This is a genomic window from Candidatus Accumulibacter similis, from assembly GCA_013347225.1.
Lineage (GTDB): Bacteria > Pseudomonadota > Gammaproteobacteria > Burkholderiales > Rhodocyclaceae > Accumulibacter > Accumulibacter similis.
This window is the reverse complement of record CP054595.1, coordinates 4,654,981-4,885,666: the sequence shown is the minus strand read 5'-3', so window position 1 is coordinate 4,885,666 and position 230,686 is coordinate 4,654,981. Positions and strand designations below refer to the sequence as shown.

Genomic DNA, 230,686 nt, shown 5'->3' with positions numbered 1-230,686 from the left:
CGGTTTCAAGCGTGACACGGGTGCGTTGATGACGCTTGGCGTCCATTACATGCTGGCGATGCTGCTGCTCTTCCTGCTCGTCTTCCTCTTCCTGGGCGGCGGCATCGCCGGCGGCCTGGCGCTGGCGAACCCGCTTGGCGTCGGCATCGCCCTCGGCGGCATTGCCCTCGGCGGCCTCCTCTGGCTGCTGCTGTCGCTGCTGATCGTCATGGCCGTCTGGTTCGCGCCGGCGCTGGTCGTGTTCAACCACATGCCGCCGACAGCGGCACTCAAGGCCAGCTTTCACGCCTGCATGAAGAACCTTCTCAGCTTTCTGGTCTATGGGCTGCTGACCATGGTCCTGTGTTTCTTTGCCGCACTGCCGCTTGGCCTCGGATTCCTGGTCCTCGGACCGGTCCTGGCTGGCTCCGTGTATGCTTCGTATCGCGACACCTTCATCACCGCCTGACTGGCCTGACAACATGCAAGCACTGACTCTTCCCGCGGCGCAAGGATGGCGCTGGCTCACCGACGGCTTTCGCATCTTTCGCAAGGGACATGTGATGCTGACGTTCCTGGTCGTCAGCTACTGGCTGTTGATGGCGATGGTCAACATGTTGCCGGTGATCGGGACGGTGGTCACGACGCTGTGCATCCCGGCATTCTCGGTCAGCCTGATGAATGTCTGCCGCAACATCGAGCGCTCGCTGCCGGTGACGCCGCAACTGCTGTTCTCGGGTTTTCGCAGCAACCTGCGGTCGCTGCTGGTTCTCGGCGCCGTGTACCTGGCGGCGACGGTCGGCATCCTGGCGATCTCGGCGGTTGCCGATGGCGGCGCGCTGATGGCGATGATGCTGCTCGGCGCGAAGCCGGCGGACGACATACTGGCGAGCGGTGACATCCTCTTCGCGGCACAGATCGCCTTGCTGTTGCTCTGCCCGCTGGTCATGGCCTACTGGTATGCGCCGGTTCTCGCCGGCTGGCATTCGCTGCCACCGGCAAAGGCGCTGTTCTTCAGCTTCGTCGCCTGTGCCCGCAACTGGCGGGCCTTCCTCGTCTACTCGCTGGCGCTGCTCCTCGTCGCGCTCGTGCTGCCGGCGCTGCTGCTGGGCGTCGCCGGGACGCTGCTGCAACTGGGTGCCTCGCTGGTGGCGACGGGAATGACCGTGCTGGTCCTTCTCGTCGTCGCACCGACGGTCTTTGCCAGCTTCTACGTCAGTTATCGTGACGTCTTCGTCAGCATCGGCGAAAGCGATGCCTGAGGGTGCCGGCGACGGGCCGCTGGGGATCTTCGGCGGCACCTTCGATCCGGTTCACTACGGCCACCTGCGCCTCGCCGAGGAGGCTGGCAGCGCGCTCGCGCTGACGGCGGTGCGCTGGATTCCGGCGGGTCAGCCGGCGCTGCGTGACGCCCCGCGGGTGACCGCCGGGCAGCGGCTGGCGATGGTCCGCCTGGCGACTGCCGACAACCCGCTGTTCGAGGTCGATGCTAGCGAGGTGACGGCGGCACGGCCGAGCTACACCGTGCCGACCCTGGAACGACTGCGCTTGCCCGACCAGTGCGGCGGCCGCCGGCCGCTCGTCCTGCTGCTCGGTGCCGACGCCTTTGCCGGTCTGCCGGGCTGGCATCGCTGGCAGTCGCTGTTCGCGCTGGCGCACCTGGCCGTTGCCCATCGCCCGGGCTTTCCGCTCGAGCGGGCGCAACTGCCGCCGGAACTGGCCGAACACTGCCGCGATCGTTTCTGCAGCAACCCGGCCGAACTCGCCTCGTCGCCGGCGGGGCGGGTCGTCACCTTTGCGATGACGCAACTGGCGATCTCGGCGACGCGTGTTCGCCGGTTGCTGGCCAGCGGCGAAAGCGTCCGCTATTTGCTGCCCGATCGCGTTATCGCTTATATTCGGCGCCATCGCCTTTATCCACAACCCTGAGCTGCCAATGAAACTTGCCGATCTCGAAAAGCTGGTCGTCACTGCACTCGAAGACATCAAGGCCCGCGATATCGAGGTCATCGATACCAGCCGCCTGACGGCGCTCTTCGATCGCATGGTCATCGCCTGTGGCGATTCGAACCGTCAGGTCCGGTCGCTGGCACGCAACGTGCAGGAGAAGGTCTCCGAGGCTGGCGGTAGCGTCCTCTCCTGCGAGGGCGAGGAGGCGGGCGAGTGGATCCTGGTCGATCTCGGGGACATCATCGTCCACGTCATGCAACCGGCGGTTCGCAGTTACTACAATCTCGAGGAGCTGTGGGGTGGCAAGGGTCCGCTGCGTGTCCGCCAGGCTGTCCGTCAGGTCACGGAGGCCAGCGTCGGCGAGGAATGAGGCTGGCCATCCTGGCCGTCGGGCACAGGCCGCCCGCCTGGGTGCTTGCCGGCTGCGCCGAGTATCTCAAGCGCATGCCGCGCGAGCTGCCGCTGTCGGTGATCGAGGTCAAGGCCGAGGTGCGCGGCACGAAGAGCCGCGAACAGCTCCTCGCCGCCGAGAGGACACGCCTGCTGGCAGCGCTGCAGGGCTTTCGCCGGCTGGTTGTGCTCGACGAGCGCGGTGCCGACCTGAGTACGCTGCAGCTGGCGCAGCGTCTTGCCGGCTGGATGCAGATTGGTGGCGACACCGCCTTCGTCATCGGCAGTGCCGACGGGGTCGACGCGGCTTTGAAGCAGCAGGCCGACGAGGTCATTCGCCTCTCGCGCCTGACCCTGCCGCACGCGTTGGCGCGCCTGCTGCTCTGCGAACAGCTCTACCGCGCCTGCAGCGTGGTCCGTAACCACCCCTACCATCGCGAGGACTGAGTGCCTGCCGGCCTCCTGCAGCAACGCGTCCATCTCGCCTCGCGCAGCCCGCGCCGGCGCGAGCTGCTGGCGCAGATCGGCGTTGCCTTCGACACCATCAGCTTCCGCAGTTCGCCGCGCGAAGATGCGGCGGTGGACGAGACGCCGCTGCCCGGTGAGGATCCGCGGCACTACGTCGAACGTCTGGCGCGCAGCAAGGCGGCGCACGGCTGCGAGCTGGTCCGTCGGCGACGCCTGTTGCCACAACCGGTCCTCGCTGCCGACACGACTCTGGAACTGGCCGGCGAGCTGATCGGCAAGCCGGCCGATGCCGACGACGCCTGCCGCATCCTGCAGCGTCTTTCGGGGCGCAGTCATCGCGTGCTGACCGCCGTCGCGGTCGCCTGGGAAGGCCGCATCGAGCTTGCCGTGTCCGACAGTGAAGTGCGTTTCCGTCTCCTCGACGACGGCGAGATCCGCCGCTACGTTGCCAGCGGCGAGCCACTGGACAAGGCCGGTGCCTACGGCATCCAGGGTCGTGCGGGAATGTTCGTCGAATACCTCGCCGGCAGCTACTCCGGAGTCATGGGGCTGCCGCTGTGCGAGACGGCGCAGTTGCTCAAGCGCTGTGGCTGTCTGCCCTAGGCCGCAGGGCAGGGGAACCGGGGTGGTGGCAACGGGCCGATCGGGCGGACTCCAGGCGTCGGTCCGTCGCCGATTCCGATCGTCGCCCTGACGGCCAATGCCTTTGAAGGTGCCAGCGAGCGGTCGGCGGTCCGTCGTCGCGCGCCGGCTGTGCCTGTGGCCACCGCCGGACCCTCCTCGTCGGCTGCGTGCGCGGCGGTCGCTCCGTTTAAGAGCTTGTTAAGGAAGCGCCGTCAAGCTGCGCGCACTTGCTCAGAGGATTCCTGCCATGCAGCCAGCACGCCGCGATGTTTTCGACAGCCACTGCGACTCGGTCACCGTGAACCACGCCGATCTCGCGTCGCCTCGCCGTGCGCAGGCCGAGTCGTTCATTCGCCAGGTTTTCGCCCGCCACCATGCCGCCGACGTCACGTCTTTCGCTCCCAACCTGATGCTCTTCGAGCGCCAGGAGCGGATCGTCGCCGCCTGCGGCTGGCGGCCGGCAGCCAGTGAGAAGCTGTTTCTCGAATGCTATCTCGAGCAGCCCATCGAGCAGGTGATGGCCGGCCTGGCGAAACAACCGGTTCGCCGCGACGAGATCGTCGAGGTCGGCAACCTGGCGGCGGAGAAGCCCGGTGGAACGATACAGGTCGTGCTGGCGCTGACCGCTCACCTCGATCGGCTGGGCTACAAATGGCTCGCCTTCACCGCCACGCGCGAATTGATCGGCATCCTGAACCGGCTGGGGCTGCCGGCACTGGCATTGGCGCCGGCTGATCCGGCACGGCTTGGCGAGGCCGCCGGAAGCTGGGGCAGCTACTACAGCCAGCAGCCGATCGTCGTTGCCGGACGCATCCGCACGGCGCTGGCACGCGTCGGCCGGCGCGCATGAGCAGCATCAGCCAGACACCGCAGGGGCTGGCCGCGCGCCTGTTCGACGCGCTGTCTGCACGTCGGCCCGACGCCGTCGTCCTGCGCGGCGACAGCCAGACCTGGCGCGCCGCAGAGCTGCCGTCGGCCGTCGACTCGCTGGCCTGTGGCCTCACGGGTACGCGCGTGCTCGCGGTGCTGGCCGACAACGGCCCGGCATGGGTGATCGCCGATCTCGCGGCCTTGCGTGCCGGCATCGTCCATCTGCCGCTGCCGGGCTTCTTCAGCCAGTCGCAACTGGCGCACGCGTTGACGCAGACCGGAGCCGACACGGTGCTCACCGACCAGCCGGCGAGGATCACCGGGCTGGGCCTCGGCTTCGCCGTCGTCGGCAAGGCGAACGGGCTGCTCCGCATGCAGCGGACGACGCCGGAGGCAGCGTTGCCGCCGGCAACCGCCAAGATCTCGTTCACTTCCGGCAGTACGGGCGCCCCCCGCGGTGTCTGCCTGAGCGCTGCCGGCCTGCTCGACACCGCCGTCGCCGTTGCCGGCTGCTTCGCCGATCTGGCGATCGAACGCCACCTGGCCGTCCTGCCATTGTCGCTGCTGCTCGAGAACAGCGCCGGCGTGCATGCGCCGCTGCTGCTCGGCGCCGAGATCTGCGTCGCCGGACTGCAGACGCTTGGCTGGCGCGGCATGGCGGGTTTCGATCCGGAGGCGCTGCAGCAGGCTGTTGCCGCCAGCGGTGCCAACAGCCTGATCGTGGTTCCCGAACTGCTCAAGATGTGGAGCACGCACCTGGCGGCTGGCGGGCAGGTGGCGGCTGGCGCCCTGCGTCATGTTGCCGTCGGCGGCGCGCGTGTCGCTCCGGCGCTGCTCGCCCGCGCACGTGCCGTCGGCCTGCCGGCCTACCAGGGCTACGGCCTGACCGAGTGCGGTTCGGTCCTCAGTCTCAACCGTCCCGGCGACGACGGCGAAGGTGTCGGGCGCCCGCTGCCGCACGTGCGCGTGCGGATCGCCGACGGTGAAGTGCTGGTGGGCACGCGTGCCTTTCTTGGCTATGTCGGCGACGAGCTGCCGCCACCGACCACGGTGCCGCCGCTGTCGGAGTTCGCCACTGGCGACCTCGGCCGGCTGGATGGCAATGGCCACCTCCACCTCGAGGGGCGCCGCAAGAATCTGCTGATCACGTCATTCGGCCGCAACGTGGCGCCGGAGTGGCCCGAGTCGCTGTTGCTCGCCGAGCCGGCCATTGCCCAGGCGGTGGTCTTCGGCGACGGCATGCCCTGGCTGTCTGCCCTGCTGGTCGCCGCGCCGGGTGCTGATGACGGCGCGCTGGCGGCGGCGGTGGCGCGGGTCAACGCCCGCCTGCCGGACTACGCGCGCATCGTCGGCTGGCTGCCGGCGGCGCCGTTCAGCAGCGACAACGGGCTGGCGACCGGCAACGGACGGCCGCGCCGCAGCGCCATCCTTCACCATCACGCCGCCGATCTGGCGGCCATCCATCAAGCAAGGGAAGCAAGCGATGTCCTTTCATGAACAACTGATCGCCGCTACCGTCACCGAGCGCGCACGCCTGCTGGCCGTGCCGGTGATCGCCGACTGTCTGCAGGGACGGGTCAGCCTGGGCACCTATCTCGCCTTTCTTGGGCAGGCCTACCATCACGTGCGGCAGACCACCCCCCTGCTGATGACACTCGGCGGTCGTCTGCCGGAGCGGCTGTCGTGGCTGCGCCGGCCGGTCGCCGAGTACATCGACGAGGAGATCGGTCACGAGGAGTGGATTCTCAACGACATCACTGCGGCCGGTGGCGATGCGGACGCGGTGCGTGCCAGTCAGCCGGATCTGCCGGCCGAGCTGATGGTCGCCTATGCCTACGATCTGCTGCATCGCGGCAACCCGGCGGCCTTCTTCGGCATGGTATTCGTCCTCGAGGGCACCAGCGTCGCGCTCGCCCTGCAGGCCGCCGACCGCATCCAGCAGACGCTCGGTCTGCCGAATGCCGCTTTCTCCTACCTGCGCTCGCACGGGACGCTCGACCAGCAACACACGATGCATCTTGCGCGCCTGCTCGAACGGATGACGCCGGCCGACCAGGCCGATGTCGTGCACAGCGCGCGTGTCTTCTACAAGCTCTACGGCGATGTCTTCCGCGCCCTGCCGTCCGTCGAGGAAGCGTCATGCAGCTGAACCATGCCCGTATCCTCCTCACCGGCGCCAGCGGCGGTCTCGGCCAGGAACTTGCCCGCCAACTGGCCGCTGCCGGTGCCGTGTTGCTGCTCGCCGGGCGCGACGATGGCCGCCTGCGGTCGCTGAGCGCATCGCTCGGCAACGGCTCCACCCCTGTCTGTGGCGACCTCGGCCGGCCCGCCGGCGTGGCGGCGCTGGCGGCGGCAGCCCGCCACTTCGAGGTCAATGTCCTGATCAACAATGCCGGTGTCGGTGCCTTCGGCCTGCTCGAAACGCAGGAGTGGAGCACCATCGAGGAGGTGCTGGCGACCAACCTCGAAGGCCCGATCCACCTCACGCATGCCTTGCTGCCCTGGCTCAAGGCACAGCCGCAGGCGGCGATCGTGAACATTGGCTCGACCTTCGGCAGCCTGCCCTTTCCCGGTTTTGCCGCCTACTCGGCGGCCAAGGCGGGTCTGCGCGGTTTCTCGCAGGCGCTCCGCCGCGAGCTGGCGGATTCGCTCGTTGCCGTCATCCATGTCGCGCCGCGGGCGATCGATACGCCACTCAACAGCGCGGCGGTGAACGCGCTGAATCGGGCGCTGAGGAACCACAGCGACGCGCCCGCCGACGTGGCGCGACAGATCGTCGCGGCGCTCCGCCGTGGCGACGGCGAACACCATTTCGGCTTTCCGGAACGGCTGTTCGCCTGGCTCAACGGCGTCGCCCCATCCCTGATCGACCGTGGCCTGGCGGGCAAGCTGCCGATCGTCAAGCAGCACAGTCCATCATCCTGAACCGCATTGAAAGGAACATTCCCATGAAGATTGTGCTTGCCGCCGGCAGGTTCGTCACCCTGCTCGCCCTCCTCGCCGGCAGTTCGCTGGCCGTCGCCAGTACCGCCGAGGATCTCATCCGGCCGATCCAGGAGCAGTGGGCCGAGATCAAGTATCGTCAGCCGGAGAAACAGCAGGCCGAGGGCTATCGGGTACTGGCCGAACAGGCGCGCAGGATCGTCGACGCGAATCCGAAGATGCCCGAGGCACTGATCTGGGAGGGCATCGTCCTGTCCAGTGAAGCGGGTGCCAAGGGTGGCCTCGGGGCGCTGTCGCTGGCCAAGGAAGCCCGGCAGCGACTCGACGAGGCGCTCAAGCTCAACGACAGGGCGCTGAACGGATCGGCCTACACCAGCCTGGCGACCCTCTATGCCAAGGTGCCGGGCTGGCCGGTCGGCTTTGGCGACAAGGAACGGGCCGAGGAGTATTTTCGCAAGGCGCTGGCGATCAACCCGGACGGCATTGACCCGAACTTCTTTTACGGCGAGTATCTGGCCGATCGTGGCCGGTCGGCCGAGGCAGTGCCGTACCTCGAAAGAGCCTTGAAGGCGCCGCCCCGCCCCGGGCGCGAACTGGCCGACAGCGGTCGCCGCCAGGAGATTCAGGCGTTGCTGGCAAAACTCAGGAAGGAAAACAGGTAAGTGCGCGTTCTGCTCGTCGAAGATGATGTCCTGCTTGGCGACGGCGTCCGCGCCGGCCTGAAACTCGACGGTTACACGGTCGACTGGGTGCGCGATGGCGAGGCCGCGCGCCTGGCGCTGCTTGACCACGCCTACCTGGCCTGTGTGCTCGATCTCGGGCTGCCGAAACGGGGTGGCCTGTCCGTGTTGCAGGATTTGCGCGAGCGCGGGAATCAGTTGCCCGTGTTGATCCTGACGGCGCGCGACAGCAGCGCTGACAAGATCGCCGGGCTCGATGCCGGTGCCGACGACTACCTCACGAAACCCTTCGACCTGCCGGAACTGCAGGCGCGCCTGCGGGCGCTGCTGCGCCGCGCCGGCGGCAAGGCGACGCCGACGCTCGAGCACGCGGGTGTGGTGCTCGACCCCGCGAGCAAGAGGGTTACCCGGGATGGCGAGCCGGTCAGTCTGTCGGCGCGCGAGTACACGCTGCTGCTCGATCTGCTCCGTCACAGGAACCATATCCGCACCCGCGGTCAGCTCGAGGAAAGCCTGTACTCATGGGGTGAGGAAACCGGCAGCAATACCGTCGAGGTCTATATCCATCACTTGCGCAAGAAGCTGGGTGCGGACTTCATCCGCACCGTGCGCGGCCTCGGTTACCAGCTCTGCGATCCGACCTGATGCGCCACTCGCTGCAGAGTGTCCGCCTGCAGTCGCTGCGCTGGCGCCTGCTGCGCACGGTGTGCGTGGCGTCGCTTTGCGGCCTCGCGCTGACCGCCACAATGAGCTACTGGCAGGCGCAGCATGAGGCAGAGGAACTGATGGATGGGCACCTGGCGCAATCAGCCCGGCTCCTGCTGGCGCTGGTGCGCGACAACGAGGAGCACCTCGGCGACCTGGCAACGCGACTGGCGACGGTGCGCAGCAGCGAGGAGAACCTCTACGAGCCGCAGCTCGAGTTCCAGATCGGCGGTGTCGACGGGGCTTTGCTGTTGCGTTCCGAACACGCGCCGCCGGTCGATCTGTCCGCTCCTCCCGGCTACACGGTCATCGAACACGACGGTCAGCCCTGGCGGATCCTCAACCTCGTCGCGAATTCGGGCGATTACCGCGTCCAGGTTGGTCAGTCGATCGTGCTGCGCGACCGGGCGGCGCTGGAGGTGGCGGTGCAGTCGGTCCTGCCGATCGTGCTGATGTCGCCGCTGTTGCTGCTCCTGCTCTACTACTCGGTGCGGCGTGGGCTGAAGCCGCTCGACGACCTGACGGCCGATGTCGCGGCGCGTTCTCCGGACAACCTCATGCCGCTGGCCGGGCGCCACGTGCCCACCGAAGCTCAGCCGCTGGTGGTGGCGCTCAACCGCCTGTTGTTCAGGCTGCGGGCCACCCTCGACAACGAACGCCGGTTCACCGCCGATGCCGCGCACGAGCTGCGAACGCCTCTGGCGGTGGTCCGCATCCAGGCACAGGTCGCACAGCGCACGGCCGACAGCGCCGACCGGCAGCACGCGCTCGACCAGATCGTCGCCGGCACCGACCGTGCGACCCGCATGGTCGACCAGTTGCTGCGCCTGGCGCGCCTCGATCCGCTGGCGCAATTGCCGACATCCAGCGAGATCGACCTGGCTGAACTCGCGCGGCGGGTGCTCGCTGAAACGCCGGTGCCGGAAAACCGGCATGGCCTGCGGTTGCAGGCGCGCGGCAAGCCGCTGTCGGTCAGCGGTGACGGCGAACTGCTCGAGATCGTCTTGCGCAACCTGCTCGACAACGCTCTGCGCTATACCCCGGCGGCAGCCCGGATCACCGTTTTCGTCCGCCGTGAGAATGAGGAGCTCTCTCTCGGCGTGGCGGACGATGGTCCGGGGGTCGCAGCGGACGAACTGCCGCGGCTTGCCGAACGCTTCTATCGTGGCAGCGATGCCGGCAGCGAGGGCAGCGGCCTCGGGCTCGCCATCGCGCAGAGGATCGCCGAGCTGCACGGCGCCCGTTTCGAGGCCGAGAACCTCGCCGCCGGCGGCTTCGAGGCGCGCCTGCGCTGGCCGCGACCGGTGGCCACGCAGCGACTGGGTGCCTGAGCCGGCGTTCCGTCGCCAGTGCTTGCCGGCGCCGTGCCGCCATGGCGCACTGCGGTCGTGAGCGCGGGGGCCTGCGCCGACGCCAGCCGGCTCCGGCGTCGCTCGTCGTCGTTGGGCGCGTGTTAGAATCGCGCCCCGATCCAGCCGACCCTGCCGCAATGTCCGTTCTCAACCCGCAGCAGCGGGAAGCGATTCGCTACCTCGATGGCCCGTTGCTGGTCCTGGCCGGCGCCGGCTCGGGCAAGACGCGGGTGATCACCGAAAAGATCGTCTACCTGATCGAGTCCTGTGGTCTGCAGCCGCGGAACATTGCGGCGATCACCTTCACCAACAAGGCAGCGCGCGAGATGCAGCAACGCGTCGGCAAGCTGCTTGCCGGGCGCTCTGCTGGTGGCGGTCTGGTCATCTCCACCTTCCACGCTCTGGGCGTGCGCATGCTGCGCGAGGAAGCTGCGGCAATCGGTTACAAGCCGGCTTTCTCGATCCTTGATTCGGCTGACTGTCTCGCCATCCTGGCCGAGCTTGCGGGCAGCGTCGACAAGGCGGTGGCTCGCCGTCTGCAGTGGCAGATTTCGAGCTGGAAGAGCGCGCTGGTTCTGCCCGGCGAGGCAGCCCGGATTGCCGGCGACGACAGCGAGGCGCGGGCTGCCAGGGCGTATGCGAGTTACGCGGAGACGTTGCGCGCCTATCAGGCGGTCGACTTCGACGACCTGATCGCGTTGCCCGTGCGCCTGCTGGAGACGCAGCCAGCGCTGTGCGAAAAGTGGCAGAACCGCCTGCGCTACCTGCTGATCGACGAGTACCAGGATACCAACGCCGGCCAGTACGCCCTGCTGCGGCTGCTGGCCGGGCAGCGCGCCGCCTTCACTGCCGTCGGCGACGACGATCAGTCGATCTACGGCTGGCGCGGTGCCGACCTGGCCAACCTGCGCGGCCTGCCACGCGACTACCCGAACCTCAAGCTGATCAAGCTGGAGCAGAACTACCGGTCGACGGCGCGCATCCTCAAGGCGGCGAACGCACTGATCGCGAACAACGAGAAGCTCTTCGAAAAGAGCCTCTGGTCGGAGCTTGGCCCCGGCGACCCGATCACCGTCAGCGCCTGTCCCGATCAGGATCGCGAGGCCGAGTCGGTCGTCATGAAGCTGCAGGCGCACCGCTTCGAACATCGGGGCCGATACAGCGACTACGCGATCCTCTACCGCGGCAACTTCCAGGCGCGCGCCGTCGAAGAGTTCCTGCGCAACCAGCGCGTTCCCTACCGGCTTTCCGGCGGCCAGTCGTTCTTCGACAAGGCCGAGATTCGCGACATTGCCGCCTACCTGCGGTTGCTGGCCAATACCGACGACGATCCGGCGTTCATTCGGGCGGTCAGCGCGCCACGGCGTGGTGTCGGCAGCAGCACGCTGCAGGTCCTTGGCGAGTATGCGGGCGAACGCCACCTGCCGCTGTTCACCGCTGCCTTCGAGGAGGGGTTTGCGCAACGGGTGCAGGCCCGCCAGCTCTCGCCGCTGGTCGAGTTCGGTGGCTTCATCCGGCGCCTGCAGCAGCGCGCCGGGCGTGAACCGGCGGCGTCGGTGCTCGACGAACTGCTGACCGGGATCGCCTACGAGGACTGGCTGCGGGCGCAGGAGGAAGCGCGGACGGCGCGGACGAGGTGGGAGAACGTGCGCGAGCTGTGCGACTGGCTGGGCAGGAAGGCAGAGGAGGAGGGGAAGACGCTGCTCGAAGCGGCGCAGGGAATTGCCCTGATCAGCATGATCGAGAAGGACGAGGTCGACGCCGACGCGGTCCAGCTGTCGACGCTGCATGCCGCCAAGGGTCTCGAGTTCAAGCATGTCTTCCTGATCGGTGTCGAGGAAGGTGTGCTGCCGCATCGGGAAGCGCAGGCCGAGAACCGTCTGGAGGAAGAGCGCCGTCTGATGTACGTCGGGATCACCCGTGCGCAGCGATCGCTGCATCTCAGCTACGCCGAAAAGCGCCAGCAGGGCCGGCAACTGATGCCCAGCGAGGCGTCACGATTCATCGGCGAGATGGGCCGCGACGAGCTGCGTTTTGTCGGGCGTGCGAGCGACGGCGTGCCCGACAGGGCGGGTGGCGCGCAGCGTCTGGCGGCGATCCGGGCGATGCTCGGCCGCGCCGGCTGAGTGGGCTGCGGCGGCGGGGCAAAGGGCGTTACAGCGCGTTACGCAACTGCTGACATCGAATGCGTGAGCCACCGCGTTGATCGGTGCAAGGCCGCAGGATCAAACGACAGTTCCCTGGCTCGGCCGAGCAAACCCCAATCAACTCAAGGAGATCATCATGCTGAAGAACATCATCGCCCTCGCCGTCGCCGCTGCTTTCGGTACCGCCGCCCTTGCCCAGGGCACCGCCACCAGCCCGGCGAAACCGGTCGAGGTCGCCAAGCCGGCGGCGCAGGTCGCAGCCGCGCCAGCTCCTGCCGCCGCCACCCCGGCTGCGGCTGCCGGCAGCGCGACGACCGCGACGCCGGCGAAGACCGAAGCCGTCGCGGTAGACAAGACGACGCAGGCGAAACCGAAGGCGAAGAAGGCCGAGGCTGCTCCCGCCGCGACGACGCCCACTCCCGCCGCCACCACCGGTGCCGCTCCGGCAGCAGGCAAGTAAGGACATCGGTGCCGCAAGCGCCGTTGCACGGCAGCGGCGCCGACTGGGAGCACGAGGAAAAAGGAGGCCGCCGGCCTCCTTTTTCCTGCTGCCCCGGCCGAGGTTACTTGGCGAGTCCGACGAGGTGTTCCACTGCTGCCTTGATCTCGCCGTCGGTGAGATCGGCGCCACCTCCCTTCGGCGGCATGGCGCCCTTGCCGTTGGTGACGCTGTTGATCAGCGCGGCCGTCCCCGTCGCGATGCGCGGTGCCCAGGCAGCCTTGTCGCCGGCCTTTGGCGCACCGGCCGCGCCGCTGGCGTGACAGGCCATGCATACCGACTGGTAGACGGTCGCCCCGTCGCGTGGCTTGCCATCGGACTTGGCGGCCGCCGGCTTCGCCAGCTCCACCTTCGCCACCGGCTGGATGCGCCCGTCGGCGTCATCCGCAGAGCGGGGCATGACTTGACCCTTGCCGATCAGGGACAGCGGCCAGATGACGACGATCAGGACGATCGCGACGACGATGGTGACCACGAGAATCAAACGCGAGGAGGATTGCTGCTGAGCCATGCCAAGTCCTTGGTGGTGTGCTGGTCAAAGCCCGTATTCTACCGCCGTTTGGCGCCGTCCAGAAGTGGTCGCGGGCTGGACTAGCCGGGACAAACCGGTTAAGCTTCCTGCCCTGCACGCGCCCGTAGCTCAGTTGGATAGAGTACTGCCCTCCGAAGGCAGGGGTCGGACGTTCGAATCGTCTCGGGCGTGCCACGAATTCGATCGCTCAGGTGGTCATGGCAGGGTTTGCCGGAGCCTGTACGGAATCCGGACGCAATGCCGCCCGGCAGGGCGGCCACCAATCCCTTCCCGAGAACCGCGGCAGCAGCCGTGATCCGCCTCGCGGCCGGGTTGCCTGGCCGGCAGCAAGCGGCAGGCGAACGCACCGCACCCGCTCGGCGATGGCCCGCGGGCAGTCGTTGCAGCGGCGTCGCGCCGGCGTGTCGGCGGCGGCACGCCGCTCAATGGCCGAGTGAGCTGACGACCTGCGAGAAGGTCTGCGCGATCTCTTCGGTTGAGGATGTGAGACCGAGCTGCCGATCGATCTGGGACAACGAGAAGACTCCGCAGAGCACGTGGTGGTCTTCCTCGTCGTGGTCCACCACCAGGCAGAATGGCGAGCCCAGCTCGCGCAGGGCGGCGAGGACGTTGCCCACCCGGGCCGCGCTGACATCGCGCAGGTGCATCACCTCGGCGTCGTCATGCTTGCTGATCATCACGTCACCAACCACCAATTCGGCTGGTTTGACGCCCAGTCGGTGCGCCGCGGCCAGCGGCCGGTGGCCCCTCGTTCCGGCTTCGGTGACGATGCCCAGGAGATGCCTCTGCTCGTCGGCCACCAGCAGGTAGTGCCCGTGGCTGGCCGCCATGAGCCTGTTGGCGTCCTCCAGCGAGGTGTCACTGCTCACCGTCATCGGCGGCTGGCGTTGAAAATCGGTCATCACCGCCAGTGCCGGCGAATGGATATCGACCGACGGGCGGGCTGCGGCTTTCGGCAGGTAACAGGGAACGCCTCTCTGGAGTCGGGTCCACGGCAGGGGTTTGAAACGCGTATCGGGCATGTTCGGGTTCCTCCGGCGACGGTGATTGCAGGAGCATTAAAGCACCGATGTTTGTCAAGTGGCAAGCGTGCCGCGCGCTGCCGTGCCAGCTCGCCGGTGGTTGTTGCCGGAGGCACGGCAGCGGGCTGCAGGCCGCTGCCGCTGGCAGGCGGAAGCGCGGCGCCGCGCCGCCAGAATTGCGTCGGGCGAGTGTTGAAGGTAGTATCCATGCCGCGCGCCGCATGATGGCCTGGATGCAGTCATCGTGCCGCTCAGGTGGTCCAGTGCGAACGGCACTCCCGCTTCACAGCGCGGAGGCGAGCCGGCCCCTGGCTCGGGTCCGCCCTTCAACTGCAACCTCCTCTACCGTTCCCAGAATGATTTCCGGCCTACTCAAGAAGATTTTCGGCAGCCGCAATGACCGGCTGATCAAGCAGTACATGCAGGTCGTGCGCAAGATCAACTCGCTCGAGGCGGGGATCGCTGCGCTGTCCGACGATGCGCTGCGTGGCAAGACGGCACATTTCAAGGAGCGGGTGGCGAATGGCGAGACGCTTGACGCGTTGCTGCCGGAGGCGTTCGCCGTCGTCCGCGAGGCGGGCAAGCGAGCCCTCGGCATGCGCCACTTCGATGTGCAGCTGATTGGCGGCATGGTTCTGCACGATGGCAAGATCGCGGAGATGCGTACCGGCGAGGGCAAGACGCTGGTCGCGACGCTGGCTTCCTATCTCAACGCGCTGTCCGGCGAAGGCGTGCACATCGTCACGGTCAACGACTACCTGGCCAATCGGGACGCCGAGTGGATGGGGCGCCTGCACCGCTTCCTCGGCCTCACGGTCGGCGTGAACCTGTCGCAGATGCCGCACGAGCAGAAGCAGGCGGCGTACGCCGCCGACATCACCTACGGCACCAACAACGAGTTCGGCTTCGACTATCTGCGCGACAACATGGTCTATTCGGCCGGCGAGCGGGTGCAGCGAAAACTGGCTTTCGCCATCGTCGATGAAGTGGACTCGATCCTCATCGACGAGGCGCGGACGCCGTTGATCATTTCCGGACAGGCCGAGGACCATACCGACCTCTACGTCCGGATGAACAAGGTGGCGCCGCTGCTCAAGCGCTGCGCCGAAGAGAATGGCCCCGGCGACTACTGGGTGGACGAGAAAGGGCATCAGATCCTGATGACCGAGGAAGGGCACGAGCATGCGGAGGAACTGCTCGCCAGTGCCGGGCTGCTGCCCGATGGCGGCAGTCTCTATGACGCCTCCAACATCCTGATGATCCATCACCTGTATGCCGCACTGCGGGCGCACAACCTCTTCCTGCGCGACCAGCAGTACGTGGTGCAGAACGGCGAGGTGATCATCGTCGACGAGTTCACCGGTCGCCTGATGTCCGGCCGTCGCTGGTCCGACGGGCTGCACCAGGCAGTCGAGGCCAAGGAAGGGGTGCGCATCCAGAACGAGAACCAGACGCTGGCCTCGATCACCTTCCAGAACTACTTCCGCATGTACGGCAAGCTGTCCGGGATGACCGGTACGGCCGACACCGAAGCCTACGAATTCCAGCAGATCTATGGCCTGGAGACGGTCGTCATCCCGACCAACCAGCCGATGCGGCGCACGGACAACAACGACCAGGTGTTCCGCACCGCCAAGGAGAAGCACAGCGCGATCGTTGCCGACATTCGCGGCTGCCGCGAACGCGGCCAGCCGGTGCTGGTCGGGACGACGTCGATCGAGAACTCGGAACTGCTGTCGGCGTTGCTCGACCACGAAAAGCTGCCGCACCAGGTACTCAACGCCAAGCAGCATGCGCGCGAAGCCGAGATCGTCCGTGAGGCCGGGCGGCCGGGGATGATCACCATTGCCACCAACATGGCCGGCCGCGGCACCGACATCGTCCTTGGCGGCAGCATCGAGAAGCAGGTGTCGCTGGTGCGTGACGACGAGGCTCTCGGCGAGGCCGAGCGCGCGGCGCAGATTGCCACGATCCGGGCGCAGTGGCAGGTGCTGCACGACCAGGTGGTGGCGGCTGGCGGCCTGCACATCATCGGCTCCGAACGTCACGAATCAAGGCGCATCGACAACCAGTTGCGTGGCCGTTCCGGCCGCCAGGGTGACCCCGGCTCGTCGCGCTTCTACCTCGCTCTCGATGATTCGCTGCTGCGCATCTTCGCCGGTGAACGCCTGAAGGCGATCATGGAGCGCCTGAAGATGCCGGAAGGCGAGCCGATCGAGCATCCGCTCGTCTCGCGTTCGCTCGAATCGGCACAGCGCAAGGTCGAGGCCCGCAACTTCGACATCCGCAAGCAGTTGCTCGAGTACGACGACGTCGCCAACGACCAGCGCAAGGTGATCTACTCGCAGCGCAACGAGCTCCTGGAGACCGAGGACATCTCGGAAACCATCACCGCCATGCGCGAAGGCGTGCTGCATGAGTGCTTCCGCCTCCACGTGCCGGCTGAAACGGTCGAGGAACAGTGGGATCTGCCCGGACTCGAGAGGGCACTGGCTGCCGATCTGCAGATCGTCCTGCCGGTGAGCGAGTGGGCGCGGAATGAACCGAATCTGCGTGACGAGGACATCCTGCGGCGGATCATCGATGCGGCGGCGGCCGCCTACGCTCACAAGATCGAGCTGGTCGGGGCGGAGATGTTCCACCAGTTCGAGCGCAATGTCATGCTGCAGAGCCTCGACACGCACTGGCGCGAGCACCTGGCGGCGCTCGACCATCTGCGACAGGGGATTCATCTGCGCGGCTATGCGCAGAAGAATCCGAAGCAGGAGTACAAGCGCGAAGCCTTCGAGCTCTTCCAGCGCATGCTCGACAGCGTTCGCGCCGACGTCACGCGCCTGCTGGTGACGGTGCAGGTGCGGGCGCAGGACGTCGAGGAAACCGCGCCGCATGTCGACGTGCAGAATGTCCGCTACCATCATGCGGATTATGATGAGGCGCTCGGCTCGGCGGCCGCCGCCGCTGGTGAGACGGCAGCCGCCAGGCCGGCGCCGGCGGCACACAAGGTCGGGCGCAACGAGCCGTGCCCCTGCGGCTCGGGCAAGAAGTACAAGTACTGCCATGGCAAGCTGTCGTAGTTCCTGCCACGGCTGATCCGCAGGGTCGGCACAGCGGCGCCGGCCGATCGCGGTCAGCGGCGCCCGGCCCTGTGCCTGCCGCACTTGCGCCTTCGCCAGCGAGGTTTTCATGCCCGTCAATTACCGTACTCCAGCCGCCTCGGAACTGTTGCCGGTGGCGGGCGTCCGCCTCGGTGTCGCCGAGGCGGGGATTCGCAAGCCCGATCGTCGTGATCTGGCGGTTCTGGCTTTCGACAGCGGCACCCGGGTGGCCGGCGTGTTCACCGCCAACCGCTTCTGCGCGGCGCCGGTGCAGGTGTGCCGCCGGCATCTCGAACTCGGCAGCGACATCCGTGCGCTGCTGATCAATACCGGCGTCGCCAATGCCGGCACCGGTGAAGCAGGCTGGCGGGCGGCGACGGCAACCTGCGCCGCCCTCGGCAGCCTGCTGGCGATCGCCGACCGGCAGGTGCTGCCCTTTTCGACCGGCGTGATTCTCGAACCGCTGCCGGTCGATCGGCTGCTGGCCGGGCTGCCGGCGTGCATCGCGGACTTGCGTCCGGACAACTGGCATGCGGCGGCGCACGCCATCATGACCACCGATACGGTGGCCAAGGCGGCATCGCGACGCATCAGCGTCGATGGCAGGGTGGTGACCGTCACCGGCATCAGCAAGGGTGCCGGAATGATCCGGCCGAACATGGCGACGATGCTGGCCTTCGTTGCCACCGATGCCGGCGTTGCCACCATCCTGCTGCAGGATCTGCTGCGCGAAGCCGCCGACGAGTCGTTCAACGGCATCACGGTCGATGGCGATACCTCGACCAACGATTCGTTCATCCTGGTCGCCACCGGCCAGGCCGGCGTCGATTTCAGCGCCCCGACGGACCCGGGCTACCAGGCGCTGCGACAGGCCGTGATTGCCGTCGCCTGCGAGCTGGCACAAGCGATCGTCCGTGACGGCGAGGGTGCGAGCAAGTTCATCCGCATCGTCGTCGAAGGTGGCCGCGACCGCAGCGAATGCCGAACCGTCGGCTACGCCATCGGCCACTCGCCGCTGGTGAAGACGGCGTTCTTTGCCGCCGATCCCAACCTCGGCCGAATCCTGGCAGCCATCGGCTACGCCGAGCTCGACGAACTCGACGTCGACCGCGTGCGTGTCTGGCTGGGCAGCGCCGAACGGGAGATCCTGGTGGCCGAGAACGGCGGGCGGGCGGATTCGTATCGCGAGGAGGACGGCGCGGCGATCATGCAGGAGGCCGAAATCACCGTTCGCGTGGCGCTCGGCCGCGGCGACGCCAGTGCCACGGTATACTCCTGCGACCTCTCCTACGACTACGTCCGGATCAACGCCGACTACCGCAGCTAGATGCGTTGCAGGCGGATGAGCCTGAACCAGCCGCCGGCGAGCGCCGGTTGGTCGCTTTGCAGGATCAGTGCAGGACGTGCGGCACTGCAAGGGTGAAGGCAGGGATTTCCGCCTCGAACTGTTGCCCATCGACGGCGGTGAACTGGTAGCTGCCGCGCATCGTACCTACCGGGGTATCGAGCTGGCAGCCGCTGGTGTAGGCGAACTTCTCGCCCGGCTGCAGGAGCGGCTGCCGGCCAACCACTCCGAGCCCGCGCACCTCCTGCACCTCGCCGGTGGCATCGGTGATCACCCAGTGCCGTGAAATCAGCTGCGCGGGTACCGTGCCGACATTCTCGATGCTGATCGTGTAGGCGAACACGTAGTGGTCGCGCGCGGGGTCCGACTGGTCGGCAATGTATTGCGGAAGAGCGCTGACGGCGATCTCGTACTTCTTGCTGGCGGCCATTTCTGCCCTGTGTCGGAACGATCGGAACCGGCATTGCACACTAAACTCGGGACGCTGACAAGCTCTGCCGGACAGCCTCTCACCGACCGAGTGCTCGCTCCAAAGCGGACAGGCTTTTCGCGCTAGAATCAGGCTCCATCTCGTCGAGGTTCCCGTCATGCACGTCATCGCTCCCAGCATCCTCTCAGCCAGCTTTGCGCGGCTCGGCGAAGAGGTGGTCAACGTCATTGCCGCCGGTGCAGACTGGATTCACTTTGACGTGATGGACAACCATTATGTTCCCAACCTGACCATCGGTCCGCTCGTCTGTGAGGCGATCCGACCGTTGACGCAGGCGCCGATCGACGTCCACCTGATGGTCAGGCCCGTCGATCGCATCGTTCCCGATTTTGCCCGTGCTGGCGCCAACATCATCAGCTTCCATCCCGAAGCCTCCGAACACGTCGACCGGACGCTGGCGCTGATCCGCGAGAACGGCTGCCAGGCCGGACTGGTGCTCAATCCCGCGACACCGCTCGCCCATCTCGATCACGTCATGGATCGACTGGACCTCATCCTGCTGATGAGCGTCAACCCGGGTTTCGGCGGGCAGACCTTCATACCGTCGACGCTGCCCAAGATCGCCGCCGTGCGTGCCCGCATCGATGCCTACGAGCGAGAGCGGGGCCGGCGCATCCGGCTCGAGGTGGACGGCGGCGTCAAGGTCGACAACATCGGCGAAATTGCTCGCGCCGGCGCCGACACCTTCGTCGCCGGCTCGGCAGTCTACGGCGCTGGCCGGGATGGCGATCCCAATCGCTACGACAGCGTCCTCGCCGCCCTGCGCGCGCAACTGGAGAATCCATGATGCCGCCCCCGCTTGCCGTCCGTGCCGTGCTCATCGATCTCGACGGCACCCTGCTCGATACCGTGCTCGATCTGCATGCCGCTGCCAACGCCATGCTGCATGACCTGGACCGCCCCGGGATCGCCGTCGAATCGATCCGCAGCTATGTCGGCCGCGGCATCCCCAATCTGGTCAAGCGCGTTCTCGCCGGGTCGATGGCGGCGGCAGACGATGCCACGCCACCGCCTGCCGATGCGCTGGCCAGCTTCAAGCGGCACTACACTGTCGAGAACGGCCGCCATGCGGCGCTCTTTCCCGGCGTCGGCGAGGGTCTCGATGCGCTCAAGGCCCTCGGTTTGCCGCTTGGCGTGATCACCAACAAGGCCGAGGCCTTCACCCTGCCCCTGCTGCAGCGCACCGGCCTCTATCCCTACTTCGACGTCATCGTCAGCGGCGACGTCCTGCCGCGGCCGAAGCCCGACCCGATGCCATTGCTCTGGGCCAGTGGTCGTCTCGCCGTGTCGCCGGTCGACGTGCTGATGATCGGCGATTCGGTGCACGATTTCCACGCCGGCAGGGCGGCCGGCTGCCATGTCTTTCTCGTTCCCTACGGCTACAACGAAGGGCGCGACGTTCGCGAACTGGCTTGTGATGGTATAGTCTCGACCCTCGCCGAGGCGGCGAAGCGTCTGGTTCACGCCTGAACATTCTGCCGCTACGGTCGCTGGCCCCGGTCCGCCGCGACGGGCAGCGACAGCGGCGTGCGGCGGCCCGGATCGCGGTGGCACCAGAGCGCAGGGCGGCAGGCGAACACCGGCAGGAAGCCCGTCCGTTGCCGGCGTGTTTCCTTGTGGAGTTCCGATGACCGAAGCCTATTTCAATCGCCTGGCTGCCGAAGGCTACAACCGCATCCCGGTCACGCTCGAGACCTTTGCCGATCTCGACACGCCGCTGTCGATCTACCTCAAGCTGGGCAATACCCCCTACAGCTATCTGCTCGAATCGGTACAGGGCGGCGAGCGCTTTGGTCGTTACTCGATCATCGGCCTGGCCAGCCCGACACGAATCGTCGTCAACGCGCATCAGGTGCTGGTACTCAACGGCAACCGCATCGCCGAACGCGAAGACGACACCAACCCGCTCGAGTTCATCGGCAAGTACATGAAGCGCTTTCGCGCCGCGCCGACCACCGGCCTGCCGCGTTTCTGCGGCGGTCTGGTAGGCTGTTTCGGCTACGACACCGTGCGCTACATCGAAACCCGACTGACGCGATCGCAGAAGGCGGATGAGCTGGGAATTCCCGACATTCTCCTCCTGCTGTCCGAAGAGATTGCGGTGGTCGACAATCTGTCGGGCAAACTGACGCTGGTGGTGTATGCCGAGCCCGGCGTGCCGGCGGCTTACCAGAAGGCTCAGTCCCGCCTGCGCGAACTGCTGCTCCGGCTGCGCGAACCGGTTGCCATTCCTCCCGAAACGCCGCAGTCCTCGCCCCCCGCGGCATCACTATTCGGCGAGGCGCAGTTCCGACGGGCGGTGGTCAAGGCCAAGAGCTACATCACCGAGGGCGACATCATGCAGGTCGTCCTCTCGCAGCGCATGAGCAAGCCCTTTGCCGCCAGTCCGATGGCGCTCTACCGCTCGCTGCGCTCGCTCAATCCGTCGCCCTACATGTTCTACTTCGACTTCGAGGATTTCCATGTCGTCGGCGCGTCGCCGGAGATCCTCGTGCGCCTCGAGGGTGAAACGGTCACCGTGCGGCCGATCGCCGGAACGCGCCGGCGCGGCGTCTCCTTCGAGGAGGACCAGGCCCTGGCCGCCGAGCTGCTGGCCGACGAGAAGGAGCGTGCCGAGCATGTGCAGCTCCTCGACCTCGGTCGCAACGACGCTGGCCGTGTCGCGCGCGTCGGAACCATCCGGCTCACCGAGAACATGATCGTCGAACGCTACTCGCACGTGATGCACATCGTCTCCAACGTCGAGGCCCGTCTGCAGCCGGGACTGGACGCCCTCGACGTGCTGCGCGCGACCTTCCCCGCCGGCACCGTTTCCGGCGCGCCGAAGGTCCGTGCCATGGAGATCATCGACGAACTCGAGCCGGTCAAGCGCGGCATCTACGCCGGTGCCGTCGGTTACCTCGGGTTCAACGGCGACATGGACCTGGCGATTGCCATCCGCACCGCCATCGTCAAGGATGGCCAACTGCATGTGCAGGCCGGAGCGGGAATCGTTGCCGATTCCGATCCGGCTGCCGAATGGCAGGAAACGCAGAACAAGGCGCGCGCCGTCCTGCGTGCCGCCGAGCTGGCGGAGCACGGTCTCGACACGCGCTTCTGAGCGCCACCGAGGTCGACGCGGTCGCAGCCCGGCGGGCGTTCAACGTGACCAATGCACGTGCAGGCGGAGTTCCTGCGGGTTGTAGTGGAACTCGAGGGTGCCCTGGTAGGCGTGATGCACCGCTTCCCCTATGGCGCGCGCGAGGTGGATGTCGGTGGTACTGAGCTTCAACTCTGCCTCGCTGTCCTCGAAAGCCATCACGCGTTTCAGGGGGTGCTCGGCGCGTTGCCTTTCCGCTTCGTTGCGCACCAGGTGCACGATGTCGTCGTGGTGCGCCTGCAGGAAGTCGCCGTCGAGGACGACGTAGCCCGCCGGGCAACGGTCGTGGACCCGGTGGCATGCCGGGCAGCGGACCCGGTGCGCGTCGGCTGGCGCGGCAATGCCCCACTGCCAGCGTCCATGGCTGAATACGGCATGGCACTCCGGGCAGACGGTCGGCTCGGCGAGCTTGCCCTTGCTGTGGTAGGTGTCGTGGGCTTCTTCCTGCAGCAGGCGGTCACGGCGCACCTGCTGAAAGCCGGCGGGAATGGACTTGCTGCTCATGATGGACCTCCTTGTCGATGGGCACGCCCCGGCACTCAGCCGGAGGCACGGTGTCGTTGCGCCGGGCAGGCTTCATCCTGCGGCAGCAGGTTCGCGCTGCCCTCTTCCTTCCTTAAGGATAGATCGTGCAACGGCGTTTGCCAGTGCAAATGGCTGTTGCTGACATGGAAAAGTGGAGCCTGGCAGACTACACTGAAAACCGTTCTTCCATGGCCCACTGCAGGAGATGCGCATGTCGCAGGCTGCCACAGCGAGCGGGACGCTGTTCCTGAGCTCGACCGCTTTCGCCCACCAGGGCATGATCCCGGCCCGCCACACCTGCGACGGGCGCAACGTCTCGCCGCCACTGTCGTGGGGGGAGCCGCCACCGGCAACCAGGAGCCTGGTGCTCATCGTCGATGACCCGGATGCGCCAGATCCGGCTGCGCCGCGGATGACCTGGGTTCATTGGCTGTTGTACAACATTCCGCCGCATGCCCGGCAGTTGCCCGAGGGTGTCGGCGATCGCGAGCTGCCGCCGCCGACGCTGCACGGATTGAACGACTGGCAGCGTAGCGGCTACGGCGGCCCTTGCCCGCCGATCGGCACGCATCGCTATTTTCACAAGCTGTATGCCCTCGACACCGTCCTGCCGGACCTGCAGCAACCGCCCAAGGCGAGGCTCGAGGAGGCCATGCAGGGGCACGTCCTGGCTGCCTGTGAGTTGATCGGGCTGTATCGGCGGCAGCGTTAGCCGGCGTCGCCGCCGGTGACGGCGACAGGCGCCCATTCGACACTGGCGGCTGCATCGCCGCCGCGCACAACCGGCTAGTCGATGCGGACGTTGCTGAACTGCCAGGGATCCGACTGGTCGAGCTCTTCCGGGAACAGGCGGCCGCGCCCGTGCAGCGGCGTCCAGCCGGTGTAGGCACCGATCACCCTGCCGAGGTAGGGCATGCAGATCTGCAGCACGCGCTCGAAGTCGATCTCGTCGGGTTCGACGACGCCGCGAGCGGGATTCTCGATCGCCCAGATCATCGCGGCGAGTGCCGCCGCACAGACCTGCAGGGTGGTGGCGCTGTTGTGCGGCGCCAGACGCCGTGCCTCGTCGATGCCGAGTTGCGAGCCGAACCAGTAGGCGTTGCGCGCGTGTCCGGCGAGCAGCACACCCAGTTCGTCGATGCCGCCGGGTGCGATGTCGTCGAGCAGGATGCGCTTGCGTTCCTGCCGCAGGTAGTTGCGCGCCGAGAACTCATGCAGCGACAGCAGCGCGTCATCGCATGGCTGGTAGGCGTAGTGCACGGTCGGCCGGTAGCTCGGCGCCTTGCCGCGGCCGACGGTCAGGTAGTCGGCGATCGAGATCGATTCGCCGTGTGTGATGGCGAAGCCGTGGAACGGACCGCCGCCAGGCGTCCAGCTGCGCACGCGCGTGGCACATCCCGCCCGCTGCAGATAGATGGCTGCCTGCGAGCCGCTGCGATGGCGGCGGCCATCCTTCGGCAGCCGGCGTTCGTGCGAACCCCAGCCGAGTTCGCACGGCTGCTGTGCCTCGCTGATGAAGCCATCGACCGACCAGGTGTTGACAAACTCGCCCGTCTGCCGGCGGAACTCCGAGACCTGCGTGTCGCGCTCGGCGATGTGGATCGTCCGCACGCCGAGGCTGCGCGCAAGCTCTGCCCATTCTTCACGCCGCTGCGGGGTGGACACCGTCAGGCCGGTTTCGGCGGCGAGGTCGAGCAGCGCCCGCTTGACGAAATGCGAGACCAGCCCCGGGTTGGCGCCGTGTGTCAGCACCGCCGTCGGCTGTCCTGGCGAAGCCGTGCGCAGCGCCAGGGCCTGCTCGCGCAGCGCGTAGTTGGTGCGTGCGGCCGGCGTCAGCGTCGGGTCGTCGTAGCCCCCGGGCCATGGTTCGATCGACGTGTCGAGGTAGAGCGCACCCCGGTTCCGGGCGTAGTCGATCAGCGCCAGCGACGAGACATCGACGGCGACGTTGATGAGGAAATCGCCATGGCCAACCAGTGGATCGAGGATCTGGCAATAGTTTGCCGGGCGCAGGACGTGCGTCAGAAGACGGACCCCGGCCTGCTCGGCGACGCCACGACCCGCGGCGTCGGCGGCGACGACGGTGATCATCGCCGGGCTGACGTCGATGTGGCGCAGGATCAGCGGCAGCAGACCCTGGCCGATGCAGCCGAAACCGACGAGGACCAGACGGCCCGGGAAACCGACGCAGAGTCTGGGCTCGGTCATGCCGCATCTCCAGCAGGATCAGGAGCGCCGATCATCATCGAGGATGTGCGCCGGGTCAAGCCTGGCGGCGATCAACTCGCGGCTGCGGGCCGCGGTGTCTCAGTCGCCTGGCCAGTAGAAATACAGGTCGCGGAGGCTGTTCTCGCTGACGCTGGTTGTCCGGCTGACGGCCCTGCCGTTGAATTCGGCTTCGACGCGATACTTGCCGCCTGGCAGTCGGACGAAGAAGAATGGACCCTGGGCGACGGCCGTCAGCACTTCCTGTCCGCCGGGCCCAAAGATGCGCACCCGCACATCGGCCAGGTAGGCGCCGCTGCCCTGCTCGGCAAAGACCAGTTGCAGGTTGTGCGTCCGGCGCAAGGCCTCGATTTCCAGTGGATCGTCGTCGCCGATCCGCGCGCTGGCATGCGCCACATCGCCGGCGGCGGTGGCGGCCGCCGGGTATCCGGCGCCGAGCAGCAGGCCTGCCGCCAGCAGGCAATACAGGCAACCGCGCAACCCGCTCATTCCGGTTCTCCCTCCGTTGCCGCTGCTCGCTGCCGGCGCAGGGCGTTCGCCAGGGCGTCGTCCACGTTGTCGAGAAAGACGAACTCCAGCTTCTCCCTCGCCTCGGCGGGGACCTCGTCGAGATCGCGGCGGTTTCTCGCCGGCAGCAGGACGCGCGTGATTCCGGCGCGCATCGCCGCCAGCACCTTGTCCTTGATGCCGCCGACCGGCAGCACGAGTCCGCGCAGGCTGATCTCGCCAGTCATCGCGGTATCGTTGCGAACCGGTTGATCGACGAACAGCGATGCGAGCGCAACGAAGATCGCCACGCCGGCGCTCGGGCCGTCCTTGGGGATCGCTCCGGCGGGCACGTGCACATGGACATTGCTCTTCTCGAAGCTGCCGACCTCGATGCCGAGGCTTGCGGCGTGCGTCTTCACCAGCGTCAGCGCCGCCTGCGCCGACTCCTTCATCACCTCGCCGAGTTGCCCGGTAAGGATCAGCTTGCCGTCGCCGATGGTCCGGCTGGCCTCAACGAACAGGATGTCACCACCGACCGGCGTCCATGCCAGTCCGGTGGCGACACCCGCCAGCCCGGTGCGCAGGGCCACCTCGTTGTCGTACCTGCCGGCACCGAGGATGCCGGCGAGATCGGCTTCGCCGACCTGCATCCCCTCGCGCTTGCCCTCGGCGATCTCGACCGCGACGCGGCGGCAGACGGCACCGATCTCGCGTTCGAGTGAGCGCACGCCCGCTTCGCGCGTGTAGTCGCGGATGATCGCCTGCAGCGCTGCCGGCGCGAACTCGATCTGCCCTTCGTGCAGCCCGTTCTGCACCATCTGCCTGCCGACCAGGTAGCGGCGGGCGATCTCCAGCTTCTCTTCCTGCGTGTAGCCAGGCAGCTGGATGATCTCCATGCGGTCGCGCAGCGGTCCCGGGATGTTGTCGAGGACGTTGGCCGTGGTGATGAAGAGCATTCGCGACAGGTCGAAAGGCAGCGCCAGGTAGTTGTCGCGGAAGCTGTCGTTCTGCTCCGGGTCGAGCACTTCCAGCAGCGCCGCCGACGGGTCGCCCTGAAAGCTGGCGCCGAGCTTGTCGATCTCGTCGAGCATCATCACGCAACCGCGCGAGCCGGCCTTGCGGATCGCCTGGATGATGTTGCCGGGCAGGGCGCCAATGTAGGTCCGTCGGTGTCCCCGTATCTCGGCCTCGTCGTGGCAGCCGCCGAGCGAGGCGCGGACGAACTTGCGTCCGAGTGCGCGGGCGATCGACTGCCCGAGCGAGGTCTTGCCGACGCCCGGTGGTCCGACGAAGCACAGTATCGGCCCATGTCCACCCGGGTTGAGCTTGCGCACGGCGAGGAACTCGACGATCCGCTTCTTCACCTGGGTGAGGCCGAAGTGGTCGGCGTCGAGGATCCGCCGCGCCTCGGCGATCTCGATGCTGTCCGGCGCCGGCTCTCGCCAGGGAAGTTCGATCAACCAGTCGAGGTAGGCGCGGACCATCGAGTATTCGGCCGAGGCGTCGGTCATCCGTTCCAGGCGCCGCAGTTCCTTGTTGGCCTGCGCCGCCACTTCCTCCGGCATCGCGGCCTCGGCGACCGCCTTGCGCAGGGCCTCGATCTCGACGCTGTTGCTGCCGTCGCCCTCGCCGAGTTCTTTCTGGATCGATTTCATCTGTTCGCGCAGCAGGTACTCGCGCTGGCGTTGATCGATGCTGGCTTTCGTCCGCTCGTCCACTTCGCGCGACAGCCGCAGCACTTCCAGCCGGCTGAGCAGGCAGGCGAGCACGACATCGAGGCGCTGCGTCAGGTCGACGGTTTCGAGAACGAGCTGGCGGTCGGGCAGTTTGAGTTCGCTGACGCCGGCTACCAGGTCAGCGAGTGCGCCGGGCTGGGTGATGCTCTTCACCGCACCGACCAGCTCCTGCGAAGCCTGCGGCAGGTACTGCAGGACCTCGAGCGCACGTTCGCGGACGCGGATCATTCTCGCCTCGATCTGGCTGTCCGTCGTCTCGGGCTCGTCGATGCGCTCGGGGTGCGTCACCGGGAATGGGTAACCCGGCAGAAAGCCGCTGACGCGAAAACGCTGCAGCCCCTGGCAGACGATGACGTGGGTGTTGTCGGGGAGGGTGACGTAGCGCAGGATGTTGGCCACCGTGCCGACCCGGTACAGATCCTGGGGCCGTGGCTGTTCGACTTCGGCGTCCCGCTGCAGCAGGATTCCCACCGGCCGATCGGTCTTGACCGCCTGTTGCGCAGCAAGGATCGAGGGCTCGCGACCGATCGTCAGCGGCAGGATCATGCCGGGAAAGAGGACGGTATTGCGGATCGGCACGATGATCAGCGCATTCTCCGGCACCACCAGCAGGCTGCCGCCGCGCTGCTCGTTCCTGTCGTCGCCCCGCTCGCTGCGCATCGCCTCGTCGCCTCTCAGAACTGGTGCAGGACGAGCATCAGGCAGCCGTCCTCGATGAAACGCTGATGCAGGCGGTAGCGTCCCGCCGGCAGGGGGATGCGGCGTTCGAAGCGGCCGTAGGGAATCTCCAGGCGGTGGATCGCCGCCCGGCTGACCAGCGAAGGCATCGGCCTTTCGCCACGTACGAGCAGGCCATCGTCTTCAAGTGCCACTTCGACCTGCCGGGGACTGACCCCGGGCAGCGCCACCAGAAGCCGCAACTCGTCGCCGTTCTGGTAGACATCGACAGCCGGTTCCCAGCACGGTACCGGCTGTGGTGCGTCGAGTGTGAAGAAACGGCGCTGCAACTGCTCCCCTCCCTGCAGCAGCTCCAGCGTTTCCGCCCACATCCAGAAGTTTCGCTCGCGAGATCTCATGCGCCTCGTTCCCCGGTCCGGAGGCGGCCCGCTTGGCCGCTTCCACCTGCAGTATAGCGCCCCGCGGCGGCCGTGAGCCCGCAAGCGGCCGCGCTTGCCCGCGGTCGGCGAACGCGTGAGGGATGGTTGGCTGTTGTCGGCAACAGGACGCGGCGAGCGAGCACGGGCAATCGCGAGCGAAGGCAGGCATTCATTCGTCCATCGGGGTTTCATCGCACTGCGTAATGGGGGAAAATGGTGGCTCTTGAATTCGCACGTTCTCGGCGCACGGGCAGCACGGCAGGTCGGGCATGCTTCTCGGGGCAAGAGAAGCAGAACCCGGCAAAGCGTCGTAGAAAAAACAACAGGATAGACGCGGCATGCTGCTGATGATCGACAATTACGACTCCTTCACCTACAACCTCGTGCAGTACTTCGGCGAGCTTGGGCAGGAGGTGCGGGTCTTCCGCAACGATGCGATCAGCATTGCCGACATTGCCCGCCTGGCGCCGGCGCTGCTGGTCATTTCGCCGGGGCCCTGCGCACCGGCGCAGGCCGGCATTTCGTTGACGGCGATCCGCGAGTTTGCCGGTCGAATTCCGCTGCTCGGCGTCTGCCTCGGACATCAGGCGATCGGCGAGGCCTTTGGTGGCCGCGTCGTGCACGCGCAGAAGTTGATGCACGGCAAGGTGTCGCCGGTGCATCACAACGGCCAGGGAGTCTTTCGCGGGCTGCCCAGTCCGCTCATCTGCACGCGCTACCATTCGCTGGCCGTCGAGCGCAGGTCGCTGCCGGCCTGCCTCGAGGTCACCGCGTGGACCGACGACGGCGAGATCATGGGGCTGCGGCACAGGACGCTGGCGGTGGAAGGGGTGCAGTTCCACCCGGAGTCGATTCTCACCGAGCACGGCCACGAGCTGTTGCAGAACTTTGTCGAGGAGCATGGCCAATGAAACCGCAGGACGCGCTGGCGCGGGTCATCGAACACCGCGAGATCTTCCACGACGAAATGGTCGCGCTGATGCGCCAGATCATGGGCGGCGAAGTGACACCGGTGATGATCGCCGCCATCATCACCGGGCTGCGGGTGAAGAAGGAGACCATCGGCGAAATCTCGGCGGCGGCGCAGGTCATGCGCGAGCTGTCAACCAAGGTGCAGGTGAGCGAGCGCGCGCATCTTGTGGACACTTGCGGCACCGGTGGTGACGGGGCGCAGACCTTCAACATCTCGACCGCGGCGATGTTCGTCGCCGCCGCTGCCGGCGCCCGTGTCGCCAAGCACGGTGGCCGTTCGGTCTCGTCGCAGTCGGGCAGCGCCGACGTTCTCGAGGCGCTCGGCGCCAACATCAGCCTGACGCCGGAGCAGGTCGGGCGCTGCGTCGACGAGATCGGTCTCGGTTTCATGTTCGCACCGAGTCATCACAGCGCGATGAAGCACGCCGCGCCGGTACGTCGCGAACTCGGCGTGCGCACCCTGTTCAACATCCTCGGGCCGCTGACCAATCCGGCGAATGCGCCGAATCAGGTTCTCGGTGTCTTCCATCCCGACCTCGTCGGCATCCAGGTGCGGGTCCTGCAGCGGCTTGGCAGCGCGCATGCGCTGTCGGTATTCGGTCGTGAGGGACTCGACGAGATCTCGATCTCCGGCGAAACCCTGGTCGGCGAGCTGAAGAACGGTCGCGTCGAGGAGTACAGCGTCCATCCCGAGCAGTTCAACCTGCCGGTGCACGACCCGCGCGTGCTGCGCGTGGCCAACGTCGAGGAGTCGAAGGCGATGCTGCTGGCGTCGCTCGAAGGCCGCGCCGGCGCCGCGCGCGACATCGTGGCGCTGAATGCCGGTGCCAGCATCTATGTCAGCGGGCGCGCCGCCAGTCTCGGCGATGGCGTCGACCAGGCCTTCGAAGCCATTGCTTCGGGTGCGGCGCGGGCCCGGGTCGACGAGTTCGTCGCTTTCACCCACCGCGTTGCCACCTGATCGACCGGCCCTCCGCGAGCGCCTGCGATGAGTGACATTCTCGAACGGATTCTCGCCGTCAAGCGTGCGGAAGTCGCTGCCGCGCAGTCGCGCGTGCCATTGAGCGAACTGCGCGCCACCGCCGAAGCGGCGCCGCCAGCGCGCGCTTTCGTCGACGGCATGCGCCGGCGGATCGCGGCCGGCGAAGCGGCGGTGATCGCCGAGATCAAGAAGGCGAGTCCGTCGCGTGGTGTCCTGCGTGCCGATTTTCGTCCGGCCGAGATCGCCGCCAGTTATCAGCGGCACGGCGCTGCATGTCTGTCGGTACTCACCGATCGGCAGTTCTTCCAGGGGACGCCCGGCTTTCTTCAGGAAGCGCGTGCCGCCTGCGACCTGCCGGTCCTGCGCAAGGACTTCGTGGTCGATCCCTATCAGCTTTACGAAGCGCGGGCGATGGGCGCCGATGCCGTCCTGTTGATCGTCGCCGCGCTCGACCTGCCGGCGATGCGCGACTTCGAGGCCATCGCCGGCAGCCTCGGAATGGCGGTGCTGGTCGAAGTGCATGACCGCAGCGAACTCGATCTCGCGCTGCAGCTGGCGACGCCGCTGCTCGGCATCAACAACCGCAACCTGCGCAGCTTCGCCGTCAGCCTGCGGACGACGCTGGAACTGTTGCCCGACATTCCTGCCGAGCGCCTCGTGGTCACCGAGAGCGGCATCCTCGCGCGGCCGGACGTGCGGCTGATGCGTGACCACGGCGTGCACGCCTTCCTCGTCGGCGAGGCCTTCATGCGTGCCGAAGAACCGGGTGAGGCGCTCGCCGGGTTGTTCCACTGACCTGGACCACAGGTCCGGCTGCCGGGGTTGCTGACGGTGCGTGGTGCCTTGGCAGGCATATTGCGAAGCGGGCCGTTGCCAGGGCCAGTGCCGTTGCCGCGGACGGCGTGCCGCGGACATGGCTGCCGCACGCTGGCTGTGCCTGCTGCCGACACACACTGGCCGGTTGCGCGACACGCCAGGCGCTCATTCGCGTTCGGCGCTGCGCGCCACTTGCAGTGGCACAGGCGATCTGCGCTCATTCACACGCTGGTGTGATCCGCTGCAGGCGAGGGAAGTAGCCTCGGTAGCGCGTCGCGTCGCGCGTCAGCAAAGGCATGCCCGAGGTCATGGCATGTGCTCCGATGTGCAAGAACTGTACTTCATCTCCCCCTTTCGCTGGCAAGGCGGGCTGCCCGACCATGGCCGAGCACAGCGGGCGGGTGCTGCTGCAGGCCAGCGCAACGGCGCGTCGAGCCACTTCTGGTGAAAATTCCCCAGCCTGTTGCGAAAAACCAACAAACACCCGTTGCCCGTCGATGAAAGCGTACACGGAGCTTGCCGCGGCAATTTCGCTTTGCCAGAATCGCCCCAACTTCTCGTTTCTTTTTCGAGAGGTCAAGTTTGGTGAGGCTGCGGGCTGCCTCATCGATCTCAAACCTAGAGGAGATTCACCATGCAAAAGAAACTCATCGCACTGGCAGTTGCCAGCGTAGCTTCGGGCGCCGCTTTTGCCCAGACCAACGTCACCATGTACGGTATCGTCGACGCCGGCTATGTCTATAGCCAAGGTGACGACCTTAGCGTGAGTAGGGGCGGGATCGGCGGCACCAACAAATTTAGCGGTATCCAGTCAGGTCTGTTGAGCGGTTCGCGCCTCGGCTTCCATGGCGAAGAAGCACTCGGCAATGGCCTGAAGGCCGTGTTTACCCTTGAGTATGCGCTGAACATCGACAACAACTCCGGCGTCGGCAGCACCGGCAGCCTGAATGCCCGCCAGCAGTTCGTCGGACTTGCCGGCGGTTTTGGTCAGATCGCTCTCGGTCGCCAGTATGCGCCGGGCTACCAAGCGACCGTCAACAATGACCCGCTTGGCGGCGCACCCTTTGAGTCGCACTCGTTCCTGACTAAGGACGCCGAGAACACCATCACCCCGAACAGTGCGGCTCGCTGGGACAACGCCCTGACCTACACGAGCCCCAATTGGGGTGGTTTCACTGGTAAAGCGATCTATTCCTTTGGTGAGACGAAAGACTCATTCGGCACCTACAACGACCGGCTCGTTTCGACGAGCGACAACGGTCGCTGGGGCCTCGGGGCCAACTTCGCCACTGGAGGCTTGAACATTGATGCCGTTTATCAGGTTCGCCAAAAGGTGGACGGGTTCAAGGACATAAGCGAGTGGTACATTGGCGGCAACTATGACTTCAAGTTCGTCAAGGTCATGGCAAGCTACCAACAGCAGAACGACAAGAACGTCACTGACTGGGACAACAGCACGTGGCAGATCGGCGCGGTTGTTCCGTTCGGCAACAGCGCCGTCCATTTCGGTTACGCGCAGCTGGATATGGACGCGGGTCCGGGTTGGAACGGGAATAGCGACTCTTGGACGCTCGCCCTCACGCATAGCATGTCGAAGCGGACCACCCTGTATGCCGGCTATGTCTGGGTCAAGAACGACTACTCAAGCATCGACGCGGCTCCAGTTGCTGGCGTTGGTGCCTACGGAGAAAGCAACAACACGTTCCTGGCAGGTGTGCGTCACTCGTTCTGATTCGGCGACGATCCTTCGTTGCTGCGAACGGGCGCTTCGGCGCCCGTTTTTTTTCCTGGTGCGTGGGGCCGGTCGATCTCTTGGCGCCGGCGCAGGCGCCTCGAGCTGACTCGCCCAGCCGGTCGCCCGTCCTCGTCCAGACGGCACGAACCCCCCGTACCGATGGCGCTCCGGCATGACTGTGACGAAAGCGCAACACTCTTCGTCGGAGAGCCAGAAAGCGGCGCGCACTGCTTGTCGATCCCTCGCCCCGCTGGCAGAATTGCGGCATGCAATCCGAAAGAAGCGGCTGCCCAGAATCGAGGCGTCCGCACTGGTGAGAGAAATCAGTCCGGCTTTTCCTTATTGACCCATTGGAGTGGATATCATGAACAAGAAGATCATCGCCTTGGCCGTTGCCAGCCTTGCTTCCGGTGTTGCCGTTGCGCAGACCAACGTCACCATGTACGGCGTGGTCGACAACATGTACGTGTATAGTCAGGGCAAGGCAGGGGCCGGCGGCGGCACCAACAAGTTCAGCGGCCTCAACGGTCGCGGCGGAACGGCGGGAAACCGCCTTGGCTTCAAGGGTGAAGAGGCCCTGGGCAACGGCCTGAAGGCGGTGTTCACGCTCGAGTACGGCTTGGACCTGGACGGCAACAACGGCATCGGCACCAGCGGCTTGAACGCGCGCCAGCAGTTCGTCGGCCTTTCGAGCAACTGGGGCACGGTCGCTCTGGGTCGGCAGTATGCACCCGGCTTCAACGCCACCGCCAACAACGACGCACTCGAAGCGACCGACCTGAGCATTCAGTCGAGCCTCAGCGTCTATGCCGGCAACTCGATCACGCCGAATAGCACGGCGCGCTACAACAACGCCATCACCTACACCAGCAATAGCATGTCCGGTTTCACCGCCAGTGCCATCTATGGTTTCGGCGAGACGAAGGACGGCGCTGGCACATACAATGACCAATTCGTTTCCACCAGCGACAACGGCCGCTGGGGTCTCGGGCTCAACTACGCCAATGGTCCGATCAATCTTGATGCCGTCTATCAGAGCCGCCAGAATGTCATGACCGCTGCGGCGGCGGTGGGCCAGGGTGAGGACATCAACGAGTGGTATGTCGGCGGTAGCTGGGATTTCAAGGTCGTCAAGGCCTACGCCAGTTACCAGGCATTGGATAACAACAACCAAGGCATCGTTGGCGGGCTATACCCCCAAACCACCATCGCCGCCAAGAATGACATCTGGACCGTCGGCCTGAGTGCACCTCTGGGCAATGGTGTCGTCGGTATCAGCTACGGCAAGCTTTCGGTCGACAACCGCAACGCGCCCGACGGCGACAGCTGGGGTTGGGGCGCGATGTATCAGTACAACCTGTCGAAGCGCACGGCTCTCTACGCGGCTTATAGCTACTTCGACAACGACCGCTACTCGGTTCCGGTGCAGACGCAGGTCGCTGGTGGTGGTGAAGGAATCGGCGCCCGCGGCGAGAGCAACTACACGCTTGGTGCCGGCATTCGCCACAGCTTCTGATCATCGGCACACCTCGCGTGTGGTCAAGACGGGCGCTTCGGCGCCCGTTTTCGTTGTGCGACCGCATCAGGAACGGTGGCGGCCACAGCCCGGCAGGGCGCCCCTCGCCATGGCGGGGCGGAAGGCTGTTTGCCGGCTGGGAAGTGGCGTAGAATCGCGCGCTCCCGCACCTTCCATTGCGCTCTCGAACCGCGGCCAGCCGATGCTCTTTCCCGACCGTTTTGATGTCATCGTCGTTGGTGGCGGCCATGCCGGCACCGAGGCGGCGCTGGCCGCCGCGCGCATGGGCGTGCAGACCCTGCTGCTGACGCACAATCTCGAGACGCTCGGAGCGATGAGCTGCAACCCGTCGATCGGCGGCATCGGCAAGGGGCATCTGGTGAAGGAGGTCGATGCCCTCGGCGGGGCGATGGCGTCGGCCACCGACGAGGCGGGGATCCAGTTCCGCATCCTCAATGCCAGCAAGGGGCCGGCCGTGCGCGCGACGCGCGCGCAGGCCGACCGCGTGCTCTATCGGCAGGCGATTCGCCACCGCCTCGAGGAGCAGCGCAATCTGACGATCTTCGCCCAGGCCTGCGACGATCTGCTGCTCGAGAACGGGCGCGTGGCGGGCGTCGTGACCCAGTTGGGCATCCGTTTCCCGGCGCGCGCGGTGGTCCTGACGACCGGCACCTTTCTCAACGGGCTGATCCATGTCGGCCTGGCGAACCTGATCGGTGGCCGCATGGGCGACCCGCCGTCGGTCTCACTGGCGGCCCGGCTGCGCGAGCTGCAGTTGCCGGTGGGCCGCCTGAAGACCGGCACGCCGCCGCGCCTCGATGGCCGGACGATCGACTTTTCAGCGATGGCCGAGCAGCATTCGGACGAGCCGCTGCCGGTCTTCTCCTTTATCGGCGAGGCGAGCCAGCATCCGCGTCAGCTGCCGTGCTGGATCACCAGCACCAACCGGCAGACGCACGACATCATCCGCGCCAACCTCGATCGCTCGCCGATGTATACGGGGATCATCGAGGGGGTCGGGCCGCGTTACTGCCCGTCGATCGAGGACAAGATCCATCGTTTCGCGAGCAAGGACAGCCACAACGTCTTTCTCGAGCCGGAGGGGTTGCAGACGAACGAGATCTATCCGAACGGGATCTCGACCAGCCTGCCGTTTGACGTGCAGCTGGCGATGGTACGCTCGATCCGTGGCCTCGAGCGCTGCCACATCCTGCGCCCGGGCTACGCGATCGAATACGACTACTTCGACCCGCGGCGCCTGCGAGCGTCGCTCGAGACCAGTGCCATCGGCGGCCTGTTCTTCGCCGGCCAGATCAACGGTACCACCGGCTACGAGGAGGCTGCCGCGCAGGGCCTGCTGGCTGGCGCCAACGCCGCGCTGCAGGTGCAGGAGAAGGAGGCGTGGACGCCACGCCGCGACGAGGCCTACCTCGGGGTGCTGGCGGACGACCTGATCACGCGTGGCGTTTCCGAGCCGTATCGCATGTTCACCAGCCGCGCCGAGTATCGCCTGTCCCTTCGGGAGGACAACGCCGATCTGCGGCTGACCGAGATCGGTCGCCGGCTGGGGCTGGTCGACGATCGGCGCTGGGCGGCCTTCGACGCCAAGCGGGAGGCTGTCGCCCGCGAACAGGAACGTCTGCGGTCCACCTGGGTCCATCCCACCAGGCTTGCCGACGCGGACGCGCTGCGCGTCTTCGGCAAGCCGCTCGAGCGCGAATACACGCTGCACGAACTGCTGCGCCGGCCGGACGTCAGCTACCCGGCGTTGATGACGTTGCGTGTGGACGGCGTTGCGGTCGACGCCGGCCTGGACGATCCGCAAGTCGTCGAACAGGTCGAGACTCAGGCCCGCTACCAGGGCTACATCGAACGCCAGCAGGATGAGGTGGCGAGGAATCTGGCGAGCGAGGAACTGCGTTTCCCCGACGATTTCGATTTTGCCGAGGTCGGCGGGCTATCCCGCGAGGTGCGCGACAAGCTGCAGCAGCAGCGGCCGCAGACCCTCGGTCAGGCGTCACGCATTCAGGGCGTGACGCCGGCGGCGGTCTCGATCCTGCTCGTCTGGCTGAGACGCGCGCAGCCGCCGCATGCCGGCGGCCAGCGACGCCCCGGCTCGGTCCGATGAGCCCGGCGGAGCAGCTGGCAGAGGGCGCCGCCTGCCTCGGCATTGAGCTGGCGCCGCCGGCACGGCAGAAGATGCTGGACTACCTGAAGCTGCTCGAGAAGTGGAACAGGGTCTATCGTCTGACCGCCATCGCCGACCCGTCGCAAGCAGTCAGCCATCATCTGCTCGATTCGCTGGCGGTACTGCCCTTCGTCGACGGGACGTCGCTGCTCGACGTCGGCAGCGGCGGCGGCATGCCGGGAATCCCGCTGGCGATCGCCCGCCCGGAGCTGCAGGTCGTCCTCCTCGACAGCAATTCGAAAAAGGCCGCCTTTCTGCAGCAGGCGCTGATTGAGCTGGCACTGCGCAATATTGCCGTACACTGTGGGCGCGTGGAGGCCTGCCAGCCGACTGTACGTTTCGCCATGATCACGGCGCGTGCCTTCGCCGACCTCGGCACGCTCGTTGCGTCCTCACGCCATCTGCTGCGTACGGGCGGGCGCTGGCTGGCGATGAAGGGGCTGCGTCCCGACGACGAGATCGCGCGCCTGCCGGCCGGCGTCAGCGTCGCCGGCGTGCATCGCCTGCCGGTACCGGGAGTCGACGGCGAGCGACATCTGGTGGTGATCGAGAGTGACGCAGCAGCATGCAGGGGAGGGTGAAGTTGGCAACAGTGCTCGCAGTGACCAATCAGAAGGGCGGTGTCGGCAAGACGACTACCGCCGTCAACCTCGCCGCCTGCCTGGCCGAACTCGCGCAGCGGGTGTTGCTGATCGACCTTGATCCACAGGGCAACGCGACCACCGGTTGCGGCATCGTCAAGCGTGAAGCGATGCCGACCGTCTACCAGGTGCTGATCGGACGCGCGATGTTGTCGGACACCTGCCTGCGAACCGATTTCGCCTTCGACCTGCTGCCGGCGAATCGCGAACTCGCCGGCGCCGAAGTCGACCTCATCGATCTCGTTCGGCGCGAGTATCGCCTGCGCGAGGCACTGGCGGCGGTCCGCGGCAGCTACGACTTCATCCTCCTTGATTGCCCGCCGGCGCTCAATATGCTGACGGTGAATGGTCTGGTGGCCGCCGATCGGGTGATGATCCCGATGCAGTGCGAGTACTACGCCCTCGAGGGCCTGACCGACCTCGTCGCGACGTTGAAGAAGGTGCGCGCGCATCTCAACCCGGTGCTCGAGATCGAGGGCCTGCTGCGGACGATGTTCGACCCGCGCTCGACGCTGACGCAGCAGGTGTCACGAGAACTCGATAACCATTTTGGTAGAAAGGTCTTTCGCACGATTATCCCGCGCAACGTCAGGCTGGCCGAAGCGCCGTCCCACGGCAAGCCGGTGATTGCGTTCGATCGCGCTTCGAAGGGAGCGCAGGCCTATCTCGCACTGGCTCATGAAACGCTGACGCGGCATCGTGACCAGGTGGCCACAGCGACCGCTGGGCCCGCCGCTGCCGGAGCACGGCCATGAAACTGAAGGGACTCGGGCGGGGACTCGATGCGCTGCTGGCCGGCGACGAGGCGCAGAACCGCGAGCAGCAGCGGACCCTGCCGGTCGGTTGCATCCAGCCGGGCAGGTATCAGCCGCGGACACGGATGGATGCCACCTCGCTCGAGGAACTGGCGGCCTCGATCAGGGCCCAGGGGCTGATGCAGCCGATTCTCGTCCGCCCGATCGCCGACGAGCGCTACGAGATCATAGCCGGCGAGCGGCGCTGGCGAGCGGCACAAATGGCTGGCCTGAACGAGGTGTCGACCCTGATCCGGGAAATCCCGGACGAGGCGGCGCTGGCGATGGCGCTGATCGAGAACATCCAGCGTGAGAACCTCAATCCGCTCGAGGAGGCGCTCGGCCTGCAGCGGCTGATCGACGAGTTCTCGATGACCCACCAGCAGGCCGCCGACGCCGTCGGCCGGTCGCGGCCAGCCGCATCGAACCTGCTGCGGCTGCTGCAACTCGCGCCACCGGTGCAGGAACTGCTGCTGCAGGGCGAGATCGACATGGGCCATGCGCGCGCCCTGTTGCCGCTCGAGGGGGCCCTGCAGGTGCGACTGGCGCAGCGGGTGGTTCACAAGGGCTTGTCGGTGCGCGAGACGGAGCGCCTCGTGCAGCACGCGCTGCAGCCGCCGAAGGCAGTGACTCCGGTGCGCCCTGACCGAGACCTGCTGCGGCTGCAGGAGGATCTGGCCGATCTGCTCGGCGCCCAGGTCGCCATCCGCGCCAACCGACGGGGAGCCGGCAAGATACTGATCGACTTCGGGGATCTCGATCAGCTCGAGGGGATCCTGCAACGCCTGCGTCATTGATGCGGTGCACCATGCGGGCCGCCGCAGAAGCCCTCGAACAGGGCTGCAAGCCAGCAGCCATCAAGGAATCGAAACTTTTTTGCATGTGCGGTTTGATTCCTCTTTACGAGTCTGGTATCCTGCGAACGTTTTGGAGGGGCTAGCTGTGCATCCTCAGGTCCGCTGGATCCTTCGCTGCCAGTTTCTGGTTACTCTGGCGGCGGCTGCCACGGGTGGACTTGTCGCAGGTCTTGATGCGGCCGTTTCTGCAATGCTCGGTGGTGGCATCGCCATGGCAAGCGCTTTCGCCTATGCCTGGCGGGCCTTGTGGCCATCGGGGAACACTGCGGCGGACGCACGCGCGGCCTTCAATGCGCAGGTGGCTGGCGAGGCTTACAAGTTCGCTGTGAGCCTTCTGCTGTTTGCACTGGTCTTCAAGGTGTATGTGCAGCTCGCCGCCTTGCCGCTCTTCCTGGCCTATGCGGCAACGATTGTCGTTTACTGGATGGCGCTGCTGCGGCAGCAATAGTCGAACAGGGGGAATTCATGGCTTCGGGCGAACCGCTCACATCGAGTGCTTACATCGTTCACCACCTGACCAACCTGACCGTTGGTCAGGGATTCTGGGCCCTGCACCTCGATTCCCTGATCGTCTCGGGACTGCTCGGCCTGGTCGCATTCGTCGGCATGGCCAGACTGGCGCGCCGTGCGACGCCGGGAGTTCCGGGCAAGATGCAGGCCTTCGTCGAGATGCTGGTCTCGTTCATCGACCAGCAGGTGAAGGATACCTACCACGGCAAGAGCCCGCTGGTGACGCCGATGGCGATCACGATCTTCGTCTGGGTGCTGCTGATGAACGCGATGGACCTGATCCCGGTCGATTTCGTGCCGATGCTGCTCGGGCAGGCGGGGGTGCACTACTTCAAGGTCGTCCCGACCACCGATCCGAACCTGACCTTCGGCATGTCGCTGAGTGTCTTCGTCGTCATGATCGTCATGGGCTTCAAGGTGAAAGGCTTTGGCGGATTCATGCACGAGGTGTTCACCGTGCCATTCGGCGCCAAGATGGCGCCCGTGAACCTGCTCTTCCGCCTGATCGAGGACATCGCCAAGCCGATCTCGCTCTCGCTGCGTCTGTTTGGCAACATGTATGCCGGCGAGATGGTGTTCATCCTCATCGCGCTGCTGGGTCTCTGGCAGCTGCCACTCGCCCTGCCGTGGGCGCTGTTCCACATCCTGATCATCACGCTGCAGGCCTTCGTCTTCATGATGCTGACCATTGTGTACCTGTCGATGGCCAGCGAGTCGCACGGCTAGCGCCCCGTTTGCACTGCCCCAATCGCCCGTTTGATTCACGTTGTCCCTGTTTAACCCATTTAGCATGTCTTATTAGGAGAGACTAATGGAAGCTGCTCTGTCAATGTTGCTTGGTAACACCGCCATCGCCGTCGCCATCCTGATCGGTGCGGGTGCTCTTGGTACCGCCATCGGTTTTGGTCTGCTCGGTGGCCGCTTCCTCGAAGGTGCTGCCCGGCAGCCGGAAATGATCCCCACTCTCCAGGTCAAGATGTTCATCGTTGCCGGTCTGCTTGACGCGGTCACCATGATCGGCGTCGGTATCGCTCTCTTCATGCTCTTTGCCAACCCCTTCATCGCCGTCGTCAAGGGCTGATCGCTACTCCTTGCGGACTAACTTTTGACAGGAGGTTAGCGTGAACATCAACGCAACGCTGATTGGCGAGGCGATCTGGTTCGCCGTCTTCATCTGGATCACGATGAAGTACGTCTGGCCACCGCTGGCGAAGGCCATGTCTGATCGCCAAAAACTGATTGCTGACGGACTTGCTGCCGGTGAGCGCGGCAAGCACGAGCTCGAGCTGGCCGGCAAGCGTTCCGCCGATGCCCTGCGCGACGCCAAGGCGAAAGCCGCGGAGATCATCGCCGCAGCCGAAAAGCGCGGCGTACAGATGGTCGAGGAAGCGAAGCTGGCGGCCAAGGTCGAGGCCGACAAGGTCGTTGCCGCGGCCAAGGCGGAGATTGCGCAACAGGTCGAACAGGCCCGGGCAGACTTGCGCAGCCGGGTCGCCGACCTGGCGGTGGCGGGCGCCGAGCAAATCCTGAAGCGCGAGGTGGATGCCAAGACCCACGCCGAGATGCTGACCGCACTCAAGCAGGAACTTTGAGATCATGGCCGAACTCGTTACCATCGCGCGCCCCTACGCCGAGGCGGTCTTCCGCATAGCGCTGGAAAACAAGGCGCTGGCAGCCTGGTCCGAGCGGCTGTCGCTGCTTTCCGCAATCGCCTCGGATGAACGGATGCGTGTCTGCATCGGCAATCCCGAGCTGTCGGCCGGGCAGAAGAGTGCGCTCTTCAAGTCGCTGGCCGGCAAGGCGCTGGAAGGTGGCGAGGCCAACCTGATCGACGTCCTCGCCAGCAACGAGCGGCTTGCTGCCCTGCCGGAAATCGCCGGTCTCTTCGAAGGGCTCAGGGCGGCGCAGGAAGGCGTCAGGGAAGCCACGATCTACAGCGCTTTCCCGCTTGACGAGCAGCAGCGCAAGGCTCTGGTCAGCGACCTGGAAGCACGCTTCAAGACCCGGCTGACTGCCGAAGTGGTCGTCGATCAATCGCTGATCGGCGGCGTCAAGATTGTGGTTGGCGACCAGGTGCTCGATACATCCGTGCTCGGAAAGATCGAGAGCCTGCGGTTGGCGCTCAAGAACTAGGAGAATTTCCATGCAGTTGAATCCTTCCGAAATCAGCGAACTGATCAAGAGCAAGATCGAGAATCTTGCGATCAGCGCCGATCTGCGCACCCAGGGCACCGTCGTTTCGGTGACCGATGGCATCTGCCGTGTCTACGGCCTGACCGACGTCATGCAGGGAGAGATGCTCGAGTTCCCGGGCAACACCTTCGGCATGGCGCTGAACCTCGACCGGGATTCGGTCGGTGCGGTGGTGCTGGGCGAATACGATCAGATCAGTGAAGGCGACACCGTCAAGACGACGGGCCGCATCCTCGAGGTGCCCGTCGGACCGGAACTCCTCGGCCGCGTCGTCAACTCGCTCGGGCAACCGATCGACGGCAAGGGTCCGATCAACAGCAAGCTGACGGACAAGATCGAAAAGGTCGCGCCCGGCGTCATCTGGCGCAAGTCCGTCTCGCAGCCGGTGCAGACCGGTCTCAAGTCGATCGACGCGATGGTGCCGATCGGCCGTGGGCAGCGCGAATTGATCATCGGCGACCGGCAGACCGGCAAGACCGCGGTTGCCGTCGATACGATCATCAACCAGAAGGGGCAGGATCTGATCTGCATCTACGTTGCGGTCGGTCAGAAAGCCTCGACTGTTGCCAACGTCGTTCGCAAGCTCGAAGAGAACGGCGCCATGGAGTACACCATCATCGTCGCCGCGACCGCCTCCGAGTCGGCGGCGCTGCAGTACATCGCACCCTACTCCGGCTGCACGATGGGCGAGTACTTCCGTGATCGCGGTCAGGATGCGCTGATCATCTACGACGATCTGACCAAGCAGGCGTGGGCATACCGGCAGGTTTCGCTGCTGCTGCGCCGTCCACCGGGACGCGAGGCCTATCCGGGTGACGTCTTTTACCTGCACTCGCGCCTGCTCGAGCGTGCGGCGCGCGTTTCCGAAGAATGGGTCGAGAAGTTCACCAACGGCGAGGTCAAGGGCAAGACCGGTTCGCTGACCGCCCTGCCGGTCATCGAAACACAGGCTGGCGACGTTTCCGCCTTCGTGCCGACGAACGTGATCTCGATTACCGACGGCCAGATCTTCCTCGACACCGACCTTTTCAACTCCGGCATCCGGCCGGCCATCGACGCGGGCATCTCGGTGTCACGGGTGGGCGGTGCGGCGCAGACCAAGGTGATCAAGAAGCTGGGCGGCGGCGTGCGGCTGGCCCTGGCCCAGTATCGCGAACTCGCTGCCTTCGCCCAGTTCGCGTCCGATCTCGACGAGGCCACCCGCAAGCAGCTGGACCGTGGCCGACTGGTGACCGAACTGATGAAGCAGCCCCAATACTCACCGCTGACCATCTCCGAGATGGCGATTACCCTGCATGCGGTCAACAAGGGCTACTTCGATGATGTCGAGGTCAAGAAGGCGCTTGCCACCGAGAAACAGATGCATGGGTTCGTCAAGCAGAAGTATCCCGACCTGATCAAGAAGATCGAGACGACCAAGGATCTTGACGCCGATGCCGAGCAGAAGCTGAGCAAGGCGATTGAGGAATTCAAGGCCACCCTGGCCTGATCGAGCGAGGAGATCGCCATGCCTAGCGGCAAGGAAATCCGCACCAAGATCAAGAGCGTCGAGAGTACGCGCAAGATCACCAAGGCCATGGAGATGGTGGCCGCATCCAAGATGCGCAAGGCGCAGGACAGGATGCGGGCAGCGCGCCCCTATGGCGAAAAGATCCGGCTGGTTGCCGGCAACCTCTCGCACGCCCTCACCGACTATCGGCACCCCTTCCTGACCGTGCGTGAACAGGTGAAGTCGGTTGGCCTGATAGCCATCACTTCCGACAAGGGCCTCTGCGGCGGCCTCAACACCAACGTGCTGCGCCTCGCCCTGACCCGGATGAAGGAGTGGGACGCCGAAGGCAAGAAGTTGCGGGTGACGGCGATCGGCAACAAGGGATTGGGCTTCATGCAGCGCGCCGGAGCCAACATCGTGTCGCAGCTCACCGGCCTTGGCGACACGCCGCACTTGGAGCGACTCATCGGCCCGGTCAAGGTGCAGCTCGACGCCTACATGAAGGGCGAGATCGACGTTCTCTACATCGTCTTCACGCGCTTCATCAACACCATGAAGCAGGAGCCGACGCTCTACCAACTGCTGCCACTGGCGGGTGATCTGGTCGGTGGCCAGGCCAACCGCTGGGACTACCTCTACGAACCTGACGCCAAGACGGTGATCGACGATCTCCTGGTGCGCTACGTCGAGGCGATGATCTACCAGGCCGTTGCCGAGAACATGGCTTCCGAACAGAGTGCCCGCATGGTCGCGATGAAGTCGGCTTCGGACAACGCGAAGAACGTCATCAGCGAGTTGAAGCTCGTATACAACAAGGCTCGCCAGGCAGCGATTACCAAGGAGCTGTCGGAGATCGTCGGCGGCGCAGCGGCTGTCTGACCACGGATAATCAGTTTTTTGTATAGGGATACGACGATGAGTCAAGGAAACATTGTTCAGTGTATCGGCGCCGTGGTGGATATCCAGTTCCCGCGTGACGCCATGCCGAAGATCTACGACGCGCTCCAGCTCGACAAGGCGGAAGAGTCCGACATGTGCGAGACCGATCTCGTCTTCGAAGTGCAGCAACAGCTTGGTGACGGCATCGTTCGCACGATTGCCATGGGGTCGTCGGACGGACTGCGCCGCGGCATGAAGGTCAACAACAGCGGTACCGGCATTTCCGTGCCGGTCGGCAACGCGACCATCGGCCGCATCATGAACGTTCTCGGCCGGCCGATCGATGAGGCTGGCCCGATCGCCACCGATGAGCGGCGCGAGATCCACCAGTTGGCGCCGAAGTTCGACGAACTGTCGCCATCCGTCGATCTCCTGGAGACCGGCATCAAGGTCATCGACCTCGTCTGTCCCTTCGCCAAGGGCGGCAAGGTCGGTCTCTTCGGCGGCGCCGGCGTCGGCAAGACCGTCAACATGATGGAGCTGATCAACAACATCGCCAAGCAGCGGTCGGGTCTGTCGGTCTTTGCCGGCGTCGGCGAGCGGACGCGTGAAGGCAACGACTTCTATCACGAGATGAAGGAGTCGAACGTTCTCGACAAGGTGGCGATGGTTTTCGGCCAGATGAACGAGCCGCCGGGCAACCGCCTGCGCGTCGCGCTGACCGGTCTGACCATGGCCGAGCGTTTCCGCGATGACGGCCGCGACATCCTCTTCTTCGTCGACAACATCTACCGCTACACGCTGGCCGGTACCGAGGTCTCGGCGCTGCTCGGCCGGATGCCGTCAGCCGTGGGTTATCAGCCGACGCTGGCGGAAGAGATGGGTCGTCTGCAGGAGCGGATCACCTCGACCAAGGTCGGTTCGATCACCTCGATCCAGGCCGTCTATGTGCCAGCCGACGACCTCACCGACCCGTCGCCGGCGACCACCTTCCTGCACCTCGACTCGACCGTCGTGCTGTCGCGCGACATCGCCTCGCTCGGCATCTACCCGGCCGTCGATCCGCTCGACTCGACCTCGCGCCAGCTCGACCCGCAGGTCGTCGGCGAGGAGCACTACGCCGTCGCCCGTGCGGTGCAGATGACCCTGCAGAAGTACAAGGAGCTGCGCGACATCATTGCGATTCTCGGTATGGACGAGCTGTCCCCGGAGGACAAGCTGGCGGTCTATCGGGCACGCAAGATCCAGCGTTTCCTGTCGCAGCCATTCCACGTTGCCGAGGTCTTCACCGGTTCGCCGGGCAAGTTCGTCCCGCTCAAGGACACGATCAAGGGCTTCAAGATGATCGTCGACGGCGAGTGCGACAGCATTCCCGAGCAGGCCTTCTACATGGTGGGCGGGATCGAAGAGGTCTTCGAGAAGGCCAAGACCCTCTAAGGCGCCAAACGGGCAACATCGTGCAGCCGCTTCTTTCGGACCGGCTGCACGACCCAGCAAGGAAATACCATGGCAATCAGAGTACATGTGGACGTCGTCAGCGCCGAGGAACTGATCTTCTCGGGGCAGACCGATTTTGCGGTCTTTCCCGGCGAGGCCGGCGAGCTGGGCATCTACCCGAAGCACACGCCCCTGCTGACGCGCATCAAGCCCGGCACCGTTCGTCTGAAAGTGCCGGATCGCGATGAGTACGAACTGGTGTATGTTTCCGGCGGCATGCTGGAGGTACAGCCTGAACTGATCACCGTTCTTGCCGACACGGCAATCCGGGCGCATGACCTGGACGAAGCGAAGGCGGCCGAGGCCAAGCGTCGGGCGGAAGAGGCTCTACGCGACCGCACCTCGGACATCAACCTGGCGACGGCGGAAGCGGAACTGGCGCAGGCGGTCGCCCAGTTGCAGGCCATCAAGAAGCTCCGCAACCGCCACTAGCAGCGCAGTTGCTGTCGCCGACGACAGCAGGGTATCAGGGGCAGCCGTCACAGAGAGGCTGCCCTTTTTTCTTCAAGCCTTCGCGCGGCTCGCTTCCAGCCGTGCCAGCCGCTTCTCCAGGCGTGCGAGGTCGTCGCGGACTCCATCGACCTGATCGCAGAACCGCGCGACTTCGCGGCGACTGGCGATCTCGCCGACCTCTTCGGTCAGGTACTCGGTAACGGCGGACGCCAGCTTGTTCGCTCCCTGCCAGTGCCAGCGGGCGACTCGCCCGGCCAGTTGCAGGCCGCGGCGGGCGACGACGTCGCCGACGAGGTGTGACAGATCGTCTTCGACATCCCAGCGCAGGTTGCCAAACACCAAGCCGAGGGTCTGCGCGAGATCGGCCGAGCCGGCGATCGTTGCCGCCGAGAACAGCGCAGAGCGGTCGCCAAGCAGACGCGCCGGGGTGTCTGCGGGCAGCTCGATGCGCACCGTCGCACTGGCGGTAGACGCGTCCTGCTGCAGGAGCCCATCCTCGTCGATGGCAACCCGCAGCAACTCGCGCCCACCCAGTCGCAGACTTGCGCTCTTGCCCGCGAAGGGGGCGAGACGCGCACGTCCCCAATCGTCGGCTGCCAGCAGGTGGTTGGCGAACGGTACCACGGCCCGGGCGAACATCGCGCAGCCGCCGGCTTCAGAACTTGAAGCCGCGGTGCAACGCCACGACACCGAATGCCAGGTTGAAGTACTCGACCCTTTCCAGGCCGGCCTGTTCCATCAGCTCCTTGAGAGCCTGCTGGTCGGGGTGGACGCGAATCGATTCAGCGAGGTAGCGGTAACTGGCCTCGTCACCGGTGACCATCTGGCCGAGGCGCGGGATCAGCTTGAACGAGTAGAAATCGTAAGCCGGTGCCAGCGGCTTCCAGACCTGGGAAAACTCGAGTACGAGCAGGCGCCCACCGGGCCGCAGCACGCGCCGCATCTCCGCCAGCGCCCGATCCTTGTGCGTCATGTTGCGCAGACCGAAGGCGACCGTCACGCAATCGAAATGCTCATCCGGAAACGGCAGTTTCTCGGCATCGCACTGCGCCACGGGGACGATGAAGCCCTTGTCGCACAGGCGGTCGCGTCCCCGCGCCAGCATCGCGTGATTGATGTCGGTCAGCCAGATCTGCCCTTGGTCGCCCAGCTTCCTGGCGAATGCCAGTGCCAGGTCACCGGTGCCTCCGGCGACGTCGAGCACGCGCCATCCCGGCCGAACCCCGCTCTTGGCGATCGTGAACGCCTTCCAGAGGCGGTGCAGCCCTGCCGACATCAGATCGTTCATCAGATCGTAGCGTTCGGCGACGGAATCGAACACATCCGCGACGTGCCGTGCCTTCTGGTCTTCGGCGATCTGCTGATAGCCGAAGTGTGTCGTGCTCTTGTCGCTGCTCATCGTGCGCGTCCCGGAACGCTATCTTCGTCAGGATTTCCGGCAGCCGCCATGCGCCTTGACGGCTAGCGGTCCGGCCTGCGCCGGTGCATCGCGGGTCGCTCCGGCACGCTGCAGACGCTCCAGGTAGGCTTGCCAGAGCGCGTCATGATTCCGGCCGAGGTTGTAGAGCAGATCCCACGAATACAGCCCGCTGTCGTGGCCGTCGGAGAAGATCGGTCGGATGGCGTAGTTGCCGACCGACTCGACCCGCTCGATGTCCACGTGGCGCTTGCCGACCTGCAGCACCTCCTGCCCAGGGCCATGCCCCCGCGCTTCCGCCGACGGCGTGAACACCCGCAGGAACTCGTAGCTCAACTGGAAGCGCTCGCCGCCATCGAAGCTCACTTCCAGCAGGCGCGACTTCTGGTGCAGCTTGATCTCGGTCGGAATTCTGGTGCTAGCGTCCAGCCCAGCCATTGCTGTCTCGGTGAAGGTTGGCGAGGCGACATCATAACGCAAAAGTTGCCGCGCCGCCCGTCGCCGGCACGGCAGCGCCGCACGCACGGGTCATCGCCGGAGACCCGTGCGTACCGCCGTGCCGAAGCTAGAAGGTGACGAAGCTTACCCGCTCGAAATCGGGTCCATCGCCGGCCACGTGCTGCAGCCGCACGCGCGTCATGCCCTGGTCGTAGACCTCGAGCACGCGCTGCGGGCGATACCAGCCGCGGGGTATGATCAGCGTCGGTTCCGAACCCATCACCGGCAACGCTGGCAGCAGGAAGGCGCGGCTGAAGAGAGCGGATGAATCGGCATCGATGCCCAGCATGCGGGCGGCGACGGCTCGCGGCTTACCAGGCAGCGCAGCGACGCCGGCCGTCAGGTTGCCATCGCTCTCCTGCATCAGCCATGCGACCTGTGCCAACAGGTACGAGTGGCCGTCGTGCGGGCAGAGGGCAAGCAACTGACCCGTCTCGATCCTGCCTCCGGCAAGCGAACGCACGATGCGGAAGCCGTTGGCGCACTGATCGAGAACCCTCCAGGTCTCGAGGTGGAGCCCCAGCTGGGACTGGCGGATCTCGAGCATCTGGGTCGGGTCCAGCATGTGGCGAAAGGCGAAGAGGTTGTCGAAGTCCTGGCGTGTGTATGCCTGGCCGCATTCCGGTTGGCTGAACTCGCTGCCAGAGATGTGGAAGTGCATGCCGGCGAAACCCGTACACACGGTGGCGGTGCCGGCGGCATCATGGCGGCGGAACCGCCTTCCGGAGCGCATCAGGCACCATGGGCGGTACAGCCGGTTGAGCAGGCGCTGGCATTGCGCGCTGCTGCAGTCCTCGCCGAGGCCGAGCTGTGCCGGTGCGATCCGTTGTTGCAGCTGCGTCCTGGCGGCACTGATCTGCATTGCCAGGCGAGTGCTGTCGAGGCGGCGAAGGTGTTCGGTTCGCTGCCCTTCGGCCGAGCCGTGCAGGCCAGCGTCGTGCATCAGATCGACGACCAGAGCCGGGAGCGGTTCCCCATCGACCGGTGGCTGCATACTCACGAGTGGTGCCCAGTTGCTCGCCCAGCGGCGGACGAGGCCGAGATCGACGGTAGACAGGCTATAGGGGCCGGCGAGGTCGAGCAGCAGCAGGGCGACGGTGGCCGCCATGCAGTGCGTGCTGCGGCCATGACAGTCGAGTGAGTCGGCGACCGGCAGCGTTGCGATGCCCCATTCCTCGGCACTGGCGTAGTATCCCAGCAGGTTGAGCCACAGACCTGCGGGCAGCTGCTGGCGGGCACGGAAGTGCTCGGTGATCGCCATGCCCGTGTAGTAGATGCAGCGATGCAGGATCAACGCCAGGCGTTCGGCGTGCGCGGCGCTGTCGGCCGGGCCCTGCAGTTGTGCGCAGTGGGCGTAGGCGCGCGCCGCCTTGAGCCAAGTTCCGACCACTTGCCGGAAGGCCTCCTCCTCGTTGCGGCCGAGGGGCAGCGCCTTGTTGGTGTAGCGACGGGCGAGTTCTTCCTCGATGAAGCAGAGTGAGATCCGCGTCTGCTCTAGCAGCTGCAGGTACACGTCCGCGACCGGCGGGCTCTGCAACAGGCTGTCGAGGAAGTGGTTGATCTCGCCCTCGGCACGCTCGGAGTTGGCCAGGGGAAGGCGCGAAAGGAGCTCGAACCCGCTCTGCAGGTCGGCGATTCTCATCCCCGTCCGGATTTCCGCCAGGGCTGCATTCATGATGTGCTCTCCTTTTTCTGCCACGGTCTGAGGGCTAGCGAGTGCGTAGTGCGTTGATGATCTGATCCGCCAAGTGACGTCCGTCGACCGCGCGCCGGTGCTGTGCCTGCGGCCGCTGCGGCGCTGCCCAGACCGGATTCGGGAAGTGCCGGTCATCACGCCAGCGCGGAATCACGTGCCAATGCAGATGCGGGGTCATGTTGCCGAGGCTCGCGAGATTGATCTTGTCGGGCTGGTAGAGGGCGCGAATGGCTTTCTCGACGCCAAACAGGACGTGCATCAGGCGTATCCGCTCCTGCTCGCTCAGATCCGTCATTTCGCGCACGTGCCGGTTGAGGATCACGCGGCAGAAGCCGGGGTAGTCGGGATCGCCGACGGCCACGACGCGACACAGTTCGCTCTCCCAGATCACCTCTCCGCCCAGTGCCTGGCACAGCTCGCAATCCTCGACTCGGTGTTCAAGCACCTGCTGACTCCTCTTCGACCCAATGGCGCTACTGCGCCGGTTTGAGGCGAACGATACGCATCCAGGCCGCGCGGCGTTAGGAAATAGGTCACGGACGGGGAGCAGGCAGGCGCAGTCTTGCGGCAAATTTCACGAGTTGTTGGGCGTGATGGCTTGTGGCGGGTGCTGGCGCCCGCCCTTGGTTGCGCACGGTACCGCGGGGCAGGCTGCGACTGGCTCGCCGGCGCCGCGTTGGCCGTTCGCCGCCCGATGGGCGAGGAGAGAAGCGTGCGCGGTGGCAGACCCGGTTGCCACCTGTGCTAGAGGAGGACCCGCTCGATGCCGCCCGCGGTGGCGGCGCTGATGTAGCGTGCCATCCAGTCCTCGCCGAGTTGCCGGCGGGCGATCTCGACGACGATGTAGTCTGCCACCGTGTCGGCGTCGCCATTGTAGCGCGACAGGCCCTGCAGGCATGACGGGCAGGCCGTCAGGAGCCTGACCTCGCCGCTGAAACCGTCGCTGCGCAGCCTGGCGGCAGCCCTTTCGATCTCCTCCTGTTTGCGGAAGCGTACTTGCGTCGACACGTCGGGGCGTGTCACCGCCAGCGTACCGGACTCGCCGCAGCAGCGCTCGGAGAGCTCCACCGACTGCCCCATCAGCTGGTTGACCACCTTGATTCCCGGCATCGTGCGCATCGGCGCGTGACAAGGATCGTGGTACAGGTAGCGGCTGCCGGCGATGCCGTCGAGCCGCACACCCTTCTCGAGGAGGTACTCATGAATGTCGAGCAGGCGGCAGCCCGGGAAGATCTGCTCGAAGTGATACTTCTCGAGCTGGTCCATGCAGGTACCGCAGGAGACGATGATCGTTCTGATGTCGAGATAATTCAGTGTGTTGGCGACGCGGTGAAAGAGCACCCGGTTGTCGGTCGTGATCGCCCGGCCCTGGTCGGCTTCGCCGGCCGCAGTCTGCGGATAGCCGCAGCACAGGTAGCCCGGGGGCAGAACGGTCTGCGCACCGATCTCCCAGAGGATCGCCTGGGTCGCCAGCCCGACCTGCGAGAACAGGCGCTCCGAGCCGCAGCCCGGGAAGTAGAAGACCGCCTCGCCGTCGTAGTCGGCGGCAGCGAGCTTTTGCGGATCACGGATGATCGGCACGATGCGGTCGTCCTCGATGTCGAGGAGCGCCCGCGCCGTCCGCTTCGGCACACCGGACGGCATCGGCTTGTTGATGAAATGAATGATCTGCGACCGCAGCGATGGCGCGCCCAGCGTCGCTGGCGGCTGCCGGGTCTGGGTCCGCAGCAGCCCCAGCCAGACGGCGCCGTGATGTGCCAGCCGTTGCGCCCGGTAGCCCCAGTCGATCATCAGCTTGCGCACGAGCTTGATCGTCGCCGGATCCTTCATCGTCAGGAAGGCCATCGCTGCCGCCTTGGCGGGGACGAACTTCTTCCGTCCCTGTTCGCGCAGCAGGTTGCGCATGCTGATCGAGACGTTGCCGAAGTCGATGTCGACGGGGCACGGGTTGACACACTTGTGGCAGATGGTGCAGTGATCGGCGACGTCGCTGAATTCGTCGAAATGTCGCAGCGAGACCCCGCGTCGGGTCTGCTCCTCGTAGAGGAAGGCCTCGATCAGCAGCGACGTCGCCAGGATCTTGTTGCGCGGCGAGTAGAGCAGGTTGGCACGCGGCACGTGCGTCGAGCATACCGGTTTGCACTTGCCGCAACGCAGACAGTCCTTGACCATCGCTGCGATGTTGCCGATCTCGGACTGCTCCATGATCAGCGATTCGGTGCCCAGTAGCGAGAAGGAGGGTGTGTAGGCCCGGCTCAGGTCGCCGCCTGGCAGCAGCTTGCCCTTGTTGAAATGACCGGCGGGATCCACCCGTGACTTGTAATCACGAAACGGCTGCAGATCCGCGTCGCCGAGGAACTCCAGCTTGGTCATGCCGATCCCATGCTCGCCGGAGACGACGCCGTCGAGTTCGCGCGCCAGGCGCATGATGCGTTCGACGACCGCGTAGGCCGCCTGCAGCATCTCATAGTCATCCGAGTTGACCGGTATGTTCGTATGCACGTTGCCATCGCCCGCGTGCATGTGCAGGGCGACGAACAGGCGGCTGCGCAGGACGCGGCGATGGATCGCCGTGATCTCTTCGAGCACCGGGCGATAGACGACGCCCTCGAAGATTCCCGTGAGCTGCGGCCTGAGCTCGGTCTTCCACGAAGCGCGCAGCGAGTAGTCCTGCAGGCGATGGAAGAGTGTCACTGCCGGTGCCTGGTTGCGCAGCGGTCCGGCGCGAATGCTGAAGCGATGGAAGTGCGCTTCCGCTTCCGCCAGCGGCAGGTCGAGATGGTCGAGCAGCCATTGCCAGCGATGGCGTACGCTGTTCACGGCGTCCAGTGCGGCAACCCGCCGCTCGCCGACCAGCGCTTCCGCGTCGAGCGCGGCATCGCCCTGATGCAGCGGCAGGCTGCCGCGCAGGAAACGCTCCAGCGCATCGCACAGGGCCAGCTTGTTGCGCAGCGAAAGCTCGATGTTGATGCGCTCGATGCCGTCGCAGTACTCGCCCATGCGCGGCAGCGGAATCACCACATCCTCGTTCAGCTTGAAGGCGTTGGTATGGCGGGAGATGGCGGCGGTGCGCGCGCGGTCGAGCCAGAACTTGCGCCGCGTCTCGGCGTCGACGGCGATGAAGCCCTCGGCACTGCGCAGGTTGCACAGCCGTACGACCTCCGAGGCGGCGCGCATCACTGCCGCTTCATCGTCACCAACGATGTCGCCGAGCAGCACCATCTTCGGCCGCCCGGCCGTTTCCGCCCGGCGCTTGGCTTTGGTCGCGTAGCCAACGGCGCGCAGGTAGCGCTCGTCGAGGTGTTCGAGGCCGGCGAGCAGGACCCCGTTTTCCTTGCCGGCTCCGCCAGGCTTGAAGTGATCAGTGATCTCGACGATCGCCGGTACCGCTTCGCGCACCTGGCCGAAGAACTCGAGGCAGACGGTGCGCGTGTGCCGCGGCATCTGATGCAGGATCCAGCGGGCGGCAACGATCAGACCGTCGGTTCCCTCTTTCTGCACCCCGGGCAGACCGGCGAGGAACTTGTCGGTCACATCCTTGCCGAGACCGCTGCGGCGAAACTGCGTGCCGGGAATCGCAAGGATTTCGGCTTCGCCATGGGGTGTGCGTCCGTCGCCCCGCAGCCGCCGGATCTCGAAGCGCACGAGTTCCTGCTCGTGGATCTTGCCCAGGTTGTGATCGAGGCGCGTGATCTCCATCTCATGCCCGGTGGCATCGACCATCTTCCACCAGGCGAGGTTGTCGAGCGCGGTGCCCCAGAGCACGGCTTTCTTGCCGCCGGCGTTCATCGCGATGTTGCCGCCAATGCACGAGGCTTCGGCCGATGTCGGATCGACGGCAAAGACCCGGCCGGCAGCGGCCGCTGCTTCGGCGACGCGGGCCGTGACGACCCCGGCACCCGTGCGGATGGTGGCGCAGGGCCGGTCGCAGCCCGGCAGCGTCCGTTCGTCGACCGCGCCGATGTCGCTCAGCTTCTCGGTGTTGATGACCGCTGCGAGCGGCGTCAGCGGAATCGCACCGCCGGTGTAGCCGGTGCCGCCGCCGCGCGGGATGATGCTCAGGCCGAGCTCGATGCAGTCACGTACCAGCGGTGCGATCTCCGCCTCGCTGTCCGGATGGAGGACGACAAAGGGATACTCGACCCGCCAGTCGGTGGCGTCGGTCACGTGCGCCACGCGCGCCAGTCCGTCGAAGGCGATGTTGTCGCGGCGCGTGTGCCTGGCCAGTACGCGGGCTGCCCGGGAGCGCAGCCGGGCTATCTCGGCGAAGTGCCGTTCGAAGTCGTCCACTGCCTGTCGGGCAGCGACCAGCAGCTGCTGTACGCGGCTGTTGCCGTGCCGGCGTTTGTCGATCTCGCGCAGGCGATGCCGCAGCGCCTCGACCAGCGCTTCGCGGCGCGAGCCACTGGCGAGCAGATCGTCCTCGAGGTACGGGTTGCGCTGCACCACCCAGATGTCGCCGAGTACCTCGTAGAGCATCCGTGCCGATCGGCCAGTGACCCGCTCGGTACGCAACTCGTCGAGCAGTGCCCACATGTCTTCGCCGAGCAGGCGAATGACGATCTCGCGATCGGAAAACGATGTGTAGTTGTAGGGAATCTCGCGCAGGCGTGCGTTCATGCATGTTCCCGGATGTTCCCGGCGGCTGCCAAAGGACGCATTCTAACTTACCGCAATGCAGCATCGCAGCACTCCTGGGCTGCCGTCAATCACAAACCAGGGCGATCGCATGAATGCCATTGTCGTTACCCTTCGAAAATAGTCGTTTACGTTCAAGAAGTTACGAAGTGGCTGTTCACAGCTCATTGATTTGTGTAGTTTTCTGTCTTTTTGGAGTTTCCATGGAGACAGGAGGCGGGATTCGGTTGATGGATGTATGGGTGGGTGTGCGGGATCGCCGGCAGGCGAAGAAGGTCGAGCATGACCTCGTGGAGATGCTGGTGGTGGCGGTGTGCGCGGTGCTCTCGGGTGCGGATGGCTTCGTCGAAATCGAGGTCTGGGGGAAGGAGAAGCTCGACTGGCTGCGCCAGTATCTCAAACTGGAGCACGGCATTCCCTGCCATGACACGTTCGGGCGGGTGTTCGCGGCGATCGATCCCGAGGAGTTCGGTGCGGCTTTCCTGCGCTGGGTGGGCCAGGTCGTGCCGACGTTGCGCCGCGAGGAAGTCGTCGCGATCGATGGCAAGACGAGTCGTCGTTCGGGTCAAGCGGGTGCGACGCCGCTGCACTTGGTGAGCGCTGTCGCCGCCGAGGCCGGCGTGGTGCTTGGACAGCGTGCGACGGCTGCGAAGTCGAACGAGAAGACGGCCATTCCGGAACTGCTGACCACCCTGGCACTGGAGGGCTGCATCGTCACGATTGACGCGATGGGTACGCAGCCCAACATCGCGCAGACCATTCGCGATCGCGGAGCCGACTATGTGCTGGCGGTCAAGGACAATCAGCCCACCCTGGCCGAGTCCATCGAAGATTTCGTCAGCGCCTTTGACGCCGCGCCGGAGCGGACCCCGCACCGGTTTCACGAAGTCGTCGAGAAAGACCATGGACGTCTGGAGGTGCGGCGCTGCCACGTCTTCGACCAGCTCGACTGCCTGCATGCGCCGGAACGATGGCCAGACCGGAAGTCCTTCGCGATGATCACCAGCGAGCGGACGATCGCTGGCAAGACCTCCGTCGAACGTCGCTTTTATCTCAGCAGCCTCGCTCCGGACGCCGAACGAATGAACTACGCCGTTCGCCAGCATTGGCGTGTCGAGAACAGTCTGCACTGGTGCATCGATGTCGTCCTCCGAGATGACCAGGCGCGCACGCGTACCGATCATGCTGCCCACAACCTTGCCGTCCTGCGCCAGTTCGTCCTCGACCTCCTACGCACCGCCCCGGTCAAACGCAAGGGCGGCCTCAAGGTGCAGCGCCTCATCGCCGCAACTTCCGACAGCTTCCGGGCTCAACTCCTGGGTCTTGTACAAGATTCATGCGATCGCCCTGGGATGCGGGCCAGGCAGCGCCTGCGCGCTGCCTTCTGCTGCTAGAATCGGAACCTTTGCCGCCGACCCGGCCCTGTCTGCCGCCATGTCTACGGATTACCTCGAGAGAATTCTCAACGCCCGGGTCTATGACGTGGCGATCGAAACCCCGCTGGATGGGGCACCAGGCCTGTCGGCACGCATCGGCAATCGGGTGCTGCTCAAGCGCGAGGACCTGCAGCCCGTCTTCTCCTTCAAGCTGCGCGGCGCGTACAACAAGATCATTCATCTGTCGAAGGAGAAGCTCAAGCGCGGTGTGATCTGCGCTTCAGCGGGCAACCATGCCCAGGGCGTTGCCCTGGCTGCCGCCAAGATTGGCTGCCGGGCCGTGATCGTCATGCCGACGACGACGCCGCAGATCAAGATCCAGGCGGTACGGCAGCGCGGCGGCGAAGTGGTGCTCGCCGGCGAGTCCTACGATGACGCCTATGCGCACGCCCTGGAGATCGAGAAGAGCGAGCGGCTGGGCTTCGTGCATCCATTTGACGATCCGGACGTGATCGCCGGCCAGGGTACCATCGGCATGGAGATCCTGCGCCAGCATGCGCAGCCGATTGACGCCATCTTCTGCTGTGTCGGTGGCGGTGGCCTGATCTCGGGTATTGCCGCCTACGTCAAGCGCCTGCGACCGGCGACCAGGATCGTCGGCGTCGAAGCGGTCGACGCCGACGCGATGGCGCGTTCACTGCGTGCCGGCAAGCGTGTCCGGCTCGAACACGTCGGCCTGTTTGCCGACGGCGCCGCGGTCAAGTACGTCGGCGAGGAGACGTTCCGCCTCTGTCAGGCCTACGTCGACGAAATGGTGCTGGTCGACACCGACGCCATCTGCGCCGCCATCAAGGACGTCTTCGAGGACACGCGCGCCGTGCTCGAACCGGCGGGCGCGCTGGCGATTGCGGGCGTCAAGGAATACGCCGGGCGGCATCGGCTGCAGGGCAAGACGCTGATCGCCACCGCATCGGGCGCCAACATCAACTTCGACCGGCTGCGTTTCGTCGCCGAACGGGCGGAGATCGGCGAGCAGCGCGAGGCGGTCTTTGCCGTGACGCTGCCCGAGCGCCCGGGCGCCTACAAGCAGTTCGTAGCCCTGATCGGTGCTCGCAGCATCACCGAGTTCAACTACCGCTACAACGATCAGCGTGAGGCGCATGTCTTCGTCGGCATCCAGGTTGCTTCGCGTGCCGAGTCGGTACGCCTGTTGCAGCATCTGCGCAAGCACGGCTACCCGACTCTCGACCTGACCGATGACGAAATGGCAAAGGGCCACATCCGCCATCTGGTGGGCGGGCACTCGCCAACGATCAGCAACGAGATCGTTTACCGTTTCGAGTTCCCCGAGCGACCGGGAGCGCTGATGAACTTCCTCAACCGGATGAGTGCCGGCTGGAACATCAGCCTTTTCCACTATCGCAACCACGGTGCGGACTACGGTCGCGTGCTGGTCGGCATGCAGGTGCCGCCCGACGAGATGGGCGACTTCCGGCAATTCCTGCGCACGCTCGGTTACGCGCACTGGGACGAGACCGGCAACCAGGCTTACCGGCTCTTCCTCGCCTAGCTGCGCGCCGGCAGCCGGGACGGCCGCCGTCACCTCGCCGGTCAGGGTCGCCCAGATAGTGGCGGACGGCGCCGGCGCCAACCGTCGGGGCTGTGGCCGCGCTGCGCCGGGTTGCGGCAGGTCCATTCGCTTGCGGTCAACCGGCTTTCCCGCATAGACTGCGGCGAGAGCCTGCGACCGTCGCCGGTCCTGCCGATCCCACCATCGCAGCCCGGGCCGGTCGATCGTCGATCACTTCCGAGGAGCAAGCCAACATGCCCATGAACATCGCCGGAAACGTCACCGAACTGGTCGGCAACACGCCGCTGGTCAGGCTCAACCGCCTGACTGAAGGGATTGACGGCAGCATCTGCGTCAAGCTCGAGTTCTACAATCCCGCTCACAGTGTCAAGGACCGGATCGCGGTCGCCATGATCGACGCGGCGCAGGCGAGCGGTCGCATTGGTCCGGAGACGGTGGTGCTCGAGCCCACTTCCGGCAACACCGGCATCGGACTGGCGATGGTCTGCGCCGCGCGCGGCATCAGGTGCTGCTTCGTGATGCCGGAAACCATGAGCCGCGAACGTCGTCTGCTGCTCCGCGCCTACGGCGCCGAACTCGTGCTGACACCGGGGCCTGACGGCATGGGTGGCGCGATACGTCGCGCCGAGGAAATGGCGGCCAGCGACACGCGCTACTTCATCCCGCAGCAGTTCGAGAATCCGGCCAATCCCGCGATCCATCGTGCGACCACGGCCGAGGAGGTGTGGCGCGACACCGACGGCCAGGTGGACATCTTCGTCGCCGGTGTCGGCACCGGCGGCACCATCACCGGCGTCGGCGAAGTGCTCAAGGCGAGAAAGCCGGGGCTGCAGGTCATCGCCGTCGAGCCGGAAGCATCGCCGGTACTCTCGGGCGGCACCAAGGGTCCGCATCCAATCCAGGGAATCGGCGCCGGTTTCGTCCCCGGCGTGCTCAACACCAGCATCTACGACGAAGTGCAGCGGGTCGGTGCCGACGATGCGTTCGCCATCGCCCGCCGGATGGCAACCGAGGAAGGTCTGCTCGTGGGCATCTCCTCCGGCGCTGCCGTCTGGGCGGCGCTCGCCGTCGCTCGCCGGCCAGAGAACGCCGGCAAGCTGACGGTGGTGATCGTTCCCTCTTTCGGCGAGCGCTACCTGACGACCCAACTCTACGCGCATCTCGAAGTGTGAGCGGCCGCGCTGTCGACGTGCCGGCTCATGCCTTCGAGCGCGTCGTCGACCGCTCGCGTGGCGATTCGCTGAAGTGGAACCGCTACGCCGGGCGCGACGTGCTGCCGCTGTGGGTCGCCGACATGGACTTCGCCGCGCCGCCGGCGATCATCGCCGCGCTGGAGCGACGCGTCGCGCACGGCTGCTTCGGCTATGCGGAGCCGATGCCGGGGCTTTACGAAGCCGTGATCGGCAACCTGCGGCGCGAATACGGCTGGCACGTCGAGGCAGAGTGGCTGCTCTGGCTGCCCGGACTGGTGAGTGGGCTCAACGTCGCCTGCCGCGCCGTCGACGGTGACGTCGTGACGGCGACGCCGGTCTATCCGCCATTTCTCAGCGCTCCGCGCCTCTCAGGCCGGCGGCTGACGACCGCGGCACTGTGCCAGGTTGACGAGCGCTGGGTGTTCGACTTCGCGGCGCTGCAGGACGCGGTGCTGCCGGGTAGCCGGCTGCTGTTGCTCTGCCATCCGCACAACCCGGTCGGCCGCGCGTGGCAGCGGCAGGAACTCGAGCAGATCGCTGCCTTCAGCCTGCGCAACGACCTCATCGTCTGCTCCGACGAGATTCACTGCGGGCTTGTGCTCGACGAGCATCGCCGCCACCTGCCGCTGGCGATGCTCGGCGACGAGGTCGCGCGGCGGACGATCACGCTCATGGCGCCCTCCAAGACCTGGAACATTCCCGGTCTCGGCTGTGCCTTCGCGGTCATCGCCGACCCGGCCTTGCGTCGCCGTTTCAGCGCCGCCATGCGCGGGATCGTGCCGCACGTCAATGTGCTCGGCCTCGCTGCATGCGAAGCCGCCTATCGCGACTGCGACGACTGGCAGCGCGCCCTGCTCGTTGCGCTGCGCCACAACCGCGACGCCGTTGAAGCCGCCGTGCGCTCGATGCCCGGTCTTGCCATGAGCCATGTCGAGGCGACCTACCTGGCGTGGATCGACGCCCGCGGTCTCGCCGTGACCGACCCAGCGGCCTGTTTCGAGGAAGCCGGGGTCGGACTGTCGAGCGGCGCCGAATTTGGCCTGGCGGGCTGGGTCCGACTGAATTTCGGCTGCCCGCGGTCGACGCTCGCCACTGCCCTGGACCGTATGGCTGCTGCCTGCCAGGCCGCCGCTCGGCCATGAGCGCTGCCGCCAGCTGGTGGCAGCGCGGCATCATTTACCAAGTCTACCCGCGCTCGTTCCAGGACAGCAACGGCGATGGCGTGGGCGACCTGGCGGGGATCATCGCCCGCCTGGATTACCTGCACGGTCTCAACGTCGACATCATCTGGCTGTCACCGATCTATCCCTCACCGATGCATGACTTCGGTTACGACGTCGCCGACTACTGTGCCATCGATCCCCTCTTCGGCAGCATGGCCGACTTCGACCGCCTGCTGGCCGAGGTGCACCGGCGTGGCATGCGGCTTGTTCTCGACCTGGTTCCCAATCACAGCTCACATCGGCATCCCTGGTTCATCGCCAGCCGCAGTAGCCGCGACGACCCGCGGCGTGCGTGGTACATCTGGCGCGACCCGGCGCCCGATGGCGGACCGCCGAACAACTGGCTGAGCCACTTCGGCGGCCCGGCCTGGACCTTCGACGAAGGCAGCGGACAGTACTACATGCACCAGTTCCTGCCGCAACAGCCGGAACTGAACCATCGTCACCCCGAAGTCCTGCCGGCGATGCTCGACTGCATGCGTTTCTGGCTCGACAAGGGGGTCGATGGCTTCCGTGTCGACGTCATCGGCATGCTCCTGAAGGACCCGCTGTTCCGTGATGAACCGGCGAACCCAGCCTGGAACGGAATTCGCGAGTACCAGAGCCTGCTGCACGTGCACACGGCCAACCTTCCCGAAGTACATGGCCTGATCCGCCAGATGCGGGCGTTTCTCGACGGCTGGGACGACCGCCTGATGATCGGCGAACTCTACCTGCCGAATGCCGAGTTGGTCCGCTACTACGGCAATGAGGACGGCGCGGAGTGCCACCTGCCATTCAACTTCCAGCTCATCCGCGCCCCCTGGGACGCCGCCGTCATCCGCCGCGTGGTGGACGAGTACGAGGCGCTGCTGCCCGTGCACGCGTGGCCCAATTGGGTGCTCGGCAATCACGACCAGAAGCGGCTGGCGACCCGTGTCGGGTTGTCTCAGGCGCGGGTCGCCAACATGCTGCTGCTGACGCTGCGCGGCACGCCAACCTGCTATTACGGCGACGAGATCGGCATGCTCGACGTGCCGCTGCCACTGACACTGATGCAGGATCCGCCGGCACTCAGGCAGCCCGAAATCGCGCATCTCGTCGGCCGCGACCCGCAGCGCACGCCGATGCAGTGGGATGCCTCGGCGAATGCCGGTTTTGCGGCCGCCGGGGTCCGTTCCTGGCTGCCGCTGGCAGCGGATTGCAGCACGCGCAACGTTGCCAGCCAAGCGGCCGATCCGGCCTCGCCGCTCGGGTTCTTCCGCGCCATGACCGCACTGCGGCGAGCCGAACCGGCGCTCGCCAGCGGTTTCTACCAGTCGCTCGACGCCGACCAGCCGGACGTCTTCGCCTACCTGCGCGGCGATCGGGGCAGCACGTTGCTCGTGCTGCTCAACTTCGGCGCCGAGCGTCGGCGCCCGGCGCTGCCGCTGTCCGACGCTGCGGCCGACCTCCTGCTGTCAACGGCGATGACGGCGCCCAGGAGGCTCAGCCTGGCGCAACTGGTCCTCGAACCAGACGAAGGCATGGTGCTGCGGCTTCCTGCCGGCAGCCGCGTTTCCCGGTCGGTGCTGTCTGGCGGTTGACGTGTTCAAGAGCCTGCTGTCCCTGTTTCGTCCGCGGCCGGTGCAACCGCCCGTTGCTGCACCACCGTCGCCATCGCCCGCCGTCGGCATGGTGCCGGGCAACTACCTGCACCATCGCCCGATCCTCGATCGCGAGCAGCGAGTCGTCGCCCATGAACTGTCCGTAGAGAGGCCGCGGCCGGTGCACGCGACACCGTGGCAGGCACCCGCGCGCCGGCTGTTCGCGGCGGCTCTTCTCTGGCACTTCGTGCAGGCCAGGCTGGAGGCGCTGCTCGCGCAGCGCCTGGTCTTTCTGCCGGTGGACATCAGCGTTCTCGAGCATCCGGCGCTGTCCGCGCTGCCGCGGCGCAACGTTGTTCTCCACATTGCGTGGCATCAGGAGGGGCAGGCAGGCGAGGAGGAGAAGCTCTTTGCGGGTATGTCCCGCCTGCGCGAGATGGGTTTTTCTCTCGGCTGCGCGCAGGAACTGCTCGGCAGCGACGAGCGGCTTGCGGCGCTGGCGGACTACATCGTGGTCGATGCCGGGCGCCTCGCGCCGCCGGATCTCCTGGACGTCCAGCGACGACTGGCAGGCCGGCTCGAGGACAAGCCCCTGGTGGCCATGCACATCCACTTTCTCGAGATGTATGCTGCTTGCCGGCTTCTGCGCTTCACCTACTTTCATGGTGGGTTCGTCGGCTGCGGCGAGCGGACGGAAGGCAATGTCGTCGTACCGCCGTACAGGGTCGCGGCGATGGAACTGCTCAACGCGATAGGGCGACAGGCCAGTCCCGACGAACTGGCAGAAAGGGCCTGGGCAGATCCGACCCTGGTCCTGCGTCTGCTGCGGGTCGTCAATTCACCGGCTTTCCGGCTGCGCAGTCCGATCCGGGATCTGAAGCAGGCGATCGCCTATCTCGGCTACGACGAACTGTACCGCTGGGCGACGCTGCTGCTCTTTTCGAGCCAGCGGCCGGAAGACAGGCACCCGATGGAGCATGCCTGGCGTGAGGCGGCCCTGGTCCGCGGCCGTTTCATGGAGCTTCTCGCCGGCAGCCAGGTGCCGGAAAGCGAACGCCGCGATTTCTTCATCGTCGGCGTCCTGTCGATGATCGACCGAATCTTTGCGATGACCATGCCGCGGGCGCTCGAGAACTTCAGCCTGCCGGCAGAGGTGACGGACGCGCTGTTGCGGCGCAGCGGCAGGCAAGCGCCTTACCTCGAGCTGGCCATCGCCTGCGAAGGCGGTGACCAGGCGTCGATCGAGACGCTGGCCGCAGCTTGCGGCCACGATCTCGCCACGGTCAACCGGTGCCAGATCGAGGCTCTCGAGTGGATTCTCGCCTTTGCTGGACTGGCGGACGAAGTGGGCAACAGAAACGGCTGAGCAGCCGCCGGCCAAGCCGGCCTGGCGGCAGGGGAACCGCAGTGGCCGCAGGGGTGCCGACTGTCCTGCTAGACCGAGAACTGGCCGACCGACTTTTCCATCCGATCGACCATCGCCGTCAGTTCGCGCACCATCGCGTCGGTCTGACAGGCAAGCGAGACGCTGGCGCCGGTCATCGCCGATACCTGCCTGACGTTTTCCGCCAGTTGTGCCATTGCCGCATTCTGGCCGATCGACGCTTGCGAGATCTCCTCGACGCGCCGGATCGTCTCGTCCATCTCGACCTTGATCCGCTGCAGGATTTGCTTCGACGCAGTGACCCGTTGAACCCCCTCGCCGACCTGCGTCGCTCCGGCGCGCATGCCATCGACCGCGGTCGTGGTTTCGGCATGGATGACGCTGACCAGGTCGCTGATCTGTTGCGTTGCCTTGCCGGTCCGTTCGGCCAGTTTGCGCACCTCATCGGCGACCACCGCGAATCCTCGCCCCTGCTCGCCGGCCCGCGCCGCTTCGATGGCGGCGTTCAGCGCCAGCAGGTTGGTCTGATCGGCGATCTCCTTGATCACCGAGGTGATCTGGCTGATCTCGGTCGACCGCTGACCGAGCGTTTCAACCTGTTCGGCCGACAGGCGGACCGTTTCGGCGAGGCAGCTGATGGCGGCGCAGGCTTCCTCGGACTCGCTGGCGCCGGCGCGCGAGACGCCCCCCGTCTGGCTGGCGACGCCGTGCGTTGCGCGCGCATTTTCGGCAACGCGGGCGATCAGTGCGGTCACTTCATCGACGGCGGTGGTTGCCGATGCGGTCGCCATGTTCTGCTTGCTCGCCGCTTCCTGGACCTGCTGCACGCCACGACCGACATCGCGTGTTGCGTCGCCGACCTGCGCCGCAACGTCGGCCATGCCCTGTACCGTCGCCTGCACCGTGGACACGAAGCGGTCCGTCTGGCGGATGACAGTGCCGAGGATGTCGCTGCGCGGCGAATCGATTCGTTGCCGGAGGTTGCCGCTGGTCAGCAGTTGCCCGATCCAGTCGGCGAAGCCACGCAGGTCGCCCTGCAGGCGTGGCACGTAGGCGAAAAGGAAGAACAGGCCATAGAGGACAGAAGCGACTGCCAGCAGGTCGAGCAGGGTGCCGACGGCGCCGCCGGTCAAGCTCGCTCCGGCGAGGCGCATGGCCGCGCCGAGCAGGGCGACGACGCCGACCAGGGTCAACTGCACCGGCAACGAGAGCAGGCGGGCGATCCCGACAGCACGACGATTCACGACGCGCCCCTGCTCGATGGTCAGCCGCTGATCTCCCTGACGGATCCGCTGGTAGGCGGTGGCTGCGGCATCGATCTCGGCGCGCGTCGGCCGGCTGCGGACCGACTGGTAGCCGACGACCTGGCCGCTTTCACGGACCGGTGAGACATTCGCGACCACCCAGTAGAAGCCACCGTCCTTGCGCCGATTCTTGACGATGGCGCGCCACGGGCGGCCGCTCTTCAGCTCCCGCCAGAGGTCGGCGAAAGCCTCGCCGGGCATGTCGGGGTGACGGACGATGTTGTGTGGCTGGCCGATCATTTCCTGGCGCTCGAAGCCGCTGACGCTGGCGAAGGCTTCATTGGCCTCGACGATCACGCCCTTGAGGTCGGTTCGGGAGTAGATGAACGCGTGCTCGGGCAGCATCGTTTCGACATCGGTCACCGGCAGGTTCTGGCGCATGTGCTTCCTTCATCGCTGGCGAGGAGGGAGCGATGATAACCGATGCCTACGGCAATTCGAACACCTGTTGCCAGAGTGCCCGTACCGCCTCGATGCGACGACCGACCGTCGCCCGTTCGACGCGCGCCCGGCGGCCGGCATTCAGCCGCAGGACGTGCTGCATGCGGCGATAGTCGCGGTAGGCGTCGCGCACCGCGGCTGCGGCTGCGGTCGGAATCAGTCCGAGTTCGGCGGCGATGGCGAGCAGCGCGATGTTGCCGAGATTGCCGCAGAGCGGGGCGTGCTGTCGTGCGTGCCCGAGGATCAGGTACTGGACGATGAACTCGACGTCTATCAGGCCGCCACGGTCGTGCTTGATGTCGAAGAACTCGTCGCTGCCCGAGGCGTGCTGCTCGAACATCCGCTGCCGCATGGCCAGTACTTCGCTGCGCAGTCTTGCCGGATCGCGTGCTTGCCGCAGGATTTCGATGCGGATGGCTTCGAACTGCTCGCCGAGAGCCCTGTCGCCGGCGCAGAACCGGGCGCGCGTCAGGGCCTGATGTTCCCACACCCAGGCGTTGTGCAGTTGATAGTCACGAAAGGCGTCGACCGGGCAGACGAGCATTCCCGACTCGCCGTTCGGGCGTAGCCGCAGGTCCACCTCGAAGAGCATGCCGGCAGCGGTCTGGCTCGACATCCAGGTGCTCATGCGCTGGCCGAGGCGGGCATAGAGTTCGCCGGCGTCGCGTTCCGGATCGTTGTGCAGATAGACGAGATCGAGATCGGAAGCGAATCCCAGTTCCTTGCCGCCGAGCTTGCCATAGGCGATGACGGCGAATCGCGGCGGCAGCTCGGGTCGCGGGTGCCGCTGCCTCAGCTTCTGCCAGCAGAGGTCGAGGGTCGTCTGCACCATGATGTCGGCGAGTTCGCTGAGGCGGTCGGCGAGGTGCTCCACCGTGTGCATGCCGGCCAGATCCTGCGCCAGGAAATGGAAGACCTGCGCATGGTGGGTCTCGCGCAGGATGTCCATTTCGCGCTCGGTGTCATCGACGTGCTGCGCCAGGCGCGCCTGCAGGTTGGCGCGAAACTGCTGCCAGTCGGTCGTGACGTCGAAGATGCGCGAGTCGAGCAGTTCGTCGAGCAGGATCGGGTGGCGGGTCAGGTAATCGGCTGCCCAGGACGAGCTGCCAATCAGTTCGGCGAGCTTCTTCAGCGCCTGCGGATACTGCTGCAGGAGTGCGAGATAGGCGCCGCGACGGCTGATCGTGTCGAGAAAGTCGAGGCCGCGCTGCCAGGTCGCGTCGGGTGTCGTCGTCGCCGCGGCGGCATCGAGCAGCCGCGGCCCCAAGGCGTCGAGACGCTCGCGGTTGCTTTCTGGCAGTTGCAGGTAGCGCCCGCTGCGGCGGAAACCCTGCACCCGTTCGAGGAGCGCCTGCGGCTGGCGGAAGCCGAGTGCCGAAAGGCGCTCGAGACTGTCCTCCGCTGCCGTCGCGCCGTCCCAGATTCCGGCCAGCGGGTGCCGCCCTTCCTCGGGTTCGGAGAACACCTGCTCGAAGTGGCGGGCGACGACCGCGCGGTGCGCGTCGAGCAGCGTCAGGAACGAGGTCCAGTCGCTGCAGCCCATCGAGGTCGCGATCGCCTGGCGCTCGTCGTCGCCGGTCGGCAGACGATGTGTCTGCGCGTCGGCGACGTACTGCAGGCGGTGCTCGAGGCGGCGCAGGAACTCGTAGGCCGTCGCCAGCTCGCGTTCACTCTCCGCCGGCAGCAGCCGGCGCTCGGCGAGCAGCGCCAGGACGCGCAGCGTCGGGCGAATCTGCAGGGCCGGGTCGCGACCGCCGCGAATGAGCTGGAAGACCTGGGCGATGAACTCGATCTCGCGGATGCCGCCGGGGCCGAGCTTGATGTGCTCGGCCATGTCGCGGCGCGCCACCTCGCGCCGGATCTGCGCGTGCAGGTCGCGCATCGCATTGATGGCGCCGAAATCGAGGTACTTGCGGAAGACGAACGGGCGGCAGATGCGCTGCAGGGCATCGATCCACTGCGGCTGCAGATTGGCCCCTTCGTTCATCACCCGCGCCTTGATCCAGGCGTAGCGTTCCCACTCCCGGCCCTGCGCGATGAAGTAGTTCTCGAGCGAACCGAGCGAGCCGACCAGCGCCCCGGAATCGCCGTTCGGCCGCAGCCGCATGTCGACCCGGAAGACCTGACCATCCTCGCTGACATCGCCGAGGGCGCCGATCAGCCGCTTGCCGAGGCGCAGGAAGAACTCGTAGTTGTCGAGGCGGCGCCCGCTGCCGCCGGTCTGCCCTTCCTCCGGGTAGACGAAGATGTAATCGACATCCGACGAGACGTTGAGCTCGCGACCGCCGAGCTTGCCCATGCCGATGACCAGCAGTCGCTGCGGTCGGCCGTGCTCGTCGAGCGGCTCGCCGAACTGCCCGGCGAGTTGCCGGTGCAGGAAATCGAGCGCGAAGTTGGTGCAGACGTCGGCGAGTCCGGTCATCGTCTCGACCACCTCGGACAACGGTGCGAGGCCACCGATGTCGCGCACCATCAGGGTGGCCATGACGCGCTGCCGCAACTGCCGCAGACAACGCTTGAGTTCCTCGTCGGACAGCGGCGCGGCGGCGGTCAGGAAGGCGCCCATGCGCGCGGCGGTGAGCGGGCGTTCGGCGTGGTCGTCGAGCCAGACGCCGACTTGCGGGCGAGCGGCCAGCAACTGACGCAGGTAGCGGCTGTGCGCCGTCGCTGCCAGTCGCGCCGCGGCGAGATCGGGCGGCCGTTCGCCGCTGGGGTCGCTGGAGCTGTTCATGGCCTCTTCATCTTGTCTCGAGCCGGAGCGGGTGCCGTGCCAAGGGCGCTGAAGCACGGCGGCAAAGCCGTTACAATTGGCGGATCGCCAATGCGTTGGCGATCCGCCAATTCGACCGGGTACCCCGACATTCTAGTGACGCGCACCGACTGTTGGCAAAAGTCTCTCAGCGCTGGCCCGTTCTGATGCGGCAGGAGGAACTGCGCCCGGCGGTCTACCATCGCCTGCACCGTCTCGTGCCCTTCGTCTCGCACCCGGCGGTGCGCGCTGGCTGGCGCTGGGCCCTGCGGGCCGCCGTCGTGCTCTACTTCGCCTTCGTGCTGCTGGTCCTCGGCCTGCGCTACCTGATCCTGCCGAACATCGAGAACTACCGGCCGGAGATCGAGCGCGCCGCCGGCGAGGCGCTCGGCCTTGCGGTCGCCATCGGCGGCATCGAGGCGAACTGGGCCGGACTCAATCCCGATCTCGTCCTTTCCGACGTGCGCATCGCCGACGCCCAGGGCCAGCCCGCATTGGCCTTCTCGCGCGTCGAGAGTGTCCTGTCGTGGTCCTCGCTGCCGCGAATGCAGTTGCGCCTGCGCCTGCTGCGCATCGATGAACCGACACTGCACCTGCGGCGTGACCGCGATGGTCGCTTCTTCATCGCCGGCATCGCCGTCACCGAGGACGACAGCGATGGCGGTGTTGTCGACTGGGTGCTGGCACAGAAGCAGATTCGCGTCAGTGGCGCAACGGTGCTCTGGGAGGACGCCAGACGCGACGCCCCGCCGCTGATCCTCGAGAACGTCAACCTGGCACTCGACAACGACGGCCGCCAGCACCGCTTCGGACTGACCGCACTGCCGCCGGCCGAGCTGGCGTCGGCGATCGACCTGCGCGGCGACTTCCGCGGCAGGGATCTCGAGAGCGCCGCGAGCTGGAAGGGGCAGGCCTTCGTCCAGGTCGACCATATCGATCTCGCTGCCTGGCGAGCCTGGATCGACTACCCCTTCGCCCTGCCGCATGGTCGCGGTGCCATCCGGGCGTGGGCCGGATTCGGCGCCGGGACGCTGCAGGAACTCACCGCCGACCTGTCGCTCGCCAGCGTCCATCTGCGGCTGGCAAAGAACCTGCCGGAGCTGGCTCTGGACCGGCTCTCCGGTCGCATTGCGGCGCAGTTCCTGCCCGGCGGCGTGCGGCTCGACGGCCGCCGTGTCGAACTCCTCGCGCAGTCGCTGGCGGCCCCGGCGGTTGCCGACAGCGCCGCCGTCGCGGCATCCCGGCAGCCCGCGCAAGGGCCCGAACTGCGCATCGAGCCGACCGATTTCCACCTCGAGTGGCAGCAGGAGAAGCCGCCGGGCGCGTCGCTGCGCGGCAGTGCGACCGCCAGCGTGGTGGACCTCGGTGCCTTCGGCGGACTCGCCGCCTACCTGCCGCTCGACCCGCAATCGCGCCGCCTGCTCGACGACTTTGCGCCGCGCGGCCGCATTGGCGAACTGCGTGCAAGTTGGCGGGGCAGCGCCGAGGAGTTGCAGGCCTACTCGCTGCAGGGCTCGTTCGCGAATCTGGCGTTGCGGCCGGCACACCGGTTCCCCGGCGTCAGCGGCCTTTCCGGTTCGCTTGACGCCAGCGAGAAGGGCGGTGCCGTGCAACTGCGTTCGCAACAGGTGCGTGTCGAGCTGCCGCAGGTCTTTCCCGAGTCGTCGATCGCCCTCGAAACACTGAACGCGCAGGCGAAGTGGAAGATCGCCCAGGGCCAGCTCGAGGCCGAACTGTCGCGCCTCGACTTCGCCGGGGCCGACGCCGCCGGTTCGGCGCAGGGAACCTACCGCAGCAGTCCCGGAGGACCGGGCAGCATCGACCTGACGGCAGCGCTGACGCGGGCTGAAGCGACCGCAGTCTGGCGCTACCTGCCGGCGGTGATCAACGTCGATGCCCGCCACTGGCTGCGCGATGCGCTGAAGGAGGGGAGCGCCAGCGAGGCCAGGCTGATCCTCAAGGGCGACCTGGCGAATTTCCCCTTCCTCGACCGCAGGCAGGGACAGTTCCTGGTCACCGTCAAGGCACAGGATGTCGTCCTCGACTACGGTACCGGCTGGCCGCCGATCAGTGGCATCGATGCCGACCTGCGTTTCGAAGGGAACGGCATGGTGGTACAGGCGCGTCGCGGCTCGATCCTCGGCGCGACGCTGACGCAGACGCGCGCCGAGATCCCGGATTTCGACGCGCCGGTGAGCACGCTCAAGCTCAAGGGACAGGTCGCCGGAGCGACGGCCGAGTTCCTCAAGTACATCGACCAGAGCCCGGTGGCAGCGCAGATCGACCATTTCACCGAGAAGATGAGTGCCCGGGGAACGGGCCGGCTCGAGATCGCGCTGCTCATCCCGCTCGAGGAGGCGCGGCTTGGTGAATCGAAGATCGACGGCACCTACACCTTCAAGGCGAACGAGGTCGTCGTCGATCCCGCACTGCCGCCGCTGCAGCAGGTGACGGGCCAGCTGCAGTTCTCGGAAAAGGAGCTGCGCGTTCCCGAGATCAACGCCAGGCTGTTCGGTGGTCCGCTGCGCATCACGGGTGGCCCGCAGGCCGGCAAGGTGCGGGTGATCGCCAGTGGCTCGCTGGCCGTTGATGAACTGCGACGGCACATCGACTCGCCGCTGCTCACCGGCGTCACTGGTGGCACCAACTACCGCGCCGAGGTCCGGGTGCGCAAGCGCGATGTCGACGTCCTGGTGGACTCCGACCTGGTTGGCGTCACCTCGACCCTGCCGGCGCCGCTTGGCAAGTCTGCCGGCGAAGCGATGCCGCTGCATTTCGAGAACGGGCTGCTGCCAGCGGCGCCGGCGACCGCCGGCGGCCAGGCCATCGTCCGCGAGCAGGTGCGAGCCTCCCTCGGCAACGTGCTCGACCTGCACCTGATTCGCCGCAAGCAGGGGAACGAGGCGCAGGTCGAGCGCGGTATGGTCATGGTCGGCAGGCCGGCCGCTGCGCTGCCCGAGCGCGGGCTCAATCTCGGCATCAGCGCGCGCAGCATCGACCTCGACGACTGGCACAGGCTCATCGGCGGCGGCAGGAAGGGCAGCGAGGCCGGAGCCGCCGGCCTGCCCGTCGCCGTCGATGTCAAGGCTGACGAATTCGTCGTCCTCGGCCAGACCTACACTGGCGTCGGCGTCGGCATCACGGGCATCACCACGCGCTGGCGCGGCAACGTCGAAGCGGACCAGGCAGCGGGTACCTTTCAGTGGGACGGCAGCGGCGCTGGCCGGTTGAAGGCGCACTTCCGCAAGTGGCGCCGCCCGGACAGGGTGCGAGGCGACGTCGCCGCCACAGAGCCACTCAAGGAGCTGCCCGCCCTGGACGTGGTGATCGACGACTTCGTCATTGGACGGAAGCGCTTTGGACGCCTCGAGGTGCAGGCGCACAACGATGGCGGCATCTGGCGCCTGGACAAGATCGACCTGCGCAACCCTCATGGCAGCCTGTCCGGCAGCGGCCAATGGCAGCTCAGTGCGGCCAACCGGACGCAGCTCGACTTCACGCTCGAGAGCAGCGACGTCGGCAGCCTGCTCGACCGCCTCGGCTACGGGGGTACGGTACGTGCCGGCAAGGCCGCCATGAAGGGCCGCATCGGCTGGAACGGCGCCCCGGCAGAGCTGGACTATGCGACGCTCTCCGGCGACATCCAGGTCGAGGCAAGCAAGGGGCAGTTCCTCAAGGTCGATCCCGGTGTCGGCAAGCTGCTCGGGCTGATCAGCCTGCAGGGGCTGCCGCGCCGTTTCACCTTCGACTTCGGCGACATCTTCAGCGAGGGTTTCGCCTTCGACAGCATCAACGGCAGCATCACCGTCAGGAGCGGCGTCATGCATACCGATCGGCTGCAGATCAGCGGTCCTGCGGCACGCGTCGTCATGAGCGGCGAAGCCGACCTGAAGAACGAAACGCAGCGTCTCGAAGTCAGCGTCCAGCCCGACCTCGGCAGCAGTGCGGCGCTCGGTGTGGCGGTGATCAACCCGCTGGCCGGCGTCGCGACGCTGCTCGCCGACAAGATCCTGCAAGGGCCGCTGAGCAAGGCCTTCAGTTTCGACTACCTGGTCACCGGCAAGTGGGATGACCCCAGGGTCGAGCGCCTCTCGCGCCCGCCGGCCGTCGGGACGACGCCATGACCGAAGCCAATGCGGCCGAGTGGAGCCAACGATGAAGCCAAGCCCCGACGAGCGGCAGCCGGCCGCACCAGCCACCAGCGTCCTGCGCGTCGCCGCCCTGCAGATGGTGTCGACGCCACGCGTCGACGAGAACCTGCGCACGGCGGCGGCGCTGATCAGCGAGGCCGTTGCGCAGGGCGCCGAACTGCTGGCGCTGCCCGAGTACTTCGCCATCATGGGAATGACCGACGCCGACAAGGTGCGGCTGCGGGAGGCCGACGGGCATGGCCCGATCCAGGATTTTCTTGCCGCCAGTGCTCGCGAACACACGGTCTGGCTGATCGGCGGCTCGCTGCCGCTGCTCGCCGGCAGTCCGGACAAGGTGCTCAACTCGACGCTGGTCTACGATCCGCAGGGGCGGCGTGCCGCCCGCTACGACAAGATCCACCTCTTCGGCTTCCAGCAGGGCAGCGAGCGTTACGACGAGAGCACGACCATCGAGGCCGGCCGCCGGCCGGCCGCCTTCGTCACGCCCTTCGGCCGCGTCGGTCTGTCGATCTGTTACGACCTGCGCTTTCCGGAGCTTTATCGCGCCCTCGGTGTCACAGACCTGATCGTCGTGCCGGCGGCCTTCACCGAGACGACCGGCCGTGCGCACTGGGAGATTCTGCTGCGCGCGCGGGCGATCGAGAACCAGTGCTACGTGCTGGCGGTCGCCCAGGGCGGCCGGCACGAGAACGGCCGCGAAACACACGGCAACAGCATGCTCGTCGACCCCTGGGGGACGATCCTCGACCGCAAGCAGAAGGGACCCGGCATCGTCATCGGCGACCTCGAGCGGAGCCGACTGGATGAAGTCCGCGCCAGCCTGCCGGCGCTCGCGCATCGTGTCATGTAGGTGTCGGCGGCAGAAGACCGCAACAAACAGGAAAACTCAATGACCACCAAGGCCCAGACCCTCCTCGCGCAGGCACGCAAGACCCTGCTCACTCCCTATGGCCTTGATGTCGCCGATCTGACGCCGGTGTTCGGCAAGATCATGGCGCATCAGGTCGACCATGCCGATCTCTATTTCCAGTACAGCCGCTCCGAAGCCTGGAGTCTCGAAGAGGGAATCGTCAAGAGCGGCAGCTTCAGCATCGACGAAGGCGTCGGCGTGCGGGCGCTGGCCGGTGAGAAGACCGCTTTCGCCTATTCCGACGACATCAGCAGCCAGGCGCTCGGCGATGCCGCCGCCGCCGTGCGGGCGATTGCCGCCGCCGGGCAGGAACGGCGCGTGCCGGCACCGAAGAGGAGCACGGGGCACCGCCTCTACCTGCCGAACGACCCGCTGGCTTCACTCGATGCGGCCAGCAAGGTCAGCCTGCTGGAGCGGCTGGAAGCTCTGGCGCGTGCCGCCGACCGGCGCGTGACGCAGGTCATGGCGCACCTCGCCGGCGAGTACGAGGTAGTGCTGGTCGCCGGCAGCGACGGTCGCCTGGCGGCCGACGTGCGGCCGCTGGTGCGGGTCTCCCTGACGGTCATCGTCGAGCAGGGCGGGCAGCGCGAACAGGGGTCGGCGGGTGGCGGCGGCCGCAGCGACTACGGATTCTTCACCGATGCCTTGCTGCAGGACTACGCGCGCGAAGCCGTGCATCAGGCGGTGACCAACCTGGCGGCACGACCGGCGCCGGCCGGGACGATGACCGTCGTCCTCGGTGCCGGCTGGCCCGGCATCCTGCTGCACGAAGCGGTCGGCCACGGGCTCGAGGGCGACTTCAACCGCAAGGGCAGTTCGACCTTCGCCGGCCGCATCGGCAGCCGCGTTGCCGCCCGGGGAGTGACGGTGATCGACGACGGCACGATTGCCGGACGGCGCGGTTCGCTGAACATCGACGACGAAGGCAATCCGACGCAGCGGACGGTGCTGATCGAGGACGGCATCCTGCAGGGCTACATGCAGGACAGCCTCAACGCGCGCCTGATGGGCGTCGCGCCGACCGGCAACGGGCGTCGCGAGTCCTTTGCCCACCTGCCGCTGCCGCGCATGACCAACACCACGATGCTCAATGGCGAGTGCAGTGCGGAAGAGATCATCCGCTCGGTGAAGAAGGGCATCTACGCGGTCAATTTCGGCGGCGGGCAGGTCGACATCACCAATGGCAAGTTCGTCTTCTCGATGTCCGAGGCCTACCTGATCGAAAACGGTCGCGTGACCACCCCGGTCAAGGGCGCGACCCTGATCGGCAGCGGCCCGCAGGCGATGACGCAGGTGTCGATGATCGGCAACGACATGCGCCTCGACCCGGGCGTCGGCACCTGCGGCAAGGAGGGGCAGAGCGTGCCGGTCGGTGTCGGCCAGCCGACCTTGCGCATCGACGGCCTGACGGTCGGCGGCACGGCCTGACAGCCGGTCGGCGGCCAGCGGCGCGGGCGCCAAAGCCATCCTGGCGGGCAGGGGCTATAATCGCAGCCCAGTCCAGACCGTCACCCTCATCTCGCCATGATCACCAAGCCGTTACGCTGCCGGTTTCGCGCCGCTTTCGCCCTCTTCTGGCTCGTCGCCAGCATGTTCATCGCCAGCCTGGCCGCCGCAGCCGTCGCCGCCGAGGTGCGTCAGCCGGAGGCGACCCTGCACTACCATTTCCGGCCGATCGTCACCTTTCGCGCGACCTTCGTCGGCGCCAGCCCGGAGTATCGCGTGCGGCGCGCGCTCGCGCGCATCGATGCCCTGCAGGCGGCGCAGATGCAGCAGCCGATCGAGCTGACGCCGTTCTCCGTCGAAGACCGGCGCGGCATCAGCCTGCACATCGGCGAAGCGGTCCTCTTCGGCATCGTCGAGGGCGATCTCGACCCCGAGGAGAAGATGTCGCTCGACGCTGTGGCGCGTCGCAGCGCTGACGAACTCGGTGCCGCGCTGCTGGCGGTCAGCGAGCAGCGCCGGCCGATGGTGCTCGTCAAGGGCATCGGTCTGTCGCTGGCGGCGACCGCCATCGCCCTGTTGCTGCTGTGGCTGATCAGCCGCGCCACCGCGTTGATCGTCCGCCACTTCGCAAAGGTCGTCGACGCGCATCCGGAGTCGAGCAGCTTCCGCTGGGCCCGCCATGGCTGGGCGCTGGTGCAGCGGATCGCACAACTGCTGATGGGCTTTCTCTGGCTCAGCGTCGCCTACCTCTGGCTGACCTTCGTCCTGGCACTCTTCCCGCTTACCGAGCCGCTCGGCGACCGCCTGACCAGCTTCCTCTTCGGCCTGATGGAGACGATCGGCGTCGGCTTCATCGAGGCAGTCCCGTCGCTGACCACCGCCCTCGTCATCCTCTTCCTGACGAAGGCCTTCAATGACGCCCTCGGCAACTTCTTCAAGGCGGCAAGGGCCGGACGCGTGCAGGTGCATGGGCTGCATCCGGAAACCGTCAACGCCACCCATCGCATCTGCACCATCATCGTCTGGGGCCTCGGCATCGCGATTGCCTATCCGTTCATCCCGATGTCCGACAGCGACGCCTTCAAGGGGCTGTCGGTGATGTTCGGCTTCATGCTGACGCTCGGTTCGGCCGGCATCGTCAACCAGTTGATGAGCGGCCTCGTGCTCGTCTACTCGCGCGCGCTGTCGGTCGGCGACTTCGTCGACATCGGCGAGACCATCGGCGTCGTCAGCGAGGTCGGCGCGCTGTCGACGAAGATCATCAACATGCGCAACGAGGAAGTGACGATCCCCAACGCCGTGCTCGTCGGCAATCCGATCAAGAATTACTCGCGCCTCGCGGGCGCGCGCGGGACGCTGGTGTCGACCAAGGTGACGATCGGTTACGATACCCCCTGGCGTCAGGTGCACGCGATGCTCATCGCCGCTGCCGAACAGACGCCCGGCCTGCGCGCGCTGCCGAAGCCCTTCGTCTACCAGCGCAGCCTCGCCGACTGGTACGTCGAATACGAGCTTTTTGCACACATGGACAAGCCGCTCGAGAGGGTGCCGGTGCTCTCCGCGCTGCACGCCAACATCCAGGACCAGTTCAATACCTACGGCGTGCAGATCATGTCGCCGCATTTCGTTGTCCAGCCGGCCAGCAACGTCGTCGTCCCGCGCGAGAGCTGGCATGCGGCGCCGGCCGAACCCGAAGGCGGCGGCCCGACAACGGGAACGCCGCAGCAGCCGGGAACACCCGGATGATCAGCTTCGCCGTGACGGTCTTCCTTTCGGCCTTTCTCCTCTTCCAGATCCAGCCGATCATCGCCAAGATGATCCTGCCGTGGTTCGGCGGTTCGTCGTCGGTGTGGACCACCTGCATGGTCTTCTTTCAGGCGGCGCTGCTGCTCGGCTACCTCTACGTGCACCTGCTGCACGAGTGGCTTTCGCCTCGCCGGCAGAACATCGTGCACTGCGTGTTGCTGCTGCTCAGTCTGGCGACGCTGCCGGTGGTCGCCAATCCGGCCTGGAAGGACGCCGCCTTCGCCAGCCCGACGTGGAATGTGCTCGTCGTCCTCGCTGCCACCGTCGGCATGCCGTACCTGCTGCTGTCGACCACCGGGCCGTTGATGCAGGCGTGGTATGCGCGGTCGTTCAACAGCCTGATGCCGTATCGCCTCTACGCGCTGTCGAACCTGGCGTCGATGCTCGCGCTGCTCTCCTATCCGGTGCTCGTCGAACCGTTCTTTGTCGTCGTGCAGCAGGCACACGCCTGGTCGGTCGGCTACGTCTTCTTCGTGATCGCCTGCTTCGCCAGCGCCTGGCAGTCGTGGCAGGGCGTCTCCGGCGAACTCGAACGCCGCCCGGCCAGTTCGGAGCCCGTGCCGCGGCCGCCGCTGCGCGAGTGCCTGCTGTGGATCGGCCTGGCGATGACGGCCTCGATCCTCCTGCTGGCGCTGACCCGTCACCTGACGCAGGACGTCGCGCCGGTGCCGTTCCTGTGGGTGGTGCCGCTGAGCATCTACCTGTTGAGCTTCATTCTCTGCTTCGATGCGCCGCGCTACTATCATCGCCGCGGTTTCCTGATCGCGCTGCCGATCGCGTTCATCGCGCTCGACCAGGTTCTCGCCGAAGTCGGCATGCCGGTACCGATGCTGGTCGGCCTCCTTTGCCTCGCGCTCTTCGTCTTCTGCATGGTCTGTCATGGCGAGCTGGTGCGGCGGCGGCCACCGGTGCGCCACCTGACGCTGTTCTACCTGATGCTGTCGATCGGCGGCGCGCTCGGCGGCAGTTTCGTCGGCCTGCTCGCGCCGGCGCTGTTCAACGCCTACTTCGAGTTGCCGATCGGCCTCTTCCTCTGCGCCGTGCTGGTGATCGTAGTCCTCTGGCCGGAAGTCAAGCGGGTCTGGCGCTGGCTGCTGCTCATCGCCCTCGCCCTCTACGGCTACCGGCTGGCGGGACTCTCGGTCGATTACGTCGAGGAATACCGCCGTGTCATGCGCAACTTCTACGGCCAGTTGCGCGTCGCCGACGTCAGCGAGGACGAACTCGGCATCAAGCGCAAAATCCTGCACGGCCGCATCAACCACGGCGAGCAGTTCATCGCCGCCGAGCACAGCCGGCGGCCGACCGCCTACTACTGCGAACAGTCGGGAATCGGCCAGGCGCTGCTCAGCCTGCCCACCGACCGGCCGCGCAAGATCGGCGTCCTTGGACTTGGCGCCGGCACGCTCGCGATCTACGGCCGCCAGGGCGACGAAATGCGGCTGTACGAAATCAACGACCAGGTCCTCGACCTCGCGCGCAGCGACTTCAGCTACCTGGCGGAGAGCCGCGCGCGCATCGAGCCGGTGCTCGGAGACGGCCGCCTGATGCTCGAAAGCGAAGCGCCGCAGGAATTCGACCTGCTCGCCATCGACGCCTTCTCGGGCGACTCGATCCCGACGCACCTGCTGACCCTCGAAGCGATGCAGTCCTACCTGCGGCACATGCGGAGCGACGGCATCCTCGCCGTGCACATCACCAACCGCTACCTCGACCTGCAGCCGGTGGTCGCTGCCGCGGCTGCGAAGTTGGGGCTGAGCGTGCTCGTCGTCGAACTCGAACCGGCTGCCGGCGACGTTTTCTGCCGCCGCTCACTGTGGGCGCTGATCGTTCGACCGGCGCGCGCGGCGGGTCTGCAGACGGCGATCGGCGGCGCCCGGCCGCTGCCGGCGCGCGCCGGCTTCACGGCGTGGACCGACGGGTTCTCGAACCTGCTCGGGATCCTGAAGTGAGCTGACCGGCGCTGCCGACCGCGGGTGATCGAGCCCGGCTTGCCGTGCCGTGGGCGCCGTCGCCGGGGTGAGCACCGGTTCTCACACGGCCTGGAAGCATGACGAGTCAGCCATCTTTTCCGGCGTCGCTTCCGGGATGCGGGGCCGGCACATTCACGTCCTTGAAGTGGGTGGACCTCTCGACCGCGGCGTGCGGTGATCTGCCGACAATCTCGTCGAGCATCGTCTGGGCCATCGGCAGTTTGGAGGCGGCTTTCTCGGCGGCAGCATCGAGCGGGGCGACAAGGCGGTCGATCTGCTCGTCAGATGCCGAGTACAGCAGCCATACGGCCCGTGTCAGGGAATCGTGCTGAAGCCGCATCATGCTGATGCCAGCGGCAGGGAGTGGCTGCGCGAGCACTACCCGAAGAGCGGTCCCATGTTCCACTGATGTCTGCGCTGCATAAAGCGTCACCAGCGTTCGAGGGGAGTCGTCGAAGAGCTGCAGTTCGTCGCCTCCGAGCATGCGGTGAACGTCGGCCTGCAGTTCCAGGGAGCGATCCAGCAAGCGCCCGAGTTCAACATAGGGTGTGTGGTGTGCCCGGCTCAGGCCGCCAGCGCCTTGAACAGCTCATCTCGCCCGTCCTGGTAGAACTCAATGTCCAGCTTGGTTGCCATGTCGTCCGACAGATCGAAGAGCTGCCGGCGGCAAGACACGGGCAAGAGCAGTGATTTGGCTCCCTTCTCGACAGCCGCTTCCGCGAGCGTGACCGCGTTGTGGATGGGTTCGATCGTCCCGCCCAGCGTGACCTCGCCGACGACAACCAGTCCACGACGGACCGACTTCTTCAGCAACGCGCTGGAGAGCGAAATCAGTGCGGCCGCGCTCGTCTTGGCGCCGGACTTGGCGGCGTCGAAGCTCCGGAGCTGGACTGAGAACTCGTGCGATCGTGGATCGCGGTCACCGACGAGTTGTTGTGCCCTGGCATACAGGTTCTGCTCGGCACACCGGATCGATTCCTTGAAGGGAGACGGCACCGGGTTGTTCAAGACCCGAACGCCGCCGCCAGGCCCCTCGGTGACTTCGAGCCTGAAGAGCCCAGGGTGCTCGTCCAGCCCGCCCGGGCTCAGGGTCCAGATCTGCCCGCACATATCAACCCTCGCCCAAGCACACGCCTTTCGCGCCGTTTGGTGATGGCAATGCCCGCAACGCCGTTGAAGCCCCCGTCCTTGAACCCGGCGTGCCGCTGGCCCCTGACCCTGCGGCCCTGAGGAAACAATTTGCGGAGTTGATGTCCGGGGCCTGCCGGCGTCGATCGCCGGGTGCTCCTGCAGCGCGCCGCTGACCGAACCCACGCGGTACCGGCACCCGATGCCACGCACCCGTGCCCGCCATCCGTTCGAGCCTCTCCTTGCCTTGTGGGGTTCTACCCTGAGGCCGGCGCCGTGCCTGGCCGTCTTGGCCCTGTGCGGGGCCGCGGCCGGCGCTGGCTGCTCGTGTACCGGACTCCTCCCCGGCGTTTCGGTAAGGGGCGGCTCCAGTAAGTGGATGGCGACGCGAAAGCCATAGACCTGATCCATCGCAGTCAGCTAGGCCCGACCTGTCTGAGCGCAGCGCCATGCCCTTGGAGGCCAGCGTTGCCACGCGCTCGCTCGTCGCGGAAGCCCGTGCGCGGGCCGGATCACCCCCCGTTTCCATTCCGAAGGCCGACCTAGCTGGCGCCGACAATCTGCTACAGTCACCGCCAGGGCCGGCCCTGTCTTCGCCGCCACAGGGCGGCTTCCCGCCGCGCCTACGGCAGCAGCGCCGCTTGCATCGCGAAGGCCGATCACCGATAATCCAACAAGCGCTTGCTTGCCTAAACTTTCATCGCCCATCCCTCGACCACCTGCCCCAGGAGATTCCCTGCATGCACCGGAACGCCTATCCCCATCTGCTCGCCCCGCTCGACCTCGGCTTCACGACGCTCAGGAATCGTGTCCTGATGGGTTCGATGCACACCGGTCTCGAAGAGGCGCCGCAAGGTTTCCGCCGTCTCGCCGCCTTCTACGCCGAGCGCGCGCGCGGCGGCGTCGGCCTGATCGTCACCGGCGGCATTGCCCCGAACCAGGATGGGGTCGTGATGCCCGGCGCAGCGGCGCTGGAGAACGAGGGGCAGGTGGTCAAACACCGCCTCGTCACCGACGCCGTGCATGCTGCCGGCGGCAAGATCGCCATGCAGATCCTGCACACCGGCCGCTACGCCTACCATCGCGGCGCGGTCGCGCCGTCGTCGGTGCAGGCGCCAATCTCGCCGATTCGCCCGCGCGAACTGAGCGCCGAGGACATCGAGCGGACTCTCGACGATTACGCCCGCTGCGCCGGACTGGCGCAGTCGGCCGGTTATGACGGGGTCGAGGTGATGGGGTCGGAAGGCTACCTGATCAACCAGTTCATCGCCCGCCAGACAAACTTCCGCGAGGATGGCTGGGGCGGCAGCTTCGAGAACCGCATCCGCTTTGCTCTCGAAACGGTGCGCCGCGTGCGGGCGACGACCGGGCCGAATTTCATCATCATCTTCCGCCTGTCGATGCTCGACCTGGTCGAGGGTGGCAGCACCTGGGACGAGATCGTCGCGCTCGCGCGGGCGGTCGAGGAGGCCGGCGCAAGCATCATCAACACCGGCATCGGCTGGCACGAGGCGCGCATCCCGACGATCGCGACGATGGTGCCGCGTGCGGCCTTCGTCTGGGTGACGAAGCGGCTGATGGGGCAGGTGGGCATCCCGCTGGTGACCACCAACCGCATCAATGCGCCCGAGGTGGCGGAGGAGGTGATCGCTTCCGGTTGTGCCGACATGGTGTCGATGGCGCGCCCCTTCCTCGCCGACGCCGAGTTCGTCAACAAGGCGGCGGCCGGCCGTGCCGACGAGATCAATACCTGCATCGCCTGCAACCAGGCCTGTCTCGACGAGATTTTCGCGGGTCGGCTGACCTACTGCCTGGTGAACCCGCGGGCGTGCCGCGAGACGGAACTGGTGATCGCGCCGGCGGCAACGCCGAAGAGGCTTGCCGTAGTCGGTGCCGGTCCCGCCGGCATGGCCTGTGCGCTCACCGCCGCCGAGCGCGGCCACTGGGTGACGCTGTTCGACGCCGCGGCGGAAATCGGCGGCCAGTTCAACCTGGCGCGTCGCATTCCCGGCAAGGAGGAGTTCGCCGAGACGCTGCGCTATTTCGATCGCCGGCTGCAGGCCGTCGGCGTATCGCTGCAGCTCGGCCGGGAGTGCAGCGCCGCCGAGTTGGCGGAGGCTGGTTTCGAGCATGTCGTCCTCGCCACCGGCATCGTGCCGCGGCGGCCCGATGTGCCGGGGATCGAGCACGAGAAGGTGATTTCCTACGTCGACCTGATCGAGGGCTACCGCGTGGCCGGTGCGCGCGTCGCGATCATCGGTGCCGGTGGCATCGGCTTCGACGTCGCCGAGTTCCTGACGCATGTCGAGGACGATCGCGATGAAATCGAGCGCTTCCAGAGCGAGTGGGGAATCGACCCCGACTTCGGCAACCCGGGCGGCCTCAAGCCGCCCAGAGCCGAACCCGGCCGGCGCCAGGTCTGGCTGCTGCAGCGCAAGGCGGCGAAGGTCGGTGACGGCCTGGCCAGGACCACCGGCTGGATTCGCCGAACCCTGCTCAAGAAGCGCGGTGTGCAGATGTTCTCCGGGGTCACCTACGAGCGCATCGACGACGCCGGCCTGCACATCGTCGTCGATGGCCAGCGGCAGTGCCTGCCGGTCGACCATGTGATCGTCTGCGCTGGCCAGGAGCCCCGGCGCGAACTCGAGGAAGGGCTGCGTGCCGCTGCCGTACCGTTGTCGCTGATCGGCGGCGCCGACGTCGCGAACGAACTCGACGCCAAGCGCGCGATCGACCAGGGCACCCGCCTGGCGGCGACGCTCTGAGCAGGATGCCGACCGAACACAGAAGACCGCGCGCGGCGACCGAGCTCAACCGCCGCGACGACCTGCTGCGCGCCGCCGCGCGGCTGTTCGTCGAGAAGGGTTTTGCCGCGACGACGACGCGCGACATCGCGCAGGCGGTCGGCATGCGTTCCGGCAGTCCGTTCTATCACTTCCGCAGCAAGCAGGAACTGCTCAAGGCGGCGATGATTGAAGGACTGGAAGCAGGACACCGTCGCCTGCAGGCGGCCATCGCCGGGATCGACGATCCCGAGCGCCGCCTGCGGCTGATGATTCGGACCCACTTCGGCAATCTGCTCGAGGGCGATTGCCATACGCCGATGCTGATTCACGAATCCCGTTCGCTCGATGCCGCGGCACGGGCCGAGATCGCTGCCGCCAGCGATCGTTACCAGGCGGCGTGGCAGGGCACGCTCGATGAACTGGCGGCATGCGGCCGGCTGCGCAGTGCCGCCAGTCCGGTCCGGCTGCTGCTCTTCGGCATGCTCAACTGGAGCGGCCAGTGGTATCGGCCCGATGGCCCGCTGTCGCTCGACGAGATTGCCGACGCGGCCAGCGAGCTGCTGTTGCGATGATGGCGCTGTCGGTGCCCCGCCGGCCGCCGCCGGCCGCGGTGCCGCTGCGCTCGAGCACCGCCGAGGCGGCAGCGGTCACCGGGCAGGCGGCATCGGCACGCGCGTCAGCCGGCGACGGCGGGCGTCCGGCAGGCCATCGGCCGCGCCGCATCGCTGCACCATTCGCTCCAGGAACCGGCGTACAGGCGGGCACCGGGGAGGCCGGCAATCTCCATCGCCAGCAGGTTGTGGCAGGCGGTGACTCCCGAACCGCAGGACATCACCACGGCGCGCGGATCGAAGCCGGCGAGGACCTCGGTGAACTCGCGCCGCAGGTCGGCAGCCGGCCGGAAGCGGCCGTCGGCATCGAGGTTGTCGCGAAAGAAACGGTTGCCGGCGCCGGGAATGTGTCCGCCGACTGGATCGAGGGTTTCGTTCTCGCCGCGGAAGCGGTCGGCGCCGCGGGCATCGATCAGGCGGAACTGCTGCCGCTGCAGATTGGCCAGCACATCGTCCGTGCCGACGACCCAGTCGCGCCGCTGCACCGCGAAGGTCGCCGGTTGCGCGCGCGGCAGTTCGGTCGTAAGCGGTCGACCGTCGGCCAGCCAGGCGGCGATGCCGCCGTCGAGGACGGCGACGCGATCGTGACCGAGCCAGCGCAGAAGCCACCACAGGCGAGCGGCAAAGGCACCGCCGGCATCGTCGTAGGCGACCACCTGTGTTGCGGCCGCGACGCCGGCAGCGCCGAGCTTGTCGGCAAACCGTTGCGGATCGGGCAGCGGATGACGTCCGTTGCGGCCGTTCGTCGGGCCCGACAGGTCGTCATCGAGATGGAGGAAGAAGGCGCCCGGCAGATGTCCGGCGATGTAGGCCCGGCGACCGGCAGCGGGGTCGCTGAGCAGGTGGCGGCAGTCGAAGATCCGCCAGTCGGCGTCCTGCACGTGGTTGGCCAGGAGCGTGCTGTCCACCAGGGTCCGGCAGCTCACTCCGGCTCCTCGGCCGCCTCGCCGTCCTCGGCCAGCCAGGCGCGCGCGTCTGCTTCGTCGGCGAAGATGCGCATCTCGGCACGAACGAAAATCTGCGACAACCAGGCACTCCAGGCGACCCACTGGCTGTCGGTCAGGACGGCGATGCGGCTGAAGTCGTTGGCGTGGGCACGGGCAAAGACGATGTCTTCCCACGCGACGTCGAGGGTGAAGTCGGCCATCTCGCGCAGGTCGAAGAGGAGGTCGACCGGTCCCTCGGAGCGGATCGCGTCATTGGCGACAGCCTCGAATTCCTTGTAATCGGCCAGGGTGAACTCGGCGTATACGGTCACTTCGACGCGCTTGGGTTGATGCTCGATGACGATCATGGTTGGCTCCCTTCGTAGTCCGGGCAAGTTTAGCACCACTGTCGGGCGGCGGGCCCGTGGCTGCGGCTGCCGACCGACCAGTTTTTGATTTGACCGGAAGCCCAGTAATAGGCTATTTTCGCCCGTTTGATCCGAGCCTTTCCCATGCCCCGAGCGAACACCGAGCCTGCCGGCGGCCCTGACGCCGCCATTGATCCACCCACCGCCGTCGGCGGGCTGAAGTTCGAGCTGGCGCTGGCCGAGCTCGAAGGGATCATCGCCAACATGGAAGGTGGCCGGTTGCCCCTCGCCGAATCGCTGGCGGCCTATCGGCGCGGCAGCGAGCTGCTGCGGCACTGCCAGCAACAGCTCGCCGATGCGGAACGCGAGATCCAGATTCTGGAAAACGGCAGCCTGCGCGATTTCGAGCCGGGCAGCGGAGAAGCCGGATGAACGCGGCAGACAGTGCTGCAGACGAGGCGACGAGGCTTCCCTTTCCCGACTGGATGCACGGTGTGCAGAGTCGCGTGGGCAGCGCTCTGGCCCGTCATCTGCCACCCGCCGAGGCGATTCCCGGTCGCCTGCACCAGGCGATGCGCTATGCGACGCTGAACGGTGGCAAGCGGGTGCGGCCGCTGCTGGTCTTTGCTGCCGGCGAGTTGAGCACTGCACCTCTGCCGCGGCTCGAGCTCGCCGCCTGCGCGGTCGAGCTGATCCACAGCTATTCGTTGGTGCACGACGACCTGCCGTGCATGGACGACGACGTGCTGCGCCGCGGTCGTCCGACCTGCCATGTCGAATACGATGAGGCGACGGCGCTGCTCGTCGGCGACAGCCTGCAGTCCCTGGCGTTCGAGATCCTGGCGCGCACGGACTTCGGTGACAACCCGCGGCAGCTCGAGATGCTCGCTCTGCTCGCACGCGCCAGCGGCTCCTGCGGCATGGCGGGCGGACAGGCGATCGACCTCGCGGCGGTCGGGAGGACACTCGACCAGCCCGAGCTCGAACTGATGCACGCGCTCAAGACCGGGGCGCTGATTCGCGCCGCGGTGTTGCTCGGCGGCCTCTGTGGGACGGCGCTCGGCGCCGACGAACGGGAATCGCTCGACCGCTTTGCCAAACGCGCCGGCCTGCTCTTCCAGGTGGTGGACGACATCCTCGACTGCACGGCCAGTACGGTGACGCTGGGCAAGACGGCCGGCAAGGATGCTGCCGCGGCGAAGCCCACCTACGTCAGCCTGATGGGGCTCGAGCGCGCGCGCGAGTTCGCCGCCGACCTCGGCGGACAGGCACTCGCGGCGTTGACCATTTTCGGTGAGCGCAGCCGGCGCCTGGTCGAACTGACCGATTTCATCACCCAGCGAAAGTTCTGACGGTTGCCCCGACCCCTTCGCGTGCAGCCAGTCGCTCAAGCAGGACAAGACAAGCCAATGATGCGTTATCCACTTCTCGACACGATCAGCGATCCGGCGCAACTGCGCAAGCTCGATCGCCGACAACTGCCGCAACTGGCCGACGAGCTGCGCCACTTCCTGGTCGAGTCGGTGGCCAGGACCGGTGGCCATCTGTCATCGAACCTGGGCACCGTCGAACTGACGATCGCGCTGCATCACGTCTTCGATACGCCACATGATCGCCTTGTGTGGGACGTGGGTCACCAGACGTACGCGCACAAGGTGCTCACCGGACGGCGCGCGGGCATGGCCAGGCTGCGCATGCATGGGGGCGTCTCGGGCTTTCCGAAGCGCAGCGAGAGCCCCTACGACACTTTCGGTGTCGGCCATTCGTCCACTTCCATCTCGGCCGCGCTCGGCATGGCGCTGGCGGCGAAAACCAAGGGCGAGACGCGCAAGGTGGTGGCGATCATCGGGGACGGGGCGATGTCGGCTGGCCAGGCTTTCGAGGCGCTGAACAACGCCGGTGTTGCCGACGCCGACATGCTCGTCATCCTCAACGACAACGACATGTCGATCTCGCCGGCGGTGGGTGCCCTCAACCGTTACCTCGCACGCCTCTTTTCCGGCAGCAGCTTCAACGCCGCGCGCAAGGCGGGCGAGAAGATTCTCGATTTCTCGCCGTCGCTGCGCGAGTTTGCCAAACGCGCCGAAGAGCACGTCAAGGGAATGCTGACGCCGGGAACGCTGTTCGAGGAAATGGGGTTCAACTACATCGGGCCGATCGACGGCCACGACCTGGAATCGCTGATTCCGACGCTGCACAACCTCAAGCACCTGCAGGGACCGCGCTTCCTGCACGTCATCACCAAGAAGGGGCAGGGTTACAAGCTCGCCGAGGTGGACCCGGTGCTCTATCACGGTGTCTCGAAATTCCAGCCCGACGTCGGCATCGCCGGCGGATCGGCTGGCGGCAAGCCGAGCTATACGCAGGTGTTTGGCGACTGGCTGTGCGACATGGCGGCAGCCGATTCGCGGCTGGTCGGCATCACGCCGGCGATGCGCGAAGGTTCGGGGCTGCTGCGCTTCAGCGAGAGTTTTCCCGACCGCTACTACGACGTCGGTATCGCCGAGCAGCACGCCGTGACCTTTGCCGCCGGTCTCGCATGCGAAGGACTGCGGCCGGTGCTGGCGATCTACTCGACTTTCCTGCAGCGGGGCTACGACCAGTTGGTGCACGACGTCGCATTGCAGAACCTGCCGGTGGTCTTTGCGCTCGATCGCGGCGGTCTCGTCGGTGCCGACGGTCCGACCCACCACGGCGCCTTCGATCTGTCTTTTCTGAGCTGCGTTCCCAATCTGCTGCTGATGACGCCGTCGGATGAGGATGAGTGCCGCAAGATGTTGACCACCGCGTTCCATCACGACGGACCGGCGGCGGTGCGTTACCCGCGTGGCGGCGGCACGGGCGTGGCGATCGACCCGCAACTCGTCGGACTGCCGATCGGCAAGGGCGAACTTCGCCGCCGTGGCCAGGCGGTGGCGCTGCTGGCCTTCGGCAGCATGCTGGCGCCGGCGCTGGCGGCCGCGGCCGCGATCGATGCCACGGTGGCCAACATGCGCTTCGTCAAGCCGATCGATCGCGAGCTGATCCTGTCGCTGGCGGCGGAACATTCGCTGCTGGTCAGCGTCGAAGAGAATGCCGTCATCGGTGGCGCCGGGGCCGAGGTTGCACGCGTGCTCGAGGAGGCCGGCAGTACCACCCGTCTGTTGCGGTTGGGAATTCCCGATCGCTTCATCGAGCACGGCGACCAGGCGTTGCTGCTGGCCGACATCGGGCTGGACTGTGCAGGCATCCTGCGTGTGGTTCAGTCCTGCCGGTCCGGGTCGGCAGATGCGGGCGAGGCGCCAGGCGCACGCCCCGAGTGACAACTACCAGGAGCAGCAATGAACGCCCCCGAAACCCCGCACAATCCGGCCGCCATGGCCGATGTCCAGGGCTCTGCCGACACGCGGCGGATCGCCATCAACAAGGTGGGAATCAAGGCCATGCGGCATCCGGTGCGGGTGCTGGACAAGTCCGGCGGCATCCAGCACACGATCGCGATCTTCAACATGTACGTCGGCTTGCCGCACAATTTCAAGGGCACCCACATGTCGCGCTTCGTCGAGATTCTCAACAGCCATGAACGCGAGATCTCGGTGGAGAACTTTCCCGCCATGTTGCGGGACATGGTCGAGCGACTGGAGGCCGAGACCGGGCACATCGAGATGAGTTTTCCCTACTTCATCAACAAGTCGGCACCGGTTTCCGGTGTGCAGAGCCTGATGGATTACGATGTGACGCTGACCGGCGAGATCTGCCATGGCCGGATCGAGTCGACGATCCGGGTCGCGGTACCGGTCACCAGCCTGTGTCCGTGCTCGAAGGAGATTTCCGAACGCGGCGCCCACAACCAGCGCTCGCAGGTGACGGTGACGGTGCGCATCAACGAGCACCTGTGGATCGAGGAACTGGTCGAGATCGTCGAGGCCCAGGCATCCTGCGAGCTGTATGGCCTGCTCAAGCGCCCGGATGAGAAGTATGTCACCGAGCGGGCCTACGACAACCCGAAGTTCGTCGAAGACATGGTGCGCGACGTTGCCGCGCGACTCGGCGGTGAAGCCAGGATCGATGCCTTCGTCGTCGAGTCCGAGAATTTCGAGTCGATCCACAACCATTCGGCGTACGCCCTGATCGAGAGGGACCGCAGCCTGGCCGGTGATTTCTGAGAGCTTGTGCAGCCGTCGTCGCGGAGAGAAAAAACGGGCGAAGTCTGCAGACTTCGCCCGTTTTTTCTTGACGCAGCGCGCCAGCCGGTCAGCGCTGCTTGCGCACGAGCTTTTCCTTGATCCGCGCCGACTTGCCCGAGCGCTGGCGCAGGTAATAGAGCTTGGCACGCCGGACGTCGCCACGCCGCTTGACCTCGATCGCTGCGACCAGCGGCGAGTAGGTCTGGAAGGTCCGTTCGACCCCCTCTCCCGAGGAGACCTTGCGGACGATGAAACTGGAGTTGAGGCCGCGGTTGCGCTTGGCGATGACCACGCCTTCATAGGCCTGCAGACGCTCGCGCGCGCCCTCCTTGACCTTGACCTGGACGACGACCGTGTCGCCTGGCGCGAACTCCGGAATGACCTTGCCCAGACGGGCGATTTCCTCTTGCTCAAGTTGCTCGATCAGATTCATTGTATGAACTCCATGGATGATTATCAGCTCTTGTTATCCTGACCGCATTGCTCCTGAAACTCCACCAGGAGTTGCGTTTCCAGCTTCGACAGCGAGCGGCCCGCCAACAGCTCGGGCCGCCTCTGCCACGTCCGACCCAGCGCCTGTTGCAGGCGCCAGCGCCGTATCTCTTCGTGGTGGCCGGACAGCAGCACCTCCGGCACCCGCCACCCGGCATGTTCCTCGGGTCGCGTATAGTGCGGGCAATCCAGCAGGCCCGCAACGAAAGAATCCTGCTCTGCCGACCCGGCGTCGTTGAGTACTCCTGGGAGTTGCCTGAGCACGGCGTCGAGCAGCGCCATCGCCGGGATCTCGCCGCCCGAGAGAACGAAATCCCCGATCGATACCTCTTCATCGACCCAGCCGTCGATCAGGCGCTGGTCGATCCCTTCGTAACGCCCACACACCAGAACCAAGGCCTCGGCGGCCTGTGCCAGGCGCATCACGCGTGCGTGCGTCAGCAACGGCCCCTGCGGCGACAGGCAGACGACACGACTGCGACCGCCGCCAATCGCCCGCTGCCGCGCCTTCGCTGCCGCGATGGCCGCCGCCAGCGGCGGCAGCATCATCACCATCCCCGGGCCGCCGCCGTAGGGACGCTCATCGACCGTACGATGCCGGTCGGCCGTGAAATCACGCGGATTCCACAGGTGGAGCTGCCAGCGGCCGGATGCCAGTGCCCGGCGCGTCACGCCCGATCCAGTGAGCGCGACAAACATTTCCGGGAACAGCGTCACGATGTCGGTCACCAGAGGCCGCAGGACCGTCGCTGCGTCCGCTGCGCCGTTCACCAATCCGCTTCCCAGTCGACCCTTACCTGTCCCGCAGCCAGGTCCACTTCGAGGACAACGGCAGCGACAAAGGGCAATAATCTCTCGCCGCCGACGCCATCGGCCACCTGCAGGACTGCGTTCGCCGGTGTGTCGATCAGCCCGGCGATGTGGCCGAGCGGTTGGTTCCGGGTATTGCGCACCTGTAGACCAAGCAGATCGGCCCAGTAGTACTCGTCCTTTGCGGGGTCTGGCAGCGCCGAGCGCGGTGCGCCGACCAGGAGGCCCCTCAGCGCCTCAGCCGCGTTGCGGTCGGCAACGCCTTCGAGGTGTGCCGTCAGCCGGCCGTTGCGAACCGCGCATGTCATCAGTTTCCGCTTCTGCCACAGTGCCGGTGGGTCGCCCTCATTGCCGAGCCACCAGTGCGACAGCGCCGACCATTGCTGGGGGTCGTCGGCGAAGGGGTGTACGTGCACCTGCCCGCGCACGCCGCTGGCTGCGCCAATCCTGCCGAGAACGACGATCTCCTGGTGCGTCGCCCTGTCACCCGCCACCACAGCAGCGCCGCCGGGGCGCTGCGCCTGGCCCGACAACGCCTACGCCGCTGCCTTGGCGGCGGACTGCTTGAGCAGCCGGGTGACCGTCGGCGAAGCCTGGGCACCTTGTTGCTGCCAGTAACTGAGCCGGTCGGAAGCAACCTGCAGGCCGTGTTCCTTCTCGGTCGCCAGCGGGTTGTAGAAGCCGATGCGCTCGATGAAGCGGCCGTCGCGGCGCGACCGCGAATCAGTCACGACCATGTTGTAGAAGGGGCGTTTCTTGGCGCCACCACGAGCAAGGCGAATAACGACCATGTCACTCTCTTCCGAAGCAGAAAAAAGCCGTGATTATAACAACAACGGGCCTTCTCTACGTGTGAAATCCGCCGCCTTCGCCTGTCGCGGCCCCAAGTCGGCAGTGGCTGCCTGCATCGCCTGCAGGCAGCCTTCATGCAGGCCGGCGGCACACTCCCCTGCTCCTCGGCAGTATATAATCAGTTCCAGAGTCAGTTCAGGGCACGCCATCGAGACGGGCTGGGCGTGTGCGCTTCTCCATGCTGGCAGTTGCTTCGTTCCGCCGGGCAGCGAACGTCACTGCGGCGGCCCGCGCCTTGATGAAAACCTCCTTCGCAGGTGGCCTGATGACCGAGATTCCTTCGACCGCTACGGGCAAGGATCGAGGAGCCGCTCCGGACTCCGGGATGCGCTCGATTCTGCAATGGCTGAAGTTGCCGCTGGCCCCGCAGCCGGTTGACGAGCTGCCTTCACTGCGCTCACACCTGATCGCCCTGCGCGACGTCGAGGGCTCGGCGGAGCAGCGCGCTCTGGCGCTTGATGGACTCTACCGGCGAAGCAGCACGGTCATCGACAGCCTGTTGCCGGCGCTGAGCATCGACCTGGTGCTGCCGGTGCCGCGCAAGGAGCGGCGCATCGTCCGCAGCGTTCTCGACCTGTTGCAGATGCTCGCCGACGAGAGTAGTGCGCTGTTCGAGAAGGGCATGCCGCCGAAGAACGCCGATCCGTGCCGAGCCCCCGACCTGGCCCTCTGGCGCAGCCTGGATGCGCTTGCCAGGCAACTGATGATCAGTCACCTGATTGCGTCTCCCCCGCGTGCTGGCGTCTGGCAGCAACTGCACCAGACTTACGCCACCGCGCAGCACCTGCAGTTGCACACTGCGCGCCCGCAAGGCGTCGAACGCAGCCTGCAGGAGGTCTACCACGCGGCGGTACTCCTGGGCTGCGCGCAGCCGGCGTCGCTGACGCCACGCGAAGTGCTCTTCCTGGCCAGTTACTTCGAGCGCTTCTGCCGCCATGTCGAGGCCGTGCCGAACGGGTCGCTGCGAGCGCCCGGTGTTTTCTGGATCGACCCGTTGCGCGACCTGCCGGCGGTTGCCTCGCTGCGCAAACCGGCACAGGCGGAAGGGCAGGGCAGCGGCTTTTCCAGCGCTGCCATCTGTCTGTTGCTCAAGGCGCAGATCGACCAGCTTGGTCATGGTGCGTCGCCACAGGAATTGAATCTGCCGGATTTCGCCGGCACCACCGCTGGTCGCGGAGTCCTGCAGCGACTCGCGACGCGTTGGGGAGATGCCGGCCGGCGCCGCTTCCATCGCCGCCGACAGAATCATCGTACGCTGCTCGCCGCCGGCATCGATGGGCTGTGGCAGTTGTGCCGCAAGAGTGAGGGGGTGAATGTCGACCTGTCGACCTGGATGATCACCAACGAAAGCCCCGAGGGCTACGCCGTGATGCATGTTTCCGGCAAGCCCGGGGCGCTCACGGTGGGCGACGTGGTGACGGTTCGTACCGCGGTGGATCCCAACTGGCAGATCTGCCTCGTGCGCTGGGCGATCTCCGAAAACCCGGAGCACCTCGAACTCGGACTGCAGGTTCTGGCGCCGAAGGCGCAACCGGCGACCCTGGCGCTGCCATCCGGGGATGGCGGCACCGATCTGCGGCGGGTACTGATCCTGCCGGAGATTCCCAAGTTGCGCTCGCGGCAGGCGCTGATCGTCGCTGCTGGCGTTGTTCCTCGCGACAGCAGGAAATTGCTGCTCGTAATCGAGGGGCAGAATCTCATCGTTCGCGAGGTCAACCGAACCTGTGTCGACGAGGAGACGGGCAGTGTCGAGATTCTTTCGATCGAGCCTGACCAGAATCCGGGTTAGGGCCGCGTCTCGTCACCGGAACGACTCCTGAACTCCGGCAGCGTAGCGGCCACGAGGGCGCCCAGCAGGACCACCGCCCACGACAGGTACAGCCACAGCAGGAAGACCGGCACGGTGGCGAAGGCCCCATAGACGGCGGTGTACGATGGAAAGCTGGCGAGGTAGAGCTCGAAACCCTGCTGCAGGAGGAGGAATCCGATCGTCGCGACGATGCCGGCCCAGGCCGCATCGCGCGGCGCCACGCGGGTATTCGGCAGGGCATGGTAGAGGCCGCCAAGGAAAAGGCCGGCGATCATCAGGCCGAGCGCCCTGAACAGCAATTGCCCGACCCACCCGGGTTCGTCCAGCAGGCCGAGCGAGACGGTCACCGCATGGGAGGTTGCCAGCAGAACGCCGCCAATGACGATTGGCCAGAGGACGATCAGGCCTGCATAGAGGCGCGCGCGGCGCCACCAGGTGCGCGTTTGGCGTACCAGCCAGACGTGGTTGAAAGCACGTTCGATGGTTAGCAGGAGCATTGCCGCCGTCGCCACGAGCCCCAGTGAGCCAACTGCAGTGACCTTCACCGCTTGCTGCGAGAACTGCAGGACGTGTTCAATGATCATTCCGGCGCTGCGCTCGGGCAGAAAGCTGCGCGCCAGGAAGAGTTCGAGTTGCTCGACCATGCTCGGGAAGAACGGCACGACGGCGACGATGCTGAGAACCACGGCGACCAGTGGCACCAGTGAAAGCAGCGTCGTGAAGGCGAGACTGGCGCTGATCTGATCGAAGTTCTCTTCGACGAAGCGACGCGAGACGCGTCCCAGGAAGCGGCGCCAGGGAAAGGGTGCGACGAACATAAGGCGGATATAATAGCCCGATGCCGGAAATTCTCGTGCTTTACTACAGCCATCGGGGTTCGGTGCGGGCCTTGGCGCAACAGATCGCCCGGGGTGTCGAGTCCGTCGGCAGCGTCACTGCGCGTCTGCGGACGGTGCCGCGGGTCGCGACTGTCTGCACTGCCAGTGAGCCGGAGATTCCGCCGGTCGGGGCACCGTATGTCGACGTGGCCGATCTCGACGAGTGCATTGGCCTGGCGCTGGGCAGCCCTACCCGCTTTGGCAACATGGCGGCGCCAATGAAGTACTTCTGGGACAGCACGGCGGCGCAGTGGTCGGCAGGCATCCTGGCCGGCAAGCCTGCCTGCGTGTTCACCTCGACCGCCACTGCGCACGGTGGACAGGAGAGTACGCTGCTGTCGATGATGCTGCCGCTCCTGCACCACGGAATGTTGCTGCTCGGTCTGCCCTACAGCGAAAGCGCGCTCACGGCCACGCGCAGCGGTGGTACCCCTTATGGTGCCAGCCACTTGGCCGGGGCGGAAGGGAATCCGACTCTCACCGACGACGAGCGGCAACTCGCTTTCGCGCAGGGCCACCGACTGGCTTCAGTCGCCCTGCAACTGCGCCGGCGATGATCCGCGGCCTCTACCTGACCGCCTGCGGTAGCCTGATCGCGCTGATCTTTCTCTGCCTTGCCTGGGAACTGCGCCTGGCGCCGGTCGTGCCAGGTGGTAGCTGGCTGGCGCTGAAGTGCCTGCCGCTGCTGGCGCCTCTTTTCGGCATTCTCAACGGGCGGCGCTACACGTACCAGTGGGCGTCGATGCTGATCCTGCTGTACGTGGCCGAAGGCGTCGTGCGGGCAACCACCGAGCGCGGTACGGGACAGGTGCTGGCGATCGCCGAGATCTGCCTGGCGCTGATCTTCTTCTCCGCCTGCGTCGGCTACGCTCGCCGCACACGTCCAACGGCACGCTGAATCCGGGCGGTCGGGCTGGCGCGCCCGGCGGCAGCGGTTGCCGCTGCCGGACCTGGTCAGACGTCGCCCTGCGGGTCCAGTCGATCGGGAAACTGCAGTTTGTTGAGAGCGTTGAGATAGGCCCGAGCGGAAGCGATGACAATGTCCGTATCGGCACCGTTGCCGTTGACGATCCGCCCCTGCCGGGCCAGGCGAACGGTCACCTCACCCTGGGCGTCGGTGCCGGTGGTGATCGCGTTGACCGAATAGAGCAGCAACTGGGCGCCACTGTCGGCGATCGACTCGATTGCCTTGAAGGTCGCATCGACAGGGCCGCTGCCGATGCCTGCAGCCTTCCGCTCGGCCCCGCCGACGGTCAGTGTGATGTCGGCCGCCGGCGTCTCGCCGGTTTCCGAGCAGACGTGCAAGTAGGCCAGCTTGAAGTGCTCACCCGGCGGCGCCAGTTTTTCGTCGGAGACCAGCGCCTGCAGGTCCTCGTCAAAGATTTCGTGCTTCTTGTCGGCGAGTTCCTTGAAGCGGCCGAATGCTGCGTTGAGCGCTTCCTCGCTGTCGAGGACGATGCCGAGCGCAGACAGGCGGGACTTGAAGGCGTTGCGCCCCGAATGCTTGCCGAGCACGAGCTTGTTCTGTGACCAGCCGACATCCTCGGCACGCATGATCTCGTACGTCTCCCGGTGCTTGAGGACGCCGTCCTGATGGATTCCGGACTCGTGGGCAAAGGCATTGGCACCGACGACGGCCTTGTTCGGCTGCACCGGGTAGCCGGTGATCTGCGACACCAGCTTGGAGGCGGGAACGATCTGCGTCGCATCGATGCGGGTCTGTACCGGGAAGATGTCGCTGCGGGTGCGGACCGCCATCACAACCTCCTCGAGCGACGCGTTGCCCGCCCGTTCGCCAAGACCATTGATCGTGCATTCCACCTGACGCGCACCGGCCAGTACCGCCGCCAGCGAGTTGGCGACGGCCATGCCGAGATCGTTGTGACAGTGGGTCGACCAAACGACGCGTTCGGCCCCCGCAACGCGCGCAATCAGGGTGCGCATCAGTTCCCCCCAGACCGTGGGAACGCTGTAGCCGACGGTGTCTGGCACGTTGATGGTGGTGGCGCCGGCCTCGATGACCGCTGCGAAGACCCGGCAGAGGAACTCGACATCGGAACGCACCGCGTCCTCGGCCGAAAACTCCACATCATCCGTATACTCGCGTGCCCAGTGCACGGCTCTTACCGCTGCTTCGACCACCTGATCCGGCGTCATGCGCAGCTTCTTTTCCATGTGGATCGGACTGGTGGCGATGAATGTATGGATGCGGCCGCGCGCCGCCGGAGCGATGGCCTCGCCGGCGCGACGGATGTCGTTCTCGCTCGAACGGGCCAGCGAGCAGACGGTCGAGCCCTTGATCACCCGGGAAATGCTGCGGATCGCTTCGAAGTCTCCGGGTGAGGCGGCCGCGAACCCCGCTTCGATCACGTCGACCTGCATGCGCTCCAGTTGTCGGGCCACGCGCAGCTTTTCGTCCTTGGTCATCGAAGCGCCGGGGCTCTGCTCGCCGTCACGCAAGGTCGTGTCGAAAATCATCAGATGCTCTTTCATGTCCTGACTCCGCATGGAACGATGTGAATCCCTGCAGCGTTGCCCGTGGCGGGCAAGCGACTGCAGGTGTGTGCGCAACAAGGGGGATGGCTAGCGTGGCGTGTGGCGCGCTGCAGCGCCCGTCGCAACAGCCAGCCAGCGAGCGGGAAGCAGCGGGAAGGGTGGCCGGACTGAAGCACGCGCAGACTATAAACAGTTTCGAATCGTCGTGTCAATGCGGCTGTCAGGGGCCTTGAACGTGCCGCCGCGGTTACTGAAGGCTGCCAAGGACAGTGCCCGCGAGTCAGACTGGCGGAGGGGATTCCGGCGGCAGAGGTCTGCGCCTGAGCTTGCGCAACAGCGCGAGGACATAGCCGGACAGGGAATAGGCGACGAAGACGCCGAACAGGGCGACCGGCGTATCGTACGACAGGACGGCAAAGCTCAGGGCAATGCCGACGACGAAAATGAACGGAACGCTGCGCCGCAGATTGACGTCCTTGAAGCTGTAGAAGCGGAGATTCGAAACCATCGAAATCCCGGCAAAGATCACCAGGCCGCAGGCCAGCCAGCGAACCTCGGCAGGGGCAATGCTCTTGTCGATCATCACCCAGAAGAACCCGGTGACCAGCGCCGCTGCAGCCGGGCTGGGCAGGCCCTGGAAGTAACGCCTGTCGATCACCTCCAGGCTGGTGTTGAAACGGGCCAGGCGCAACGCTGCGCCGACACAGTAGATGAAGGCGGCAATCCAGCCGAGGCGGCCAATGTCCTTGAGGGCCCAGGCGTAGATCACAAGCGCTGGCGCGACGCCGAAGGAGACCATGTCGGAAAGCGAGTCGTACTCGGCGCCGAACGCGCTCTGTGTGCGCGTCATGCGTGCCACCCGCCCATCGAGGCCATCGAGGATCATCGCCACGAAGATTGCCACTGCCGCGCGCTCGAAGCTGCCGGTCATCGCCTGGACGATGGCAAAGAAGCCGCAGAAGAGCGCTGCCGTCGTGAACAGGTTGGGCAGGACGTAGATGCCTCGACGCCGCAACTCCGGGTTGAACAGTGTCTTGCGAGGCTTTATTTCGGGCATGGCTCTGTCGGGCTGGAGTCAGGCGGGTGAGCCCCGTTCGGGGAAGCTTCGTCGGCGGCCTGCCAGTGGTCACCGTGCGTTGCCTGCCGACCGCCGGCGGGCAGGCACGCGCGGCGGTGGTTGGGAAACCCGGGGGCAGCGTCCGGCGAAGGCCGCGATCCGCCGTCGGACCGCGCCCCTCGCCGCGCCAGGGAGCGATCAGTTCCTGCTCTGGTCGACCAGGCGGTTCTTCTTGATCCAGGGCATCATGTCGCGCAGCCTGGCGCCGACCACCTCGATCTCGTGTTGCGCCGTCAATCTGCGACGGGCTGTCATCGACGGGTAGTTGGTGCGTCCTTCGAGAATGAACATCTTGGCGTAGTCACCGTTCTGGATCCGCTGCAGAGCGGCCCGCATCGCTGCTCGCGAAGTCTCGTTGATCACCTCGGGGCCGGTCACGTACTCCCCATACTCGGCATTGTTCGAAATCGAGTAGTTCATGTTGGCGATCCCGCCTTCGTACATCAGGTCGACGATCAGCTTCAATTCGTGCAGGCACTCGAAATACGCCATTTCGGGCGCGTAGCCGGCTTCGACCAGCGTCTCGAAGCCCATCTTGACCAGTTCCACAGCGCCACCACAGAGCACCGTCTGTTCGCCGAAGAGGTCGGTTTCCGTTTCCTCGCGGAAGTTCGTCTCGATCACGCCGCCCTTGGTACCGCCGTTGGCAGCAGCATAGGAGAGGGCGATGTCGCGGGCCTTGCCGGATCGATCCTGGTGTACGGCGATCAGTGAAGGCACGCCACCGCCTTTGAGGTATTCGGAGCGCACCGTGTGCCCCGGGCCCTTTGGCGCCACCATGATCACGTCGAGGTCGTCGCGCGGCACGACCTGGTTGTAATGGATGTTGAAACCATGGGCAAAAGCCAGGGCGGCACCCTTCTTCATGTTTGGAGCCACATCGGCGTTGTACACCTGCGGAATGCTCTCGTCCGGCAACAGGATCATCACCACATCTGCGCCGCGGACCGCTCTGGCGACCTCCTCCACCTTCAATCCAGCCGCCTCGGCCTTGCTCCAGGAAGCCCCGTCCTTGCGCAGCCCGACCGTGACCTTGACTCCGGAATCATTGAGATTCTGGGCGTGCGCGTGGCCCTGCGAACCATAGCCGATGATGCTGACCTTCTTGCCCTTGATCAGCGAAAGGTCGGCATCCTTGTCGTAGAAAACTTTCATGTGATTTCCTCTGCTTGCTGGTATCGGTCTGTTCAGACCTTGAGAATGCGTTCGCCGCGACCGATGCCGCAGACGCCCGTGCGAACCGTTTCGAGAATCAGTCCGGCGTCGATGGCCTGGATGAACGAGTCGAGCTTCGCCCCGCTGGCGGTCAGTTCGATGACGTAGGTCGACTCGGTCACGTCGATGATGTGGCCGCGGAAGATGTCGGCCAAGCGCTTCAGTTCCTCGCGGTCCTTGCCGGTGGCGCGCACCTTGATCAGCATCAGTTCGCGCTCGATGTGTGCGGCCTCGGAGAGATCGACGACCTTGATGACGTCGATCAGCTTGTTCAGCTGCTTGGTGATCTGCTCGATCACCGCGTCGGTGCCGCTGGTGACGATCGTCAGGCGCGACAGCGAGACGTCTTCGGTCGGAGCCACCGTCAGCGTTTCGATGTTGTACGCGCGGGCGGAAAAGAGGCCGGCGACTCGTGACAAGGCACCGGCTTCGTTCTCGAGCAGGATTGAGATGATGTGTCGCATCTTGCTTTCCCTTACAGGTCTTCGGTCAGGATCATGTCCGCCAAGCCCTTGCCGGCGGCGACCATCGGAAAGACGTTTGCCTTCTGATCGGTGATGAAGTCAATGAACACGAGTTCGTCCTCGTGGTCTGTGAAGGCCTTGCGCAGTGCCGGCTCGACATCTTCCGGCCGCTCGACGCGGATTCCGACGTGGCCATAGGCTTCGGCGAGCCTGACGAAGTCCGGCAGCGAATCCATGTACGACTCCGAGTAGCGGCTGCCGTAGAACATCTCCTGCCACTGCCGCACCATGCCGAGATAGCGGTTGTTGAGGTTGATGATCTTGATCGGCAGGCGGAACTGCTTGGCGGTCGACAACTCCTGGATGCACATCTGGATCGAGCCCTCTCCGGTGACGCAGACGACCGGCATCTTCGGGTGCTGCAGGGCGGCACCCATGGCATAGGGGAGACCGACACCCATCGTCCCGAGGCCGCCCGAGTTGATCCAGCGCCGCGGCTCGTCGAACTTGTAGTACTGCGCCGCCCACATCTGGTGCTGGCCGACGTCGGATGTGACGATGGCCCTGCCGGCGGTCACCTCGTACAGCTTCTCGATTACGTACTGCGGCATGATCACATTCTTCTTCCTGGCGTATTTCATGCACTGCGTGGCACGCCAGGCATCGATCTCCTGCCACCACGCAGCCAGAGCCTGTGCGTCGGGAGCAGCGTTGCCGGCGTCGAGCAGGCGGAGCATCTCCTCGAGTACGTCGGGAACGTTGCCGACGATCGGCACGTCGACCTTGACCCGTTTCGAGATCGACGAGGGGTCGATGTCGACGTGGATGATCTTGCGCGGGATCGAGGCGAAGTTGTCCGGATTGCCGATCACGCGATCGTCAAAACGCGCGCCGATGGCGAGCAGCACGTCACAGTGCTGCATCGCCAAGTTGGCTTCGACCGTGCCATGCATGCCGGGCATGCCGAGGAACTGCGGGTCGGTCGCCGGATACGCGCCAAGGCCCATCAGGGTATTGGTGATCGGAAAGCCGAGTCGGCGGACGAGACGGGTCAGTTGCTCAGCGCCATTGGCGAGGATGACCCCGCCACCGGTATAGATCATCGGCCGTCTGGCCTCGAGCAGCAGGTGTACGGCCTTCTTGATCTGGCCCAGGTGACCCTTGACCACCGGGTTGTACGAGCGCATCTGGATGCCTTCCGGATACTCGAACTTGCACTTGGCGGCGGTGACGTCCTTCGGGATGTCGACGACAACCGGTCCGGGGCGACCGCTGTTGGCGATGTAGAAGGCCTTCTTGAGCGTCAGCGCCAGCTTGTGAACGTCGTTGACGAGGAAATTGTGCTTGACGCAGGGCCGCGTGATGCCGACGGTGTCGCACTCCTGGAAGGCGTCCTGGCCGATGTAATCTTTCGGTACCTGTCCGGAAATGATCACGACCGGGATCGAATCCATGTAGGCGGTGGCGATCCCCGTCACCGCATTGGTCGCGCCGGGGCCGGAGGTGACGAGCGCGACGCCGACCTTGTTCGAAGAGCGGGCCAGGCCATCGGCAGCGTGCACGGCTGCTTGCTCGTGACGGACGAGAATGTGCTTCACCTGATCCTGCTTGAACAGTGCATCATAAATGTGCAGCACGGCGCCACCTGGATAGCCGAATACGTACTCGACCTTTTCTTCCTGCAGGCACCTGATTACAATCTCCGCACCGGTCATCATTGTCATTGCCGTCGCCCCAGCAAGCAAATTGCGTTAAAAAAAGTGTGCAACGTTAAAGCTTTGGCCTCGATTGGTCAAGGCGTTAACGACCATCACCGAGCGCGGGAACCGCTTCCAACCTGAAAAAGCAAGGATTTTCGCTCTGGCCAGCCAACGCGAACTGTCAGATTTTCTGACTGCAGTCGAACGTCGTGCATTCAAGCAGGCAATGTTCGCCGTGCACAACGAAGAATCCGCGCTCGACATCGTCCAGGACGCGATGCTGAAGCTCGCCGAGAAGTACGGTGACCGTCCGGCCGAAGAGCTGCCGATGCTGTTCCAGCGCATCCTGCAGAACACCATCCGCGACTACTACCGACGCAGCAGGGTGCGCTCAATGTGGACGACGTTGCTGTCGGCGCTGTCGCCGAGCGACGATGAGGATCACGATCCGCTGGAAACCTTCGGCAGCGAATCGGGCTCTTACAGTCCACAGCTTCCCGATGAGCAACTCGAGCAGACGCAGGTTCTGGCGATCATCGAGAAAGAGATTCAATCCTTGCCGGCGCGTCAACGCGAAGCCTTTCTCCTGCGTTACTGGGAAGACATGGACGTCGCCACGACCGCAGCCGCGATGGGCTGCTCGGAGGGCAGCGTCAAGACGCATTGCTCGCGTGCAAATCACACGCTGGCGGCAGCACTCAAGGCCCGAGGAATTACCCTATGAACGAACAGCACTTTGCCTACAGGCTCAGGCAGCACCTGAATAGCGGACTGCACGAGTTGCCGAACGAAACGCGACTGCGCCTGGAGGAAGGGCGGCGGCGCGCGCTGGCACGGCAAAAGGTTGCCGAGCGTCAATCCGTGTTCGCCGGCGTCGCCGGCTTCCTGCTGCAGCAGGCCGACCATCGGCGCCTCAGGCAGGTCGGTCTTGCCCTTCTCGTCGCGTTTGGTATCGGCACCTATACCTTCTGGCATGCCGAGCAGAGCATCGCCGAACTCGAGGTCATCGATAGCGCGTTGCTCTCGGATGAACTGCCGGTCGCAGCTTTCACCGACAAGGGCTTTGCTGCATGGCTGAAAAGCTCGGCGTCGCAGTAGCGGTCCTGGCAAGTCTGTGGGCGTTGCCGCTGCGGGCTGAGGTTTCCGGGCCATCGGCGATCGTAACCCCGGCGCAGCCGCAGTGGACCGAACTGACGGTCGAGCAGAAGATCGTCCTCGCACCTCTGAGTGACGACTGGGATAGCCTGGAGTCCAACCGGCAGAAGAAGTGGCTGGGCATCGCACGGCGCTTTGCCAGCATGACGCCCGCAGAGCAGAGACGGATTCAGACCCAGATGCAGGAGTGGGGCAAGCTGACCCCGGCGCAGCGGGCTCAGGCGCGTGAGAACTTCATCACCGCCAGTCAGTTGCCGGCCGAGAAAAAGGAGGAGCTGCGGCAGAAGTGGGAAGAGTACTCAAGCCTGCCGGAAGAGGAAAAGGAGCGGCTCAAGCAACAGGCAGCCAGCAAGCCGGTGCCGAAGCCGGGACACTCCCCGCTGGGCGCGCTTCCTGCCGGCGGCCAGCGTCCCGAGCAGCCAGGAGCGGCGGCCGCCCGGGCAGCGAAAGGCGGAACGGACGGAGTCGTTCCCGTGCCGTCGTCTGCATCGGGCAATGCGCCGGTGTCGGCGGCGGAAGCGGCTCCGGCAGGTGGGGCTGGGGAACAGGGGCGCTGACGGCGTGCCACTCCTGCAGCCTGCCGGCAGGCCCGGGATCGCCCGTCGTCTCGCCAGCATGTGCTACGAGTCGCTGCTCGTTCTGGCGCTACTCGCCGTGCTGTTCCTCCTGCCGCATATCATCCTGGGAGCCTTTGCACGGCGGCCGGCATCACCGGCCCTCATGTGGGCGCATTGCTTTCTCGTCCTGCTGATCTATTTCGTCTGGTTCTGGTTGCACGGCGGACAGACCCTGGCCATGAAGACCTGGCGTATCCGTCTCGTCAGCGTCGACGGTATGCCGATCCGGCCAGCGCAGGCGTTATTGCGCTACCTGCTCTGCTGGCCAGGCATCCTGCTGATCCTGCTTGGCGTCGGCATTCTCTGGGCCGTTCTCGACCGCGACGGGCAGTTCCTGCATGACCGCCTTTCCGGCACGCGACTGATCCTCGCCTGAACGTCGTTCAGCGCCTTTCGACCCACCAGATCATCAGTCCGGCCGCCAAGAGGAACAGGGCCGACGGAGCGGCTGCACTGAGCAGCGGCGACCAGCCGTGGATCGCTCCGAGGTTCGAGGACAGGCCGTTGAGCGTGTGAAAGAGGACGCCGATCATGACCCCGGCGAAGATCTGCAGGCCGATCCCCGATGCGCGGTGATGTCCGGCGGAAAATGGCAGGGCGAGGGCAACCATCACCAGACCCGCCAGCGGATAGACGATCTTCTTCCAGAAGGCGATGTCGTAACGGTTGGTTTGTTGGCGATTGTCGGCGAGATGTCTGGTGTATGCGGAAAGGTGGCGCAGCGACATGCGGTCGGGCGAAAGCATGAGGACGGCGAGGATCTCGGGGTTCAATGCCGAGCGCCAGGACATCTCTGCCAGTTTTTCGACCTTGGCGCTGTCGTTCAGCAAGACGGTGTGGGCAACGTCGGTCAGGTGCCAACCGTCGTCAGCGGCGAATTCGCCTGCGGCTGCCTCGATGACGCTGCGCAGCTTGCCATGCTCGTCAAACTGGTAGATCCGGATACCGCGCAGGCTCCTGTCGGAGAGGAGCACGCGGATGTTGATGAAACTTCTTTCGTCCTTGACCCACAACCCTGAACGCAGGTTGCGCACGCTGCGCAGTTCCTGCATCGTGCGCCCGCGTTCCTTGAGTCGCAACTGGCTGGCGGCATGCTCTGCCGGTGGCGCGACGTACTCGCCGATCAGGAAGGTGAGGACGGCAAACGCAGCGGCTATCTGGCACAGGCAGACGAGCAGCCTGCCGGTCGACAGGCCGGATGCGCGCAGCACCGTGATCTCGGAGTGTCGGGAGAGGTTGGCAAGCGCATAGAGGGTGCCGATCAGGATGGCCAGCGGCATCAACTCGTATGCCCTGCCGGAGAGTCGCAGCAGGACGTAGACCAAGGCATGCTGAATCCTGTAGCCACCCTGACCGAGGCTGCCGACCTCGCCGAGGAGGTCGAAAAAGGCGAAAAGCGCCAGAAAGGCCAGCAGGACGAGCAGGATTGCGGCTGCCACTTCGCGCGCGATGTAGCGCTGATAGACCTTCATCGCGACAGCCGCAGAAAGGAGGAGACGGCAATCCGCTTGTAGAAGAGAACTGGCAGGAGGCACAACATCAGCAGGTGAATGCCGAGCAGGCCGACGGCAAAGGAGAGCTTGCCGCGCGCCACCCACTCTTGGCCGATGGTCACCAGATTGTTGTAGAACAGATAGGCGAGGATCGCCAGCAACATATTGGCCGAACGACCGGCGCGCGGATTGACGAATGACATCGGTATCGACAGCAGGGCCAGGACTACCGCCGAAATCGGCAGGCTGAGACGCCCGAGCAGTTCGCTACGATGCTGCCGCGAGTCGTGCGCCAGCAGTTCCAGGGTGCCCATGCTGCGTGGCGTCTGGACGACGCCACGCGCTTCCTTGGTCTCCAGGCGAACCGCATAGCGTGCATACTCGACCTGGCTGAACTCGGCGCTTCCCGGCGCAAACTCGTAACGGCGCCCATCCTCGAGGACGATGAAGCGATCACCATTGGCGGCGATCTCCTGGTGCCCCTTGCCGGCGACCGTGATTCCCAGGCGGTCGGGGCGCGTGTCGCTGACGAAGACGTTGCGCACATGGCTCGTGTCGTCGGCAACCTCTTCGACAAACACGACACGGTTGCCGGTCGACGACTCCTGAAAGGTGCCGGGCGCCACCTGCCCAGCGTCCCGGCGGGTGCTGAGCTTGTTGCGGAACTCGATGCTTTCGGACAAGGCCCAGGGAGACAGGAAGAAGGAAAGCACTGCGATGGTCACCACCAGCGGTGCGGCGAAACCGAGCACGGGGCGAATCCATGCCGTCAGCGGTAGACCGCAGGCGAACCAGACGACCATCTCGGAATCCCGATAGGCCCGCGAGAGGCAGAGGAGGATGGCAACGAACAGCGACAGGGACAGCAGGTGCGGCAGATAGTTGAGTGCGGCAAAGCCGAGCAGTGCTGCCACGGCCTCGGCTTCGACCTTGCCCTGCACAGCCTCGTTGAGCAGGCGGATCAACTGCGTCGTGAGCATGATCGCGAACAGCGCGGTGAAGACACCTGCCGCCGCCTGGGTAAACTCGCGCCGCACCGCCCGCTGAAAGATCATTCTTTGACTTTGCTGAAAAACTGCAGTGATAATCGGTTTTTTTGTGAAACAGCATGCGCGTGAGGAGGAGGGGGTCGGTGGAATTTAGCATAAAAAGTGGCAGCCCGGAGAAGCAGCGCAGTGCCTGTGTGGTGGTCGGCGTCTTCGAGCCGCGCAAGCTGACGCTGACCGGGGAACTCCTCGACAATGCGGCCCGGAACCATCTGTCGGACATCATCCGTCGCGGCGACATGGAGGGAAAGGCGGGCTCCACACTGTTGCTGCACAACGTTCCCGGAACCCTCTGCGACCGCGTGTTGCTGGTTGGACTAGGCAAGGAAAAGGAGTTTGGCGACAAGGAGTTCGCCGACGCCATCCGGGCAGCGGTGCGCACGCTGAACGAGACTGGATCGTTCGACGGAACGGTCTTTCTGACCGACACTGCGGTCAGACGGCGCAGCACGGCATGGCGTGTGCGGCAGGCGGTGATCGTCGCGCACGAGGCGGTCTATCGTTTCGATCAGTTCAAGAGCAAGAAGGACAAGGTGCGCCGGCCGCTGCGCAAGCTGACCTTCGTCGTCGACCGGCGGAACGAACTCGCGGCCGCCGAGGCAGCCCTGATGCAGGGTCAGGCGATCGGCGAGGGCGTCAACCTCGCCAAGAACCTCGCCAACCTGCCGGCCAACGTGTGTACTCCGAGTCATCTTGCAGAGACCGCGCAGAAGCTGGCGGCCGAGCACAAGCTCGACTGCCAGATCATCGACCGGGACGAGATGGCAGCGCTTGGCATGCATTCGCTGCTCGCTGTCGCCAGCGGCTCACGGCAGCCACCGAAGCTGATCGTCCTCCACTACAAGGGGGGCAAGGGGGACGACAAGTCACTGGCGCTGATCGGCAAAGGCATCACTTTCGATACCGGGGGCATTTCGTTGAAGCCGGCCGCCGAAATGGACGAGATGAAGTACGACATGTGCGGCGCTGCCAGCGTGCTCGGTACCATCAAGGCGGTGGCGCTCATGAAGCTGCCGCTCAACCTGACGGTGATCGTTCCGGCGGCGGAGAACATGCCTGGCGGGGAGGCGACGCGGCCTGGCGACATCGTCACCTCGATGTCCGGTCAGACCATCGAGATCCTCAACACCGATGCCGAGGGCAGACTGATCCTGTGCGATGCGCTGACCTATGCCGCCCGCTTCGACCCGGAGACGGTGATCGACGTCGCAACGCTCACCGGCGCCTGCGTGATCGCGCTCGGCCACGTCGCCAGCGGTCTTTTTGCCAACAACGACACGCTGGCGCGTGAGTTGGTGCATGCTGGTGATGAGGCCCACGATCGGGCCTGGCAGATGCCGTTGTGGAACGATTATCAGGAGTTGCTCAAGAGCCCTTTCGCGGACATGTCGAACATCGGTGGCCGCTCGGCCGGCAGCATCACGGCTGCCTGCTTTCTTGCCCGCTTCGCCAGGAAGTACGTCTGGGCGCATCTCGACATCGCGGGTACCGCCTGGAAGTCGGGGAGCGACAAGGGCGCGACCGGTCGACCGGTCTCGCTGCTGGTGCACTATCTCCTCAAACGCGCCGGAAAACTCCATTGACGAGGATCTTCTTCTACCACAATGCCGCCGACCGGGTGGCAACGGCAGCCAGCCTGATTGCCAGGGCGGTCGGCCAGAAGAAGTCTCTGCTCGTCTATGCTCCCGATGCCGCAGTTGCCGCGGCGCTCGACCGCCACCTCTGGCTGCATCCGCCGACCGGCTTCGTGCCGCATGTCGACATCGATTCGCCGCTGGCAGCGGAAACGCCGGTGGTGATTGCCAACCGGCTCGATGCCATCGACCGCGATGAACGGCTGTTCAATCTGGCGCCTGAGGTGCCGCCAGGGTTCTCGCGTTTCGACAGCCTGATCGAGATCGTCGGCCCAGGTGAGGAGGAGCGCCTCGCCGGGCGTCAGCGCGCCCGCTTCTACCGGGATCGCGGCTACGACATCCAGTACATCGATCAGTCGGGGAGAACCTGATGGCGGAAGATGGCGACCTGATCAGCCGTGCTGATTCGCTGATCCATGCCGATGCCGGCGTGGCCGGCAGCGACCGTCGCGGCAACCCGCGCCATGGCCGGCGACGGCGCAGCTTCGTCGCTTCGACGGCGGAGCGGAACGACACCGAAGACCGTGGCGCAGCCGCCGGCGACGACGAGGACCTGCCGTTGCTGACCGAAGTTGTCCTGCCTGCGGTGGACGCCGCCGACATGGTGCCGGCAGGGTCCGCCGATGCCCTGCGTCCGCTGCTTGCCGGTGACCTTGGCCGCTTGCTCGAGCAGCGGCTGGCGAGCGAAACGCCTGCCCTCATCGCGTTGGTCCTGGACAGTGCCGGCGAGCAGTTGCGCCAGGGACTGTCGGCTGCCATCGCTGCCGCGCTGGGTGATTTCCTGGCGCAGCGCGGCCAGCTGCCGCTGCCGCTGCCGACGCTCGAGGAGCGCGCGCCGCCAGGTCCGGACGGGCCGTGACCGTCCGCAGCGGAGCACCTGCACGATCAGCTATAATGTGCCTCCCTGAATTTCCCCTGATGGGTGCCCATGGACCTCGCCAAGAGCTTTGAACCGGCCGAGATTGAACGCCGCTGGTACCCGACGTGGGAAGCGAGAGGGTACTTCGGTGCCGGTCTGGATGCCGGCAGGAGCAACTCCTTCTGCATCCTGCTGCCGCCGCCGAACGTTACCGGCACCCTGCACATGGGGCACGGCTTCAATCAGGCGATCATGGATGCGCTGACGCGCTACCATCGCATGCGGGGCGACAACACGTTGTGGCAACCGGGTACCGATCACGCCGGGATCGCGACGCAGATCGTCGTCGAGCGTCAGCTCGACGCCGAGGGCGTCTCCCGTCATGATCTCGGGCGAGAGAAGTTCCTGCAGAAGGTGTGGCAGTGGAAGGAGTTCTCGGGCAGTACGATCACCCGCCAGATGCGCCGTCTGGGCACCTCGCCCGACTGGAGTCGCGAGCGCTTCACGATGGACGCCGGACTGTCGCGGACGGTCACCGAGACCTTCGTCCAGCTCTACCGCGAGGGACTGATCTATCGCGGCAAGCGCCTGGTCAACTGGGATCCCGTCCTGCAGACCGCGGTCTCCGACCTCGAGGTCGTCCAGGAAGAGGAGCGCGGACAGCTGTGGCATATCCGCTACCCGCTGGCCGACGGCAGTGCCTCACTGGTGGTCGCCACGACACGCCCGGAGACCATGCTCGGCGACACGGCGGTGATGGTCCATCCCGACGATGAGCGCTACCGCCACCTGTTGGGCAAGATGGTCCGGCTGCCCCTCTGTGGGCGAGAGATCCCGATCATTGCCGACGCCTACGTCGATCTCGCCTTCGGCACCGGCTGTGTCAAGGTGACCCCGGCACACGATTTCAATGACTACGCGGTGGGTCAGCGTCACCAGTTGGCGGTGGTCCCGATCCTGACGCTCGATGCGCGCGTCAACGACAACGCCCCGGAACGTTATCGCGGCCTGGATCGCTTCGCTGCGCGCGAACTCGTCGTCAGCGATCTCGAGCAGCAGGGCTTCCTCGACAAGGTCGAGCCGCATCTCCTGAAGGTGCCGCGCGGCGATCGTACCGGTGTCGTCATCGAGCCGATGCTCACCGACCAGTGGTTCGTGGCGATGAGCAAGCCCGGTGCCGACGGCAGCAGCATCGCCGGCAAGGCTCTCGCCTGTGTCGCTTCGGGCGAGATCCGCTTCTTCCCGGAGAACTGGGTCAATACGTACAACCAGTGGCTGAACAACATCCAGGACTGGTGCATTTCGCGGCAACTGTGGTGGGGTCACCAGATTCCCGCCTGGTACAGTGAGGACGGGCAGGTTTTCGTCGCGCACGACGAGGCCGAGGCGAGAGCCGAAGCGAACGCAGCCGGCTGCCGGGGGCCGTTGGTGCGTGACCCGGACGTCCTCGACACCTGGTATTCGTCGGCGCTGTGGCCCTTCTCGACGCTCGACTGGACGCCCCGATGGCCAGCCGAGAGCAACCCCGCACTGGACCTCTATCTGCCGTCGACGGTACTCGTCACGGGATTCGACATCATCTTCTTCTGGGTCGCGCGGATGGTCATGATGACCCGTCACATCACCGGCCGCATCCCGTTCAGGCACGTTTATGTCCACGGTCTCATCAGGGACGCCGAGGGGCAGAAGATGAGCAAGTCGAAGGGCAACGTGCTCGACCCGATCGACCTCATCGACGGCATCGGCCTCGATGCGCTGATCGAGAAACGCACCAGTGGCCTGATGAATCCAAGGCAGGCGGAGCAGATCGAGAAGCGCACGCGCAAGGAGTATCCACAAGGGATTCCCGCGTTTGGTACCGATGCACTGCGTTTTACCTTTCTCTCGCTCGCCAGCCCGGGCCGCGACATCAAGTTCGATCTCGGCCGCTGCGAGGGCTACCGCAACTTCTGCAACAAGCTGTGGAACGCGAGCCGCTTTGTCCTGATGCACACCGCCGGGCACGATCTGGGCCTCGATGCCTGCGCTGGCGGCGGCTGTGCAACGAATCTCGACTTCTCATTCGCCGACCGCTGGATCGTCAGCCGGCTGCAGCGCACCGAGGCAGAACTGGCGCAGCATTTCGCCGACTACCGATTTGATCTCCTGGCGCGGTCGCTCTACGAGTTCGTCTGGGATGAGTTCTGTGACTGGTACGTCGAGTTGTCGAAGGTGCAGTTGCAGCAGGGGAGCGAAACACAGGTACGGGCGACACGGCGGACGCTGGCACGCGTACTGGAGACGGTCCTCCGTCTGGCACATCCGCTGCTGCCGTTCATCACCGAGGAACTCTGGCAGGCGGTGGCTCCGGTCGCCGGTCGCAGGACGCATGACTCGGTGATGCTGGCATCCTATCCGCAGGCGCAGCCGGAGAAGGTCGATATGCAGAGCGAAGCCAGCATGAAGGAGTTGAAGGCGCTGGCCTACGCCTGCCGCAATCTGCGCGGTGAAATGAACCTGTCACCGGCAGCGCGGGTGCCCCTGATCGCCTGTGGCAGGAGTCAGCCATTGGCGAAATTCGCCCCCTATCTCAAGTCGCTGTGCAAACTTTCCGAGTTGGAGATCGTCGCCGCAATGCCGGGCGACGCGAATGCACCGATTGCCGTCGTCGGCGAGACGAAACTCATGTTGCAGGTGGAGATCGATGTCGCCGTCGAGTGCGAGCGGCTCGACAAGGAGATTGCCCGGCTCAGCGGTGAGATCGGCAAGGCCAGGGCCAAGCTGGCCAACACGAGCTTTGTTGCGCGTGCTCCCGCGGCGGTGGTCGACCAGGAGAGAAGGCGCCTCGCCGCCTTCGTCGCCACGCTGGCCGAACTCGAGCCGCAGCGCGCACGCCTCGAGCGCGGCCAGGCGCCGGCGGGCCGCTGACCGAGTTCGACTGTCGCCGCGCCTCTGCGGCGCTGCCGCCGTTCAGCCTGCAAGCGTGACCGGAATCAGTCCGCGCAGGGCGTTGCCGAGGTAGAGGCCCGTGGCGTGCTGCAGGTCCGAGCGGTGCAGGACCTGTTCGACCGCGCGTCCCGAATCGAGCAACTGTCGCCGCAGGACTCCAGGCAGCAGACCACAGGACACGGGCGGCGTCAGGAGCAGTCCGTCGCGCTCGACGAAAACATTGCTGCGGGCGCCTTCGCAGACCTCGCCGCGTTCGTTGCAGAAGATGGCGTCGAACACCGCTGGTCGATCCAGCAGTGCCGTCAGCGCGCGATCGTAGCGGGACCGCACCGTCGTCTTGTGGCGCAGCAGGTAATCATCGGCAGACACGGCCTCGCTGGCGAACACCGCCGCATACCCTGCCGGTGCGTCGGCGGGCAGCGGTGACACGCTGGCGGTTTGGCGCCCATCATGCCTGAGAAGCAGGCGAACCCGGAAGACGCCAGCAGGATGGGCGCGCGCGGCAGCGGCGAGTGTCTCGGACAGGCTCGGCAGAGCACAGCTGAAGCCAAGAGTGGCGGCGGAAGCCTGCAGGCGTTCGAGGTGCGGGCGAAGCAGCGGATAGCGGCCGGCCTCCAGGCGCAGCGTTTCGAAGAGCTCGAAGCCGGGATCGGAGCCGATCAGGAAACTCGCCTTCAGCAGGCATTCGGCGTATTCGCTCGCGGCATCGGCATCGGCGACGATGCCGCTGCCCACGCCGACGCGGGCGTCGCCGCGAGAGCCGAGTTCAAGGGTGCGAATCGCCACGTTGAACCGGCAGTCGCCGCTTGGGGCCAGCCAGCCAAGGGCGCCGGTGTAGAGGTGGCGCGGCGTCTCCTCCAGTTCGGCGATGCGTTGCATGGCGCGGATCTTCGGTGCGCCGGTAATCGAGCCGCAGGGAAAGAGCGCGGCGAACAGATCGGCCAAGCTTGCCCCTGGCAACTCGGCGGCGACCGTGGACACCATCTGCCAGAGCGTCGGGTAGGCCTCGGTCTCGCACAGGGCAAGCACGCGCACCTTGCCGGGCTGCGCCAGCCGGCCCAGGTCGTTGCGCAGCAGGTCGACGATCATGATGTTCTCTGCCCGCTCCTTGGGCGAAGAGATGAGCGCAGCCCGCAGCGCTTCATCTTCGTCGGCCGTTCGGCCGCGTGCTGACGTGCCCTTCATCGGCCGCGTCAGCACGCGGTCCGCCTGGCGCTCGAAGAACAGTTCGGGCGAGAACGACAGGATCGTCTCGGCACCGACCGTCAGGTAGCCGCCATAGCGGACGGGTTGCCGCGGCCGCAAGCGCTGGTACAGCGCCAGCGGGCTTCCGTAGACGCGACAGCGCATGGAAAAGGTGAGGTTGATCTGATAGCAGTCGCCGTCAGCGATCCACCTGCGGATCTGCCGTACCTGCTTCGCGTGCCGGGCAGCGGAGACTGCCGGCAGCAGATCGGCGATTCCCGCCACTCGCTGCTGCTCGGGAAGGGCAGCCACGCGGTCGGCGAGGAAGCCCGTGACGGCCTTCGCGTCGAGCCATTCGGCGCGCTCGAAAACCCAGACACGCATGACCGGACCGGCCGTGGGCACCGCCACTGCCGCGCTCTCGAACGAGGCAGCGAGTGCATAATCGGCAGCCACTGCAACCCATCGCCCGGCAGCCGCTTCGGCTTCGATGGTGGCGAAGAGGGGCACCGGATCGTCGCCCGCGGCGAGCCGGTAGCTTCGGCAGCAGCCTTCAAGCAGGAGGGCGTCGCCTCGCTCACCATCGAAAAGGGCGAAGTCGCTGCTACCGGACATCAGGCTGCAGGCGCCTGCGCCCTCACGTGGCACGCGCTGCGGTGGATGCCCTTGTCACTTGCGCCGCAGAAAGAACTCGAAGACCTTGTCTGTCTCGGAACGTGACAACAGCTCATTGCCCGTCTGCCTGGCAAAGGCCTCGAAATCCTTGACGGCTCCGGGGTCGGTGGCCAGTACATGCAGGACTTCGCCTGCCGACATTTCGGAAAGCGCCTTCTTGGTCCGCAGGATGGGCAAGGGGCAGTTGAGACCCTTGACATCTAACTCTCGATCGAAATGCATGGCGTGATCCACAGGAAAGCCAGCCCCGTATTGTAAACGTTAAAGCCCTGTCCTCTTCTGCTTCGCTTCCTCGGCCTGCTGTCGACGCAACTCGCGCAGGCGGGCGTCAACCGCTGATTGTTCGAAGAAACTCCCGTCGGCTGCCTGTTGCGCAAACTGCAACTGCTCGACGGCCGGCCCGAGCTGTCCTTGCAGCAAGTAGAACTCGGCTTGGGCACGGTGCTGCAGCAGGCGCTTGCCGGTTGCCGAGAAGGTTCTGGCCAGCAGGCCGTGCAGCTTGTAGTCCGAAGCGTGGAACTGCAACTGCGACTCGAGGAAGCTGCGCGCCTGTTCGTAGCGCTTCGCCGCGAGCAGGGCTTCGGCGTAGCCGTAGATCAGCGCCATGGACTGCGGATAGCGCTGCAGGCCGTCACGGTAGATCGCGGCTGCGCCGCCCGGGTCGTTGTCGGCGGTCCGGATCGTCGCTGCCAGTCCGGCAAGCAGTGGCGAAGAGGGTTTCAGGGCGGCGAGCGCATCGAACTCCCGCTGCGCTCCCATGATGTCCTTTGCCCGCAGCAGCGAGTAGCTCAGCCCGTAACGGACTGCCACTTCGGAAGCATATTTCTTCTCCCGCAGCTGCTTGCCGAACTCGCTGATCCCCTCCTGCGGTGTGCCCGTCTGGGCTCGCAGCTTTGCCCGCACGAGATGGAAGTCCAGACTGTCGGCCACCTGCCGGTAGGGAGCGCTTTGGGCCCGGTTCTGCATGTCCGACATCCGCTCGACGGTCAGCGGATGCGATCGCATATAGACTGGGGCACTGTTCTCATAGACCCGGCCCGCCTGCTGCAGGCGGCCAAAGAAATCGGCCATGCCGCGCACATCGAAGCCGGCCTGGCTGAGAGTCTGAAAACCTACGCGATCGGCTTCACGTTCGAAATCGCGGCTGTAGGCCAGTTGTGCCTGAATCGACCCGGCTTGTGCCGATGCAATTGCCGCGGTTGCCACTTGCGAGTTCGATCGGGCGGCGAGAACTCCGACGGCCATCGCGATCATGGTGGCGATCGAGCTTTGCTTTTCGCGCATGATCTGTCGTGCCAGGTGCGCCTGCAGCACGTGCGAGACCTCGTGTGCCAGGACGGCTGCCAGTTCGGACTCCGATTGAGCTGTCAGCAGTGTCCCCGTGTTCACGCCGATGAAACCACCGAACATGGCAAAGGCATTGACTGTGTTGTCGCGGACAAGAAAGAAGTAGCAGTCGGCAGTCGGGTTCGCACTGGCAGCCACCAGCCGGCCACCGAGGTGGTTGAGGTAATCCGACAACTCGGGATCGTCGACGTAGCTTGGCTCGCGCAGACGGATCTCGTTCAGAATCCGCTCGCCGATCTTGCGTTCGAGCTGTGGCGACAGTTCGGCACGGGCGGCCTCGCCCAAGTCTGGCAGTTCGTCCATCGCCAAGGCCGATGAGGCCGCGATGGCGGTTGCCATGAGCAATGCGGTGACGAAACGCGGCAGCGGTATCAAACGGGTCTTCCAGTCTTGGTTGAGGGCAATGGGTGATATCATACCGAACGAGCATCCGACAAAGTGTGACCGACCGTTACAGCGTCTGTCGGGGTGATCGACCGCTTGCCCCGCCTGCCTTGAGCCCTTTCTCCGGCGATGTCTACGAGCCCCTTGTCCCATTTTGATCGACACGGCCAGGCGCAGATGGTCGATGTCACGACCAAGGCGGAGACCCATCGGCACGCCACCGCCAGCGGCGCCATCTCGATGCGCCCGGAGACCCTGGCGCTTGTCGTCGCCGGCTCGGCGAGCAAGGGGGATGTCCTGGCGGTTGCCCGAATCGCGGCGATTCAGGGTGCCAAACGAACGTCGGACCTGATCCCGCTGTGCCACCCGATTGCCTTGACCCGAATCACCGTCGAGTTCGAGATCGATTGCGCGGCCAGCAGCATCGCGTGCAAGGCGCGTGTCGAGAGTTTCGGACGCACTGGTGTCGAGATGGAGGCTTTGTCGGCGGTGAGCATTGGCCTGCTGACGATCTACGACATGTGCAAGGCTGCCGATCGCGGCATGCGCCTGGAGGGCGTTCGCCTGCTCGAGAAAGACGGTGGCCGATCGGGGCACTGGCAGGGGGACTGAAACGATGCCGCTGGCAGGGAAGGGCGACGTTGATCGCCTGCGCCGCTTGCTGCTCAAGGCAGCGACCGCCGGCGTCAGTGCTGGCGCCATGCTGACCGCCAATCTGCTGCGGCCAACGGCGGTCCTGGCGGCCGACTGGAACCGCGCTGCCTTTACCGCTACCAGCCTCTCGGAGGCCATTCGGGCGGCAGGTGCGGCCAACTCCAGCGACAGCAGCAGTATCGTCATCAAGACGGTCGAGATCGCCGAGAACGGTGCTCAGGTGCCAATTGAGGTGATCAGCAACATAGCCGACAGCCAGAGCATCAGCATCTTCATCGAGAAGAACCCGATGCCGCTGGCAGCCAGTCTGACGTTCGCCAAGGGCGCGCAGGCGCGCGTCCGGCTGCAACTCAAGATGGCCGAGTCATCGCGCATCCGGGTGGTCGTCAGGACGGCAGACGGAAAGAATCATCACGCCAGCCGTGAAGTCAAGGTGATTCTTGGCGGCTGCGGCGCCTGAGGGTCGGGAGTCGGGGATGGGTGAAGCAATCAAGATCCGCGCCAGTCTGCAGGGCGACCTCACCGAAATCCGCGTTCTCATGCCGCATCCGATGGAGACCGGTCAGCGCAAGGATCCCGCCAGTGGGCAGTTGATTCCGGCGCACTTCATACAGAGCTTCTCGCTTACTGCCAACGGTGCGCTCCTGATCGGCGGCCAGCTGAATACCTCGATCTCGCGCAATCCATTGTTTTCATTCTACGCCCGCGGCCTGAAGGCGGGCGACCGGATCGCAGTCGAATGGTCTGATACGAGAGGTGACCGGCGGCGCGACGAAGTCATCATCGCTGTGCCCCAGGCGGCGGCCAGCGTGTCGTAGCGACGGCGGGGCAAAAAAAACCCGCCAGAGGCGGGTACCTGATGCGCTCCCGAAAGAGTCAGGCGCGCGCGATATTCGATGCTTGCTTGCCCTTGGGGCCCTGCGTCACGTCGAAGGAAACCTTCTCGCCCTCTTTGAGGGTCTTGAATCCGCCCATGCTGATTGCGGAGAAATGGGCGAAGAGATCCTCGCTGCCATCGTCCGGGGTGATGAAGCCGAAACCTTTGGCGTCATTGAACCACTTCACTGTACCAGTTGCCATATTGCCACTTCCTTCAAAAAAGACTGAATCCGGGCATTGCCCGACTTGCATGCTTCCAAATCAACAATCGCCGACAAGGTATTTCGGACAGGCAGAAGAACCTCGCTACGCAACGAATCCGGAGCATGCCAGCTTTTTACGCTAAAGCAGGCGGCGGCGTCAAGCTTTTTTGCTTGCCGCTGTGCGGGAGACACCGGCGAGCCGCCGAAACTGGCCGCGGGTGGTATTGCGCATCCGTATGGACTGGTTAGAATTGGGCCATGGCAACAAAGCATCAAGACGGATCACTCCTCGAAACGAAGCGCACGCAGCTGGCGCCGCCACCACTGTACAAGGTACTGTTGCTGAACGATGATTTCACGCCGATGGACTTCGTCATCGTCGTTCTGCGAAGGTTCTTTGCAATGGATCGTGAACAGGCAACGCGGATCATGCTCAAAGTGCACACAGAAGGCAGAGGTGTCTGTGGGGTTTACCCGCGCGATGTCGCTGCCACCAAGGTGGAACAGGTCACAGGTTTCGCACGCAGCAACCAGCACCCGCTGGCGTGCGTAATGGAGGAGAACTGAATGATTGCGCAGGAACTTGAAGTGAGCTTGCACATGGCGTTCGTCGAAGCACGGCAGAAGCGTCACGAGTTCATCACCGTCGAACATCTCCTGCTGGCACTGCTCGACAATCCGTCTGCGGCCGAAGCGTTGCGGGCCTGCGGTGCGAACATCGAGCAATTGCGCAAGGACCTGACCCGCTTCATCGGCGAACACACGCCAACGGTGTCGGGTGAGGACGAGATCGACACGCAGCCGACGCTGGGTTTCCAGCGTGTCATCCAACGCGCCATCCTGCATGTCCAGTCCTCTGGGCGCAAGGAAGTGAACGGGGCCAACGTCCTCGTGGCGATCTTCGGCGAGAAGGATTCGCACGCGGTCTATTACCTCCAGAAGCAGGGCGTTACGCGCCTCGATGTGGTCAACTTCATTTCGCACGGGATCAGCAAGGTGCCACAGAACTCGCCTCGCAGCGAACCGGAGGCCGAGCCGGAAGCAGAACCACAAGCGGCAGCCGGCCCGCTCGACAGCTACACGATCAACCTCAATGCGCTCGCCTTGCAGGGCAAGATCGATCCGCTGATCGGCCGTGATACCGAGCTTGAACGAGTGATTCAGACCCTCTGCAGGCGGCGGAAGAACAATCCGTTGCTGGTCGGGGAAGCGGGTGTCGGCAAGACGGCCATTGCCGAGGGGCTGGCGCGGCGGATCGTCGAGAGCGACATCCCGGAAATCCTGGCCAAAGCCAACGTGTATTGCCTCGACATGGGCTCCCTCCTGGCGGGTACCAAGTACCGGGGTGATTTCGAACAGCGCCTGAAAGGGGTCCTCAAGCAACTGAGCGAGAACCCGCAAGCGATCCTTTTCATCGACGAGATTCACACGTTGATCGGCGCTGGGTCGGCTTCCGGCGGCACCCTCGACGCGTCGAACCTGCTCAAGCCGGCCCTTTCCACAGGGCAGCTGAAGTGTATCGGTGCGACGACCTACAACGAGTATCGCGGCATCTTCGAGAAGGACCATGCGCTGTCGCGGCGGTTCCAGAAGATCGACGTCAATGAGCCATCGAGTGCCGAGGCGGTGGAGATTCTCAAGGGCCTCAAGTCACGCTTCGAGGCGCACCACGGAATCAAGTACTCGGCCGCCGCACTGACGTCGGCGGTCGAACTGTCCGTCCGCTTCATCACCGACCGGCACCTGCCGGACAAGGCCATCGACGTCATCGACGAAGCGGGCGCAGCGCAAAGGATTCTGCCGAAATCGAAACAGAAGAAACTGATCGGCAAGATCGACATCGAGGAGATCGTTGCCAAGATAGCGCGCATCCCCTCGACCCACGTCTCGTCCGATGACCGCAACAACCTGCGTAACCTTGACCGTGACCTGAAGGCGGTGGTGTTTGGCCAGGATGCCGCCATCGACGCACTCGCCCGCGCGATCAAGATGGCGCGATCCGGCTTGGGCAATCCGACTCGACCGATCGGCAGTTTCCTCTTTTCCGGCCCCACAGGCGTCGGCAAGACCGAGGTCGCGAAGCAACTGGCCTATTGCCTCGGCAACGAGTTGGTGCGCTTCGATATGTCGGAATACATGGAACGGCATGCGGTATCGCGCCTGATTGGTGCGCCACCCGGCTACGTCGGCTTCGATCAGGGTGGTCTGCTGACCGAGGCAATCACCAAGAAGCCGTACAGCGTCCTGCTGCTCGACGAGATCGAGAAAGCACACCCGGACATCTACAACATTCTCCTGCAGGTCATGGACCACGGTACGCTGACCGACAACAACGGTCGCAAGGCGGATTTCCGCAACGTCGTGATCATCATGACCACCAACGCCGGTCAGGAGGCGATCCAGAAGGCAACGATGGGCTTCACCCCTTCGCGGCAGGCAGGTGACGAAATGGCCGAGATCAGGCGCATCTTCACGCCCGAGTTCCGCAACCGGCTCGATGCGACCATCTCGTTCCGGGCTCTCGACCACGAGATCATCCTGCGGGTGGTCGACAAGTTCCTGATGCAACTCGAGGCACAGTTGCATGAGAAGAAGGTCGAGGTGGTGTTCACGGCGGCCCTGAAGGAGCATCTCGCAGCTAGGGGCTTCGATCCGCTGATGGGGGCCAGGCCAATGGCGCGGCTGATTCAGGATACCATCCGCGCTTCACTGGCCGACGAACTGCTGTTCGGCAGGTTGGCCCATGGTGGTCACGTCACGGTCGGCCTCGACGAGGAGCAGAAGGTGAAGCTGCTGTTCGAGGAAGAGCCCGAGGTCGTTGCCTGAGTTTCCCTTGACCAACGGCCCTGCGGCAGGGTGTGGCCGGCTTTTCTTTGCAGCGAGAGCGAGAGGCGATTCATGAGTATCAGTACCCCCGATCTGCTCGACAGACATGAGGCCAAGACAGTGGATGGCAGCGTCCGCGTCGTCGCGCCGATCTTTCGGCGTTACGGGGGGCGCCCGGGGTTCTGCGGGCGCATCGTCACGCTGAAGCTGTTCGAGGACAACTCACTGGTACGCGAAGTGCTTGCAGAAGACGGCCATGGCAGGGTGCTGCTGATCGATGGTGGGGGGTCGCTGCGCTGTGCTCTGGTCGGCGACCAGCTGGCGATTCTCGCGCAGCGCAATGGCTGGGAGGGAATCGTCGTTTACGGCTGTATCCGGGACTCGGACCCCATCGCGCGCATCGATCTTGGTCTGCGTGCCCTCAATACCCATCCCCTCAAGAGCATCAAGAAGGGAGTTGGCGAACGTGATCTGGCGGTCACCTTTGCCGGGGTCACGTTCCGGCCTGGCGACTGGATATACGTCGACGCGGACGGGATCGTGGTCAGCGATCAGCCGCTGGACTGAAACGGGGAGTAATGAGTGAACTCTGCTATCGACCTGCTCAAGGCAATACGTAGCGGACGTCTCCTGGAGGTGCAGGCGGTGCTCGATGCGGGTGCTCCGGTCGAACTGCTCGACGGGCGCGGTGACCCCGGCCTGCCGCTGGGGGTGGCATGCTTCATGGGTTTCCCAGATATCGTCCGCGAGTTGGTCAGGCGGGGTGCCAAGATCAATACGGCGGACAATTCGCAGCCGACCTCCCCTTTGTCGATGGCCATCCGCGGCAAGCGGAAGGAGGTGCTCAAGGTGCTGATCGAACTCGGCGCCGAGATCCCTCCGGGGCTGAACACCGGCCTCAGCGAGCAGGAAATCCTGGTCGCTCGCTGGCGCGGACAGCATTATGGTGCAACCATGCCCCGGGTCGCCGAATCCGCACCCGACGCGCCGGACTACGAGGAGATCGAGATGGTGCGTTGCTACGGAACGGATACCTCGGTACTCGACGCGGATCTGATCCGCGCTGCACGGGAGATGGAGAAGAAGTAGGGCAATCGCGGGCGAAGGCAGGGGAGCCCGTGCTTTCCGGCGGTCGGCCTCGAGGCGTCTGAAGCCGGCCTACTGCGTGGCCAGCCTGCGCCGGGCAGCGAGCCCGCCCGCGTCCTCCCGATAGACTTGTTGCGTTTCGTCAGGTGCTCGCTTGCGCCCGGGGCATGCTCGCCTGTCCGCGGCGATCCCTTCACGGCCTGCTGCCCGCCTCCGGCATGACGATGTTCACCTCCAGCACCTCGAAGTTGCCCTGTTTTTCGACCGATACCTTGATGTCTTCAGGGTTTACCGAGACATACTTCGAGATGACCGCCATCAGTTCCTGCTGCAAGGCTGGCAGGAAATCCGGTGTGCTGGTGCCGCCGTTGCGCTCGTGCGCGATGATCAGTTGCAGGCGTTCCTTGGCGATCGCTGCCGTCTTCGGTTTGCTGCCGAAGATGAGGGAGAACAGGGACATCCTCATCTACCCCCGAACAATCGCTTCAACAGGCCCGGCTTTTCGTAGTCGACGAAGCGCAATGGAATGCTCTCGCCAAGAAAACGCGCGACGACGTCGAGGTAAGCGCCGGCGACGTCGGTACCGGCAAGATGGATCGCTGGCGTACCAGCGTTTGAGGATTGCAGCACCGCTTCGGACTCCGGGATGACACCGATGATTGGGACGCGGAGGATTTCCTGCACGTCCTTGTAGGACAGCATCTCGCCATCGTTGACGCGCTTCGGCGAGTAACGGGTGATCAGCAGGTGCTCCTTGACGGGTTCGCCACCCAGCAGTGCGCGCCGCGACTTTGCCTGAATGATGCCCAGAATGCGGTCGGAATCGCGGACCGAGGAAACCTCCGGGTTGCTGACCACCAGAGCTTCGTCGGCAAAGGTCAGCGCCATTACCGCCCCTTTCTCGATACCTGCCGGTGAGTCGCAGACGACGTAGTCGAAGCCCATGTGTTCCAGATCCTTGAGGACCTTTTCCACGCCCTCCTCGGTCAGGGCATCCTTGTCGCGGGTCTGTGAGGCTGGCAGAACGAAAAGATTCCCGCTTTCGACATGTTTGTCCTTGATCAGCGCCTGCGTGAGCGTTGCCTCACCGTTGAGGACGTTGACCAGATCATAGACGACCCTGCGCTCGCAACCCATGATCAGATCGAGGTTGCGCAGGCCGACGTCGAAATCGATCACGGCCGTTTTGTAACCACGGAGGGCGAGGCCCGAGGCAAAGCTGGCACTGGTGGTGGTCTTGCCCACCCCGCCTTTGCCGGATGTTACGACGACAATACGTGTCACGAGTGTTTCCCCGCAAGTCAAAGACTCGATTCTACCTGCAGAATGTGCATTCTGTTGCAAGCCAGGCTGCCGTGGCAGGGGCCGGTCGCGCCGTATCGCCACGGCAGGTGATGGTCAGTCGGTACTCAGTGCTTCGACGATCAACCGGTTGGTGTCGCGCTCGACACACTCTGCCAGTCGCACCTGGACGGGCCGGCCAGCCACTTCGTGCGGAACGCCGCCGTCGAAAGTCCGGTATAGTCCCGCCACCGAGACCAACTCGGCGTCGAAGCGGGTGCACAGGATGCGCGCATCGGCAGCGCCGGCGGCGCCGGCCAGTGCGCGTCCGCGCAAAGGCGCGTATATGTGGATGCTGCCGTCGGCAATCACCTCGGCGCCCGCGTTGACCGCGGCCAGGACGACGAGGTCGCCACCGCGGGCGTACACCTGTTGTCCGGAACGCAAGGGTCGGTTGACGAACAGCGTTGGCGTCCTGGCGACAACCGCCGCCGCCGATTCTGCCGGCGGGGCGTCGGTCGCCTCGACAGTGGCTGGCGGACTGGTGGCCGCTGCGCGGGCGGCTGTAACGGTGGCCGGGCGGTCGCCGACCGCATAGGTCGGCAGGCCCGCAAAAGCGGCGCCGTAACGCAACTCTTCGCTGCCACCGCGAACGCCAATGACGTTCAGGCCATGCGCCTTGAACAGCTGCTTCAGCCGTCGCCAGTCGGGCTCGGGCACATCGACGAGTTGCGCGAGGTCGAGCACGGCTGCATCGCCGTCGAAGAAGTCACTGCCACCGAACAGCGCCGTGGCGGCCCGAGCCAGTTCGTCTACCTGCAGCGAACGCAGGGTGATGACGACGATCGGCAGGGTGGTGCCCTTGAACTCGATGGGCTGCGGGATCTTGTTTGTTCGCTGCATGATGGTGTCGGGCGTGCTCGGCTGGTGTGGGCAAGCGATCAAGTCTAGTCCAATCGGCCACAAAGCGAAACATGGCGATGTCGGCTTCTCGCCAAGCTGTCGCTGGCTGCCTGCTGTTGACGGGGCCCGGGCTTACAGCCAGGCGCGTGCTCCCCAGATCATCCGTCGGGCGACGAAGTGTCGCAGCGGCGGCAGCAACTCGAGTGCCAGCAGGCCAAGTCCGCGCGCGCAGCGCAGCGGTGCCAGATCGTTCGCGAAGACGCGCACGATGCCGTCGGTGAAAGCGGCGCTGCCACTGCGATCGATCCGCCTGCGGCGGGAGTAGGCCGCGAGACCGGCCGCCTCCCCGGCATCATTGCCAGCCATGCCGAGCAGCGTGTCGGCCAGTTCCCAGGCGTCGCGCAGACCGAGGTTGAAGCCCTGACCGGAGACCGGGTGCAGCGTCTGCGCGGCGTTGCCAATCCACACCTGCCGACCGACCGCGATCTGTCGACGAATGCGCAGTGCCAGCGGAAAGCTGGCACGCGGGCTGCAGGCAACGAAATCCATGCGATCGGCGAAGCGTGTGCGCAGGGCGGCGAGAAAGGCATGCTCGTCGAGTTCGAGCAACTCGGCTGCCTTCGCCTGCGGCACGGTGAACACCAGTGAATAGTCGTGGCCCAGTGGCAGCAGGGCGATTGGCCCGTCGCCGGTGAACCGCTCCCAGGCGCGGTGACCGTGCGGCGCTGTCGGCCGCACTTCGGCGACCACTGCGTGCTGGTGATAATCGCACACCCGCACGTCGGCGTCATGACCCGGCGTGCCCTCGGCGTGGACGACGAGGCGTGCCGTGATGCGCCAGGTCTCGTCAGCGCGACGCATGGTGATCAGCGCGCGGGTGTCGTCGTTGCGGATTCCCTGCACGCTGCAGTTGTCGAGGAACACGGAGTCTTCCAGGCGTGCATCGAGGGCGGCAGCAAGGTCTCGGTAACGCATCACGTAGCCCAGGGCCGGCAAGCCGTAGTCGCTGGCGTCGATCCGGGTGCGCCCGAAGCCGGTGCGCTGCGAGACGTGAATCGTTGAAATGGCGGTTGCCGCGTCGAGGTTCCAGGCCTGCAGACCCTGCAGCACCTGCCGGGATCCGTGCGCCAGGGCCAGTGCGCGTGGGTCACCACTCCACGCGCCACGCGGCCGGACGTCTATCAGGCGAAGGCGATGAGGACCGCCGGCGAGCGCCAGCGCGAGGGTCATTCCCACCGGCCCGGCACCGATGATCGCGATGTCGACCGACTGCTGGTGTTCAGTCATGGCGCATGACCTCTTCGATCTCGGCGACGGTCCTCGGCGCGCTGGTGTAGACGATGCAGCCGTCCTCGCCCACCAGCACATCATCCTCGATGCGCACGCCGATGCCATGCAGGTGGTCCGGTACGTTGGCACCAGGACGGAAATAGAGGCCCGGTTCGACGGTGAGGGTCATTCCCGGAGCGAGCCTGGTCCACTCATCGTCGGCGCTGCCGCGGCGGTAGTCGCCGACGTCGTGCACATCGAGTCCCAGCCAGTGGCCAGTCCGGTGCATGTACCAGGGTTTGTACGCTTCGCTTTCGATGGCGCCGTCGACACTGCCGCTGAGCAGCCCGAGATCGATCAGGCCCTGGGCGAGGACACGCAGTGCCGCTTGGTGGTAAGCCAGGAAGGATGCTCCGGGAACGATGGCGGCGATCGCTGCCTGCTGTGCGCTGAGGACGATCTCGTAGACCGTTCGCTGTTCGATACTGAAGCGGCCGTTGACCGGGAAGGTCCGGGTGATGTCGGAAGCGTATCCGGACACTTCGCAGCCGGCGTCGATCAGTACCAGGGAGTTGCCCGCCAGCAGCCTGTTGTTCGCGACGTAGTGCAGTATGCAGGCGTTCGACCCACCGGCGACGATGGGCGGATAAGCATGACCATCGGCGCCGCGGCGGCGGAACTCGTAAGCCAGTTCCGCCTCCAGTTCATGCTCGGCCATTCCCGGCCGACAGGCATGCATGGCGCGTGCATGACCGGCCGAGGCGATGTTGGCCGCGCGCCGCATGAGGTCGATCTCGTGCGCGTCCTTGGTGAGCCGCATCTGGTCCAGCAGTGCGCGCAGATCGCGGATCTCGCTCGGTACGCGCGCGCCGCTGCGGCTGTCGGCACGAACGCTGTTGAGCGCTGCGGCGATGCGGCGGTCCCATGCCGGGTCGTGACCCAGCGAGTGCCAAAGGCTGCCGCGATTGGCAATCAACTCCGGCAGCTTCGCGTCAAGCGTCCCGATCGGCTGCCCTTCGCTGAAACCGAAGGCTTCGGCGGCGCTGGCGGGGCCGTAGCGGAAGCCATCCCAGACTTCCCGTTCATCGCTCTTTTCGCGGCAGAAGAGAATCGAGCGTGCTTCCTTGCCACCGATCAGGACGATCACCGCCTCGGGTTCGGGGAAGCCGCTGAGATACCAGAAGTAACTGTCGAAGCGGTAGGGGTAATGCGCGTCGCGATTGCGCAGTCGCTCGGGGGCGGTCGGGATGATGGCCACTCCGTCGCCGATGCGGTCGAGGACGAGCTGGCGGCGGCGAGAATGGGGTTCGTGGTTCATTCGCTTCCTCCAAGCTCTCTGTCCAGCAGCGCGAGCCGCTCGCAGGTTCCGACGTCGACCCAGCGGCCCGCATGCCGCTCGCCGCCGATGAGCCGGCGGCGAATTCCTTCGTCCAGCAGCGGGCGCAGCTTCATGAAGCCGCCGCGCTGGACGCCGGCAAAGAACTCGGGCCAGAAGACGCCGATTCCGGCGTAGGTGAGCGTAGCGCCGTCAGTGTGCGGGTCAGCCGCCAGGACGTTGTCGCCAGAGAGGCGGAAATCGCCGGCCGGATGATGTGGGGGATTGTCAACCAGGACGAGGTGCGCGCCTCGCTGCGCGCTGCTGTCGCGCGCAACCAATTGCCGCGCACGGCCGACATCCCAGTCGCACCAGACGTCACCGTTGATCGCCAGGAAGGGGTGCGGTCCGAGCAGCGGCAGTGCCGCGGCGATTCCGCCCGCGGTTTCGAGAGCCCCGACCGGTTCGGGCGAGTAGCTGATCGACAGACCGAACCCCGTGCCGTCACCGAGTGCGGCGACGATCTGCTGGCCAAGGTGCGCGTGGTTGATCACGACGTCGCGCCAGCCGGCTGCCGCGAGGCGCTGCAGGTGCCAGACGATCAGCGGTTTTCCGCCCGCGCGGAGCAATGGTTTCGGTGTCGAATCGGTCAGCGGACGCAGCCGTTCACCACGTCCAGCCGCCAGGATCATTGCCTTCATCAGAAGCTGAGGGCGACGCCAGGCAACTGGCCGCTGATGTGCCGGCACAGCTTCGCGAGCGTCGCCAATTCGGCGTAGCGCTCGCAGGTGCGGCGCAGGTAAGTCATGACCCGTGGCATGTCCTGCAGGTACTCGTTCTTGCCGTCACGGTGGCAGAGACGGGCGAAGATTCCCAGCACCTTGAGCTGTCGCTGTACGCCCATCCATTCATAGTCGCGGTAGAAGTCGTGGAAGTCATCGTGAACCGGCAGGCCGGCGCGCCGCGCCGCTTCCCAGTAGCGGATCACGAAATCGAGCTCCTGCTCTTCGGGCCAGTCGATGTAGGCATCGCGATAAAGCGAGACGAGGTCGTAGGTCAGCGGGCCGTAAACCGCATCCTGGAAATCGAGGATGCCCGGGTTGGCTGGAAAGCCTGCCGCCCCTCCACCGAGCACCATCAGGTTGCGCGAATGGTAATCACGATGGACGAAGGCGCGTGGCTGTCGCAGGTTGTTCGCCAGGATGGCGGCGAACACGGTCTCCAGGTCACGCTCGAGTGCGGCGTCGATCGTCAGCCCGAGGTGTCGTCGCAAGTACCATTCCGGGAAGAGGGCGAGTTCTCGGCCCAGCAGTGCCTCGTCGTATTCCGGCAGTCGTCCGGGCTGGCTGGCACGTTGAATGGCGATGAGCGCACTGTTGGCATCGCGGTAGAGCCGCGCGGCGGTTTCCCGGTCTGTCAGGGCTTGCAGGTAGGTCGTGCTGCCGAGATCGGAGAGGAGCAGGAAACCCCGTTGTAGATCCTCGGCCAGTACCTCGGGGACGTGCGTGCCGGCGGCCCGGAAGAGCGTCGCAACCCGCAGGAACGGGCGGCAGTCTTCCTTGTCGGGTGGTGCGTCCATGACAATCCGCGTGCTGCCATCGGGCAGGGTGAGCCGGAAGTAACGCCGGAAACTCGCGTCGGCCGAAGCCGGTTCCACCGGGATATGCTGCCCGGGAAACTGCTCTGCGAACAGCGTGTGCACCCAGTGCCGTAGCAGGGTTGTGCGCGGCATGCCGCCTCTCCTTTGACGATGATGCTAGAATTGCCCGATTTTAGCATCCGCCGGTGCGCTCCATGTGCCGGCGACCCACCACTCGAAGTAGCAATCACTGACACGCAGCGGAATGAAGCTCCCTTTCCAGCGCAAGCCGCTGACCTTGATCTTCTGTTGCACCTTTGCCGGAACGCTGGCCGTCAGCTTCGCTGGCGCGGCGCGCGCGCAGGGCACAACGCCCTTCCGGGTCGATCCGCGACTGCTCGGCTTGCCGCCGGTAACACCAGCGCCGCTGGAGCGCCCAGCTGCCGAGGCGCGAGCGGTTGAACAGCCGGCGCTGGAGGTGCGCCCGTTGCCGGCGCCGCCAGCTGCCGCGGCCCCGGCGGCGACAGACGATGCCGGTCCGCGTGGCGGGGCTGCGGCCCCGGCCCCGGCGGCCAGTCGCGCACCGGCTGCCGCCGCGGCGCCGCCGCCGCGAGTCCCCGCGACGGCGGCCCCGGCACCGGCAGCCGAACGGGCGGTCAGCGAGGCTGCTTCTCCGGGATCCGGTTCGCGCGCTGATCCCGTTGCGCCGCGCGTCGCTCCGGCGGCAACTGCCGCCACCAGGGGGCCTGCAGAAGGCGGCGGCCAGTCGCCGCTAGCGCCGCCGTTGTCGGCGCCCGTCGCCGCGCCGGCGACCCGCCCTGCCGATGGGCCGCCACTGGCGTTGCAGGCTGCCACCGCAGTGCAGTCGCCGCCGCCGGAGAGCGTTGTGCCGCGACCGGTATTCCTCAGTGCGCGACGCGTTTCGGGGGTGCTCGATCGTGAGGCTGTGGCCGAAGAGGAGGCCGAACTGCGCAAGGCCGGAACCGTCCTCACCGCCGAGCGGATGACCTATTGGCCGATCGAGGACGAGGTCGAGGCGACGGGCAACGTTCAGCTGCAGCAGGGTGACGACCGGATCTCGGGCACGCAGGCACGGCTCAAGCTTGACGACCAGGTCGGCTTCTTCGACCAGGCCTCGTACTTCGTCAAGCGGCAGGCGAAAGTTGTACCGGCCGAGGAAAGCGAACCGACGACAGGCTTTGCCGCACCGCGGGTGATCGCCATCAAGCCGGGCCAGAGCAAGGTGAAGGCGAACCAGAAGCCGGCCAGCGAGCTGACGGAGGCGCGGGGCGAGGCCGAGCGCATCGACCTCGAGGGCGAGAACCAGTTTCGCCTGACCGGCGCCACCTACACCACGTGCAAGCCGGGAAACGACGACTGGTACGTCACCGTCGCCGATCTCAAGCTCGACTACGACAACGAGGTGGGAACGGGCAGCGACGCCACGGTCCGCTTCTTCGACGTGCCGATCCTGCACTCGCCGTGGCTGTCGTTCCCGCTGAACAACGAGCGCAAGTCGGGTTTCCTGACTCCGAGCTACGGTTCGAGCAGCAGCAGCGGGATCGAATTGACGGTGCCGTACTACTGGAACATCGCACCGAACATGGACGCCACCTTCGAGCCACGGCTGCTGACGAAGCGCGGCGTGCAACTCGGCAGTCAGTTCCGCCACCTCAACGAGGCGTTCGGCGGTACCTACCGCAGCGATGCCCTGTTCGAGTATCTGCCGCATGACCGATTGGCCGACCGGGATCGCTGGGGCGTGGCCGTGCAGCACACCCAGTCGACGGCGAACGGCTTCAGCGGGACGGTGAGCTATAACCGGGTGTCGGACAACGACTATTACACCGACCTGTCGAGCCGCATAGCCCAGACATCGCAGACACAACTGCTGCAGCAGGGGACTGTCACCTACGGTGGTGGCGGCTGGTGGACGGCGACGGCCACTGTCCAGTCCTTCCAGACCCTGGAACCCGACCCCAAGAATCCGGTTACCAAGCCGTATCGGCTGCTGCCGCAGATTACCGTAAATGCCCGGCAGCCGGACCTGTTCTTCACCGACAGTTCCTTCTACGGGCAGTACACCTCCTTTGTTCATCCCGAGAAGGCGCTCGTCGAGGGACAGCGAATTGTCCTGCAGCCGCAGATCTCGGTGCCTTTCGTGACGCCAGGATGGTATGTGACGCCCCGCGTCGGCGTGAACATCACGCACTACGACCTGTCGTATCCCGGCGGCGGCTTCCTGCGACCGGAATCGATCAGCCGCACGTTGCCGATCTTCAGCGTCGACTCCGGAATGACTTTCGAACGATCGAGCATCTGGTTTGACCGCGAGTATACGCAGACGCTCGAGCCGCGTCTGTTCTACCTCAACATCCCCTACAAGAACCAGGATGACATACCGATCTTCGACACGGCGCTGGCCGACTTCAACTTCGCCCAGATCTTTGCCGACAACCAGTTTTCCGGCTGGGATCGCCTCAACAACGCCAATCAGCTGACGGCTGCACTGAGTTCGCGCCTGATCGATCCTGCGAACGGGGCGGAGATCATGCGGGCGATGATCGGCCAACTCATCTATTTCTCTGACGACAAGGTGACACTGCCGGGTACCACACTGCGCAAGTGGGGGTCGTCGGATTTCCTGGCAGCCTTCAGTGGTCAGGTCTGGCCAAGGCTGTATTTGGACGCGGCGCTGCAGTATGACCCGAGCGACTCGACGTTCGAGCGCTACGCCGTCGGCAGTCGTTACCATCCAGCGCCGGGCAAGGCCCTCAACGCGAGCTACGTCTTCAATACCGATGCTTCGGTGCCCATCAAGCAGGTCGATCTTTCAGGACAATGGCCGATAACCGGTCGCTGGCAGGCGGTCGGTCGCTACAACTACTCGTTCCTGCAGAATACGCCGATCGAAATCATCGGCGGCCTGGAATACAATGCCGGCTGCTGGGCCGTGCGCACCGTGGCCCACCGCTTGCAGACGGCACAGGCCGATTCGACGACGCAGTTCTTCGTCCAGTTGGAACTGAGCGGCCTGTCGAGCGTTGGTTCGAGCACCCAGAATCTTCTGCAACGCCGCATCCCTGGCTACGCCGGAGGGGCAACGGGCAGTGAACAGGGGCTGGCCCAATGGTGAAGTCAATGATCGGCCTTGTCTTGCGCTGCGTGTTGTTCGCCTCCTGTCTCGTTGGCGCTGCGGCAGCGCAGCAACGCACCGGCAGCCAGCCGGTCCCCGTTGACCGGGTGGTTGCCGTGGTCAACGACGAAGTGATCACCCGGTATGACCTGCGTTCCCGCCTCGACTCGGCGCTGGCGCAACTGAAACGCCAAGGGGTGCAGTCGCCACCAAGGGATGTGCTCGAAAGGCAGGTGCTCGAACGTCTGGTGGTCGACAGGCTGCAACTGCAGCTCGCACGCGACATGGGACTGCGGGTGGACGACGCGCAGCTCGATCAGGCGCTGCAACGCATTGCCACCGGCAACCGCATGTCGCTGCCCCAGTTCCGGGCGGCGCTGGAGAAGGACGGCATCGCCTTTGTCAGCTTCCGCGAGGAAATCCGCGCCGAGATGACCATCGCCCGGGTACGTGAGCGTGAGGTCGATAGCAAGATCTTCATCTCCGACGGGGAGATCGACAACTACCTGTCGGGCCTGTCGACCCCGGGAGGGGCCGGCGAGGAGTATCGTCTGGCGCACATTCTGCTGCGCGCGCCTGAATCGGCTAGCCCCGAACAGATCCAGAGGCTGCGGGCCAAGGCGGAACAGGTCCTTGACCGGCTGCGCAAGGGCGACGACTTCGGCCAACTGGCGGCGAGCTATTCGGATGCGCCGGACGGCATGAAGGGAGGCGATCTCGGTTGGCGACCGCTCGATCGCCTGCCCGGAGTCTTTGCCGAGGCGAGCGTCAGGCTCAAGGTTGGCGAGGTCTCTCCAATCCTGCGCAGTTCGAATGGTTTTCACCTGGTCAAAATGCTTGACAAGCGTGGCGGCGGTGCTCCGGCCGCGGTCGAGCAGACGCACGCGCGCCATATCCTGATCAAGGTGAACGAAATCGTTTCCGAACCCGAGGCACGTCACAAGATCGAGGGACTGCGGCAGCGGATCAGCCACGGTGAGCGTTTCGCCGAACTGGCGAGACTCTTCTCGCAGGACGGGTCCGCGTCCAAGGGTGGTGACCTCGGCTGGATCTATCCCGGTGACACGGTCCCGGAATTCGAGCGGGCGATGAATCAACTCGCGCCGGGCGAACTCAGCCAGCCGGTGCAGTCGCCATTCGGCTACCACCTGATCGAAGTGCTCGAGCGGCGGGTGCAGGATGTGTCGAGCGAGCGGCAGCGGGCGGCAGCCCGTCAGGCCCTGCGTGAACGCAAGCGTGACGAGGCTTACCAGGACTGGTTGCGGCAGGCGCGTGACCGCGCCTACGTGGAAATCCGGCTGGACGAGGGCTGAGTCGTGCGTTCCCTGCCGGTGATCGCGGTTACGGTTGGCGAGCCCGCGGGCATTGGCCCCGACATCTGCCTGTGCCTGCCCGATCATGTGCGCCAGGCGCCATTTGCCGCGCACATGGTCGTCCTTGCGGACCGCTTCCTGCTGGCCGAACGTGCGGCACTGCTGCAACTGCCGGTCAGCCTGCGCGACTGGGATCCTTCGCTGCCGCCGCGCGCAGGCACTCTGGAGGTGTTGCATCTGCCGTTGGCCGTGCCGGCATGTGCCGGTCGCCTCGACCCCGCCAATGCGTCGCAGGTTCTGGCGCTGCTCGACCGCGCGCTGGCCGGTTGCCGGTCCGGCGAGTTTGCCGCGATGGTCACCGCGCCGGTGCACAAGGGCGTGATCAACGATGCGGGCATGCATTTCACGGGCCACACCGAGTACCTGGCCGAACGGACCGCTACCTCGAGGGTGGTGATGATGCTTGTCGGCGGCGGGCTGCGGGTGGCGCTGCTGACCACGCACCTGCCTCTCAGGGAGGTGCCGGCGGCCGTCACCGCTGTCGCACTGGAGGAGACTCTGCGCATCCTGCATCGGGAGATGGGCCGCAAGTACGGTATCGACCGTCCGCGCATTCTGGTCGCCGGACTCAATCCGCACGCCGGCGAAGGCGGCTACCTTGGTCGCGAGGAGATCGATGTCATGGTGCCCGTCATCGAACGCCTGCGTGACGAGGGGATGCTTCTGCTCGGGCCGCTGCCGGCGGACACGATGTTTTCGCAACCCGTACTCGCGCGTGGCGACTGCGTCCTGGCGATGTACCACGACCAGGGCCTGCCGGTCTTGAAGTACGCGAGCTTTGGCCACGGGATCAACGTCACCCTGGGACTGCCGATCATCCGTACCTCGGTCGATCATGGGACCGCCCTCGATCTGGCGGGGAGCGGCAACGCCGATCCGGGCAGCCTTTTCGTCGCGATCGAGCAGGCGATCGCGATGGCGCGCCGCTGACAGCGAGCGCTGACCGGATGCGGCCGCACCGTGCGCGCAAGCGCTTTGGCCAGCATTTCCTGGTGGACCCGCATCTCATCGCGGGCATCGTCGGTTGCCTCGCGCTGCAGGATGGCGACCAGGTGGTCGAGATCGGCCCAGGTCTGGGTGCCTTGACTGGCCCGTTGTTGAAGCGGTTGAATCACCTGCACGTGGTCGAGATCGACCGCGACATCATCGCCCGTCTGCAAGAGCGGTACGATCCCGACCGCCTGACGATACACGCTGGCGACGCCCTGCTCTTCGATTTCGCCGGGTTGGCCGGCGCGGCCGGCAGCAGGCTGCGGATCGTCGGCAACCTGCCGTACAACATCTCGACGCCACTCCTGTTTCACCTCGCGCGTTTTGCCCACCTGATTGGTGACATGCACTTCATGCTGCAACGGGAAGTCGTCGAGCGCATGGTCGCCGTTCCGGGAAGCAGCGCCTTCGGACGCCTGTCGGTCATGCTGCAATACCGCTTCGGCATGGAAGCGTTGCTGCAAGTGCCACCAGAGGCCTTCGATCCGGTGCCGCGGGTCGATTCCACCCTGGTGCGTCTGATTCCGCGGCCACCGGAGCAACTGATGGCGAGTGACGAGAGGCGCTTTGCTGCCCTGGTTGCGGCCGCTTTCGCGCAGCGGCGCAAGATGCTGCGCAACAGCCTTGGCGGGCTGGTCGAGGAGACGCAGCTGGCAGCCCTCGGCCTGCCATCCAGTTGCCGTGCGGAAGAGCTGTCGGTTGCCGACTTCGTCCGTCTGGCGAACGCCTCGCCGCGCCAGTAGTCTGCCCGTTGAACAGGGTCACCAATGCGAGGGGCGCCACACGTGGCATCAGGCAATGCGCAAACCGCCGCCTTGGCGGCGGCAGGATCGGTAGGCTAGGCAACGCCACATGGCGGGAGATGGCGCGATCTTGCACAATTGGCTTGGCCGACGCCACTACCGGGTTCGCGCGGTGGCTGCACGTGGCAGTGAAGCCGCCGGAGCAAGTCGTGGCTCCAGCGCGCAGCGTACCGCGATCCGCTTCAGGGCCCCTTCTTGATCGGGCAGGTATTCATCCCGAGCAGCGAGTAGGCGGGACAGACGCCGAAGAGGCCGGTCAGCAGAGGCACGACACCGATCCAGCCCCAGGCGCCGATCATGCCCATGGCAGCCAGGGCGATGAGTGCGATACCGACGACAATGCGCAGCACCTTGTCGATTCCACCGACGTTGGTTTTCATGATGGACTCCATTGGAGGTTGTTGACGATGGGTGGAGGATAGGCAGGAAGCCTCACCGTGTATGTAACCGCGGTCACAGACCCTCTTGCCCTGTGCCTGCTGCCGACAGGCGCTGCAGCCGGGTCGTGCGTCGCCGCTGGCGCCGGCTGGCCATGGTGGCGCGCCTGCGGGCGTTGCTTGGTGGGCGGACGCCGCGACCCTTGGCTGGCGACGGTGCCGGCCGCTTCAGCGCCCCGCGTCGGCCAATTGCCGGAGACCCGCCCGATCGATGACGACGATCTGCTCGCGCGCGAGCGATACCAAGCCGGCGGCGGCAAAACCCTTGAGCAGGCGGCTGACGATCTCGCGGACGCTTCCGAGCTCTTCGGCGAGGGCTTGGTGGGTGCAATGGATGGCGTCGCCGCGGGCAAGCAGCAGCTTGGCGAGTCGCTGGTCGAGGCGCTGGAAGGCGACCTCCTCGACCAGTTGCATCAACTCGGCGATGCGCTCGGCGAAGAGCTGAAAGACGAAGTCCCGGAAGGGGCGGCTGTCGGCCATCAGCTCCTCGAAAAAGGCGATTGGCAGGAGCAGCAACGAGAGCGACGACTCGGCGATGCCGCGCGCCGAATAGGGGCTGCCGGCGAGCAGGCAGCACGAGGTGATGATGCACGAATCGCCTGGGGGCACCCGGTAGAGCAGCATCTCGCGTCCGCCAGCGGATGTCTTCACCACCTTGATCGTGCCGCTGAGGATCAGCGGAAATCCCCTGCAGGTCTGTCCTTCGGCAAACACCTCGCCGCTGGCAGGCACCTGCAGAAGGGTCGCCGCCTGGCAGAGCGCCGCCAGTTGCGCGGGCGGCAAGGCGCGCAGCACCGGATAGAGCAGCAGCAGCGACTGTGCCCGATCTGCGGCTGCCGTCCTCAATCCGTCAACTCCGCGGTCACCGGCGCGTGGTCCGATGGACGTTCCAGCTTGCGCATCTCGCGCTTGATGCCGGCGGCTGTGCAGCGAGCCGCCAGCGGCGACGAGAGAAGGATGTGGTCGATGCGCAGTCCATGGTTCTTCTGGAAGCCCAGCATGCGGTAGTCCCACCACGAAAAGCTCTTCTCGGGCTGAGCGAACAGGCGAAAGCTGTCGTGCAGGCCAAGGTCCAGCAACGCCCGATGGGCGCCACGCTCGGCGTCCGAGCAGAGGATCTGCCCGGCCCAGGCGATCGGGTCGTGGACGTCGCGGTCTTCGGGCGCGATGTTGAAGTCGCCGGCGACGATGAGGTGCGGATCACTGCTCAGGCGTTCGCCGATCCAGCGCCGCAGGGCCTCCAGCCAAGCGAGCTTGTACACGTACTTTTCGCTGCCGACCGCCTGGCCGTTCGGAACATAGGCGCAGACTATACAGATTCCCCTGACCGTGGCGGTCAGCAGGCGCATCTGCCCGTCGCCCAGCAGGGGATTGCCGATCACGATATCCGACGGATCGTCGCGGGTCAGCAGAGCGACGCCGTTATAGGTCTTCTGCCCGGCAAAGACAGAGCGATAGCCACAGGCTTCGATCTCCAGCCGCGGGAAACTGCTGTCCTCGAGCTTCGTCTCCTGCAGACAGACGATGTCGGGGTGCTCGCTTTCCAGCCATGCGAGCAGTTGTGGCAGGCGGATCTTGAGCGAGTTGACGTTCCAGGAAGCGATCTTCATCGGCTGACAGCGGGGCGGTGTGGCGGATCCTCGTGGCGACTTGGCGCTGTGCTGTCAGCGCTGCCCGGTCGCCCTTTGGTTGAGCACTTATATGAGTATGTTATCTTATCGTCTGTTGTTTTCGCCGCCGTCGCTGAAGAAATGGCGCGCAGTGTGCGTTATTTCCCTTGTGCGAAGTTCGGCAGCCGGTATCCTTCGATCGTTGCCAAGCCCTTGGGGCAGTGTCTGGCCAGGAATGCCGCCCGCGGTTCTTGCGGTGCGTGGAAGCAGTAGTCCGGGACACGCGGCGGGAGGGGTGTGATCGCGTGCTGGTGGGCACATCTGTGCTTGCCCGGGCGCCGCGCCTTTTTGCCGTCCGGGCCAATTCCACTATACTGTGGCGCGCTCCATGGGGGGCCGCCGGCCTGGGCACGAGTGTTTTGCGGTAAACCGTTTCCAAGCTGGGGATTTGAAAAGGAGAAATGCATGCTCAAGCGCCTGAATGCCGTCTTTGGCGTTGTCCTTCGTTGGCTCGTGGCCGCCGCAACCGCTGCCCTGGTTGCCGGTTGCGCCTCGTCCTTCCCGCCGGCGCCGGTGTCCGCCGCTTCTTCGGACTATCGCTACATCATTGGTCCAGGCGACAACGTCAATATCGTTGTCTGGCGCAATCCGGAACTGTCGATGTCAGTGCCCGTGCGTCCCGATGGTCTGATTGCCGGCCCGTTGATCGAGGACATGCAGGCGATGGGCAAGACGCCGACAGCGCTGGCACGCGACATGGAGAAGGCGCTGGGAACCTTCATCCGTGACCCGATCGTCACCGTGATCGTCACCGGTTTTGTCGGTACCCAGGCCGAACAGATCAGGGTCATCGGCGAGGCAGCCAAGCCGCAGTCGCTGCCGTATCGACAGAACATGACCCTGCTTGACGTGATGATCGCCGTTGGTGGCCTGACCGACTTTGCCGACGGCAACCGCGCGACGGTCCTGCGGACAAACCCGGAGGGGCCGAGCCAGCAGTACAGCGTGCGCCTGACCGACCTGATTCGGCGGGGAGATGTCTCGGCCAACGTCGACATGAAGCCGGGTGATGTGCTGATCATCCCGCAAAGCTGGTTCTGAGCCGCCGGTACCCGCCGGGTCCTCGTTCAATTCCGGTTCAACCCTGTGCCCTCGCACCGTCCCGGTTGGCGGGGGCTGCAACCGATAACTGATAAAGTCTGAATCCGATGGATGAACTGCTTCGACAGGCAATTGCCGTCCTGCGCGGGATGTGGCAGCGCCGCTGGCTGGGAATCATTGTCGCCTGGATCGTCGGCATCGCCAGCGTCGTGGCGGTGCTGGCGATACCCGACAAGTATGAGGCGTCGGCGCGCGTTTTCGTCGATACACAGTCGATCCTGCGGCCGTTGATGTCCGGTCTGGTCACGCAGCCCAACATCGACCAGCAGGTGATGATGCTGAGCCGCACCCTGATCACCCGCCCCAACGTCGAGAAGCTGATCAGGATGGCCGATCTCGATCTCAAGGTGCAGTCGAGGTCGGAGCGCGAGACTCTCATCGAAGAGCTGATGTCCTCGCTCAAGATCAACAACACGTCGCGCGACAACATCTATACGATCACTTACCGCGATACCAATCCGGAGAGTGCGAAGCGGGTGGTGCAGTCGCTGGTGTCGATCTTTGTCGAATCGAATCTCGGCGATGCGCGCAAGGACACCGAGTCGGCACGCAAGTTTCTCGAGAAGGAGATCACCCAGTACGAGAAGAAGCTTGAAGAGGCAGAGGCGCGTCTGAAGGAGTTCAAGATGCGCAACATGGCGACCCAGAGTGCCGAGGGCAAGGACTACTTCACGCGCATGAGCGCCGCCGGCGCGTTGCTCGAGCAGAGCAAGCTGCAACTGCGGGAAGCCGAGCAGTCGCGCGATACGCTCAAGCGCCACATCGTCGGTGACGAGCCCTCGCTCGTGCCGGACCCTTCCCAGGAATCCATCGCCGGTATCTCGGTTCCCGAACTCGATGCGCGCATCGATGCCCTGCAGAAGAACCTCGATGCGCTGCTGCAGCGCTACACCGACCAGCATCCCGACGTCGTCAGCACGCGCCGTCTGGTCAAGGAGCTGGAGGACCAGAAACGGCAGGAGGTCGCTGCCCGCCGCAAGGCTGCCGCGACCAACCCGGCCGCTTCGCTGAGCGGCAATCCAGCGCAGCAGCAACTGAAGTTGACGCTGTCCGAGGCCGATGCGAACGTCGCCGCCCTGCGTACGCGCGTTGCCGAGTACCAGGCCCGCTACAATCGCCTCGCCGAGTCGGCAAAGATGATGCCGCAGATCGAAGCCGAGTTTGCCCAGCTCAACCGCGACTACGAGATCAACAAGAAGAACTACGAGCAACTGGTGCAGCGTAGGGAATCCGCGAGCATGGGCAGCGAGATGGAGAATGCCGCTGGCGTCGATTTCCGCCTGATCGATCCCCCGCGCGTCTCGCCCAAGCCCGTGGCGCCAAACCGCACCGTCTTCCTCCCCTTGACCTTGCTGTTGGCACTCGGCGCCGGCATCGCCGCCACCTTTGCCACAAGCCAGTTGCGCCCGGTCTTCTTCGATGCGCGGTCACTGCGCGAGGCGAGCGGTCTGCCCTTGCTCGGCACCGTGACACTGCTGGTCGATGACGCACGCAAGCAGCGCGAGAGGAAGGATCTGCTGCGCTTTGCGGCAGCCTGCCTGACGCTGGTCGGCGCCTATGGGGCCGGCCTGCTGGCGTTGTTTCTCATTTCCGTCCGTACTGCCTGAGGAAAACCGATGAGCCTCATTGAACAAGCGGCCAAACGTCTCGAGCAGCTGCGCAAGGCAGGGGTCTCCGTACGCGGCGCGGAATCGGACGCTGGCCTGGCATCAATGGATGCGGATGTCGAGACCCGGCTGCAAAGCGACAACACACCATCCCAGGTTGCCACGCCCGCAGCCGCGACCCGCGTTGCCGCTGCGAACCTGGGCACCGTTACTGACCCCGTACGCGTTGCAGCACCAGCGGCCGTCGTTTCCCGCACTGTCGAAATCGACCTGCAGGGGCTCACGGCGCGCGGCCTGATGAGTCCTGATGCGCCCCGTTCGCAACTGGCCGACCAGTTTCGCGTGATCAAGAGGCCGCTCATCGCCAACGCCATGGGCAGGGGTGTCGCGCCGGTGAAGCGCGGCAATCTGATCATGGTCACCAGCGCTCTGGCCGGTGAGGGGAAGAGCTTCACGGCGATCAACCTGGCGATCAGTATCGCCATGGAACTCGACAATACGGTCATGCTGGTCGACGCCGATGTCCCCAAGCCGTCGGTGCTGAAGATGCTGGGAGTGCCGCCGGCGCGCGGTCTGCTCGATGCGCTGACCGATGAGTCGGTCGAACTCTCGCAGGTGCTGCTGCGCACCAACGTCGAGAAGCTGAGCGTTCTGCCCAGCGGCACGCAGCACGCGCGCGCAACCGAACTCCTGGCGAGCACGGCCATGGTGCAGATGCTCGATGAGATGGCGAGCCGCTATCCGGACCGCATCATCATTTTCGATTCGCCGCCGTTGCTGATGACCACCGAATCGCGGGTTCTGGCGGGCCACATGGGTCAGGTGGTGCTGGTGGTCAAGGCCGGAAGCACTGCCCGTAGCGATGTCAAACATGCTCTGATGACGATCGAGTCATGTCCGGTGAAACTGATGTTGCTCAATCAGGCGCGGACGGTTTCGCAAGACGGATATGGCTACGGTTACGGCTACGGGTATGGCTATGGCTATGGTTCAGAAGGTGCTTGAGATGGCTGTCTGCGCTGCCGGCGGGGCGCCGCTTTCGCCTGCGTCCTTTTGCGGTCGCCTGCCGCCCGCACGCAGCCGGAGTCGCCGCCGGCGTGAGCGGCGCCTGAGCCTGCGGCTTGCGTGCGCCCTGCTCGTGCTGGCGCTGCCGGCGCACGCGGAAAACTGGGTCATCACGCCGAACATCGCCATCGGCGAGACGCTGACCAACAACCTGTACCTGACATCGACGAACCGGACGAGTGATCTGGTGACCTCGATCACGCCGGGTATCTCGATCGACGGCAGGGGTAGGCGCGCCAGTCTGCGTCTGGGTTACTCGATCTCGCAGAACATCTATGCGCGCGAGTCTTCGGAGAACAACCGGCAGCAGAGTCTGGTGGCCGCCGGGACGCTCGAGGCGGTCGAGGACTGGCTGTTCGTCGACGGCAGCGCAACGATCTCGCAGCAGTACATCTCTGCCTTCGGTGGGGTCTCCCCGTCCAATGTCAACATCGACCGGAACCGCACCGAGACCTTCTACTACTCGCTCTCGCCGTATGTCCGCGGCCGTCTCTTGTCGTCCGCTGAGTACCTGCTGCGCTACTCGGTCAGCGGAACCAATCCCGACTCGCAGGCGGTGTCCAACACGACAACGAGTCAGTGGCTCGGGCGGGTCAATGGCGATACGCGCTGGGCCGCGCTCAGGTGGTCGATCGACCTGAGCAGCACCAGTGCCAACTACGACGTCGGACGTGACCGTGACGACACGCGCTACGGTCTGACGTTGTCGTACCGGTTCAATCCCGAGATCGAGGTGTCGGCGATCTTCGGACGCGAAAAGACCAACCTCGTCAGCCTGCAGGACGAGACCAACAACGACTCCGGTTTTGGCCTGCTGTGGACGCCAAGCCCGCGGACGAAGCTGGACGGCCGCATGACGCGGCGTTTCTTCGGCAACGGCTACAACGTTGCGTTCAGTCATCGCATGCCGCTGTCGGCGTTCAACTATTCCGCCAGTCGGGACGTTTCCTATCAGCCGGCCGGGGTCACGAATACCGGCCAGGGAAGCAACTACGACGCCTACTACGCGATCGTCGCGGCGAACAATCCGGGTCTCGCGCCGGAGGCGATCAGGACGCAGGTCAACCAGATCCTGCAGGGCAGGGGTGTCCCGAACGACGGCTCGGTGGTCAATGGTTATCTGGCCAACCGGCCAAGCCTGCAGACGATGCAGCAGATTTCCTATGCGCTCCTCGGCGTGCGCAACACATTGACCTTCAATGCGACCGAGAGCCAGCAGCAGCCGCTGGGTGTGATCAGTGGTCTGACCGACGATTACTCGCTGGCCAACGAAGTGACTCAACGTGGCTATGGGGTGGTCTGGGGCCATCAGCTCACCGGGCTGTCGTCGCTGTCGCTGTCGCTCAACCAGCAACGCAGCCTGGCGAAACGAAGCGGTGCCGTGGACTCAACAACGACCGGCGCGTATCTGCTGTTCACCACCTCGCTCGGCCCCCGGACAAGCGCCAACGTTGGGGCACGACACGTGATCTCCGACGGTGGCGTCAATGCGGATTACACCGAGAGCGCCCTGACTGCCTCGCTATCGCACGCCTTCTGATTGATCTGCATGTACGAATCCTTCTATGGTTTGGGCAGCAAGCCCTTCCAGCTGAACCCCGACCCTTCGTTCTATTTCGCCAGCAAGCAGCATCGGCGCGCGATGGCCTATCTGGAGTATGGCCTCAATCAGAACGAGGGATTCATCGTCGTCACCGGTGAGGTGGGCGCGGGTAAGACGACGATCGTTCGTGGTCTGCTCAATGATCTTGATTCCGGGAAGGTGGTTGCCGCGCAGCTCGTGAGCACCCAGCTCGACGCTGAAGATACCCTGCGCATGGTGGCGGCTGCATTTGGTGTAGGCGGCAGGAACCTCGGCAAGTCGGAGACTCTGCTGGCGCTCGAGGCCTTTCTCGTCGATGTCACTCGCCAGGGCAAGCGCTGCCTGCTGATCGTCGATGAGGCACAGAACCTGACACCGCGCGCGGTTGAGGAACTGCGCATGCTGTCGAACTTCCAGTTTGGCACACAGGCCTTGCTGCAGAGCTTCCTCATTGGCCAGCCGGAGTTTCGCAAGATCATGCAGAGTCCGCAGATGCAGCAACTGCGGCAGCGCGTGATCGCTGCCTGCCACATCGGGCCGATGGACCAGGATGAGACGCAGGCCTACATCGAGCATCGCCTGAAGTGCGCCGGCTCGAAGGGATCACCGCGCTTTGATGCCGGCGCCTTCGAAGCCCTCTTCGAAGCCAGTGGTGGTGTCCCGCGGCGGATCAATGCCCACTGCGACCGCCTGCTGCTGGCCGGGTTCCTGAACGGCAAGAGCGAGTTTGCGCGCGGCGATGTCGAGGAGGTGGCGCGCGAACTGCGCGAGGAGACGCAGGCCGGCGCCGCGGTTGCGGCAGCCGGCGGCGCCGACGCCGCGCCGCCGGCGGCACATCCGCAACTGACCGACAGCGGGATCCTCGACATCGACCTGTCGCGTGTTGCACTCGATGGCAGCACGGCCGATCAGGCTGCACGCGCCATCGCCGATCTGAAGAGCGGTCAGTCGGAGCAGCGGCTGATTCGCCTCGAGCGCAGCATGTTCCGTCTGGAACGGAGCAACGCGGCGATCCTTTCGCTGCTGCAGCAGTTGGTCGATGCGGTCCGGGTCAAACATTGAAAGGGCATGATCGTGCTGAGTGAAACGTGGCCAGCGGGGCTGGGGCCAGTGATCTGCGTCGTCGGGGCGCGTCCGAATTTCATGAAGATGGCGCCGATTCTGCGCGCCTTCGCGGCCCATCGCCCGTCACTGCCGGCGCTGCTCGTCCACACCGGCCAGCATTACGATCGCGACATGAACGATCGCCTGTTCGACGATCTGCGACTGCCGCGTCCCGACATCAACCTCGAGGTCGGGTCGGGGACGCACGCCGTGCAGACGGCGGAGGTCATGCGTCGCTTCGAACCGGTTCTCGACGCACAGCGGCCGGCCTGCGTTCTGGTCGTCGGCGACGTCAATTCAACCCTCGCCTGTGCCCTCGTGTGTGCCAAGAAGGATGTACCCGTGGTGCACGTCGAGGCCGGCCTGCGCAGTCATGATCGCCGCATGCCGGAAGAGATCAACCGTCTCCTGACCGACCAGATTGCCGACCGGCTTTACACCACGGAGCGTGGTGCGCACGTCAATCTGGCGCGTGAAGGGGTGGCCGCCGAGCGCATTTGTTTCGTCGGCAACGTGATGATCGATTCCCTGCTGGCGAACAGTGAGTTTGCTCCCGCTGCGTCGAATACGCTGCAACTGGCTGGCATCGCCACGCAGTTTGCCGACACCGCAGCAGGTTATGCCGTCGTGACGCTGCACCGGCCGTCCAATGTCGACCGGCCGGAGTCGCTGCGCCCGTTGCTGAGCGTACTGCGCGAGGTTTCGCAGAAGCTGCCGCTGATCTTCGCCATGCACCCGCGGACGCGCGCCAACATGGAGCGTTTCGGCCTGCAGGATCTGCTGTCCAGTCCGCGCATCGTCCTCCTGCCACCACAAGGCTATCTGGAGATGCTCGGCTTGCTCAAGGGTGCGCGGCTGGTTCTCTCGGATTCCGGCGGTCTGCAGGAGGAAAGCACGGCGCTTGGCGTGCCGTGCCTGACGATACGCGAGAACACCGAGCGGCCGATCACCGTCGACGAGGGAACCAACACGCTGGTCGGCAGCAACCCCGACGCGATCCGCGCCGGGGTCGACGAGATCCTCGCCGGTGCCGGCAAGACCGGTCGCATCCCTGAGTTCTGGGATGGCCAGGCGGCGCAGAGGATCGCTGCCGACCTCGCCGCGTGGCTGCTGGCGCGGCACCAGCAGCAGGTGGCGCTCTAGGCCGCGGGGTGCGCGAGATGCCGGGCCAGCCGCTCACCAACGCCCTGACGATCGATGTCGAGGATTATTTTCAGGTCTCGGCACTCGCCCCGTACATCCCGCGGCACGAGTGGCCACAGCGCCCCTGCCGGGTCGAAGGGAACGTCGAGCGGATCCTGCTGATGCTCGACGAAAGCCGGGTTCGGGCGACTTTCTTCACACTCGGCTGGATCGCCGAGCGCTATCCGCAACTCGTGCGCCGCATCGCCGATGCCGGGCATGAAGTCGCCAGCCACGGCTTCGGCCATGAGCGCGCCAGTGACCTCAGCCGCGCTGATTTCTGCGCCGATGTTCGCCGTGCCAAGCTGCTTCTCGAGGACATCTCTGGCCAGGAGATCAGGGGCTACCGGGCGCCGAGCTTCTCGATCGGGGCGGGCAACCTGTGGGCGTTCGATTGCTTGGCCGAGGCGGGCCATCGCTACAGTTCGAGCATCTACCCGATTCGCCATGACCACTACGGCATGCCGGACGCGCCGCGGTTCGCGCACCGCGTGCAGCACGGTCTGCTCGAACTGCCGGTGACCACCGCCCGTTTCCTGGATCGCAACTGGCCGGCCAGCGGCGGCGGCTACTTCCGGCTGCTGCCGTATGCGCTGTCACGCTGGCTGTTGCGGCAGGTGAACGAGCGCGATGGGCAGCCGGCGATCTTCTACTTCCATCCCTGGGAAATCGACCCCGGACAGCCGCGAATCCCGAATCTCTCCGTCAAGACACGTTTTCGCCACTACGTGAACCTGGATCGTACCGAGGGACGGCTGCGGCGTCTCTTGACCGATTTTCGCTGGGGTCGCATGGACGAGATATTTCTCCGTCGCGGCATGGCCGCCGTCGCCGCATGAGAACCACGAGCGAGGAAGTGTCGAGAATCGCCGCCGCGACGGCCCCGCTCGTGGTGAGGCGCCTGCAGGTCGGCGATGCCGCAGCCGTTGCGCGCTGGGACGCTTTCGTCGATGAGTGCCCGCAGGCGACCTTCTTTCATCGTGCCGGCTGGCAGCGAATCGTCGCTGAAGTCTTCAGCCATCCAACGCACTTCCTCTATGCAGAACGTGCCGGGCGCATCGAGGCAGTCCTGCCGTTGGCACAGGTGAAGAGCCTGCTTTTCGGCAACGCGTTGGTCTCGCTGCCTTTCGCCGTCTACGGGGGGGTCGCTGCCACCACCTCGCAGGCGGCCGATCTGCTTGAAGAGGAGGCGCAAGCCGTGGCGCGGCGCCTCGGGGTCGACCATCTGGAACTGCGAAACGTTCACCAGCGTCATCCGGACTGGCCGCAGCAGAGCCTCTACGTCAGGTTTCGGCGAGCCATCGCCCCGGAAGTGGAAGCCAACATGCTGGCAATACCGCGCAAGCAGCGGGCGATGGTGCGCAAGGGAATGAAGGGCGGTCTGCGCAGCGAGATCGATTCCGACAGCCGACGCTTTTTCGCGCTCTACGCCGACAACGTCCACCGTCATGGCACGCCAGCCTTGCCGCGGCGCTATTTCGACCGGTTGCTGCAGGTCTTTGCCGGCAGCTGCGACATCATGACCGTGGTTGATGAGGCGGGTCGCCCGGTGAGCAGTGTCCTCAGCTTCTACTTCCGCGATGAGGTCCTGCCCTATTACGCTGGCGACGAGCCTGCCGCACGCGATCTGGCTGCCAACGATTTCAAGTATTGGGAGCTGTTGCGCCGTTCGTGCGAGCGTGGCCTGAAGACTTTTGACTACGGACGAAGCAAGCGGGATACCGGCTCCTACTCCTTCAAGAAGAACTGGGGATTCGAGCCCGAGCCGCTGTTCTACGAGCATTGTCTCTACCGGCGCGAAGCGGTACCTCAGAACAACCCGGCGAACGCCAAGTACCGCCTGTTGATCAACACCTGGCGGCGGCTGCCGATTGGTGTGGCCAACTGGCTGGGGCCGTTCATCGTTCGCAATCTCGGTTGAGTGAGCACGGGTGTGATCCGATGTTGCCCCCGCTCCAAGCTGGTCATTTCCTCTCCGTCGTCCACGCCTGCTGAAAGTCGCACATGATTGCCCGCCAAACAAGCTCCGCAGCTGCCGCGATCGACCCTGGCTGGAGGGTGGCAGGCCCGGCCCTCCTGGTGGTGCTGCTGACCATTCTGGCGCTCTTTCGGGAAACCGCAAGCGAGATGGCGAGTATCTGGTGGCGCTCGGATACCTATGCGCATGGAATGATCGTGCCGCCGATCACTGTGTGGCTGGTCTGGCGGGTGCGGGCGGGGCTCGTCGCACTGACCCCACGGTCGAGCTACCTGGCCGTCTTCCTGCTCGGCGGTGCGGGTTTTGGCTGGTTGGTGGGGCAGGTGGCGGCGGTGAACGCGCTCTCGCAGTTTGCCCTGGTGGCCATGCTGGTTCTTGCCGTGCCAGCGCTGGTCGGCTGGCAGGTCGCGCGCTGGCTTGCGTTTCCGCTGCTGTTCCTCTTCTTCGCCGTTCCGTTCGGCGATTTCACGCAGCCCAAGCTGATGGAGTGGACTGCCGATGCGACGGTCGCCGGCCTGCGGCTCAGCGGCATTCCGGTGTACCGCGAGGGACAGCACCTGGTGATTCCGAGCGGCAATTGGGCGGTGGTCGAGGCCTGCAGTGGGGTGCGCTACCTCATCGCCTCGATCACGGTGGGAACGCTGTACGCCTATCTCACCTATCGTTCGCTCTCGCGGCGCCTGCTCTTCTTCCTGGTCTCGATCATCGTGCCGGTTCTTGCCAACTGGGGGCGCGCCTACATGATCGTCATGCTCGGTCACCTTTCCGGCAACAGGCTTGCGGTCGGCGTCGACCACCTGGTGTATGGCTGGGTTTTCTTCGGCGTCGTCATTCTCGCGATGTTCTGGATTGGTGCCCGCTGGCGCGAGGATGACACGCTGCCACAGGGGCCGGTCAGGGTGCCGGTGACTGCCTCGCGCCCGTCCCCGGCTGCGCTGCTGGCGGCAGGATCGGTGACGGTGCTGGTAGCCGGCTTGTGGCCCCTGGTGCTCTGGCAACTCGATCATGCCGCCGTGCATGAGGTGAAGAGCCTGGCGTCTCTCGGCCCGATTGCCGGTTGGCAGGACGGCGACGCGACTGGTCCATACGACTGGCAGCCGCGGTTCGCCGGCGCCGACGCGCTCCGGCAGGCTGTGTTCGCTCGCGATGGCCGGCGCGTCGGGCTCTTCGTCGCCTACTATCGCAACCAGGACCAGCAGCGCAAGCTGGTCAGTTCGACCAATGTCCTGGTGGCCAGCGGCGATCCGGTATGGGCGAAGGTCGCCGGCGGAGTCAGGGAGATATCGTTGAACCGGCAGCCAGTAAGGATTCGCACCGCCGAGTTGCGTGGTCTCGAAAGCGCGCGCCTGCTGGTCTGGCAATGGTACTGGATCAATGGCCGCTGGACTTCCAGTGAGGCCATCGCCAAGGTCTACACGGCGCTGTCGCGCCTCAGCGGTCACGGTGACGATTCCGCAGTGGTCATCCTGTTTGCGCAGCAGGACGGGCCTGGGGAGGCCGATGCGACACTCGCCGACTTTGTCGCCGTGGCCGCAGAGGCGATCGGCAGCGCGTTGCAGCAGACAGCGGACGGGCGCTGAACGCCTGCAACGGGGGGCTGCCGGCTGCCGATCGTGAACAATGACACGGCAGGCGATGGCACGGCGAGGGATGATTCGCACACTGGCTGGCGGTGACGAGCCGCGCGAGCGATCGCCAGCCTGCTGGGGATGAGAGCCTGTCCGCGGAGCGCGGTCGCGGAGAGGCAACGCGATGGGGTTGCCTGCCGCCAGCGTGTGCCGGCGAGCTGGTTGCGGAATTGGCTGCTGCTTGGTTTCCCGGCCATCCGCTGCGGCAGCGTCACTGGGGATATCGACTGGGGCAATGGACAATCAGAAACGCTTGGTCACCAGAAACCGCTGCTGCGCGCCAGACGGCCGGTGCGGCAAGCAGCCCAGGCCGATGATGCCGTGCGAGCACCTGCCGCTGGTCCTGGCGGCCGACCTCAGTACTGCAGTCTGTGGTGGCGACAAGCAGGGCAGCGTGGGCCGGTTTCAAGTGCACCGCCAAGGGATCAAGCGGGGATGCTTGCAGCTGTCGTCGGTGTCCCACTGTCGCGGTGCGTGGGGCTGACATGAAGCCCGAGACGCGGCCGCTGATCCTGCACGTGATCCATCAACTGGCTACCGGTGGCCTGGAGAATGGTTTGGTCAATCTGATCAACCATCTCCCCGAATACCGGTTTCGTCATGCGATTGCATGCGTCGAGGACTTTTCCGACTTTCGCTTGCGCTTGACGCGGTCCGACACGCCCGTGTTCGCCTTGCACCGCTCCCGTGTTGGCGTCTGGCGGCTGCGACATGGGTTGTTCCGTTTGTGTCGCCAGCTGCAGCCGACAATCGTTCATTCACGCAATCAGTCCGGGCTCGATGCGTTGTTGCCGGCCAAGCTGGCAGGCGTGCCGCATTGCCTTCATGGCGAGCACGGCTGGGACGTCGACGATCTTGCCGGGCAGCGGTTCAAGCCGGCGCTGCTGCGCCGCCTGCATGCACCCCTGGTCGACCGCTACATCACCGTGTCGGCAGAACTCAGGGATTACCTTGTCAATCGGGTCGGTATTGCGTCAGGCCGGGTCACTCAGATCGTCAACGGTGTCGATACCGTGCGCTACGCCCCGGCCACCCATGCCGAGCGCTGGCAGTCGCTGCCGGCAGGCTTTGCCGTTCCTGGCTGCGTGCTCATCGGAACGGTGGGACGGCTGCAGGCGGTCAAGGACCAGGCCACGCTGCTGCGCGCCTTCGCCCGCCTGGTAGGGGAAGGCGATACGAGCGCGTCGCGTGCGCGGCTGGTGATCGTCGGCGATGGACCGTTGCGCGAATCACTGCGCAGCCTGGCAGCCGAACTTGGGGTTTCGTCACTGACCTGGTTCCCTGGTGCGGTCAGCAACGTCCGCGAGTTGCTGCAGTCTCTGGACCTCTTCGTCCTGCCGTCTCTCGCCGAGGGGATTTCGAACACGCTCCTGGAAGCAATGGCCACGGGTTTGCCACTGCTTGCGACGGCAACGGGCGGCAACGTCGAACTGGTGGCCGATCACCTCAGCGGTCGCCTCTTTCAGCCGCGAGACGTTGCCGGACTGAGCGACCTGCTGCGGCAGTATCTTGCCGATCCGCGCTTGCGCCGGCGGCACGGGAGTGCAGCGCGGGAAATCGCCGTCGCCCGCTTCAGCCTCGCAACGATGCTGGCCAACTACCAGTCGGTCTACGAGGAGTTCTGCGATCGGCGCCAACAGGCTGCAGTGACGCTTGCCAGCCGTCGGCCGAATTGCGGCGCGGGGCCGGCCGATGGCGGTTGAGACTTCGTTGCTGACCACAGCGGTCGCTGCTGGTGAATTGCTGGCGGCTCTATTTTGACCACGAGAGAATAGATATTCGATATGTGCGGCATTACCGGAATTTTCGATACCCGTAGCCAGCGCGAAGTTGATCGTGCGGTGCTTGTGCGGATGAACGAATCGCAGCACCATCGGGGCCCGGATGAGGGTGGCCTGCACATCGAGCCTGGGCTCGGCCTTGGTCACCGGAGGCTGTCGATCATCGACCTGTCCACCGGGCAACAGCCGCTCTACAACGAGGACGAGAGCGTCTGTGTGGTGTTCAACGGCGAGATCTACAACTACCAGGAGTTGATTCCCGAGTTGCTGGCGCTCGGTCACCGTTTTCATACGCGCAGCGATACCGAGGTCATCGTGCACGCTTGGGAGTCGTGGGGCGAGGACTGCGTGCGTCGCTTTCGCGGCATGTTCGCCTTTGCGCTCTGGGATCGCAACCGCCAGACGCTCTTTCTGGCGCGCGACCGGCTGGCGGTCAAGCCGCTGTACTATGCACTCCTGCCCGACGGAACCTTCCTCTTCGGCTCCGAGCTCAAGTCCCTGCTGGCGCATGGTGGCCTGGCACGCGAGATAGACCCGCTGGCGGTCGAGGAATACTTCGCCCTGGGTTATGTCGCCGAGCCGCGAACGATATTCCGCCAGGCAAGGAAGCTGCCGCCGGCGCACACGCTGACCCTGCGCCGGGGAACGCCATTGGCCGAGCCGAAGGGGTACTGGGACGTGCGCTTCAGTCTCGAAAGCCGCGTCTCGCTGGCAGATGCCTGTGCGCAGCTCGACGAGCGGCTCGCCGAGTCGATTCGCCTGCGCATGATCGCCGAAGTGCCACTCGGTGCCTTTCTCTCCGGAGGCGTCGATTCGAGCGCCGTTGTCGCCCTGATGGCGGGTCTGTCGTCGGCACCGGTGAACACCTGCTCGATCGCTTTCGATGATCCCGCGTACAACGAAGCCGCCTTCGCGCAAAAGGTCGCCGACCGCTACCGGACCAATCATCACTGTGACCTCGTCGCCAGCGATGACTTCGATCTGATCGATACGCTGGCCCGGCTGTATGACGAGCCGTATGCCGACAGTTCAGCGATTCCCACCTACCGCGTCTGCCAACTGGCGCGCCGGCATGTGACGGTGGCGCTTTCCGGCGACGGCGGCGACGAGACCTTTGGCGGCTATCGCCGTTACCGCCTGCACCTGATGGAAGAGCGTCTGCGCACAGCGTTGCCGTATGGGGTGCGGCGGCCGCTCTTCGGCCTGCTCGGTCGCGCCTACCCGAAAGCCGACTGGGCGCCCCGCATGTTTCGCGCCAAGACGACTTTCGAGGGCATGGCGCGAACGACCGTCGGCGGCTATTTCCACGCCATGTCGATCCTGCGTGACCCGATGCGCCGCGAGCTGTTTACCGATCGCTTCCGCCGCGAGGCCGGCGGCTACAGCGCACAGGAGGTCTTTCGCCGGCACGCCGAGCGTGCCGGTACCGATGATCCTCTGGCCCTGATCCAATACCTCGACCTCAAGACGTACCTCGTCGGCGACATCAACACCAAGGTGGACCGTGCCAGCATGGCACATTCGCTGGAGGTTCGCGAGCCGCTGATGGACCACGAACTGGTCGAGTGGATGGCGACTCTGCCCTCGTCGCTCAAGGTGCGCGGCCAGGAGGGGAAATTCCTCCTGAAGGAAGCCATGAAGCCTCGCCTGCCGCAGGACATCCTGTTCCGCCCCAAGATGGGTTTCGCCGTGCCGCTCGCGCGCTGGTTCCGCGGCCCGCTGCGGGAACGCGTGCAGCAGGCGGTGCTCGGTCCGCGTCTGGCTGCCACCGGCTGGTTCAACCCGGTCTACCTGCGGCATCTGATTGACGCGCACCAGTCGGGGGCAAGAGACTACAGTGCGCCCTTGTGGACGATACTGATGTTCGAGGCTTTTCTGCGCAACGTCATGGATCCGCCTGCCGAGCATCCCGCTGCGGTCTCCGTGGTCGACGCATCGCGATGAGCTTGCGCATCCTGCACGTCCTCGACCACTCGCTGCCGCTGCACAGCGGCTACAGTTTTCGCACGCTGGCCATCCTGCGCGAGCAGCAGGCTCTCGGCTGGCAGACGGTGCATCTGACGACGCCCAAGCAGGGCGCCAGCGATGCCCTGTGCGAGGAGGTCGACGGCTGGCTGTTTCACCGCACGCCGAGCGCGCCGGGCTGCGGCCTGCTGCCGCAGATGCGGCTGACCGCGGCGCGCCTGCAGCAAGTGGTGGGTGCCACCGCGCCGGACCTGATCCACGCCCACTCGCCGGTACTCAACGCCTTGCCCAGCCTGTGGGTCGGCCGGCGCCAGCGCCTGCCGGTGGTCTACGAAATGCGCGCCTCGTGGGAGGACGCGGCGGTTGACCACGGGACGACTCGCGCCGGCAGCCTGCGCTACCGCGCGTCGCGGGCGCTCGAGAGCTTCGCCTTGCGTCAGGCCGACGAGGTGACGACGATCTGTCAGGGACTGCACGCAGACATTGCCGGCCGCGGCATCTCGCCCGAGCGCATCACGGTGATTCCGAATGCGGTCGATGTCGAGCTGTTCCGAATTGACGCGCAACCGGATTCCGCCTTGCGGCGGTCGCTTGGCCTCGATGGCGCGACGGTCGTCGGTTTCGCTGGTTCGTTCTACGGCTATGAAGGACTCGACCTGCTGCTCGAGGCGGCTTGCCTGCTGCTGCCTCGCCATCCGCAACTGCGCGTGCTGCTGGTTGGTGGCGGGCCGCAGGAAAGCAACCTGCGGGCACAGGCGACAGCGGCCGGCATCGCGCAGCAGGTCATCTTCACCGGTCGGGTTCCGCATGCGGACGTGCAACGTTACTACGGACTGATCGACATCCTGGCTTACCCGCGCCTGCCGATCCGGCTGACCGAGCTGGTGACGCCGTTGAAGCCGCTCGAGGCGATGGCACAGGGGCGGATGCTGGTCGCTTCCGACGTTGGCGGCCACCGCGAGCTCATCCGCCACGGCGAGACCGGCTTCCTCTTTCGTGCCGGGGATGCGGGTTCCTTGGCAGCGGCCATCGACGAACTGCTTGCCAAGCGCCAGCGCTGGCCGGAAATCCGCCGGCAGGCGCGCCAGTTCGTCGAGGTCGAGCGAACCTGGGCGACCAGCGTGGCGCGTTATCGCGAGGTCTACCGGCGGGCTCTGGCCCGCTACGGTCGCAGCCCATCAATCTGAGCGCGAGGTTCCATCGTGTGTGGCATTCACGGCATCTATCGTTTTGACGGGTTGAGCGTCGAGCCCGGGCTTCTCTCCGCCATGGGTGATCGCACCCGGCATCGCGGTCCAGACGACGAAGGCAGCCATCTCGATGGCCCCTGCGGCATCGCCATGCGTCGCCTGTCGATCATCGACCTTGCCGGTGGCCATCAGCCGTTGTCTAACGCCGACGGCAGCCTGTGGCTGGTATGCAACGGCGAGATCTACAACTACCGCGAGTTGCGTCGCGAGTTGCAGGAGAAGGGCTACCGATTCAAGACCGGCTCCGACTGCGAAGTGCTCATCCACCTCTATGACGCCGAGGGCGACGAGTTCATCCAGCGGCTGAACGGGATGTTCGATTTCGCCCTTTGGGACGCGCGTCGGCACCGGTTGTTGATCGGGCGTGACCGACTGGGGGTGAAGCCCCTGTATGTTCTGCACGACTGGCAGCGGCTGGCCTTTGCCAGCGAAGCGAAGGCCCTGCTGGCGTTGCCCGGCATCAGCGCCGAGCTCGATCGCGGGGTGCTGGCCGGCTACCTGCACCTCGGTTACGTTGCCGCACCCGGTTGCATCTTCCAGGGCATCCGCAAGCTGCCGCCGGCGACACTGCTGGCGGTCGAGGCGGGTCAGGTGCGCGAGTGGCGCTATTGGCGCCTGCCCGACCGCTGTACGCCGGGCGTATCCGAAAGCGAATGGTGCGACCGCGTACGGGTGCAGCTCGACGAGTCGGTGCGCATGCAGATGGTCAGCGACGTGCCGATCGGCGCTTTCCTTTCCGGGGGCGTCGATTCGAGTGCCGTCGTCGGCCTGATGGCCCGCCATTCGGAGCAGCCGATCCGGACCTACGCCATCGGTTTTGCCGGCGGCGAGGCCGAGGCCCTGTACAACGAGCTCCCCTACGCGCGCCGGGTGGCTGAGCTCTTTGCCACCGAGCACCGCGAGATCCTTGTCCGCCCGGATGTCGTTTCGCTGCTGCCCAGGCTCCTGTGGCACATGGACGAACCATTGTCCGATACCGCCTTCATCACCACCTTCCTCGTCTCCGAGTTCGCGCGCGAGGATGTCAAGGTGATCCTGTCCGGGGTCGGCGGCGACGAACTGTTCGGCGGCTACCGGCGCTACCTCGGCGGGCACTATGCCAGGCGCTATCGCAAGCTGCCGGCATGGCTGCGCAGCCTGGCGAGTCTGGTTGCCGCACGCCTGCCCGCCGACCGGCACGCCGGTCTGCTCAACCGGCTGCGCCTGGCGAAGGGCTTCATCGCCTCGGCCGGGATGAGTGCCGACGAGCGCTATCGCAGCTACCTGCAGGTTCTCGACCGGCATGCCGTGGCTGCCCTGTTGATCCAGCCACCCGGCCACGCCGCGGATCCGCTGACGCGCGCCTTCGCTGCGGCCGGCAATGACGACGAGCTGAACCGCATGTTTGCCGTCGATGCGGAAACGCAACTGCCGGACGATCTGCTGCTGCTGACCGACAAGATGAGCATGGCGGTGTCGCTCGAGTGCCGCGTGCCGCTGCTGGATCACCAGCTCGTTGAACTGGCGGCAGCGATCCCGGCTTCGGTCAAATTGCGCGACGGTCGGCTGAAGAGCCTGCTGAAGCTGGCCCTGACGGACCTGCTGCCGGACGACATCCTCAATCGCCAGAAGCGCGGCTTCGGTACCCCGATGGGTGCCTGGTTGAAGCGCGAACTGGCGCCGCTCCTGCGCCGCCTGCTGGCCCCGGCGGTCGTCGATGCGCGCGGCCTTTTTCATTCCTCGCTGGTGGCACGGCTGATCGCCGACCATGACGCCAACCGGATCGATGGCACCGATATCCTGTTGGCGCTGCTCAACCTCGAGGTGTGGAGCCGCATCTACCTCGACCGGCGTGACCCGGCCGATGTTGCGGAAGAGCTCAGGAGCTACGTGGCATGAACATTCTCTACATCTGCCACCGCTTTCCCTTTCCGCCGAAGCGCGGCGGCAAGATTCGTCCCTTCAACATGATTCGCCATCTCTCGGCCAGCGGCCACCGGGTGACCGTCTGCTCGCTCGCCCGTTCGGCGGCGGAGGCCGAGGAAGGGCAGGGGATTGCCGCCCATTGCGAACGCTTTGCGATGGGCCTCGTCTCCGAGCCGGTGCAGACACTGCGCATGGTTGCGCGCCTGCCGCTGACCACGCCCTCGTCGATGGGCTATTTCCATTCGCCCTCGCTCCGGCGGCAGGTTGATCGCCTGTTGCAGGCGGAAAAGTGGGACCTGATCTTCGTGCACTGCTCGTCGGTCGCACAGTACGTCGAACGTGTGCGGACGGTGCCGAAGATACTCGATTTTGGCGACATGGACTCGCAGAAGTGGCTCGAGTACGCCAACTACAAACCCTTTCCGCTGTCGCTCGGCTATCGTCTCGAAGGCAACAAGGTGCTTGCCGCCGAGAAGCGTCTGGCCAGGCTGTTCGATCTGTGCACGGCGACGACGCGCGCCGAATGGCAGACGCTCGAGGGCTATCACACCGGCGTGGCGACGGACTGGTTTCCCAATGGTGTCGATGCCGACTTCTTCTCGCCGGCGGTGGATGACCATGATCCCGACACCCTGAGCTTCATCGGCCGCATGGACTACTATCCCAACCAGGAGTGCATGACGCGCTTCTGCGCGCAGACCTGGCCGCTGCTGCGGGCACGTCGGCCGCAGCTCAAGCTGTTGATCATCGGCGCCGATCCGTCTGCCGACATCCGCCGCCTGGGCGAGTTGCCGGGCGTCACCGTCACCGGTTCGGTGCCCGACGTGCGTCCGTTCGTCCGGCGGTCGGCGTTGATGGTCGCACCGCTGAACATCGCTCGCGGCACGCAGAACAAGATTCTCGAGGCGATGGCGATGGGTGTCCCGGTGATCACCAGCCGGGTTGCTGCGGGCGGTGTCGACGCCGAGCCCGTGAAGCATTTCCTTGTTGCCGATACGGCAGAGGAATACTCTGACGCCATTCTGGGGGTGCTGCAAAACCGGGCCGAAAGGCAGAGATTGGCCGTCGCCGGTCGGCAGCGGATGCTCAGCAACCACGCCTGGTCGCATTCGATGGCACGGCTCGACGGGATCATCGAACGCTGCCTCAGGGATTTTTCGCACAGCAAAGGACAAAGCGCATGAAAATCAGCATCTTCGGTCTCGGTTACGTGGGCGCGGTATCGCTTGCTTGTCTCGCGCGCGACGGCCACGAGGTGATCGGAGTCGACATCGATGCCAGCAAGCTTGATCTGATCGCTGCCGGCAAGACACCGGTGGTCGAGGAGGGCATGGTCGATCTGATGGCGCTTGCCGCGAGCAGTGGCCGCGTTTCCGTGACCACTGATGCTCAGCGCGCGGTGCAGGACAGCGAACTCTCGCTGGTCTGCGTCGGCACGCCTTCGGCGGCCAATGGCAGCCAGGACCAGGGCGCGATCCTGCGGCTGGCGGAGGAGATGGGCCTCGCCATCGCCGGCAAGAGCACGCCGCATATCGTCGTCTTCCGGTCGACGCTGGTCCCCGGCACCGTCGAGGATATCCTGCGCCCGATCATCGAAGCGAAATCGGGCAAGAAAGACGGCGATGGCTTCTTCCTCTGCTTCCAGCCGGAGTTCCTGCGGGAAGGATCGTCGATCCGCGATTATGACAAGCCGCCGTTCACCGTCGTCGGGGCCAACCACACCTATCCGATCGATCGCCTGCGCGAGCTGTTCGGCAAGCTGCCCTGTCGCTTCGTCGAAACCTCGGTTCGCTCGGCGGAGATGATGAAGTACTGCTGCAACAATTTCCATGCTCTCAAGATCACCTTCGCCAACGAAACCGCCCGCCTGTGCGATGCCCTCGGTGTCGACCCCTTCGAGGTCATGAACCTGGTCTGCCAGGATACCCAGCTCAACATCTCGACCGCCTATCTGCGCCCCGGCTTCGCCTTTGGCGGCTCCTGTCTGCCGAAGGATCTGCGGGCGACCACCTATCTGGCGAAGATGCACGATGTCGAGATCCCGATGCTGGCGGGGATCATGCAGTCGAACCGCGATCACCTCGCCCTGGCGCTCCACAAGCTGCTTGCCCTCGGCCGACGGAAGATCGGCTTCATCGGCCTGTCGTTCAAGACCGGTACAGACGACCTGCGCGAGAGTCCGCTGGTGACGCTTGCCGAACAACTGATCGGCAAAGGCATGCAACTGGCCGTCTACGATCCGGAGGTCCACCTCGCGCGGTTGCTCGGTGCCAACCGCAGCTTCATCGAGCGCCATCTGCCGCACATCGGCGACATGATTCGTTCCGAAATACAGGACGTGATCGCCGAGTCGGAAGTCCTGGTGCTCGGCCTTGGCGGGCAGGACGTCGTCGACAGCCTGGTGCGTTGCTGTCGCCCCGAGCAGATCGTTCTCGACCTGGTTGGACTGCCCGACCGGCAGGCGATCGGCGCTGTCGTCGAGGGGCTTTGCTGGTAACGGGGCGGCAGGAGCTGAGGATGGCGAGTGCAGGCCTGGCGTTGTCCGGCGGTGGCGAGCAATGGCCGGCGGTCTGCGTCGTCGGCCCGCTGCCGCCACCATCCGGCGGCATGGCCAACCAGTGCGAACAACTGGTGCGCCTGCTGCGCGCTGACGGAGTGAGCGTGGAACTCGTGTGCACCAACCCGCCCTATCGACCGCCCTGGATCGGCCACCTGCCGGTGCTGCGCGCCGGATTTCGCCTGCTGCCCTATCTGCTGCACCTTTGGCGGGCGATCGGCAGGGCTGCGGTGGTGCACGTCCTGGCCAACTCCGGCTGGGCCTGGCATCTCTTCGCTGCCCCCGCAATCGTCGTTGCCCGCTGGCGCGACACCCCCGTGATCATCAACTACCGGGGAGGAAATGCAGACAGCTTTCTTGCCCGTGCCCCGCGGCACGTCCGCCGCCTGCTGGCCGCGGGCTCGCTGCGCGTCACGCCATCGGTCTTCCTGCAACGGGTCTTCGCCAGATACGGCCTGAGCGCCGAGGTGGTCCCCAACATCATCGACCTGTCGCGTTTCGCACCGGTGCCCCGACGATCCTTCGGTGACGCTCCCCATCTGGTGGTGACACGCAATCTGGAGGAGATCTACGACATTCCGACGGCACTGCGGGCCTTTGCGCTTATCCGCGCCGTCCTTCCGCAGGCGCAGTTGACGGTGGCGGGGAGTGGGCCAGAGCTTGAGCGCCTGCAGACCCTGGTGGGCGAACTTGGCCTGGGGAACAGCGTCCGCTTCGCCGGGCGCATCGCCAACGCGGCCATGCCGGCAGTCTACGCTGCGGCCGACTGCATGCTCAACCCGAGCACCGTGGACAACATGCCGAATTCGATCCTCGAAGCCTTCGCGAGTGGCGTTCCGGTGGTCAGTACCGATGCCGGAGGCATACCGGACCTCGTGCAGGATGGCGTCACCGGCTTGCTGGTTGCGGTCGGTGACGAGCAGACGATGGCACGTGCCGCGCTGCGCGTGCTGCAGAGCACCGAACTGGCGGCCGCGCTGCGGCAGGCCGGACTCGAGCAGGCGGCATCCTACGCCTGGCCGCAGGTCCGTGCTCAATGGCTGGCCGCCTACAGCCGGGTTGCCGGCGGGAGAGTCGCGTCATGAGTCTCTACACCGACCTCTGTTCGGGCCTGTTCTTTCCCCTGCATGAGCGCCTCAAGGGGCACGATTCGGTCGCCTTGCGCAAGCGGCTCGAGGCAAGCCAGTGGTGGTCGCCCGAGCAGCTTCGAGAGCTGCAGGTGCGGCGCCTGCGCGAGTTCCTGCAACGGATCGGCCGCGATGTGCCGCATTACCGCGACCTCTTTCAGGCCGTCGGCTTCGACGTCGACGCCGTACGTTCGACCGACGCCCTGCGTTCCCTGCCGCTGCTCGGCAAGCCCGAGATCAGGGCGAATCTGGGGCGGCTGCAGGCGACGGGACACGGTCCGCTGACGCGTTACAACACCGGTGGCTCGTCGGGTGAACCACTGATCTTCTTCATGGGCAAGGAGCGCAAGAGCCACGATGTCGCCGCGAAATGGCGGGCCACACGCTGGTGGGGGGTCGACATCGGCGACCGCGAACTGGTGGTCTGGGGCAGCCCGATCGAACTCGGCGCGCAGGATCGGCTTCGCCGCCTGCGCGACGCGCTGCTGCGCAGCACGCTCTTGCCGGCCTTCGAGATGTCGCCGGCAAATCTCGACCGTTTCGTGGCAACGATCGTCGCCTGCCGCCCGGCAATGTTGTTTGGCTATCCGTCGAGCCTCTCGTTGATCGCGCGCCACGCGCAGCGGCAGCAACGCGACATGCGAAGCCTCGGAATCCGGGTTGCGTTCGTCACCTCCGAGAAACTCTACGACGAGCAGCGAGCGCTGATCAGCGAGGTCTTTGGCTGTCCGGTGGCGAACGGCTACGGCGCCCGCGACGCCGGGTTCATCGCCCACGAGTGTCCGCATGGCAGCCTGCACATCAGTGCCGAGGACATCGTCGTCGAGACGCTGCGCCCCGACGGACAGCCGGCTGGGCCCGGCGAAGCCGGCGAGATCGTCGTCACACACATGGCGACCGGGGATTTCCCCTTTGTCCGCTACCGTACCGGCGACGTCGGCATTCTCGGCCGCCGGCCCTGTGCCTGCGGCCGGGGTCTGCCGGTGCTGGAAGAGGTCCAGGGACGGACGACCGACTTCGTGGTCGCCCGCGACGGTACCGTGATGCACGGCCTGGCGCTGATCTACACGGTCAGGGACCTGCCCGGGGTCGAGCGTTTCCGGATCGAGCAGATGTCGCTCGACCTGACGATCGTCCGCATCGTTGCCGGCCCAGCCTTCGACGCTGCGGCCGAAGAGCGTATCGTGTGCGACTTCAAGGCCCGTCTGGGCGATGCTGTCACGATCCGTGTCGAGCGTGTGCCGGCGATTGCCGCCGAGTCTTCGGGCAAGTTCCGCTACGTGGTCAGCCAGGTCAAGGCTCCTGGCTGCGATGGGGGCGCTGCCCATGCGTGACCTGCTGCTGGTCGGGATCTTTCTCGCCGTGCTGCCCATTGCCTTGCGCCATACGTGGATTGGCGTCCTGTTGTGGACCTGGCTGAGCATCATGAATCCGCACCGCCTGACCTTCGGCTTTGCCCAGGATGCTCCCTTCGCAGCGGCGGCTGCCGGGGTCATCTTCCTGTCGCTGTTCATTACCCGCGACAAGCTGCGGATGCCCTGGTCGCCGCCGGTCATCGTGTTGTTTCTGTTTGTCTTCTGGATGTGCATCACGACCGCTTTCGCACTCAATCCGGGGGACTCCTGGCATCAGCTCAACAAGGTGCTCAAGATACAGCTGGTGACGGCCATTGCACTGATGGCCCTGCACGAGCGCCGGCACATCGAACTGTTCATCTGGGTGAACGCGCTTTCGATCGGCTTCTATGGCTTCAAGGGTGGCCTCTACACGATTACCACCGGCGGCGGCGGCAGGGTCTGGGGTCCCGCGGGGAGCTTCATCGCCGACAACAATCATCTCGCCGTAGCCGTCATCATGGTGATTCCGCTGCTCAACTACCTGCGTACCGTCGCCACCCACAAGTACCTGCGCCTCGGGCTGTTGCTGCTGATGGTGTTCTGCGCTTTTTCGGCCTTGGGTTCGCAGTCGCGCGGAGCACTGCTGGCAATCGCTGCCATGACCATGGTCCTGTGGGCGCGGTCGCAGAACAAGGTGGCGACGGGTCTCATTCTCGCAGTGATCGGAGTCGCCTTGATCGCGTTCATGCCTTCCGCGTGGGAGGATCGCATGAGCACGATTGGCACCTACGAAAGCGATGGCTCAGCCATGGGCCGTATCCAGACCTGGCAGTTCTGCGCCAACCTGGCTGCGGACCGGCTGACCGGTGGTGGTTTCTCGATCTACAATGTTCAAAACTTGGCGATCTGGGGGGCCCCCGGCGCGCGCAGTGTGCACGTTGCACACAGCATCTATTTCTCGGTGCTGGGCGAGCACGGCTATGTCGGCTTGCTGCTCTTCCTGCTGCTCTGGTGGTTGGCGATGCGCCAGGCCGCACGCCTGCGCAAGGCCAGCAAGGGCAAGGCAGAGTTGGCTTGGGTGTTTCATCTGGCAGGAATGTGCCAAGTCTCTCTCGTCGGCTACTTTGTCGGTGGCGCGTTCCTGCAACTCGCTTATTTCGATCTCCCGTACAACATCCTGGTCATCCTGATCGTCACACAGCGCTGGCTGGATGCTGGTGGCTGGAAAGCGGGCGCAGCGGGGTCCGTGGCCTTGGCCGGGGGGAGCGCTCAACAACGATTGTCGTCAGCAACAGCGACGCATCAGGTGGCGCCCTCATGATCAGAACGATAGCCAACCTGCTGTCGCCGGCGGGAAGGAATGGGCGTCTCTCCATTCTCATCTTTCACCGGGTCGTTGCCCAGCGGGATCCGGTCTTTGACTGGAATCCGGACGCGATCGCGTTCGAACGGAGGATGCACTGGCTACGCACCTGGTTTCACGTTCTACCGCTGGACGAAGCCGTTCGTCGGCTGCGCGAGCAGTCCCTGCCGGCAAGGGCGGCGGCGGTCAGCTTCGATGACGGCTATGCGGACAACTATCATGTCGCGCTGCCGATACTGCAGCGATTGGGCATTCCTGCGACCTTCTTCGTCGCCACGGGCTACATCGACGGCGGCCGCATGTGGAACGATACGATCGCCGAGTCGGTCAGGCACTGCGGCAAGGACACGCTTGACCTTTCCGGGATCGGGCTTGGCAGACACGACATCAGTTCGCCAGAGACCATGCGTCGAACGACTGCTGTCCTCCTCGACGGCCTCAAGTACAAGGCGGCACGCGAGCGCAGCCAAGCGGCCGATCATGTGGCGCAAGTGGCTGGCTGCCGACTGCCGGCAGACCTGATGATGACCTCGGAGCAGGTGCAGGCGATGCATCGGGCGGGGATGCAGATCGGCGCCCACACGGTGAGCCATCCAATCCTCGCCGGTCTCGACCACGATGAGGTCCGCCGTGAAGTCGTCGGCAGCAGGGATTTCCTGGAGGATCTCCTGCAGGACCGCGTAGGGCTGTTCGCCTACCCCAATGGCCGACCGTCGCTGGACTACCGCGCCGAAGATGCTGACAGCGTGCGGGCTCTTGGCTTCGACGCGGCAGTGACGACGGCATGGGGCGTCGCCGACGCGGGCAGCGATCTGATGCAGTTGCCTCGATTCACCCCCTGGGATGGGACACGCCTGCGTTTCGGGGTGCGACTGCTGAGGAACCTGCTCGACGACTCCCGGCGGGCAAGCACGCAGATGGCCGGCTGAGTGTGGCGGCGGACACGCGATGACGTGCTGGCAGGATTACCGCAGGCGAGGATGGCAGCGAGGGACCTGCCCGGGGCGGGCGCATCCGGCCGCAGCGCCTGCCGTTGCGGATCGACCGTGGCCGACCAGCGTCAACGCGCCACGCATCGATCCTTGCCGCGTGCTGTGCTTCCTCCTTCAACCACAACATTCTTGAGAGCCGCGAACTCCTATGTCACTGAAGAAGATTGCCTCTGATTTCAAAGCGCGCTACATCGACGAGCGCCGTCTGCCGGCAGCAGCCCGGCAGCAGCTGCGGTGCGACCGTGTCGGCTTGCCGGCGCATGACGCGGGCCCCCTGATGGTCGCGGAGGCGGGAATAGAGTGGTTGAAGCGCTCACAGGACATGTCGGCCTACCGGGATGGTGGCTCGGCGCGCGATTTCAGCCTGCTCCGGGGGTGGGCCAGTTCCTACCCGGAAACGTCGGGTTACATCGTGCCGACCCTGATCGACTTTGCGGCACGGACCAACGACCAGCCTCTCGCCGATCGGGCGCAGCGGATGCTCGACTGGCTGGTCTCCATCCAGTTCCCGGAAGGTGGTTTCCAGGGTGGCAAGGTGGACGCCCCCGAACGCGTTCCCGTGACTTTCAACACTGGCCAGATTCTCCTTGGGCTGGCGGCCGGAGTGCACGCCTTTGGCGAGGCCTATCGTCGGCCGATGATCCTTGCCGCCACCTGGTTGCGTGATTCTCTCGATCCGGATGGATGCTGGCGGAAACACTCGACGCCGTTCGCCAGCCCCGGTGAGAAGGCCTACGAAACGCACGTTTCCTGGGGCCTGTTCGAGGCTGCACGGGTCGAACCCGGTCTCGGGTTTGGCGAGGCGGGACTGAAGCAGGTGCGCTGGGCGATGAGCAAGCAGATGGACAACGGCTGGTTTGCGAGCAACAGCCTTTCGTCGCCGGCCGAACCGCATACCCACACGATCGGCTACGTCTTGCGGGGCGTCATCGAAGCCTATCGATTTGCCGGGGAAGCCGACCTGCTGGCCGGCGCCGAGCTGACAGCCGACGCGCTCCTCAAGCTCATTGAGCCCGACGGGCGCCTGCCGGGCAAGCTGGACCGCAACTGGCGGCCCACTGTCGACTGGGTGTGCCTGACCGGCAATGTCCAGATTGCCGCCTGCTGGCTTCTACTGTACGGCCTTACCGGCAAGGCCGCTTACCGGGACGCCGCGCGGCGTGCCAACCAATATGTCCGGCGAACGGTTTGCCTGACCGGCAACCCGGATGTGGTCGGTGGCGTCCGCGGTTCCTTTCCTGTCGACGGGGAGTACGGGCGCTTCGAGTACCTCAACTGGGCCGCCAAGTTCTGTATCGATTCGCAGTTGATGGAAGCGTCCGTGGACAGTCAGCTTACCGGTGCACCCAATGGCCGCTGAGTGCCCGCAGGCACCCTGCAGTCTGGCGAGACCGCTGTCGGCGGTCGAGGCACCGGTGGGCCTGCGAGCCGACGCCAGCCATATGGTCGCCCCGGAGGTGCCAGCGCCGGGTTGCTCGCCGCCCTGCCCGAGAGGCGAAGCCGTGGCTCGGGGTTACGCCCGATGAGTCTGCGCAGCCAGGTACTCGCCGCGTTGCGATGGACGGTTCTCGGGCGGTTTGCCAGCCAGATCGCTTCCTGGGCGATCACCATTCTGGTGATGCGTTTCCTGCTGCCGGCCGACTACGGCCTGATGGCCATGGCGACGATCTTTTCCAGTCTGCTGGCGCTGGTCGCCGAGCTTGGCCTGAGTTCCAGCCTGATCCAGGAGCGCGACGTGTCGGATCGCCAGATGCGCCAGGTCTTCGCCGTGACTCTGCTCGCCAACTTGGGGGTCTTCACCCTCCTGGCGCTGCTCATCGCGCCACTGGCGGCCATTTTCTTCAGCGAGCCCCGCCTGCAGACGATCATTCAGGTCGTGGCATTGCAGTTCATCCCGGCCAGCTTTGCGGTCATCCCGGGTGCGCTGCTGCATCGGGACATGGCTTATCGTGGGCGCAGCCTGGTCGACTTCATGTCCAGCCTGGCCGGCTCGCTGCTCACTCTGGGACTGGCCTATACGTCACACGGTGTCTGGGCGCTGGCCTGGGGCGGTGTGCTCATGGCGACCCTGCGCGCTGCCGGTTACAATCTGCTCCGACCATACAAGGGTCTGCCGCTGTTCGACTTCAGTGGCAGCGGCAAGATCGTTCGCTTCGGACGCGATATTGCTGCCAACCAGGTCGTTTACCATTTCTACTCACAGGCCGACTCACTGATCGTCGGCAAGCTGCTCGGGCGGCACGACCTCGGCCTCTACTCGGTATCGATGGATCTCGCGTCGCTGCCGACCTCGCGACTCGCATCGATTCTGAATCAGGTGGCCTTTCCCGCGATGTCCAAGGTGAAGCGCGAGGGCGGCAGCGTCAATCCCTATGTTCTGAAGAGTATGCGTGCCATCAGCCTGGTCAGCTTTCCCGTGATGTGGGGCATGTCGAGCGTTGCCCCGGAGATCGTTGCCGGACTGCTGGGCCGCAACTGGGTCGGTGCCAGCTTGCCGCTGATGTTGCTCTGTCTGATCATGCCATTGCGGGTTCTCGGGCCGATCGTCCACGCCGCCCTGCAGTCGGTGGGTCGCGCCGATGTCAGCTTCAGGAACACGTGCACTACGGCCGTGGTCATGTGTCTGGCGTTCATCATCGGCTGCCAGTTTGGCCTCGTCGGCCTTGCACTCGCGTGGGTGCTCGCCTTTCCGTGCGTGTTCCTTGCGAATCTGGTGCGCGCCTGTCCGCATCTCGATCTCCAAGTCGCCGAAGTCATGGGCGCGGTGGGCAGATCCGCGCTGACCAGTGGCGTCATGTACGGCTGTGTTGCCCTGGCTCGCGAACTCCTGGCTCTGCCGCCGTTGCCGCTGCTGCTCCTGCTGGCGGTGGTCGGCGCCGTGGCCTATCTGGCAGCGAGTGCGCTTTTCAACCGGCGGGGCATCGACGAAGCGCTGGCGCTCCTGCGACCAGAGCGGCAGCCCACGGTCACCGAAAGGGAGGCTCGTTCATGACGACAGGCAAGGCGACTGCGGTAGTCGTTGGCGACGGCTTGAATGCCTTGGGTATCGTGCGCAGTCTGGCCGAGCGGCGAATCCCGATGGTCCTGATATCGAGTGGCAGAGGCCCGGCCTGCCACAGTCGCCATCCGCGGCACCACGTCGTGAGCGAGACGGAAGGCGAGGCGCTGGTCACCGCTCTCAAGTCGATTGCCGCGACCTTGCCGGCCAGACCGGTTCTCTTCCTGACCGAGGAAAAATCGGTCACGACCGTCTCGGAACGTCGGCAGGAGGTTGTCCCCGATTACCTGATCACTCTGCCGGACCAGGCAAGACTGGCGAGCCTGATGCACAAGGAAGGTTTCCAGAAACTGGCGATCGACTTTGCCTGTCCTGTTCCGGCCGCGGTTCGTCTGCAGCAGGAGAGCGACTTGCAACGTCTGCGCGAGTTGCGCTTTCCCTGCGTTCTGAAACCGGCGTTCAAGCACTACGGCTACGGCGACAGATTCAAGAAAGCCTACGTGGTGGCATCGGCTGCCGAAGCAGCGGAACGCTATCGCGAAATCGCGCCGGTGCTCGCCGATCTGATTGTCCAGGAGTGGATTGAAGGGGAAGATTCGGACATCTACTTCTGCCTGCAGTATGTTGCCGCCGATCAGCGCACGGTGGCTTCCTTCGTCGGCCGCAAACTGCGCTCGTGGCCGCCACGGATCGGCGGCACTGCGAGTTGCATTTCGGCTCCGGAGCATCATGACGAACTCAGCGACATGACCTCGATCTTCTTCCGCCAGGTGGGCTTCGTGGGCATGGGCAGCATGGAGTACAAGCGGGACTCGCGCGACGGCCGCTTCTACATGGTGGAACCGACCGTCGGCCGCACTGATTTCCAGCAGGAGGTTGCCACGGTCAATGGCGTGAACATCCCGTTCGCAGCCTACTGCGAGGAAACCGGGGCTGCGTTGCCGCCGTGGCACTATCTGCAGCCAGCGAAGATCTGGCGCGACCCCGTCGTTGACCGCTGGGCGGCCGAGGAACAGGGCAGCGCCAGAGCCCGTCCTGCTGCCGACATCGTCGATGCCTACTGGCGGGCCAACGATCCGCTGCCATGGTGCGTACTGACCTTGGAGAGAGTGCGCGCACGCTGCCAGGTGCTGTTGTCGGCGCTGAGGTAGGGGATGCCTTACCAACGTCTACCCTATGCCGACTGGGGCTGGGCCGAACTGCGGGCCGTGCTGGCGGCAATCTGCTGCGGTCGGATACGCCGCGGTCCGGGCGCCAGGCAACTGACGGACGGACTTGCCAAGTTGTTGAATGTGCCGCAGGTCCTGGCGGTCAATTCCGGTCGCACGGCTTTGCGCATCGGTCTGGAGGCCATGATCCAGTTGCGACCGGGGCGCAACGAGGTGATCGTTCCCGCCTTCATCTGTCCGGCAGTCATCGAGGTCGTCAACTCGCTCGGGTTGCTGCCGCTTGCCGCCGAGGTCGGCGCCGACCTCAACCTTGACCCTGGTGCGTGTGCGCAGCGGATTGGCAGCAGGACGCTGGCGATCATCGTCGCCCACATGTATGGTTGCCCGGCACAGATCGAAGCCTTCGAGACCCTTGCCAGCACGGCGGGGGTATTCCTGGTGGACGACGCGGCGCAGGTTGTCGGCGAGTCCGTCGGCGGCCGCATGCTGGGGACCTTCGGGGACTTCGGCGTGCTCAGCTTCGCGCAGTCGAAGTGCGTGGTTACCGGCGAGAGCGGCGGTGGCGGCGCCCTGATCTGTCACGAGAATGAACTCCTCCCGCTCGCGCGGGTGCGGGTCGAGGCTCTGCCGCCGGCCGGCGGCCGGCTGCGGGCGCTGGCCGCCTTCGTCTGGAACTACCTGCTGGAATCGCACACCGCGTCTCTGAGCTATCGCTGGCAGCGGCTGCGGCAGCAAGTCCTGGGCGGCCGATCGCGAGCACTGGTGCCGCGAAGGATTGCGAACCTGGATGCGCGGCTGGCCATGGTGCAGCTGAACTCATTGTCGCGACGGCGCGAGCAGCGCCTGCGGATTCTCGGCCATTATGCCGATGCGCTGGCGTCGGTCGGCGGCTCCTGGCACATGCCGCAGTTCTCGCCTGGACGATACCTGGCGCGCGTCATGGTGTCCATGCCGCCCGGTATCGACCTCGCGTCGTGCCAGCGGCAACTTCGGCAGGAGTCAGTCTGCACGCGGCAAGGCTACGCAACCTATTCCGGTGGACCCTGTTCGGCCCGAGGATCGCCGGACTTGGGCACGAGGCTGATCGAATTGCCTGCCTATGCCGACATGACGGCCCAAGATGTCGCAGAGGTCTGTCAGAGGCTGCAGCGTGTCGCTGCAGCGTATCGAAAATGTATTGCCAACTGCCAGGACGGAGATGACCATGAGCGACGTTATCAATAGCAGTGAACAGGACGCGGTAACTCCGGCGCGCGCCGTCTGGCCCGTGATGGTCCTCGCTCACAACGAGGAGAGACATATTGGCTCGTGTCTCGAGAGCATCTTCGCTGCCGACCCGGACGGCCCTTTCGAGGTATTCGTCATGGCCAACGGGTGTACCGACGGGACTGAGGAAGTCGTCCGCGCGTACGGCAAGAAGGACCCGCGCGTTCATCTCGTCTCGATCACGCTGGGCGACAAGTGCAACGCCTGGAACGTCTTCATCCACGAAACCATCCCACAGCAGTGCGCCGGGCAGGACATCTATTTCTTCATGGACGGTGATGCGCGTGCCGTTCGAGGCTCCTTTTCGGCAATGGTCCGGTCCTTGAGAGCCGAACCGCAGGCGCAGGCCGTCGGCGTTCCGCCCGCGTCGGGGCGCAGCATGCGCCATGACCGCGAGGAACTGCTGCGTGAGCGAGGGCTGGTAGCCAACCTTTACGCCTTGCGCGGCTCCTTCGTGGTACGCTGCCAAGAGACTGGCGTCAGAATTCCGCTCAGGCTCGAAGGCGACGATGGCCTGGTCGGTGCACTGGTGAAATGGGACCTGGATCCCTCCCAGCCAATGAACGACCTGCTCATCGCTCCCTGCGCGGACGCCGGCTTCACTTTCGAGTCCTTTACCATCTCCAGGTTCGCGGATGTCCGCGCCTACTGGCGACGCATGGTGCGCTACGGCCGCAGGGGCTACGAGTTCAAGCTTCTCGGACCCCGTCTGCAGGCAGGAGGAATTGCTGCGATGCCGAAGGACATTCGCGAGATCTACGGTGATTCCGATCGCCTGTCTCTGACCTGGAATGGTATCTACACGCTGACGAACTGGTTTGCGTTGCGGGAAATGCGCGCAATTGGTCGCAGATAGGCAGCCGACGGTCAGGAGGAATGCCGGCGCCTGCAGTCACGGCACTGCCGCGTCGCGGCGTTGCTGCTGCCGGCACGCGTCGGCCGCCGGAGTTCTTGCTCGGCCAGTGGGAGATGGGTGATGAGTGACAGTGAATCGATGGAAACCGGCGACTACAGGACGAGCCACATTGACCGCGGCGACAACTATGACCGCCATCTTGCCCGGGAGCCATTTGATGCCTACATGTGCGACATGGAGCGTGTCCACCTGCAACACATCGTGCCGCAGCTGTTTCCGGACGGAACAGCCAGGTATCTCGATTTCGCCTGCGGCACGGCGCGCATCACGGAGATCGTTGCACCCTTCGCACAGGAAGCAATCGGCGTCGACGTATCGCCGAGCATGCTGGCGGCGGCGCGTCAAAGGTGTCCCGATGTGCGCTTCGTTGAAGCTGACCTGACCAGGGTCGCTGCCGACCTTGGCACCTTCGATCTGGCGACGGCGTTCAGGTTCTTCGGCAATGCGGAAGCGGTGCTGCGTCAGCAGGCGCTGCAGGTGCTGGCGCGGTTGGTCAGGCCCGGAGGCTATCTGATTCTCAACAATCACCGCAACCCGCGTGCCGTCTACGCACTGTTGCACCGCTTGACGGGCGGACGGCCCGAGATGGACCTGACCCACGCGGGGCTGCAGCGACTTCTGGCGCAGCACGGCTTTCAAGTCGTCAACAGCGTGCCGATCGGCGCCTGGCTGTACCGTTCGAGGATGCTGGGGCAAGTGCGGACCCTCGATGGTGGATTGTTGCGCCGCGAGGCGATCTTTGGTCACCGGCTGCTGGCGCCGGTTGCTCCCGATACGATTCTGGTTGCGCGTCGTCGTGCCTGAGATCGAGCACGGTGCTTGCGGCGAGCCGACGGGCGATACCGGCCTGCGGCCCTACGAGTTGGCCAGCGCGCGCCTGCGGGCGATCTACCAGTTGCCGGCGGTGCTCGAGCGTGCAGCCGTGATCGAGTTTCATCTCCAGGATCATGGGCGGGTGGTCGATGGCGGGTGGCCAGCGGATCTGGTGGTGAGCTGCCGTCTGGTGGGGGACGGCTGCGCGTCGTCGATCGCGACGCCAGTGAGCAAGCGGCTGCACAGTTGCCAGGCGTCCTACCACCAGCCGCTCCCCTTTCACGCGGCAAGTTTCGATCTGGCGATCCTGCACCATACCCTCGATGATCTGGCGGCGGCGTTTCCGCAGCGACGTCCTCGCGAGGTCGCCGCCGAGTGGCTGATGCGGATTGCATCCATTCTTCGGCCGGGAGGGGTGGTCGCCGGCTGCGGACTCAACGCCAGTAGCCCGCGTTGCTGGCGTTGGCGCAAGGGAGGGGAGACGTCAGGCACGTCCGATGTCGCGGCCCTGGGCGTGCTTTCGTGCCAAGGCACCTTGCTCGGTGCCGGATACCGCGATATCCAGGTGTGCAACCTGTGGCCTGACCCGCAGGCCCCGAGTACCATTGCCGCGGTCGAAGGGGAAGCCTCGCGCCGGGCGTTCCGCTACGCGCTGGAGTCCTCGCGTGCCTCGTTGAGCCGCTCCGGCTATCTGGTGCGTCGGGCGGTCGTCGAGTTGGGCCTCAACCGTCTCCTCGAGCGGCACCTCTTCTATTGGGGGCGCCGGCCGTGTTGAACCTTGTCCGGCAGGCCCTGGTATCGAGTGGGCTGGTGGAAGCGCAAGCCAGACTGGTCTTCAACGTGATGGTTTCGCGCGGCGAGGCGATTGCGGTGGACGTCTGGGATTCTGGCAAGGACGCGTGGTATCACGTCCAGGCATGCTTCTACTACGATCTCAGCGAACGCTTCGACAGCTATTGCCTGGCGCACGAGCGCTTCCGTGAGCGCACTCCCAAGCCGCTCGTCCACCTGCGGCTTGACGGTTGGAGCCTGCTGATTGCGACAGCCTGCGAGCACCGGGTGCTGAATGCCGGCGATCTGACGGCTGCCCGTGGATCGACACGGCTGCTCGAGCAGCTGATCGGCTTCTTCGCCGCCGCCAGAACCATAGCTCTCGACACTACGGGCGCCTGCCGTCACGATCGTTTCATGGCCGAGGCCAGTGCTTTCCTGGCAGCTGCTCCCGCTGCGGGCGGCGCGCCCCTGCGTTTTCTGGAGCGGGCCGACCGGACTCTGTGGTCAGACATTCCCCACGTACCACAACATGGTGACTTCGTGCTCAACAATCTTGGTTCGGCGCGCGGCGACCTGCTGGTTTTCGACTGGGAGGACTATGGTGCGACGGCGCTTGCCGGCTTTGACATCTTCATGATCAGTCTCTCAGTCGCCGGCATGAGCGCGAGGTCGGCATGCCTGATCCGCGATACCGAGGATCCGTCAGCCTGCCCGTGGTTCTTCGCGCCGCGCGCCTGCGCGGTGTCGGCACTGCCCTATGCGAGATTCCGCCGCGCAGTACCGCTCTACCTCGTCGTTTTCAGGTACCTGAAGCGCAATTACGGACAGGAGGTTGGTCAGCGGATCGACACCATTCTCGAGCAGGTGTTGTGTTGACCAGCAATGACGAGCGCTGAAGAAGCGCTGTCGCCCAGTCGGCAGCTCGTTCGTGGGTCGGCGTGGATGGTTGCGGCCAGATGGGCAACGCGCCTGATCGGGCTGGTCAGCACCGTCATCCTGGCACGGTTGCTGGCCCCTGAGGACTTTGGCATCGTCGCGATCGCCCTGATTGCAGTCGGTCTGCTGGAGACTGTCGGCTATGCCGGTGTCGATCTCGCCCTGATGCGTCCCGGAGCGAACAGCCGCGAGCACTTCGACACGGCTTGGACCATCCAGATCATTCAGGGGCTGCTGATCGCCGTGCTGCTGGTCGTGTTCGCTCCGTGGGTCGGGCTGCTGTTCTCCGAACCGCGCACGGTCGGCGTCGTGCAGGTGATCGCGCTGCGTCCGCTGATCAGCGGTTTCGAGAACATTGGCGTCGTCGCCTTCCGCAAGGAGCTCGATTTTGCCAAGGATTTCCGCTTCACCGTCTATACGAAGCTGGCGAACTTCGCGATCGTCGTCGGCTCGGCGTACTGCTTGGAGAACTATTGGGCGCTGACCATCGGCATGACCAGCGGCAGCGTCATCGCAGTCATCCTGAGCTATCTGATGCACCCCTACCGCCCGCGCCTCAGTCTGGTCCATGTGCGTGAGATGTGGGGATTCTCGCAGTGGCTGATCATTTCCCGAGTTGGTAGCTTCCTCAATCGCAAGACCGATGAGGTGGTCGTCGGTCGCCTGCTCGGCACGAGCGTCATGGGGGGCTACCACGTCGCCAACGAACTGGCGACGATGCCCAGTTCCGAGCTGGTCATGCCCCTGCGCCGCGCGTTGTTTCCGACGCTGTCCAAGGTGGCAGGGGCGCGCGACGACTTCGAGAAGTTGTTCTGCCTGAGCCTTGCGGCGATAGCCGCATTGTGCTTCTCGGTTGGCTTCGGGCTGATGGCGGTTGCTCCGGAGTTCGTGCCGCTCGTTCTCGGTGGCAAGTGGCTGGGGGCGATCGATGCCATGCGCTGGCTGGCTCTCTACGGCGCCTTCTCGTCCCTGGTCCTGACGCTCGAGATGCCTTTGTGGGTGATGGGGCGTACCCGCCTGTCAGCGGCGCAGACCTGGCTGGAACTCGCACTGTTGGTGCCGATCGCCTTTCTGGCGGCGCATCTCAAGGGTATGGAGGGTGTGGCGATGGCGCGTGTGGCGGTATCGATTGCGGTGCTGCCAGTGATGCTGCACTTCGTCTCGTCGTCCTGCATGATCCGGATCGGCACGCTCTATGGAGCGCTCTGGCGTCCCTGTCTGGCGGGATTGGCAATGTACGGCATCCTCGCCGTCCTCGCGTCGCTGGTTGACGCACCCGTTGCGCTGCTTCTCTTGCTGAAAGTGCTTGCCGGGGTGGTGATCTTTCCCAGCGTGCTGGTCGTTCTCTGGCTCGTTTCCGGCCGCCAGGCGGGCATCGAGAAACAAGCCGTGGGCACGATCGTCAGACTCGCCGAGCGCCGGTTTCGCGGTTGACCGTCGCACACACGCTGCTTCCGTTCCTGCGTTGGCTCGACGGTGGCAGTGCGTTTTGACTGCTTCCGGGTCCGACTCGTCCGTCGTGCAGGAATTTCATCCAATGGCACAGTGCCTTGACCAAAGACGCGGGGCGTTTATAATCCGCATCGGTACGGTCGTAGAGGCGCTTCAGTCCAGTGAAGGGCCGTCTGCTGTCGTGGCTACACCAGCGCTTGGTACCGTCGCTCGTGGCGCGGCGGATGGCTGCCAATCGTTCGATTCCCAGCACTTGCCGTGCAGGGTCTTCACGGCGCCCTGCGGCACAAGGTCCACTCGACGACAGAGCATGCGCTCTGCCGCCACCTCAGACGAGGGTTCCAGCATGCTTGGCGAAGGAAGGAAGCTGCTTTCGTTGATGCGGGGTGTCCGCAATCCGCTGCCCGCGGTGCTCGATCGTCTGGGGCAGCGGCGCCAGCCCTATGTGCTGCGCCGGCATGACGGCGTCAGCATCGAGGTGCGGCCCGGTGTGGGCGATCTGTTTGGCTTCTATGAGATCCTGCTGCGCAACGACTATCTCGCATCGGGGCAGGTGCTCAAGGAAGGCGATACGGTGATCGACGTCGGTGCGAACATCGGTTGCTTCTCTGTTCTGGCGGCGCGTGTGGTCGGACCGAAGGGCAGAGTCTTGGCCATCGAGCCGGAGGAATCCACCTACCGCCAACTGGTGCGCAACATCGAACTGAACCGGCTGAACAACGTGACGGCTCTGAAGCTGGCCGTCGGTGCGGAATGCGGCGCACTCAAACTCCACTCGGCTAGCAATCGACTGTTCAGCTCCTTCTACACGTCCGTAAATGGCCAGGTCGTCGCTGGCATGGACCAGGACGTCGAGGTCACGACCCTGGCGGAACTTATGGCCGCGCACGGAGTGCGCGGCTGCGATTATCTCAAGCTTGACTGCGAAGGCGCGGAGCACGAGATCGTCCGGACGATGTCTGCAGATACTGCGCAGCGGATTCGACAGATCACCGTCGAGCTGCATCGGGTCCCCGGGCATGATGGTGCGGTGTTCGCCGATCGGTTGATCGGGTTGGGGTACGAGAAGGTCGGCTCGAGCACACTGCCGTATTACCGACGGCGGCCGGTCTAGCAGTCGCTCAGACTGAGGGTCGAGACACGAGAAAGTGTCGCCCCATGCGGTATGGACAAGCCACGGCTTCCTGTTCGACCGGCGTGCTTGCCGATTTCTCTCTCCTTGTTCCAGGCCCACGCTGTCCATGCCAGCGCTGGCCGGCAGGCGTCTTCTCGGATCTGGCAGGCCGGTTCACGCGCTACTGCCCTGACAGGCCTCAAGCAGGCGGGCCAACTCGGCCGTCCGTTCCCGGCGCGACGCCTGGCGCACGATCTCGGGGCATGGCGGTGCTGCCGTCGCCTGTCGCAGCTCGGTGACGAAAGCCATGAGCTGGGCGGCGATCGCCTCTGCCGAGTCGAGCGGTGCGACGTGGCTGACGCACGCTGCCCGCAACGTTGCCGCGGTGTCGCCGGCAGGATCGGTGAGCGCCAGGATCGGTCGACGGGCACGCAGGTACTCATAAATCTTGGCCGGGATCTGTGCGTTGCAGCACGAAGCCTGCAGAACCAGCAGTCCGTCGGCGCGCAGCATCTCTGCAATTGCTGCCCGATAGCCCACCGCCGGCAGGCATTCGATCCAGTCATCGACCGCATGCTCCCGGGCAATTCGCGTCAGCATGGCATCATGAACCGCGGCCCGGAAGCGAATCTTGAGCTGTCCCGGCGCAAGCATTCCCGTCTCCTTCAAAGTCTGCAGAGCTCTCAGCAGTTGCGTCGGGTCGCGCTCCATCGGGTATACCAGTCCGCTGTGCAGCAAGGTTAACTGGCCGGCATTCAGGGGTTCGGGTGGGCGGTCCGTGGGCGCCGTGGAGGGGAAGCTCTCTTCGTCGTAGCCATTCTCCAGGACGACGATGCGTGCAGCCGCCTCGGGGTAGCGCCGGCGATACTCACGTGCGGCACCCGGCGTCGTGAAGGTGCTGAACCTGGCCTCGCGCACTGCCGTGCTCTCTATCTGAATGAAACTCTCCCGGGTACGCGGGTTCGCCGGATAGCCCTCCTGCGCCATGGGATCGCGGAAATCGGCCAGCCATGGCACCGCCGTCCGCCGGTGGAGCTGAGCTGCGATCAGGTGGGCTGTAGCGATGGGATAGGTAGACCAGATGACATCCGGTCGGTAGTCCCTGATCATGCGCAGACCCGTGCGCACGGCATCGAACCTCCAACTCACCCATCGGTCCGGACGTGCCATCCACGCCAAGTGCCTGCCGTGTATGGCGAGATGACGGGAGGTGTCGAGGGCGAAGGCGCGATGGATGACCGTGCCGGTCGGGACTTCCTGCAGGAGGTCATCGCTCGTTCGTTCGTAGGCGCGGGGATCAGCAGTGACGACCAGGGGCTGCCATCCGTATCCCGGGAGGTGTTGAACGAACCGGAGCGTGCGCTGAATGCCGCTACTGCCTGCCAGGGGCGGAAAATGGTAGGCGATCATCAGGACACGCTTCATGGTCGGTTCCTCGGCGACGGTCGTAGGGGCATGAACGTTGCAGGTGCCGCCGCCGCGTTGGGCGCCCGACTTGCCCACGGCCCGAACCAGGGCAGTGCCAGCGGCTGCCTCGTCAGGCTGCGTTGGCGTTGCGGCGGAGCCATTGCTCTAGCATGGTGAGGATCCATACCATCTCTCCATAGTAGCCCGGGTGCTGCGGGAGATGCTCGCGCAGAAGCCTGTCGACGAAGTCGCGGCGGACGATCCCCCGCGTTGCCAGCGTATCGAGCGAGTCCCTGGCCAGTTCGAGCAGCGCCGGATTGCGCGTTGTCCAGACGCCGAACGGCAGTCCGAACCCCTTCTTCTTCTTGCTGATGATTTCTTCGGGCAGGAAGCCGCGCAAGGCTTCCTTGAAGAACCAGCGCAGTTTGAAGCGACGAAGCTTCCAGTCCGGTGGCAGGTTCATCGAGAAGTCGGTCAGGCGATCACTGAGCAGCGGATAGGCAACCGCGATCCCGGCCATCTGCGTCGCCCCGCGGACCTTCGGCAGGTCGCTGTCGGCAAGCGTATAGCGCCAGTCGTAGGCCAGCATGCGGTTGATCAGGCTGCGGGCCTGGCATTCGTCCCAAGTCGCCTGCATGTGCCGGACCGGTTCATGCACATCGACCCCGGCCAGGAAATCGGCGTTGAGCACCTGCGCCGGATCGAGTTGCATGAGCAGGTTGAAGCTCTGCAGCCGGGCTGGAAGTGTCACCCGTGAGTGACGCACGTAGCCGGTCGCCTGCTTCAGGCCGGGGATTCGGCGCAAGGGGCTGCCGTCTGCACACATCGGTTCGATCGCCTGCCTGATCGGCAGCGGTACGCTGTGGTAGAACTCGAACAGCCGCTGCATGGCGTAACGGGAGTTGCCACCGAACAACTCGTCGCCGCCGTCGCCCGCCAGCATCCTGCTGCAGCCATCACTCTTGGCGACCTGGGCGCAGTAGTAGGCCGGCAGAGCCGACGAGTTCCCGAACGGCTGATCGTGGTGCTGGGCCACGGCCGGGATGCTCGCCAAGAGATCCGATGGTGTCACGTAGTACTCGTGGTGCTCGCAGCCGAATTGCCGGGCGGCGATGCGGGCATACTCCATTTCGTCGTAACCTTCGGCGTCAAAGCCAATCGAATACACCGGTGCCGCCGTGCCGGTGATCTGGCAGAGCATGCCGGCGACGGTCGAACTGTCGGTGCCGCCCGAGAGAAAGGCGCCGACCCGTTGCTGCCCGGCGAGTTGTTCGGCAACGCTGTCGCGGATCAGGCTGCGGAACGAGTCGCGTGCGGCATCGAAGGAAGGACGACGTTGCTCGTCGAAACGCAAGGGCCAGTGGCGAATCTCGCGCACACCCTGGTCGTCGACGAGCAGCGCATGCGCTGCCGGCAAGCGCCGTACCTGGCGGAAGATCGTCCGCGGCGCCGGAATCATGTGAAAGTACAGGTAATCGAAGATTGCCTGCGGGTCGAGTTGCTGGTCGTGCCCTGGGATGCAGTCGGCGCGGTCGGCGAACGCTAGGGTCTTGCCGTCGGTGAAATAGCACAGGGTCTCGATGGCGAAGCGGTCGACGGCGAGGAAGATCGACCGACGCACGGTGTCGACGATGACCAGCGCGTAGCCACCGCTGATGTGCGAGGTGAGATCGACACCATGTTTGTGCCAACCCGATAGCATTGCGGCAGCAAGAGCTGCGGGTGGCGCCGTTTCGGCATCGCTGTGCGCGCTGTAGCCAGGCGAGCCCATCAGCGAGCAGATGGCGCGATCGTCGCGCGCCACGTGCTCGCCCTGCAGCGCGATCGACCGCATCAGTTCCGGAGACGTTGCGGAGCCGAGAAGTTCGGTCAGATCCAGGTGGCCGGATAATCTTGCTTTCATTGGTTTCGGGTTCGCCGGGCCGGGTTGGCGGTGTTGTCGGTCGCCCCGGGAGCCCGATAAGCCGGCAGCGATCATCTGGCAGTGAGCCATCTCCTCGTTCGCGAAACATGAAACGAACCCCGGGGACACTTGCCGGAGCCGTCATGCTCGGGTTTCCGGATGGGGTCGCCTCGGTCAGCGTTGAATGCTACGCTAAACTGATGCTCCTTGCTGTGCGGGATTTCACTCGTTGCTGCGCTTGCCGATCGTATCGCTCACGGCAGCACCGTGGAGTCGATCAATGTTTGCCGGACGAAACGGGTGCGCGTCTGCACGGGGTTCCCGTCTTGCCGCGCGCTCGCCCAGCGCCCTGTCGAGGCCCGCGGTCCGGTGCGACCGATTGGCGGTCGATCGGGAAGGTCGCGTCTGCCGCTCGCGTTGACGGCCGTGCATCGGTGCCCATATACTTTTTTCCGGGACATCCGGCTTTCTTGCCATCCAGCCCCCCTCCTGCAGGACCAAGGTGCAATGAATCGCAGACGGCCGTCTGCGATCCGGGCGTCGGGTGGTGGGGAGTCCGCCGGCGCGCGCAGCGGCCTGACGTCATCGGGGTCCTAACCTGTCAGTGAGGAATGCCCATGCTGTCTTTCGGCCGTGCCTGGCGGCGTTGGTTGCGCCTTGGGTTGCCGCTGATCGTTGTTGCATTTCTCCTCGGTGCCATGGTCGGTCTGCTCGGACGGTTGCCCGGAGCACCCGGCAACCTAAGAGAACTCATGTGGCGCGGTGGCAACCCGCTCAACTGGCTGATGTTCGGCCTCTGGATCTGCTGGCATGGCATCGGTAGTGGACTCATGGCACTGTCCATGCGGCGGTGGCCCGCAGCCGTCCTGCTGTCACCGTTGGTTGCCGTCGCGGTGAGCGTTACCAGCTTCGCCTCTCTGTGCTTGAGCGTCACCCCGGAAAGCCTGCACGACATCCTTGGTGCGCCGGTGTGGACACAGAGTGGCTGGCAGGTCGCCCAGACCCTGCCGCCGGCGGCGCAGCAGGCGATTGCCCTGCACCCGCGGCTGGCGGACTACGTCGAGATGGGTGGCCGCTACATCGGCATCTATGCGCCGATTCCGATCCTGGTCTCGCTCGCCGTGATTCTGCTCGGAAACTATGTTTCTTACGGGCGGCGAGCGCCTGGCGGGCTGCTCCTGCTGGGGATATCCATTGGCATGCTGTGGTTGTGCAAACTGATCGTTGTTGACCATGCGGTGACAAGCAACGTGGTGGAACTGATTGCAAAGAGATCGGCATTTGGCATCCCGGCGATGGCCTGGCTGTACGTGGCGCTATTTGTGCTGGCACTGGGCGCGGCGCTGACCTGGGGATGCATGATCGGGTTGCTGTCGCCACTGCTCGCACTGTTTCTCAGCGTGTTGCTCTTCCCCGTCGGCCTTCTGGCTGCGACACAGGGTCTGGAGATGGCCGTCGAGAAGTACGGTCATCGTTTCTCCGCTCTGCAATTCCTGTTGGCGGGCGATCGGGCTGGTGACTGGTCCGTGGCTGCCACGATTGCCGCGTGGGCCGGCATACAGATTGTCTTCTGTCTGCTGCTTGCGCCGGGTCTGAGACTGACGATACCGGGGTGGCGACCGGCCGCAGGGGCGGCAGGTCCACCTGGGCAAGGCAGCTTCGGGGTGCCAGCAGCATGAAGCTGATCTTTGCAGCGGCAACGCTGCTGATCGTCTATGGTTCGCTTTACCCCTTCGACTTCTCCGCGCTGTCGGCTGTCGACGTGCGCAGCCGGCTGGCCACGCTGGGGTCGTTGCAGTTGACGATGCGCGGTGACATGCTCGGCAACTTCGCCCTCTTCGTGCCGTTCGGTTTCTTCGGATCGCTCGCTTTTCTGCGCCAGGAAGACGATGCGGCGCCAATCGTGAGGCTCGCCGTGGCCGGCCTGGCCCTGGCCCTGGTTCTGCAACTGGGGCAACTGGCCTTGCCGACGCGTGACCCGTCGCTGGTCGATGTCGGGCTCAACGCCATGGGGATCGCGGTTGGCGTGCTGATCGCCCGCATCCCTCGTGTGAGCCGACTGGCTCTGGGCTTGTCGTCGGCACGGAGACTCGATGTTCCCCTGTACCTTGCCGGGATGTGGGTCGTCTCGCAACTCGTGCCACTGGTGCCAACCCTGGACCTGTCGGTCGTCAGGACAGCCTTGAAGCCGCTGCTGCTGCAGCCGGTCGCCTCGATCCCGGAAGCCGTGCTGTATTTCGCGGCATGGCTGGCCGCCCTCCACATGTTGGACCGTCAGTTCCCGGGTACCCGACTGGGCAAGCTGCTGCCGTTTCTGCCGCTCGCGGTACTTGCGCCACAGCCATTCATCGTCAGTGGCGAGATAACACCCGGTGAGGTCGCTGGCAGCGTGGCTGCCGGGCTGGTCTGGCTTGTTGCGCGGTCGTGGTTGAAGCCGATGGCACTTGGCGTGCTGCTGCTGGCGGCGACTCTCGGCTCGAATCTGCTCCCCTGGGAGGCTTCGGTATGGGCGAGAGACTTCCACTGGGTACCCTTCGCGAGCCTCCTCGAAGGAAACATGTCAGCAAACTCGGCGGCGCTGCTGCGCAAACTCTTTCTTTACGGTGGCTCGGTGTGGCTGTTCCGTTCCGGCGGCAGCACGTGGCTGGGGGCGGGCGGCGTTGTCTTCCTGGCTGTCGGCATGCAGGAGGCGGCGCAGATCGTATCGCTGCGGGGCAGCCCCGACATCACTGATCTCCTGCTGGCTGCGATTGCGGCCGGCGGTCTCGCCTCGATCGACAGGCATTCCAGTGCGCGGCCGACGTCAACTGGCCTCCGGGTACCCGCAGCTGTACATCTTCCACCGTCGCCGGCGCCGCCGGCCGTCGGTACACCGGCGCAAAATGATCGCCTCGCCGGCCTGGACGGACTGCGTGCGATTGCGGCGCTGGCCGTCTTCGGCGTGCATTTCAATCAAATGGCGGGGCTGGATGCCAACCTCGGACCGTTCGATCTCGGCCGCTGGCTGGCGAATGGCAATACAGGCGTCGCGCTGTTCTTCGTCCTCAGCGGTTTTCTGCTGTCCATGCCATTCTGGCGTCAGGTGCATGGGTCTGGACCGACGGTCAATGTCGGGAGCTATTTCGTCCGTCGCCTGGCACGCATCCTGCCGGCCTACTACCTGTGTCTGTTCGGTCTGCTTGGCATCATGCTGGCGACTGGGCGCGCACCAAGCATCAACAACGTGCTTTCGCACATCGTCTTTCTCTACAACCTCAACGACTGGAACATCCTCAGCCTGAATGCGCCCTTCTGGACGCTGGCGGTCGAGATGCAGTTCTATCTCGTGTTGCCGTTGCTGATGCTGGGTCTGCGTCGACTTTCTGCCAAGGCTGCCCTGACCGCGGTTTCGTTGCTCGTCGTCGGTACCTATCTGGCAAACTACGGACTGATGTCGTTCTTGCTGGCGCGTGGCCAGTGGCCGATCCAGGTCAGCCTGATCTGGCCCTTTTCGCTTTACATCTCGGGGCCGGGCAGCTTCGTCCTGACCTATTCGACCCTGGCGCATGCGACTTACTTCCTGATCGGCATCGCCACTGCACTGCTCTTCGTGCTCGGCGCGCGTGGCAGCGGTGCCCAATCCTCTGGTGCTGCCGGGTCGCGAGCCGACTGGGCTTTCTGGTCATGCGCCGGAGTGGTGCTGCTGGTACTGAGCACGCCGCTCGACGACATGCTGCAAGCACCCCACGGTCACTACAATTGGCCTTTCGTGCCGCTGCTGCTGGCCGCGATGATCTACGTTACGCCGCGCTCGAGGCTCGCCAGGGGTCTCCTGGAAACCGCTCCCCTGCGTTGGCTGGGCTTGATCTCGTATGGCTTCTACATCTTCCACTATCCGGTCCAGAAGCTTGTCGCGAGACTGCTGGGGCAGGCCGGTCTGTCAATGACCCATTTCTGGTGGTTGTTCGCGGCGCTGAGTCTGGCTGGATCAATGGTGGTCGCGGCGCTGTCCTTCGGCCTTCTGGAGCGGCCGGTGATGCGCCTGGTGAGCGGCCGGGGGCGGGACGTGGTGCGGCAGCCACCCCTTGGCGAGGCGCCTGGAATGGTCGCGCTGCGCACTCAGCCGGGAAATTCGCCCGTACCGGGCGCTGACTGGAGGCAAATCACGGTGCAGTTTCGTGGCCGGCAACTGGCGGCACTGCGCGAGATCGCGAACGCGCAACGGGTCAGTCTGTCCGCGGCCGCGCGCCATCTGCTGACGATGTATATCGCGGATCATGCCGCGCTGGCGGCATCGCTACCGTCGCAGGCAGCGGTCGACGCGGACGCTGACAACAACCAGGCTGAGGTCTGTCGGGTCAACATCCGGAGCCGGCAACACGAATTCCTGCTGCACGCTGCGCAGCGACTGGGTTGCAGTGTCGACATTTTCTTTGGCCTGATCGTGGATCACCAGCGAAGGCCTCAGAGGCAGCAGCCAAGCGGCCGGTCGTCGGAGCAAGGCACTTGAGGCTGCCGCTGGCACCACTGTGTCGTCCCTGACCATATCGTGGTCCGGGAAGATGGCCTCGGACATTCTACCTTGGCCTTCTGCCGTCACGATTGCAGCGGTCCAGGGTGCTTTGCAGCAGCGGCGAAGCGGGCTCCCTTCACTGCCGTAGCCGGGCAAAGGCGCTGGCCATTGCGCTGGCCGGTTCGGGTTGCTTCTGCTGGCGCTGCCGTACTCGTCCGGAGGGTATCGCTGCCGCCATCTCCGCCACACCGGGTGGCTCGTCTGCGAGGCGCATGCTGAGCGCGATGCGTTTCCTTGCGAGGTCGACTTCGAGCACCTTGACCGTCACCACGTCGCCGGCCTTGACGACCGACCGCGGATCCTTGACGAAACGCTCGGCGATCGCCGAGATATGGACCAGGCCATCCTGATGGACGCCGAGGTCGACGAAGGCGCCAAAGTTGGCGACGTTGGTGACGACGCCTTCGAGAATCATTCCCGGTTGCAGGTCCTTGATCGTCTCGACACCTTCCCGGAAGGACGCAGTGCGGAACTCGGGACGTGGGTCGCGACCCGGCTTCTCGAGTTCGCGGATGATGTCGGCGACGGTGGGCAGGCCGAAGCGACCGTCGATGTACTTCTCGGGTTGCAGTGCCCGCAGGGTCTTCGCGTCACCGATCAGCTCGCCGATGCTGCGGCCCGTGTCGGCGAGGATTCGCTGGACCACGGGATAGGCTTCCGGATGGACTGCCGATCGATCCAGTGGATTGTCCCCGCCGTGGATGCGCAGGAAGCCGGCAGCCATTTCGAAAGTCTTCTCGCCGAGTCGCGGCACCTGCCGCAGTTCCTGGCGGTTGCGAAACGGGCCGTGGCGGTCGCGGTGGGCAACGATGTTCGCCGCCAGGGTCGTGCTGAGTCCGGAGACGCTCGCCAGCAGTGGCACCGATGCCGTGTTCACCTCGACGCCGACGGCGTTGACGCAGTCCTCGACGACGGCATCGAGCGCCCTGGCCAGCCGGCTCTGGCTGACGTCGTGCTGGTACTGGCCAACGCCAATTGCTTTCGGATCGATCTTCACCAGCTCGGCGAGCGGATCCTGCAGGCGGCGGGCGATCGACACCGCGCCACGCAGGCTGACGTCGAGCTCCGGGAACTCGCGCGAGGCGTACTCCGAGGCCGAATAGACCGAAGCACCGGCTTCCGACACGACGACCTTGCGCAGCCCCATTTCCGGATGGCGGCGGATGAGTTCGGCGACCAGGCGGTCGGTCTCGCGTGAGGCGGTGCCGTTGCCGATGCTGATCAGGTCGATCCGATGGCGCTGCGCGAGCAGCGCCAGAACGTGCAGCGCGCCATCCCAGTCGCGCCGGGGCTCGTGCGGGTAGATGGTGGCGCTGGCGAGCAGCTTGCCGGTGGCGTCGACGACGGCGACCTTGACGCCGGTGCGCAGCCCTGGATCGAGGCCCATCGTCGGCCGCTGGCCGGCCGGGGCGGCAAGCAGGAGGTCGTGCAGGTTGCTGCCGAAGACGCGAATCGCTTCCTTCTCGGCACGCTCGCGCAGCGCCGCCAACAACTCCGTCTCCAGGTGCAGCGAGATCCTGATTCGCCAGGCCCAGCGGACCGTTTCGGCGAGCCATGCGTCACTTGCCCGTCCCCGATCCGCAACGCCGAAATGCTGTGCGATGCGGCTCTCGCAGGGATTGCGCATGCCGGCCCGGGTCGGATCCAGGTCGCTGTCAAGCAGCAGGCTGAGTTGCAGCAGCCCTTCGTTGCGGCCACGGAAGAGTGCCAGGGCGCGATGCGAGGGGATCGCGAGCAGCGCCTCCGAGTAGTCGAAGTAGTCCTGGAACTTGAGAGCTTCGCTTTCCTTGCCGCTGACGACGGTCGCCTTCAGGTGCCCGTGCTCCTCGAAGTGGCGGCGCAGTTCGCCGAGCAGTGCGGCATCCTCGGCAAAGCGTTCCATCAGGATCTGGCGCGCGCCATCGAGGACGCTGCGAACGTCGGCGAAACCCGCGTCAGGGTTCAGGTAACGGGCGGCTTCGGCTTCCGGTGAGTGCGTCGGCGCCCCCAGCAGCAGTTCGGCGAGCGGGGCGAGGCCGGCCTCGCGGGCCAACCGTGCCTTGCTGCGTCGCTTCGGCTTGTACGGCAGGTACAGGTCTTCCAGGCGCTGCTTGCTCTCGGCGGCGATGACCTCGCCCGCCAGTTCGGTTGTCAGCCTGCCCTGCTGGTCGATCGACGCAAGGATGCTGCTGCGCCGCTCTTCAAGCTCGCGCAGGTAGCGCAGCCGCTCTTCAAGCAGCCGCAACTGGCAGTCGTCGAGGCCGCCACTGGCCTCCTTGCGGTAGCGGGCAATGAAGGGCACGGTGGCAGCGTCGTCGAGGAGGGCGGCCACGGCGAGAACTTGGTGCGGGCGGCAGCCGATCTCGTCGGCGATTCTTTCTGCGATCAGGTGGGGGACATCTCGATCTTCGAAGCGAAGCATGGGCTCTGCGGGCCTTGGTTGGTTGACGGTGGAGCGAGCAGGTCGCTGCGGATGCGCCCTGCGACTGCACCCGGCGACGATCGGAAGACGCCCGGAAACGGTCAGTGCTGCCGATACGTGCCTGGCCGGGCTCCCACGGCGCTGCCGGCGGTGCCGCGAAACAGCGCGAACTATGCAGAATCGTGCAGCAAAACTCAAGGCGGCTGGCTTGTGCCCCGGCGGCGACCGGCAGTGAAGACGATTTGCCGCAGAGCCGGGAAAAAGGTTAAATTTGCTCCTTTGGGCGGTTGCATCTCGCAGTACGTTGGGGGGTAAGCGATGAAGATTGATCTCGAACGCTTTGGGCTCAAGGATGTGCCGGTCGATCCGCAGACCGTCTTCACCTTCGCGGTGGGTCCTGCAGGCTTTCCCGACTGCCGGCGCTTCACCTTCTTCCATGAGGAAGGGCCGCAACCGGCAGTCTTCTGGCTGCAGTCGCTGGACGATGTAGCAGTTGCCTTCCCGATCGTTGCTCCCGAGACGCTGGACCTCGAGTACGAGATCGAACTGTCCGACGAGGACTGCGCCGAGCTCGAACTGGAGCGTCCCGAGGACGCGGCGGTGGTGATCATCGTCTACCGCGGTGCGGCCGACGGAGGCGCGATTGGCGCCAACACCCGCTCGCCGATCATTCTCAATCTGCAGCGGCGCCGGGCGATGCAAAAGATTCTGCAGGAGGTTCATCCGACCCTGCTCTATCGCGCGCGTTGACTCGAAGCCAGATGTCGACCGGCCACCTGTGAGGCCGGTGGCGCTCGCGTGAGCGGGCCGGCTTTGCAGCCGCAGGCTGCGCCGGTGCTGTACACGGCGTCGGCAGGCTTTCGTCGACCCCCGCCCTGCTGACCGGATGGAGGTTCCCGCATTGAGGTTCTGTCATCGCCTGCCGTTTCTGCTGCTGCTCTGCGCATCGGTTGCCGGTGCCGAGGCAGCCTTGCCCGTCGGCAAGGTCAAACGACTCGAAGGCAGGGTGAACCTGGAGCGTGCCGGGATCACGCTGCCGGTGCAGGTGGGCAGCCCGGTGCAGGTCGGCGACCGGGTTCGTACCGGCGTTGACGGCGCAGTGGGCATCACGCTTGCTGATGACACCCTGCTCACCGCCGGGCCGAACAGCACGCTGTTGATCAACGACTTCCGCTTCGACCCGACGACACGCGAAGGCAACATGCTGGCTACCCTGTTGCAGGGTACGCTGAGTGTGGTGACCGGTCTGCTTGCCCGGCAGACTCCCGAGAACGTGCGCTTCAGGACACCCAACGTCGTTCTCGGCATCAGGGGCACCGAATTCATCATCGAAGCCCGTGGGGAGGGCGATTGAGCCGCGTCCGGATCGGCCACTTGGTTCTCTGGCTGACGCTGGCCGGCTGTTCGCGGGTGACCGATCACGTCGTGCTGCTGCCCGGGCCGGACGGTCACGTCGGCGCGCTTTCGGTGACGGCTGCCAGTGGCGAGATCCTGCTCGCCGAACCCTACAGTGGCGTCGATGTTCGCGGTGGCACGCCGAGCAGGCTCACCAGCAGTCCGCGCATGGTGCGCGAGTCCTATGGCCGGCTGCTCGACATGCAACCGGCGCGCCCGCGCATCTACGTCATTCACTTCGAGACTGGAACGACCGTCCTGACACCCGAGTCGCGCAGCAAGTTGCCGATCATTCGCGACGAACTCGCCAGGCTGCCGTCGGCGGAGGCGATCGTCATCGGCCACACCGACCGGGTGGCAAACTCCGCGGTCAACGACCGGCTGTCGCTGCGCCGCGCCGAGGCGGGGCGTGAACAATTGATCCGGGCCGGCGTTGCGCCGGATTCGATCAGCGTCGTCGGTCGCGGCGAACGCGATCCGGTCGTTTTCACCGAGGACGGGGTAGCCGAGCCGCGCAATCGCCGTGTCGAGATCAAGCTTCGCTGACTTCGCGGCGACAGTCGGACGGGGCCTGTCACCTGCCGTCTGGCGCGGCGTGCTTGGGCTGCTGCTGCTCGGCGTGCTCCTGGCGCACAGTCTGCGCTGCTTCGAGATCGGCGCGCTGCACCGACTCGATGCCGCCCTGTACGATGCCCGCGTGCGCTGGTTCGCGCAGGCGCCGGTCGACAGCAGCATCGTCATCGTCGATATCGACGAGCGCTCGCTGGCGGAACTCGGACGCTGGCCGTGGAGCCGTGCGCGGCTGGCCGATCTGGTCGAGCGCATGTTTTCCGACTACGGCGCGCTGCTGGTCGGGCTCGACCTCATCCTCGCGGAGGCCGACGAGAGCTCCGGGTTGCCGGTGTTGGAGGCGCTGGCACGCGGACCCCTGCGGCAGAACGCTGCCTTTCGCTCAGTGGTCGACGACCTGCGGCCGTTGCTCGACAACGACGCGCGGCTCGCCGAAGTCCTGCGCCGACATCCGGTGGTGCTCGGTTTTCATCTGTCGAGCGGTGTGGCTGCGACCACGAGCGGTGCCCTGCCGCCCGCGCTGCCGATCGGCGCTGCCGAGCTCGCGCGGGCCGCGGGGTTGACCGACTGGCCGGGCTACGGTGGCAACCTGCCGGTGTTGCAGCGGGCAGCCGCGGGCGGCGGCTTCCTCGGTGCCCCGGTCGATCCCGATGGCGTGGTCCGCCGCGGCTGGTTGTTGGCGCAGCATGCGGGGCAGGTCCACGGTGCGCTGCCGCTGGTCATCGCGCATTTGCTCCTTGGCGGTCCGGCGCTGCGGCTGCACTTCACCGAGCCGCTTCCCTGGCTGTCCGCTTCGCCATCGCTGGTTGCCATCGAGTTGTCCAGCAGTCGTGGTTCGCGACTCATCGAGGTCGATCGACAGGGGACCGTGCTGCTGCCGTTTCGTCGGGTGGCGGACGGCTTTCGCCATCACTCGGCGGCCGATGTCGCCGCCGCCCGGCTGCCCGCCGACGCTCTACGTGGGCGGATCGTTCTCCTTGGCGGCAGTGCCGCAGGCTTGCTCGATCAGCGTGTGACGCCGGTCAACGAGGCTCTGCCGGGAGTCGAGGTGCATGCCAACCTGCTCGCCGGGCTGCTGGCCGGCAAACTGCCGCATGCGCCAGCGTGGGCGACGCTTGTCGAAGCGGCCGTGCTCTCGCTTCTCGCCCTGATTCTGTTGCCGCTGTTGCCTCGACTGTCACCACCGGCAGCGGTCGGCCTTACGCTCGTACTCGTGCTGGTACTGGCCGTCCTCAACCTCCTGGCCTGGGCGACTGCCGACCTGGTTCTGCCGGCTGCTGCGAGCCTCTGTCTGCTGACCCTGCTGCTGGCGCTGCAACTGTTCTTTGGCTCGTTCATCGAGTCGCGCGCGCGTCGTCGGCTGGCGGTGCTGTTTGGCCAGTACGTTCCTCCCGAACTCGTTGATGAGATGAGCCGTGATCCGGAGCGCTACGACATGCGCGGTCGCAATGCCGAGTTGACGGTGCTCTTCGCAGACGTCCGCGGCTTCACGACGATTGCCGAGCAGATGCCGGCTGGCGAGCTGGCAGCGATGATGAACGAGTACCTGTCGGCGATGACCGATGTCATTCGAGCGCACCGTGGTACTCTGGACAAGTACGTCGGTGACGCCATCGTCGCCTTCTGGGGCGCACCGGTCGCCGACCCGCTGCATGCGCGCCACGCGGTGGCAGCTGCCCTGACGATGCAGGCGGCACTGCCGGCCCTCAATCAGCGGTTGGCAATGCGTGGCTGGCCCGTTCTGCGGATCGGCATCGGGATCAACAGCGGCACGATGGTCGTCGGCGACATGGGCTCGCGCCATCGACGCGCCTACACGGTCCTCGGCGACGCCGTGAACCTGGCGGCACGCCTGCAGGGACTGTCGACGCACTATGATGCCGGGGTGATCATCGGTGAGGCGACGCGACAGGAACTGGGCGACTGGCCGTGCCGCGAACTTGACCGCGTGGCGGTTCGCGGCCGTGCGGCGCGGGTGACCATCCACGAACCACTGGCCGGCTGAGCGCCGAGAGGGGGCGCGGACGTCGCCATTCGCGAGGCGGCGAGGCCGTCGGTGGGCGGCAACTGCGACAGCGATCTCACACGCCCGGCGAAGGAGCTAAAGGTGGGGCGTTTTCTGCCGTTCCACTGATGATGAAGAGCGCTGAAGCGACGATGAGGAGACGACGATGCGGGGACTGGCGTGGAGAATGCGTGCTGCGATGCTGTTATTGGTGCTGCTCACTGCCGGGGCGGGCTGGTTCGGTCATTCGGTCCTTGGCGGCGGCATGCAGGGCTGGCTGCCGGCAGCAGGACTGCTGCTGCTCGCCACAGTCACCATCGCCGTGGTGCTCGAGCGGGATCTCCTGGGCCGTCTGCAGGGACTGCGTGCGGTGATCGCGGGGACCTACGCCGATGGCGACCTGACCAGGCGTGCAGCCGCCAGCGGCCGTGACGAGCTGGCGCTGGTCGCTGCCGACTACAACCGCCTGATGGATAGCTTCGCCATCATCGTCGGCAAGCTGTTGTTCAACTCTATCGAAGTCGGCAACGCTTCACAGCAGCTGATCGGTGATGCGCGGCGGGTGGCTGCCGGATCGAACCAGCAGCGGGACGCCGCGCTGGCTACCGCCGGCGAGATGTCGAACCTGACGCTGCAGATGAACGAAGTCGGCGGCAAGGCCAGCGAAACCGCGGGCATCGCCGAGCGATCGAACAGCCTGTCCAGAGAGGGCATGTCGATTGCTGGCAAGGCGTCGGCAGAGATGGAGCAGATCGCGGCCTCGGTGAGCCAGTCGGCGGCCGTGGTCGGTGCGCTCGGCGAACGTTCGCGAGCCATCAGCGGCATCGTCCAGACGATTCGCGAGATCGCCGATCAGACCAATCTGCTGGCCCTCAATGCGGCCATCGAGGCGGCGCGGGCGGGTGAGCACGGGCGTGGATTCGCCGTCGTCGCCGACGAGGTGCGCAAGCTTGCGGAACGGACGTCGCAGGCGACCGGCGAGATCAGCCAGATGATTGCCGCCATTCAGGGCGAGACGCAGTCGGCAATCGCCAGCATCGAAGCCGGCAGCGGTCAGGCGCGCAAGGGTGCCGAGCTTGCCCGGCAGGCGGCGCAGGCGCTCGACGGCATCAACAGCGGGGCGCGACAGACACTGGAGAAGGTTGAGGCGATCGCCGCGGCAGTCAGTCAGCAGACGCGCGCCGGCGAGAGCATAGCCGAGCACGTGGGCAACATCAGGCTGATGGCCGAGGCCAACAGCAGGGTGACCGAGCAGACGTTGCTGGCGGTGGACCACGTCGAGTGCCTGGTGGAAAACCTGAAGGAAGTCGGAAATGTATTCAGGCTGGGGGTGGCCGGCGAGCGCGCCGTCGCTGTCCACGCCCGCATGCCCGACATCGTCACCGAGGCGGCACGGGCCGTCGGCGCGCTGCTCGACGGCGCTGTCGACGGCGGCAGGATCGGCCTTGACGATCTGTTCGACGACCGCTATCAGCCGTTGCCGAACACGCGACCGCAAAAGTACCGAACGCGCTTCGACCAGTTCACCGATCAGGCAGTGGCGCCGCTGCAGGAGCAACTGCTGGCGCAGCACCAGTGTCTGGTCTACGCCATCTGCATCGACCGCAACGGCTATGTGCCGACGCACAACCGGGCCTTCTCGCATCCTCTGAGCGGTGACGAGAAGGTTGATTTCGTTCGCAACCGTACCAAACGCATTTTCGACGACCCGGTGGGGAGGCGCTGTGGCGGTCATGAGCATTCGTTCCTGCTGCAGACCTATCGCCGCGATACGGGTGAGCTGATGCACGACATTTCGGCTCCGATCTACGTCAAGGGACGTCACTGGGGTGGCTTCCGGATTGGCTACCGGACCGAGGTGTGAAGCTGACAGGACTCACCACCGGTGTGACAGGCTGCCTTGGCGTAGCGATGACGATTCGATTAAGATGTCGGCGACCCGATCGCCGCGGGCTCCTGCAAGAGGAAGACGTATGTCGGATTTGTTGAAAAACATCGATGCCCGGACCAAGCTGGCCGGAACCAACAAGCTGGAGATCCTGCTCTTCTCGCTCGGCACCGATGCGCGCACCGGTCGTCGCGAGACCTTCGGCATCAATGTCTTCAAGGTGCGTGAAGTGATGCGCACGCCGCCGATCACGGCAGCTCCCGAGATGCCGCCCTCGGTCGAGGGGATGGTCAGCCTGCGCGGTGCGCTGGTGCCGGTCGTCGACCTCGCGCGCTATGCCGGGGTCGATACGCAGACGCCCCGCTCGATCATGATCATCACCGAATATGCAGGCCACACGCAGGGCTTTCTGGTCGAGGGTGTCGATACCATCCTGCGCCTCGACTGGGGGCAGATGCGGGTGCCGCCTGCCATGCTGCTGGCCGAACTCGGCGGTCTGGTGACTGCCGTCACCGAACTGCCGGACGGTCGCCTGGTGATGATGATGGATGTCGAGAAGATCCTCTCGGAGACCACCAACTACGACGACGAGATCGTCTACCGCAACATCAAGCCACTCGACAATCCGCGTCTGACGGTCTTCTTCGCTGACGACTCGTCGGTTGCGCGCAAGCAGATCGAGCGTACACTGGGGGCGATGGGAGTCAAGTACGTTGCCGCGATCAATGGTCTTGATGCCTGGCTGGAGCTGGAGAAGATGGCTGCTTACGCGCAGGCCTCTGGGCAGGCAGTCACCGACCTGATCAGTCTGGTCCTGACGGATATCGAAATGCCGGAGATGGACGGCTACATCCTGACGAAGAAGATCAAGTCCGACCCGCGTTTTGTTGGCGTACCGGTGATCATGCACTCGTCGCTGTCGGGAATGTCGAACCAGCAGCTTGGCAAGTCCGTTGGTGTTGACGAGTATGTGCCGAAGTTCGAACCGCAGCGGCTGTCGGAGACGCTGACGCGCAGGCTGCAGGGCGGCGGCGTGCCGGCGCTGCCGTCCTGCTGAGCGCCTGACCTCACTGGAGCGATAGGATGGATTTGGCAGAAAGGAAGAACCTGCTCGACGGCGTTGACGCACGGACCCGGCTCGCCGGCTCGAACAAGATGGAGATCCTGCTCTTCTCGCTGGGAACGCGAGAGACCTTCGGCATCAACGTCTTCAAGGTGCGCGAGGTCGGACGGACGCCACCGATCACCAGAACGCCGAACATGCCGCGCGGCGTGGAAGGACTGATTTCGCTGCGCGGCAACGTCATTCCCGTGCTCTCGCTGATTTCCTTTCTCGAGCACCGCGAGCATCGGGACGAGTACGGCAGGACCATGATGGTGGCCGAGTATTCCAAGCGGACCCTTGGATTTCTCGTGCATGAAGTGGACCGGATCATCCGCGTGGACTGGGAGAAGGTCAGGGCTCCGGAGAATCTCCTGTCGACCAATCAGGGACTGATCACCGCCGTCACCGAACTGGACGATGGCAAGCTGGTATCGATTCTCGACGTCGAACAGATCCTCGCCAACGCCTTTGGCGAGGCGATCATCGTCGACATTCCGCCAGCCAACGTCGATCAGGAGGTCAGCATCTTCTTCGTCGACGACTCGGTCGTTGCCCGGCGCAAGATCACCGAGGTGCTGGACAAGCTCGGTGTGCGGCACAAGCACGCGACCAATGGCGCCGAAGCCTGGAGTCGCCTGCAAGCCATTGCGGCGCATGCCGATCAGAGTGGTGGCAGCCCATTGCGCGACGAAATCCGGCTGATCCTGGTCGACGCCGAGATGCCGGAGATGGATGGCTACGTTCTCACCAGAAACATCAAGGGGGATGCCCGGTTTACGGGTATTCCGGTGGTGATGCATTCGTCGCTTTCCTCGCAGGCCAACCACGCGATGGGCAAGGCCGTCGGTGTCGATGCCTATGTTGACAAGTTTGACGCAGAGGTTCTGGCCGATACCCTGCGTCCTCTGCTCGAGCGCTGAGCGAACAAACGGAGTCAAGGATGGCTGATCCGAAGATGAGGATTCTGGTGGTGGACGATTTCTCGACGATGCGGCGCATCGTCAGGAATCTGTTGAAGGAACTCGGTTTCGCCAACGTCGACGAGGCCGAGGATGGCGCGGTGGCTTTGCAGAAGCTCAACCACGGCGGCTTCGAGTTCGTCGTTACGGACTGGAACATGCCGAACATGGATGGCCTGCAACTCCTGCAGGCGATCCGCGCGTCGGCGACGCTGAAGCACCTGCCGGTGCTGATGATCACCGCCGAGGCGAAGAAGGAGAACATCATTGCCGCCGCGCAAGCGGGGGCCAGCGGGTACATCGTCAAGCCGTTCACGGCGGCGACGCTGGCCGAGAAGCTGCAGAAGATCTTCGACAGGATGGGGGGCTGAGATGAATGGAGGCGACACCGCCGGCGATTCACGCGAACTTGAGGCGCTGTTCGACAGCATCGCTTCGGGAATCGCCACCACCAGCCGAGCCGTACCACCCGCTGCACCCAGGCCTGCGGCATCGCTGCTGCAGCAGTTGCGCGAAGGTGACGGCGCGGACGACAGTGACGAGTTGCAGGCGCTCTTCGACTCCGTGCGGGCAGCGCAGGCGGCCACGGCTGCGCCAGAGGCAACGGCGGCGGGATGGCGGGGACAGGATCGGGTGTTCCAGCGCGTCGGCCAGATGGCCCGCCAGTTGCATGACACGCTGGGCCAACTGGGTTACAGCGAATTGCTTGAGAGCACTGTCAGTGCCATTCCGGATGCCAGGGAGCGGCTCAACTACGTCGCCACGCTGACCGAGCAGGCTGCCTGCCGGGTACTCAACGCGACGGACATCGCCAACCCGTTGCAGGAGCAACTGGAAGCGGCCTCGGCGGCACTGGCGACCCGCTGGGATGCGTTGTTCGCCAACCGGATGGCTGTCGACGATTTCAGGCTTCTGGCCGAGGAGACCCGCTCCTTCCTCAAGCACGGCTTGCCGGCGAAGACCGAGGCAACCAAGGCGCAACTGCTGGAGATCATGATGGCCCAGGACTTCCAGGATCTCACCGGCCAGGTGATCAAGAAGATTCTCCAGGTGGCGCACGAACTGGAGAAACAGCTGATGGAAGTGCTGATCGAGATCCTGCCCGGTGAGCGGCGTACCGAGTCGGTCAACAGCCTCCTCAACGGGCCCGTGATCAACCCGGACGGCCGCGCCGACGTCGTCGCCTCACAGCAGCAGGTTGACGAGCTGCTCGGCAGCCTGGGTTTCTAGGAGGTTCGCGATGAGCGATTTTGCGGGGATGGAAGACCTGCTGCAGGATTTCCTGCAGGAAGCCGGTGACCTGCTGTCGGATGTCGACAACAAGCTCGTCGATCTTGAGCGGAGTCCCGACGATGTGCGTCTGCTCAACGACATCTTTCGCGGTTTTCACACGATCAAGGGCGGCGCAGGCTTCCTCAATGCCGGCGAGCTGGTGAAGCTTTGCCACCTGACCGAGAACCTGTTCGACAAGCTGCGGAACGGCGAGAAGGGGCTGACGCCGGCGCTGATGGACACCATCCTGGCAGCCACGCAGTGTGTGCGCCAGATGTTCGGCGAGATCGCCCAAGGCAGGCAGCCGACTGCGGCTGCGGCGGAAGTCACGGCCAATCTGCAGAGCGCGTTGGCGCCAGCGGCCGATCCCGTTGCACCGCCACCGGCTGCCGTTGGGCTGCCCCAAGTCAAGCCTGGCGGCGCGCCAGCTGCGGCAGACAGTGGCGATCAGGGTCCGGATTGGCAGGCACTGCATGCGGTGTTCAGCGGGCAGGCCAGCGCCAGTGTGCCGGCTGTTGCGGGCAAAACCGAGACCATGGACGTCAGCAAGGAGGGGGGCGAGGTTGAGCTGTCGCAGCTGCAGCCGCACTTTCCGCCCGAGGGGCGTCGCAGCTCGGACAGGCCGGGAGCCGCTGCCAGCGCCGCGCCGTCGGGGCGCCGCGCCGACGAAAGGGCGGCAGCGCGCGAAACGACCATCCGTGTGGACACTGCGCGCCTTGACCAGGTGCTCAATCTGTCCGGGGAGATCGGCCTGACCAAGAACCGGTTGACCAGCCTGCGGGCCGACATTCTGGCCGGGCGAACGGATTCGGAGACGTTGCAGGCGCTCGATCAGGCCGTCAGCCAGCTCGACCTGCTGGTGTCCGACCTGCAGAACTCGGTCATGAAGACGCGCATGCAGCCAATCGGCCGCCTTTTCCAGAAGTATCCCCGGATCGCGCGCGACCTCGCCAGACAACTGGGCAAGGATGTCGAACTGGCGCTGATCGGCGAAGAGACCGAGGTCGACAAGACGATGATCGAGGACCTGGCCGACCCTCTTATCCACCTGATACGCAATGCGGTCGATCATGGTGTCGAGCCGCCCGAGGAACGGCGCGCCGCAGGCAAGCAGGCGAAGAGCGTCATTCGTCTCGAAGCGCGTCAGGAGGGTGACCACATTGTCCTGATGATTGCCGATGACGGGCGTGGGATGAGTCCCGATCGCATCCGCGCGAAGGCGGTCGAGAAACAGATCATCAGCGAGGAAGAAGCGAACACGCTCGATGACAGGCAGAGCCTCAACCTGATCTTCCTGCCGGGTTTTTCGACGATGGCCAAGGCTTCCGCCGTGTCCGGTCGCGGCGTCGGCATGGACGTCGTGAAGACCAACATCCAGAAACTCAATGGGTCGATCGAGATCCGTTCCGAGCCCGGCAAGGGTTCGGTCTTCGTCATCTCGCTGCCGTTGACGCTGGCCATCCTGCCGGTTCTTCTCGTCCTCCTTGGCGACCAGCCTTTTGCCTTGCCGCTGTCGCTGGTGCGGGAAATCCTGCCAATCGACCACGAACGAATGCAGGAGGTGGGCGGCAAGGAAACGCTGGTGGTGCGCGGCGAGATTCTGCCGGTCATTGCCCTCGCACGCCTGCTCGGGTGGCCGCAACTGCGGCGGCCCGAGTTCGGCGTCCTCATGCAGACTGCCGAGCGCAGCTTCATTCTGGCGGTAGACAACTTCGCCGGACGCGATGACGCTGTGATCAAGGCGCTCGATGACTTCCGCCCGCGCGGAGTGGCAGGAGTGACGACGCTGTCGAATGGTCAGATCGTTCTCATTCTGGACATGAAGGAGCTGTTGTCCGATCTTGCGGCCAATGGTGAGCGAGACACGCGGGCGCCGGCGCCGCGGCCACTGGAACTGCTCGTCTAACGGTCGGGCCACTGTCGACGGATTCCATCAAGGGGGCGCAAGCCCCCTTTTCTTTTGGTGCGCCCAGCATGGGCGCACTCTTGCGGGTGCAAGTCCCGCCGTAAGTTGATCACAGCGAACGAAGCGAAGCGCAACTGCCTGAGGGCGACCGATGGTGGGAAGGAAGCGTGGAGCGAAACTGCGAGCCGATGAACAAGAACCGGATGGAAGGCGCTGCCGAGCAGGGCGAGCGGGCCAGAGACCGCGAAGCTCTGGTGATCAAGGCGAGGTGGCGTAGATTCGGCGGCTGTGCAGGGAAGGAGTGCGTTCTTACCCGTGGAGCTCTCGCCTTATGGCTGAAAGGCCGACGGAGACAAGCCGGAGCGAGAAGTCAGCAGAGGCCATGGTAGCCGCCGGTAGCGGGCGAAGGGTCGAACGAGTAGGAGGGCCGACGGCCATGTTGCTTGGAAGTGCAATGCATCAGAAGCTCGGGCAACCGGGGCGCAAGGCGGGAGGGCGAGGTGAAGCCAAGCCCGAAGCGTTGCGTGATGAAGCACGGCCGGCGCGACAGGGACTCGAAGGTTCAGGCGAGATGACCTGCTCACGCAGGCGCTCGCGAGCGCGAACATGGTAATGGCGTGGAAACGCGTCAAAGCCAATCGCGGGAGTGCTGGGGTGTGGATGGACGGACGATTGTCGAGACGGCGGCGTACCTGAGAACGCACTGGCCGGGGATTCGGGAGGCACTACTGAACGGCAGCTACCGGCCTGAGCCGGTGCGGCGCGTACAGATTCCGAAGACCGGTGGCGGGATGCGGGAATTGGGGATTCCGACGGTGACGGATCGGCTGATCCAGCAAGCCCTGCTGCAGGTCTTGCAGAGCCGATGATTGATCCGACGTTCTCCGAATACAGCTTCGGCTTCCGACCCGGACGCCGTGCGCACGACGCCGTGCTCACGGCGCGGCGCTACGTGCAGGACGGTTACCGGATGGTGGTCGATGTCGATTTGGAGAAGTTCTTCGACCGGGTCAATCACGACATTCTGATGGAACGGTTATCGAGGCGAATCGACGACAAGGCCGTGCTGCGGCTGATTCGTCGTTACCTTGTGGCCGGCATCATGGATGGCGGCGTGGTCATGCAGCGGTACGAGGGGACGCCGCAAGGCGGCCCGCTGTCGCCGCTGCTGGCTAATGTGTTGCTTGACGAGGTGGATCGTACGCTGGAAACGCGTGCTCATCGGTTCGTTCGCTATGCCGACGACTGCAATGTATATGTGCGCAGTCGGCAGGCCGGTCAGCGGGTACTCACTGGGCTGCGCCGACTCTATGAGCAACTTCACCTGAAGGTGAATGAAGCCAAGACGGCGGTTGCACCGGCATCTGGTCGCAAGTTCCTGAGCTTTAGCTGCTGGTATGGTCCAGGTGGCCAAGTGAAATGCCGGGTTGCCGACAAGGCAAAAGAAACCTACAAGCAACGCATCCGACAACTGACGCGTCGCTCGGGCGGGCGTAGCCTGCCGGACGTAGTGGAACGGCTCCGGACTTACATGCCGGGCTGGAAGGGATACTTTCAGCTTGCGCAGACGCCGAAAGTGTTCCGCGAACTCGACGAGTGGTTGCGTCACCGGTTGCGTGCTCTGCAACTCAAGCACTGGCGTCGGGGTACGACGATGTATCGGGAATTGCTGGCGTTGGGTGCTGCCAAGCCGGATGCCCATCGGATCGCCGCAAACAGCCGTTGATGGTGGCGTAACAGCTGCTTCGCGCCGAATCGTGTGATGCCGATCGCTTACTTCGACCGACTCGGCGTGCCGCGTCTCTCATGACCTCAACTACTTGAACCGCCCGGTGCGGACCCGCATGCCGGGTGGTGTGGCAGGGGAACGGTCAGGTACTCTGACCGCCCCTATGCCGATTGGCGCCATCAGCCTGCTGCAGCGTTCCTTTCAGGCGGGGCGCCGCCTGCTTCCTCGAGCTGCTGCAGGGTCCACATCTGCGCATAGGTGCCCGCTGCGTCAAGCAGCTGCTGGTGCGTTCCGCGCTCGACGATGCGGCCGGAATCCATGACCAGGATCTCGTCGGCGTTCATGATCGTCGACAGGCGGTGCGCGATAACCAGCGTCGTGCGGCCGCGAGCGGCGCTGTCGAGGCTCGCCTGGATCGCCTTTTCGGTCTTCGAGTCGAGGGCTGAGGTCGCCTCGTCGAAGATAAGCACGGGCGGGTTCTTGAGCAGGGCACGGGCGATCGCGACACGCTGCTTCTCGCCACCCGAGAGCTTCAGCCCCCGCTCGCCGACGCGGGTTTCGTAGCCCAGTGGTAACTGCTCGATGAAGGGCGCCAGCTGTGCCGCCGCCGCGGCTGCGAGAACCTGCTCGCGCCTGGCCTGCGGGTTGCCGTAGTGAATGTTGTAGTAGATGCTGTCGTTGAAGAGCACGGTGTCCTGCGGCACGATCCCGATTGCCGCACGCAGACTGGCCTGGGTGAGTTGGCGCAGATCCGTGCCGTTGACCAGGATGGCGCCGCCGCTGACATCGTAGAATCGGTAGAGCAGGCGCGCGAGCGTAGACTTTCCCGACCCGGATTCGCCGACGACGGCGACCGTCCTGCCGGCGGGAATCGAAAAGCTCACTTGGTGCAGAATCCGGCGGTTGGCCTCGTAGGAGAAATCGACCGCTGCGAAGCGGATCGCCACCGGTCCGTCGTCGAGCCTGACGGCAGTCGGGGAGTCGGCGATCTCGCGGTTTACCGCCAGCAGGTCGAAGAGCCGCTCGATGTCGGCGAGCGCCTGCCGGATCTCCCGGTAGACCACGCCGAGGAAGTTCAGTGGCATGTAGAGCTGGATGAGGAAGGCGTTCACCAGAACCAGGTCGCCGATCGTCATGCTGCCGTCGACGACGCCGCTGGCTGCTCGCCACATCATCGCCGTCACGCCCAGAGCGATGATTCCCTGCTGTCCCAGGTTGAGCCACGAGAGCGAGATCTGGCTGCGCGTTGCCGCATCCTCCCACAGTTGCATCTGCTGGTCGTAGCGCCGGGCCTCGTAGTCCTCGTTGTTGAAGTACTTGACGGTCTCGTAGTTCAGCAGGCTGTCGATCGCCCGCGTGTTGGCTGCCGAGTCGGTCTCGTTGAGCCTGCGGCGCAGCGTGATCCGCCAGTTGCTTATCATCACCGTGAAGATGACGTAGGCGGCCAGCGACCCGATCGTGATCAGTGCGAGCGCGACGTCGTAGCGCAGCAGCAGGATCGTGAGAACGATGCTGATCTCGATCAGCGTGGGCAGAATCGAGTACAGCGTGTAGCTGATCAGACTGGAGATCGCCCGGCTGCCGCGTTCGATGTCGCGCGAGACGCCTCCAGTCTGCCGTTCCAGATGAAAGCGCAGCGACAGTTCGTGCAGGTGACGGAAGACCTCGAGCGCGATGCGACGCACGGCGTGCTGGGTGACGCGGGCAAAGAGAATCTCACGCAACTCTGCGAACAACGACGCAGAGAAGCGCAAGGCACCGTAGAGCAGGAGGAGCACGGCGGGCAGAACGACCATCTGCTGCGTACTGCTGAGATCGTCGATCATCTCCTTGAAGATCAGCGGCACGCCAACGTTGGCGATCTTGGCGCCCACCAGGCAGGACAGGGCCAGCACGACCCGCCATTTGTGCTGCCAGAGATAGGGAAGCAGCCTGCTGAGGGTCGCTGCGAGGTGCGTATCGGCAGCCGTCGGCCTGTCGGCAACCGGGTAGGGTGAAGCGGTGCGGCGCATCGGCAGCGGGCTCGATCTGGTCAATGACCCCCGCAGTATGCCCTGTTGTGTTTCATCATCTCAAGCCGCAGCCGCTCGGGCGAAAAAAGGGCTTGCATTCCGGGCTCTTCGGCCCTAACATTAAAACGAACGTTTGAACGAATGCCGCTGCCCCTGGGCGCCGGCAACCGCAGCCCAGCGCCTTTCGGGGACCAGCCATCCGATGTCCGAACAGAAGACCAACAGTGATACCCGCGACCGGATCCTCGATGTCGCAGAGCGCCTGTTCATGGAGAACGGCTACGAGGCGACCTCGATGCGCATGATCACCGGGGCGGCCGAAGTCAATCTGGCAGCGGTCAATTACCACTTCGGCTCGAAGGAGGCGCTGCTGCGCGAGGTCTTCAGGCGTCGTCTGGGATGGCTCAATCGGAATCGCCTGCAGGCTCTTGATCGACTCGAGGCGCAGGCGGGCGGTGGGCCGCTGAAGCCTTCGCAAATCCTCGAGGCATTCTTCGGCACCCTGCTGCGCATGGGTGAGGACAGGGCACTGGGCGGGATGACCTTCCTGCGGCTTCTCGGTCGCACGCTGACCGAGCCCGCCGAGTTCATCCGCACCTTCTTTGCCGGCGAGTATGCCGAAGTGATCGACCGCTACAAGCAGGCGCTGTACCGGGCGTTGCCCGACGTACCGCAGGCCGAAATCGTCTGGCGCCTGCATTTCATGCTCGGCGCCATGTCCTATGCGATCGCCGGCACCGACGTCCTGCGGGTGGTCACCGGTGTGGAACTCGATGATCTGGCGGGCGAGCGACCCGTTCCGGACGACGATACGGTCCTGGCCAGGCGGCTGGCGCAGCGACTGATGCCCTTCCTGCTCGGCGGCCTGCGGGCGCCGCTGCCGCAGTTCGACGAGCCAGCAGGAAGCCAAAAAGAGCTGCCGACCAAGGCGGCCAGAGAAAGCAGAACCCAGATCTAGAACCCAAGACCAATGACAGGAGAAGCAGCCATGATCGCGACGATCATCTGGAGTGTAATCGGTATCACGCTGGCGAGCCTGGCCGTGCTGTTCGGTGTGCGTTCCCTGCGACGGGCGCTCGTCAGCCGGCCGATCTTCAGAACCTACAAGCGGATTCTGCCGCAGATGTCGGAAACCGAGCGGGTTGCGCTCGAGGCCGGCACCGTCTGGTGGGACGGCGAACTGTTCCGTGGCGATCCGGACTGGAAGAAGCTGCTCGCCTATCCGGTGCCGCAGCTGACGGCGGAGGAGCAGTCGTTCATGGACAACGAGGTCGAGCAGGCCTGTGCGCTGGTCGACGACTGGCAGGTGACCAGCGAACTCCATGACCTGCCGGCGGATGCCTGGCAGTACATCAAGGACAAGGGCTTCCTGGGCATGATCATTCCGAAGCGCTACGGTGGACTGGAGTTCTCGGCCTACGCGCACTCGCAGATCGTCACCAAGCTGTCGACCCGCTGTTCGGCGCTGTCGGTGTCGGTGATGGTTCCCAATTCGCTGGGGCCAGCCGAGCTGCTGCTGCATTATGGGACCGAGGCACAAAAGAGCCATTACCTGCCGCGCCTGGCGAAGGGACTGGAGATTCCCGCTTTCGCGCTGACCAGCCCGTGGGCGGGCTCCGATGCCGGTTCGATTCCGGATGTCGGCATCGTCTGCAAGGGGACGTGGCAGGGCAAGGAGGTCCTCGGCATGCGGGTGACTTGGGACAAGCGCTACATCACGCTCGGGCCGGTATGCACCATCCTCGGTCTGGCCTTCCACCTCTACGATCCGGACGGCCTCCTCGGCGGCAAGAAGCACGTTGGCATCACCTGTGCGCTGGTTCCACGCGACACCCCTGGCGCGGAGATCGGGCGCCGGCATTTTCCGCTCAACGCCATGTTCATGAACGGTCCGACCCGTGGCAAGGACGTCTTCATGCCGCTCGACTATGTGATCGGCGGGCCGGCGATGGTCGGCCAGGGCTGGCGGATGCTCATGGAGTGCCTGGCTGCTGGCCGTTCGATCTCGCTGCCATCGTCCAATACCGGCATGGCGCAACTGACTGCACGCACTGTCGGTGCCTACGCGCGCGTGCGCAGCCAGTTCAAGATGGCGATTGGTCGCTTCGAGGGTGTCGAGGAACCGCTGACCCGGATTGGCGCCTATACCTACATGATGGATGCAGTGCGCAAGATGACCGCCGGCGCCATCGACCTCGGCGAGAAGCCTTCCGTCGTCTCGGCGATCGCCAAGTACCACGTCACCGAACGCGCCCGCCAGGTTGTCAATGACGGTATGGACATCGTCGGTGGCAAGGGTATCTGCCTCGGCCCTTCGAACTTCATCGGCCGGGCTTACCAGCAGATCCCCATCGGCATCACCGTCGAGGGCGCCAACATCCTGACGCGCAGCATGATCCTCTTCGGCCAGGGAGCCATCCGCTGCCATCCGTACGTGCTGAAGGAAATGAAGGCGGCGTTCAACCCTGATGCGCAAGAGGGTCTGCATGACTTCGACCGCGCCCTTTTCGGCCACGCCGTGTTCACTGCCCGGCACGCCTTCAGCGCCTTGCGCAAGGGGCTCACGGGTTCGCACTTTGTCTCCGTTCCCGCCAACGTGGCTCCGGAAACGCGGCGCTACTACCAGCAGTTGACCCGTTTCTCGTCGGCCTTTGCCTTCCTCGCCGACATCTCGATGCTGGTGCTCGGTGGCGAACTCAAGCGTCGCGAGAAGCTGTCGGCGCGCCTCGGCGACATCCTTTCCATGCTCTACCTGTGCTCGGCGACGCTCAAGCGCTATGAGTCCGAAGGCCGCCAGCAGGCCGACGCGCCGCTGATGCACTGGGCGATGTGGGACGCCATGTACAAGGCGCAGATGGCTTTCGACGGTGCCATCGCCAACTTCCCGGTACGCTGGATCGGCCGCCTGCTCTACCGCATGGTGTTCCCGCTGGGCCATCCCTACGATGTGCCATCGGACCGCATCGGCCACCGCGTGGCCAAGCTCCTGATCGAGCCTTCGGCCGCCCGCGACCGCCTGACCGCCGAAGCCTATCTGCCGAAGGGAGAGTCGGAGGCCGTCGGTGCCCTCGAACTCGCGCTGTTGGCGACGATCGAGGCCGAGCCGATCGAAGCGAAGATCCGCAACGCCGAGAGGAAGGGTCTGCTGGTCGACAATCCCGACGCCAATGTGCGTGATCTGGCCCATGCCGCGTTCGCTGCCGGCATCGTCACGCCCGCCGAGTACGCGGTCCTGAAGCGGCGCAACGAGTTGCGCGACATCGTCATTCACGTTGACGATTTTCCACACGATCTCGGTCGCGCGCAGCAGAAGCCGCTGCTGCACAAGGCCGCCGCCTGAAGCGATGGCTGACGCCGCAGCGCGCTGTCGGGAGGCGGACTTCCGGCAACGCACTGCTGCCAGAGGAACTCGGAGAAGGAGAAGGAATTGGGATCTGAGCCGGTATATGTCGTCGACGGAGCGCGCACCCCGTTTCTCAAGGGGCGCAACGCCCCGGGTCCGTTCACTGCCAGTGATCTGGCGGTGCATGCCGGGCGCGCGCTGCTGATCCGTCAGCGCTTTTCCGCTGCCGACCTCGACGAGGTGATTCTGGGTTGTGCCAGCCCGTCGCCCGACGAAGTCAACATCGGTCGCGTCGTCGCCTTGCGCCTTGGTTGTGGGCACCGGGTACCGGCGTGGACGGTGATGCGCAACTGCGCCAGCGGCATGCAGGCCATCGACGCGGCGATGGCCAACATTCGCACCGGTCGTTCGCAACTGGTCCTTGCCGGCGGTGTCGACGCGCTGTCGCATGCGCCCTTGCTGTACAACGAAGCGATGGTGCACTGGTTTGCAAGGATGATGCAGGCCAAGAGCATCGGCCAGAAGGCCGGCATGTTCACCAGGCTGCGCCCGGCGCAGCTGCTGTCGCCGGTGATCGGGCTGTTGAAGGGCTTGACGGATCCGGTCGTCGGGCTGCTGATGGGCCAGACGGCAGAGAACCTCGCCTGGCGTTTCGCGATCTCGCGCCAGCAGATGGACGAGTTCAGCGTCCGCAGTCACCAGCGGGCGGTCGCGGCGCGTCAAGCGGGGCGCTTCGGCGAGATCGTGCCGCTGGTCGATGGCCAGGGACGGGTGTATCGCGAGGACGACGGTGTCCGCGCCGACTCCAGCATGGCTGGGCTGGCCAGGCTGAAGCCGTTCTTCGACCGTCGCTACGGCCGGGTCACGCCGGGCAACAGCTCGCAGATCACCGACGGTGCGGCTTGGCTGCTGCTCGCCTCGCAGGCGGCTGTCGACGACTGGCAACTGCAGCCGCTCGGCAGGATCATGGACAGCGAGTGGGCCGGCCTCGACCCGGCAGAGATGGGACTTGGCCCGGTGCATGCGGCGACACCGATCCTGCAACGGCAGCAACTCGGCTTGGACGACATCGATCTCTGGGAGATCAACGAGGCCTTCGCCGCGCAGGTAATCGGTTGCCTGGCAGCTTGGGAGTCGGATGTCTACTGTCGCGAGCAGCTCGGTTTGCCGGCAGCGCTCGGTTCGCTGACCAGCGAGCGCCTCAACGTCGACGGCGGCGCCATCGCCATCGGTCACCCGGTCGGCGCTTCCGGGGCGCGCATCGTCCTTCACCTGCTGCACGCCCTGCGCGCTGCCGGCGCGCGCCGCGGCATCGCCGCGATCTGCATCGGCGGTGGTCAGGGCGGAGCGATGCTGGTCGAGAACATCGGAACGGGTGTCGCATGAAGCTGCTGACGGAAAACGAGTATCAAGGAACGGTGATGAGTCTCGACACACATGGCTGGCGTCACTGGCGGCTCGAAGTCGACGCGCAGGGTCTCGCCTGGGCGACTCTCGACAAGGCAGGCGAAACCACCAACTCTCTGTCGAGCGCCGTCATGGCAGAGCTGGCGCAGCTGCTCGACGAGCTCGACCGGCAACCGCCGCAGGGCCTCGTCTTCCGCTCCGGCAAGGCTGCGGGCTTCATCGCCGGCGCCGATATCCAGGAGTTCACGCAGCTCGAGACGCCGGCCAAGGGCATCGAGCTGGTGGCGCGCGGCTGGCACCTGTTCAATCGCCTGGAGGCGGTGCGCTACCCGACGCTGGCGCTGGTGCGCGGACACTGCCTCGGTGGTGGCCTGGAACTCGCGCTCGCCTGCCGCTACCTGCTCGCCGTCGACGAGTCGCCGACGCGCATGGGTCTGCCGGAAGTGATGCTGGGCATCGTTCCGGGCTGGGGCGGCATGCTACGTCTGCCCGAACGAATCGGCCCGCAAGCGGCGCTCGACATGATGCTGACCGGCAAGACGATCGACGCGAAGAAGGCGAAGCGGCTCGGACTCGCCGACGACTGCGTGCCACCGCGCGTGATGGACGCGGCAGCGGCGCTGCTCGTCCTGAGCGGCCAGCCACGGCGGCGTCCCCCCTTCCTGCAGCGCCTGCTCAATGGACCGTTCAGGAGGGTCGTTGCCAGCGGCGCGAGAAAGCAGGTCGCACGGCGGGCGCGTCGCGAGCACTATCCGGCGCCCTATGCGATCATCGATATCTGGGCGCGGCATCAGGGCAACGCGCTGGCGGCGCCGCAACTGATTGACAGCATCGTCCGCTCGCCGACGGCGCGCAACCTGGTGCGCGTCTTCTTCCTCCAGGAGCGACTGAAGAGTTTCGGCAAGACCAGCAGCTTCACGGCCCGGCGCGTGCATGTCGTCGGTGCCGGCGTCATGGGCGGCGACATCGCCGCCTGGTGCGCCTTGCGCGGGCTGACCGTCACCCTCGAGGACCAGAGCATCGAGCGGATCGCGCCGGCCCTGCAGCGGGCCTACGCCGCCTGGGGGCAGCGCATCCGCGATGCGCGCGAGCTGCGCCAGGTGATGGATCGCCTGATCCCAGATCCCGAAGGACACGGCGCCAGCCAGGCCGACGTCGTGATCGAGGCGATCTTCGAGGACCTGGAAGCCAAGAGAGTCCTGCTCGCTGGTCTGGAAGCGCGCATGCGGCCGGAGGCGGTTCTCGCCAGCAATACCTCCAGCCTGCGCATCGAGGACCTCGCCGGCGTGCTGGCGAGGCCCGAACGGCTGGTCGGCATCCACTTCTTCAATCCGGTGGCGAAGATGCCGCTGGTCGAGGTCGTCGCCGCCGGCGGGACGGACGCCGACACCGTCCAGCGCGCGACCGCCTTCGTCCGCCAGATCGACCGGCTGCCGCTACCGGTGAAGAGCGCGCCAGGCTTTCTGGTCAACGCCGTTCTCGGCCCGTACATGCTCGAGGCGATGCGTGCGGTCGACGAAGGGATCACGCCAGCGACCGTCGACGAGGCGATGCTGGCTTTCGGCATGCCGATGGGACCGATCGAGCTCGTCGACATGGTTGGCCTCGATGTCGCGATGGCCGCCGGCAGGAGTCTGGCCGGCAGCGGGGCGGAACCACCGCGCTGCCTGCTCGAGCGCCTCAACGCCGGCCACCTGGGGCGCAAGAGTGGCCGCGGCTTCTATGACCATTCGGCTGGCAAGCCGACGAAGCCTCCCGCCGGGCCGGTGCCGGCAGGCCTTGCCGAGCGCCTCGTTCGTCCGCTGCTCGAGAGAACCCGGGAACTGGTCGCCGACGGCGTCGTCGCCGACGCCGACCTGGCTGACGCCGGCGTGATTTTTGGCACCGGCTTCGCACCGTTCACCGGTGGCCCGCTGAACTACCTGCGGAGCCGGCATGCCTGAACTGGTGACCGTGCTGCCCGACAGGCAGCCGATCCTGCGTGTGGTGCCGATGCCGTCCGAGGTGAACCCGCAGGGAGACGTCTTTGGCGGCTGGATCATGGCGCAGGTCGACGTGGCCGGCGCCATACCGGCGATGCGGTGTGCGCGCGGCCGGGTGACCACCGTGGCGGTGAATTCGTTCCTTTTCAAGCAGCCGGTGTCGGTCGGTGACGTCGTCAGCTTCTTTGCCGAAGTGGTCAGTACCGGTCGCACCTCGATCACCGTCCGGGTCGAGGTCTACGCCGAGCGCCACCCGGCGCAGCCGATCACGGTGAAGGTGACCGAAGCGGTACTGACTTACGTGGCCATCGATCAGAACGGCTGCAAGCGGGGGCTGCCAGGTCCTGTCTGAGCGCACGCAGCGCCGCTTGACCGGCTTTGAGCAATTCATCGCCCAGGCTCTTGACGGTACCGTCCAGCGGTTCATTCGCGCAATACCCGGAGACTTGTGCAGCACGCGGAGTTGACGTTGGCAGTTGTCAGCGTATAATTCAAACGTTCGTTTGATCGGCCTGGTGCAGGGCCGGTGCGGGGCGTTCCCGGCGGACACAGTCGACCCATTCGACCCATAACAGGAGAACAGCTTGAGCAACTTCACAGTACGCAAGGCCGCCGTACTCGGAGCGGGCGTCATGGGCGCGCAGATCGCCGCGCACCTCGCGAATGCCGAAGTGCCGGTGGTGCTTTTCGATCTGCCGGCTGCCACGGGTGATGCCAGCGGGATTGTCCGCAAGGCGATCGACGGGCTCGGGAAACTCGAGCCGTCGCCGCTGGCGAGCAAGGACCGTGTTGCCTACATCGACGTCGCCAACTACGGGCAGGACCTGGAGCAGCTCCGCGACTGCGACCTGATCATCGAAGCGATCGCCGAACGGATGGAGTGGAAGAATGATCTTTATCGCCAGATCGCACCGTTCATCGCGCCGACGGCGATCATCGCTTCCAACACTTCCGGCCTGTCGATCAATCGTCTCGCCGAGGGTCTGCCGGAGGCGCTGCGGCCGCGCTTCTGTGGCATCCACTTCTTCAATCCGCCGCGCTACATGCATCTGGTCGAACTGATAGCCACCCAGGGTACCGCCCCCGAACTGCTCGACAATCTGGAGTCATGGCTGGTGTCGCGTCTCGGCAAGGGAATCGTGCGCGCACTGGACACCCCGAACTTCGTCGCCAATCGTGTCGGCGTCTTCTCGATCCTTGCCGTGATGCACCACACGCAGCGGCTGGGGCTCGGGTTCGATGTCGTCGACTCGCTCACCGGTCCGATCATCGGCCGCCCGAAGAGCGCCACCTATCGCACCGCCGATGTTGTCGGCCTCGATACGCTGGCGCACGTCATCAAAACGATGCAGGACACCCTGCCGGCAGATCCCTGGCACGGCCACTACCGCGTGCCGGCCTGGCTGGCGGCGCTGATTGGCAAGGGCGCGCTGGGACAGAAGACGCGTGCCGGCATCTTCCGCAAGGAAGGTCGGGCGATCCAGGTTCTCGATCTCGGCCTGCAGGACTATCGGGACAGCGCCGCCGACGTCGATGCCGGCGTCCTGGCGATCCTGAAGCAGCGTGATCCAGCAGTCCGCTTCGCCCAGTTGCGCGCCAGCGAGCAGCCGCAGGCGCAGTTCCTGTGGGCGATCTTCCGCGACATCTTCCATTACACGGCTTTCCACCTCGCCGACATCGCCGACAACGCGCGCGATCTCGACTTTGCGATGCGCTGGGGCTTCGGCTGGGCACAGGGTCCGTTCGAGACCTGGCAGGCAGCCGGTTGGCGGGCGATCGCCGAGGCAGTGCAGGCGGACATCGCAGGCGGCCGGGCGATGAGCCAGGCACCACTGCCGGCCTGGGTCTTCGGCCGCGTCGCCGACGAGGGCGTGCACGGCGCGCAGGGGTCCTACTCGGCCAGTGCCGACACCTATCGTCCGCGTTCGACGCTGCCGGTCTATCAGCGACAGCTTTTTCCCGAGCGCCTTCTGGGCGAGAAAGCCGACGCCGGGGAAACGGTCTGGGAGAACGACGGGGTGCGTCTGTGGACGCTGCCGCAGGTCGACCCCGGGATTGCCATCGTCAGCGTCAAGTCGCGCAACCACACGCTCGGTCGCGACGTCATCGTCGGCATGCAGGCAGCGGTTGCCCGCGCCGAGGCCAACTACCGGGGCTTGGTCCTGTGGCACGAGGCGCCGTTCGCCTTCGGTGCGAATCTGAAGGAGGTTGCCGAGGCGATCGGCGCCGGCGACTTCGAACTGCTCGAGAAGTACGTGGCCGAGTTCCAGAATGCCTCGATGGCTCTCAAGTATGCCGCGGTGCCCGTCGTTGCCGCGGTACAGGGGATGGCGCTCGGCGGTGGTTGCGAGTTCCTGATGCACGCCGCGAAGAGGGTGATCGCGCTCGAGAGCTACATCGGCCTGGTCGAGGCCGGCGTCGGCCTGATTCCAGCGGGCGGCGGCTGCAAGGAGTTCGCCATCCGTGCTGCGCAGGCAGCGGCCAGGACCGCAGGCAACGATCCCTTCGAATTCATCCAGCCGGTGTTCATGACCATCGCCATGGCGACGGTCTCGAAGAGTGCTGCGCAGGCGAAGGAACTGGGTTTTGCCGTCGAGACGGACAAGGTCGTTTTCAACGCGCACGAACTGCTCTACGTCGCGTTGCGCGAGGCGCGCGGCCTCGCCGAGGCCGGCTATTACCCGCGGCTGTCGCCACGTGGGGTCAAGGTTGCCGGGCGTACCGGCATCGCCAACTGCGAGATGATGCTGGCCAACATGAAGGAGGGCGGCATGATCTCGGCGCACGACTACGCCGTGGCGCGGGCCGCTGCGACCGCCCTGTGTGGCGGCGAGGTCGAAACCGGATCGCTCGTCGACGAAAGGTGGCTGCTGACGGTCGAGCGCAAGCTCTTCGTCGAGTTGCTGAAGAACCCGAAAACCCAGCAGCGTATCCAGCACATGCTGGAGACCGGCAAGCCACTGCGCAACTGAGCGCGCCAGGAGAAGAGAACATGAGCAAACAGATTCAGGATGCCTATATCGTCGCCGCGACGCGACTGCCGGTGGGTCGGCGCAAGGGCATGCTCGGTCACGTGCGGCCGGACGACATGCTGGCACATGCCATCCGCTCGGTGCTGGCGCAGACGCCGGGCCTCGATCCGGCGCTCGTCGGGGACGTCATCGTCGGTTGCGCAATGCCGGAGGCGGAGCAGGGGATGAACGTCGCCCGTATCGGCCTGCTGCTCGCTGGCATGCCGAACAGCGTTCCCGGTGTCACCGTGAACCGCTTCTGCGCTTCCGGTGTGCAGACCGTCGCCATGGCTGCCGATCGCATTCGCCTCGGCGAAGCCGACGTGATGATCGCCGGTGGCACCGAAACGATGTCGCTGATGAACCAGATGACCGGCAACAAGACCGCCCTCAACCCGGCCATCTTCGAGAAGGAGGAGAACTACGCGATCGGCTTCGGCATGGGGATCACGGCTGAGAAGGTTGCTGCACGGTGGCAGGTGTCGCGCGAGGACCAGGATGCCTTTGCCGTTGACTCGCACCGGAAGGCGTGTGCGGCGATCGACGCCGGCCACTTCCGCGCCGAGATCACGCCCTACGCCGTACGCAAGCGGGTTCCCGACCTCGGCAGCGGCGAGGTGGCGGTGAAGGAGTATCTCGCCGAAAACGACGAGGGACCACGCCGTGACAGCAGCGTCGAGGGGCTCGCCAGACTGCGACCGGTCTTCGCTGCCCGTGGCTCGGTGACGGCGGGCAACAGTTCGCAGATGTCCGACGGTGCGGCCGCTGTACTGCTCGTCTCGGAAAAGGTTCTCAAGCAGTTCAACCTGCAGCCGCTGGCCCGCTTCGCCGGATTTTCGGTGGCAGGCGTCGCCCCCGAGATCATGGGCATCGGCCCGATCGAGGCTATCCCGCGGGTTCTCAGGCTGGCGGGAATCCGCCAGGACGACGTGGGTTGGTTCGAACTCAACGAAGCGTTCGCGGCGCAGGCGCTGGCGGTGATCCGTACGCTCGATCTCGACCCGGAGAAGGTCAATCCGCTCGGTGGCGCCATCGCTCTCGGTCACCCGCTTGGTGCAACCGGCGCCATCCGCACGGCGACCCTTCTGCATGGACTGCGGCGGACACGACAGCGCTACGGCATGGTGACGATGTGCATCGGCACCGGCATGGGCGCCGCCGGGCTCTTCGAGTCGATCGAGTAGATTTCTCGCCCCGGTGATCGCGGGCCTCGTCCGGAAAGCCGGGCGAGGCCCGCTTCTGCTTGCGACTTCGAGCGACGCGCAGGGCGACTGCACAAGCGGGTCCTTGCCACGGAGTCTGGCATAATGTCGGCCGGATGTCGTCATGAGGCGCGCAATGGATCTCGAGCTACTGGGCAGATTCGGCTGGCGAGAAGGCCTGATCGCGATGATCATGTTGCTTGTCGTGTACATCCTCGTTCTCTTTGTCCGCATGCGTCGCCTGCATGAGTCTGCCTTGGCGACGCCGTCCCTGGCAGCGCAGTCGGCGGTCGCGGCTTACACTGCCATACAGCAACCGGAATCCGCCGACCCGCCACCACAGGCTCCCGTGACGCCGCAGCGACCTGCGGACGTGGTGCCTCCGGCGGCTGCAGTACCTGACGCCGCAGCGCACTTCGATACGGGGGGGACGAGTTTCCCCTGGAACGAGCCGCCGCCGCAGATTCCCGGTCAGGAACTGATCGATGCCTTGCAGCGCGAGCTTTATCAGCTACGATGTGAAGTCGACGAGTTGCGTGCCGAAGTCCTGGCCGCGCGCGAGGACGTCCGGCAGGCGGCGAAGAACACGGCGCCAAGCGCGCCGCCACTGTACAACGATGCCATGCAGATGGCGATTCAGGGTCACGACGCTACCGCCATCGCGCATCGCTGTGGCCTCGCCCGTGCCGAGGCCGATCTCATCGTCGCGCTGGCGCGCAACCGTCGCGACGGTCGCTAGGCCGAAAGAAGACCATCGATGACGATGAAATCGCGCACCAACCCGGCCGGAGATGCGGCGCAGTTCGTGCGGGCATCGGCGGCGGCCGACCGAGAGGCTGCGATCGAACGCCAGTTGCGCTGGCGGATGGGCCTTGCGGGGTCGCTGATCCTGGTCCTGTCGGCGACGTTGCCGCTGCTGGATTACCTGGCTCCGCCCGAAGACGCGGCGAGCGCCAGCCCGCAGTACACCGAGCCCGTACCGGTGAGGAGGAAGGATCCGCCGCCGTTGCCGCCTGCTCCGTCTCCGGCCGATACACCGACGTTGGTGCCGGTAATTGCCGAACCACAGGCCACTGGTGCGGCAATCGAAGCTTCGCTGGCGTCGACCGAAACGCCATCAGCACCGGTTGCGGGCCTTGCGGCCGATACCCCGGCGGCCACCGCCGATTTACCGTCGCGTCTGCGGTCGGGGCCCAGGCTGCAAACCAGCTTGCTGGCCGACGGGCGCCGCGCGGAAGAACTGCAGGCAAGTCTGGCTCAGGCAGGCATTCCGGCAAGCGTCGAAACCCGCCTGCAGGTAGGCCCTTTCCGGACGCGTACCGAAGCGGAGGCAGCGCGTCGGGAGATACAGAAGCGTGGCATCGACGCCGTCATTCTGCCAGGTCATGGCGACAAGCCATAGCCGCTCAGTGGTCTGACGGCGGCAACTGGCGGCGCAGGCGCCGCGAAAAGACGGCCATCTCGCGTGCGGCCTGGATGTCGCCGCGCGCTTCGGCAACGGCGATTCCCTGCTCGTACGCAGCCAGAGCTTCGATATTCTGGCCGCCTTCGGCGAGAGCCTTGCCGAGCAGCTTCCAGGCTGCCGAGTATCCGGCGTCGCGTTCGACAGCTTCACGCAGGCGGATCGCTGCCTGCGCAAAGTCGCCTGCCCTGAAATGCTCGTTGCCCAGCGAGTAGCGGAGCAGCGCGCCGTCGCGCGGCCCACCGAGGAGCTTTTCGAGGTTGGCGATGAGCGGCGTCGTCACCATGACAGGAGAAGGTCGGGCAAGCCGGTTGCCCGCGGCGAACGGCAGGCGTATCGCGCCGGGGGCAGCAATCTGCGGGCGAAAGAACCGCGCGACGGCTCTCGCGCCGTCGCGGGATTCGAAGGGCTAGAAGCTGTAGGTAGCCTGTACCGCAAGGATATTGACGTTGTTGCTGTAGTTGCCCTTGAGCCAGCCGGAGGCCGCCACGTTGGCTGCCTGCGTCGCGTTCATGCCGCCGCTGTCGTTGATCGACGAGTCCTTGACCCAGATGTAGGTGTAGCCTGCATCGAACACCAGTTCCCTGGTCGGCTTGTACTGTGCGCCGATTGCCAGCCAGGTGCGGTCGTTGTCGGGCAGCCGCGGCGTGCGGTATTCGGAACTGTCGACCGGCGACTGGTCGTAGGCGATACCGGCACGGAACTTCCACTGGTCGTCGAGTTGGTAGGCCGCGCCGAGCGCCACCCGCCAGGTATTGCGCCAGTTTTCCTCGGTGCTCGACAGGGTACGTCCGGCGGCGGCACCGTCAGTGCGGACGAAGGTCAGATCCTGGATCTTTGCCCAACCGGTCCACGAGATGTCGCCCATCATCTCCCAGCGGTCGCTGAGTCGCTGCCAGGCGCTGAGGATGGCGGTGTCGGGCAGCTCAATGTCGGCCTTGACGTTGCCGTTGTACAGGCCTGCGGCAAGCGCCGCGTTGGCGGCGGCGTTCAGACCCGGCGTCAGGGTTGTGACCGTCGGTCGCCAGAAGTTCACGTTACCGGTGACCTTGAAGTCGATCGCCGAACGATACGACAGACCAACCCGGGTGGCCGGAGACGGCTGGAACATGGCGCCGAGGTTGTAGCCGTAGCCCCAGTCATCACCGACGATCCTGGCCCAGCCCTCGAGGTTGCGCAGGCCACCCGCCGGGCCGCACAGGGCCGGAGCTCCCAGCCCGGAACATAGGGCGCCGCTGGCGTTGACATTGTTGCTGAAAGTGCCGTCGAGCTTCATCGCGCTGATTCCGAGGCCGAAAGCCCACGTCTCGTTCGGCTTGAAGGAGATCGACGGGTTGATGTTCATCGTCGCGACGTCCGAGTTGAGGGCGCGGAAGCGGCCGACCCAGCCCTTGTCATACTCGGTGGCCAGTCCAAAGGGCGCATTGACGCCAAGGCCGACGCTGATCTGATCGTTTACGGGCATCGCGAAATACATGGCCGGGACATATGCCCAGCCACCCGCGTCACCGCCGTTGCCAGCAGCGCCGTAAATCCCCGCCGGGTTGATCGAACCATCGTTGCTGAACCTTGTCGAGGGCTTGATGGCGCTCAGCACGCCCACGAACTGCATCTTCCCTTTCGGAAGATAGGCCATCCCGGCGGGATTCCAGAAGATCGTGCTGGCGTCTTCCGCCACCGCTGCCGATCCAGCGAAGGCGACCCCGAGGCCACTGGCGTTCTGCTCCATCAACTGGAAACCCGAGGCGCCAGCGTAACCCGACAAGGACACGGCGATCAGCGCCGGTATCGTTCGAACCACAAGAAGACGGCTTTTCAACATTTCCGATTCTCCCCACAGAAAGGTTATCGACGGTGTCCATGCCCAACGGGCTGCTCCATGCACCGTTCGTGGGATTGTACACGCGACTCCAGCAAATGTTTCAGATGGTTACCATGAGCGTTGTTTTTCCGCAACACGGGATGGGTGCGGGTGCATTGATCGCCAACATGGTCCTCTCCTTGCCAGCGGTTTAATATCCCGGCTTTCAACCCGACACGGAGTGGAGGACGGCCCCATGACCAGAACGATCATTTCGACGCCGCTGGCGCCCGCGGCGATCGGCACTTACTCGCAGGCGGTACGGATTGGCGAGACCGTCTACCTCTCCGGGCAGATCGGCCTCGACCCGGTGACGATGAAGCTGGCGGACGGTATCGATGCGCAGATTGTCCGCGTCTTCGACAACCTCAAGGCGGTTGCCGAGGCAGCTGGCGGCTCGCTTGCCGATGTTGTCAAGCTCAACGTGTACCTCACCGATCTCGTCCATTTCACGACGGTGAACGAGCTGATGGGCTGCTATTTCGTCGAGCCTTACCCGGCGCGCGCCGCCGTCGGCGTGGCTGCGCTGCCGCGCGGCGCGCTGGTCGAGGCTGATGCAGTGATGGTCGTCGGCGGCTGATGCCGGCAGCGGATGCGATCGACGCTCCGCCAGCGCTCCGCAATCGGCTCCGCAGGATCGGGCTCGAGCGGTGTGAGGATCTCGTCCTGCATCTGCCGTTGCGCTACGAAGACGAGACCCGCGTTACCGCCATCGCCGGGGCGGCTGCGGGGGCCGCCGTGCTCGTCGAGGCGCAGGTACTCGACCTCGCCGTCGGACGGGCGCCGCGGCGTCAGCTCGTGGTCCGAGTCTGTGATGCGAGTGGCGGCATTCTCGCGCTGCGCTTCATCAGCTTTCACGGCAGCCAGCAGCGGGCACTTGAAGCGGCCCGTGCGGCCGGGAGCAGGCTGCGGATCTTCGGCGAGATTCGGTACGGTTTCCACGGCCTCGAGATGGTCCATCCGCGCTATCGCATCGTTGCCGCGGACGAGCCCCTGGCGCGGTCGCTGACACCGGTCTACCCGACGACTGCCGGCCTCGGTCAGGCTACCCTGCGCCGCTTGGTCGCGCGCGCGCTGCAAGATGCCGACCTGCGCGAACTGCTCGACCCCGACTGGTGCCGCGCGCAGGCGCTGCCGTCGTTTGCCGCGGCGGTCTCGCTGCTGCACGCGCCGCCGCCGACGGTTGCCGAAGCGACCCTGCGGGATCGCAGCCACCCCGCCTGGCGACGCATCAAGTTCGACGAGCTGTTGGCACAGCAGCTGTCGCTGCGCCGCGCCTACCTCGCGCGGCGCCGGCAGGTGGCTCCCGTCCTGCCGGCGACCGGGCAGCTGGCGCAGCGGCTCGAGTGTTCTTTGCCCTTCGCCCTGACCGCGGCGCAGCGCCGGGTGGCTGCCGAGATCGCCGGCGATCTGGCGCAGCCCAGACCGATGCAACGACTGCTGCAGGGTGATGTCGGCTGCGGCAAGACGATCGTCGCCGCGCTGGCTGCGTGTCAGGCGATCGAGGCGGGTTACCAGGTGGCGCTGATGGCCCCCACCGAAATACTGGCGGAGCAGCACTTCCTGAAGTTGCGCGCCTGGCTGGAACCCCTGGCTGTCGAGGTGCTGTGGCTGACCGGCAGTCTCGCCGGCAAGCTCAAGCGGCAGCGGCAGCAGCAGGCGGCAACCGGCGCACAGCTGGTTGTCGGCACGCATGCACTGATCCAGGAGAGCATCGACTTTTCACGCCTCGGGCTGATCATCGTCGACGAGCAGCATCGTTTCGGCGTCCGGCAGCGCCTGGAGTTGCGGCGCAAGGGCGGCAATCCGCACCAGCTGATGATGTCGGCGACGCCGATCCCGCGCACGCTGGCCATGAGCTACTACGCCGACCTCGACGTTTCGCTGATCGACGAGATGCCGGCAGGGCGCTCGCCGGTCAGGACCCGCCTGTTCTCAGCCGATCGCCGTGAGCAGGTCGTTGCCGCGGTGCGCGCTGCGGTCGCCGGTGGTCGCCAGGCCTACTGGGTCTGTCCTTTGATCGAGGAATCGGACAAGCTCGATCTGCAGGCGGCGCTCGACACGCATGCGGCCCTCAGCGCCGAACTCGCCGACCTGCGCATCGGGCTGGTTCACGGCCGCCTGCGCAGCGAGGAGAAGGCGGCGGTGATGGCAGCATTCGTCGCCGGCCAGATCGACCTGCTGGTGGCGACGACGGTCATCGAGGTAGGTGTCGACGTGGCGAATGCCAGCCTGATGGTCATCGAGCATGCGGAGCGCTTCGGACTGGCGCAACTGCACCAGTTGCGCGGCCGTGTCGGTCGTGGCGCACATGACTCGGTCTGCGTCCTGCTCTACCAGCCGCCACTTTCTGCCAGTGCCCGCGCGCGCCTGAAGATCATCTTCGAACACAGCGACGGCTTCGAGATCGCCCGCCAGGACCTGCGCCTGCGCGGCCCCGGTGAATTCATCGGCAGCCGGCAGTCAGGAGAACCCTTGCTGCGCCATGCCGATCTGGAGAAGGACGCCGACCTCGTCGAACTGGCGCACTCGATGGCGGTACGCCTGCTGCGTGACAGCCCGGAGGAGGCCGGGCGTCATCTGCAGCGGTGGCTGGGCGATCGCGAGGATCTGCTGCGGGGCTGAGCCTTTCCTGACGCCACATGCTCGGGCAATTGATCTGTCGGGGTCGGCGTGAGTCGGCAATGCGCCCCTTGGGCAGATCCCATCGGGTAGCGGTCGGCCACGGTTGCCTGGCCAACCGCTGCCGGGTCAGCTTCAGACGACGCGAAAACGGGCGACAACTTCGCGCAGCCGGCCCGCGAGCTGCTCGAGTTCAGCGACTGCGGTGCTGTTGGCGTGCATCGTGCTCCTCGTTTCTTCGGTCATCGAGGCGATGTGCTGCAGGTGGCGGGCGACGTCTTCGGCGACCGTCGCCTGTTACTCGACGAGCCCGCCACGCTCGCTGGCGAGTGCCGTGCGAACGAGTTCCTGGATCAGCGGCTTGCCGTTCGGGTCGCGCATTTCGGCACCGCTCGTGCCTTCCAGCTCCGGCTTCAGCGGGTGCATCACGAAGCGGTGTTGGGTATCGAGGATGAAGAAATACTCGCTGCCCGCGTAGCGCATGTGGCGCAAGGTCTCTGCTGCCTCCTTGCGCGCCTCGTCATCGCTCAGCGTGCCGTTCCTGGCAAGCTCATGGAAACGGGCGATGACGCCGCCGGCAACCTCGACCAGAACCTGCGCCTTGTCCTTCCTGTCCTGCAGCATGCTGCCGCGCAGCGCGTACAGCGAGTCGAGTCCAAGAACCCCGAGGCCGACGACGGCCACTGCCGAGATCATGATCAGGCGCTTCCTGATCGTCCATCTGTCCGTCCGCATGTCTCTCCTTCCTGAGTCCGTCATCTGTGCGTCCTGCCAGGGACCGTACACTTGCCGCGATCGCCAGGCCCGCGGCCAGCTACCCCGACGCCGCCGGCGCGCTGTGCCGTCACTTTTTCCCCTATCCTTTCCCGGTCCTCTCCCTGTCTCGACCGAACATTGTCGCATGGGACGGACTCACTCTGGATTGCTTCTGCCGACATTACCTCTGCGCGTCGCCGGGCAGGCACCGGCGCTGCCCGTTCTGGCCGCTGCTTGCCGTCGGGTCCAATTCGAGGTGAGCCAAGCAATCGCGGGGGCTTGCGCCGGCCGGTTCATGAATATAGCCTACGGAACCCTTCAACCCGATCAGAATGCGCGTCGATGGCTGATGCCCAGGCTCTGGCATATACCCGGAGGGCGGTGCTCGCGCGGCGGTCGACCGCCAGGCTGCCGCCTGGAAGCAGGAGCCAGCCCGTGGTTCGTGGCCGGCGTGCCATGAGCCGCGGCCGGGGCAGCCTTTCGTCGTTGCCGGCCCGACCGGCAGCGCCAGCCGCAGCCCAGCGGCCGCCCGAGCAGCGGTGCGCATGAACCGGTTTCGCCGACGCTTGTTGGCGGGCGGGTTCGCGCTGGCGGCGCCTCTCGCTGGCTCGCTGCGTGGGTTGCACAACCCCTGCCAAGTGCAACTGCCGCTGGATCAGGCGGTGGCGGCGTTGCTCCGGGTGGTTTGGAAAGGAAGCGACCCGCGACGTTACCCCGACTTTCACGGGCATCTGCCGGGAACCGGTGGCTCCGGCAGCGGCAGCCGCATCGACCTCAACTCGCGGATGGAGACCCTGTTCCACCCGATGCCGCATGCGCGGCGGCTCTTGGCTCACAACGCCGGCTGCGTGCACGACGCGTTGGGGCGGGTGGACGGGAGCTACGTCGAGCGGATGCTCAACCGTGTGGAGGCGCTCCCGCCCGGGGCCAGTCTGCTGCTCTTTGCCTTCGATCGCTTCCACGACGGGAACGGTCCCCCGGACGCGGATCGCAGTTCGTTCCATACCCCGAACGTCTACGCGCGGCGGCTCGCCGAGCGCCACCCGCTCGCCTTGCTGTGGCCGGCGTCGATCCACTCCTGCTGCCACGATTGTTTTGACGAACTGGCGGCGGCGGTCGCTGGCGGTGCGCGAGCGGTGAAATGGCTGCCACCGGCGATGGGGATCGACCCGTCGTCGCCGCTGATGCTGGTCCGCGAGCACAGTCCGCTGCCTTTCGATTTCGTCGTCGAGCGACAACTGGCGTCGCAGGGTCACCGTTTTGCCCCGGCCGTCTTCGAGACGCGCGGGTTTTTTGCTCCCCGAGAAAGGAAGACCGCATGAGTTCCCAGTTTGGCCTGCTCAAGGCACGCCGCTTCGGGCCGTTCTTCGCCACTCAGTTCCTCGGTGCCTTCAACGACAACCTGTTCAAGAACGCGCTGGTCGTCCTGCTCACCTTCCAGGCAGCAAGCTGGACGACGATCCGGCCCGAGGTGCTGACCAACCTCGCTGCCGGCATCTTCATCCTGCCCTTCTTCCTCTTTTCGGCAACTGCCGGCCAACTGGCCGACAAGTACGACAAGGCGAAGCTGGCGCGCCTCGTCAAGCTGCTCGAGATCCTGATCATGGGCATCGCGCTGCTCGGCTTCGTCGTCCACAGCCTGCCGATCCTGCTCTCGGCGCTGTTCCTGCTCGGCCTGCATTCGACCCTCTTCGGTCCGGTGAAGTACGCCATCCTGCCGCAGCATCTGCGCGAGAGCGAACTGGTCGGCGGCAATGCGCTGGTCGAGGCGGGAACCTTTGTCGCCATTCTGATCGGCACGCTCGCCGGCGGTCTCCTCGCCGGTGCCGCCCAGCATCCGACATGGGTCGCCATTGCCGGCCTGCTGATCGCCATCCTGGGCTACCTCTGCAGCCATGGCATCCCCGCTGCAGCGGCACCGGTGCCTGAGCTCGTGATCAGCCTCAACCCGTTCTCAGAGACCTGGCGCAACATCGGCTTCGCGCGCGAGAACCGCACCGTCTTCCTGTCGATCCTCGGCATTTCCTGGTTCTGGCTCTATGGCGCCATGTTCCTGGCGCAGTTCCCAACGTACGCCCGCTTCGTGCTCGGCGGCGGCGAGACTTCGGTGACCTTGCTGCTGGCGGTGTTTACCGTTGGTATCGGCGTCGGCTCGCTGCTCTGCGAACGGCTCTCGGCCGGCCAGGTGGAAATCGGTCTGGTGCCCTTCGGTTCGATCGGACTCACACTCTTCGGCATCGACATCGCCTTCGCGTCGCCCTCGCTGCTGCCTGCCGGCGCTCCGCTGTCGCTGGCCGCGCTGCTGGCCCTGCCGGGAACGTGGCGGGTCCTGGTCGACCTCTTCGCGCTCGGTCTCTTCGGCGGCTTCTTCATCGTCCCCCTGTACGCCCTGATCCAGTTGCGCAGCGCGGTCGACCAGCGGGCACGAATCATCGCCGCCAACAACATCCTCAACGCCCTGTTCATGGTCGTCGGTTCCCTGGCGGCTGCCGGGTTGCTCGGCGACGGCCTGACGATCCCAGCGCTATTCGGCGTCGCGGCGCTGTGCAACGCGGCGGTGGCGCTGTACATCTACAGCCTGGTTCCCGAGTTCATGCTGCGCTTCGTCGCCTGGCTGTTGATCCACTCCTTCTACCGCCTGCGCCAGAGCGGTATAGAGAACATTCCCGACGAGGGGCCGGCGGTGCTGATCAGCAATCACGTCAGCTTCGTCGATCCGCTGGTGATCGCCGCCGCCAGCCGGCGGCCGATCCGCTTCGTGATGGATCACCGGATCCATCGCATGCCACTGATCGGCTTCGTCTTCCGGCACATGCACGCGATCCCGATCGCGCCGGCGCGCGAGGACGCAGCGATGATGGAGGCGGCCTTCGAGGAAGTGGCGCAGGCGCTCGCGGCCGGTGAACTGGTCGCCATTTTCCCCGAGGGGCGAATCACCGACACCGGCGAACTGTACCCCTTCCGGCCGGGGGTGCAGCGCATCGTCGGGCGCACGCCCGTGCCGGTGATCCCGATGGCCCTGCAGGGCTTGTGGGGCAGCTTCTTCAGTCGCAAGGACGGGCCGGCGATGAGCAGACCGCTGCGCCGCGGCATGTTCTCGAAGATCGCGTTGACGGTGGGCACGCCGGTGGCGCCGGCGGCGGCGACACCCGAACACCTGCAGCAGATCGTCGCCGGGCTGCGCGGCGACTGGCGGTAGAATGTCGCCCATGCAACTCTCCGGGCTCAGGCTGCGCGAACGGGCCGACCTTTACGAACGGCTGATGCGGCTCGACAAGCCGATCGGCATCCTGCTGCTTCTCTGGCCGACGCTGTGGGGGCTCTGGCTGTCGGCTCTGGGCAAGCCGGACTGGCTCGTGGTGTGGATATTCATTCTCGGGACGGTGCTGATGCGCTCGGCCGGCTGCGTGATCAACGACCTCGCGGACCGCAACTTCGACCCGCATGTCGCGCGCACGCGGGACCGCCCGCTGGCTGCCGGCCGTGTCTCGGTGCGCGAGGCGCGGTGGCTTTTCGCCGCGTTGGTGGGCTGCGCGGCCATCCTCGTGCTGCCGCTGCGCAGCTGGCTGTTGGCCGGCCTTTGCCTGGCGGCCCTGGGTCTCGCTGCCAGTTACCCGTTCACCAAGCGCTTTCTGGCAATTCCGCAAGCCTACCTGGGGGTTGCCTTCGGCTTCGGCATCCCGATGGCCTACGCGGCCCAACTCGGCCAAGTGCCCGCCGACGCCTGGTGGCTGCTGCTGGCGAACGTCTTCTGGGCAATCGCCTACGATACCGAGTATGCGATGGTCGACCGCACCGATGATGTGAAGATCGGCATCCGGACTTCGGCGATCACCTTCGGCCGTTTCGACGTCGCGGCAGTCATGCTCTGCTATGCACTCGCGCTGGCGCTGATCGCTGTCGTTGGTCACGGTCTCGGGCTGGGCGCCGTGTTCTACGCTGGTCTGGCGGTAGCTGCAGCCATTGCCGGCCATCATTTCACCTTGATCCACAACCGCGACCCGGCGAACTGCTTCAGGGCTTTTCGGCACAACAACTGGTTTGGCGCCAGCGTCTTTGCGGGCATGGCACTCGATTTTCTGCTGCGCGGGGTGAGCAACGGATGAAGACAGTTCTTTTCTGCGTATTGGCGCTGCTCGTCGGCAGCGCGCCGGCGGCCGACGACACCCGCGTCCTGGTGCCGATGCCGGCTGCGGCGGCAGACAACCTGCGCAGCGAAATGCGTGCCAGCCTGCTGGCGCTGAACGAGATTCTCGCGCTGGTGGCTACCGGGCAGTTGCGGGAAGCGGCTGAAGTCGCCGAGCGGGAGCTTGGCCGTTCGGCGATGGGCAAACACCGCAGCCAGCCGTTCGAGGCCCGGCCGGGTCCGCACATGCCGCCGGCGATGCACGCCATCGGCATTGACGGGCACAGGGCGGCCAGCGATTTTGCCCGTGTCGCTGCCGGCGGTGACCGCGAGAAGACGATCGCCGCCCTGCCGACGCTGACAGCGGCCTGCGTCGGCTGCCACTATGGCTATCGGCTGCGTTAGGGGAGTCGCGGGATGACGGACGATCTGCTTCACTGGGCCGATGACGCGGCAGACAGCGACGCACAGGCGGCCGCCGGCCTGTCTCCTCCCTGGAAAGTGCTGGTCATCGACGACGACCCGGAGGTGCATACCGTCACCCGCTTCTCGCTGCAGGACTTGCGGGTCTTCGGGCGGTCACTGTACCTGCTGCACGCCGGCAGTGCGGCGGCGGCGCGGAGCCTGTTGCGCGGCAACCTCGACGTTGCCGTGGTCCTGCTCGACGTGGTGATGGAGACGGCGCAGGCAGGTCTCGAACTGGTTGGTTTCATTCGCGATGAACTCGGCCTCGCCGAGTGCCGGCTGATCCTGCGTACCGGTGAGCCGGGCTACGCGCCGGAACTGACGGTCATTCAGGAATACGACATCAATGACTATCGCACCAAGGGGGAGCTGACGCACACCCGGCTGATCACGACCGTCAGTTCGGCGTTGCGCTCGTACCAGCAACTGCACGCCCTCGCCGAGCATCGGCGTGGTCTCGAGCTGATCGTGCGGGCGGCGGCCGACCTGATGCAGGAACACGCCATCGCCAACCTGGCCGAAGGCGTCCTGACCCAACTCGCGGCGCTGCTCCGGTTGCCCGTGGATGGGATCGTCTGCAGCCAGAAGGGCTCGCCGCTCGGTGACGACCGTGAGCGCTGCTACGTCGTCGGCGCCACCGGACGCCATGCGGGTTACATCGCACAGCCACTGGAGACGCTTGCCGACCAGCGCATCGTTGCCGCCATCATGAGCAGTGTGGCGCGTCGCAGACACCTGTTCGGACCGGATCATGCCGTCCTCTACCTGCAGGCGGCGCCGAGCCAGGAAGCGGCCATCTTCCTCGAGGGGGGGCAGATGTTGGAGACGATCGACCGCACACTGCTCGACGTCTTCGTCGCCAACATTGCTGCCTGTTTCCGCAATGTCAGGCTGGTGGAACGTCTGCTGCGGGCGCAGGAGGAGATCGAGGCTCAGCGCTCCTTTCTCCGCAGCGTCATCGACGCCAGCCCGCACTTCATCTTCGTCGTCGATCGTGAGGGCCGGATTCGCCTGGCAAACCACAGCCTGGCCAGGCGTTTCCGTCAGACGCCCGAGCAGATGGTCGGCCGTGCGCAGGCTGACTTCGTCAGCAATCCACAGTTGCTGCAGGCTCTGCGCAGCGATGATGAGGCGATTGCCGCTTGCCGGCAGGAACGTATCGAGCGTGAAGTCAGTTTCATCGGCCGCAGTGGCGAGGAGCGCTGGTTCCACACCATCAAGGTGCCGCTGAAGGATGCCAGCGGGGCAGTCGACCAGCTCATTGGCGTCAGTATCGACGTGACCGATCGCAAGCGCGCGGAACGGCGGCTCCTCGAGGCCAAGGAGCGGGTGCAGGTGACCCTGGATTCGATCGGTGACGCGGTCATCACGACGGACGCTTTGGGCAGCATTGACTACATGAACCCGGTGGCCGAGACCCTGACCGGCTGGACGGCGGCCGAGGCACGGGGCCGGTCGGCGGGCGAGGTGTTTCGCATCGTGCACGAGGAAACACGGGCGCCGGTCAGGGATCCGATCCAGCGTTGCCTGCAGGACAAGAGAATCGTCTCGTTGCCGGCTCATTGCGTGCTGCTGGCGAGGGATGGCCGGGAGTACGACATCAACGACTCGGCAGCGCCGATCCATCGCGGCGATGGCGGGCTGCAGGGCGTCGTCCTGGTCTTTCACAATGTCACCGAGACCCGCCAACTGGCTCGCCAACTGGCCCATGATGCCACCCATGACGCGCTGACGGGACTGATCAACCGGGCAGAGTTCGAGCGGCGACTCGAGCGTGCAGTCTCTTCGGCGCAGCGCGAGAGTGCCCGGCACGTTCTGTGCTATATCGATCTCGACCAGTTCAAGGTGGTCAATGACACGGCCGGGCATGCCGCCGGCGACGAGTTGCTCAAGCAGATCAACGCCCTGCTCGCCGGTACCTTCCGCGAAAGCGACACGCTGGCGCGGATCGGTGGCGATGAGTTTGCCCTGTTGCAGGAAAACTGTCCGCTGGAGCGCGGTCACGCCGTCGCCCAGGCGGTGCTGCGAACGATTCGCCAGCACAGTTTCAGTTGGGAGGGGCGGAGTTACCAGGTTGGCGCCAGCATCGGGCTGGTGGCGATCACTGCCGAGACCCTGGATACCGCGGAACTGCTGACGCGTGCCGACGTGGCCTGCTACACCGCCAAGGAACTCGGCCGGAACCGCGTGCATGTCTATCGGCCGACCGACACCGAAACCGTGCAGCGCCACAGCGAACTGCTGGGCGCGGCCGGTCTGCGGGACGCTCTCGAGCGCGGCCTGTTCCGCCTGCATTACCAGCCGATCGTCGGGCTGGCCGGCCCCGAGTTCCGCATCGTGCGCTACGAGGCGTTGCTTCGTGTCGTACATGAGGCCGGTCCGGCGAGGAAGGGTGAACTCGTGCTGCCGGCGGCATTCATTCCGGCGGCCGAGCGCTTCGGGCTCATGGGTGCGATCGACCGCTGGGTGATCAGGCGGGCATTTCAGGAGTATGCGCAGGGGATCGGCATGACGGGAGCGACGCTGGCGATCAACCTGTCTGGCAATTCCTTGAGCGACGAGAGCCTGTTGCATTTCATCGAAACCCAGCTCGCCGAATTCTCATTCCCGGCGGAGCGGGCCTGTTTCGAGATTACCGAGACGGCAGCGATCCAGAACCTGCGGCCCGCACTGGGCGTCATGGCCGCACTGAAGCGTCATGGTTGCCAGCTGGCGCTCGATGACTTCGGCAGTGGGCTGTCTTCCTTCCATTACCTGAAGACACTGCCCGTCGACTTTCTCAAGATCGACGGCAGCTTCGTCAAGGACATGTGCTCGAGCGCGCACGATGAAGCTCTCGTTGCGGCGATCAACCAGATGAGCCACGCGCTCGGTTTGCGGACGGTCGCCGAGTACGTCGAGAGCCGCGCGATCGTCGACCGTCTGTGCGAACTCGGCGTCGACTATGCTCAGGGGTATTTCTTCGGCAAGCCGGCTCCTTGGGGAGAGGGAGCCGGCTGAGAGCGTGGGCAGAATTTCAGCGCGTGTTCGCCAGCGCCGCGATCCGTTCCTCGATCGGCGGATGGCTGGAGAACAGCGCCGCCCAGCCTGGGCGATCGGTGATGCCGGCGGTCGCGATGTTCTGTGGCAGGTCGCCCGATGCGACGCCGCCGAGGCGGCGCAGCGCCGCCATCATCGGTTGCGGCGTGCCCATCAGTTGGGCGGCGCCGGCGTCGGCACGGAACTCGCGCTGACGCGAGAAGTACATGACGATGATGCTCGCCAGGATGCCGAAGACGATGTCGCAGACGACGACCGTGATGGTGTAGCCAATCCCCGGCCCGCTGTCCTCGCCGCTTCCCCGGCGCAGGAACGAATCTACCAGCCAGCCCACGACGCGGGCAATGAAGATGACGAACGTGTTGACCACGCCCTGGATCAAGGTCAGCGTCACCATGTCGCCATTGGCGATGTGCGCCACTTCGTGCGCAATCACCGCCTCCGCTTCCTCGCGTGTCATGCTTTGCAGCAGGCCGGTGGACACGGCGACCAGCGAGCTGCTGCGACTGGCACCGGTGGCGAACGCATTCGGCTCACCCTCGTAGATCGCCACCTCCGGCATCGGCAGGCCGGCCCTGTCGGCGAAGCGGCGTACCGTCTCGACCAGCCAGAACTCGGTTGAGTTGCCAGGTGTTTCGATGACCTGGGCTCCGGTGCTCCACTTGGCGATCGTCTTCGACATCAGCAGCGAGATGAAGGCGCCGCCAAAGCCCATGATGAGGGCGAACAGGAGCAGTTTGCCCAAGTCGAGGCCGCTGGCGGCGAAGAACCGGTTGGCACCCGTCAGCGTGCTGACGATTCCCAGGACGAGCATGATGGCGAGGTTGGTGGCGACGAGCAGAACGATTCGTTTCATGATTCAATCCTCCGAGGACAAGGCTGCTGTGGTGGCGGCGTGGATGAAACAGGGCGCCCCGCGACAGGCCCGACAATACAGGCAAATGGTGACAACGGCGCCTTCTTCAAGAGGGAGCGACGATCGCCGCGCCACGCGGCGCATGCCGCTGCCCGAGGTTGCCCGCCTCTGCGTTGGCCGCGTGGTCACTGTCCTGCCGTGGCCGTCGCGGTCGCACTTCTGCCCGACGCCGGCCGCAACTCGTCGTCCGGACCGTGCTGGCGAGCCTGCGCATGGCGGTTTTCCCTTTGCCGCGCGAGCCGCCGCGCGAGCGTCCGCCCGGCACGGTCGGCCACCCGGTCGATCGCCGTTGCCAGGTCGGCCTGCGTGTCCTCGACAATCATCTCCGACGTGCCCGATAGCGCGCAACGCAGACGACAGCACTTGTCCGCGCCGCCACGTGGGCCATTGAGATCAGAGAGGACGATGGACACCCGGCCGACGTGCTGCTGAGCCCAGCCGAGGGCGAAGTGCAGGCGCCGCTGTACGTGCTCGCGCAGCCCGGCGTCGACATCGATGTCCTTGGCGTGAATCGTGATCTGCATGGCCGTGCTCCTGTGGGGTTGTCTCGAGGCAGCAGTCTAGGATAGTCGAGGGACATCTGAAAAATCGAATATACTTGTTCGACACTTCCGTTTTTCTGGCATGGTGGCGCTGATGGCAGCACTCAATTTCAAACACCTGCGTTACTTCTGGATGGTTGCGAAGTCGGGAACGATTGCGCGCGCCTGCGAGCAACTGCACCTGACGCCGCAGGCGATCAGCGGTCAGCTGCGGGAACTCGAGGAAGCACTTGGCGTCGAGTTGTTTCGTCGCGCCGGACGCGGTCTCGAGCTGACCGATGTCGGCCGCCGCATCCTGAGTTACGCCGAGGAGATCTTCGCCCTTGGCGACGAACTGCTCGATGTGGCGCGCGACCAGACCAGCCGCAAGAGCCTGCCTTTCGTCGTCGGCATCGCCGATTCGGTTCCCAAATCGGTTGCCCATCGGGTCGTGGCGCCGGCGCTGCAGTTGCCGGAAGCGGTCCGGCTGGTCTGTCGTGAAGGTCGCCTGACGACGCTGCTCGGTGATCTTGCCGTGCATCGACTCGACATGGTGATCGCCGATCGGCCGCTGCCAAGCAATCTCAACGTGCGCGGCTACAGCCATCTGCTTGGCGAAAGCGACCTGACGGTCTTCGGCGCCGCCGGTCTGGTCCAGACCCTGTCCGGCGAGTTCCCGGCGTTGCTTGCGGACGCGCCCTTCCTGATGCCGGGCGACGACGTCGCCATCCGGCCGCGGCTCGAGCAGTGGCTGCAGGCCAAGCGGCTGCAGCCGCGTATCATCGGCGAGTTCGACGACAATGCCCTGCTGCAGGCGTTCGGCCGCGCCGGGGCCGGCCTGTTCGTGGCGCCGACGGCGATTGCTGACGACGTCGTCGACCAATATCGGGTTGTTCGCGTCGGCCGTCTCGAGGCCGTCAGCGAGCAACTGTTCGCCATCACCAGCGAGCGTCGCCTCAGCCATCCAGCCATCGTCGCCATCAGCCAGACCGCGCGCGACGAGGTCTTCGGAACGACGAGGAATGCCGGCGCGGCAGCGGGCGGCGAAGCGGCCGCTGCCGCGATCCGGCAGCGGCGGCGGTCGCGCTTGCCGAAAGTTGCCACCTGATCTGGCAATGCTTCGTATTTCTGGATGTATTGATACCAATAATTCTGCTTTTTTATTGACAACCGAGCCCCTATCTTTGTCGCTCGTTCCCCACACAACACAGGAGACATCGATGAAAACCCTTTCCCTGCTGACCGCCGTCTTGGCGTTCGGCCTGACTCTGGCGGTTGGTGATGCCGAAGCCAAGCGCTTGGGCAGCGGCAAGTCTTCCGGCATGCAGCGCGAATCGGTGACCGCCGATCGTCCGGCGTCGCCGGCGATGGCGCCCGCGGCGGCGAAAGCGCCAGCAGCCGCAGCGGCGCCGCAGGCGGCGCCGAAGCGTTCGTGGATGGGACCGCTCGCCGGCCTTGCAGCCGGCCTTGGCCTGGCGGCTCTCGCTTCGCACTTCGGTTTCGGCGAGGAACTCGCTTCGCTGCTGCTCATCGGCTTGCTGGTGATGGCGGTGATGGTGGTCGTCGGCCTGATCATGCGCCGCCGCGCCGCGGCACAGGCCGGGTCGGGCAACCTGCAGTATGCTGCAGCCGGGGTCGACCACTCCGGCAGCCGGCCGGGCTTCGATGCGCCGGCAATGCCACCGTCGGCCAGCGGACCGGCTGCGCCGGCCCTTGCTCCGGTCGCTGCTGCGGCGCATTCGGGGAGCATCCCGTCCGACTTCGACACCGCTGCCTTCGAACGCAACGCGAAGGTGAACTTCATTCGCCTGCAGGCGGCCAACGACGCCGGCAACCTCGATGACATCCGCGAGTTCACCACGCCGGAGATGTTCGCCGAGATCAGCATGAGCTTCAAGGAGCGTGGCGCGGCGACCCAGGAAACCGACGTCGTCAGCATCGAAGCGACGGTTCTCGACGTTGCCGAGGAAGCGGCGCGCTATGTTGTCAGCGTGCGCTTCAACGGCCTCATTCGTGAACAGCCCAACGCGGCGGCCGAGCCCTTCGACGAGATCTGGCACATGGTCAAGCCACGCGCAGGACGTGGCGGCTGGACTCTGGCTGGTATCCAGCAGATCCAGTAGGCGGCGCACATTCCTTCCCTCTGCGGGCGGCGACTGGCTGCCCGCGGTCTGTGCCCCTGCCTGGCCTGGCCTGGCCCGGCGCGGCAGGGGCTTGTTCCTCGTCTCGCGCGCGCAGCCTGCCGCTAACATCGTTGCGCCCGCACGGCGAACCAAAGGCCGAGGGCGAGGATGGCGAGCGACAGCGTCGCGACGACGCCACCCCAGAACCAGTAGGGCAGCCACAGGGCCTGCGCCATGATCGCCGTGTCGGAAGCATGCCGCAGGCCGCCGATGCTGGCGCTGGCGGAGAACATGTAGTCGACGTCCTGCAACCAGCTCAGGCAGAGGACGGCGGCGGTCAGGCGCAGGACGAAGATCGCGCCGCGCTCGTTCAGCCACACAGCCGCGAGGACGAAGAACAGCGCTGCGCACAGGAGAAAGGCGATGCCGAACAGGTTGCGCGTCCACATCGCGACGACCAGGACCAGACTCCCGCCGATGAGGCCCAGCAGCATGCGTGCCAGGCGTGGCCAGCGGCTGAGGACCAGCAACAGGCTGCCGGCGATGCTCGGTGCCAGCAGGCCACCAGCGGCGATCAGCGCGCTGCCGAGTCGTCCGGGCGTTCCCCGCCAGAGCGCCAGGCCGGCGCCGTCGGCATGCAGCACGAAGCTTTCGAAGTGGGCGCCGAGCAGCAGGGCGGTGACGCCGTGGCCGAGTTCGTGGGCACAGGTGGCGAGCAGTGACAACGGGTAGAGTAGTGTCCGGCCGTGCGGCAACTGCCAGATGATGGCGATCAGCAGCAGCACCCCGAGCAGCGAACGCAGGGGTTGCCGGGTTTCCGGCACGCGTCGGCTGGTCGCCGGATCGAAGGGGGGGGCAGTCATCCCGGTGCAAATCCTTGCATTGCCTTGTCTGTTGTCTGCTTCGTATAATCCTCGACTCCGCCCGGTCAGTCGACGGGTGCTCACAGTGGGAGTCGGCATGAAGGGTATCCTGAATCTCTTGGCGAAGGCAAAGCTGGTCGAGCTTTCCGACGACGAGCGGCTGGCGGTACCTGCGTCGCCCGCGGAGCCGGAGGTGGCTCCTGTGGCGCCGGCAGCGCAAGCGGCCGCGGTCGCCACTGCTGCGCTGCCGGCCGAGTCCGAACTGCCGTCGCTGGCCGAGGCCTGCGGTGAAGTCGAGGGCCTGTCGTTTGCCGACATCTTTGCCGCCGCGGCCGTGCCGCCCTCGCCGTACCCGGCTGAGAAGCTGCTGCGCCTGCTCGACGGCCTGCGCGCCATGGATGCGGTGACGCGCAGGGCGGCCGTGCTGGCGATGGACGCCGCCGACGACAACTGGCAGATCGACGATTGTCTGCGCGATGCCGAACTGAAGATCGCCGCGCTCGAGGAGCACAAGAGCAGGCTGGCGGCGCAGATGGAGAGCCGCGAGCGGCAGTCGGCCGAGATCGTCGATCAGATCAGGCTGACGCTCGACGAGGCGACGGCAGCGATCCGCCAGCAGATCTCCGAGCTCGAGCAGTTGCGTGAACGCGAGGTGACGCGCGCCGCGCAGGAGACCACCAGCGTCGAAGCCGGCCTGCGTGCAGCGCGCGAGTCGGTGGCGCGCGAAACGCGGCGCATCGACGGCGAAATCGAACGTCTGCGCGAGATCCCAAACAGTTTCAGGCCGCCGGCCGCCGGCCATTGAGAGTCGGTCAAGGAGAAGACAGATGGCACAACTGACCCCGCTGGCCAAGGGGCTGATCACGGTGATCGTCATCGGCGTCGCCGGCTCGCTGGCCTGGAACTTCGGCCTCAAGGAACGCTTTGCCGGCGGCGGCGAGACTGCCGCCGGCAAGCCCGCTGTCGTCGGCGCAGCGTCCGAGGCGGCGCCGAAGCCCCGCGCCGAAGCGCCGGCGAAGGCCGCCGCTCCCGCCGACGATCGCAACGCACCGCTCGGCAGCGCCGGCAATCCGCTCAAGGTCAGCCTTGTCAGCTTCCACGGCTACGCGCCGGCGCTGGTCGCCAACGGCAACGCGCTGACGACGCAGCCCGGGTCGATCTACGGCAAGCTCGGGGTGAATGTGCGCTTCGTCATTCAGGACGACATCCCGACCCTGGCGACGATCTTCGAATCGGGTGCGGCGCAGTGCGCCTGGCGGACATCCGACTTCTGGGCGCAGGAGCAGCCCAACCTGCGCAATGCCGGTCTCGATGGCCGGGCGGTGATGATCGTCGACAATACGCAGGGTGGTGATGCCGTCATCGCCCGTGATCCCGCGGTGAAGGCGGTCGAGGATCTGGCCGGGCGGACGGTGGCGCTGCTGCAATTCACTCCCTCGCACGGCATGCTCATCGACGCCATCGACAACTCGTCGCTGACCGCGCGCCGCAAGGACAGCGTCAAGATGGTCTTCATCAACGCCGAGGAAGGCACTGCCGGCGTCCGCGCCGCGCTCGAATCCGGCGCGGTCGACGCGGCGGTCCTCTGGGATCCGGATCTCGCGCTCGCGATGCGCAACGTCAAGGGGGCGCACGTCGTCTATTCGACGAAGACGGCGACCAACCTGATCTTCGACGTCATGGTCTGCGACTCGCGGCTGCTGGCCAAGCCGGAAGGGCAGGCGGTGGTGCAGAAGTTCGTCGCGGGCTGGATGGACGGGGTGCTGGCAGCGCGTGCCAATCCCGACAATGCAGTCGAGGCGCTGGTGCGGACGCAGGAGTTCTTCAAGCTGCTGGCGGACAAGGAAGGCAAGCCGTTCGTCAGGAGCCTGTTCGCCAACCTGGTGTGGACCGGTGTCGAGGACAATGCCCGCATCCTCGGACTGGCCGGCGGCACCAACCACTACGAGCGGGTCTACAAGCGTTTCGACGAGATCTACCGCAAGGCGGGGGCGCTGGCGAATCCCAAGTCGCCGGTGATCGCGCCGCAGGACAGCTTCGACTATCGCTTCATCAAGGCGCTGCTGACCGACAACAAGGCGGCGGTGGAGGCGGCGGCAAAGCCGCAGGAGACCTTCACCCAGTCGGCGCTTACCGAGGCGACGCAGAAGCAGGCGATGGTCACCAAGCCGGTGACAGTAGGTTTTGCCTCGGGCAGTGCGGAACTGACGAAGCGCGCGCAGAAGACGGTCGACAGCGAGATGGTGCCGTTCATCGAGAACAACGGCAAGGCTTACTTCGAGGTCAGTGGCAATTCGGATTCGACCGGGGCTCGCGAGACCAACCTGCGCCTCTCGGCGGCGCGCGCGCGGGCCGTCGTCGATTACCTGGTGACGCAATGGGAGTTTCCGCGTGAGCGTTTCAAGATCGTCGGCTATGGTTCCGATCGGCCATTGTGTGTTGAAGCCAGCGCCGCCGCCGAGGGACTGACGATCGAGGATTGCCGGGCCCTCAACCGGACAACGCGGGTGGCCGTGTACGGCGGCCGCTGACGGCGCACAAGCGGCGATCACCGGCGGATGAGCGAGTTCTGGAACCCCTACGCGGCACTGGGCGGCCGGCAGCGGCGCCTGCTGGGAGTCGCCGCGGTCGCCTCACTGCTGCTGGTGTGGAGCCTGCTGGCGGTTTCCGGGCTGGTCAGTGCGACCAAGCTGCCGGCGCCCTGGGATGTGCTCGCTGCGCTGGCGTACCTGAGCTGGCATGAAGGGCAGAGCATGCTGCTCACCGCGACGCTCTGGTCGGTCGGTCGCCTGCTCGTTGCCGGCGCGCTGGTGATCGCCATCGGCATTCCCGTCGGCATAGCCATGGGCGCCGCGCCAAGGGTCAACGCGGTCCTCTCGCCACTGGTCGACCCCTTCCGATCGGCGCCGGTGGTGGCGCTGCTGCCGATCCTCGTGATGTGGCTGGGAATCGGCGAGACGATGAAGATCGCCTTCCTGTTCATCGGCGCCGTCGTGTACCTGATTCCGATGGTCCGTGACGCCATCCAGGCAGTACCTCAGAGCTACTGGATCGGCGCGCGCGACCTCGGCGCGACGCCGTGGGAGTGCGTGCAGCGTGCCGTCATCCCGATGGCCATGCCGCGCATCGCCGACGCCGTGATCGTTGGTTTCTCGGTGATGTGGACCTACATCACCGTCGCCGAGTACGTCAACGCGCGCCAGGGCCTCGGTCAACTGATCCAGAATGCGCGGCGCTTCAGCGCCTGGGATCAGGTGTTTGCCGGCATCATGGTGATCATTGCCCTGGCGCTGGCGACGTACCAGTTCATGGTCTGGCTGAAGCGCAGGTTGTATCCGTGGGAGACCGAGCAGTGAGCGTGGCGCAGCCGCAGGCAGCGACCGCAGCGCCGGCAGCGAAGCCGCCGTCGGTCGTCCTCGAGGACATCGTCCAGGAATACCCGTTGCCGGGGGGCGGCTGCACGCGCGTCATCGACCGCGTTTCGCTGCGCTTCGATCAGCCGGGAATCAACATGCTGCTTGGTCCCTCGGGCTGCGGCAAGAGTACCCTGCTGCACATGCTCGGCGGCGTCCGTCCGGTCGGTGTCGTTTCGCCGAGTGGCGGCCGGGTGCTGATCGACGGCGTCGAATGCCAAGGCCCGCACGACGACGCGGTGATGGTCTTCCAGCGCTATGCCAACCGCCCGGACCTGACGGTATTCGAAAACGTCGCCTTTCCCTTCCGGCTCCGGCTCTGGCGCGAGCGCGTTGCCGAAGCGGAGTGGCGGCAGCGGGTCGAGGACATCCTCAAGGCGGTCGGGCTGTCGGACAAGCGCGGCTTGCGTCCGGCGCAACTCTCCGGTGGCCAGAACCAGCGCGTCGCGCTCGCGCGTGCCCTCGTCCTGCGTCCGCGCATCCTGTTGATGGACGAGCCCTTCGGCGCCCTCGACGCGCAGACGCGCGACGAGATGCAGCGGCTGTTGATCGAACTGCATCGTTCCTGGCCCTGTCTGGTGGTCTTCGTCACGCACGATGTCACCGAGGCGCTGGTTCTTGGCGATCGTGTGATCGTCCTCGGCACGCAGCCGGCGCGTGTCGCCGACGATTTTCAGATCAGCGAGCCGCGGCCGCGGTCGGCAGCTTGGCAACGTGCACGCGAGACGCTCGCGCTCGAGGAACGCATTCTCGACCAGTTGCACCAGGCGAGTCCGGGCAAGGGCCAGATCAGGGTGACCGTCTAGCGATGGCCGACGGCAAGCCCTCCTACGTCCGGGAGGTCCTGACCAGTCAGACCAACCTCTATGCCTTCCTCGGGTCGCTGGCGCTCGGTGCCGTTCTCTCGATTCCCTTCGGTTTCGGTGTCGGCGCCATCCCGCTAATCGCCTTCGCCGCGGGCGACATCCTGGCAGCGCTGCACATCCCCTCGCTGCCGACCTTTCGCGAGAGGGTGGACCGGCGCTGGCGGGCGAAACTGCGGCAGGCGTCGCGGGCGCAGTTGATCGACGAGATCCAGAAGCGCGCCGGCAAGCGTGCGCTACCGGCGGCGACCCTGCGCACCTATCAGCGCATGTACGAACGCGTGCAGTCGCTCTACCAGCGTGCCGAGAGCGGGCAGGGGCGCCTTGCCTGGCGCGATGTCGAGCAACTCGACGACGTCACCCTCGAATACCTGGCGATGTGGCTGGCCCTGCTGGTGATGGACGATCGCGCCGAGTCCGTCAACCCGCGCGAGATCGAGGCCAGACTGGCGGCCGTCGACAGGGAGCTGGCGGCGCCGCGCAGCGGCACCGACCTGCGGCAGCTGCAAAAGGCACGTGCCGACTACGCGGCGGTCATCGAGCGCCACAACCGCATGCAGAGCCGACGGCGGGCGCTGGAAGCGGCGATGCTGTCGATGCCCGACCAGGTCGACGAGATCTACCAGACGATCATGACCCTGCCGGTGACCGAAGAGGTCGGCGTCCGACTCGAGGAGGCGATCGGCAGGCTGCGTCTGCAGGAAGACATCGAGGCCGACCTGGCGAGCGACCTTGCCGACGCGGTGCCCGGGGTGACGATGCCGCAACCGGCAGCCGAGGCCGCCCGGCAGCGGCGACTGGTCGCTGTCGGCGGCGGGCGGCGCGGCGCTTAGGGCCGCCTGGCCGACGCGAATGCAGAGCAGGCGGAGAAACACCCGGTAACCCATGTCTGGCCGCGAGTGCGGCTGTAGAAAGGAAGAAGGCGATGGCTGACATCAATTTTCTGGGACGACTGTCCAACCTCTGGTCTGGCTTCGTCTCGCTGTGGATCACCGATGTCGAAAAGCGGCATCCGGAGATTGCCTACCAGAACGCCATCGACTCGATGATCGAGAAGTATGGCAAGCTGAAGAGCGCGACGGCGGCGATCATGCGCCGGCGCGAGGAGATCGCGTCGCGACTCGAAAGCGAACGCGGCGAACTGGCGGCGATCTCGGCCGACCTCAACGCCGCCCTCGCCACTGGCCAGGACGAACTCGGGATCGTCCTCATCCAGAAGAAGAACGCGCTGGAAGCGAGCGTCAAGACGCTCGAGCAGGAAATGGAACAGGCGCGCAATGACGCGCAGGAGGCAAAGGATTCGCTGCTCGGTGTCAAGTCCGAGATCCAGAAGCTGAAGGACGAGAAGGACCGCATGCTGGCGCAGATGCAGAGTGCGCAGGCCCGCCTGAAAATCCAGAACCAGCTCGAAGGCCTGTCGGTCGATGCGGAAGTGCGGGCGCTCGACAATGTCCGCGAGCACATCAAGAACACCGTCGCCGAGGCCAGGATGGGCAGCGAGCTGCGCGACTCCGACCTCGACGTCAAGCTGGCACGGCTGCGCCAGAGCAGCGGCGCGATCACCGCCCGGCAGCAACTCGAGGAGATGAAGCGGGCGCGCGCGGCGCAGGGTGAGACAGCCGGCAAGAGCATGTGATGATCGCCGCAGCCGGAGTGCGCAGGTGAGCGGCGACAGCGCCGGCCGGCCGCCGCTGCCGTTGTGGGCGGATGCGCTGCGCCAGAAGTACCTCGCTGGCGAGGCGGCGGTGTTCGTCCTCTACCGCAACGTCTTCGATCGCTACCGGGCGGGCGACGGCTATCGCACGCTGCAGCCCTTCCTCAGCGAGGTGCTGCTGCGCGACAACAAGCAGAACATCTTCGAACTCAGCATCGACCGGGGTGTGCGGGTCATCCAGGGTGGCAGCGCCGGC

General features: G+C 65.5%; 196 protein-coding genes, 1 tRNA gene and 5 pseudogenes (2 of these 202 running past the window's edge). 145 read left to right on the top strand and 57 right to left on the bottom strand.

The window, feature by feature from the left end:
• From HT579_21580 to HT579_21510, 15 genes are all read left to right on the top strand, one after another.
• A protein-coding gene (locus HT579_21580) for a hypothetical protein (GenBank protein QKS31291.1) crosses the window boundary here: on the top strand, positions 1 to 448 show its 3' portion. 290 nt of this gene lie to the left of the window's left edge; the window shows 448 of its 738 coding nt (coding positions 291-738); its start codon lies beyond the left edge, outside the window; the stop codon is at positions 446 to 448.
• 13 nt (positions 449 to 461) lie between these two features.
• Positions 462 to 1,241 (top strand): hypothetical protein, encoded by a 780-nt coding sequence (locus HT579_21575; GenBank protein ID QKS31290.1) that lies wholly within the window; start codon positions 462 to 464, stop codon positions 1,239 to 1,241.
• The gene (gene nadD, locus HT579_21570) at positions 1,234 to 1,908 is read left to right on the top strand and encodes a nicotinate-nucleotide adenylyltransferase (GenBank protein QKS31289.1); all 675 of its coding nucleotides are present in this window, start codon (positions 1,234 to 1,236) and stop codon (positions 1,906 to 1,908) included. The genes HT579_21575 and nadD overlap by 8 nt, the downstream gene beginning before the upstream one ends.
• 7 nt (positions 1,909 to 1,915) lie before the next feature.
• Positions 1,916 to 2,299: a ribosome silencing factor gene (rsfS, locus tag HT579_21565; GenBank protein QKS31288.1), complete on the top strand. Its 384-nt coding sequence runs from the start codon at positions 1,916 to 1,918 to the stop codon at positions 2,297 to 2,299.
• Positions 2,296 to 2,766 (top strand): 23S rRNA (pseudouridine(1915)-N(3))-methyltransferase RlmH, encoded by a 471-nt coding sequence (gene rlmH, locus HT579_21560; protein ID QKS31287.1) that lies wholly within the window; start codon positions 2,296 to 2,298, stop codon positions 2,764 to 2,766. The genes rsfS and rlmH overlap by 4 nt, the downstream gene beginning before the upstream one ends.
• The gene (gene maf, locus HT579_21555; protein ID QKS31286.1) at positions 2,767 to 3,390 is read left to right on the top strand and encodes a septum formation inhibitor Maf; all 624 of its coding nucleotides are present in this window, start codon (positions 2,767 to 2,769) and stop codon (positions 3,388 to 3,390) included.
• A 268-nt stretch (positions 3,391 to 3,658) separates the two neighbouring features.
• Positions 3,659 to 4,261, top strand: a complete 603-nt coding sequence (locus HT579_21550; GenBank protein ID QKS31285.1) for a thermostable hemolysin — start codon at positions 3,659 to 3,661, stop codon at positions 4,259 to 4,261.
• The gene (locus tag HT579_21545; protein ID QKS31284.1) at positions 4,258 to 5,778 is read left to right on the top strand and encodes an AMP-binding protein; all 1,521 of its coding nucleotides are present in this window, start codon (positions 4,258 to 4,260) and stop codon (positions 5,776 to 5,778) included. The genes HT579_21550 and HT579_21545 overlap by 4 nt, the downstream gene beginning before the upstream one ends.
• Positions 5,765 to 6,430 carry an iron-containing redox enzyme family protein gene (locus HT579_21540; protein ID QKS31283.1) on the top strand — a complete coding sequence of 222 codons (666 nt, stop codon included), beginning with the start codon at positions 5,765 to 5,767 and terminating at the stop codon, positions 6,428 to 6,430. Before HT579_21545 ends, HT579_21540 begins: the two co-directional genes overlap by 14 nt.
• Positions 6,421 to 7,206: an SDR family oxidoreductase gene (locus HT579_21535; GenBank protein QKS31282.1), complete on the top strand. Its 786-nt coding sequence runs from the start codon at positions 6,421 to 6,423 to the stop codon at positions 7,204 to 7,206. Before HT579_21540 ends, HT579_21535 begins: the two co-directional genes overlap by 10 nt.
• Before the next feature lie 23 nt (positions 7,207 to 7,229).
• The gene (locus tag HT579_21530) at positions 7,230 to 7,886 is read left to right on the top strand and encodes a hypothetical protein (protein ID QKS31281.1); all 657 of its coding nucleotides are present in this window, start codon (positions 7,230 to 7,232) and stop codon (positions 7,884 to 7,886) included.
• Positions 7,887 to 8,549: a response regulator gene (locus tag HT579_21525; GenBank protein ID QKS31280.1), complete on the top strand. Its 663-nt coding sequence runs from the start codon at positions 7,887 to 7,889 to the stop codon at positions 8,547 to 8,549.
• Positions 8,549 to 9,940: a sensor histidine kinase N-terminal domain-containing protein gene (locus HT579_21520; protein QKS31279.1), complete on the top strand. Its 1,392-nt coding sequence runs from the start codon at positions 8,549 to 8,551 to the stop codon at positions 9,938 to 9,940. The genes HT579_21525 and HT579_21520 overlap by 1 nt, the downstream gene beginning before the upstream one ends.
• 158 nt (positions 9,941 to 10,098) lie before the next feature.
• A complete protein-coding gene (locus tag HT579_21515) occupies positions 10,099 to 12,087 on the top strand; it encodes a UvrD-helicase domain-containing protein (GenBank protein ID QKS31278.1) in 1,989 nt (662 codons plus the stop codon).
• A 157-nt stretch (positions 12,088 to 12,244) separates the two neighbouring features.
• Positions 12,245 to 12,568 carry a hypothetical protein gene (locus HT579_21510; GenBank protein ID QKS31277.1) on the top strand — a complete coding sequence of 108 codons (324 nt, stop codon included), beginning with the start codon at positions 12,245 to 12,247 and terminating at the stop codon, positions 12,566 to 12,568.
• 103 nt (positions 12,569 to 12,671) lie between these two features.
• Here the strand turns inward: HT579_21510 and HT579_21505 are convergent, their stop codons facing one another.
• Complete coding sequence (locus HT579_21505; protein QKS31276.1) at positions 12,672 to 13,118, bottom strand: cytochrome c5 family protein; 447 nt, start codon at positions 13,116 to 13,118, stop codon at positions 12,672 to 12,674.
• 118 nt (positions 13,119 to 13,236) lie between these two features.
• Between HT579_21505 and HT579_21500 the strand changes: the two genes are divergently transcribed.
• A tRNA-Arg gene (locus HT579_21500) sits at positions 13,237 to 13,313 on the top strand.
• 248 nt (positions 13,314 to 13,561) lie between these two features.
• Here HT579_21500 and HT579_21495 read toward each other — a convergent pair.
• Positions 13,562 to 14,161, bottom strand: coding sequence for a CBS domain-containing protein (locus HT579_21495; GenBank protein ID QKS31275.1), 600 nt, complete (start codon positions 14,159 to 14,161; stop codon positions 13,562 to 13,564).
• Positions 14,162 to 14,517: 356 nt separating this feature from the next.
• Between HT579_21495 and secA the strand changes: the two genes are divergently transcribed.
• Together secA and argJ are read left to right on the top strand one after the other, a co-directional pair.
• On the top strand, positions 14,518 to 17,235 hold the full coding sequence (secA, locus tag HT579_21490; protein ID QKS31274.1) for a preprotein translocase subunit SecA: 2,718 nt from the start codon (positions 14,518 to 14,520) through the stop codon (positions 17,233 to 17,235).
• A gap of 109 nt (positions 17,236 to 17,344) precedes the next feature.
• On the top strand, positions 17,345 to 18,583 hold the full coding sequence (argJ, locus tag HT579_21485) for a bifunctional glutamate N-acetyltransferase/amino-acid acetyltransferase ArgJ (GenBank protein QKS31273.1): 1,239 nt from the start codon (positions 17,345 to 17,347) through the stop codon (positions 18,581 to 18,583).
• Between the two features lie 64 nt (positions 18,584 to 18,647).
• On the opposite strand, the gene apaG is transcribed toward argJ, so the two are convergent.
• Complete coding sequence (gene apaG / locus HT579_21480) at positions 18,648 to 19,031, bottom strand: Co2+/Mg2+ efflux protein ApaG (protein QKS31272.1); 384 nt, start codon at positions 19,029 to 19,031, stop codon at positions 18,648 to 18,650.
• Between the two features lie 157 nt (positions 19,032 to 19,188).
• On the opposite strand from apaG, the gene rpe reads away from it, so the two are divergent.
• From rpe to HT579_21465, 3 genes are all read left to right on the top strand, one after another.
• A complete protein-coding gene (gene rpe, locus HT579_21475) occupies positions 19,189 to 19,878 on the top strand; it encodes a ribulose-phosphate 3-epimerase (protein ID QKS31271.1) in 690 nt (229 codons plus the stop codon).
• Positions 19,878 to 20,561 carry a phosphoglycolate phosphatase gene (locus tag HT579_21470; protein QKS31753.1) on the top strand — a complete coding sequence of 228 codons (684 nt, stop codon included), beginning with the start codon at positions 19,878 to 19,880 and terminating at the stop codon, positions 20,559 to 20,561. The genes rpe and HT579_21470 overlap by 1 nt, the downstream gene beginning before the upstream one ends.
• 157 nt (positions 20,562 to 20,718) lie before the next feature.
• The gene (locus HT579_21465) at positions 20,719 to 22,191 is read left to right on the top strand and encodes an anthranilate synthase component I (GenBank protein QKS31270.1); all 1,473 of its coding nucleotides are present in this window, start codon (positions 20,719 to 20,721) and stop codon (positions 22,189 to 22,191) included.
• A gap of 39 nt (positions 22,192 to 22,230) precedes the next feature.
• On the opposite strand, the gene HT579_21460 is transcribed toward HT579_21465, so the two are convergent.
• Positions 22,231 to 22,734, bottom strand: a complete 504-nt coding sequence (locus HT579_21460) for an ATPase (GenBank protein ID QKS31269.1) — start codon at positions 22,732 to 22,734, stop codon at positions 22,231 to 22,233.
• A 232-nt stretch (positions 22,735 to 22,966) separates the two neighbouring features.
• On the opposite strand from HT579_21460, the gene HT579_21455 reads away from it, so the two are divergent.
• Positions 22,967 to 23,467, top strand: a complete 501-nt coding sequence (locus HT579_21455; GenBank protein QKS31268.1) for a YbhB/YbcL family Raf kinase inhibitor-like protein — start codon at positions 22,967 to 22,969, stop codon at positions 23,465 to 23,467.
• Positions 23,468 to 23,541: 74 nt separating this feature from the next.
• Here HT579_21455 and HT579_21450 read toward each other — a convergent pair whose 3' ends face one another.
• The 4 genes from HT579_21450 to HT579_21435 form a co-directional block, all read right to left on the bottom strand.
• A complete protein-coding gene (locus tag HT579_21450) occupies positions 23,542 to 24,963 on the bottom strand; it encodes a homospermidine synthase (protein QKS31267.1) in 1,422 nt (473 codons plus the stop codon).
• 99 nt (positions 24,964 to 25,062) lie between these two features.
• Complete coding sequence (locus HT579_21445; GenBank protein QKS31266.1) at positions 25,063 to 25,470, bottom strand: carboxypeptidase regulatory-like domain-containing protein; 408 nt, start codon at positions 25,468 to 25,470, stop codon at positions 25,063 to 25,065.
• Positions 25,467 to 27,866 (bottom strand): endopeptidase La, encoded by a 2,400-nt coding sequence (gene lon / locus HT579_21440; protein QKS31265.1) that lies wholly within the window; start codon positions 27,864 to 27,866, stop codon positions 25,467 to 25,469. Before lon ends, HT579_21445 begins: the two co-directional genes overlap by 4 nt.
• A gap of 14 nt (positions 27,867 to 27,880) precedes the next feature.
• Complete coding sequence (locus HT579_21435) at positions 27,881 to 28,282, bottom strand: Hsp20/alpha crystallin family protein (GenBank protein ID QKS31264.1); 402 nt, start codon at positions 28,280 to 28,282, stop codon at positions 27,881 to 27,883.
• Positions 28,283 to 28,641: 359 nt separating this feature from the next.
• Here HT579_21435 and HT579_21430 point away from each other — a divergent pair, with 359 nt between their 5' ends.
• The 3 genes from HT579_21430 to trpC are packed head-to-tail and all read left to right on the top strand — an operon-like array spanning position 28,642 to position 31,052.
• A complete protein-coding gene (locus HT579_21430) occupies positions 28,642 to 29,214 on the top strand; it encodes an aminodeoxychorismate/anthranilate synthase component II (protein QKS31263.1) in 573 nt (190 codons plus the stop codon).
• The gene (gene trpD, locus HT579_21425; protein ID QKS31262.1) at positions 29,211 to 30,236 is read left to right on the top strand and encodes an anthranilate phosphoribosyltransferase; all 1,026 of its coding nucleotides are present in this window, start codon (positions 29,211 to 29,213) and stop codon (positions 30,234 to 30,236) included. Before HT579_21430 ends, trpD begins: the two co-directional genes overlap by 4 nt.
• A 27-nt stretch (positions 30,237 to 30,263) precedes the next feature.
• Positions 30,264 to 31,052, top strand: a complete 789-nt coding sequence (gene trpC, locus HT579_21420) for an indole-3-glycerol phosphate synthase TrpC (GenBank protein ID QKS31261.1) — start codon at positions 30,264 to 30,266, stop codon at positions 31,050 to 31,052.
• A gap of 238 nt (positions 31,053 to 31,290) precedes the next feature.
• Here the strand turns inward: trpC and HT579_21415 are convergent, their stop codons facing one another.
• On the bottom strand, positions 31,291 to 31,626 hold the full coding sequence (locus HT579_21415) for a hypothetical protein (protein ID QKS31260.1): 336 nt from the start codon (positions 31,624 to 31,626) through the stop codon (positions 31,291 to 31,293).
• 81 nt (positions 31,627 to 31,707) lie between these two features.
• On the opposite strand from HT579_21415, the gene HT579_21410 reads away from it, so the two are divergent.
• The 15 genes from HT579_21410 (at position 31,708) to HT579_21340 (ending at position 45,807) form a co-directional block, all read left to right on the top strand.
• Complete coding sequence (locus HT579_21410; protein ID QKS31259.1) at positions 31,708 to 32,805, top strand: porin; 1,098 nt, start codon at positions 31,708 to 31,710, stop codon at positions 32,803 to 32,805.
• 367 nt (positions 32,806 to 33,172) lie between these two features.
• The gene (locus tag HT579_21405; protein QKS31258.1) at positions 33,173 to 34,324 is read left to right on the top strand and encodes a porin; all 1,152 of its coding nucleotides are present in this window, start codon (positions 33,173 to 33,175) and stop codon (positions 34,322 to 34,324) included.
• Between the two features lie 202 nt (positions 34,325 to 34,526).
• Positions 34,527 to 36,452, top strand: a complete 1,926-nt coding sequence (gene mnmG / locus HT579_21400; protein QKS31257.1) for a tRNA uridine-5-carboxymethylaminomethyl(34) synthesis enzyme MnmG — start codon at positions 34,527 to 34,529, stop codon at positions 36,450 to 36,452.
• Positions 36,449 to 37,093, top strand: a complete 645-nt coding sequence (gene rsmG / locus HT579_21395; GenBank protein QKS31256.1) for a 16S rRNA (guanine(527)-N(7))-methyltransferase RsmG — start codon at positions 36,449 to 36,451, stop codon at positions 37,091 to 37,093. Before mnmG ends, rsmG begins: the two co-directional genes overlap by 4 nt.
• 2 nt (positions 37,094 to 37,095) lie before the next feature.
• Positions 37,096 to 37,908 (top strand): ParA family protein, encoded by an 813-nt coding sequence (locus HT579_21390; protein ID QKS31255.1) that lies wholly within the window; start codon positions 37,096 to 37,098, stop codon positions 37,906 to 37,908.
• Positions 37,905 to 38,744 (top strand): ParB/RepB/Spo0J family partition protein, encoded by an 840-nt coding sequence (locus HT579_21385; protein ID QKS31254.1) that lies wholly within the window; start codon positions 37,905 to 37,907, stop codon positions 38,742 to 38,744. Before HT579_21390 ends, HT579_21385 begins: the two co-directional genes overlap by 4 nt.
• Positions 38,745 to 38,823: 79 nt before the next feature.
• Positions 38,824 to 39,252 (top strand): ATP synthase subunit I, encoded by a 429-nt coding sequence (locus tag HT579_21380; GenBank protein QKS31253.1) that lies wholly within the window; start codon positions 38,824 to 38,826, stop codon positions 39,250 to 39,252.
• A 17-nt stretch (positions 39,253 to 39,269) separates the two neighbouring features.
• Entirely contained in the window at positions 39,270 to 40,040 is a 771-nt protein-coding gene (gene atpB, locus HT579_21375) for a F0F1 ATP synthase subunit A (protein ID QKS31252.1), read from the top strand.
• 97 nt (positions 40,041 to 40,137) lie between these two features.
• Positions 40,138 to 40,395, top strand: coding sequence for a F0F1 ATP synthase subunit C (gene atpE, locus HT579_21370; GenBank protein QKS31752.1), 258 nt, complete (start codon positions 40,138 to 40,140; stop codon positions 40,393 to 40,395).
• 40 nt (positions 40,396 to 40,435) lie between these two features.
• The gene (locus tag HT579_21365; GenBank protein ID QKS31251.1) at positions 40,436 to 40,906 is read left to right on the top strand and encodes a F0F1 ATP synthase subunit B; all 471 of its coding nucleotides are present in this window, start codon (positions 40,436 to 40,438) and stop codon (positions 40,904 to 40,906) included.
• Positions 40,907 to 40,910: 4 nt separating this feature from the next.
• On the top strand, positions 40,911 to 41,447 hold the full coding sequence (locus tag HT579_21360) for a F0F1 ATP synthase subunit delta (protein ID QKS31250.1): 537 nt from the start codon (positions 40,911 to 40,913) through the stop codon (positions 41,445 to 41,447).
• Positions 41,448 to 41,457: 10 nt separating this feature from the next.
• Positions 41,458 to 42,996, top strand: coding sequence for a F0F1 ATP synthase subunit alpha (locus HT579_21355; GenBank protein ID QKS31249.1), 1,539 nt, complete (start codon positions 41,458 to 41,460; stop codon positions 42,994 to 42,996).
• An 18-nt stretch (positions 42,997 to 43,014) separates the two neighbouring features.
• The gene (atpG, locus tag HT579_21350) at positions 43,015 to 43,878 is read left to right on the top strand and encodes a F0F1 ATP synthase subunit gamma (protein QKS31248.1); all 864 of its coding nucleotides are present in this window, start codon (positions 43,015 to 43,017) and stop codon (positions 43,876 to 43,878) included.
• Positions 43,879 to 43,914: 36 nt separating this feature from the next.
• Positions 43,915 to 45,315: a F0F1 ATP synthase subunit beta gene (atpD, locus tag HT579_21345; protein ID QKS31247.1), complete on the top strand. Its 1,401-nt coding sequence runs from the start codon at positions 43,915 to 43,917 to the stop codon at positions 45,313 to 45,315.
• Positions 45,316 to 45,384: 69 nt separating this feature from the next.
• Positions 45,385 to 45,807, top strand: coding sequence for a F0F1 ATP synthase subunit epsilon (locus HT579_21340; GenBank protein QKS31246.1), 423 nt, complete (start codon positions 45,385 to 45,387; stop codon positions 45,805 to 45,807).
• Between the two features lie 72 nt (positions 45,808 to 45,879).
• On the opposite strand, the gene HT579_21335 is transcribed toward HT579_21340, so the two are convergent.
• The 6 genes from HT579_21335 to HT579_21310 all read right to left on the bottom strand — a co-directional run bounded on the left by HT579_21335 (position 45,880) and on the right by HT579_21310 (position 54,059).
• Positions 45,880 to 46,467 (bottom strand): hypothetical protein, encoded by a 588-nt coding sequence (locus HT579_21335; protein QKS31245.1) that lies wholly within the window; start codon positions 46,465 to 46,467, stop codon positions 45,880 to 45,882.
• A 16-nt stretch (positions 46,468 to 46,483) separates the two neighbouring features.
• Positions 46,484 to 47,227 (bottom strand): bifunctional demethylmenaquinone methyltransferase/2-methoxy-6-polyprenyl-1,4-benzoquinol methylase UbiE, encoded by a 744-nt coding sequence (ubiE, locus tag HT579_21330; protein ID QKS31244.1) that lies wholly within the window; start codon positions 47,225 to 47,227, stop codon positions 46,484 to 46,486.
• Positions 47,228 to 47,254: 27 nt separating this feature from the next.
• Complete coding sequence (locus HT579_21325; GenBank protein ID QKS31243.1) at positions 47,255 to 47,683, bottom strand: DUF971 domain-containing protein; 429 nt, start codon at positions 47,681 to 47,683, stop codon at positions 47,255 to 47,257.
• Between the two features lie 127 nt (positions 47,684 to 47,810).
• Positions 47,811 to 49,418 carry a hypothetical protein gene (locus HT579_21320; protein ID QKS31242.1) on the bottom strand — a complete coding sequence of 536 codons (1,608 nt, stop codon included), beginning with the start codon at positions 49,416 to 49,418 and terminating at the stop codon, positions 47,811 to 47,813.
• Positions 49,419 to 49,452: 34 nt separating this feature from the next.
• Entirely contained in the window at positions 49,453 to 49,884 is a 432-nt protein-coding gene (locus HT579_21315) for an HIT family protein (protein QKS31241.1), read from the bottom strand.
• Positions 49,885 to 50,183: 299 nt separating this feature from the next.
• Positions 50,184 to 54,059 (bottom strand): DUF3683 domain-containing protein, encoded by a 3,876-nt coding sequence (locus HT579_21310; protein ID QKS31240.1) that lies wholly within the window; start codon positions 54,057 to 54,059, stop codon positions 50,184 to 50,186.
• 221 nt (positions 54,060 to 54,280) lie between these two features.
• Here HT579_21310 and HT579_21305 point away from each other — a divergent pair.
• From HT579_21305 to HT579_21280, 6 genes and pseudogenes are all read left to right on the top strand, one after another.
• Positions 54,281 to 55,402, top strand: a pseudogene (locus HT579_21305) (ISAs1 family transposase).
• Positions 55,403 to 55,511: 109 nt separating this feature from the next.
• Complete coding sequence (gene ilvA / locus HT579_21300) at positions 55,512 to 57,023, top strand: threonine ammonia-lyase, biosynthetic (protein ID QKS31239.1); 1,512 nt, start codon at positions 55,512 to 55,514, stop codon at positions 57,021 to 57,023.
• 260 nt (positions 57,024 to 57,283) lie between these two features.
• Positions 57,284 to 58,216 carry a cysteine synthase A gene (gene cysK / locus HT579_21295; protein QKS31751.1) on the top strand — a complete coding sequence of 311 codons (933 nt, stop codon included), beginning with the start codon at positions 57,284 to 57,286 and terminating at the stop codon, positions 58,214 to 58,216.
• 17 nt (positions 58,217 to 58,233) lie between these two features.
• A complete protein-coding gene (locus HT579_21290; protein ID QKS31750.1) occupies positions 58,234 to 59,379 on the top strand; it encodes a putative C-S lyase in 1,146 nt (381 codons plus the stop codon).
• On the top strand, positions 59,376 to 61,025 hold the full coding sequence (locus HT579_21285) for a DUF3459 domain-containing protein (GenBank protein QKS31238.1): 1,650 nt from the start codon (positions 59,376 to 59,378) through the stop codon (positions 61,023 to 61,025). Before HT579_21290 ends, HT579_21285 begins: the two co-directional genes overlap by 4 nt.
• A gap of 1 nt (position 61,026) precedes the next feature.
• Complete coding sequence (locus tag HT579_21280) at positions 61,027 to 62,391, top strand: HDOD domain-containing protein (protein ID QKS31237.1); 1,365 nt, start codon at positions 61,027 to 61,029, stop codon at positions 62,389 to 62,391.
• Between the two features lie 68 nt (positions 62,392 to 62,459).
• Here HT579_21280 and HT579_21275 read toward each other — a convergent pair whose 3' ends face one another.
• Positions 62,460 to 64,094 (bottom strand): PAS domain S-box protein, encoded by a 1,635-nt coding sequence (locus HT579_21275; GenBank protein ID QKS31236.1) that lies wholly within the window; start codon positions 64,092 to 64,094, stop codon positions 62,460 to 62,462.
• A 46-nt stretch (positions 64,095 to 64,140) separates the two neighbouring features.
• Positions 64,141 to 66,885 (bottom strand): bifunctional [glutamate--ammonia ligase]-adenylyl-L-tyrosine phosphorylase/[glutamate--ammonia-ligase] adenylyltransferase, encoded by a 2,745-nt coding sequence (gene glnE / locus HT579_21270; GenBank protein QKS31235.1) that lies wholly within the window; start codon positions 66,883 to 66,885, stop codon positions 64,141 to 64,143.
• A gap of 95 nt (positions 66,886 to 66,980) precedes the next feature.
• Here glnE and HT579_21265 point away from each other — a divergent pair, with 95 nt between their 5' ends.
• The 5 genes from HT579_21265 to HT579_21245 all read left to right on the top strand — a co-directional run bounded on the left by HT579_21265 (position 66,981) and on the right by HT579_21245 (position 77,168).
• On the top strand, positions 66,981 to 71,027 hold the full coding sequence (locus tag HT579_21265) for a TIGR02099 family protein (GenBank protein QKS31234.1): 4,047 nt from the start codon (positions 66,981 to 66,983) through the stop codon (positions 71,025 to 71,027).
• Between the two features lie 31 nt (positions 71,028 to 71,058).
• Positions 71,059 to 71,904, top strand: a complete 846-nt coding sequence (locus tag HT579_21260) for a carbon-nitrogen hydrolase family protein (GenBank protein QKS31233.1) — start codon at positions 71,059 to 71,061, stop codon at positions 71,902 to 71,904.
• 39 nt (positions 71,905 to 71,943) lie between these two features.
• Entirely contained in the window at positions 71,944 to 73,392 is a 1,449-nt protein-coding gene (gene tldD, locus HT579_21255) for a metalloprotease TldD (protein ID QKS31232.1), read from the top strand.
• A 96-nt stretch (positions 73,393 to 73,488) separates the two neighbouring features.
• On the top strand, positions 73,489 to 75,156 hold the full coding sequence (locus HT579_21250) for a mechanosensitive ion channel (protein QKS31231.1): 1,668 nt from the start codon (positions 73,489 to 73,491) through the stop codon (positions 75,154 to 75,156).
• On the top strand, positions 75,153 to 77,168 hold the full coding sequence (locus tag HT579_21245; protein ID QKS31230.1) for a fused MFS/spermidine synthase: 2,016 nt from the start codon (positions 75,153 to 75,155) through the stop codon (positions 77,166 to 77,168). The genes HT579_21250 and HT579_21245 overlap by 4 nt, the downstream gene beginning before the upstream one ends.
• Positions 77,169 to 77,274: 106 nt before the next feature.
• Here HT579_21245 and HT579_21240 read toward each other — a convergent pair whose 3' ends face one another.
• Both HT579_21240 and HT579_21235 read right to left on the bottom strand, forming a co-directional pair.
• The gene (locus HT579_21240; protein QKS31229.1) at positions 77,275 to 77,715 is read right to left on the bottom strand and encodes a hypothetical protein; all 441 of its coding nucleotides are present in this window, start codon (positions 77,713 to 77,715) and stop codon (positions 77,275 to 77,277) included.
• A 38-nt stretch (positions 77,716 to 77,753) separates the two neighbouring features.
• Positions 77,754 to 78,296, bottom strand: a pseudogene (locus tag HT579_21235) (peptidase).
• A gap of 761 nt (positions 78,297 to 79,057) precedes the next feature.
• On the opposite strand from HT579_21235, the gene HT579_21230 reads away from it, so the two are divergent.
• The gene (locus tag HT579_21230) at positions 79,058 to 81,082 is read left to right on the top strand and encodes an NADPH-dependent 2,4-dienoyl-CoA reductase (GenBank protein ID QKS31228.1); all 2,025 of its coding nucleotides are present in this window, start codon (positions 79,058 to 79,060) and stop codon (positions 81,080 to 81,082) included.
• Positions 81,083 to 81,087: 5 nt separating this feature from the next.
• Positions 81,088 to 81,675 carry a TetR/AcrR family transcriptional regulator gene (locus HT579_21225; protein ID QKS31227.1) on the top strand — a complete coding sequence of 196 codons (588 nt, stop codon included), beginning with the start codon at positions 81,088 to 81,090 and terminating at the stop codon, positions 81,673 to 81,675.
• 104 nt (positions 81,676 to 81,779) lie between these two features.
• On the opposite strand, the gene HT579_21220 is transcribed toward HT579_21225, so the two are convergent.
• Both HT579_21220 and HT579_21215 read right to left on the bottom strand, forming a co-directional pair.
• On the bottom strand, positions 81,780 to 82,640 hold the full coding sequence (locus HT579_21220; protein QKS31226.1) for a sulfurtransferase: 861 nt from the start codon (positions 82,638 to 82,640) through the stop codon (positions 81,780 to 81,782).
• The gene (locus tag HT579_21215; protein QKS31225.1) at positions 82,637 to 83,008 is read right to left on the bottom strand and encodes an STAS/SEC14 domain-containing protein; all 372 of its coding nucleotides are present in this window, start codon (positions 83,006 to 83,008) and stop codon (positions 82,637 to 82,639) included. Before HT579_21215 ends, HT579_21220 begins: the two co-directional genes overlap by 4 nt.
• Positions 83,009 to 83,152: 144 nt before the next feature.
• Here HT579_21215 and xseB point away from each other — a divergent pair, with 144 nt between their 5' ends.
• From xseB to HT579_21195, 4 genes are read left to right on the top strand one after another with little or no spacing between them, the layout of a single operon-like run.
• Positions 83,153 to 83,440, top strand: coding sequence for an exodeoxyribonuclease VII small subunit (gene xseB, locus HT579_21210; protein ID QKS31224.1), 288 nt, complete (start codon positions 83,153 to 83,155; stop codon positions 83,438 to 83,440).
• Positions 83,437 to 84,360, top strand: coding sequence for a polyprenyl synthetase family protein (locus HT579_21205; protein QKS31223.1), 924 nt, complete (start codon positions 83,437 to 83,439; stop codon positions 84,358 to 84,360). Before xseB ends, HT579_21205 begins: the two co-directional genes overlap by 4 nt.
• A gap of 57 nt (positions 84,361 to 84,417) precedes the next feature.
• The gene (gene dxs, locus HT579_21200; GenBank protein ID QKS31222.1) at positions 84,418 to 86,310 is read left to right on the top strand and encodes a 1-deoxy-D-xylulose-5-phosphate synthase; all 1,893 of its coding nucleotides are present in this window, start codon (positions 84,418 to 84,420) and stop codon (positions 86,308 to 86,310) included.
• Between the two features lie 18 nt (positions 86,311 to 86,328).
• A complete protein-coding gene (locus tag HT579_21195; GenBank protein ID QKS31221.1) occupies positions 86,329 to 87,153 on the top strand; it encodes a GTP cyclohydrolase I FolE2 in 825 nt (274 codons plus the stop codon).
• An 88-nt stretch (positions 87,154 to 87,241) separates the two neighbouring features.
• Here HT579_21195 and rplS read toward each other — a convergent pair whose 3' ends face one another.
• The 4 genes from rplS to rpsP form a co-directional block, all read right to left on the bottom strand.
• Positions 87,242 to 87,607 (bottom strand): 50S ribosomal protein L19, encoded by a 366-nt coding sequence (rplS, locus tag HT579_21190; GenBank protein QKS31220.1) that lies wholly within the window; start codon positions 87,605 to 87,607, stop codon positions 87,242 to 87,244.
• A gap of 23 nt (positions 87,608 to 87,630) precedes the next feature.
• Positions 87,631 to 88,398: a tRNA (guanosine(37)-N1)-methyltransferase TrmD gene (gene trmD / locus HT579_21185; protein ID QKS31749.1), complete on the bottom strand. Its 768-nt coding sequence runs from the start codon at positions 88,396 to 88,398 to the stop codon at positions 87,631 to 87,633.
• A gap of 35 nt (positions 88,399 to 88,433) precedes the next feature.
• Positions 88,434 to 88,940 carry a 16S rRNA processing protein RimM gene (gene rimM / locus HT579_21180; protein ID QKS31748.1) on the bottom strand — a complete coding sequence of 169 codons (507 nt, stop codon included), beginning with the start codon at positions 88,938 to 88,940 and terminating at the stop codon, positions 88,434 to 88,436.
• Between the two features lie 72 nt (positions 88,941 to 89,012).
• The gene (gene rpsP, locus HT579_21175; protein QKS31219.1) at positions 89,013 to 89,267 is read right to left on the bottom strand and encodes a 30S ribosomal protein S16; all 255 of its coding nucleotides are present in this window, start codon (positions 89,265 to 89,267) and stop codon (positions 89,013 to 89,015) included.
• A 326-nt stretch (positions 89,268 to 89,593) separates the two neighbouring features.
• On the opposite strand from rpsP, the gene HT579_21170 reads away from it, so the two are divergent.
• Entirely contained in the window at positions 89,594 to 91,117 is a 1,524-nt protein-coding gene (locus tag HT579_21170) for a hypothetical protein (GenBank protein QKS31218.1), read from the top strand.
• On the opposite strand, the gene HT579_21165 is transcribed toward HT579_21170, so the two are convergent.
• Complete coding sequence (locus HT579_21165; protein ID QKS31217.1) at positions 91,114 to 91,956, bottom strand: YihY family inner membrane protein; 843 nt, start codon at positions 91,954 to 91,956, stop codon at positions 91,114 to 91,116. The genes HT579_21170 and HT579_21165 overlap by 4 nt on opposite strands.
• A 20-nt stretch (positions 91,957 to 91,976) precedes the next feature.
• On the opposite strand from HT579_21165, the gene wrbA reads away from it, so the two are divergent.
• Together wrbA and HT579_21155 are read left to right on the top strand one after the other, a co-directional pair.
• On the top strand, positions 91,977 to 92,573 hold the full coding sequence (wrbA, locus tag HT579_21160) for an NAD(P)H:quinone oxidoreductase (GenBank protein ID QKS31216.1): 597 nt from the start codon (positions 91,977 to 91,979) through the stop codon (positions 92,571 to 92,573).
• Entirely contained in the window at positions 92,570 to 92,914 is a 345-nt protein-coding gene (locus tag HT579_21155) for a DUF2069 domain-containing protein (GenBank protein QKS31215.1), read from the top strand. The genes wrbA and HT579_21155 overlap by 4 nt, the downstream gene beginning before the upstream one ends.
• A 56-nt stretch (positions 92,915 to 92,970) precedes the next feature.
• Here the strand turns inward: HT579_21155 and HT579_21150 are convergent, their stop codons facing one another.
• The 5 genes from HT579_21150 to ilvB form a co-directional block, all read right to left on the bottom strand.
• Positions 92,971 to 94,509, bottom strand: coding sequence for a 2-isopropylmalate synthase (locus HT579_21150; protein QKS31214.1), 1,539 nt, complete (start codon positions 94,507 to 94,509; stop codon positions 92,971 to 92,973).
• Between the two features lie 283 nt (positions 94,510 to 94,792).
• Positions 94,793 to 95,569 carry a CDP-diacylglycerol--serine O-phosphatidyltransferase gene (pssA, locus tag HT579_21145; GenBank protein QKS31213.1) on the bottom strand — a complete coding sequence of 259 codons (777 nt, stop codon included), beginning with the start codon at positions 95,567 to 95,569 and terminating at the stop codon, positions 94,793 to 94,795.
• A 198-nt stretch (positions 95,570 to 95,767) separates the two neighbouring features.
• Entirely contained in the window at positions 95,768 to 96,784 is a 1,017-nt protein-coding gene (ilvC, locus tag HT579_21140; GenBank protein ID QKS31212.1) for a ketol-acid reductoisomerase, read from the bottom strand.
• Positions 96,785 to 96,816: 32 nt separating this feature from the next.
• Positions 96,817 to 97,308, bottom strand: a complete 492-nt coding sequence (ilvN, locus tag HT579_21135) for an acetolactate synthase small subunit (protein QKS31211.1) — start codon at positions 97,306 to 97,308, stop codon at positions 96,817 to 96,819.
• Between the two features lie 11 nt (positions 97,309 to 97,319).
• The gene (gene ilvB / locus HT579_21130) at positions 97,320 to 99,032 is read right to left on the bottom strand and encodes a biosynthetic-type acetolactate synthase large subunit (GenBank protein ID QKS31210.1); all 1,713 of its coding nucleotides are present in this window, start codon (positions 99,030 to 99,032) and stop codon (positions 97,320 to 97,322) included.
• A gap of 136 nt (positions 99,033 to 99,168) precedes the next feature.
• Between ilvB and HT579_21125 the strand changes: the two genes are divergently transcribed.
• The 4 genes from HT579_21125 to HT579_21110 are packed head-to-tail and all read left to right on the top strand — an operon-like array spanning position 99,169 to position 101,156.
• A complete protein-coding gene (locus tag HT579_21125; protein QKS31747.1) occupies positions 99,169 to 99,732 on the top strand; it encodes an RNA polymerase sigma factor in 564 nt (187 codons plus the stop codon).
• On the top strand, positions 99,729 to 100,106 hold the full coding sequence (locus tag HT579_21120) for a DUF3619 family protein (protein QKS31209.1): 378 nt from the start codon (positions 99,729 to 99,731) through the stop codon (positions 100,104 to 100,106). The genes HT579_21125 and HT579_21120 overlap by 4 nt, the downstream gene beginning before the upstream one ends.
• Positions 100,079 to 100,720 carry a DUF3106 domain-containing protein gene (locus HT579_21115; protein QKS31208.1) on the top strand — a complete coding sequence of 214 codons (642 nt, stop codon included), beginning with the start codon at positions 100,079 to 100,081 and terminating at the stop codon, positions 100,718 to 100,720. The genes HT579_21120 and HT579_21115 overlap by 28 nt, the downstream gene beginning before the upstream one ends.
• Positions 100,659 to 101,156 carry an RDD family protein gene (locus HT579_21110; protein QKS31207.1) on the top strand — a complete coding sequence of 166 codons (498 nt, stop codon included), beginning with the start codon at positions 100,659 to 100,661 and terminating at the stop codon, positions 101,154 to 101,156. The genes HT579_21115 and HT579_21110 overlap by 62 nt, the downstream gene beginning before the upstream one ends.
• A gap of 7 nt (positions 101,157 to 101,163) precedes the next feature.
• On the opposite strand, the gene lptG is transcribed toward HT579_21110, so the two are convergent.
• Both lptG and lptF read right to left on the bottom strand, forming a co-directional pair.
• On the bottom strand, positions 101,164 to 102,252 hold the full coding sequence (gene lptG / locus HT579_21105; GenBank protein ID QKS31206.1) for an LPS export ABC transporter permease LptG: 1,089 nt from the start codon (positions 102,250 to 102,252) through the stop codon (positions 101,164 to 101,166).
• Positions 102,249 to 103,328 carry an LPS export ABC transporter permease LptF gene (lptF, locus tag HT579_21100; protein ID QKS31205.1) on the bottom strand — a complete coding sequence of 360 codons (1,080 nt, stop codon included), beginning with the start codon at positions 103,326 to 103,328 and terminating at the stop codon, positions 102,249 to 102,251. The genes lptG and lptF overlap by 4 nt, the downstream gene beginning before the upstream one ends.
• Positions 103,329 to 103,405: 77 nt before the next feature.
• Between lptF and HT579_21095 the strand changes: the two genes are divergently transcribed.
• The 4 genes from HT579_21095 to HT579_21080 all read left to right on the top strand — a co-directional run bounded on the left by HT579_21095 (position 103,406) and on the right by HT579_21080 (position 108,719).
• The gene (locus HT579_21095; protein ID QKS31204.1) at positions 103,406 to 104,902 is read left to right on the top strand and encodes a leucyl aminopeptidase; all 1,497 of its coding nucleotides are present in this window, start codon (positions 103,406 to 103,408) and stop codon (positions 104,900 to 104,902) included.
• On the top strand, positions 104,899 to 105,324 hold the full coding sequence (locus HT579_21090; GenBank protein QKS31203.1) for a DNA polymerase III subunit chi: 426 nt from the start codon (positions 104,899 to 104,901) through the stop codon (positions 105,322 to 105,324). Before HT579_21095 ends, HT579_21090 begins: the two co-directional genes overlap by 4 nt.
• Positions 105,324 to 105,812 carry a hypothetical protein gene (locus tag HT579_21085; GenBank protein ID QKS31202.1) on the top strand — a complete coding sequence of 163 codons (489 nt, stop codon included), beginning with the start codon at positions 105,324 to 105,326 and terminating at the stop codon, positions 105,810 to 105,812. The genes HT579_21090 and HT579_21085 overlap by 1 nt, the downstream gene beginning before the upstream one ends.
• A gap of 69 nt (positions 105,813 to 105,881) precedes the next feature.
• Positions 105,882 to 108,719 (top strand): valine--tRNA ligase, encoded by a 2,838-nt coding sequence (locus tag HT579_21080; protein ID QKS31201.1) that lies wholly within the window; start codon positions 105,882 to 105,884, stop codon positions 108,717 to 108,719.
• Positions 108,720 to 108,761: 42 nt separating this feature from the next.
• Here HT579_21080 and pabB read toward each other — a convergent pair whose 3' ends face one another.
• Genes pabB through HT579_21065 form a run of 3 tightly spaced genes read right to left on the bottom strand, consistent with a single transcriptional unit; the run spans position 108,762 to position 112,286 of the window.
• Positions 108,762 to 110,540 (bottom strand): aminodeoxychorismate synthase component I, encoded by a 1,779-nt coding sequence (gene pabB, locus HT579_21075; protein QKS31200.1) that lies wholly within the window; start codon positions 110,538 to 110,540, stop codon positions 108,762 to 108,764.
• A 54-nt stretch (positions 110,541 to 110,594) separates the two neighbouring features.
• Positions 110,595 to 110,822 (bottom strand): sulfurtransferase TusA family protein, encoded by a 228-nt coding sequence (locus tag HT579_21070; protein QKS31199.1) that lies wholly within the window; start codon positions 110,820 to 110,822, stop codon positions 110,595 to 110,597.
• A 39-nt stretch (positions 110,823 to 110,861) separates the two neighbouring features.
• Positions 110,862 to 112,286: a M48 family metallopeptidase gene (locus tag HT579_21065; GenBank protein QKS31746.1), complete on the bottom strand. Its 1,425-nt coding sequence runs from the start codon at positions 112,284 to 112,286 to the stop codon at positions 110,862 to 110,864.
• Positions 112,287 to 112,460: 174 nt separating this feature from the next.
• On the opposite strand from HT579_21065, the gene moaC reads away from it, so the two are divergent.
• Genes moaC through soxZ form a run of 3 tightly spaced genes read left to right on the top strand, consistent with a single transcriptional unit; the run spans position 112,461 to position 113,803 of the window.
• On the top strand, positions 112,461 to 112,943 hold the full coding sequence (gene moaC, locus HT579_21060; GenBank protein ID QKS31198.1) for a cyclic pyranopterin monophosphate synthase MoaC: 483 nt from the start codon (positions 112,461 to 112,463) through the stop codon (positions 112,941 to 112,943).
• A gap of 4 nt (positions 112,944 to 112,947) precedes the next feature.
• Entirely contained in the window at positions 112,948 to 113,445 is a 498-nt protein-coding gene (soxY, locus tag HT579_21055) for a thiosulfate oxidation carrier protein SoxY (GenBank protein ID QKS31197.1), read from the top strand.
• 16 nt (positions 113,446 to 113,461) lie between these two features.
• Positions 113,462 to 113,803, top strand: a complete 342-nt coding sequence (gene soxZ / locus HT579_21050; GenBank protein ID QKS31196.1) for a thiosulfate oxidation carrier complex protein SoxZ — start codon at positions 113,462 to 113,464, stop codon at positions 113,801 to 113,803.
• A gap of 58 nt (positions 113,804 to 113,861) precedes the next feature.
• Here the strand turns inward: soxZ and HT579_21045 are convergent, their stop codons facing one another.
• Complete coding sequence (locus HT579_21045) at positions 113,862 to 114,065, bottom strand: cold-shock protein (GenBank protein QKS31195.1); 204 nt, start codon at positions 114,063 to 114,065, stop codon at positions 113,862 to 113,864.
• 260 nt (positions 114,066 to 114,325) lie between these two features.
• On the opposite strand from HT579_21045, the gene clpS reads away from it, so the two are divergent.
• The 4 genes from clpS to HT579_21025 all read left to right on the top strand — a co-directional run bounded on the left by clpS (position 114,326) and on the right by HT579_21025 (position 117,982).
• Positions 114,326 to 114,634 carry an ATP-dependent Clp protease adapter ClpS gene (gene clpS / locus HT579_21040; protein ID QKS31194.1) on the top strand — a complete coding sequence of 103 codons (309 nt, stop codon included), beginning with the start codon at positions 114,326 to 114,328 and terminating at the stop codon, positions 114,632 to 114,634.
• Complete coding sequence (gene clpA / locus HT579_21035) at positions 114,635 to 116,893, top strand: ATP-dependent Clp protease ATP-binding subunit ClpA (GenBank protein QKS31193.1); 2,259 nt, start codon at positions 114,635 to 114,637, stop codon at positions 116,891 to 116,893.
• Between the two features lie 72 nt (positions 116,894 to 116,965).
• Entirely contained in the window at positions 116,966 to 117,460 is a 495-nt protein-coding gene (gene rraA / locus HT579_21030) for a ribonuclease E activity regulator RraA (protein QKS31192.1), read from the top strand.
• Positions 117,461 to 117,475: 15 nt separating this feature from the next.
• The gene (locus HT579_21025) at positions 117,476 to 117,982 is read left to right on the top strand and encodes an ankyrin repeat domain-containing protein (protein ID QKS31191.1); all 507 of its coding nucleotides are present in this window, start codon (positions 117,476 to 117,478) and stop codon (positions 117,980 to 117,982) included.
• A gap of 190 nt (positions 117,983 to 118,172) precedes the next feature.
• On the opposite strand, the gene minE is transcribed toward HT579_21025, so the two are convergent.
• The 7 genes from minE to HT579_20990 form a co-directional block, all read right to left on the bottom strand.
• On the bottom strand, positions 118,173 to 118,439 hold the full coding sequence (minE, locus tag HT579_21020) for a cell division topological specificity factor MinE (protein QKS31190.1): 267 nt from the start codon (positions 118,437 to 118,439) through the stop codon (positions 118,173 to 118,175).
• A 2-nt stretch (positions 118,440 to 118,441) separates the two neighbouring features.
• Positions 118,442 to 119,263, bottom strand: coding sequence for a septum site-determining protein MinD (minD, locus tag HT579_21015; protein ID QKS31189.1), 822 nt, complete (start codon positions 119,261 to 119,263; stop codon positions 118,442 to 118,444).
• A 114-nt stretch (positions 119,264 to 119,377) separates the two neighbouring features.
• A complete protein-coding gene (gene minC, locus HT579_21010) occupies positions 119,378 to 120,163 on the bottom strand; it encodes a septum site-determining protein MinC (GenBank protein QKS31188.1) in 786 nt (261 codons plus the stop codon).
• A 132-nt stretch (positions 120,164 to 120,295) separates the two neighbouring features.
• The gene (locus tag HT579_21005) at positions 120,296 to 121,450 is read right to left on the bottom strand and encodes an FAD-dependent monooxygenase (GenBank protein QKS31187.1); all 1,155 of its coding nucleotides are present in this window, start codon (positions 121,448 to 121,450) and stop codon (positions 120,296 to 120,298) included.
• Entirely contained in the window at positions 121,443 to 122,750 is a 1,308-nt protein-coding gene (locus HT579_21000) for an aminopeptidase P N-terminal domain-containing protein (protein QKS31186.1), read from the bottom strand. Before HT579_21000 ends, HT579_21005 begins: the two co-directional genes overlap by 8 nt.
• Positions 122,747 to 123,448: a nucleotidyltransferase family protein gene (locus HT579_20995; protein QKS31185.1), complete on the bottom strand. Its 702-nt coding sequence runs from the start codon at positions 123,446 to 123,448 to the stop codon at positions 122,747 to 122,749. The genes HT579_21000 and HT579_20995 overlap by 4 nt, the downstream gene beginning before the upstream one ends.
• Positions 123,448 to 124,479: a phosphotransferase gene (locus HT579_20990; GenBank protein QKS31184.1), complete on the bottom strand. Its 1,032-nt coding sequence runs from the start codon at positions 124,477 to 124,479 to the stop codon at positions 123,448 to 123,450. The genes HT579_20995 and HT579_20990 overlap by 1 nt, the downstream gene beginning before the upstream one ends.
• Positions 124,480 to 124,591: 112 nt before the next feature.
• On the opposite strand from HT579_20990, the gene lptD reads away from it, so the two are divergent.
• The 4 genes from lptD to rsmA are packed head-to-tail and all read left to right on the top strand — an operon-like array spanning position 124,592 to position 130,568.
• Complete coding sequence (lptD, locus tag HT579_20985; GenBank protein QKS31183.1) at positions 124,592 to 127,462, top strand: LPS assembly protein LptD; 2,871 nt, start codon at positions 124,592 to 124,594, stop codon at positions 127,460 to 127,462.
• A gap of 5 nt (positions 127,463 to 127,467) precedes the next feature.
• The gene (locus tag HT579_20980) at positions 127,468 to 128,775 is read left to right on the top strand and encodes a peptidylprolyl isomerase (protein QKS31182.1); all 1,308 of its coding nucleotides are present in this window, start codon (positions 127,468 to 127,470) and stop codon (positions 128,773 to 128,775) included.
• A 3-nt stretch (positions 128,776 to 128,778) separates the two neighbouring features.
• A complete protein-coding gene (gene pdxA, locus HT579_20975; GenBank protein ID QKS31181.1) occupies positions 128,779 to 129,765 on the top strand; it encodes a 4-hydroxythreonine-4-phosphate dehydrogenase PdxA in 987 nt (328 codons plus the stop codon).
• A gap of 17 nt (positions 129,766 to 129,782) precedes the next feature.
• Positions 129,783 to 130,568 (top strand): 16S rRNA (adenine(1518)-N(6)/adenine(1519)-N(6))-dimethyltransferase RsmA, encoded by a 786-nt coding sequence (gene rsmA, locus HT579_20970; protein ID QKS31180.1) that lies wholly within the window; start codon positions 129,783 to 129,785, stop codon positions 130,566 to 130,568.
• Between the two features lie 242 nt (positions 130,569 to 130,810).
• Here rsmA and HT579_20965 read toward each other — a convergent pair whose 3' ends face one another.
• From HT579_20965 to xth, 3 genes are all read right to left on the bottom strand, one after another.
• Entirely contained in the window at positions 130,811 to 131,008 is a 198-nt protein-coding gene (locus HT579_20965; protein QKS31179.1) for a DUF2892 domain-containing protein, read from the bottom strand.
• 225 nt (positions 131,009 to 131,233) lie between these two features.
• Positions 131,234 to 131,911, bottom strand: a complete 678-nt coding sequence (locus tag HT579_20960) for a Crp/Fnr family transcriptional regulator (protein ID QKS31178.1) — start codon at positions 131,909 to 131,911, stop codon at positions 131,234 to 131,236.
• Positions 131,908 to 132,675 carry an exodeoxyribonuclease III gene (gene xth, locus HT579_20955; GenBank protein QKS31177.1) on the bottom strand — a complete coding sequence of 256 codons (768 nt, stop codon included), beginning with the start codon at positions 132,673 to 132,675 and terminating at the stop codon, positions 131,908 to 131,910. The genes HT579_20960 and xth overlap by 4 nt, the downstream gene beginning before the upstream one ends.
• 465 nt (positions 132,676 to 133,140) lie before the next feature.
• Between xth and HT579_20950 the strand changes: the two genes are divergently transcribed.
• The 28 genes and pseudogenes from HT579_20950 to HT579_20815 all read left to right on the top strand — a co-directional run bounded on the left by HT579_20950 (position 133,141) and on the right by HT579_20815 (position 169,697).
• Entirely contained in the window at positions 133,141 to 133,776 is a 636-nt protein-coding gene (locus tag HT579_20950; protein ID QKS31176.1) for a polysaccharide biosynthesis/export family protein, read from the top strand.
• A gap of 107 nt (positions 133,777 to 133,883) precedes the next feature.
• Complete coding sequence (locus HT579_20945) at positions 133,884 to 135,443, top strand: chain length-determining protein (protein QKS31175.1); 1,560 nt, start codon at positions 133,884 to 133,886, stop codon at positions 135,441 to 135,443.
• A 9-nt stretch (positions 135,444 to 135,452) separates the two neighbouring features.
• Positions 135,453 to 136,448 carry a tyrosine-protein kinase family protein gene (locus tag HT579_20940; protein ID QKS31174.1) on the top strand — a complete coding sequence of 332 codons (996 nt, stop codon included), beginning with the start codon at positions 135,453 to 135,455 and terminating at the stop codon, positions 136,446 to 136,448.
• A 1-nt stretch (position 136,449) separates the two neighbouring features.
• Positions 136,450 to 138,048 (top strand): TIGR03016 family PEP-CTERM system-associated outer membrane protein, encoded by a 1,599-nt coding sequence (locus HT579_20935; protein ID QKS31173.1) that lies wholly within the window; start codon positions 136,450 to 136,452, stop codon positions 138,046 to 138,048.
• 9 nt (positions 138,049 to 138,057) lie between these two features.
• Positions 138,058 to 139,152 (top strand): AAA family ATPase, encoded by a 1,095-nt coding sequence (locus HT579_20930; GenBank protein QKS31172.1) that lies wholly within the window; start codon positions 138,058 to 138,060, stop codon positions 139,150 to 139,152.
• A gap of 6 nt (positions 139,153 to 139,158) precedes the next feature.
• Positions 139,159 to 140,337, top strand: coding sequence for a UDP-N-acetylglucosamine 2-epimerase (non-hydrolyzing) (gene wecB, locus HT579_20925; protein QKS31171.1), 1,179 nt, complete (start codon positions 139,159 to 139,161; stop codon positions 140,335 to 140,337).
• A gap of 17 nt (positions 140,338 to 140,354) precedes the next feature.
• A complete protein-coding gene (locus HT579_20920) occupies positions 140,355 to 141,215 on the top strand; it encodes a DUF3473 domain-containing protein (protein ID QKS31170.1) in 861 nt (286 codons plus the stop codon).
• Complete coding sequence (locus HT579_20915) at positions 141,212 to 142,297, top strand: FemAB family PEP-CTERM system-associated protein (protein ID QKS31169.1); 1,086 nt, start codon at positions 141,212 to 141,214, stop codon at positions 142,295 to 142,297. Before HT579_20920 ends, HT579_20915 begins: the two co-directional genes overlap by 4 nt.
• Positions 142,298 to 142,434: 137 nt before the next feature.
• Complete coding sequence (gene xrtA, locus HT579_20910) at positions 142,435 to 143,934, top strand: exosortase A (protein QKS31168.1); 1,500 nt, start codon at positions 142,435 to 142,437, stop codon at positions 143,932 to 143,934.
• Between the two features lie 533 nt (positions 143,935 to 144,467).
• Positions 144,468 to 145,685 carry a TIGR03088 family PEP-CTERM/XrtA system glycosyltransferase gene (locus HT579_20905; protein QKS31167.1) on the top strand — a complete coding sequence of 406 codons (1,218 nt, stop codon included), beginning with the start codon at positions 144,468 to 144,470 and terminating at the stop codon, positions 145,683 to 145,685.
• Positions 145,686 to 145,766: 81 nt separating this feature from the next.
• Positions 145,767 to 147,707, top strand: a complete 1,941-nt coding sequence (locus HT579_20900) for an amidotransferase 1, exosortase A system-associated (GenBank protein QKS31166.1) — start codon at positions 145,767 to 145,769, stop codon at positions 147,705 to 147,707.
• Positions 147,704 to 148,915: a glycosyltransferase, exosortase A system-associated gene (locus tag HT579_20895; protein ID QKS31165.1), complete on the top strand. Its 1,212-nt coding sequence runs from the start codon at positions 147,704 to 147,706 to the stop codon at positions 148,913 to 148,915. Before HT579_20900 ends, HT579_20895 begins: the two co-directional genes overlap by 4 nt.
• 15 nt (positions 148,916 to 148,930) lie before the next feature.
• On the top strand, positions 148,931 to 150,856 hold the full coding sequence (asnB, locus tag HT579_20890; GenBank protein ID QKS31164.1) for an asparagine synthase (glutamine-hydrolyzing): 1,926 nt from the start codon (positions 148,931 to 148,933) through the stop codon (positions 150,854 to 150,856).
• Positions 150,853 to 152,067: a TIGR03087 family PEP-CTERM/XrtA system glycosyltransferase gene (locus tag HT579_20885; protein QKS31163.1), complete on the top strand. Its 1,215-nt coding sequence runs from the start codon at positions 150,853 to 150,855 to the stop codon at positions 152,065 to 152,067. Before asnB ends, HT579_20885 begins: the two co-directional genes overlap by 4 nt.
• Complete coding sequence (locus HT579_20880) at positions 152,064 to 153,380, top strand: UDP-glucose/GDP-mannose dehydrogenase family protein (protein ID QKS31162.1); 1,317 nt, start codon at positions 152,064 to 152,066, stop codon at positions 153,378 to 153,380. Before HT579_20885 ends, HT579_20880 begins: the two co-directional genes overlap by 4 nt.
• Positions 153,381 to 153,400: 20 nt before the next feature.
• Positions 153,401 to 155,901, top strand: a pseudogene (locus HT579_20875) (glycosyltransferase).
• Entirely contained in the window at positions 155,894 to 157,225 is a 1,332-nt protein-coding gene (locus tag HT579_20870) for a putative O-glycosylation ligase, exosortase A system-associated (protein ID QKS31161.1), read from the top strand. Before HT579_20875 ends, HT579_20870 begins: the two are co-directional and overlap by 8 nt.
• Positions 157,222 to 158,196, top strand: a complete 975-nt coding sequence (locus HT579_20865) for a polysaccharide deacetylase family protein (GenBank protein QKS31160.1) — start codon at positions 157,222 to 157,224, stop codon at positions 158,194 to 158,196. Before HT579_20870 ends, HT579_20865 begins: the two co-directional genes overlap by 4 nt.
• A gap of 211 nt (positions 158,197 to 158,407) precedes the next feature.
• Positions 158,408 to 159,619, top strand: a complete 1,212-nt coding sequence (locus HT579_20860; GenBank protein QKS31159.1) for a hypothetical protein — start codon at positions 158,408 to 158,410, stop codon at positions 159,617 to 159,619.
• 162 nt (positions 159,620 to 159,781) lie between these two features.
• Complete coding sequence (locus HT579_20855; GenBank protein ID QKS31158.1) at positions 159,782 to 161,251, top strand: lipopolysaccharide biosynthesis protein; 1,470 nt, start codon at positions 159,782 to 159,784, stop codon at positions 161,249 to 161,251.
• Positions 161,248 to 162,408, top strand: a complete 1,161-nt coding sequence (locus HT579_20850) for an FAD-dependent oxidoreductase (protein ID QKS31157.1) — start codon at positions 161,248 to 161,250, stop codon at positions 162,406 to 162,408. The genes HT579_20855 and HT579_20850 overlap by 4 nt, the downstream gene beginning before the upstream one ends.
• Positions 162,409 to 162,411: 3 nt before the next feature.
• The gene (locus HT579_20845) at positions 162,412 to 163,650 is read left to right on the top strand and encodes a DegT/DnrJ/EryC1/StrS family aminotransferase (GenBank protein ID QKS31156.1); all 1,239 of its coding nucleotides are present in this window, start codon (positions 162,412 to 162,414) and stop codon (positions 163,648 to 163,650) included.
• Positions 163,625 to 164,548: a glycosyltransferase family 2 protein gene (locus HT579_20840; GenBank protein ID QKS31155.1), complete on the top strand. Its 924-nt coding sequence runs from the start codon at positions 163,625 to 163,627 to the stop codon at positions 164,546 to 164,548. The genes HT579_20845 and HT579_20840 overlap by 26 nt, the downstream gene beginning before the upstream one ends.
• Positions 164,549 to 164,668: 120 nt before the next feature.
• On the top strand, positions 164,669 to 165,412 hold the full coding sequence (locus HT579_20835) for a class I SAM-dependent methyltransferase (protein ID QKS31154.1): 744 nt from the start codon (positions 164,669 to 164,671) through the stop codon (positions 165,410 to 165,412).
• On the top strand, positions 165,405 to 166,196 hold the full coding sequence (locus tag HT579_20830) for a hypothetical protein (GenBank protein QKS31153.1): 792 nt from the start codon (positions 165,405 to 165,407) through the stop codon (positions 166,194 to 166,196). The genes HT579_20835 and HT579_20830 overlap by 8 nt, the downstream gene beginning before the upstream one ends.
• Entirely contained in the window at positions 166,190 to 167,071 is an 882-nt protein-coding gene (locus HT579_20825; protein QKS31152.1) for a phosphotransferase, read from the top strand. Before HT579_20830 ends, HT579_20825 begins: the two co-directional genes overlap by 7 nt.
• A gap of 6 nt (positions 167,072 to 167,077) precedes the next feature.
• Positions 167,078 to 168,565 (top strand): lipopolysaccharide biosynthesis protein, encoded by a 1,488-nt coding sequence (locus HT579_20820; protein ID QKS31151.1) that lies wholly within the window; start codon positions 167,078 to 167,080, stop codon positions 168,563 to 168,565.
• Positions 168,566 to 168,929: 364 nt separating this feature from the next.
• Positions 168,930 to 169,697, top strand: coding sequence for an FkbM family methyltransferase (locus HT579_20815; GenBank protein QKS31150.1), 768 nt, complete (start codon positions 168,930 to 168,932; stop codon positions 169,695 to 169,697).
• 174 nt (positions 169,698 to 169,871) lie between these two features.
• On the opposite strand, the gene HT579_20810 is transcribed toward HT579_20815, so the two are convergent.
• On the bottom strand, positions 169,872 to 171,122 hold the full coding sequence (locus HT579_20810) for a glycosyltransferase (GenBank protein QKS31149.1): 1,251 nt from the start codon (positions 171,120 to 171,122) through the stop codon (positions 169,872 to 169,874).
• Between the two features lie 112 nt (positions 171,123 to 171,234).
• Positions 171,235 to 173,007, bottom strand: a complete 1,773-nt coding sequence (locus HT579_20805) for an asparagine synthase (protein QKS31148.1) — start codon at positions 173,005 to 173,007, stop codon at positions 171,235 to 171,237.
• A 785-nt stretch (positions 173,008 to 173,792) separates the two neighbouring features.
• Here HT579_20805 and HT579_20800 point away from each other — a divergent pair.
• Together HT579_20800 and HT579_20795 are read left to right on the top strand one after the other, a co-directional pair.
• The gene (locus tag HT579_20800) at positions 173,793 to 174,686 is read left to right on the top strand and encodes a hypothetical protein (protein QKS31147.1); all 894 of its coding nucleotides are present in this window, start codon (positions 173,793 to 173,795) and stop codon (positions 174,684 to 174,686) included.
• Positions 174,683 to 177,496 (top strand): acyltransferase, encoded by a 2,814-nt coding sequence (locus HT579_20795; protein QKS31146.1) that lies wholly within the window; start codon positions 174,683 to 174,685, stop codon positions 177,494 to 177,496. Before HT579_20800 ends, HT579_20795 begins: the two co-directional genes overlap by 4 nt.
• A gap of 139 nt (positions 177,497 to 177,635) precedes the next feature.
• Here the strand turns inward: HT579_20795 and HT579_20790 are convergent, their stop codons facing one another.
• On the bottom strand, positions 177,636 to 179,960 hold the full coding sequence (locus HT579_20790) for an RNA-binding transcriptional accessory protein (GenBank protein ID QKS31145.1): 2,325 nt from the start codon (positions 179,958 to 179,960) through the stop codon (positions 177,636 to 177,638).
• A 318-nt stretch (positions 179,961 to 180,278) separates the two neighbouring features.
• On the opposite strand from HT579_20790, the gene fliW reads away from it, so the two are divergent.
• The 11 genes and pseudogenes from fliW (at position 180,279) to ltrA (ending at position 192,870) form a co-directional block, all read left to right on the top strand.
• Complete coding sequence (fliW, locus tag HT579_20785) at positions 180,279 to 180,710, top strand: flagellar assembly protein FliW (GenBank protein QKS31144.1); 432 nt, start codon at positions 180,279 to 180,281, stop codon at positions 180,708 to 180,710.
• A gap of 136 nt (positions 180,711 to 180,846) precedes the next feature.
• Positions 180,847 to 181,314: a FecR domain-containing protein gene (locus tag HT579_20780; GenBank protein ID QKS31143.1), complete on the top strand. Its 468-nt coding sequence runs from the start codon at positions 180,847 to 180,849 to the stop codon at positions 181,312 to 181,314.
• Complete coding sequence (locus tag HT579_20775; GenBank protein ID QKS31142.1) at positions 181,311 to 181,901, top strand: OmpA family protein; 591 nt, start codon at positions 181,311 to 181,313, stop codon at positions 181,899 to 181,901. The genes HT579_20780 and HT579_20775 overlap by 4 nt, the downstream gene beginning before the upstream one ends.
• Before the next feature lie 49 nt (positions 181,902 to 181,950).
• On the top strand, positions 181,951 to 183,930 hold the full coding sequence (locus HT579_20770) for an adenylate/guanylate cyclase domain-containing protein (protein ID QKS31141.1): 1,980 nt from the start codon (positions 181,951 to 181,953) through the stop codon (positions 183,928 to 183,930).
• A gap of 166 nt (positions 183,931 to 184,096) precedes the next feature.
• Complete coding sequence (locus HT579_20765) at positions 184,097 to 185,794, top strand: methyl-accepting chemotaxis protein (protein ID QKS31140.1); 1,698 nt, start codon at positions 184,097 to 184,099, stop codon at positions 185,792 to 185,794.
• A 109-nt stretch (positions 185,795 to 185,903) separates the two neighbouring features.
• Positions 185,904 to 186,875 carry a chemotaxis protein CheV gene (locus HT579_20760; GenBank protein ID QKS31139.1) on the top strand — a complete coding sequence of 324 codons (972 nt, stop codon included), beginning with the start codon at positions 185,904 to 185,906 and terminating at the stop codon, positions 186,873 to 186,875.
• A gap of 26 nt (positions 186,876 to 186,901) precedes the next feature.
• Complete coding sequence (locus HT579_20755; GenBank protein QKS31138.1) at positions 186,902 to 187,843, top strand: chemotaxis protein CheV; 942 nt, start codon at positions 186,902 to 186,904, stop codon at positions 187,841 to 187,843.
• Positions 187,844 to 187,863: 20 nt separating this feature from the next.
• The gene (gene cheY, locus HT579_20750) at positions 187,864 to 188,253 is read left to right on the top strand and encodes a chemotaxis protein CheY (protein QKS31137.1); all 390 of its coding nucleotides are present in this window, start codon (positions 187,864 to 187,866) and stop codon (positions 188,251 to 188,253) included.
• 1 nt (position 188,254) lies between these two features.
• Positions 188,255 to 189,112, top strand: coding sequence for a protein phosphatase CheZ (cheZ, locus tag HT579_20745; protein ID QKS31136.1), 858 nt, complete (start codon positions 188,255 to 188,257; stop codon positions 189,110 to 189,112).
• Between the two features lie 10 nt (positions 189,113 to 189,122).
• The gene (locus tag HT579_20740; protein ID QKS31135.1) at positions 189,123 to 191,060 is read left to right on the top strand and encodes a chemotaxis protein CheA; all 1,938 of its coding nucleotides are present in this window, start codon (positions 189,123 to 189,125) and stop codon (positions 191,058 to 191,060) included.
• A gap of 606 nt (positions 191,061 to 191,666) precedes the next feature.
• Positions 191,667 to 192,870 (top strand): annotated as a pseudogene (gene ltrA / locus HT579_20735) (group II intron reverse transcriptase/maturase).
• 98 nt (positions 192,871 to 192,968) lie between these two features.
• On the opposite strand, the gene HT579_20730 reads toward ltrA, so the two are convergent.
• Entirely contained in the window at positions 192,969 to 194,801 is a 1,833-nt protein-coding gene (locus HT579_20730) for an ABC transporter ATP-binding protein/permease (GenBank protein QKS31745.1), read from the bottom strand.
• A 202-nt stretch (positions 194,802 to 195,003) separates the two neighbouring features.
• On the opposite strand from HT579_20730, the gene HT579_20725 reads away from it, so the two are divergent.
• The 9 genes from HT579_20725 to HT579_20685 all read left to right on the top strand — a co-directional run bounded on the left by HT579_20725 (position 195,004) and on the right by HT579_20685 (position 207,148).
• A complete protein-coding gene (locus HT579_20725; GenBank protein ID QKS31134.1) occupies positions 195,004 to 195,759 on the top strand; it encodes a TetR/AcrR family transcriptional regulator in 756 nt (251 codons plus the stop codon).
• Between the two features lie 30 nt (positions 195,760 to 195,789).
• Positions 195,790 to 198,141, top strand: a complete 2,352-nt coding sequence (locus HT579_20720) for an acyl-CoA dehydrogenase (protein ID QKS31133.1) — start codon at positions 195,790 to 195,792, stop codon at positions 198,139 to 198,141.
• 87 nt (positions 198,142 to 198,228) lie between these two features.
• The gene (locus HT579_20715; protein QKS31132.1) at positions 198,229 to 199,530 is read left to right on the top strand and encodes an acetyl-CoA C-acetyltransferase; all 1,302 of its coding nucleotides are present in this window, start codon (positions 198,229 to 198,231) and stop codon (positions 199,528 to 199,530) included.
• Between the two features lie 35 nt (positions 199,531 to 199,565).
• A complete protein-coding gene (locus HT579_20710) occupies positions 199,566 to 201,494 on the top strand; it encodes an enoyl-CoA hydratase/isomerase family protein (GenBank protein QKS31744.1) in 1,929 nt (642 codons plus the stop codon).
• A complete protein-coding gene (locus HT579_20705) occupies positions 201,487 to 201,885 on the top strand; it encodes an acyl-CoA thioesterase (protein ID QKS31131.1) in 399 nt (132 codons plus the stop codon). The genes HT579_20710 and HT579_20705 overlap by 8 nt, the downstream gene beginning before the upstream one ends.
• A 232-nt stretch (positions 201,886 to 202,117) precedes the next feature.
• Positions 202,118 to 204,505 carry a 3-hydroxyacyl-CoA dehydrogenase/enoyl-CoA hydratase family protein gene (locus HT579_20700; GenBank protein ID QKS31130.1) on the top strand — a complete coding sequence of 796 codons (2,388 nt, stop codon included), beginning with the start codon at positions 202,118 to 202,120 and terminating at the stop codon, positions 204,503 to 204,505.
• A gap of 20 nt (positions 204,506 to 204,525) precedes the next feature.
• Positions 204,526 to 205,728: an acetyl-CoA C-acyltransferase gene (locus HT579_20695; GenBank protein ID QKS31129.1), complete on the top strand. Its 1,203-nt coding sequence runs from the start codon at positions 204,526 to 204,528 to the stop codon at positions 205,726 to 205,728.
• A gap of 142 nt (positions 205,729 to 205,870) precedes the next feature.
• Positions 205,871 to 206,485, top strand: a complete 615-nt coding sequence (locus HT579_20690) for a DUF2802 domain-containing protein (GenBank protein ID QKS31128.1) — start codon at positions 205,871 to 205,873, stop codon at positions 206,483 to 206,485.
• An 18-nt stretch (positions 206,486 to 206,503) separates the two neighbouring features.
• Positions 206,504 to 207,148: an SPOR domain-containing protein gene (locus HT579_20685; GenBank protein ID QKS31127.1), complete on the top strand. Its 645-nt coding sequence runs from the start codon at positions 206,504 to 206,506 to the stop codon at positions 207,146 to 207,148.
• Between the two features lie 4 nt (positions 207,149 to 207,152).
• Here HT579_20685 and HT579_20680 read toward each other — a convergent pair whose 3' ends face one another.
• Positions 207,153 to 207,494 carry a hypothetical protein gene (locus HT579_20680; protein QKS31126.1) on the bottom strand — a complete coding sequence of 114 codons (342 nt, stop codon included), beginning with the start codon at positions 207,492 to 207,494 and terminating at the stop codon, positions 207,153 to 207,155.
• Between the two features lie 123 nt (positions 207,495 to 207,617).
• Positions 207,618 to 209,030 (bottom strand): outer membrane protein transport protein, encoded by a 1,413-nt coding sequence (locus tag HT579_20675; GenBank protein ID QKS31125.1) that lies wholly within the window; start codon positions 209,028 to 209,030, stop codon positions 207,618 to 207,620.
• A gap of 235 nt (positions 209,031 to 209,265) precedes the next feature.
• On the opposite strand from HT579_20675, the gene HT579_20670 reads away from it, so the two are divergent.
• Both HT579_20670 and recG read left to right on the top strand, forming a co-directional pair.
• Complete coding sequence (locus HT579_20670) at positions 209,266 to 209,649, top strand: RidA family protein (protein QKS31124.1); 384 nt, start codon at positions 209,266 to 209,268, stop codon at positions 209,647 to 209,649.
• Positions 209,649 to 211,694, top strand: coding sequence for an ATP-dependent DNA helicase RecG (recG, locus tag HT579_20665; GenBank protein QKS31123.1), 2,046 nt, complete (start codon positions 209,649 to 209,651; stop codon positions 211,692 to 211,694). Before HT579_20670 ends, recG begins: the two co-directional genes overlap by 1 nt.
• A gap of 297 nt (positions 211,695 to 211,991) precedes the next feature.
• Here the strand turns inward: recG and HT579_20660 are convergent.
• Positions 211,992 to 212,315, bottom strand: a pseudogene (locus HT579_20660) (cache domain-containing protein).
• 677 nt (positions 212,316 to 212,992) lie between these two features.
• On the opposite strand from HT579_20660, the gene HT579_20655 reads away from it, so the two are divergent.
• The 5 genes from HT579_20655 to HT579_20635 are packed head-to-tail and all read left to right on the top strand — an operon-like array spanning position 212,993 to position 220,038.
• On the top strand, positions 212,993 to 213,769 hold the full coding sequence (locus HT579_20655; protein QKS31122.1) for a hypothetical protein: 777 nt from the start codon (positions 212,993 to 212,995) through the stop codon (positions 213,767 to 213,769).
• Positions 213,766 to 215,646, top strand: a complete 1,881-nt coding sequence (locus HT579_20650; GenBank protein ID QKS31121.1) for an MFS transporter — start codon at positions 213,766 to 213,768, stop codon at positions 215,644 to 215,646. Before HT579_20655 ends, HT579_20650 begins: the two co-directional genes overlap by 4 nt.
• Positions 215,647 to 215,656: 10 nt before the next feature.
• On the top strand, positions 215,657 to 216,553 hold the full coding sequence (gene ubiA, locus HT579_20645) for a 4-hydroxybenzoate octaprenyltransferase (GenBank protein ID QKS31743.1): 897 nt from the start codon (positions 215,657 to 215,659) through the stop codon (positions 216,551 to 216,553).
• Positions 216,550 to 216,978 carry a cytochrome C gene (locus HT579_20640; protein QKS31120.1) on the top strand — a complete coding sequence of 143 codons (429 nt, stop codon included), beginning with the start codon at positions 216,550 to 216,552 and terminating at the stop codon, positions 216,976 to 216,978. The genes ubiA and HT579_20640 overlap by 4 nt, the downstream gene beginning before the upstream one ends.
• 12 nt (positions 216,979 to 216,990) lie before the next feature.
• On the top strand, positions 216,991 to 220,038 hold the full coding sequence (locus HT579_20635) for an EAL domain-containing protein (protein ID QKS31119.1): 3,048 nt from the start codon (positions 216,991 to 216,993) through the stop codon (positions 220,036 to 220,038).
• 16 nt (positions 220,039 to 220,054) lie between these two features.
• On the opposite strand, the gene htpX is transcribed toward HT579_20635, so the two are convergent.
• Positions 220,055 to 220,933, bottom strand: coding sequence for a protease HtpX (gene htpX / locus HT579_20630; GenBank protein ID QKS31118.1), 879 nt, complete (start codon positions 220,931 to 220,933; stop codon positions 220,055 to 220,057).
• 185 nt (positions 220,934 to 221,118) lie between these two features.
• On the bottom strand, positions 221,119 to 221,517 hold the full coding sequence (locus HT579_20625) for an HPF/RaiA family ribosome-associated protein (GenBank protein QKS31117.1): 399 nt from the start codon (positions 221,515 to 221,517) through the stop codon (positions 221,119 to 221,121).
• 112 nt (positions 221,518 to 221,629) lie between these two features.
• On the opposite strand from HT579_20625, the gene nhaR reads away from it, so the two are divergent.
• Both nhaR and HT579_20615 read left to right on the top strand, forming a co-directional pair.
• Positions 221,630 to 222,622 carry a transcriptional activator NhaR gene (gene nhaR / locus HT579_20620; protein ID QKS31116.1) on the top strand — a complete coding sequence of 331 codons (993 nt, stop codon included), beginning with the start codon at positions 221,630 to 221,632 and terminating at the stop codon, positions 222,620 to 222,622.
• 112 nt (positions 222,623 to 222,734) lie between these two features.
• Positions 222,735 to 223,637: a Tim44 domain-containing protein gene (locus HT579_20615; protein ID QKS31115.1), complete on the top strand. Its 903-nt coding sequence runs from the start codon at positions 222,735 to 222,737 to the stop codon at positions 223,635 to 223,637.
• A gap of 122 nt (positions 223,638 to 223,759) precedes the next feature.
• Here HT579_20615 and HT579_20610 read toward each other — a convergent pair whose 3' ends face one another.
• Positions 223,760 to 224,500 (bottom strand): M50 family metallopeptidase, encoded by a 741-nt coding sequence (locus HT579_20610; protein QKS31114.1) that lies wholly within the window; start codon positions 224,498 to 224,500, stop codon positions 223,760 to 223,762.
• Between the two features lie 97 nt (positions 224,501 to 224,597).
• Between HT579_20610 and HT579_20605 the strand changes: the two genes are divergently transcribed.
• The 7 genes from HT579_20605 to HT579_20575 all read left to right on the top strand — a co-directional run.
• Positions 224,598 to 225,305, top strand: coding sequence for a methyl-accepting chemotaxis protein (locus HT579_20605; GenBank protein QKS31113.1), 708 nt, complete (start codon positions 224,598 to 224,600; stop codon positions 225,303 to 225,305).
• Positions 225,306 to 225,327: 22 nt separating this feature from the next.
• On the top strand, positions 225,328 to 227,031 hold the full coding sequence (locus HT579_20600) for an OmpA family protein (protein QKS31112.1): 1,704 nt from the start codon (positions 225,328 to 225,330) through the stop codon (positions 227,029 to 227,031).
• Positions 227,032 to 227,058: 27 nt separating this feature from the next.
• Positions 227,059 to 227,856 (top strand): ABC transporter permease, encoded by a 798-nt coding sequence (locus HT579_20595; GenBank protein ID QKS31111.1) that lies wholly within the window; start codon positions 227,059 to 227,061, stop codon positions 227,854 to 227,856.
• Positions 227,838 to 228,719 (top strand): ATP-binding cassette domain-containing protein, encoded by an 882-nt coding sequence (locus HT579_20590; protein ID QKS31110.1) that lies wholly within the window; start codon positions 227,838 to 227,840, stop codon positions 228,717 to 228,719. Before HT579_20595 ends, HT579_20590 begins: the two co-directional genes overlap by 19 nt.
• Positions 228,720 to 228,721: 2 nt before the next feature.
• A complete protein-coding gene (locus tag HT579_20585) occupies positions 228,722 to 229,609 on the top strand; it encodes a hypothetical protein (GenBank protein QKS31109.1) in 888 nt (295 codons plus the stop codon).
• A gap of 92 nt (positions 229,610 to 229,701) precedes the next feature.
• Positions 229,702 to 230,412: a PspA/IM30 family protein gene (locus HT579_20580; GenBank protein ID QKS31108.1), complete on the top strand. Its 711-nt coding sequence runs from the start codon at positions 229,702 to 229,704 to the stop codon at positions 230,410 to 230,412.
• Between the two features lie 55 nt (positions 230,413 to 230,467).
• Positions 230,468 to 230,686 carry the 5' end (the start) of an ATP-binding protein gene (locus HT579_20575; GenBank protein ID QKS31742.1) on the top strand. The gene runs 1,623 nt beyond the window's last position, so 219 of the gene's 1,842 nt are visible here — the first part of the coding sequence; the start codon lies at positions 230,468 to 230,470; its stop codon lies off the right edge, out of view.

Bases quoted from the DNA above. Each gene is read 5' to 3' on its own strand.
- HT579_20920 (QKS31170.1), top strand. From the start codon at position 140,355: ATGCCGGGCCAGCCGCTCACCAACGCCCTGACGATCGATGTCGAGGAT.
- HT579_20840 (QKS31155.1), top strand. From the start codon at position 163,625: ATGACCATGAGCGACGTTATCAATAGCAGTGAACAGGACGCGGTAACT.
- HT579_20865 (QKS31160.1), top strand. From the start codon at position 157,222: ATGATCAGAACGATAGCCAACCTGCTGTCGCCGGCGGGAAGGAATGGG.
- HT579_21530 (QKS31281.1), top strand. From the start codon at position 7,230: ATGAAGATTGTGCTTGCCGCCGGCAGGTTCGTCACCCTGCTCGCCCTC.
- htpX (QKS31118.1), bottom strand. From the start codon at position 220,933: ATGAAACGAATCGTTCTGCTCGTCGCCACCAACCTCGCCATCATGCTC.
- HT579_21450 (QKS31267.1), bottom strand. From the start codon at position 24,963: ATGACCGAGCCCAGACTCTGCGTCGGTTTCCCGGGCCGTCTGGTCCTC.
- HT579_20810 (QKS31149.1), bottom strand. From the start codon at position 171,122: ATGAAGCGTGTCCTGATGATCGCCTACCATTTTCCGCCCCTGGCAGGC.
- HT579_20805 (QKS31148.1), bottom strand. From the start codon at position 173,007: ATGAAAGCAAGATTATCCGGCCACCTGGATCTGACCGAACTTCTCGGC.
- HT579_21045 (QKS31195.1), bottom strand. From the start codon at position 114,065: ATGGCAACTGGTACAGTGAAGTGGTTCAATGACGCCAAAGGTTTCGGC.
- HT579_21465 (QKS31270.1), top strand. From the start codon at position 20,719: ATGACCGAAGCCTATTTCAATCGCCTGGCTGCCGAAGGCTACAACCGC.
- HT579_21325 (QKS31243.1), bottom strand. From the start codon at position 47,683: ATGGCTGGGCTGGACGCTAGCACCAGAATTCCGACCGAGATCAAGCTG.
- lon (QKS31265.1), bottom strand. From the start codon at position 27,866: ATGCGCAGCGAGCGGGGCGACGACAGGAACGAGCAGCGCGGCGGCAGC.
- HT579_20895 (QKS31165.1), top strand. From the start codon at position 147,704: ATGAGCTTGCGCATCCTGCACGTCCTCGACCACTCGCTGCCGCTGCAC.
- HT579_21505 (QKS31276.1), bottom strand. From the start codon at position 13,118: ATGGCTCAGCAGCAATCCTCCTCGCGTTTGATTCTCGTGGTCACCATC.
- HT579_20965 (QKS31179.1), bottom strand. From the start codon at position 131,008: ATGAAAACCAACGTCGGTGGAATCGACAAGGTGCTGCGCATTGTCGTC.
- HT579_21285 (QKS31238.1), top strand. From the start codon at position 59,376: ATGAGCGCTGCCGCCAGCTGGTGGCAGCGCGGCATCATTTACCAAGTC.
- HT579_21515 (QKS31278.1), top strand. From the start codon at position 10,099: ATGTCCGTTCTCAACCCGCAGCAGCGGGAAGCGATTCGCTACCTCGAT.
- atpD (QKS31247.1), top strand. From the start codon at position 43,915: ATGAGTCAAGGAAACATTGTTCAGTGTATCGGCGCCGTGGTGGATATC.
- HT579_20580 (QKS31108.1), top strand. From the start codon at position 229,702: ATGGCTGACATCAATTTTCTGGGACGACTGTCCAACCTCTGGTCTGGC.
- HT579_20640 (QKS31120.1), top strand. From the start codon at position 216,550: ATGAAGACAGTTCTTTTCTGCGTATTGGCGCTGCTCGTCGGCAGCGCG.
- lptD (QKS31183.1), top strand. From the start codon at position 124,592: ATGAAGCTCCCTTTCCAGCGCAAGCCGCTGACCTTGATCTTCTGTTGC.
- HT579_21195 (QKS31221.1), top strand. From the start codon at position 86,329: ATGAACGCCCCCGAAACCCCGCACAATCCGGCCGCCATGGCCGATGTC.
- HT579_20740 (QKS31135.1), top strand. From the start codon at position 189,123: ATGAGCGATTTTGCGGGGATGGAAGACCTGCTGCAGGATTTCCTGCAG.
- HT579_20765 (QKS31140.1), top strand. From the start codon at position 184,097: ATGCGGGGACTGGCGTGGAGAATGCGTGCTGCGATGCTGTTATTGGTG.
- HT579_20690 (QKS31128.1), top strand. From the start codon at position 205,871: ATGAGGCGCGCAATGGATCTCGAGCTACTGGGCAGATTCGGCTGGCGA.
- HT579_20655 (QKS31122.1), top strand. From the start codon at position 212,993: ATGAACCGGTTTCGCCGACGCTTGTTGGCGGGCGGGTTCGCGCTGGCG.
- minC (QKS31188.1), bottom strand. From the start codon at position 120,163: ATGCAGCGAACAAACAAGATCCCGCAGCCCATCGAGTTCAAGGGCACC.
- HT579_21410 (QKS31259.1), top strand. From the start codon at position 31,708: ATGCAAAAGAAACTCATCGCACTGGCAGTTGCCAGCGTAGCTTCGGGC.
- HT579_20585 (QKS31109.1), top strand. From the start codon at position 228,722: ATGGCCGACGGCAAGCCCTCCTACGTCCGGGAGGTCCTGACCAGTCAG.
- HT579_21385 (QKS31254.1), top strand. From the start codon at position 37,905: ATGAAACTGAAGGGACTCGGGCGGGGACTCGATGCGCTGCTGGCCGGC.
- rraA (QKS31192.1), top strand. From the start codon at position 116,966: ATGAGTATCAGTACCCCCGATCTGCTCGACAGACATGAGGCCAAGACA.
- ilvA (QKS31239.1), top strand. From the start codon at position 55,512: ATGTCTACGGATTACCTCGAGAGAATTCTCAACGCCCGGGTCTATGAC.
- HT579_21445 (QKS31266.1), bottom strand. From the start codon at position 25,470: ATGAGCGGGTTGCGCGGTTGCCTGTATTGCCTGCTGGCGGCAGGCCTG.
- HT579_20980 (QKS31182.1), top strand. From the start codon at position 127,468: ATGATCGGCCTTGTCTTGCGCTGCGTGTTGTTCGCCTCCTGTCTCGTT.
- HT579_20990 (QKS31184.1), bottom strand. From the start codon at position 124,479: ATGCCGCGCACAACCCTGCTACGGCACTGGGTGCACACGCTGTTCGCA.
- HT579_20915 (QKS31169.1), top strand. From the start codon at position 141,212: ATGAGAACCACGAGCGAGGAAGTGTCGAGAATCGCCGCCGCGACGGCC.
- trpD (QKS31262.1), top strand. From the start codon at position 29,211: ATGAAACCGCAGGACGCGCTGGCGCGGGTCATCGAACACCGCGAGATC.
- HT579_21150 (QKS31214.1), bottom strand. From the start codon at position 94,509: ATGAAAGAGCATCTGATGATTTTCGACACGACCTTGCGTGACGGCGAG.
- atpB (QKS31252.1), top strand. From the start codon at position 39,270: ATGGCTTCGGGCGAACCGCTCACATCGAGTGCTTACATCGTTCACCAC.
- HT579_21340 (QKS31246.1), top strand. From the start codon at position 45,385: ATGGCAATCAGAGTACATGTGGACGTCGTCAGCGCCGAGGAACTGATC.
- glnE (QKS31235.1), bottom strand. From the start codon at position 66,885: ATGAACAGCTCCAGCGACCCCAGCGGCGAACGGCCGCCCGATCTCGCC.
- HT579_21110 (QKS31207.1), top strand. From the start codon at position 100,659: ATGCGCCGGTGTCGGCGGCGGAAGCGGCTCCGGCAGGTGGGGCTGGGG.
- ubiE (QKS31244.1), bottom strand. From the start codon at position 47,227: ATGAGCAGCGACAAGAGCACGACACACTTCGGCTATCAGCAGATCGCC.
- HT579_21080 (QKS31201.1), top strand. From the start codon at position 105,882: ATGGACCTCGCCAAGAGCTTTGAACCGGCCGAGATTGAACGCCGCTGG.
- HT579_20820 (QKS31151.1), top strand. From the start codon at position 167,078: ATGACGAGCGCTGAAGAAGCGCTGTCGCCCAGTCGGCAGCTCGTTCGT.
- HT579_21215 (QKS31225.1), bottom strand. From the start codon at position 83,008: ATGATCGTCATCGAGCATCAACCCAAGCGCGTCGAAGTGACCGTATAC.
- soxZ (QKS31196.1), top strand. From the start codon at position 113,462: ATGGGTGAAGCAATCAAGATCCGCGCCAGTCTGCAGGGCGACCTCACC.
- HT579_21455 (QKS31268.1), top strand. From the start codon at position 22,967: ATGTCGCAGGCTGCCACAGCGAGCGGGACGCTGTTCCTGAGCTCGACC.
- HT579_21430 (QKS31263.1), top strand. From the start codon at position 28,642: ATGCTGCTGATGATCGACAATTACGACTCCTTCACCTACAACCTCGTG.
- HT579_20605 (QKS31113.1), top strand. From the start codon at position 224,598: ATGAAGGGTATCCTGAATCTCTTGGCGAAGGCAAAGCTGGTCGAGCTT.
- dxs (QKS31222.1), top strand. From the start codon at position 84,418: ATGATGCGTTATCCACTTCTCGACACGATCAGCGATCCGGCGCAACTG.
- HT579_21545 (QKS31284.1), top strand. From the start codon at position 4,258: ATGAGCAGCATCAGCCAGACACCGCAGGGGCTGGCCGCGCGCCTGTTC.
- HT579_20945 (QKS31175.1), top strand. From the start codon at position 133,884: ATGGATGAACTGCTTCGACAGGCAATTGCCGTCCTGCGCGGGATGTGG.
- HT579_20680 (QKS31126.1), bottom strand. From the start codon at position 207,494: ATGGTGACGACGCCGCTCATCGCCAACCTCGAAAAGCTCCTCGGTGGG.
- HT579_21115 (QKS31208.1), top strand. From the start codon at position 100,079: ATGGCTGAAAAGCTCGGCGTCGCAGTAGCGGTCCTGGCAAGTCTGTGG.
- moaC (QKS31198.1), top strand. From the start codon at position 112,461: ATGTCTACGAGCCCCTTGTCCCATTTTGATCGACACGGCCAGGCGCAG.
- HT579_21260 (QKS31233.1), top strand. From the start codon at position 71,059: ATGAAGCCAAGCCCCGACGAGCGGCAGCCGGCCGCACCAGCCACCAGC.
- HT579_21540 (QKS31283.1), top strand. From the start codon at position 5,765: ATGTCCTTTCATGAACAACTGATCGCCGCTACCGTCACCGAGCGCGCA.
- HT579_21245 (QKS31230.1), top strand. From the start codon at position 75,153: ATGATCAGCTTCGCCGTGACGGTCTTCCTTTCGGCCTTTCTCCTCTTC.
- HT579_20720 (QKS31133.1), top strand. From the start codon at position 195,790: ATGATCGCGACGATCATCTGGAGTGTAATCGGTATCACGCTGGCGAGC.
- atpG (QKS31248.1), top strand. From the start codon at position 43,015: ATGCCTAGCGGCAAGGAAATCCGCACCAAGATCAAGAGCGTCGAGAGT.
- HT579_21005 (QKS31187.1), bottom strand. From the start codon at position 121,450: ATGACTGAACACCAGCAGTCGGTCGACATCGCGATCATCGGTGCCGGG.
- cheY (QKS31137.1), top strand. From the start codon at position 187,864: ATGGCTGATCCGAAGATGAGGATTCTGGTGGTGGACGATTTCTCGACG.
- HT579_21275 (QKS31236.1), bottom strand. From the start codon at position 64,094: ATGCGCCAGAACCTGCCGGTGACCGATGTCGAAACGATGCTGCCCGAG.
- HT579_21470 (QKS31753.1), top strand. From the start codon at position 19,878: ATGCCGCCCCCGCTTGCCGTCCGTGCCGTGCTCATCGATCTCGACGGC.
- HT579_20935 (QKS31173.1), top strand. From the start codon at position 136,450: ATGGCTGTCTGCGCTGCCGGCGGGGCGCCGCTTTCGCCTGCGTCCTTT.
- HT579_20730 (QKS31745.1), bottom strand. From the start codon at position 194,801: ATGCGCCGCACCGCTTCACCCTACCCGGTTGCCGACAGGCCGACGGCT.
- HT579_20780 (QKS31143.1), top strand. From the start codon at position 180,847: ATGGAGGTTCCCGCATTGAGGTTCTGTCATCGCCTGCCGTTTCTGCTG.
- apaG (QKS31272.1), bottom strand. From the start codon at position 19,031: ATGGCCGCCAGCAAGAAGTACGAGATCGCCGTCAGCGCTCTTCCGCAA.
- HT579_21070 (QKS31199.1), bottom strand. From the start codon at position 110,822: ATGCATTTCGATCGAGAGTTAGATGTCAAGGGTCTCAACTGCCCCTTG.
- HT579_20995 (QKS31185.1), bottom strand. From the start codon at position 123,448: ATGAAGGCAATGATCCTGGCGGCTGGACGTGGTGAACGGCTGCGTCCG.
- HT579_21335 (QKS31245.1), bottom strand. From the start codon at position 46,467: ATGTTCGCCCGGGCCGTGGTACCGTTCGCCAACCACCTGCTGGCAGCC.
- HT579_21495 (QKS31275.1), bottom strand. From the start codon at position 14,161: ATGCCCGATACGCGTTTCAAACCCCTGCCGTGGACCCGACTCCAGAGA.
- mnmG (QKS31257.1), top strand. From the start codon at position 34,527: ATGCTCTTTCCCGACCGTTTTGATGTCATCGTCGTTGGTGGCGGCCAT.
- HT579_21065 (QKS31746.1), bottom strand. From the start codon at position 112,286: ATGGCAACCGCCATCGCGGCCTCATCGGCCTTGGCGATGGACGAACTG.
- wrbA (QKS31216.1), top strand. From the start codon at position 91,977: ATGCCGGAAATTCTCGTGCTTTACTACAGCCATCGGGGTTCGGTGCGG.
- clpA (QKS31193.1), top strand. From the start codon at position 114,635: ATGATTGCGCAGGAACTTGAAGTGAGCTTGCACATGGCGTTCGTCGAA.
- HT579_21355 (QKS31249.1), top strand. From the start codon at position 41,458: ATGCAGTTGAATCCTTCCGAAATCAGCGAACTGATCAAGAGCAAGATC.
- HT579_21405 (QKS31258.1), top strand. From the start codon at position 33,173: ATGAACAAGAAGATCATCGCCTTGGCCGTTGCCAGCCTTGCTTCCGGT.
- HT579_21155 (QKS31215.1), top strand. From the start codon at position 92,570: ATGATCCGCGGCCTCTACCTGACCGCCTGCGGTAGCCTGATCGCGCTG.
- HT579_20855 (QKS31158.1), top strand. From the start codon at position 159,782: ATGAGTCTGCGCAGCCAGGTACTCGCCGCGTTGCGATGGACGGTTCTC.
- HT579_21510 (QKS31277.1), top strand. From the start codon at position 12,245: ATGCTGAAGAACATCATCGCCCTCGCCGTCGCCGCTGCTTTCGGTACC.
- HT579_20615 (QKS31115.1), top strand. From the start codon at position 222,735: ATGAAAACCCTTTCCCTGCTGACCGCCGTCTTGGCGTTCGGCCTGACT.
- lptG (QKS31206.1), bottom strand. From the start codon at position 102,252: ATGAAGGTCTATCAGCGCTACATCGCGCGCGAAGTGGCAGCCGCAATC.
- HT579_20845 (QKS31156.1), top strand. From the start codon at position 162,412: ATGCCTTACCAACGTCTACCCTATGCCGACTGGGGCTGGGCCGAACTG.
- HT579_20815 (QKS31150.1), top strand. From the start codon at position 168,930: ATGCTTGGCGAAGGAAGGAAGCTGCTTTCGTTGATGCGGGGTGTCCGC.
- HT579_20595 (QKS31111.1), top strand. From the start codon at position 227,059: ATGAGCGAGTTCTGGAACCCCTACGCGGCACTGGGCGGCCGGCAGCGG.
- ilvN (QKS31211.1), bottom strand. From the start codon at position 97,308: ATGCGACACATCATCTCAATCCTGCTCGAGAACGAAGCCGGTGCCTTG.
- rsmA (QKS31180.1), top strand. From the start codon at position 129,783: ATGCGGCCGCACCGTGCGCGCAAGCGCTTTGGCCAGCATTTCCTGGTG.
- HT579_21205 (QKS31223.1), top strand. From the start codon at position 83,437: ATGAACGCGGCAGACAGTGCTGCAGACGAGGCGACGAGGCTTCCCTTT.
- HT579_21085 (QKS31202.1), top strand. From the start codon at position 105,324: ATGGCGGAAGATGGCGACCTGATCAGCCGTGCTGATTCGCTGATCCAT.
- HT579_20940 (QKS31174.1), top strand. From the start codon at position 135,453: ATGAGCCTCATTGAACAAGCGGCCAAACGTCTCGAGCAGCTGCGCAAG.
- pssA (QKS31213.1), bottom strand. From the start codon at position 95,569: ATGCCCGAAATAAAGCCTCGCAAGACACTGTTCAACCCGGAGTTGCGG.
- HT579_21000 (QKS31186.1), bottom strand. From the start codon at position 122,750: ATGAACCACGAACCCCATTCTCGCCGCCGCCAGCTCGTCCTCGACCGC.
- HT579_21435 (QKS31264.1), bottom strand. From the start codon at position 28,282: ATGAGATCTCGCGAGCGAAACTTCTGGATGTGGGCGGAAACGCTGGAG.
- HT579_20905 (QKS31167.1), top strand. From the start codon at position 144,468: ATGAAGCCCGAGACGCGGCCGCTGATCCTGCACGTGATCCATCAACTG.
- HT579_20695 (QKS31129.1), top strand. From the start codon at position 204,526: ATGAGCAAACAGATTCAGGATGCCTATATCGTCGCCGCGACGCGACTG.
- HT579_20790 (QKS31145.1), bottom strand. From the start codon at position 179,960: ATGCTTCGCTTCGAAGATCGAGATGTCCCCCACCTGATCGCAGAAAGA.
- clpS (QKS31194.1), top strand. From the start codon at position 114,326: ATGGCAACAAAGCATCAAGACGGATCACTCCTCGAAACGAAGCGCACG.
- pabB (QKS31200.1), bottom strand. From the start codon at position 110,540: ATGTCCGGTAGCAGCGACTTCGCCCTTTTCGATGGTGAGCGAGGCGAC.
- rpsP (QKS31219.1), bottom strand. From the start codon at position 89,267: ATGGTCGTTATTCGCCTTGCTCGTGGTGGCGCCAAGAAACGCCCCTTC.
- HT579_20835 (QKS31154.1), top strand. From the start codon at position 164,669: ATGAGTGACAGTGAATCGATGGAAACCGGCGACTACAGGACGAGCCAC.
- HT579_20610 (QKS31114.1), bottom strand. From the start codon at position 224,500: ATGACTGCCCCCCCCTTCGATCCGGCGACCAGCCGACGCGTGCCGGAA.
- HT579_20880 (QKS31162.1), top strand. From the start codon at position 152,064: ATGAAAATCAGCATCTTCGGTCTCGGTTACGTGGGCGCGGTATCGCTT.
- cysK (QKS31751.1), top strand. From the start codon at position 57,284: ATGAACATCGCCGGAAACGTCACCGAACTGGTCGGCAACACGCCGCTG.
- rlmH (QKS31287.1), top strand. From the start codon at position 2,296: ATGAGGCTGGCCATCCTGGCCGTCGGGCACAGGCCGCCCGCCTGGGTG.
- HT579_20650 (QKS31121.1), top strand. From the start codon at position 213,766: ATGAGTTCCCAGTTTGGCCTGCTCAAGGCACGCCGCTTCGGGCCGTTC.
- HT579_20675 (QKS31125.1), bottom strand. From the start codon at position 209,030: ATGTTGAAAAGCCGTCTTCTTGTGGTTCGAACGATACCGGCGCTGATC.
- HT579_21360 (QKS31250.1), top strand. From the start codon at position 40,911: ATGGCCGAACTCGTTACCATCGCGCGCCCCTACGCCGAGGCGGTCTTC.
- HT579_20625 (QKS31117.1), bottom strand. From the start codon at position 221,517: ATGCAGATCACGATTCACGCCAAGGACATCGATGTCGACGCCGGGCTG.
- ilvB (QKS31210.1), bottom strand. From the start codon at position 99,032: ATGACAATGATGACCGGTGCGGAGATTGTAATCAGGTGCCTGCAGGAA.
- HT579_21225 (QKS31227.1), top strand. From the start codon at position 81,088: ATGCCGACCGAACACAGAAGACCGCGCGCGGCGACCGAGCTCAACCGC.
- HT579_20870 (QKS31161.1), top strand. From the start codon at position 155,894: ATGCGTGACCTGCTGCTGGTCGGGATCTTTCTCGCCGTGCTGCCCATT.
- secA (QKS31274.1), top strand. From the start codon at position 14,518: ATGATTTCCGGCCTACTCAAGAAGATTTTCGGCAGCCGCAATGACCGG.
- rplS (QKS31220.1), bottom strand. From the start codon at position 87,607: ATGAATCTGATCGAGCAACTTGAGCAAGAGGAAATCGCCCGTCTGGGC.
- HT579_20800 (QKS31147.1), top strand. From the start codon at position 173,793: ATGTTCGGCCTCTGGATCTGCTGGCATGGCATCGGTAGTGGACTCATG.
- cheZ (QKS31136.1), top strand. From the start codon at position 188,255: ATGAATGGAGGCGACACCGCCGGCGATTCACGCGAACTTGAGGCGCTG.
- minE (QKS31190.1), bottom strand. From the start codon at position 118,439: ATGTCCCTGTTCTCCCTCATCTTCGGCAGCAAACCGAAGACGGCAGCG.
- HT579_21230 (QKS31228.1), top strand. From the start codon at position 79,058: ATGCACCGGAACGCCTATCCCCATCTGCTCGCCCCGCTCGACCTCGGC.
- ilvC (QKS31212.1), bottom strand. From the start codon at position 96,784: ATGAAAGTTTTCTACGACAAGGATGCCGACCTTTCGCTGATCAAGGGC.
- HT579_21520 (QKS31279.1), top strand. From the start codon at position 8,549: ATGCGCCACTCGCTGCAGAGTGTCCGCCTGCAGTCGCTGCGCTGGCGC.
- ubiA (QKS31743.1), top strand. From the start codon at position 215,657: ATGCAACTCTCCGGGCTCAGGCTGCGCGAACGGGCCGACCTTTACGAA.
- fliW (QKS31144.1), top strand. From the start codon at position 180,279: ATGAAGATTGATCTCGAACGCTTTGGGCTCAAGGATGTGCCGGTCGAT.
- HT579_20860 (QKS31159.1), top strand. From the start codon at position 158,408: ATGTCACTGAAGAAGATTGCCTCTGATTTCAAAGCGCGCTACATCGAC.
- HT579_20705 (QKS31131.1), top strand. From the start codon at position 201,487: ATGCCTGAACTGGTGACCGTGCTGCCCGACAGGCAGCCGATCCTGCGT.
- HT579_21310 (QKS31240.1), bottom strand. From the start codon at position 54,059: ATGAACGCACGCCTGCGCGAGATTCCCTACAACTACACATCGTTTTCC.
- HT579_20685 (QKS31127.1), top strand. From the start codon at position 206,504: ATGACGATGAAATCGCGCACCAACCCGGCCGGAGATGCGGCGCAGTTC.
- rsfS (QKS31288.1), top strand. From the start codon at position 1,916: ATGAAACTTGCCGATCTCGAAAAGCTGGTCGTCACTGCACTCGAAGAC.
- HT579_21535 (QKS31282.1), top strand. From the start codon at position 6,421: ATGCAGCTGAACCATGCCCGTATCCTCCTCACCGGCGCCAGCGGCGGT.
- HT579_21550 (QKS31285.1), top strand. From the start codon at position 3,659: ATGCAGCCAGCACGCCGCGATGTTTTCGACAGCCACTGCGACTCGGTC.
- HT579_20755 (QKS31138.1), top strand. From the start codon at position 186,902: ATGGATTTGGCAGAAAGGAAGAACCTGCTCGACGGCGTTGACGCACGG.
- HT579_20710 (QKS31744.1), top strand. From the start codon at position 199,566: ATGAGTCTCGACACACATGGCTGGCGTCACTGGCGGCTCGAAGTCGAC.
- recG (QKS31123.1), top strand. From the start codon at position 209,649: ATGCCGGCAGCGGATGCGATCGACGCTCCGCCAGCGCTCCGCAATCGG.
- lptF (QKS31205.1), bottom strand. From the start codon at position 103,328: ATGATCTTTCAGCGGGCGGTGCGGCGCGAGTTTACCCAGGCGGCGGCA.
- HT579_21120 (QKS31209.1), top strand. From the start codon at position 99,729: ATGAACGAACAGCACTTTGCCTACAGGCTCAGGCAGCACCTGAATAGC.
- HT579_21460 (QKS31269.1), bottom strand. From the start codon at position 22,734: ATGAGCAGCAAGTCCATTCCCGCCGGCTTTCAGCAGGTGCGCCGTGAC.
- HT579_20725 (QKS31134.1), top strand. From the start codon at position 195,004: ATGTCCGAACAGAAGACCAACAGTGATACCCGCGACCGGATCCTCGAT.
- wecB (QKS31171.1), top strand. From the start codon at position 139,159: ATGATCGTGCTGAGTGAAACGTGGCCAGCGGGGCTGGGGCCAGTGATC.
- nadD (QKS31289.1), top strand. From the start codon at position 1,234: ATGCCTGAGGGTGCCGGCGACGGGCCGCTGGGGATCTTCGGCGGCACC.
- rpe (QKS31271.1), top strand. From the start codon at position 19,189: ATGCACGTCATCGCTCCCAGCATCCTCTCAGCCAGCTTTGCGCGGCTC.
- xth (QKS31177.1), bottom strand. From the start codon at position 132,675: ATGAAGATCGCTTCCTGGAACGTCAACTCGCTCAAGATCCGCCTGCCA.
- soxY (QKS31197.1), top strand. From the start codon at position 112,948: ATGCCGCTGGCAGGGAAGGGCGACGTTGATCGCCTGCGCCGCTTGCTG.
- rsmG (QKS31256.1), top strand. From the start codon at position 36,449: ATGAGCCCGGCGGAGCAGCTGGCAGAGGGCGCCGCCTGCCTCGGCATT.
- HT579_21170 (QKS31218.1), top strand. From the start codon at position 89,594: ATGACCGAGATTCCTTCGACCGCTACGGGCAAGGATCGAGGAGCCGCT.
- nhaR (QKS31116.1), top strand. From the start codon at position 221,630: ATGGCAGCACTCAATTTCAAACACCTGCGTTACTTCTGGATGGTTGCG.
- HT579_20885 (QKS31163.1), top strand. From the start codon at position 150,853: ATGAACATTCTCTACATCTGCCACCGCTTTCCCTTTCCGCCGAAGCGC.
- HT579_21165 (QKS31217.1), bottom strand. From the start codon at position 91,956: ATGTTCGTCGCACCCTTTCCCTGGCGCCGCTTCCTGGGACGCGTCTCG.
- HT579_21320 (QKS31242.1), bottom strand. From the start codon at position 49,418: ATGAATGCAGCCCTGGCGGAAATCCGGACGGGGATGAGAATCGCCGAC.
- HT579_20600 (QKS31112.1), top strand. From the start codon at position 225,328: ATGGCACAACTGACCCCGCTGGCCAAGGGGCTGATCACGGTGATCGTC.
- HT579_20635 (QKS31119.1), top strand. From the start codon at position 216,991: ATGACGGACGATCTGCTTCACTGGGCCGATGACGCGGCAGACAGCGAC.
- argJ (QKS31273.1), top strand. From the start codon at position 17,345: ATGCCCGTCAATTACCGTACTCCAGCCGCCTCGGAACTGTTGCCGGTG.
- trpC (QKS31261.1), top strand. From the start codon at position 30,264: ATGAGTGACATTCTCGAACGGATTCTCGCCGTCAAGCGTGCGGAAGTC.
- HT579_20795 (QKS31146.1), top strand. From the start codon at position 174,683: ATGAAGCTGATCTTTGCAGCGGCAACGCTGCTGATCGTCTATGGTTCG.
- xseB (QKS31224.1), top strand. From the start codon at position 83,153: ATGCCCCGAGCGAACACCGAGCCTGCCGGCGGCCCTGACGCCGCCATT.
- HT579_20850 (QKS31157.1), top strand. From the start codon at position 161,248: ATGACGACAGGCAAGGCGACTGCGGTAGTCGTTGGCGACGGCTTGAAT.
- HT579_21575 (QKS31290.1), top strand. From the start codon at position 462: ATGCAAGCACTGACTCTTCCCGCGGCGCAAGGATGGCGCTGGCTCACC.
- HT579_20760 (QKS31139.1), top strand. From the start codon at position 185,904: ATGTCGGATTTGTTGAAAAACATCGATGCCCGGACCAAGCTGGCCGGA.
- HT579_20670 (QKS31124.1), top strand. From the start codon at position 209,266: ATGACCAGAACGATCATTTCGACGCCGCTGGCGCCCGCGGCGATCGGC.
- HT579_21250 (QKS31231.1), top strand. From the start codon at position 73,489: ATGATCACCAAGCCGTTACGCTGCCGGTTTCGCGCCGCTTTCGCCCTC.
- tldD (QKS31232.1), top strand. From the start codon at position 71,944: ATGACCACCAAGGCCCAGACCCTCCTCGCGCAGGCACGCAAGACCCTG.
- HT579_20950 (QKS31176.1), top strand. From the start codon at position 133,141: ATGCTCAAGCGCCTGAATGCCGTCTTTGGCGTTGTCCTTCGTTGGCTC.
- HT579_20930 (QKS31172.1), top strand. From the start codon at position 138,058: ATGTACGAATCCTTCTATGGTTTGGGCAGCAAGCCCTTCCAGCTGAAC.
- HT579_20900 (QKS31166.1), top strand. From the start codon at position 145,767: ATGTGCGGCATTACCGGAATTTTCGATACCCGTAGCCAGCGCGAAGTT.